Source organism: Actinokineospora auranticolor, assembly GCF_002934265.1.
Classification (GTDB): domain Bacteria; phylum Actinomycetota; class Actinomycetes; order Mycobacteriales; family Pseudonocardiaceae; genus Actinokineospora; species Actinokineospora auranticolor.
This window is the reverse complement of sequence record NZ_PTIX01000009.1, coordinates 1-230686: the sequence shown is the minus strand read 5'-3', so window position 1 is coordinate 230686 and position 230686 is coordinate 1. Positions and strand designations below refer to the sequence as shown.

General features: G+C 72.1%; 192 protein-coding genes and 7 pseudogenes (1 of these 199 cut by a window edge). 118 read left to right on the top strand and 81 right to left on the bottom strand.

Features of this window, described 5'->3' with window-relative positions; all coding sequences use genetic code 11:
- The 3 genes in view from CLV40_RS18485 to CLV40_RS18475 are tightly spaced (at most 9 nt apart) and all read right to left on the bottom strand, a layout consistent with a single transcriptional unit that may run on beyond the window.
- Window positions 1–607: the 5' portion of an ABC transporter permease gene (locus CLV40_RS18485; RefSeq protein ID WP_104480181.1), read on the bottom strand. Its footprint begins 185 nt before the window's first position; only the first 607 of its 792 coding nucleotides appear in the window; its start codon is at window positions 605–607; its stop codon lies off the left edge, out of view.
- Between the two features lie 9 nt (window positions 608–616).
- Window positions 617–1471, bottom strand: a complete 855-nt coding sequence (locus CLV40_RS18480) for an ABC transporter ATP-binding protein (RefSeq protein ID WP_104480180.1) — start codon at window positions 1469–1471, stop codon at window positions 617–619.
- Window positions 1468–1854 carry a GntR family transcriptional regulator gene (locus tag CLV40_RS18475; RefSeq protein WP_104480179.1) on the bottom strand — a complete coding sequence of 129 codons (387 nt, stop codon included), beginning with the start codon at window positions 1852–1854 and terminating at the stop codon, window positions 1468–1470. The genes CLV40_RS18480 and CLV40_RS18475 overlap by 4 nt, the downstream gene beginning before the upstream one ends.
- 206 nt (window positions 1855–2060) lie before the next feature.
- On the opposite strand from CLV40_RS18475, the gene CLV40_RS18470 reads away from it, so the two are divergent.
- A complete protein-coding gene (locus tag CLV40_RS18470) occupies window positions 2061–2570 on the top strand; it encodes a macro domain-containing protein (RefSeq protein WP_104480178.1) in 510 nt (169 codons plus the stop codon).
- A gap of 776 nt (window positions 2571–3346) precedes the next feature.
- On the opposite strand, the pseudogene rnhA reads toward CLV40_RS18470, so the two are convergent.
- Window positions 3347–3805: pseudogene (rnhA, locus tag CLV40_RS18465) on the bottom strand (ribonuclease HI); the annotation flags it as partial.
- A 26-nt stretch (window positions 3806–3831) separates the two neighbouring features.
- Here rnhA and CLV40_RS18460 point away from each other — a divergent pair.
- Window positions 3832–4317: a GNAT family N-acetyltransferase gene (locus tag CLV40_RS18460; protein ID WP_104480177.1), complete on the top strand. Its 486-nt coding sequence runs from the start codon at window positions 3832–3834 to the stop codon at window positions 4315–4317.
- 9 nt (window positions 4318–4326) lie between these two features.
- On the top strand, window positions 4327–6516 hold the full coding sequence (locus tag CLV40_RS18455) for a hypothetical protein (protein WP_104480176.1): 2190 nt from the start codon (window positions 4327–4329) through the stop codon (window positions 6514–6516).
- 507 nt (window positions 6517–7023) lie between these two features.
- On the opposite strand, the gene CLV40_RS18450 is transcribed toward CLV40_RS18455, so the two are convergent.
- Complete coding sequence (locus tag CLV40_RS18450; protein WP_104480175.1) at window positions 7024–8052, bottom strand: beta family protein; 1029 nt, start codon at window positions 8050–8052, stop codon at window positions 7024–7026.
- A gap of 116 nt (window positions 8053–8168) precedes the next feature.
- On the opposite strand from CLV40_RS18450, the gene CLV40_RS18445 reads away from it, so the two are divergent.
- Complete coding sequence (locus CLV40_RS18445) at window positions 8169–9161, top strand: hypothetical protein (protein ID WP_104480174.1); 993 nt, start codon at window positions 8169–8171, stop codon at window positions 9159–9161.
- Window positions 9162–9167: 6 nt separating this feature from the next.
- Here CLV40_RS18445 and CLV40_RS18440 read toward each other — a convergent pair whose 3' ends face one another.
- Window positions 9168–9845: an MBL fold metallo-hydrolase gene (locus CLV40_RS18440; protein ID WP_104480173.1), complete on the bottom strand. Its 678-nt coding sequence runs from the start codon at window positions 9843–9845 to the stop codon at window positions 9168–9170.
- 120 nt (window positions 9846–9965) lie between these two features.
- Between CLV40_RS18440 and CLV40_RS39590 the strand changes: the two genes are divergently transcribed.
- On the top strand, window positions 9966–11240 hold the full coding sequence (locus tag CLV40_RS39590; protein WP_104480172.1) for an acyltransferase family protein: 1275 nt from the start codon (window positions 9966–9968) through the stop codon (window positions 11238–11240).
- Here the strand turns inward: CLV40_RS39590 and CLV40_RS18430 are convergent.
- Window positions 11207–11905: pseudogene (locus CLV40_RS18430) on the bottom strand (maleylpyruvate isomerase N-terminal domain-containing protein); the annotation flags it as partial. The gene CLV40_RS39590 and the pseudogene CLV40_RS18430 sit on opposite strands and share 34 nt — an antisense overlap.
- Before the next feature lie 413 nt (window positions 11906–12318).
- Between CLV40_RS18430 and uvrA the strand changes: the two are divergent.
- The 4 genes from uvrA to CLV40_RS18410 all read left to right on the top strand — a co-directional run bounded on the left by uvrA (window position 12319) and on the right by CLV40_RS18410 (window position 19364).
- Entirely contained in the window at window positions 12319–15168 is a 2850-nt protein-coding gene (uvrA, locus tag CLV40_RS18425) for an excinuclease ABC subunit UvrA (RefSeq protein ID WP_104480170.1), read from the top strand.
- A 188-nt stretch (window positions 15169–15356) separates the two neighbouring features.
- Window positions 15357–15554 (top strand): hypothetical protein, encoded by a 198-nt coding sequence (locus CLV40_RS38105; RefSeq protein WP_104480169.1) that lies wholly within the window; start codon window positions 15357–15359, stop codon window positions 15552–15554.
- On the top strand, window positions 15544–18054 hold the full coding sequence (locus CLV40_RS18415; protein WP_104480168.1) for a YcaO-like family protein: 2511 nt from the start codon (window positions 15544–15546) through the stop codon (window positions 18052–18054). Before CLV40_RS38105 ends, CLV40_RS18415 begins: the two co-directional genes overlap by 11 nt.
- A gap of 56 nt (window positions 18055–18110) precedes the next feature.
- Window positions 18111–19364, top strand: coding sequence for a phytase (locus CLV40_RS18410; protein WP_104480167.1), 1254 nt, complete (start codon window positions 18111–18113; stop codon window positions 19362–19364).
- On the opposite strand, the gene CLV40_RS18405 is transcribed toward CLV40_RS18410, so the two are convergent.
- Window positions 19340–20641: a hypothetical protein gene (locus CLV40_RS18405; protein ID WP_146108093.1), complete on the bottom strand. Its 1302-nt coding sequence runs from the start codon at window positions 20639–20641 to the stop codon at window positions 19340–19342. The genes CLV40_RS18410 and CLV40_RS18405 overlap by 25 nt on opposite strands.
- A gap of 377 nt (window positions 20642–21018) precedes the next feature.
- A complete protein-coding gene (locus CLV40_RS18400; protein ID WP_374065072.1) occupies window positions 21019–22509 on the bottom strand; it encodes a cation:dicarboxylate symporter family transporter in 1491 nt (496 codons plus the stop codon).
- Between the two features lie 91 nt (window positions 22510–22600).
- Between CLV40_RS18400 and CLV40_RS18395 the strand changes: the two genes are divergently transcribed.
- Together CLV40_RS18395 and CLV40_RS18390 are read left to right on the top strand one after the other, a co-directional pair.
- A complete protein-coding gene (locus CLV40_RS18395) occupies window positions 22601–24145 on the top strand; it encodes a sensor histidine kinase (protein WP_104480165.1) in 1545 nt (514 codons plus the stop codon).
- Window positions 24146–24170: 25 nt separating this feature from the next.
- On the top strand, window positions 24171–24836 hold the full coding sequence (locus CLV40_RS18390) for a response regulator (protein WP_104480283.1): 666 nt from the start codon (window positions 24171–24173) through the stop codon (window positions 24834–24836).
- A 982-nt stretch (window positions 24837–25818) separates the two neighbouring features.
- On the opposite strand, the gene CLV40_RS18380 is transcribed toward CLV40_RS18390, so the two are convergent.
- A complete protein-coding gene (locus CLV40_RS18380) occupies window positions 25819–26127 on the bottom strand; it encodes a DUF1844 domain-containing protein (protein WP_245931380.1) in 309 nt (102 codons plus the stop codon).
- Window positions 26128–26457: 330 nt separating this feature from the next.
- Here CLV40_RS18380 and infC point away from each other — a divergent pair, with 330 nt between their 5' ends.
- The 6 genes from infC (at window position 26458) to CLV40_RS18350 (ending at window position 32711) form a co-directional block, all read left to right on the top strand.
- Window positions 26458–27114, top strand: a complete 657-nt coding sequence (gene infC / locus CLV40_RS18375; protein ID WP_245931365.1) for a translation initiation factor IF-3 — start codon at window positions 26458–26460, stop codon at window positions 27112–27114.
- A gap of 96 nt (window positions 27115–27210) precedes the next feature.
- Window positions 27211–27405, top strand: a complete 195-nt coding sequence (gene rpmI, locus CLV40_RS18370; protein WP_104480161.1) for a 50S ribosomal protein L35 — start codon at window positions 27211–27213, stop codon at window positions 27403–27405.
- An 84-nt stretch (window positions 27406–27489) separates the two neighbouring features.
- Complete coding sequence (gene rplT, locus CLV40_RS18365; protein WP_104480160.1) at window positions 27490–27867, top strand: 50S ribosomal protein L20; 378 nt, start codon at window positions 27490–27492, stop codon at window positions 27865–27867.
- 23 nt (window positions 27868–27890) lie between these two features.
- Window positions 27891–28688 carry a TrmH family RNA methyltransferase gene (locus CLV40_RS18360; RefSeq protein ID WP_374065071.1) on the top strand — a complete coding sequence of 266 codons (798 nt, stop codon included), beginning with the start codon at window positions 27891–27893 and terminating at the stop codon, window positions 28686–28688.
- A 916-nt stretch (window positions 28689–29604) separates the two neighbouring features.
- Entirely contained in the window at window positions 29605–30921 is a 1317-nt protein-coding gene (locus CLV40_RS18355) for an Rv3212 family protein (protein ID WP_374065070.1), read from the top strand.
- 164 nt (window positions 30922–31085) lie between these two features.
- A complete protein-coding gene (locus tag CLV40_RS18350; RefSeq protein WP_104480158.1) occupies window positions 31086–32711 on the top strand; it encodes an alpha/beta hydrolase in 1626 nt (541 codons plus the stop codon).
- A gap of 226 nt (window positions 32712–32937) precedes the next feature.
- Here CLV40_RS18350 and CLV40_RS18345 read toward each other — a convergent pair whose 3' ends face one another.
- The 3 genes from CLV40_RS18345 to pheS form a co-directional block, all read right to left on the bottom strand.
- The gene (locus CLV40_RS18345; protein WP_104480157.1) at window positions 32938–33171 is read right to left on the bottom strand and encodes a hypothetical protein; all 234 of its coding nucleotides are present in this window, start codon (window positions 33169–33171) and stop codon (window positions 32938–32940) included.
- A gap of 104 nt (window positions 33172–33275) precedes the next feature.
- Window positions 33276–35786, bottom strand: a complete 2511-nt coding sequence (pheT, locus tag CLV40_RS18340; RefSeq protein ID WP_104480156.1) for a phenylalanine--tRNA ligase subunit beta — start codon at window positions 35784–35786, stop codon at window positions 33276–33278.
- Window positions 35786–36853 carry a phenylalanine--tRNA ligase subunit alpha gene (gene pheS, locus CLV40_RS18335; RefSeq protein WP_104480155.1) on the bottom strand — a complete coding sequence of 356 codons (1068 nt, stop codon included), beginning with the start codon at window positions 36851–36853 and terminating at the stop codon, window positions 35786–35788. The genes pheT and pheS overlap by 1 nt, the downstream gene beginning before the upstream one ends.
- 319 nt (window positions 36854–37172) lie before the next feature.
- Between pheS and CLV40_RS18330 the strand changes: the two genes are divergently transcribed.
- The 3 genes from CLV40_RS18330 to CLV40_RS18320 are packed head-to-tail and all read left to right on the top strand — an operon-like array spanning window position 37173 to window position 42530.
- The gene (locus tag CLV40_RS18330) at window positions 37173–38969 is read left to right on the top strand and encodes an HSP90 family protein (RefSeq protein ID WP_104480154.1); all 1797 of its coding nucleotides are present in this window, start codon (window positions 37173–37175) and stop codon (window positions 38967–38969) included.
- Between the two features lie 34 nt (window positions 38970–39003).
- Window positions 39004–41856, top strand: a complete 2853-nt coding sequence (locus CLV40_RS18325) for a tetratricopeptide repeat protein (protein ID WP_104480153.1) — start codon at window positions 39004–39006, stop codon at window positions 41854–41856.
- Window positions 41856–42530 (top strand): DNA alkylation repair protein, encoded by a 675-nt coding sequence (locus CLV40_RS18320; protein ID WP_104480281.1) that lies wholly within the window; start codon window positions 41856–41858, stop codon window positions 42528–42530. The genes CLV40_RS18325 and CLV40_RS18320 overlap by 1 nt, the downstream gene beginning before the upstream one ends.
- 8 nt (window positions 42531–42538) lie before the next feature.
- Here the strand turns inward: CLV40_RS18320 and CLV40_RS18315 are convergent, their stop codons facing one another.
- The 3 genes from CLV40_RS18315 to CLV40_RS18305 are packed head-to-tail and all read right to left on the bottom strand — an operon-like array spanning window position 42539 to window position 44003.
- On the bottom strand, window positions 42539–42949 hold the full coding sequence (locus CLV40_RS18315; RefSeq protein WP_281261668.1) for an arsenate reductase ArsC: 411 nt from the start codon (window positions 42947–42949) through the stop codon (window positions 42539–42541).
- Complete coding sequence (locus CLV40_RS18310) at window positions 42946–43656, bottom strand: aquaporin (protein ID WP_104480152.1); 711 nt, start codon at window positions 43654–43656, stop codon at window positions 42946–42948. Before CLV40_RS18310 ends, CLV40_RS18315 begins: the two co-directional genes overlap by 4 nt.
- Window positions 43653–44003 carry an ArsR/SmtB family transcription factor gene (locus CLV40_RS18305; RefSeq protein WP_104480151.1) on the bottom strand — a complete coding sequence of 117 codons (351 nt, stop codon included), beginning with the start codon at window positions 44001–44003 and terminating at the stop codon, window positions 43653–43655. Before CLV40_RS18305 ends, CLV40_RS18310 begins: the two co-directional genes overlap by 4 nt.
- Window positions 44004–44083: 80 nt before the next feature.
- On the opposite strand from CLV40_RS18305, the gene arsM reads away from it, so the two are divergent.
- A complete protein-coding gene (gene arsM, locus CLV40_RS18300) occupies window positions 44084–44950 on the top strand; it encodes an arsenite methyltransferase (RefSeq protein ID WP_104480279.1) in 867 nt (288 codons plus the stop codon).
- Window positions 44951–45011: 61 nt separating this feature from the next.
- On the opposite strand, the gene CLV40_RS18295 is transcribed toward arsM, so the two are convergent.
- From CLV40_RS18295 to CLV40_RS18280, 4 genes are all read right to left on the bottom strand, one after another.
- A complete protein-coding gene (locus CLV40_RS18295) occupies window positions 45012–45482 on the bottom strand; it encodes a DoxX family protein (protein WP_245931364.1) in 471 nt (156 codons plus the stop codon).
- A 101-nt stretch (window positions 45483–45583) separates the two neighbouring features.
- Window positions 45584–47266 carry a peroxidase family protein gene (locus tag CLV40_RS18290; protein ID WP_104480149.1) on the bottom strand — a complete coding sequence of 561 codons (1683 nt, stop codon included), beginning with the start codon at window positions 47264–47266 and terminating at the stop codon, window positions 45584–45586.
- A 204-nt stretch (window positions 47267–47470) separates the two neighbouring features.
- Window positions 47471–47932 carry an NUDIX hydrolase gene (locus CLV40_RS18285; protein WP_104480148.1) on the bottom strand — a complete coding sequence of 154 codons (462 nt, stop codon included), beginning with the start codon at window positions 47930–47932 and terminating at the stop codon, window positions 47471–47473.
- Window positions 47929–48591: an MOSC domain-containing protein gene (locus tag CLV40_RS18280; protein ID WP_104480147.1), complete on the bottom strand. Its 663-nt coding sequence runs from the start codon at window positions 48589–48591 to the stop codon at window positions 47929–47931. The genes CLV40_RS18285 and CLV40_RS18280 overlap by 4 nt, the downstream gene beginning before the upstream one ends.
- Window positions 48592–48643: 52 nt before the next feature.
- Here CLV40_RS18280 and CLV40_RS18275 point away from each other — a divergent pair, with 52 nt between their 5' ends.
- From CLV40_RS18275 to CLV40_RS18175, 21 genes are all read left to right on the top strand, one after another.
- Window positions 48644–49576, top strand: a complete 933-nt coding sequence (locus CLV40_RS18275) for an NAD(P)/FAD-dependent oxidoreductase (protein WP_104480146.1) — start codon at window positions 48644–48646, stop codon at window positions 49574–49576.
- A gap of 47 nt (window positions 49577–49623) precedes the next feature.
- Entirely contained in the window at window positions 49624–50286 is a 663-nt protein-coding gene (rpe, locus tag CLV40_RS18270) for a ribulose-phosphate 3-epimerase (protein WP_104480278.1), read from the top strand.
- A 399-nt stretch (window positions 50287–50685) separates the two neighbouring features.
- Window positions 50686–51333 carry a riboflavin synthase gene (locus CLV40_RS18265; protein WP_104480145.1) on the top strand — a complete coding sequence of 216 codons (648 nt, stop codon included), beginning with the start codon at window positions 50686–50688 and terminating at the stop codon, window positions 51331–51333.
- Window positions 51326–52654: a bifunctional 3,4-dihydroxy-2-butanone-4-phosphate synthase/GTP cyclohydrolase II gene (locus tag CLV40_RS18260; protein ID WP_245931362.1), complete on the top strand. Its 1329-nt coding sequence runs from the start codon at window positions 51326–51328 to the stop codon at window positions 52652–52654. Before CLV40_RS18265 ends, CLV40_RS18260 begins: the two co-directional genes overlap by 8 nt.
- Window positions 52651–53148, top strand: coding sequence for a 6,7-dimethyl-8-ribityllumazine synthase (ribH, locus tag CLV40_RS18255; RefSeq protein WP_104480144.1), 498 nt, complete (start codon window positions 52651–52653; stop codon window positions 53146–53148). The genes CLV40_RS18260 and ribH overlap by 4 nt, the downstream gene beginning before the upstream one ends.
- 38 nt (window positions 53149–53186) lie before the next feature.
- Window positions 53187–53609 (top strand): PH domain-containing protein, encoded by a 423-nt coding sequence (locus CLV40_RS18250; protein ID WP_245931361.1) that lies wholly within the window; start codon window positions 53187–53189, stop codon window positions 53607–53609.
- Window positions 53610–53643: 34 nt separating this feature from the next.
- A complete protein-coding gene (locus tag CLV40_RS18245; RefSeq protein WP_104480142.1) occupies window positions 53644–53877 on the top strand; it encodes a ribbon-helix-helix domain-containing protein in 234 nt (77 codons plus the stop codon).
- A complete protein-coding gene (locus tag CLV40_RS18240; RefSeq protein WP_104480141.1) occupies window positions 53864–54211 on the top strand; it encodes a type II toxin-antitoxin system PemK/MazF family toxin in 348 nt (115 codons plus the stop codon). Before CLV40_RS18245 ends, CLV40_RS18240 begins: the two co-directional genes overlap by 14 nt.
- A gap of 105 nt (window positions 54212–54316) precedes the next feature.
- On the top strand, window positions 54317–54808 hold the full coding sequence (locus tag CLV40_RS18235; RefSeq protein ID WP_245931360.1) for a Rieske (2Fe-2S) protein: 492 nt from the start codon (window positions 54317–54319) through the stop codon (window positions 54806–54808).
- 78 nt (window positions 54809–54886) lie between these two features.
- The gene (locus tag CLV40_RS18230) at window positions 54887–55906 is read left to right on the top strand and encodes a GDSL-type esterase/lipase family protein (RefSeq protein WP_104480140.1); all 1020 of its coding nucleotides are present in this window, start codon (window positions 54887–54889) and stop codon (window positions 55904–55906) included.
- A gap of 170 nt (window positions 55907–56076) precedes the next feature.
- A complete protein-coding gene (gene uvrC / locus CLV40_RS18225) occupies window positions 56077–58056 on the top strand; it encodes an excinuclease ABC subunit UvrC (RefSeq protein WP_104480139.1) in 1980 nt (659 codons plus the stop codon).
- Entirely contained in the window at window positions 58053–58937 is an 885-nt protein-coding gene (gene rapZ / locus CLV40_RS18220; RefSeq protein WP_104480138.1) for an RNase adapter RapZ, read from the top strand. Before uvrC ends, rapZ begins: the two co-directional genes overlap by 4 nt.
- The gene (locus tag CLV40_RS18215; protein ID WP_104480137.1) at window positions 58934–59887 is read left to right on the top strand and encodes a gluconeogenesis factor YvcK family protein; all 954 of its coding nucleotides are present in this window, start codon (window positions 58934–58936) and stop codon (window positions 59885–59887) included. Before rapZ ends, CLV40_RS18215 begins: the two co-directional genes overlap by 4 nt.
- Before the next feature lie 84 nt (window positions 59888–59971).
- Window positions 59972–60958, top strand: a complete 987-nt coding sequence (whiA, locus tag CLV40_RS18210; protein ID WP_104480136.1) for a DNA-binding protein WhiA — start codon at window positions 59972–59974, stop codon at window positions 60956–60958.
- 579 nt (window positions 60959–61537) lie between these two features.
- On the top strand, window positions 61538–62542 hold the full coding sequence (gap, locus tag CLV40_RS18205) for a type I glyceraldehyde-3-phosphate dehydrogenase (RefSeq protein ID WP_104480135.1): 1005 nt from the start codon (window positions 61538–61540) through the stop codon (window positions 62540–62542).
- Window positions 62543–62570: 28 nt separating this feature from the next.
- Window positions 62571–63773: a phosphoglycerate kinase gene (locus CLV40_RS18200; protein ID WP_104480134.1), complete on the top strand. Its 1203-nt coding sequence runs from the start codon at window positions 62571–62573 to the stop codon at window positions 63771–63773.
- Complete coding sequence (tpiA, locus tag CLV40_RS18195; RefSeq protein WP_104480133.1) at window positions 63770–64558, top strand: triose-phosphate isomerase; 789 nt, start codon at window positions 63770–63772, stop codon at window positions 64556–64558. The genes CLV40_RS18200 and tpiA overlap by 4 nt, the downstream gene beginning before the upstream one ends.
- Before the next feature lie 242 nt (window positions 64559–64800).
- On the top strand, window positions 64801–65034 hold the full coding sequence (secG, locus tag CLV40_RS18190) for a preprotein translocase subunit SecG (protein ID WP_104480132.1): 234 nt from the start codon (window positions 64801–64803) through the stop codon (window positions 65032–65034).
- Window positions 65035–65136: 102 nt separating this feature from the next.
- Window positions 65137–65478 carry an RNA polymerase-binding protein RbpA gene (locus CLV40_RS18185; protein ID WP_026316873.1) on the top strand — a complete coding sequence of 114 codons (342 nt, stop codon included), beginning with the start codon at window positions 65137–65139 and terminating at the stop codon, window positions 65476–65478.
- A gap of 133 nt (window positions 65479–65611) precedes the next feature.
- Complete coding sequence (locus tag CLV40_RS18180; protein ID WP_146108091.1) at window positions 65612–67048, top strand: AAA family ATPase; 1437 nt, start codon at window positions 65612–65614, stop codon at window positions 67046–67048.
- Window positions 67045–67872: an HNH endonuclease family protein gene (locus tag CLV40_RS18175; protein ID WP_104480130.1), complete on the top strand. Its 828-nt coding sequence runs from the start codon at window positions 67045–67047 to the stop codon at window positions 67870–67872. The genes CLV40_RS18180 and CLV40_RS18175 overlap by 4 nt, the downstream gene beginning before the upstream one ends.
- Window positions 67873–67930: 58 nt before the next feature.
- Here CLV40_RS18175 and CLV40_RS38100 read toward each other — a convergent pair whose 3' ends face one another.
- The gene (locus tag CLV40_RS38100) at window positions 67931–69433 is read right to left on the bottom strand and encodes a hypothetical protein (RefSeq protein WP_181043576.1); all 1503 of its coding nucleotides are present in this window, start codon (window positions 69431–69433) and stop codon (window positions 67931–67933) included.
- Window positions 69434–69551: 118 nt separating this feature from the next.
- Between CLV40_RS38100 and CLV40_RS18165 the strand changes: the two genes are divergently transcribed.
- Window positions 69552–70577, top strand: coding sequence for a hypothetical protein (locus CLV40_RS18165; RefSeq protein WP_104480129.1), 1026 nt, complete (start codon window positions 69552–69554; stop codon window positions 70575–70577).
- Window positions 70578–71031: 454 nt separating this feature from the next.
- On the opposite strand, the gene CLV40_RS18160 is transcribed toward CLV40_RS18165, so the two are convergent.
- Both CLV40_RS18160 and CLV40_RS18155 read right to left on the bottom strand, forming a co-directional pair.
- Window positions 71032–72645 (bottom strand): methyl-accepting chemotaxis protein, encoded by a 1614-nt coding sequence (locus CLV40_RS18160; protein ID WP_104480128.1) that lies wholly within the window; start codon window positions 72643–72645, stop codon window positions 71032–71034.
- A 129-nt stretch (window positions 72646–72774) separates the two neighbouring features.
- Window positions 72775–73956, bottom strand: a complete 1182-nt coding sequence (locus CLV40_RS18155; protein WP_104480127.1) for a sensor histidine kinase — start codon at window positions 73954–73956, stop codon at window positions 72775–72777.
- A 354-nt stretch (window positions 73957–74310) separates the two neighbouring features.
- Between CLV40_RS18155 and pabB the strand changes: the two genes are divergently transcribed.
- From pabB to CLV40_RS39580, 3 genes and pseudogenes are all read left to right on the top strand, one after another.
- Window positions 74311–76353 carry an aminodeoxychorismate synthase component I gene (pabB, locus tag CLV40_RS18150; RefSeq protein ID WP_104480126.1) on the top strand — a complete coding sequence of 681 codons (2043 nt, stop codon included), beginning with the start codon at window positions 74311–74313 and terminating at the stop codon, window positions 76351–76353.
- 70 nt (window positions 76354–76423) lie between these two features.
- A pseudogene (locus tag CLV40_RS39585) lies at window positions 76424–77458 on the top strand (glycerophosphodiester phosphodiesterase family protein); the annotation flags it as partial.
- A gap of 42 nt (window positions 77459–77500) precedes the next feature.
- Entirely contained in the window at window positions 77501–78457 is a 957-nt protein-coding gene (locus tag CLV40_RS39580; protein ID WP_245931378.1) for a glycerophosphodiester phosphodiesterase family protein, read from the top strand.
- 529 nt (window positions 78458–78986) lie between these two features.
- Here CLV40_RS39580 and pgl read toward each other — a convergent pair.
- The 6 genes from pgl to tkt form a co-directional block, all read right to left on the bottom strand.
- Window positions 78987–79706 carry a 6-phosphogluconolactonase gene (pgl, locus tag CLV40_RS18140; RefSeq protein WP_104480124.1) on the bottom strand — a complete coding sequence of 240 codons (720 nt, stop codon included), beginning with the start codon at window positions 79704–79706 and terminating at the stop codon, window positions 78987–78989.
- Entirely contained in the window at window positions 79706–80830 is a 1125-nt protein-coding gene (opcA, locus tag CLV40_RS18135) for a glucose-6-phosphate dehydrogenase assembly protein OpcA (protein WP_104480123.1), read from the bottom strand. The genes pgl and opcA overlap by 1 nt, the downstream gene beginning before the upstream one ends.
- Window positions 80831–80900: 70 nt before the next feature.
- Window positions 80901–82433, bottom strand: a complete 1533-nt coding sequence (zwf, locus tag CLV40_RS18130; RefSeq protein WP_104480122.1) for a glucose-6-phosphate dehydrogenase — start codon at window positions 82431–82433, stop codon at window positions 80901–80903.
- Window positions 82430–84055: a glucose-6-phosphate isomerase gene (locus tag CLV40_RS18125; protein ID WP_104480121.1), complete on the bottom strand. Its 1626-nt coding sequence runs from the start codon at window positions 84053–84055 to the stop codon at window positions 82430–82432. The genes zwf and CLV40_RS18125 overlap by 4 nt, the downstream gene beginning before the upstream one ends.
- Before the next feature lie 50 nt (window positions 84056–84105).
- Window positions 84106–85215, bottom strand: a complete 1110-nt coding sequence (gene tal / locus CLV40_RS18120; RefSeq protein ID WP_104480120.1) for a transaldolase — start codon at window positions 85213–85215, stop codon at window positions 84106–84108.
- A gap of 29 nt (window positions 85216–85244) precedes the next feature.
- Window positions 85245–87353, bottom strand: coding sequence for a transketolase (gene tkt / locus CLV40_RS18115; protein ID WP_374065069.1), 2109 nt, complete (start codon window positions 87351–87353; stop codon window positions 85245–85247).
- Between the two features lie 330 nt (window positions 87354–87683).
- On the opposite strand from tkt, the gene CLV40_RS18110 reads away from it, so the two are divergent.
- The gene (locus CLV40_RS18110; RefSeq protein WP_104480119.1) at window positions 87684–88631 is read left to right on the top strand and encodes a heme o synthase; all 948 of its coding nucleotides are present in this window, start codon (window positions 87684–87686) and stop codon (window positions 88629–88631) included.
- A 93-nt stretch (window positions 88632–88724) separates the two neighbouring features.
- Here the strand turns inward: CLV40_RS18110 and CLV40_RS18105 are convergent, their stop codons facing one another.
- From CLV40_RS18105 to CLV40_RS18095, 3 genes are all read right to left on the bottom strand, one after another.
- Window positions 88725–89402, bottom strand: a complete 678-nt coding sequence (locus tag CLV40_RS18105) for an HD family phosphohydrolase (RefSeq protein WP_104480118.1) — start codon at window positions 89400–89402, stop codon at window positions 88725–88727.
- A gap of 105 nt (window positions 89403–89507) precedes the next feature.
- A complete protein-coding gene (locus CLV40_RS18100; protein WP_374066543.1) occupies window positions 89508–90194 on the bottom strand; it encodes a hypothetical protein in 687 nt (228 codons plus the stop codon).
- 44 nt (window positions 90195–90238) lie between these two features.
- Entirely contained in the window at window positions 90239–91243 is a 1005-nt protein-coding gene (locus CLV40_RS18095) for a hypothetical protein (RefSeq protein WP_104480116.1), read from the bottom strand.
- Between the two features lie 167 nt (window positions 91244–91410).
- Here CLV40_RS18095 and CLV40_RS18090 point away from each other — a divergent pair, with 167 nt between their 5' ends.
- Both CLV40_RS18090 and CLV40_RS18085 read left to right on the top strand, forming a co-directional pair.
- Window positions 91411–92025: an FKBP-type peptidyl-prolyl cis-trans isomerase gene (locus tag CLV40_RS18090; RefSeq protein ID WP_104480115.1), complete on the top strand. Its 615-nt coding sequence runs from the start codon at window positions 91411–91413 to the stop codon at window positions 92023–92025.
- 98 nt (window positions 92026–92123) lie between these two features.
- Window positions 92124–92672: a dihydrofolate reductase family protein gene (locus CLV40_RS18085; protein WP_104480114.1), complete on the top strand. Its 549-nt coding sequence runs from the start codon at window positions 92124–92126 to the stop codon at window positions 92670–92672.
- Between the two features lie 4 nt (window positions 92673–92676).
- Here CLV40_RS18085 and CLV40_RS18080 read toward each other — a convergent pair whose 3' ends face one another.
- Complete coding sequence (locus CLV40_RS18080) at window positions 92677–94713, bottom strand: MMPL family transporter (protein ID WP_104480113.1); 2037 nt, start codon at window positions 94711–94713, stop codon at window positions 92677–92679.
- An 83-nt stretch (window positions 94714–94796) separates the two neighbouring features.
- Here CLV40_RS18080 and CLV40_RS18075 point away from each other — a divergent pair, with 83 nt between their 5' ends.
- Window positions 94797–95225 carry a MarR family winged helix-turn-helix transcriptional regulator gene (locus tag CLV40_RS18075; RefSeq protein ID WP_245931358.1) on the top strand — a complete coding sequence of 143 codons (429 nt, stop codon included), beginning with the start codon at window positions 94797–94799 and terminating at the stop codon, window positions 95223–95225.
- Between the two features lie 45 nt (window positions 95226–95270).
- Here CLV40_RS18075 and CLV40_RS18070 read toward each other — a convergent pair whose 3' ends face one another.
- Window positions 95271–96242 carry a quinone oxidoreductase family protein gene (locus CLV40_RS18070; RefSeq protein ID WP_181043575.1) on the bottom strand — a complete coding sequence of 324 codons (972 nt, stop codon included), beginning with the start codon at window positions 96240–96242 and terminating at the stop codon, window positions 95271–95273.
- A gap of 136 nt (window positions 96243–96378) precedes the next feature.
- On the opposite strand from CLV40_RS18070, the gene CLV40_RS18065 reads away from it, so the two are divergent.
- Window positions 96379–96672: a hypothetical protein gene (locus tag CLV40_RS18065; protein WP_104480112.1), complete on the top strand. Its 294-nt coding sequence runs from the start codon at window positions 96379–96381 to the stop codon at window positions 96670–96672.
- Here CLV40_RS18065 and CLV40_RS18060 read toward each other — a convergent pair.
- From CLV40_RS18060 to mptB, 4 genes are all read right to left on the bottom strand, one after another.
- The gene (locus tag CLV40_RS18060; RefSeq protein WP_245931357.1) at window positions 96669–97601 is read right to left on the bottom strand and encodes a COX15/CtaA family protein; all 933 of its coding nucleotides are present in this window, start codon (window positions 97599–97601) and stop codon (window positions 96669–96671) included. The two genes, CLV40_RS18065 and CLV40_RS18060, sit on opposite strands and share 4 nt — an antisense overlap.
- Window positions 97602–97898: 297 nt before the next feature.
- Window positions 97899–98615, bottom strand: coding sequence for an ABC transporter permease (locus CLV40_RS18055; RefSeq protein WP_104480273.1), 717 nt, complete (start codon window positions 98613–98615; stop codon window positions 97899–97901).
- Window positions 98616–98674: 59 nt separating this feature from the next.
- Window positions 98675–99601 carry an ABC transporter ATP-binding protein gene (locus CLV40_RS18050; protein ID WP_104480110.1) on the bottom strand — a complete coding sequence of 309 codons (927 nt, stop codon included), beginning with the start codon at window positions 99599–99601 and terminating at the stop codon, window positions 98675–98677.
- Between the two features lie 11 nt (window positions 99602–99612).
- Window positions 99613–101226: a polyprenol phosphomannose-dependent alpha 1,6 mannosyltransferase MptB gene (gene mptB, locus CLV40_RS18045; protein ID WP_104480109.1), complete on the bottom strand. Its 1614-nt coding sequence runs from the start codon at window positions 101224–101226 to the stop codon at window positions 99613–99615.
- Between the two features lie 144 nt (window positions 101227–101370).
- On the opposite strand from mptB, the gene CLV40_RS18040 reads away from it, so the two are divergent.
- The 12 genes from CLV40_RS18040 to mug all read left to right on the top strand — a co-directional run bounded on the left by CLV40_RS18040 (window position 101371) and on the right by mug (window position 112461).
- Window positions 101371–103254, top strand: coding sequence for a hypothetical protein (locus tag CLV40_RS18040; RefSeq protein ID WP_104480108.1), 1884 nt, complete (start codon window positions 101371–101373; stop codon window positions 103252–103254).
- Window positions 103255–103286: 32 nt separating this feature from the next.
- Window positions 103287–104111, top strand: a complete 825-nt coding sequence (locus CLV40_RS18035; protein ID WP_104480107.1) for a hypothetical protein — start codon at window positions 103287–103289, stop codon at window positions 104109–104111.
- Window positions 104075–105016, top strand: coding sequence for a hypothetical protein (locus CLV40_RS18030; protein ID WP_104480106.1), 942 nt, complete (start codon window positions 104075–104077; stop codon window positions 105014–105016). The genes CLV40_RS18035 and CLV40_RS18030 overlap by 37 nt, the downstream gene beginning before the upstream one ends.
- Before the next feature lie 119 nt (window positions 105017–105135).
- Window positions 105136–105888 (top strand): helix-turn-helix transcriptional regulator, encoded by a 753-nt coding sequence (locus CLV40_RS18025; protein WP_104480105.1) that lies wholly within the window; start codon window positions 105136–105138, stop codon window positions 105886–105888.
- Window positions 105885–107333, top strand: a complete 1449-nt coding sequence (sufB, locus tag CLV40_RS18020; protein ID WP_104480104.1) for a Fe-S cluster assembly protein SufB — start codon at window positions 105885–105887, stop codon at window positions 107331–107333. Before CLV40_RS18025 ends, sufB begins: the two co-directional genes overlap by 4 nt.
- 2 nt (window positions 107334–107335) lie before the next feature.
- A complete protein-coding gene (gene sufD, locus CLV40_RS18015) occupies window positions 107336–108499 on the top strand; it encodes a Fe-S cluster assembly protein SufD (protein WP_104480103.1) in 1164 nt (387 codons plus the stop codon).
- Window positions 108496–108810 carry a non-heme iron oxygenase ferredoxin subunit gene (locus tag CLV40_RS18010; RefSeq protein ID WP_104480102.1) on the top strand — a complete coding sequence of 105 codons (315 nt, stop codon included), beginning with the start codon at window positions 108496–108498 and terminating at the stop codon, window positions 108808–108810. The genes sufD and CLV40_RS18010 overlap by 4 nt, the downstream gene beginning before the upstream one ends.
- 33 nt (window positions 108811–108843) lie before the next feature.
- Window positions 108844–109614 (top strand): Fe-S cluster assembly ATPase SufC, encoded by a 771-nt coding sequence (gene sufC, locus CLV40_RS18005; RefSeq protein ID WP_104480101.1) that lies wholly within the window; start codon window positions 108844–108846, stop codon window positions 109612–109614.
- 49 nt (window positions 109615–109663) lie between these two features.
- Window positions 109664–110941, top strand: coding sequence for a cysteine desulfurase (locus CLV40_RS18000; RefSeq protein WP_104480100.1), 1278 nt, complete (start codon window positions 109664–109666; stop codon window positions 110939–110941).
- Window positions 110941–111387, top strand: coding sequence for a Fe-S cluster assembly sulfur transfer protein SufU (gene sufU, locus CLV40_RS17995; RefSeq protein WP_104480099.1), 447 nt, complete (start codon window positions 110941–110943; stop codon window positions 111385–111387). The genes CLV40_RS18000 and sufU overlap by 1 nt, the downstream gene beginning before the upstream one ends.
- The gene (locus tag CLV40_RS17990; RefSeq protein ID WP_104480098.1) at window positions 111384–111761 is read left to right on the top strand and encodes a metal-sulfur cluster assembly factor; all 378 of its coding nucleotides are present in this window, start codon (window positions 111384–111386) and stop codon (window positions 111759–111761) included. Before sufU ends, CLV40_RS17990 begins: the two co-directional genes overlap by 4 nt.
- A gap of 145 nt (window positions 111762–111906) precedes the next feature.
- Window positions 111907–112461 carry a G/U mismatch-specific DNA glycosylase gene (gene mug, locus CLV40_RS17985; protein WP_245931355.1) on the top strand — a complete coding sequence of 185 codons (555 nt, stop codon included), beginning with the start codon at window positions 111907–111909 and terminating at the stop codon, window positions 112459–112461.
- A 190-nt stretch (window positions 112462–112651) separates the two neighbouring features.
- Here the strand turns inward: mug and CLV40_RS17980 are convergent, their stop codons facing one another.
- A complete protein-coding gene (locus CLV40_RS17980; RefSeq protein ID WP_245931354.1) occupies window positions 112652–113032 on the bottom strand; it encodes a RidA family protein in 381 nt (126 codons plus the stop codon).
- Window positions 113033–113113: 81 nt separating this feature from the next.
- On the opposite strand from CLV40_RS17980, the gene CLV40_RS17975 reads away from it, so the two are divergent.
- The 6 genes from CLV40_RS17975 (at window position 113114) to CLV40_RS17950 (ending at window position 122604) form a co-directional block, all read left to right on the top strand.
- On the top strand, window positions 113114–114337 hold the full coding sequence (locus tag CLV40_RS17975; protein WP_104480095.1) for a sensor histidine kinase: 1224 nt from the start codon (window positions 113114–113116) through the stop codon (window positions 114335–114337).
- On the top strand, window positions 114334–114969 hold the full coding sequence (locus CLV40_RS17970) for a response regulator (protein ID WP_104480094.1): 636 nt from the start codon (window positions 114334–114336) through the stop codon (window positions 114967–114969). The genes CLV40_RS17975 and CLV40_RS17970 overlap by 4 nt, the downstream gene beginning before the upstream one ends.
- Before the next feature lie 67 nt (window positions 114970–115036).
- Window positions 115037–115306: a hypothetical protein gene (locus CLV40_RS17965; RefSeq protein ID WP_104480093.1), complete on the top strand. Its 270-nt coding sequence runs from the start codon at window positions 115037–115039 to the stop codon at window positions 115304–115306.
- Window positions 115307–115321: 15 nt separating this feature from the next.
- Entirely contained in the window at window positions 115322–117154 is a 1833-nt protein-coding gene (glmS, locus tag CLV40_RS17960; RefSeq protein WP_104480092.1) for a glutamine--fructose-6-phosphate transaminase (isomerizing), read from the top strand.
- Window positions 117155–117309: 155 nt separating this feature from the next.
- Complete coding sequence (locus tag CLV40_RS17955; protein WP_104480091.1) at window positions 117310–119445, top strand: M4 family metallopeptidase; 2136 nt, start codon at window positions 117310–117312, stop codon at window positions 119443–119445.
- Window positions 119446–119907: 462 nt separating this feature from the next.
- Window positions 119908–122604, top strand: a complete 2697-nt coding sequence (locus CLV40_RS17950) for an ATP-binding protein (RefSeq protein ID WP_104480090.1) — start codon at window positions 119908–119910, stop codon at window positions 122602–122604.
- Between the two features lie 451 nt (window positions 122605–123055).
- On the opposite strand, the gene CLV40_RS17945 is transcribed toward CLV40_RS17950, so the two are convergent.
- The 5 genes from CLV40_RS17945 to CLV40_RS17930 form a co-directional block, all read right to left on the bottom strand.
- Window positions 123056–123418, bottom strand: a complete 363-nt coding sequence (locus tag CLV40_RS17945; protein WP_146108090.1) for a hypothetical protein — start codon at window positions 123416–123418, stop codon at window positions 123056–123058.
- A 21-nt stretch (window positions 123419–123439) separates the two neighbouring features.
- Complete coding sequence (locus CLV40_RS38095) at window positions 123440–123604, bottom strand: hypothetical protein (protein WP_181043574.1); 165 nt, start codon at window positions 123602–123604, stop codon at window positions 123440–123442.
- Window positions 123605–123765: 161 nt separating this feature from the next.
- Window positions 123766–125451: a bifunctional diguanylate cyclase/phosphodiesterase gene (locus CLV40_RS17940; protein ID WP_104480088.1), complete on the bottom strand. Its 1686-nt coding sequence runs from the start codon at window positions 125449–125451 to the stop codon at window positions 123766–123768.
- A gap of 96 nt (window positions 125452–125547) precedes the next feature.
- Window positions 125548–126684 carry a lycopene cyclase family protein gene (locus tag CLV40_RS17935; protein ID WP_245931353.1) on the bottom strand — a complete coding sequence of 379 codons (1137 nt, stop codon included), beginning with the start codon at window positions 126682–126684 and terminating at the stop codon, window positions 125548–125550.
- 392 nt (window positions 126685–127076) lie between these two features.
- A complete protein-coding gene (locus tag CLV40_RS17930) occupies window positions 127077–127847 on the bottom strand; it encodes a transposase family protein (RefSeq protein WP_104480087.1) in 771 nt (256 codons plus the stop codon).
- Between the two features lie 385 nt (window positions 127848–128232).
- On the opposite strand from CLV40_RS17930, the gene CLV40_RS17925 reads away from it, so the two are divergent.
- From CLV40_RS17925 to CLV40_RS17910, 4 genes are all read left to right on the top strand, one after another.
- Window positions 128233–129786: a deoxyguanosinetriphosphate triphosphohydrolase family protein gene (locus CLV40_RS17925; RefSeq protein WP_104480086.1), complete on the top strand. Its 1554-nt coding sequence runs from the start codon at window positions 128233–128235 to the stop codon at window positions 129784–129786.
- An 817-nt stretch (window positions 129787–130603) separates the two neighbouring features.
- Window positions 130604–133405 carry a S8 family serine peptidase gene (locus CLV40_RS17920; RefSeq protein ID WP_104480085.1) on the top strand — a complete coding sequence of 934 codons (2802 nt, stop codon included), beginning with the start codon at window positions 130604–130606 and terminating at the stop codon, window positions 133403–133405.
- A 1008-nt stretch (window positions 133406–134413) separates the two neighbouring features.
- Window positions 134414–135088 (top strand): acVLRF1 family peptidyl-tRNA hydrolase, encoded by a 675-nt coding sequence (locus tag CLV40_RS17915; protein ID WP_104480084.1) that lies wholly within the window; start codon window positions 134414–134416, stop codon window positions 135086–135088.
- 57 nt (window positions 135089–135145) lie between these two features.
- On the top strand, window positions 135146–135661 hold the full coding sequence (locus CLV40_RS17910) for a hypothetical protein (protein ID WP_104480083.1): 516 nt from the start codon (window positions 135146–135148) through the stop codon (window positions 135659–135661).
- A gap of 174 nt (window positions 135662–135835) precedes the next feature.
- Here CLV40_RS17910 and CLV40_RS39575 read toward each other — a convergent pair.
- Together CLV40_RS39575 and CLV40_RS17905 are read right to left on the bottom strand one after the other, a co-directional pair.
- Window positions 135836–136045 (bottom strand): annotated as a pseudogene (locus CLV40_RS39575) (IS110 family transposase); the annotation flags it as partial.
- Window positions 136046–136459: 414 nt separating this feature from the next.
- Entirely contained in the window at window positions 136460–137224 is a 765-nt protein-coding gene (locus CLV40_RS17905) for an SDR family oxidoreductase (RefSeq protein ID WP_104480082.1), read from the bottom strand.
- 321 nt (window positions 137225–137545) lie between these two features.
- Between CLV40_RS17905 and CLV40_RS17900 the strand changes: the two genes are divergently transcribed.
- Both CLV40_RS17900 and CLV40_RS17895 read left to right on the top strand, forming a co-directional pair.
- A complete protein-coding gene (locus CLV40_RS17900) occupies window positions 137546–139174 on the top strand; it encodes an ABC-F family ATP-binding cassette domain-containing protein (protein WP_104480081.1) in 1629 nt (542 codons plus the stop codon).
- A gap of 188 nt (window positions 139175–139362) precedes the next feature.
- Window positions 139363–139572: a helix-turn-helix domain-containing protein gene (locus CLV40_RS17895; RefSeq protein ID WP_104480080.1), complete on the top strand. Its 210-nt coding sequence runs from the start codon at window positions 139363–139365 to the stop codon at window positions 139570–139572.
- Window positions 139573–139609: 37 nt separating this feature from the next.
- On the opposite strand, the gene CLV40_RS17890 is transcribed toward CLV40_RS17895, so the two are convergent.
- Entirely contained in the window at window positions 139610–140896 is a 1287-nt protein-coding gene (locus CLV40_RS17890; protein ID WP_104480079.1) for a glycosyltransferase 87 family protein, read from the bottom strand.
- 203 nt (window positions 140897–141099) lie between these two features.
- Between CLV40_RS17890 and CLV40_RS17885 the strand changes: the two genes are divergently transcribed.
- Window positions 141100–142932, top strand: coding sequence for an ABC transporter ATP-binding protein (locus tag CLV40_RS17885; RefSeq protein WP_104480078.1), 1833 nt, complete (start codon window positions 141100–141102; stop codon window positions 142930–142932).
- Here the strand turns inward: CLV40_RS17885 and CLV40_RS17880 are convergent.
- Window positions 142929–143531: a response regulator transcription factor gene (locus CLV40_RS17880; RefSeq protein WP_104480077.1), complete on the bottom strand. Its 603-nt coding sequence runs from the start codon at window positions 143529–143531 to the stop codon at window positions 142929–142931. The two genes, CLV40_RS17885 and CLV40_RS17880, sit on opposite strands and share 4 nt — an antisense overlap.
- Window positions 143528–144673: a sensor histidine kinase gene (locus CLV40_RS17875; RefSeq protein ID WP_245931352.1), complete on the bottom strand. Its 1146-nt coding sequence runs from the start codon at window positions 144671–144673 to the stop codon at window positions 143528–143530. The genes CLV40_RS17880 and CLV40_RS17875 overlap by 4 nt, the downstream gene beginning before the upstream one ends.
- Window positions 144674–144818: 145 nt before the next feature.
- On the opposite strand from CLV40_RS17875, the gene CLV40_RS17870 reads away from it, so the two are divergent.
- The 4 genes from CLV40_RS17870 (at window position 144819) to CLV40_RS17855 (ending at window position 149251) form a co-directional block, all read left to right on the top strand.
- Complete coding sequence (locus CLV40_RS17870) at window positions 144819–145736, top strand: ABC transporter ATP-binding protein (RefSeq protein WP_104480075.1); 918 nt, start codon at window positions 144819–144821, stop codon at window positions 145734–145736.
- The gene (locus CLV40_RS17865) at window positions 145733–146434 is read left to right on the top strand and encodes an ABC transporter permease (RefSeq protein ID WP_104480074.1); all 702 of its coding nucleotides are present in this window, start codon (window positions 145733–145735) and stop codon (window positions 146432–146434) included. Before CLV40_RS17870 ends, CLV40_RS17865 begins: the two co-directional genes overlap by 4 nt.
- Before the next feature lie 163 nt (window positions 146435–146597).
- Window positions 146598–147485: a hypothetical protein gene (locus CLV40_RS17860; RefSeq protein WP_104480073.1), complete on the top strand. Its 888-nt coding sequence runs from the start codon at window positions 146598–146600 to the stop codon at window positions 147483–147485.
- Complete coding sequence (locus tag CLV40_RS17855; RefSeq protein WP_181043573.1) at window positions 147482–149251, top strand: outer membrane protein assembly factor BamB family protein; 1770 nt, start codon at window positions 147482–147484, stop codon at window positions 149249–149251. Before CLV40_RS17860 ends, CLV40_RS17855 begins: the two co-directional genes overlap by 4 nt.
- A gap of 40 nt (window positions 149252–149291) precedes the next feature.
- Here the strand turns inward: CLV40_RS17855 and CLV40_RS17850 are convergent, their stop codons facing one another.
- From CLV40_RS17850 to CLV40_RS17840, 3 genes are read right to left on the bottom strand one after another with little or no spacing between them, the layout of a single operon-like run.
- Entirely contained in the window at window positions 149292–150017 is a 726-nt protein-coding gene (locus tag CLV40_RS17850; protein WP_104480071.1) for a sugar isomerase domain-containing protein, read from the bottom strand.
- Between the two features lie 20 nt (window positions 150018–150037).
- Complete coding sequence (locus CLV40_RS17845) at window positions 150038–150592, bottom strand: nucleotidyltransferase family protein (protein WP_104480070.1); 555 nt, start codon at window positions 150590–150592, stop codon at window positions 150038–150040.
- Between the two features lie 21 nt (window positions 150593–150613).
- Window positions 150614–151438, bottom strand: a complete 825-nt coding sequence (locus tag CLV40_RS17840; protein ID WP_104480069.1) for an alpha/beta fold hydrolase — start codon at window positions 151436–151438, stop codon at window positions 150614–150616.
- Window positions 151439–151528: 90 nt separating this feature from the next.
- Here CLV40_RS17840 and CLV40_RS17835 point away from each other — a divergent pair, with 90 nt between their 5' ends.
- The 6 genes from CLV40_RS17835 to CLV40_RS17810 all read left to right on the top strand — a co-directional run bounded on the left by CLV40_RS17835 (window position 151529) and on the right by CLV40_RS17810 (window position 158155).
- Window positions 151529–152239 carry an alpha/beta hydrolase gene (locus tag CLV40_RS17835; RefSeq protein WP_104480068.1) on the top strand — a complete coding sequence of 237 codons (711 nt, stop codon included), beginning with the start codon at window positions 151529–151531 and terminating at the stop codon, window positions 152237–152239.
- A gap of 12 nt (window positions 152240–152251) precedes the next feature.
- Complete coding sequence (locus tag CLV40_RS17830; protein WP_104480067.1) at window positions 152252–153526, top strand: NAD(P)/FAD-dependent oxidoreductase; 1275 nt, start codon at window positions 152252–152254, stop codon at window positions 153524–153526.
- On the top strand, window positions 153523–154245 hold the full coding sequence (locus CLV40_RS17825; RefSeq protein WP_104480066.1) for a DUF1365 domain-containing protein: 723 nt from the start codon (window positions 153523–153525) through the stop codon (window positions 154243–154245). Before CLV40_RS17830 ends, CLV40_RS17825 begins: the two co-directional genes overlap by 4 nt.
- A gap of 56 nt (window positions 154246–154301) precedes the next feature.
- Window positions 154302–155528, top strand: a complete 1227-nt coding sequence (locus CLV40_RS17820; protein WP_219824022.1) for a class I SAM-dependent methyltransferase — start codon at window positions 154302–154304, stop codon at window positions 155526–155528.
- Window positions 155529–155677: 149 nt separating this feature from the next.
- Complete coding sequence (locus CLV40_RS17815) at window positions 155678–156838, top strand: LCP family protein (protein ID WP_104480064.1); 1161 nt, start codon at window positions 155678–155680, stop codon at window positions 156836–156838.
- Window positions 156839–157438: 600 nt separating this feature from the next.
- Entirely contained in the window at window positions 157439–158155 is a 717-nt protein-coding gene (locus CLV40_RS17810; protein ID WP_104480271.1) for a peptidylprolyl isomerase, read from the top strand.
- Between the two features lie 678 nt (window positions 158156–158833).
- On the opposite strand, the gene CLV40_RS17805 is transcribed toward CLV40_RS17810, so the two are convergent.
- The 4 genes from CLV40_RS17805 to CLV40_RS17790 form a co-directional block, all read right to left on the bottom strand.
- Window positions 158834–159397, bottom strand: a complete 564-nt coding sequence (locus tag CLV40_RS17805; protein ID WP_104480063.1) for a DUF3558 domain-containing protein — start codon at window positions 159395–159397, stop codon at window positions 158834–158836.
- A 40-nt stretch (window positions 159398–159437) separates the two neighbouring features.
- The gene (locus CLV40_RS17800) at window positions 159438–159824 is read right to left on the bottom strand and encodes a hypothetical protein (protein ID WP_104480062.1); all 387 of its coding nucleotides are present in this window, start codon (window positions 159822–159824) and stop codon (window positions 159438–159440) included.
- 430 nt (window positions 159825–160254) lie between these two features.
- Window positions 160255–160719, bottom strand: coding sequence for a peroxiredoxin (locus CLV40_RS17795; RefSeq protein WP_104480061.1), 465 nt, complete (start codon window positions 160717–160719; stop codon window positions 160255–160257).
- 43 nt (window positions 160720–160762) lie between these two features.
- The gene (locus tag CLV40_RS17790; RefSeq protein ID WP_104480060.1) at window positions 160763–162046 is read right to left on the bottom strand and encodes an SAM-dependent methyltransferase; all 1284 of its coding nucleotides are present in this window, start codon (window positions 162044–162046) and stop codon (window positions 160763–160765) included.
- Window positions 162047–162152: 106 nt separating this feature from the next.
- Here CLV40_RS17790 and CLV40_RS17785 point away from each other — a divergent pair, with 106 nt between their 5' ends.
- Window positions 162153–162743: a hypothetical protein gene (locus CLV40_RS17785; RefSeq protein ID WP_104480059.1), complete on the top strand. Its 591-nt coding sequence runs from the start codon at window positions 162153–162155 to the stop codon at window positions 162741–162743.
- Here CLV40_RS17785 and paaI read toward each other — a convergent pair.
- Complete coding sequence (gene paaI, locus CLV40_RS17780) at window positions 162740–163105, bottom strand: hydroxyphenylacetyl-CoA thioesterase PaaI (protein ID WP_104480270.1); 366 nt, start codon at window positions 163103–163105, stop codon at window positions 162740–162742. The two genes, CLV40_RS17785 and paaI, sit on opposite strands and share 4 nt — an antisense overlap.
- Window positions 163106–163240: 135 nt before the next feature.
- Between paaI and icmF the strand changes: the two genes are divergently transcribed.
- Window positions 163241–166474: a fused isobutyryl-CoA mutase/GTPase IcmF gene (gene icmF / locus CLV40_RS17775; RefSeq protein ID WP_104480269.1), complete on the top strand. Its 3234-nt coding sequence runs from the start codon at window positions 163241–163243 to the stop codon at window positions 166472–166474.
- A gap of 41 nt (window positions 166475–166515) precedes the next feature.
- Entirely contained in the window at window positions 166516–167373 is an 858-nt protein-coding gene (locus tag CLV40_RS17770; RefSeq protein ID WP_104480058.1) for a 3-hydroxybutyryl-CoA dehydrogenase, read from the top strand.
- A 21-nt stretch (window positions 167374–167394) separates the two neighbouring features.
- Here CLV40_RS17770 and CLV40_RS17765 read toward each other — a convergent pair whose 3' ends face one another.
- Window positions 167395–167859 (bottom strand): AAA family ATPase, encoded by a 465-nt coding sequence (locus CLV40_RS17765; RefSeq protein ID WP_245931351.1) that lies wholly within the window; start codon window positions 167857–167859, stop codon window positions 167395–167397.
- 102 nt (window positions 167860–167961) lie between these two features.
- Here CLV40_RS17765 and CLV40_RS17760 point away from each other — a divergent pair, with 102 nt between their 5' ends.
- Both CLV40_RS17760 and CLV40_RS17755 read left to right on the top strand, forming a co-directional pair.
- The gene (locus CLV40_RS17760) at window positions 167962–168489 is read left to right on the top strand and encodes a PadR family transcriptional regulator (protein ID WP_104480057.1); all 528 of its coding nucleotides are present in this window, start codon (window positions 167962–167964) and stop codon (window positions 168487–168489) included.
- On the top strand, window positions 168486–168893 hold the full coding sequence (locus CLV40_RS17755; RefSeq protein ID WP_104480056.1) for a hypothetical protein: 408 nt from the start codon (window positions 168486–168488) through the stop codon (window positions 168891–168893). Before CLV40_RS17760 ends, CLV40_RS17755 begins: the two co-directional genes overlap by 4 nt.
- On the opposite strand, the gene CLV40_RS17750 is transcribed toward CLV40_RS17755, so the two are convergent.
- Together CLV40_RS17750 and CLV40_RS39570 are read right to left on the bottom strand one after the other, a co-directional pair.
- Window positions 168865–169176 (bottom strand): hypothetical protein, encoded by a 312-nt coding sequence (locus CLV40_RS17750; RefSeq protein WP_146108089.1) that lies wholly within the window; start codon window positions 169174–169176, stop codon window positions 168865–168867. The two genes, CLV40_RS17755 and CLV40_RS17750, sit on opposite strands and share 29 nt — an antisense overlap.
- A gap of 147 nt (window positions 169177–169323) precedes the next feature.
- Entirely contained in the window at window positions 169324–170196 is an 873-nt protein-coding gene (locus CLV40_RS39570; RefSeq protein WP_245931350.1) for a hypothetical protein, read from the bottom strand.
- Window positions 170197–170211: 15 nt separating this feature from the next.
- Between CLV40_RS39570 and CLV40_RS39565 the strand changes: the two genes are divergently transcribed.
- Window positions 170212–170619, top strand: a complete 408-nt coding sequence (locus tag CLV40_RS39565) for a helix-turn-helix domain-containing protein (protein WP_245931349.1) — start codon at window positions 170212–170214, stop codon at window positions 170617–170619.
- Between the two features lie 10 nt (window positions 170620–170629).
- Here CLV40_RS39565 and CLV40_RS17740 read toward each other — a convergent pair whose 3' ends face one another.
- Window positions 170630–171511 (bottom strand): RNA polymerase sigma-70 factor, encoded by an 882-nt coding sequence (locus CLV40_RS17740; RefSeq protein ID WP_245931348.1) that lies wholly within the window; start codon window positions 171509–171511, stop codon window positions 170630–170632.
- Window positions 171512–171661: 150 nt separating this feature from the next.
- Here CLV40_RS17740 and CLV40_RS17735 point away from each other — a divergent pair, with 150 nt between their 5' ends.
- Window positions 171662–172147 carry a carboxymuconolactone decarboxylase family protein gene (locus CLV40_RS17735; protein ID WP_104480052.1) on the top strand — a complete coding sequence of 162 codons (486 nt, stop codon included), beginning with the start codon at window positions 171662–171664 and terminating at the stop codon, window positions 172145–172147.
- Between the two features lie 61 nt (window positions 172148–172208).
- Here the strand turns inward: CLV40_RS17735 and CLV40_RS17730 are convergent, their stop codons facing one another.
- Entirely contained in the window at window positions 172209–177623 is a 5415-nt protein-coding gene (locus CLV40_RS17730; RefSeq protein WP_146108088.1) for a LamG-like jellyroll fold domain-containing protein, read from the bottom strand.
- Between the two features lie 782 nt (window positions 177624–178405).
- Between CLV40_RS17730 and CLV40_RS17725 the strand changes: the two genes are divergently transcribed.
- Together CLV40_RS17725 and CLV40_RS17720 are read left to right on the top strand one after the other, a co-directional pair.
- The gene (locus tag CLV40_RS17725; protein WP_181043571.1) at window positions 178406–184543 is read left to right on the top strand and encodes an RHS repeat domain-containing protein; all 6138 of its coding nucleotides are present in this window, start codon (window positions 178406–178408) and stop codon (window positions 184541–184543) included.
- A gap of 372 nt (window positions 184544–184915) precedes the next feature.
- Window positions 184916–185434 carry a hypothetical protein gene (locus CLV40_RS17720; RefSeq protein WP_146108087.1) on the top strand — a complete coding sequence of 173 codons (519 nt, stop codon included), beginning with the start codon at window positions 184916–184918 and terminating at the stop codon, window positions 185432–185434.
- Here CLV40_RS17720 and CLV40_RS17715 read toward each other — a convergent pair.
- From CLV40_RS17715 to CLV40_RS17660, 12 genes are all read right to left on the bottom strand, one after another.
- Window positions 185403–186917, bottom strand: coding sequence for an FAD-dependent monooxygenase (locus CLV40_RS17715; RefSeq protein ID WP_104480048.1), 1515 nt, complete (start codon window positions 186915–186917; stop codon window positions 185403–185405). The genes CLV40_RS17720 and CLV40_RS17715 overlap by 32 nt on opposite strands.
- Before the next feature lie 64 nt (window positions 186918–186981).
- Window positions 186982–187578, bottom strand: coding sequence for an acyl-CoA-like ligand-binding transcription factor (locus CLV40_RS17710; protein WP_104480047.1), 597 nt, complete (start codon window positions 187576–187578; stop codon window positions 186982–186984).
- A gap of 66 nt (window positions 187579–187644) precedes the next feature.
- On the bottom strand, window positions 187645–188355 hold the full coding sequence (locus CLV40_RS17705) for an alpha/beta fold hydrolase domain-containing protein (RefSeq protein WP_104480046.1): 711 nt from the start codon (window positions 188353–188355) through the stop codon (window positions 187645–187647).
- Complete coding sequence (locus CLV40_RS17700) at window positions 188352–189362, bottom strand: LLM class flavin-dependent oxidoreductase (RefSeq protein ID WP_104480045.1); 1011 nt, start codon at window positions 189360–189362, stop codon at window positions 188352–188354. The genes CLV40_RS17705 and CLV40_RS17700 overlap by 4 nt, the downstream gene beginning before the upstream one ends.
- The gene (locus CLV40_RS17695) at window positions 189359–191041 is read right to left on the bottom strand and encodes an FAD-dependent oxidoreductase (RefSeq protein ID WP_104480044.1); all 1683 of its coding nucleotides are present in this window, start codon (window positions 191039–191041) and stop codon (window positions 189359–189361) included. Before CLV40_RS17695 ends, CLV40_RS17700 begins: the two co-directional genes overlap by 4 nt.
- Window positions 191038–192366, bottom strand: a complete 1329-nt coding sequence (locus tag CLV40_RS17690) for an NtaA/DmoA family FMN-dependent monooxygenase (protein WP_104480043.1) — start codon at window positions 192364–192366, stop codon at window positions 191038–191040. The genes CLV40_RS17695 and CLV40_RS17690 overlap by 4 nt, the downstream gene beginning before the upstream one ends.
- Window positions 192367–192380: 14 nt before the next feature.
- The gene (locus tag CLV40_RS17685; RefSeq protein WP_104480042.1) at window positions 192381–193199 is read right to left on the bottom strand and encodes an ABC transporter ATP-binding protein; all 819 of its coding nucleotides are present in this window, start codon (window positions 193197–193199) and stop codon (window positions 192381–192383) included.
- Window positions 193196–194044 (bottom strand): ABC transporter ATP-binding protein, encoded by an 849-nt coding sequence (locus CLV40_RS17680; RefSeq protein WP_104480041.1) that lies wholly within the window; start codon window positions 194042–194044, stop codon window positions 193196–193198. The genes CLV40_RS17685 and CLV40_RS17680 overlap by 4 nt, the downstream gene beginning before the upstream one ends.
- Entirely contained in the window at window positions 194041–194904 is an 864-nt protein-coding gene (locus CLV40_RS17675; protein ID WP_104480040.1) for an ABC transporter permease, read from the bottom strand. The genes CLV40_RS17680 and CLV40_RS17675 overlap by 4 nt, the downstream gene beginning before the upstream one ends.
- A gap of 3 nt (window positions 194905–194907) precedes the next feature.
- A complete protein-coding gene (locus tag CLV40_RS17670) occupies window positions 194908–195897 on the bottom strand; it encodes an ABC transporter permease (RefSeq protein ID WP_104480039.1) in 990 nt (329 codons plus the stop codon).
- Window positions 195887–197416, bottom strand: a complete 1530-nt coding sequence (locus CLV40_RS17665; RefSeq protein ID WP_104480038.1) for an ABC transporter substrate-binding protein — start codon at window positions 197414–197416, stop codon at window positions 195887–195889. Before CLV40_RS17665 ends, CLV40_RS17670 begins: the two co-directional genes overlap by 11 nt.
- 32 nt (window positions 197417–197448) lie before the next feature.
- Window positions 197449–198804: an LLM class flavin-dependent oxidoreductase gene (locus CLV40_RS17660; RefSeq protein WP_104480037.1), complete on the bottom strand. Its 1356-nt coding sequence runs from the start codon at window positions 198802–198804 to the stop codon at window positions 197449–197451.
- 376 nt (window positions 198805–199180) lie between these two features.
- Here CLV40_RS17660 and CLV40_RS17655 point away from each other — a divergent pair, with 376 nt between their 5' ends.
- Together CLV40_RS17655 and CLV40_RS17650 are read left to right on the top strand one after the other, a co-directional pair.
- Window positions 199181–200041 (top strand): LysR substrate-binding domain-containing protein, encoded by an 861-nt coding sequence (locus CLV40_RS17655; protein ID WP_104480036.1) that lies wholly within the window; start codon window positions 199181–199183, stop codon window positions 200039–200041.
- 19 nt (window positions 200042–200060) lie between these two features.
- Window positions 200061–200690, top strand: a complete 630-nt coding sequence (locus tag CLV40_RS17650; RefSeq protein ID WP_104480035.1) for an SMI1/KNR4 family protein — start codon at window positions 200061–200063, stop codon at window positions 200688–200690.
- A 5-nt stretch (window positions 200691–200695) separates the two neighbouring features.
- On the opposite strand, the gene CLV40_RS17645 is transcribed toward CLV40_RS17650, so the two are convergent.
- Window positions 200696–201904, bottom strand: a complete 1209-nt coding sequence (locus CLV40_RS17645) for a PP2C family protein-serine/threonine phosphatase (RefSeq protein ID WP_104480034.1) — start codon at window positions 201902–201904, stop codon at window positions 200696–200698.
- Window positions 201905–201976: 72 nt separating this feature from the next.
- Entirely contained in the window at window positions 201977–202789 is an 813-nt protein-coding gene (locus tag CLV40_RS17640; RefSeq protein WP_181043570.1) for a PfkB family carbohydrate kinase, read from the bottom strand.
- A gap of 109 nt (window positions 202790–202898) precedes the next feature.
- Between CLV40_RS17640 and CLV40_RS17635 the strand changes: the two genes are divergently transcribed.
- From CLV40_RS17635 to narI, 9 genes and pseudogenes are all read left to right on the top strand, one after another.
- The gene (locus tag CLV40_RS17635) at window positions 202899–204626 is read left to right on the top strand and encodes a molybdopterin-dependent oxidoreductase (RefSeq protein WP_374065068.1); all 1728 of its coding nucleotides are present in this window, start codon (window positions 202899–202901) and stop codon (window positions 204624–204626) included.
- Window positions 204575–205009 carry a molybdopterin dinucleotide binding domain-containing protein gene (locus CLV40_RS40785; protein WP_374066539.1) on the top strand — a complete coding sequence of 145 codons (435 nt, stop codon included), beginning with the start codon at window positions 204575–204577 and terminating at the stop codon, window positions 205007–205009. The genes CLV40_RS17635 and CLV40_RS40785 overlap by 52 nt, the downstream gene beginning before the upstream one ends.
- Window positions 205009–205200, top strand: a complete 192-nt coding sequence (locus tag CLV40_RS17630; RefSeq protein WP_104480033.1) for a hypothetical protein — start codon at window positions 205009–205011, stop codon at window positions 205198–205200. The genes CLV40_RS40785 and CLV40_RS17630 overlap by 1 nt, the downstream gene beginning before the upstream one ends.
- A gap of 31 nt (window positions 205201–205231) precedes the next feature.
- Window positions 205232–206263, top strand: coding sequence for a transcriptional regulator (locus tag CLV40_RS38090; RefSeq protein ID WP_181043569.1), 1032 nt, complete (start codon window positions 205232–205234; stop codon window positions 206261–206263).
- Window positions 206264–206583: 320 nt separating this feature from the next.
- A pseudogene (locus CLV40_RS17620) lies at window positions 206584–207845 on the top strand (MFS transporter).
- 20 nt (window positions 207846–207865) lie between these two features.
- Window positions 207866–211551: pseudogene (locus CLV40_RS17615) on the top strand (nitrate reductase subunit alpha).
- Complete coding sequence (gene narH, locus CLV40_RS17610) at window positions 211551–213206, top strand: nitrate reductase subunit beta (protein WP_104480032.1); 1656 nt, start codon at window positions 211551–211553, stop codon at window positions 213204–213206. The pseudogene CLV40_RS17615 and the gene narH overlap by 1 nt, the downstream one beginning before the upstream one ends.
- Window positions 213203–213835: a nitrate reductase molybdenum cofactor assembly chaperone gene (narJ, locus tag CLV40_RS17605; protein ID WP_374065067.1), complete on the top strand. Its 633-nt coding sequence runs from the start codon at window positions 213203–213205 to the stop codon at window positions 213833–213835. The genes narH and narJ overlap by 4 nt, the downstream gene beginning before the upstream one ends.
- Window positions 213832–214596, top strand: a complete 765-nt coding sequence (gene narI / locus CLV40_RS17600) for a respiratory nitrate reductase subunit gamma (protein WP_104480031.1) — start codon at window positions 213832–213834, stop codon at window positions 214594–214596. The genes narJ and narI overlap by 4 nt, the downstream gene beginning before the upstream one ends.
- Before the next feature lie 6 nt (window positions 214597–214602).
- Here the strand turns inward: narI and CLV40_RS17595 are convergent, their stop codons facing one another.
- The 3 genes from CLV40_RS17595 to CLV40_RS17585 form a co-directional block, all read right to left on the bottom strand.
- Window positions 214603–215301, bottom strand: coding sequence for a hypothetical protein (locus CLV40_RS17595; protein ID WP_104480030.1), 699 nt, complete (start codon window positions 215299–215301; stop codon window positions 214603–214605).
- 129 nt (window positions 215302–215430) lie between these two features.
- On the bottom strand, window positions 215431–217533 hold the full coding sequence (locus CLV40_RS17590) for a tetratricopeptide repeat protein (protein WP_104480029.1): 2103 nt from the start codon (window positions 217531–217533) through the stop codon (window positions 215431–215433).
- Window positions 217526–219544 (bottom strand): TIR domain-containing protein, encoded by a 2019-nt coding sequence (locus CLV40_RS17585; RefSeq protein ID WP_104480028.1) that lies wholly within the window; start codon window positions 219542–219544, stop codon window positions 217526–217528. The genes CLV40_RS17590 and CLV40_RS17585 overlap by 8 nt, the downstream gene beginning before the upstream one ends.
- A gap of 348 nt (window positions 219545–219892) precedes the next feature.
- Between CLV40_RS17585 and CLV40_RS17580 the strand changes: the two genes are divergently transcribed.
- The 4 genes from CLV40_RS17580 (at window position 219893) to CLV40_RS17565 (ending at window position 222268) form a co-directional block, all read left to right on the top strand.
- Entirely contained in the window at window positions 219893–220645 is a 753-nt protein-coding gene (locus tag CLV40_RS17580; protein WP_104480027.1) for a hypothetical protein, read from the top strand.
- A gap of 73 nt (window positions 220646–220718) precedes the next feature.
- Window positions 220719–221249, top strand: a complete 531-nt coding sequence (locus CLV40_RS17575) for a hypothetical protein (RefSeq protein WP_104480026.1) — start codon at window positions 220719–220721, stop codon at window positions 221247–221249.
- A 47-nt stretch (window positions 221250–221296) separates the two neighbouring features.
- Entirely contained in the window at window positions 221297–221797 is a 501-nt protein-coding gene (locus tag CLV40_RS17570; protein ID WP_104480025.1) for a YceI family protein, read from the top strand.
- A 42-nt stretch (window positions 221798–221839) separates the two neighbouring features.
- On the top strand, window positions 221840–222268 hold the full coding sequence (locus CLV40_RS17565; RefSeq protein ID WP_104480024.1) for an SgcJ/EcaC family oxidoreductase: 429 nt from the start codon (window positions 221840–221842) through the stop codon (window positions 222266–222268).
- Here CLV40_RS17565 and CLV40_RS17560 read toward each other — a convergent pair.
- Both CLV40_RS17560 and CLV40_RS17555 read right to left on the bottom strand, forming a co-directional pair.
- Window positions 222265–223116: an NmrA/HSCARG family protein gene (locus CLV40_RS17560; protein WP_104480023.1), complete on the bottom strand. Its 852-nt coding sequence runs from the start codon at window positions 223114–223116 to the stop codon at window positions 222265–222267. The genes CLV40_RS17565 and CLV40_RS17560 overlap by 4 nt on opposite strands.
- A gap of 18 nt (window positions 223117–223134) precedes the next feature.
- The gene (locus tag CLV40_RS17555; protein WP_104480265.1) at window positions 223135–224043 is read right to left on the bottom strand and encodes an EamA family transporter; all 909 of its coding nucleotides are present in this window, start codon (window positions 224041–224043) and stop codon (window positions 223135–223137) included.
- A 70-nt stretch (window positions 224044–224113) separates the two neighbouring features.
- On the opposite strand from CLV40_RS17555, the gene CLV40_RS17550 reads away from it, so the two are divergent.
- The 8 genes and pseudogenes from CLV40_RS17550 to CLV40_RS40310 form a co-directional block, all read left to right on the top strand.
- Window positions 224114–224998 (top strand): LysR family transcriptional regulator, encoded by an 885-nt coding sequence (locus CLV40_RS17550; protein ID WP_219824016.1) that lies wholly within the window; start codon window positions 224114–224116, stop codon window positions 224996–224998.
- A 103-nt stretch (window positions 224999–225101) separates the two neighbouring features.
- Window positions 225102–225521, top strand: coding sequence for a hypothetical protein (locus CLV40_RS17545; RefSeq protein ID WP_104480021.1), 420 nt, complete (start codon window positions 225102–225104; stop codon window positions 225519–225521).
- Window positions 225521–225742, top strand: a complete 222-nt coding sequence (locus CLV40_RS17540) for a helix-turn-helix transcriptional regulator (RefSeq protein ID WP_104480020.1) — start codon at window positions 225521–225523, stop codon at window positions 225740–225742. The genes CLV40_RS17545 and CLV40_RS17540 overlap by 1 nt, the downstream gene beginning before the upstream one ends.
- A 3-nt stretch (window positions 225743–225745) precedes the next feature.
- Window positions 225746–226714 (top strand): NAD(P)-dependent alcohol dehydrogenase, encoded by a 969-nt coding sequence (locus CLV40_RS17535; RefSeq protein ID WP_104480019.1) that lies wholly within the window; start codon window positions 225746–225748, stop codon window positions 226712–226714.
- Between the two features lie 52 nt (window positions 226715–226766).
- On the top strand, window positions 226767–227783 hold the full coding sequence (locus CLV40_RS17530; protein ID WP_104480018.1) for an enoyl-CoA hydratase/isomerase family protein: 1017 nt from the start codon (window positions 226767–226769) through the stop codon (window positions 227781–227783).
- Window positions 227784–227893: 110 nt separating this feature from the next.
- Window positions 227894–228847: pseudogene (locus tag CLV40_RS17525) on the top strand (IS481 family transposase).
- A gap of 107 nt (window positions 228848–228954) precedes the next feature.
- A complete protein-coding gene (locus tag CLV40_RS17520; protein WP_104480017.1) occupies window positions 228955–229863 on the top strand; it encodes a hypothetical protein in 909 nt (302 codons plus the stop codon).
- Between the two features lie 538 nt (window positions 229864–230401).
- Window positions 230402–230686: helix-turn-helix domain-containing protein (locus CLV40_RS40310; protein ID WP_219824015.1), on the top strand; the 285-nt coding region annotated here is incomplete at its 3' end.

The following is a 230686-nucleotide window of genomic DNA, read 5'->3' as shown; positions in this document are numbered from 1 at the left end:
ACACCTGGCCGTCGAACGGGCCGTCCATCGGGACCAGGACGGGGTCGACGTAGTAACCCCGCAGCCTGGTCAGGGCCAGCATCACCACGAGCAGCGCGCCGACGGTGACGGCCATGGCCGCGACCGTCCGGCGCAGCACCGCGCCCAGTGCCGCGCCGAGCAGGAAGGCGAACAACCACCACAGGCCGGGGACCACGCCGGTCAGGACGAAGTAGCCGTGGGCGAACCGGTTCGCCTCGGGGATGCCCGCGTAGTGGTCGAGCCAGGCCTGCACCATCACCCCGAAGAGCAAGCCGCCCGCCGTGACCGCGGTGCCGAGCAGCGCCAGTTTCACGGCGACCCACCGGTCGCGGGAGACGGATTGGGTCCAGGCCAGCAGGGCCGTGCCGCGCTCGTGCTCGGCGGCGACCAGCGGCGCGCCCCAGAACACGCCGACGGCCACGGGCAGGATCGGCAGCCAGGTCATCAGCGGCGCCAGCACGCCGAACCCGGCGTCGTCGACGGTCGCGGTCGCGGCGTTGACCAGCAGCGCGGTGCCGATCGCGACCAGCAGGGCCGCGGTCGCCGCGACCTGAGCCCGGTGCTGGCGGAAGGTGAGCCACAACATGGTCGCTCCTCAGGCGCTTGTCAGGGTGGGCCGGGGGAGCGCGGCGGCGTCGGGGCTGCGCAGGTAGGCGAGCACCAGGTCCTCCAGCCCCACCGCGCGCCGCGTCCACTGCGGACTCAACGGACCGGGGTCCCCGTTGACCAGAAGGGTCGACTGGCGGGCGGCGTCGGCGCGGTCGACCACCTCCGTGCGGGCCGCGACGGCGTCGACCTCGGCGGCGGGGCCGGTGAGCAGTCGGTGCTCGTCGACCAGGTCGTCGACGGCACCGCTGACCTGCACCCGGCCCCGGTTGAGCACGACCAGCCAGTCGCAGGTGTTCTCCAGGTCGGACACGACGTGCGAGGACAGCAACACGGTCATCCCGGAGTCGGCGACGGCGGCCATCAGCGCGCGCATGACCTCGTGCCGCGCCAGCGGGTCCAGATTGGACAGTGGCTCGTCGAGGACGAGCAGTTCGGGCCGCTTGGCGAGGACGAGCGTCAGCGCCACCTGCGCCCGCTGCCCACCGGACAACGCGCCGATCTTGGACTTCGGCGACAGGCCGAGCTCGGCGATCCTCGCGGTGGCGAGGTCGCCATCCCACGAGGGGTTGAGCTCACGGCCGAACCGCATCGTCTCGGCGAGGGTGAACCCTTGGTAGAGCGGCTTTTCCTGAGACAGAAAGGCGACCGCGCCCGCCGCGGTGACCTCACCCGCCGTGGGCCGGATGAGCCCGACGGCCAAGCGCAGCAAGGTCGTCTTACCCGCCCCGTTAGGACCGACGAGCGCCGCGACCCGCCCGCGGGGGATGGCGAGCGAACAGTCCCTGAGCGCCCACTTCCGACGAAAGCGCTTGCTCAACCCCGTTGTGCTGAACGCGTTCACGCTGTCCGTTCCCCCTGTGTCTCCGCCGCGACCGCGTCGAACAGCGCTCGGATGTCCTCCGGCCCGAGCCCGGCCGCCCTGGCGTCCCGGAACCAGGCGTGCAGCGCGGTGCGGAGGTGGCCGTGGTCGGCCCGCGCGCCGAGTCCGCGTTCGATGAAGGTGCCGAGGCCGGGCCTGCCGATCGCCAGTCCCTCGCGTTCCAGCTCGCGGTAGGCCTTGAGAACGGTGTTCGGGTTGATGGCGAGTTCGGCCACGACCTCCTTGGCCGTGGGCAGCTTGTCGCCCGGCCGCAGGACCCCGAGGCGCAACGCCTGTTTGACCTGGTGGACGAGCTGGAGATAGGTCGCGACACCGGACCGGCGGTCCAGGTGGAAGATGAGCACGACACCTCATTTCACTAGTTTATTAGTGAAATGGTGAAGGTGGTCGGCGGCCGGTGTCAAGCGGGCACGGTGATCTTGGCGGGTGGAGGTGGTCACAGGTCTGCCTGACCGCTCTCCGGTCCCTCTGGGACGAGATCCCCGGCTGCCCCCCTACGCCCTGGGAAAAACGCGGTGCCGTCGAGGCTCGGGCGCGCCATGCTGGTGCCATGCCGACGATCGAGGTAGCCCGGGGCGACATCACCCGCGAACACGTCGACGCCATCGTCACCGCCGCCAACGAGTTCCTCATGGGCGGCAGCGGCGTCGACGGCGCCATCCACCTCGCGGCGGGCCCCCGGCTGGCGACCGCGGGCAACCGCCTGGCCCCCTGCCACCCCGGCGACGCGAAGACGACCCCGGCTTTCGACCTGTCCCCGCGCGTCACCCACGTGATCCACACCGTGGGTCCCGTGTGGTCGGGCGGCACCGACGGCGAACCAGAAACCCTGGCCTCCTGCTACCGCCGCTGCCTGGAGGAAGCCGACCGCGTCTCCGCCACGTCCATCGCCTTCCCCGCCATCTCCACCGGCGTCTACGGCTACCCACCCGCCGAAGCCGCCGAGATCGCCGTGACCACCCTCCGCGCCACCCCCACCCAGGTCATCCTCATCCGCCTCGTAGCCTTCGACGAGGCCACCCACGCTCTCTTGACCGACGCACTCGGCCGCGAGCCCTGAGCGGGCCACGAGGCTTTCGCCCACCGACCTCCACGCGTGGGCGACCTCCACCCCGGACTCCCACGGGCCCTCACCGTCCGCCACCCGTGCCCGCTGGACCCGGGGGTCGGGTCGCGAAGCCGTCACCCGCCCGCCGACCTCCACCCGTGGGCGACTGACCTCCGCTCGGAACCCCATGGCGCCCCCGTCCGCCACAACCCGGCCCCAAGATCGCGAGTTGTCCACAGCCCCACAGTCGACCTTCCGGTTTCGTCGGTGCTCGCCGGTAGAATGGATTTCGGGGGCCGGAGGCACACCAAGATCACCGCAGCGCGCCTCACCGGCCGCTCAAGGCGAACCCGCGCGGCGACCGGAACCCCTTCCGGCCGCGGCCCTCATCCGGCGAGAAGTCCTGACTTGAGTCGGGACGCGAACACGCCCTCTCCCGACACCGCGATCGCACGGTCCGCCGCCGCTCGCCTCGTCGGCTGTTCGCGGTGACCGAACGCCCAGCGGCGCCGTCATCTGGCTCGTCGATGAGGCTCGGCCGGTCAGGTCGCGAACAGGCCCTCGTCCGGCACCGCGTCCCCTCGATCCCTGTGGTGGACGCACGGACCGCCGCCGGTCGCCGCCGCGCAGCGCTTGCCGTTGCGCAGCAGCGCGCCGCATTGCGCGGCCGGGTCGTGCAAATGGCACAACCCCGACGGGCCCGCGTTCGCCGAGCACGGCGCGCCGGACTTGGTCGTCGCGGTGCACGGGCCCGTCTTCCTCGGCTTCGGGGCGGCAGGCGCGTCAGCACGCACCCCCGCGTCGCTCGCCTCCTTCGCCCCGCGCACGGCCAACCGGTCGGCCCGCTCGTTCTCCGGGTGACCCGCGTGCCCCTTCACCCACCGCCACTCGACGTCGTGGGCGGTGGTGGCCGCCTCCAGGCGTTTCCACAGGTCGTCGTTCTTCACCGGTTGCTTGGCGCTGGTCAGCCAGCCGTTGGCCTTCCAGCGGGGGAGCCAGGACGTGATGCCGTCCTTGACGTACGTGCTGTCGGTGTAGACGCGCACCACCGACGGGCGCGTCAGGCTCTCCAGCGCGCGGATGGGGGCCATCAGCTCCATGCGGTTGTTCGTCGTCGAGGCGGTTTCGCTGCCGTACAGCTCCCGCTCGTGCCTGCCGTAGCGCAGCACCGCGCCCCAGCCGCCCGGCCCGGGGTTCGGGCTGCACGCCCCGTCGGTGAAGATCTCCACAACCGGCTCGTCCCGCACCGGTGCAGATTACTAGGCTGGGTCGGGTGATCAGGGTCCGCACGGCAAGCCCCGGCGACGGCGCCGCCCTCGGCGAGATCCACGCCGCCTCCTGGGCCGCCGCCTACGGCCCGTTCTTCGCCGCCGACTTCGCCGAGGCGGGCGTCCGCGACCGCCGCGACCGCTGGCACGCCCGGGTCGGTGCCGACCTGCTGCTCCTCGCCACCCTCGACGACCGGCCACTGGCCCTGTCCTACAGCGTCGACTCGCCGACCCGCCCGGGTCTCGCCGAGCTGCACAGCTTCTACGCCCACCCCGACGCGTGGGGCACCGGCGTCGCCCAGGCGCTCGTGACCGAGACCCTGCGCCGCCTGAGCGCCTACCCGGCCGTGCACCTGTGGACCCTCGAGGGCACCCCGCGCTCACGTCGCTTCTACACCAAATCCGGCTTCACCCCCACCGGCGCCACCCGCCCCCACGACTTCGGCGACGGGAACCCACTGCCGCAACTGGAGTACGAGCGCACCCTCTAGGCTCCCCGCATGACGCAGCCGGACTGGGACACCCTGGAGCACGCCTACGGCACCGCCGAGGACACCCCCGAACTCTTGGCCCGCCTGCGCGGCGACGACTGGGCGGACGCGGTCGACGAGCTGTCCGCGTCGATCCTGCACCAGGGCAGCGTCTACCCGGCGACCGTCGCGGCCCTGCCGTTCCTTGTGGACACCGCCCTCGACACGACCGCCCCCGGCCGTGCGGGCGCCCTGTGGTTGCTGCGCGGCTACGCCCAGTCGATCGCCCTGGGCGCCAGCGGCGTGTCGACGTACCTGCCGGACGACGTCGACGTCGACGAGTTCGACCGCTCGGCCCGCGCGGGCCTGGCTGACATCATCCACTCGATACTGTCTCTTGTGGATGACCTGGATCCCTTGGTGCGGGCCGAGGTCTACGGCTTCGCCACCCACGTGACCGGCGCCGGTCCCGTCTTGCGTCACAGACTCACCGCCGAGACCGACCCCACGGCCGCCGCCGCGTTGATGGAACCCCTGCTCGTCCACGACGAACTCACCGCCGACGAACTCGCCACCGTCCGCGCCCGCGCCGACGACACCGTTACCTTCGCCGCCGCTTGGTCGGCGGTGGCGAAGGGCAAGGCGCTGCCGGGCACCGTGGACGACCTCGTGCGTCTCTGGAGCACCCAGGCCACCACCGAGCTGTCCCTCGAATCCCTGGCCTACAACGCGGGTAGCCACGCGATCCCGGTCCTCGAACGACTCCACGGGATCGTGTCCACAACGGACCTGACCGAAGGCTGGCTGGCCGCCGCGACGGTGTCCCGGTCCGCGACCGAACCCGCCCTCAACGGCCTGCTCGCCCTCGCCACATCCAGTCCCGAGCCCCCGACCGACCGTGCTCCCGGCGACCTGCTCGAACCGGACTCACACCCCGCGGCAGATCCCGGAATCGAGGCCCCGTCCAGCACCGCCGCGTCGGTCACCGATGGTCTCCCCACCTCCCCGGCGGAAGCCGCCGGGCTGATCGCCGCCCTCGCGGAGATCCGCGTCGCCATTCCCGACCCGCGGATCGACGACGCGATCGTCCGGCTCGGCGCGGCCGATCCCGCGTCCGCCGCGACCGCGCTCTTCACCGCCCGCGACCCGCGCTGGTTCCCCTTGGCCCAAGCCGCGACCCGGCTCCCCGAGGAACCCACCGTCACCACCCGCCGAACACGGACCAGCTTCGCCGTGTCCCTCATCGGTTTCCCCGCGCGGCGCAACCCGACGGACTGGGCCGCCGCGGACCTGTTGACGGTCGCCACCGCCGCGCTCGCCGCGTGGCCGTCGTCGTTGTGGGTCGACGTGCTCGCGGCGCTGCCCGCGTCGGAAGCCACCGTCCGCGCGGCCGTGTCCGCGCTCCCCGCAGCACCGAAGGAGGTCGCCGAGTACTTGGCCCACCAAGCCCCATCCCTGTACCCGCCATCGCTGCGCGCCTTCGTCGAGCAGGCACTCGACGCCGCCGACCCGGGCGGCGCGGAAGCGTGGTTCACCGCCGCCCGCGCCGTCCTCGGCCCACCCGAGGAACGCGAATCCACCTTCGCCCAGGCCTGGCACCTGGCCGACACCAGCGGCTCCCTCCTGACCGCCTGGTCGCGTTTCCCCTCCCCATCCCTGCGCGAGGCTTGCCGCTCGTTGCTCAACGGCACCGCCGAGACATCGTTCCCCGGGCGCCACCGTCAGCTGACCGCGGCCGAGATCCTCCCCGAGCACGCCTGGCCCACCGTCCTGGCCATCACCAACGAGGCCGAACTCCCACTCCTCGCCGCCATCACCGTCGGCACCACCCTCGTCGCCGCCGACCCCACCCGCCGCGCGGCCTGGGTGGCCGTGCTCACCGACATCGCGCACAACGGCCGCGAAACCTGGTCCGGCCCAGACCCCTGGTCGTCGGCGATAGCGGTGACCACCCTCCAATCCCTCAACGAGATCACCCCCACCGACGCCACCACCATCGCCCTCAACGCCCTGCACACCTCAATCCCCCTCAGCCGACTGGCCCGCATAGCCCCACCAGTCACCCAAGCCCTCCGCACGGCCCTCAAAACCCAACCCGACCTCCACCCCACGATCGCGGCATCCCTGAACCCGCTGATCGAGGGCGACGACCGCCTCCCCGTCGACAACATCACCGAGGACGTCCAAGTCCTCGCCGCCCTCCGCGACACCTTGCGCTGACTTCTCACACCTGTCGGAACACCGGCGACCGCGAACGTCCCGCGACACGAGATCGCTCCACTCGACATGATCTTCCGGCGCCGGTTCCCCCGGCGGGTCCGGATCTTCGGGTGAAGGACCACGTACGCGAAACCCGTCGCGGCCGCAGCGAGTCCGAGGTCACCGGGGCCGGACTGGCCGAGCGGCTGCTCACGATCGGCGAGGCGGTGGTCTCACGGCCGAACCGGTGGTGGTCGGCCAACCGCTCGCGGACCGGTCGGTCATCGATCGCGGCACGGAGCGTCGTGCCCGGCGGTCCGGCGCCGATGGGTGGGAATCGGTACGACTCCGCCGTGCGGTCACGTGCGAGGTCGACACGGCTCGCGGGACCTTCTTGGCGAAGGCGCTGGGGAGGGTGATCCGAACGGGCGGCGCTCACATCGCCAGTTCACCGGTGCCGATATCGCGGTTCCGGCGATCCGTGAGGGTTGGCGTCTCGCCCGTTTCCCCACCGGCCGACGGCCTGGGTCACCACTCCGACGGGCCCCGCCGGGTGAGGTGGGCCACGTGGTGCGAGGTCGCCATGGCGACCCAGGTCGAGGTGGTGCTCGCACCGCGGACGCCGCCTCGTCGGCAGCCCGACAGTTCCCGATCACCCCACGAGAACGCGGTACCCGCGAAGTCCTTTCGGGCCACCAACTCCGACGCCAGGTCGGCGAACCCCGCCGCCGCGGCGCGCTCCACCGCCTTCTCCAGCGGCCGCCGCAACGCGACCACGTGGCCCGGGGTCGTGTAGTAGAGGTACGGGTGGACCGACCGCTTGCCCGGGGTACTGGGCGGCGGGATCGCGGGGTGGACCACCCCGTAGTCGCCGTAGTGGACCGGCACCTCGTCCGACACCGCCTGCCACAGCGCCAACTCCGGCCGCGCGCGGGTGGTGGTCGTGTATCCGTTGCGCTTCGCGGGGATCGAGCCCGCCAAGACCGTGACCGCCGCCGGGCCGAGCCGGTCCACCAAGGCGCGCGCGAACGGCACAACGGACTCCGGGCGCGCGTCGTCGACGTATCCCAGGTCGATGACCGCGTGCACCCCCTTCGCCCGAGAACCCCGCACGACCCGCCGCAGCCGGTCGTCGAGGCAGGCAGGCGCCAGGTCGTGGAACCTGATGACGACATCGCGCGGGCGGTGTTGCTGGAGGAGGGCCACCGCGGCGAGTTCGCTGTCCGAGGCGTTGTCGTGGACAACGGGAATGATCGCGGGCACGTCCAGGGACAGTTGGCCGTCCAGGGTCGACTCGATGTGGTCGTCCAGAAAGGCGAACGACCCACCCGGGAACCGCGCCCCGCCCATCGCCCGGACATCCACCCACACCGGTTGGCCGCGCTCCGCCATCTGGACCGCCGCCTCCGTGAACATGGGCAGCAACCGCCCGCCCTCGATCCGGACCGAGTCGAGCAACTCCACGAGGATCCTGGGCGCGTGCCCCGCCCCGAGGCGCATCACCGCGCCGAACTCGCCCACCTTGCTCTTCAGCACCACCAGCGGAACGAACCGCATCGCCACGACCTCCCCGGCACCGGGACCGCGACTTCGATCATGTTCGGTGGCGGCGCCCGCGCACCGCCACCGGACGGGTGAGATCGCGTAGAAATGGGGCAGCGAAGGGAGTCCGGATGCCAGGGGCGCGCGTCATCCTCGACACGAACATCTGGTCCGCGATCGGGGACGAAGGCGTGGCGCGGGATTTCGACACGCTGATGCGGCAGCGCGGATACGAGGTCCTCGTGCCGCCGAGCACCCTCCTCGAGGTCGTCCGGCTCCGTGTCCCCGAGGCCCGGCAACGCATAGTCGAGGCACTCGCGAGGGGATACCGGTCGCGGCTCCGCTCCGAAGCCGAGTCCGAAGCCGGGGAAATCGTCCGCGCCATCCGGGAGCTGCGACCGGGGTGGATCCGGTCGAGGCCGGACACCGCCAGGGTCGCGTCGCTGAACTCGTACTGGACCAAAGGGGTGTGGCGAGAGGCGCTGGACGACTCGACCGAGATGCACCGGTACCTGCGCACCGTGGGCGCGGTGAAGCCGGCACACCTGCTCGCCGTGCAACGCGAGCAACGCGCGAACTTCCTCAGGGACAAGACCCGGGTGCGGCCGTTGACCGAGGTGGTCGTGGCGGCCACGCCCGACGACGCCGAGAGGTCCTTGCCGGGCTGGTCAGGCGACCCCACCGAGCTGTGGCGGATCGAGGCGCGGCACGTCTTCTGGCACGAACTGGTCGACGTCGCCGGTCGGGCCGTGGTCACCAAGGAGGACACGACCTACGCCGACTGGATCGGCGCCCACGTCGACCTGGCGAAGCTGCGACGCGCCCCCGAGGACTTCACCGCGTTCTGGCTGCGGGACGTGGAACCGGCGGCGGTGCCCCGGCAGTGGTTGCGCTGGGCCGTGCGCATCGTCCAAGCCGACCACAAGGTCACCGACGGCAACCCCCTGGACGAGCAGCACAGCTCCTACCTCGTCGACTGCGACCTCGTGCTGTCCGCGGACCGGCGGTACGTGTCCGTCCTGGAAGCGGTCCGCGCCGACGCGCCGTTCGCGATCGCCGAGCCGAGGCTGGTGTCGGGCGACCGGCGCGTGCCGGTCATGGACCGGCTCGCCGACGCGCTCTAGCCGGCCTCACCAGCCCCGTTCGCGCCACTCGTCCAGGTGGGGGCGTTCGGTGCCGAGGGTCGAGTCGTCGCCGTGGCCGGGGTAGAACCAGGTGGTGTCGGGAAGGGCGTCGAAGATCCGGGTGCGGACGTCGGTCAGCAGCGACGTGAAGTTCTCCGGGGTGGACGTCTTGCCGACGCCGCCTGGGAATAGGGAGTCGCCGGTGAAGAGGTGGGGGACGCCCCCGGGGTCGCGGTAGAGCAGGGCGATCGAGCCCGGGGTGTGGCCGCGGAGGTGGATGACCTCCAGTGTGACTTCTCCCACATCAATCGTGTCCCCGTGCGCCACGAAACGATCCGGGGGGACCGGTAGCGGGGCCGCGTCCAGCTCGTGCGCGATCGTGTTGGCGCCGAACGCGCCCGCCGTCGCGCCCAAGGCCTGCCAGTGGTCCGGGTGCTGGTGGGTCGTCACGATCGTGCGGAGCGTGGGGCGCTCCTGGTCGTACCCGATGAGGTCGGACAGCCTCTGCGGGTCGTTGGCGGCGTCCACCAGCAACGCCTCCCGGCTGGCCCGGCAGATCAGCAGGTACGCGTTGTTGTCGGCCGGCCCGACGGACACCTTGGTGATCGTCAGCGCGGGGAGCGTGCGGCGGGCGGCGGGGCCGCCCGGCTCGACATGGCCGGTGTAGTCGTCGACGAGGTCCACGGTCGCCGAAGGTAGCCTGCTCGGCCGGACCTTCTCAGGCGGGGCTCAGACACAGCCCTTATCCTGTTATCTGAGCGTGACCTGATATTCCCCGTCCCCGTCGCCGACACCTGTGAGCCTGTGCAGACATCAGAGACAGCGCAGCAGAAGCGGTCCCCGCGCAAGATCAGCTGGGACGTGCTGAGGGTGGTCGCCGTGTACTCGGTGGTCGTCCAGCACATCACCCACCAATCCCCGATCAACCACCCCGAACTGGGCCCGTACCCGTTCGTGCTCCCGCTGCAGTTCGGCGCGAGCACCCTGTTGGTGGTCTCCGCCTACTTCGTGTGCGTCACCGTCCGCCGCGGCGGCACGGGGCGCTGGCTGTTCAACCGGCTCGCCCGGTTGCTGCCCGCGTACCTGGTCGCCGTGGTCGTCACCTACGGTGTCACGCGCGCGGTCGCCGACTCGTTCGGGTGGCCCCTGCCCACCCCCACGGACCTGGTCGGCAACCTCCTCATGATCCAGGCGTGGTCGCCCCAGTTCCACTGGATCGACGCCTCCTACTGGACCCTGCCCATCCAGGTCTTCGCCTTCACCGCCGCCGCGATCCTCTGGCCGCGCGGGTGGAGCCGCGGCATCCGGCTGCCGGTCCTGCTGTGGACCCTGGTCGTGGCGCCGATCGTCATCCGCTTCGCCTGGCGCGGTGACGACGCGGCCCAGTGGATCAGGTCGGCGTTCGACGGCCTCGCCCTGCACCGCGTCGCCCTGTTCGGCGTCGGCGCCGCGATCTGGCTGTGGAGCAGGAAGCGCATGTCCACCGTCCACATGGCCGTGTACGTGCTCGCCGCGCTCGCCGCCCAGGACGCGCACGCGTTCTTCAACGACACCCCGTCGACCATCGCGTTCGGCGTCGTCCTGCTCGGCGTCATCGCCGCCGCGGGCGGACCCGACTGGGACATCCCCGTCCTGCGCGGCGCCAACCCGGCGATCCGCTGGCTGGCGGGCATCTCCTTCGGCGTCTACCTGACCCACCAGGTGCTCGGCTTCGTCCTGTCCCGCCTGCTGCTCGACGCGGGCGTCGACGCCTGGGGCCGGTTGGTGGCCTGCGTCGCCCTGGCCATCCTGCTCGGCTGGGCGATGACCCGGCTGGTCGAACAGCCCGCGCACCGCTGGCTGCTCGCCAACGGCCCGGTCATCTGGCGCCGCGCCCGGCGCGCGCTCGCCGCGACCGGTCGCGCCCTGCGGGACCTGCCGCAGGTGCCCGCTCAGGCCCAGGCGGAGAGCTCCGGCGGCGTGCCGGTCAAGCCGGAGCCGTCCGACCGGCGGGTCAACCAGCCCAGCACGGCCGCCGCCGGTCCGGAGACCTCGGCGGAACTCGACTGGGTGGCGATGGCCAGCTCCCAGGTGCGCTGACGGCCGTCGGGGAGCTGCGCGACCACCCGCAGCGGCTCCCCGTCGGCGCGCAGCCGGACCGGCCGCACCGCGATGTCGAGCAGCCGGTCCAACTGGGCGGCGGGCAGGTCACCGAACTCCACGCCCGCGTCCAGGTCGACCAGGTGGTGCCAAGCCTCGAACAGGGCCAGCTCCGGCAGCTCGGCCGCGACCAGCTGCAACCCGGACGGGTGGGTGACGGTCGCCGACCACTCGGCGTCCGACAACCGGTGGAACGCGGTGTGAAATCGATCACAAGCGGCGTACAGGTCCTCGCGGATCACCTGGGCCAGCCGCTCCGCGCCGGCCGCGATGTCCGCGTCCCGGTCCGCGCGGCTGGCGTACGCCGGGTGCTCGATCCCGGTCCGCGCCCAGGTCATCAGGTTCACCAGCGCGTCAGCGTTGCGCGCCAGGTGGGTCACCACGTGCGCCTTCGACCACCCCGGCAGCCTGCTCGGCGCCCGGAAGGCCGGTTCCGGCAGCTCCGCGACGACCCGGTGCAGCACCGCCCACGCCTCGGTGAGCGCCTGGTGCGCGTCCGCCGCCCGCGCCTGCGCGGAGTCCGACCGGCGTTGACCGGGGAGATCCGGCCCCCGGCTCGCGTCGACCGCGCTTGCGGTGTTGGTGGACGTGTCCGAAACGCTCATACCGACCCCCGAACTTCCGTTGGTGGAATGGCTGTGGCCTGGTGCGCGGCGCGGCTGGTGTGATCGGAGCAACGCGCTCCCACCTCCAGAGTAGGCCGCCGCGCCTACTGACCGGTACCGCCGGCACGGGTGCGTTGGTCGAAGACGTCGTCCAGAATTGTCGGTGCCCCGATCTAGCATCCCCACGCCATCCCTCTGCCCTTCCGCTCCAGGCACTCTGTCGCGGGTCCTCGCACCCGCGCGCGCCCGGAGATCACGAGTGGTAGGGGGGACGACACCGCTGGTCAGACCCCCATGACTGGCACCCCCACGCGCTGGGTAACACTGGCTGGTGACACAGGGTCACCGCTTCGGGTCCACCCAGGACCGACCCAGCGCCCCGAACCAGCCCCTGCACTACCGAAGGGACCTCAGTGGCCGACCGCCTCGTCGTTCGCGGCGCCCGGGAGCACAACCTGCGCGGCGTCGACATCGACCTGCCCCGCGACAGCCTGGTCGTGTTCACCGGCCTGTCCGGCAGCGGCAAGTCCAGCCTCGCCTTCGACACGATCTTCGCCGAGGGCCAGCGCCGCTACGTCGAGTCGCTGTCGGCCTACGCCCGGCAGTTCCTCGGCCAGATGGACAAACCCGACGTCGACTTCATCGAGGGCCTCTCGCCCGCGGTGTCCATCGACCAGAAGTCCACCAGCCGCAACCCGCGCTCGACCGTCGGCACCATCACCGAGGTCTACGACTACCTGCGGCTCCTCTACGCGCGCGCGGGCAAGCCGCACTGCCCCACCTGCGGCGAGGCGATCAGCAAGCAGACCCCGCAGCAGATCGTCGACCAGGTGCTGGCCATGGAGTCCGGCGTCCGGTTCCAGGTGCTCGCGCCGGTCATCCGCGGCCGCAAGGGCGAGTACGTCGACCTGTTCGCGAACCTGCAGACCCAGGGCTACTCGCGGGCGCTGGTCGACGGCGTCGTGCACTCGCTGACCGAGCCGCCGAAGCTGAAGAAGCAGGAGAAGCACCACATCGCGGTCATCATCGACCGGTTGTCGGTGAAGGCCAGTTCCAAGCAGCGGCTCACCGACTCGGTGGAGACCGCGCTGCGGCTGGCCGACGGGCTCGTCGAGCTGGAGTTCGTCGACCTGCCGGAGAACGACCCGAAGCGGGTCCGCGGCTTCTCCGAGCACCTGGCCTGCCCCAACGGCCACCCGCTCGGCGTCGAGGACCTGGAGCCGCGCTCGTTCTCCTTCAACTCGCCCTACGGCGCGTGCCCCGAGTGCACCGGCATCGGCGTGAAGAAGGAGGTCGACCCGGAGCTGGTCGTCCCGGACGACGAGCTGTCCCTGGCCGACGGCGCGATCGCGCCGTGGGCGGGCGGGCAGACCGCCGAGTACTTCACCCGGCTGCTGACGTCGCTGTCGGAGACCATCGGGTTCCGGATGGACGCCCCGTGGCGCAAGCTGTCGGCGAAGGCGCAGAAGGCGGTGCTGCACGGCGTCACCGACCAGGTCCACGTCCGGTACAAGAACCGGTACGGGCGCGAGCGGTCCTACTACGCCGCGTACGAGGGCGTGATCCCGTTCCTGGAGCGGCGGCAGGAGCAGACCGACTCGGAGTACATGCGGGAGAAGTACGAGGGCTACATGCGCGAGGTCCCGTGCCCCTCGTGCCGCGGCACCCGGCTCAAGCCGGAGATCCTCGCCGTCACCCTCGACCACCCCGACGGCGACCGGTCCATCGCCGAGGTCTCGAACATGTCCATCGGCGAGTGCTCCGCGTTCCTCGACAACCTCAAGCTGGGCAAGCGCGAGGCGATGATCGCGGGCGCGGTGCTCAAGGAGATCCAGGCGCGGCTGCGGTTCCTGCTCGACGTGGGGCTGGACTACCTGTCGCTGGACCGCGCGTCCGGCACGCTCTCCGGCGGCGAGGCGCAGCGCATCCGGCTCGCCACGCAGATCGGGTCGGGGCTGGTCGGCGTGCTGTACGTGCTCGACGAGCCGTCGATCGGCCTGCACCAGCGGGACAACCACCGGCTGATCGAGACCCTGACCCGGCTGCGCGACCTGGGCAACACGCTGATCGTCGTGGAGCACGACGAGGACACCATCCGCGCGTCGGACTGGGTGGTCGACATCGGACCGGGGGCGGGGGAGCACGGCGGCAAGGTCGTGCACAGCGGCACGTTCAAGGAGCTGCTGAAGAACAAGGAGTCGCTGACCGGCGCGTACCTGGCCGGGCGCAGCGTGATCCCGATGCCGGAGCTGCGGCGGCCGATCGACAAGAAGCGGCAGCTGACGGTGGTCGGCGCGCGCGAGCACAACCTGCGCGGCATCGACGTGTCGTTCCCGCTGGGCGCGCTGGTCGCGGTGACGGGCGTGTCCGGGTCGGGCAAGTCCACGCTGGTCAACGACATCCTCGCGACCGTCCTGGCGAACAAGCTCAACGGCGCGCGGCAGGTGCCGGGGCGGCACACGCGCGTGAAGGGCCTGGAGCACGTCGACAAGCTCGTCCAGGTCGACCAGTCGCCGATCGGCCGCACCCCGCGTTCGAACGCCGCGACGTACACCGGTGTCTTCGACCACATGCGCAAGCTGTTCGCGTCGACGACCGAGGCCAAGGTCCGCGGCTACCAGCCGGGCCGGTTCTCGTTCAACGTCAAGGGCGGGCGCTGCGAGGCGTGCGCGGGCGACGGCACCATCAAGATCGAGATGAACTTCCTGCCGGACGTGTACGTGCCCTGCGAGGTCTGCAAGGGCGCGCGCTACAACCGGGAAACGCTCGAGGTGCACTACAAGGGCAAGACGATCGCCGAGATCCTCGACATGCCGATCGAGGAGGCGGCGGACTTCTTCGAGCCGATCAAGGCCATCCACCGGCACCTCAAGACGCTGGTCGACGTCGGCCTCGGCTACGTGCGGCTGGGCCAGCCCGCGCCGACCCTGTCCGGCGGCGAGGCGCAGCGGGTGAAACTGGCCAGCGAGCTGCAGAAGCGCTCGACGGGCCGCACGGTCTACATCCTCGATGAGCCCACCACGGGCCTGCACTTCGAGGACATCCGCAAGCTCCTCGGCGTGATCAACGGCCTGGTCGACAAGGGCAACACGGTGATCGTCATCGAGCACAACCTGGACGTCATCAAGACCGCCGACTGGCTCATCGACATGGGCCCCGAGGGCGGCACCGGCGGCGGTGTCGTCGTGGCCCAGGGCACCCCGGAGGACGTGGTCAAGGACGAGACCAGCCACACCGGCCAGTTCCTCGCGCACGTCATGTAGCGCGGCGGTGCCCGCACCCGCCGGGTGTGGGCACCGCCACCCCGGTCCGGCTACCCGCGGAAGTGGCGAGTGGACGCCCCGTAACCAGCGGAAATGACATCTGGACACGGTGTATCCCCGTCGCGGATGCTGGCTCCTACCTCGTAGGCGCGGCTTGATCGACATGCCGGACGAGGAGGACACCACCGATGTCGAGGGAACCGGAAGCCCGGGTGGAGCGGTCGCAGCGGAGCGTGGCCGCGGTGCGGGCCTTGGTGGACGACCGCGGTGGGCGGCGGTGGGGCCACGGCGGCGTGACCAGTGCCGCGGACTTCCGGGTGCTGCCCCGCGCGGCGCGCGGCGGACAAACGGGACCAGGTGGCTGGGGGTTCGTTGGTGGGCGCTGAGCTGCCGGAGACCGCGTCGGCGTCGGCCTCGGTGTCGGGGGAGGACGTCGAGCGGACCCAGGTCGTGGTCGAGGAACCCGCGGCACCCCAGGCGGAGTCGCTCGAGGTGACCCGCGCGGTCGGGGGCACGGGCGGCGGGGAACTCGTCGTCGCCCTGCGCACGGTCGAGGCTGTGGCTGAGTCCGCGGCGGACTCGGCCACACCGGTGGAGACCGGGAAGCCGAGCGGCGCCGCCGAGTCGGAGGACCCGGCGGCGGAAGACGCGGGCGATGCCGACGAAGACGAACTTGACGAAGTCGACGAGGACGAGGACGAGGACGACACGGTCCCGACGGGCGACGTCCGGTGGCCCGGCATCGAGAACGACGACGACGTCCGGTTCGGTGTGGGGGACGAGGACGAGACCACCCAGGCCGTGAACCCCGTTCGGAAACGGGACACCAACGGCTCCGGCCCCGCAGCGGGCGATCGTGGGGACGAGGCTCAGGCAGGTCAAGACCTCGATGGCGAGGCCACGCGGGCGGTAGGGGCTCAAGAGGTTCGGGACCTCGATGGCGAGGCCACTCGCGCCGTTGTCGGTGGGCGGCCTGGTGCTGGTGATGGCGAGGCCACCCTCGCGGTGAAGCCCCGGTCCGCGCACCCCCTCAACGACAGCGAGGCAACCCAGGCCGTGGGCGGGCCTCGGCGCGCCCAGCCCGCCGACGACGTCGAGATCACCCAGGTGGTGCGCCCGGTCCCGGTGCCCCTGTCGGTCGGCGTGGTGCGGGAACGGTTGCGCCGCGAATTCGGCAGCGCCGTCGTCGTGCTCGACGCGCCCGGGCGGGTGGTGCCCGGGACCCGGCTCGTCGTGGGGATCAACGACAACCCCGACTTCGACCGGTGGCTGCGCGGCACCCGCCTGCCCGTGCTGACCATCACCCTCGCCACCGCCACCGCGCACGTCGGCCCACTGTCCATCCCGGACACCCCCGGCTGCGCGGGCTGCGCGCGCACCCGCAAGGCCGCCGCCCGGCACGCCACCCGAGAAGCGCCACCCGCGCTCAAGCCGAGCGGGCGGCCCGCCCTGGACCACATCGCCGACCTCGTCCGGGCCGCCACCAAGCACGGCGCCACCGACCTGGTCGGGCACATCGTCGAGGTCGGGGCCGGGGAACCGCTCTGGCACCGGGTCATCCCGCTCGCGCACTGCGGCACGTGCGGCGGCGCGAAGGGCGGCGCGCCCCAGGACGTCCCCGAGACCGACGACCCCGCCGAACTCCTCACCGCCCTCGCGGGCTGGGTCGACCCGCTCACCGGCGTCATCCCGTGGATCACCGTGCACACCCCCTTCGACGGCGCGCCGCACGTGGCGACCGCCGCGCCGCCGCACGTGTTCGACCGGGCGGGCAAGCCGCGGGCGCTGCCCCTCGGGTGGGGCAGGGGCACCGACCCGGCCCAGGCGATCCTGGCCGCGGTCGGGGAGGCCGTCGAGCGGTACTCCGCGTCCCTGCCCGACCCCCGCCGCGTCGTGTGGGCGCGGCCCGCCGACCTCGACGGCGAGGTGCTCGACCCGCGCGAGTTCGCGCTCTACGAACCCGAGCAGTACGCCGCCCCCGGCTTCGGCTACGCCCCCTTCGACCGCCGCGTAGACCACCCGTGGGTGCGCGGCACCTGGCTCGGCACCGACAACCCGGTGTGGGTGCCCGCCGTGTTCAGCTACCTCGCCATGACGCTGCTGCCCGAGCACCTCATCTGCCAGGGCACCTCCAACGGCCTCGCCGCCGCGCTCGACACCGACGCCGCCACCGTCCGCGCGACCCTCGAACTCGTCGAGCGCGACGCCATGATGACCACCTGGCTCACCGGCGCCCGCGGCCGCTACGTCGAACTCGACGACACCCTCGACCCCGAGGTGGCCGACGCCGTCGACGGCCTGCGCGCCGCGGGCCCCACCGTCGAGATCTACCTGCTGCACACCTCCCGCTACGGCACCACCGCCGTCGCGCTCGCCGTCGGCGACGGCAAGCGCTGGCCCGGCGCCGCCATCGGCCTCGGCGCCGACCGGTCCCCGCGCGCCGCCATCCGCGACGCCGTGTTCGAACTCGCCCGCACCGCCCCGCACCTGGCGACGCTGCTGCGCGACCGCGAGGTCGTCGTGCCCGCCCGGGCGCAGGCCGTGCGCGGCGCGCTCGACCACGCCGCCTTCTACTTCCCCGCCGACCGCGTCGCGGCCTTCGACCGGCTCCGCTGCGGCGGCACCTCCCGCCTCGCCGACCTGCCCGAACCCGCCTTCGACACCACCATCGACGACCTCTCCGGGCACCTCGGCAGCAAGGGCGTCCGGGTCGCCGTCGTCGACGTGACCAGCGCCGATGTGGCGACCGGCCCGTTCCGCGTGGTCCGCGCCGTCAGCCCCGACCTGCAACCCATCAGCCACGGCTTCGGCTACGACCGCTCCCCGGTCGCCCGCCTGCGCCACGCGGGCACGCCCGTGCGCCGGGTCATCCACCCCATATGGTGACGTAGTTCACCAAGCGGTCAGCCCGGGGCAACCCGCGCCGGGGAAGATCACCGGCCATGCGCGCCCCCTGGATCATCGCCGCCGCACTCGGATCCCTCACCCTCCTGGTCACCCCCGCGCACGCGGGGCTGCCCACCACCAGTGCCCTCCGCGAGACCCCACCCGCCTTCGACGACGACGAAGGCGGCAACGCCGACGCCGACGACCCGGCCATCTGGGTCGACCGCGCGCACCCCGAGCGCAGCCGCGTCCTCGGCACGCTGAAGAACGGCGGCCTCGCGGTGTTCGACCTGCACGGCCGCCAGGTCCAGCACTTCGCCACCCCGCCCGCCCCGACCCCCGACGCCGAGGCGGGCCGGTTCAACAACGTCGACGTCGTCACCGGTGCCCGGATCGGCCGCCGCGTCCTCGACCTCGCGCTCGTCTCCGACCGGGGTCGCGACCGGATCCGGGCGTACGCGATCGACGCGCGCGGCACGCTCGCCGACGTCACCACCGCGAACCCGCCGCGCGCGTTCAGCGCGACCGAGACCGAGGTCGACGAGCAGCGCACCGCCTACGGCCTCGCCGTCGTCCCCGACCCGGCGGGCGGCGCGCCGTGGGTGGTCACCAGCCGCCGCCACGACACCCGCCTCGGCGTGTTCCGCCTCGCCGACGACGGCACCGGCCGGATCACCTACCGCCGCGCCGACACCGTCGACCTGCCCGCGTCCTTCCGCGTCGACGGCCGCGACTGGTCGCCGTGCGCGGAGCCGGGGGAGGGCCCGCAGGTCGAGGGCATGGTCTACGACCCGGTGGGCGGCGCGCTCTACGCGGCCCAGGAAGACGTCGGCGTCTGGCGGATCCCCCTGCGCGGCGGCGAGTTCGGCACACCGTCCCTTGTGGACCGCGTACGCGAGTACGGCAGGCCCGCGGCCTACGACGAGGCCACCGAGGAGTGCGCCTTCACCGGCCCGCCGTCGCCCGCCGCCGGTCGCTACCTGACTGCCGACGCCGAGGGGCTCACGATCGCCACCGGCAAGCGCGGCGAGCGGCTGCTGCTGGCCTCCAGCCAGGGCGACAGCACCTTCGTCACCTACGACATCACCCGCGGTTTCCGCCGCACCGGCGGGTTCGAGGTGACCGGCACGTCCACTGTGGACGGCGTGCAGCACAGCGACGGCGCCGCGGTCACCACCACGCCGCTCGGCCGGGACTTCCCGCACGGCCTGCTGGTCCTGCACGACGGCGAGAACACCCCAAACGGTGGCCGGGAGAGCACCGACTTCAAGTTCGTCCGCTGGGATCAGGTACCGACCTCGACCAGGTGAGGCCGCTCGGTGGGGCGCGGCCGCAGCGCGCGCCCCACCAGCACCAGCAGCGCGGCGGCCACGAGCAGCAGCGCCAGCAGCCACGAGGTCGTGAACATCGGCTCCGGGTACGCGCTGCCCAGCACGCGCTCACCCGACGGCACCGCCGGGATCGCGACCAGGCCGACGAGGACGACGGGGGCCAGCGGCCCGCCCCCGGTCTCGACGGTGGTCGCCGCGGCGACCAGCGCCGTGAGGCCGACCGCCGCCGCGACCGCCACCACGGCCATCGGCGCGTTCTCCGCCCCCAGCGGGGGGAGGGCGATGCCCGCGGCCACGGCGGCCACGATGAAGATCGGGTCCAGGTGCGCGGCGAAGCACACCGCGCCGAACACCACCACGGACGCGAACACCGCGACCGTGCTCAGCGCGCTCAGCGGGTGGTCCACCGGTGCGTCAGGTGGTTTGCCGACGGTTTCCAGGTACCGGATGCCGATGCGCAGCAGCGCCGAGCCCGCGAGCGCCGTGAGCACCAGGGCCAGCGTCCGCGGGGCCGCGCGCCACGCGACCACGGCGGCCAGCGCCAGGAGCAGCGCCACGGAGACCACGCCCACGGCGATGACCTCCGCGGCGTCGTCCTCCCCGGGACCGGTTCGCTCGCGGAGGTAGTACCCCGTGAGCACCAGGTACACGTCCGTCCCGGCGGTGACCGCGATGGCCGCCAACCCGGTGACCAGCGGTGTCACCGCGCCCCGAGCGGACTCGGTGTCGCGCCACGTGATCAGGACCGCCCCCGCGGCGCCCGCCAGCGCCAGGCCCGCCGCGATGAACGGCACCACGTCCCAGGCCGAGGGCTCCAGCCTGCGCAGCGCCAGCGGCCCGCCGATGAGGAAGCAGGTCGCGGCCGTGCCCGCGAGGACCGCGGGGCGCGCCCGGTGACCGAGGTGGCGCAGCCTGCTCGCGCCGCCGAGGACGCCGAGCAGCAGCAGGACCGCGGTCGCCGTGGTGACCACCGAGGTGACGCGCAGCCAGGTCTCGAAATCGCTCTCGCGGTCCGGCGGCCAGTTGGCGATCCACACCACCCCGTCGATGAGGTTCACCGCCGCGCCCACCACCAGCACCCACGCCCAGCCCCGCGCCGGGAACCGCCACAGCGTGAACAGCGCGGCGGCGCTCACCGCGGGGATCACCCACAGCAGGTCCCACCCGCTCGTCAGCGCCCACGGCGCCGCGGGGTGGCGGAACAGCAGCGCACCGGTGGCGGCCAACGCCGCGAGAAACGCCCACCGAACGGTCATGGGGAGCACGGTAAGGCCGAACGCGTACGCCGCACGGAGGCCGAGTCCCACTCGTGATCAAGTGTTCGCCGGGCGAGAAGGTCGCGGATCCCGTGGGAAAACACCGGATCCGCATACGGCTTGCCGGAATGGGCCCGGTGCGCGGGGTTTCGTGGGGGAGCGGGCGCGAACCCTGGGCCGCGTGGATTTCGGTAGGGCCGTTTGCCCATTCCTGCCAACGAAATCCGACGGGGGTCGGCGGAATTCCCGGGTGCGCGGGGAAATCCGCACTGACGCGGCCCGGTTCGACGGTCTTCCCCGAGAAGGACCGAACCGCCCGCACCGGGGGCATCGGCGGCGGGCGGCTCGTGGGGTTAAACGACCGGACATGGTGCAGGCTACGGTTCCCGTGCACTTTCCGGTGCGTTCGCCCGTGCGGCGGAACGGGTTGTCGGCTGTCGGCGCGGCTCGGGTACGCCGGGTGGCTGTTCCGCGTGGTCACTGACCTGCGTGGACCGCCCGTCCGCCGCCGGGGACCCCGGTGACGCCGCGGCGTCGTCGGATTGCGCCAACCGTGGCGTAAGCGTCGATTCGGGGAACGGGTCGTCACCGGCGAGCACGGCCCTGGCCCGCGCGTGGTCCAGCTCCCCGGTCCAGCGGCCGACCAGGACGGTCGCCACCGCGTTGCCCGCGAAGTTGGTCAGCGCCCGCGCCTCGGACATGAACCGGTCGATGCCGACGATCAGGCCGACCCCGTCGACCAGGTCCGGCCGGTGCGACTGCAGCCCACCCGCCAGCGTCGCCAGACCCGCGCCGCTGACCCCCGCCGCGCCCTTCGACGCGATCACCATGAACGCCAGCAGCCCCACCTGCTCGCCGACCGACAGCGGCGCGCCCGTCGCGTTGGCCACGAACAGCGTCGCCATCGTCAGGTAGATCGCGGTGCCGTCGAGGTTGAACGAGTAGCCGGTCGGCACGGTGATCCCGACGACCGGCCCGCCGACGCCCAAGTGCTCCATCTTCGCGATCAGCCGCGGCAGCGCGACCTCCGACGACGACGTGGACAGGATCAGCAGGAACTCGCGGCCCAGGTACCGCAGCAGCGCGAACAGGTTGATCCGGGCGACCAGCCACAGCAGCGGCCCCAGCACCGCCACGAGGAACACCGCGCACGTCGCGTAGAAACCGAGCATCAGCACGGCGAGGCTGCGCAGCGCCCCCGCGCCGGTCGCGCCGACCACCGCCGCGATGGCGCCGAACGCGCCGACGGGCGCGATCCACATGACCATCGCCAGGATCCGGAACACCAGCCGTTGCACGTGTCGCACGCCGCGCAGGATCGGTTCGCCACCCGAACCCATGAGCTGCAACGCGAACCCGGCGAGCAACGCGACCAGCAGGGCCTGTAGGACCTCGCCGTCGGTGAGCGCGGAGACCAGGGTCGTGGGGATGACGCCGAGCAGGAACTCCGTGGTGCCCTCGGCCTCCTTGACCTGTGCCGCACCGCTTTGGCGTATTGCGTCGGTGAGCTGCAAGCCGTCGCCCGGGTGCAATACGTTGCCCACCAGCAGGCCGATCGCCAGCGCGACGGTCGACATCACCAGGAAGTAGCCCAGCGCCAGGCCACCCACCCGGCCCACGCTGCGCGCCTTCGCCACCGAACCGACGCCGAGCACGATCGTGCAGAAGATGACCGGGGCGATCATCATCTTGATCAGCGCGACGAACCCGGTCCCCAGCGGTGCCAACGACTTCCCGGTCGCGGGGAACAGCAGCCCGACCGCGACGCCGAGCGCGACGGCGACCAGCACGGCCACGTACAGCAGGTGCGTGCGGTCGCGCCGGGCGGGTACCCCGCGCCGGTCGGCGGGCTCGGGCTGGTCGGACACGGTGGCCTCCCGGAACTCGGGTGGCCCTACCATCCCGGGGGGTGTGGCGCCGGTCACGGTTGCGTTCATAGCGGTCGCGGGGAGGGGTGCGGTGCGCGGGCGGTGGAGTGTGGCGCGGCAGCTGCTGGTGCTGCAGGTCGTCATCGTCGGGGTGCTGGTCGCCGCGGGCGCGGCGCTGGCCTGGGTGGACGTCACCGAGCGGACGGAGGCGGCGACCGCGGCCGACGCCACCGTGCTCGCCCGCGCCGTCGCCGACGCGCCGTCCGTGGTGGCCGCGGTGACCGGGCCCGACCCGACCGCGGTGCTGCAGCCCTACACCGAGCGGCTGCGGGCCGACACCGGCATCGACTTCGTCACGATCATGGACACCGCGGGCACCCGGTACACCCACCCCAACCCGGCGATGATCGGCGGCCGCTTCCTCGGCAACACCGCCGAGGCGCTGGCCGGGCGCGCGTTCACCGAGACCTACACCGGCACCCTCGGCCCGTCCGTGCGCGCGGTGGTCCCGGTCTTCGACGGCCCCCGGGTGGTCGCCCTGGTCAGCGCCGGGGTGACGCTCGCGACGATCAGCCAGCGCGTGGGCGATCGGGTGCTGTGGCTCTTCGGCGCGGCGGGCGTCGCGCTGCTGCTCGGCGGCCTGGGCGCGGCGCTGGTCGCGCGGCGGCTGCGCAGGCAGACCGGCGGCATGGCGCCGGGGGAGCTGAGCCGGGTGCTCGGCCACCACGAGGCGATCCTGCACGCGGTCCGCGAGGGCCTGGTGCTCATCGACCAGCGCGGCCGGGTCACGCTGTGCAACGACGGCGGGCGCGTGCTCCTCGACCTGCCGCCGGCCGCCGACGGCACCCGCGTCGACCGGCTCGGCCTGCCGGAGAGCCTGGTCGAGCGCCTGCTGTCGGGCACGGAGATGCGCGACGAACTACACCTGACCGAGACCCGCGTGCTCGTCGTCAACTCGACGAAGGTCCACGAACAAGGCACGGTCGTCACGATCCGCGACCGAACCGACCTGCAAGCCCTGACCGGCGAGCTGAACACCATGCGCGGCTTCGCCGAGTCCCTCCGCGCCCAGGCCCACGAGGCCGCCAACCGCCTGCACACCGTGGTGTCCCTGGTCGAGATGGGCCGCCCGGCCGAGGCGGTCGAGTTCGCGACGGAGGAACTGGCCGTCGCCCAACGCCTGACGGACCAGGTCGTGTCGGCGGTGTCGGAACCGGTCGTCGCGGCCCTGCTGCTGGGCAAGGCGGCGGACGCGGCCGAACGCGGGGTCGACCTGGTGATCACCCCGGACTCGGTCGACTTCGCCGCGGTCCCCGTCGCCGCGCGGGAACTCGTGACGATCCTGGGAAACCTGATCGACAACGCCGTCGACGCCGCCGTGGACGGAGCCCGCGACCGCCGCCCGGAAGTCCGGGTCTCCACCGGCGGCACCCCGCGCGAAGTCGTGCTCCGCGTCGCCGACAGCGGCCCGGGCCTACCCCCGGAAGCCTTCCGCCGCGGCTGGTCCACCAAGGCGGACGGCCGTGGCCTGGGCCTGGCGCTGGTCGGCCAGGCCGTGCGGCGCGCGGGCGGCGTCGTCGAAGTGACCCACGGCGAGGGCACGGTCTTCACCGTCCGACTGCCGGTGACGAGGTGACGACCACACCGTGTTGGCTATGCCCGTGATCAGGACGCTGGTGGTCGAGGACAACCCGGTGGCCGCCGAGGCCCACCGCAGACACGTGACCCGCGTACCGGGCTTCGCGGTCGCGGGCGTAGCCCGCTCCGGCCGCGAAGCCCTGCGGTTCCTGGAAAGCGCGCCCGTCGACCTGGTGCTGCTGGACCTCTACCTACCGGACACCCACGGCCTCGCCCTGCTCCGCTCGATCCGCTCGGCGGGCCACACGGCCGACGTCATCGCGGTCACCTCGGCCCGAGACTTGGCGGTGGTGCGGGCCGCGGTGTCGGCGGGGGTGGTGCAGTACCTGATCAAGCCGTTCACCTTCGCCGCGCTGCGGGACAAACTTCAGGGGTACGCGCGCTTCCGGGCCCGGGTGGGTGGGACGGGGGAGACCGACCAGGTGGCGGTTGACGCGGCCTTCGGCTCACTCCGCGCCGGCGCGCTGCCCAAGGGCATGAGCACCCAAACCCTGGAATCGGTAGCCACCGTCCTCGCCGCCCACCCCGACGGCCTCTCCGCCACCGCCACGGCAACCGAAGTGGGCGTTTCCCGGGTGACCGCCCGCCGCTACCTCGAACACCTTGCGGACAACGGCCTGGCCTCCCGCCAACCCCGCTACGGCGCGGTCGGTCGACCGGAGGTCTGGTACCGCCGCGCCGGCCCCTGAGCCACGCTCTTCCGCTGCCCGCTGCCCGCTGCCCGCTGCCCGCTGCCCGCTGCCCGCTGCCCGCTGCCCGCTGCCCGCTGCCCGCTGCCCGCTGCCCGCCTGCTCGTCCGCCCCTTTCTCCGCCGCCCGCTGCTACACCGCCCGAGCCGCCACGCACAGACCCCTCCCGCCCGGGGGCAGGCCCTTGATCCGACCCTATCGGCGCTGCTCAGAGGCTACAAGGACGTAGCTCGGGGCTGTGGATAAGTCGAGGACATGTGGATAGCGGGCACCGCGCGCCATTCTCTCGGGTATTCGTATAAGCATTCAGCTATCTAGATATTGGTTTGAAGGCCAGATCGAAGGAGGTGACCGCAAGGGGCGGGGGTGGTTGAAAGCAAAACGAGGACGAGGGACACCGTGCGTGGCTGGGAGGCAGGCCGGGAGTGGGACTGGGAGGCGGGGGTGTGGTTGGGGCGGAGCTGAGATGCGGGTCGGGATGCGGAGCGGTGACGCGCAGTTGAGACGCGGGTTGGGACAGGGAGTTGGGATGCGGAGGTGGGACGGGGAGGTGGGGACGGGGAGTTGGGACGGGGAGCGGGGAGGTGGGGACGTGGGGCCCGGATGCAGGGCCAGAGGTGGAGGCGAGAGACGCATTGGGGTAAGAGCCAGGGCAAGAGAAATGAGGTAGGGCGAGAGCCGAGAGGCAGACGCGGGCCAAGTCGGAGCAAGGTGAGGTGATCAAGGTGGATGGGTTGTCGAGGTGACCGAAGCGAGGCCGTCGGCGGCGCGGCGCCCTGGACGACGCGGGCGGAAGTCATTCCTGGGTCACGAAAGCACCCACAAGCGAACCCGCTCCCGCGGCCATAACGCCAAACCCGCTCCAGCGATCAGCCGATATCCCCCAACGACAGCACAACCACCGAGCCCCAACCAAGCAGTGCGGGCCTGGCCACGACCAGAACCCGCACCACCCAACCGACCAACAGCCCACTGAACCGACTCAGTAAACCGGCCCGGTGAACTTCTCCCCAGGCCCCTGCCCGGGCTCATCCGGAAACGCCGACGTCTCCCGGAACGCCTTCTGCAACGACTGCAACCCGTCCCGGATCGGCGCCGCGTGCGGCCCCAGGTACTCCACCGACGCCGTCACCAACCCCGCCAGCGCGGTGATCAACCGCCGGGCCTCGTCCAGGTCGCGGTGGGGGCTGGTGTCCGGGTCGGGGTCGGCGAAGCCGAGGCGCTCGGCGGCGGCGGACATCAGCATGACCGCCGCTCGGCTGATGACCTCGACACTGGGAATGTCGACCAGGTCGCGCGCGTTGTCCCGGTGCGCGTCGTCATCGGGGGTGGCGGGGCCGGGCTCGGCGGTGGCGTCGTTCACGGTCTGCTACCCTTGCACGTGCGACCAGCCCCCGTTAGCGCGGGGGCGGCAAAGTGGAGCCCCCGCTCCCACCCGCGCCACCGCTCAGGCGGCCGGGTCCGGTTGCCACGGCCGACCAGGCTCGCCCTGGGCGCCGTGGTCTCTCGACGTCCGTCGTCGGGTAATCGGTCGGAAGCGGGCCCCGGTGTGCCACGGCACTCGGGGCTCGACGCAGTTCTTGGGGACCTCACGAGCCGCGCACGTCGCGACGATGACGACGTGTGGCAACGCCCACCCGCCAGGGTGGGGGATCGCAACCCGGACCAAGGAGGCCCCATCAGCACGGAGACACGCATCAACGACCGCATCCGCGTGCCGGAGGTCCGACTCGTCGGCCCCAACGGCGAGCAGGTCGGCATCGTCCGCATCGAGGACGCGCTCCGACTCGCGCAGGAAGCGGATCTTGATCTCGTCGAGGTCGCGCCCCAGGCCCGCCCGCCCGTCTGCAAGCTCATGGACTTCGGGAAGTTCAAGTACGAGAGCGCGCAGAAGGCCCGCGAGTCCCGGCGGAACCAGGTTCTCACCGTCATCAAGGAGCAGAAGCTCCGGCCGAAGATCGACTCCCATGACTACGAGACCAAGAAGCGCAACGTCGTGCGCTTCCTCGAACACGGGAACAAGGTCAAGGTCACGATCATGTTCCGTGGCCGCGAGCAGTCCCGCCCCGAACTGGGCTTCCGGCTGCTGCAGCGGCTCGCCGAGGACGTGGAGGAGCTCGGCTTCGTGGAGTCCTCGGCCAAGCAGGACGGCCGGAACATGATCATGGTGCTGGCGCCGCACAAGAACGTGAAGCCCAAGCCGAAGCCGACCCAGGCGAGCGCGGACTCCGACGAACCGAGCGAGAGCTCCACGGACGAGATCTCCACCGAGGAGTGACCGGGGCCGGGAACCCTCCCGGCCAGCACACCCCCGAAGGCCGCCCGCGCGCCCGCCAAGAGCGCGCCGGGCGGCACGAAGACTGAGGATCGAACAATGCCGAAGATGAAGACCCACTCCGGTACCGCCAAGCGCGTGCGGATCACCGGCAAGGGCAAGCTTCGTCGCCAGCAGGCGGGTCTGCGCCACAAGCTGGAGAAGAAGTCGAGCGTCGTGACCCGCCGCCTGTCTGGCACCGAAGAGGTCGCCAAGCCGGACGTGCGCAGGCTCAACCGGCTGCTCGGCCGCTGACCCTCCGGCCCATCGGGGCTTTTCCCCACCCTTGACCACCCGGGCGCGCCGCCGCGCGCCCACTAGATCGGACAGGACGGACCCGTGGCACGCGTCAAGCGGGCGGTCAACGCCCAAAAGAAGCGCCGCACGACCCTGGAGCTCGCCAGCGGCTACCGCGGCCAGCGCTCGCGGTTGTACCGCAAGGCCAAGGAGCAGGTGCTCCACTCGCTCAACTACGCCTACCGGGACCGTCGTGCCCGCAAGGGTGACTTCCGGAAGCTGTGGATCCAGCGGATCAACGCCGCGGCCCGGCAGAACGGCATGAGCTACAACCGCTTCATCGAGGGCCTGCGGGTGGCCGGCGTCGAGGTGGACCGCAAGATCCTCGCCGAGCTCGCGGTGAGCGACCCGACCGCGTTCACCGCGCTGGTCGAGCTGGCCCGGACCAACGCCGGGACCCAGGGCAAGGCCGCTTCCTGAGCACGCGTCTCCCGCGACCCGGGGTGCTGCCGTTCACCGAACGCACACCCCGGGTCGTCGCCGCTCGGCACCTGACCCGCCGCGCGGGCCGCGACAAAGCCGGCCGTTTCCTGGCCGAAGGCGCCCAAGCCGTCCGCGAGGCGTTGGCGCACGGTGTGGTGCACGAGCTGTTCGTGACCGAGACCGCCGCCGCGCGCAACCCGGACCTCCTGGACCGCGCGGATTCGCTCGGCGTGCTGGTGTCCACAGTGACCGACAAGGCCGCCGACGGCCTCTCGGAAACGGTGACCCCCCAGGGCCTCGTCGCGGTGTGCGACCTCGTCGACCGGTCGTTGGCCGACGCGCTCGCCGCCCGTCCTCCGCTCGTCGCCGTCTTGGTCGGCGTCTCCGACCCGGGGAACGCGGGCACCGTCACCCGGGTCGCCGACGCGGCCGGTGCCGGGGCGGTCCTCTTCGCGGGCGACACGGTGGATCCGCACAACGGCAAGTGCGTGCGGGCTTCCACCGGCAGCGTTTTCCACTTGCCGCTGGCCCGCTCGCGTGACGTGTCCGAGGTCTTTTCGGCTTGCCGCGCCGCCGGTTTGCGCTTGGTGGCCGCGGACGGCCACGCCTCGCACGACCTCGACGCCGCGATCGACTCGGGCAGCCTGGCCGTCCCCACGGCGTGGGTTTTCGGCAGCGAGGCCCACGGCCTGGACGAGTCTGTTCTGTCCTCAGTGGACGACGTGGTCAAGGTCCCCCTCTACGGCGCCGCGGAAAGCCTCAACCTGGCCACCGCCGCCGCCGTCTGCCTGTACACGAGCGCCCGCGCCCACCGCTGACTTCCCCGCGGTCACCAGGTTCCGCGTCGACCTCTCTCCGCCACCCTTCAGTATCCGGCTCATCGCGCCCCGATCGGGTGGCGTTTGTCCACAGCCATACTGGCTTGGACCGCTGACCTGGTACTTCGCTGCCGATCGCTTGTCCACATGCGCCGTTTTCGTCCACAGGAAATCGCACCCCGGTTCCAGCTGCTCCTCCGCCGATATCCTGGAGCAGGGCTGCCCCTCCCCCGGTGGAGGGGGTGGGGGCTGTGCTTGGGGCGGTCGGGGTTCTTGAAGAAATGATCTTTGGGGTGTGGGCGGGGCTGGTGGGCGGCCTGCGTCTGCGTTGAAAAGCAGCAGAGCGTGAGTGGAGTGGGACACGCTGGTTGGGGCTGTGGGCCAGATAGGTGTTCGACCAGACCGAGGTGGTTGAGGTGGTTGATGAGCTTCCTAATGCCGCGATCGTGGCTTGGGCCTGATGTTGGGCAGCCAGAGTCAATGCTTGTGGGACTTGGGGTTGCCTCCTGGAAGAGGTGATCTTTGGGTACGGGCTGGGCTGCGCGGGGGAGGACCGTTGCGTGGTGGGTTCGGCTGAGGTGACGAGCGCCCGGGGCAAGGTGGGGTGGCCGCTGGTTCGAGGTCGCGGGCGGTTGGGTGTTGGACGAGGTCGAGCTGGTTCGGGTGGCCGTGGTTGATGAGGCGAGCGGTGCGGCGACCTCCGGCCACGGACGGCGAGTAGTGCGGGCAATCACGAGTGCGGACGGGGCGTTTGAGGCTTGAGCGGGGCCGCGAGAAGTGTGGTTCGGTGGCGCCGACAAGATGCTGTGGACTGCCAAGTCGCGGGAGGCGTGGCGGTGGGGCGGATGGGGTGCGGTCGTGCTTTCCCATTCCCAGTTGCCCGGGGTGGGACGTTCAAGATCGGTAAGCTGCCGGTGTGGATGAGCGCGGTGGGGACAGCGGTCAGGGCGTGGGGCGGCGGTCGTTCAACCGGACGCGGGATTGGGTCCTTCTGGGTGTCCTTTCGGCCCTGTTGATCGTCTGGGCCGTGGTCACCTGGCGCACCAGCGACCTCCGCGCGACCACCTCCGAAACCGCGCCCGGTGCGCCGCTCACTCCCGCTGCTCCGGTCGAGTTTCCGTTGAGTCTGGGGGAGGTCTGGCGGGCGGAGAGCCCGGCCACGCCCGTGCCCGCGGTGACCGGGCCGACCGTGGTGACCGCGGGCGGCAACGAGGTGCAGGGCCGTGATCCCCGCACCGGTGACGTCCGGTGGCGCTACGCCCGCGACCTGACCCTCTGCACCGTTGCCCCGATCGACACCGTCCCGCCGCAACGACTCGAGGTGCCGCGCAACGTCATCGCGCTCTACGGCACCGATGGTGGTTTGCTCCCCGCGGGCGACTCCCGCGTCGGTGGCGGGTGCAGCGAGGCCACCTCCCTCGACGGGGGCACCGGTGCGCGCGCGGCCGCTCGCCACCTCGACTCCGAGTTCGGCACGCGGCTGTTCGGGGACGGCGACCATGTCACCTCCACCGGTGCTCGTTTCGTGATCAACATGCGGTCCGACCTGGTCACCGCCTCCTACTACGGCACCCGGCCGACGATCGTGTGGTCGCGGCCCAACCTGCGCAAGGGGTGCGCCTACGGCTCGATGGGGCTGTGGGGTGGGCGGGCCGGTGTCATCGAGCGGTGCCCCGGCGAGGCGGGCGACCGGTTGACCGTCTACCGCGTGCAGACCGCCCCCGGCAAGGATCCGGACGAGGTCGAAGAGGTCTTCTCGCTGTTGACCGGGCCGTCCGCGCGGCTCGTCGCGATGACCGACAGCCACATCGCGATCGCCCTGCCGGACCCCGCCCGCGTCGTCGTGTTCGACCAGGCGGGGCAGCAGGTGGGCGAGTACCCGGTCCAGGTGCCGGACGGCGAGTTGCGCGCCGACCCGCCGGGGCGCGTGGTGTCGGGGTTCCTCGGTGGCAGCGCGTTCTACTGGCACACCGGCACGGTCACCGTCGCCCTGTCCCGCGACGATCTCCGTCCGCTGTGGAGGGTCGAGGGCGCGCTCGGCGCGGGGGTGGAGTTCGCGGGTCGGTTGTTGGTGCCCCGGGCGGGCGAGTTGGCCGTGGTGGACCCGGTCAGCGGTGCCGTCGGCGGTCGCTTCCCGGTCGACCGCGGTGACCACACGGGACCGGTCGCGATGTCGACCATTGGTCCGATCGTGTTGGAACAGCGCGGGTCCACGTTGGTCGCTTTGCGCTGAACGGGCTACGACAACCGTTTCGTCACCGCTCGTATCCGCCTCGATCGCTTTCACGAACGCAAAAAACCGCCTGTCGCTATTCCCATGCGGACGGTTTCGGGGCAGCATCGACCGGTCCGCGAACGACACCCGTTTCCGGACAAAGCGTGACGAAAAGGGGCAATGTGAAGAAAATCGTGGCGGCGCTCGCCGCGGCGGGCTTCGTGGTGGGCGGCGCGGTCCTGGTGCCCTCGGCCCAGGCGGCGCCGAGCCAGCCCAAGCCCGCGCCCAACCAGGTGAACTACGACCCGGCGCCGATCGCGTGGGGCACGTGCGCCAGCCCGGGCCTGGCGCGGCGCGGCGCCGAGTGCGGGTTCCTCGAGGTCCCGCTCGACTACGCCAAGCCGGCCGGGACGAAGATCAAGCTGGCCGTCTCGCGGATCAAGGCCAAGGTCACCCCGGACAAGTACCAGGGCATCATGGTCACCAACCCGGGCGGCCCCGGCGGCTCCGGCCTGACCCTGTCGGTGCTCGGCGAGTTCGTGCCCAACGGCGCGGGCCAGGCCTACGACTGGATCGGCTTCGACCCGCGCGGCGTCGGCTCCAGCGTCCCCTCGCTGGCCTGCGACGGCTCCTACTTCTCGTACAACCGGCCGTTCTACGTGCCGGTGAGCAAGCAGCTGGAGAAGACCTGGCTGGACCGGTCGAAGGGCTACGCGGCGGCCTGCGACAAGGCGGGCGGCGAGCTGCTCGACCACGTCAAGACCACCGACACGGTCAACGACGTGGACGTGCTGCGCAAGGCCCTGGGCCAGGACAAGCTGAACTACTACGGCTTCTCCTACGGCACCTACCTCGGCCAGGTGTACGCCACGCTGTACCCGGACCGGGTGCGCCGCATGGTGCTCGACGGCAACGTCGACGCCCGCAAGGTGTGGTACCAGGCCAACCTGGACCAGGACGTCGCCTTCGACCGCAACATCAAGGTCTACTTCGACTGGATCGCCAAGAACGACAGCGTCTACCACCTCGGCACCAAGGGCCGTGACGTGGAGGCCCTGTTCTACCGCGAGCAGGCGAAGTTCCTGAAGAAGCCCGCGGGCGGGGTGATCGGCCCGGACGAGTGGACCGACATCTTCCTGCAGGCCGGGTACTACGTGTTCGGCTGGGAGGACGTCGCCAACGCGTTCTCCGCCTGGATCCACGACGGCGACTGGCAGGGCCTCAAGGACCTGTACGACGCCTCCAACGGCCAGGGCCCCGGCTCGGACAACAGCTTCGCGATGTACCTGGCGACCCAGTGCACCGACGTGCAGTGGCCGACCCAGTGGTCGCGGTGGCAGGTGGACAACTGGCTGACCTTCCTGCGCGCCCCGTTCGAGACCTGGGGCAACGCCTGGTTCAACGCCCCGTGCCTCACCTGGGGCGCGAAGGCGGGCAAGCCGGTGCCGGTGGACGGGTCCAAGGCGCCGCCGATCCTGCTGATCGGCGAGACCCTGGACGCGGCGACCCCGTACGAGGGCAGCCTGGAGCTGCGCAGCCGGTTCCCGAAGTCGGTCCTCATCGAGGGCGTCAACGGCACCACCCACTCCGGTTCCCTCAACGGCGTGGTGTGCACCGACGACAAGATCGCCGACTACCTGGCCACGGGCGCCCTCCCGGCGCGCAAGCCCGGTAGGCACTCGGACGCCCAGTGCGACCCGGTGCCGCAGCCGAACCCGGCCGCGGCGGCGAAGCAGCGCGCGGCGGTCGCCGGTGGCGACATCACCCGCGCGGACCTGCAGAAGCTGATCATCGGCGCACGGGGCTAGTTCTCTCCCGTGGACCGGGGGTGTGGGCTGCGGCCCGCACCCCCGGTTTCGTCTCCGGGTGGGTTGCCGCTGTGGCGGGTGGGTCTGTCCCGTGCGTTCGAGATCCACCTGCCCTGAGGCACAGCCGCCGGTTGGGGTGCGCCTGCTCCGACGAACGCGATCTGGCCGACTGGACTGCCGGGAGCCGGTCCCGCAGCCATGGTGAAGCGGCTTCGTGGGGGCTGAGTCACCAGCCCATGTCGTGTGCCACTTCCGCTTGGGCGGCGTCGATTTCCTCCCGCGTGACGTCGAGGACGTCCACGTCCACCTCCGTCCGGGTCAGCAGGTCGGCCAGGGCCTGCTTCTGGGCGGGGTGGGTGATCGGGACGGTGTTGAGGTCGGTGCTCATCAGCCAGTCGAACAGCACGATGGCGTCGGCGCGCCAGCGGGTGATCGTCTCGGTGGGCAGGGTGGAGTGCACTCCCTCATGCTGCCGTGCCCGCCGTCCGGGTGCCCGGCGGAGCGGCGCCCGGTACGGCGAAGTGGCGGGTCCACAACGGACCCGCCCCTTCGCGCGTTGTGCTCTCAGCCGCGCAGGGCGGCGCCGTGGCGTTCGGTGGCGGCGGCGACCGCGGTGTCGCGGGCGGCCGTGGCCTCCTCGACCGTCAGCGTGCGGTCCGGGGCGCGGAAGCGCAGGGAGTACGCCAGCGAGCGCTTGCCGTCGCCTACCTGCTCGCCCGTGAAGACGTCGAAGAGGCGGAGGTCTTCCAGGAGGTCTCCGCCGCCCGTGCGGAGGGTGGAGGTCAGGTCGGCGGCTGGGACGTCGTTGTCGACGACGAGGGCCACGTCGAGCAGGACCGGCGGGTACGGGGACACCGCCGGGATCGGCTTGCGCTCGACCAGGGGCAGCAGGTCCAGGTCCAGTTCCATCGCGCAGGTGCGCTTGGGCAGGCCCAGGGCCTCGACGACCTTCGGGTGCAGCTCGCCCGCGTGCCCCACGGGGAACCCGCCGACGCTGAGGCGGGCGCAGCGGCCGGGGTGCCACGGGGCGAGGGTGTCCGCCTCGACGGTCAGCTCGACGCCCGCGGCCTCGGCGACCGCGCGGGCCGCCTGGACCGCGTCGGCCCAGTTCGCCTGCTCGCCCGGGCCCCACCAGCCCGCGCGGCGGTGGGTGCCCGCCAGCACCACCGCGACGTGCACCGGCTGGGCCGGGACGGCTTCGCGGAGCAGGGCGAGCTCCTCGTCGGTCGGCCGCTGGTCGGCGCCCGGGTCGGGCATCGGCACGGACTGGGCCCGGGGCAGCACGACCTGTCCGATGTGGAACAGCGCGATGTCGCGGGCGCCGCGGGACACGTTGCGGGTCACCGCGTCCAGCAGGCCGGGGAGCAGAGTCGTCGCCAGGGCGTGGCGGTCGGACTCGAGCGGGTTGAGCACCGACAGGGTGGTGCGGCGCACGTCGTCGGCGGGCAGGCCGAAGGCGTCCCACACGGTGGGGGACACGAACGGGAACGGCAGGACCTCGACGTACCCGTGCTCCGCCAGCGTCCGCGACACGGCGCGGCGGCGGCGCTGGGCGCCGGTCAGGCCGCGCCCGGCCGGGGCTTTGGGCAGCTCCGACGGGATGGTGTCGTAGCCCTGCAGCCGCAGGACCTCCTCGACCAGGTCGGCGGGCTGCGCCAGGTCGGCGCGCCAGCTCGGCGGGTACGCGGTGACCTCGGGGGTGCCGTCCTCGGCCGCGCCGACCTCGACCCGGCAGCCGATCTGCTGGAGCCTGCCCGCGGTCACGCCGCGCGCGTAGCGGACGCCCGCCACCCGGTCGGGCAGGTCCATCGCCATGACGACCGGCGCGGGCGCCGTGGGGCTGCCCTCGTCGGTGCGGCCGGGCAGGATCCGGGCCTCGCCGTACTGGCGCAGCAGCCGGGCCGCGCGCTCCAGCGCGGCGGGCGGCAGCGCCGGGTCCACGACCCGTTCGTAGCGCCGCGACGCCTCGCTGGGCAGCTTCTGCCTGCGGACCGTGCGGGCGGTGTTCGCCGGGTCCCAGATCGCCGCCTCGAGCAGGATGTCGGTGGTCTCCGGGCGGACCTCGGTGTGGTCCCCGCCCATGACCCCGCCCAGCCCGATCGGACCGGACTCGTCGGCCACGACCACGTCGTCGGCGACCAGCGCGCGCTCGGTGCCGTCGAGGGTGAGCAGCTTCTCGCCCGCGCGGGCGCGGCGCACGGTGATGCCGCCGCGCAGCCGCGAGGTGTCATAGGCGTGCATCGGCTGGCCGAGCTCGAGCATCACGAAGTTCGTGACGTCCACGGCCAGCGAGATGGACCGGATGCCCGCCAGCATCAGCGTGCGGCGGATGTGCCACGGCGTCGGCGCGGTCGGGTCGACCCCGGTCACCCGGCGCATGGCGAAGCGGGTGCAGCCGGTGTCGGCCTCGACGGTGACCGCGGCGGCCTTGCCCTCGGCCGCGGGCACCTCGATGGCGGCCGGGTCGACGTAGCCCAGGTCCAGCGCGCACGCCAGCTCGCGGGCCAGGCCGCGCATGGACAGGCAGTAGCCGCGGTCGGGGGTGACCGCCAGCTCGATCACCGAGTCGGTGAGGCCGAGCAGGTCGATCGCGTCGTCGCCGGGGGCCACGTCGTCGTCGCTGGGCAGCACCAGGATGCCCGCGTGCTCGTCGCCCAGCCCCAGTTCGCGGGCCGAGCAGATCATGCCGTTGCTGACCCGGCCGTAGGTCTTGCGCGCGGCGATGGTGAAGTCGCCGGGCAGCACGGCGCCGGGGAGCGCGACCACGACCAGGTCGCCCTCGACGAAGTTGGTGGCGCCGCAGACGACCTGGGTGGTCTCGGCGGGCTCGCCGTCCTCCTCGGGCTCGCCGATCTCGACCGTGCAGTACCGGATCGGCTTCTTGAACTCGGTCAGTTCCTCGATCTCGGCGACCCGGGCGATCACCAGCGGGCCGGTGACCGGGCCGAGCGGGTGCACGTCCTCGACCTCGAGGCCGACCTTGACGAACGCGTCGGCGATCGCCTCGGGGGTGAGGACCCGGTGCTCCTCGGTGAGTTCGAGCTGTTGGACCAACCACCTGACGGGGATCCGCACTACGCCTCCGTGCCGAAGGGAAGGGTGAACCGGACATCGCCCTCGACCATGTCGCGCATGTCGGGGATGCCGTTGCGGAACTGCAGCGCCCGCTCGACGCCGACGCCGAAGGCGAAGCCCGAGTAGACCTCGGGGTCGACGCCGCACGCGCGCAGCACGTTCGGGTTGACCATGCCGCAGCCGCCCCACTCGACCCAGCCGGGGCCGCCCTTCTTCGCCGGGAACCAGACGTCCAGTTCCGCGGAGGGCTCGGTGAACGGGAAGAACGACGGGCGCAGCCGCACGTGCGCGTCCGCGCCGAACATCGCCTTGACGAACGCGTCCAGGGTGCCCTTGAGGTGGGCCATGGTCAGGCCCTTGTCGACGGCGAGGCCCTCCACCTGGTGGAACACCGGGGTGTGCGTGGCGTCGAGCTCGTCGGTGCGGAAGGTCCGCCCCGGGCACACGACGTAGACCGGCGGTTCGCGGTCGAGCAGCACCCTGGCCTGCACGGGCGAGGTGTGCGTGCGCAGCACCGACCCGGAGCCCGCGGGCGCCACGTAGAAGGTGTCCTGCATCGTGCGCGCCGGGTGGTCCTTCTTGAAGTTCAGCGCGTCGAAGTTGAACCACTCGGCTTCCAGCTCGGGGCCCTCGGCGACCTCGTAGCCCATGGCCACGAACACGTCGGCGATCCGCTCACCGAGCTGGGTGATCGGGTGCCGGGCGCCGCGCGGGGCGCGGTCCCACGGGAGGGTGACGTCGACGCCCTCCTCGCGCAGCACCCGCTCGTCGCGCTCGACCTGCAGCTGCGCGCGCCTCTCGTCGAAGGCGGCCTTGACCCCGGCCTGGGCCTCGTTGACCCGCTTGCCCGCCTCGGAGCGCGCCTGCGGCGGCAGCGCGCCGATCTCCCGGCGGGCCAGCGACAGCGGCGACCGGTCGCCGAAGTGGGCGGGCTTGACCGCGGCGAGCGCGTCGAGGTCGGCGGCGGAGGAGAACTCCTCGCGGGCCTTCTCGACGGCGGCCTGGAGGATGTCCGGCGCGAGCGCCGCGACCTCCTTGGGGTCGTACGAGTCGTTGGCTCCGGACATGGTTTGTGGACAGCTCCCCGGGGTCCTTCTGCGGACAGGCGCGCACCCGGCGGGGCGGGTGAGCAGGGTCGATCCTAGGTGATCGCCCGGAGGGCCCGACACCGAGTTGCGCCGTGGGGTGACACCGGTCGTTCCCCCGGGTGGCCGTCGCCGATCGCGCGGGCGGGTGAAGGCCGGGCCGAGGTCACCGGACGCCTGTACTGTGAGCTGGGCTCGGCGGGCACCCGGGGCGCCCCAGGCCCGCAGGCGGCGCGCCGCGCGCCGCCCGGTGCTCGAAAACACCCCAGCGCTCCCACTACGGCATCCCAGAGGTCCGACCTTGGCTCAGACTTTCGGCGTCAACCTCCGCGGCGTCATCGACCTGCTGAGCCACCACCTGTACAGCAGCCCCCGGGTGTACGTGCGGGAGCTGCTGCAGAACTCGGTGGACGCGGTCACCGCGCGGCGGCTGCGCGACCCGGGTGCCCCGGCCGAGATCACCATCGAGTGCCCCGAGCACACCGGCGACGGCACGCTGCGGGTCCGCGACACCGGGGTCGGCCTGGCCGAGGCCGAGGTGCACACGCTGCTGTCCACGCTCGGCGGGACGTCCAAACGCGACGAGCTGGGTTTCGCCAGGCGCGACTTCCTCGGCCAGTTCGGCGTCGGCCTGCTGTCCTGCTTCCTGGTGGCCGACGAGGTCCGGTTGGTGAGCCGGTCGGCGGCGGGCGGCCCGGCGGTGCGCTGGGTGGGTCGCAACGACGGCACCTACACGGTGGAGGTCGACGACTCGGCGCGCGCCGAGGTCGGCACCACGCTGGTGCTGCGGCCGCGCCGGGACTGCGACCACTGGGCCGAGTTCGCCGCGGTGGCGCCGCTGGCCGCCGAGTACGGGTCGCTGCTGCCGTACCTGGTCCGGGTGGTCGGCGCGGACGGCGCCCGCGCGGTCACCGGGGACGGCCCGCCGTGGGACCGGGTGCCGGGGGAGGGCGCCGCCGACCACCGGCTGCGGTTGCTGGAGTACGGCCGGGAGACGTTCGGGTTCGAGCCGTTCGACGCGCTGCCGCTGGAGTTCGGCGCGGTCGGGCTGACCGGGGTGGCGTTCGTGCTGCCCGCCGGGGCCCATCCCGGTGCGCGGCAGGCGCACCGCGTGTATCTCAAGCGGATGCTGGTGGGTACCTCGATCGAGGGACTGCTCCCCGACTGGGCGTATTTCGTCCGGTGCGTGGTCGACACCTCCGCGCTGCGGCCGACCGCGAGCCGGGAGGCGCTCTACGAGGACGAGACGCTGCTGGCCGTGCGGGAGGCGCTGGGCGGGCACGTGCGCGACTGGCTGGTGCGGTTGGCCGCGGCCGAGCCGGAGCGGGCGGGGGCGCTGCTGGCCGCGCACCACATGGGCATCAAGTCGCTGGCCCTGGTCGACGACGAGCTGCTCGGCCTGGCTGAGCGGTGGCTGCCGTACGAGACCACCCGCGGCGTGCTGCCGCTGCGCCAGTTCCGCCGCAGCCACCCCACCGTGCTGTTCACCCCGGACGTCGACGAGTTCCGCCAGCTCGCGCCGGTCGCCGCGGCCCAGGACATCGGGCTGGTGAACGCGGGCTACGCCTACGACACCGACCTGCTGCGCAGGCTCGCCGAGCGCGACGGCCCGGACACCGCGCGCCGGGTCGAGCCGCGCGAGCTGCTGGCCGCGCTGGGCAGGCCGGACGACGACACCGAGGTGGCCCTCGCCCGCGCACTGGCCGTCGGCAAGGCGGTGCTGGCCGAGCACGACTGCGAGGCCACGCTCCGCGAGTTCGACCCGGTGTCGCTGCCCGCGCTGCTCATCGTCGACGCCGAGGGCGCGCGCCGCCAGGACGCCGCGCAGCTGCGCGACACCGCCGACCCGCTGTGGAGCGACCTGCTGGGGCAGCTGGTCGACGACGGCTCGGGCGCCGCCGGGCGGCTGGTGCTCAACACCCGCAACGCGCTGGTGGCCCGGCTGGCCGAGGTGCGCGACGACGCGCTGCTGGAGTCGGCGGTGCGCGCGCTGTACGTCAACGCGCTGCTGCAGTCGCACCGGCCGCTGCGGCCCAAGGACACCGCCGCGCTCACCGGCTCGTTCCTGGACCTGCTCGACCGCGCCATCGGGCGTTGAGACGACCGGTTGAGACGACCTAAGGGGGACCCGCGTGGCCGACGAGATCCACCGGCACGACCACTACGGCCATGGCCACGACGACCATGACCGCGGTGCGCACGGTGACCACGACCCGGTCGGCCGCGACCACCGGCTCGCCGACCGCGACCGGCTGACCGCGCTGCTGCACGAGGCCGACGAGCTGCCCGCGGGGACCGCCAAGTGCGAGGCGCTGGAGCGGGCGGTGCGCGCGGCGGACGCGTCGGGGGACCCGGGCATGGGCGTCGTGGGCCGGTTGATCCTGATCAACGCCTACCGCGAGGTGCGCCGCTACGACCTGATGCTGACCCCGTTCGCCTGGCTGCGCGGCGCCGAGCAGCGCCACCCGGAGGCGTTCGACGACTGGGCGGTGCACCAGTTCACCTGGATGCACAAGTGGCTGCCGACGGGGCTGATCGGCGACCCGCGGTTCACCCTGGCGCAGATCGGCGCGCTGGTCGACCAGCTGGAGCAGCGGTACCGGCTGCACGGCTACTCGCCGCACCCCGTGCACGACAAGCGCCGCGCGCTGGCCCACCACATCGGCGACACCGCCGCCGCGGACACGCACTTCGCGGCGTGGCGGGCCGCCGAGCCGGACGAGATGAGCGACTGCCCGGCGTGCGTGGTCGACAGCCAGGTCGGGTACTTCGTGTCGCGGGGCCGGTTCGAGGAGGCCATCGCGGCGGGGCAGCGCGTGCTGGACGAGCCGTCGGACTGCGCCGAGCAGCCGCACGGGGTGCTGACCTCGCTGATCGAGGCGTACCTGGCGACCGGTCGGCTCGACGACGCCGCGCGGGCGCACCTGGTCGCGTACCGGGTGGTGCGCGGGACCCCGCAGAGCCGGTCGGCGCTGCACCGGCACCTGAGCTTCTGCGCGGTGACGGGCAACGAGGCGCGCGGGCTGGAGATCCTGGCGGACAACCTCGACGTGCTCACCGACCCGCCGAGCCCCCGGGTGCTGCAGGAGTTCGCGGCCGCCGCGGCGCTGCTGCTGAGCCGGGTGCCGGACCGCGCGGGCCAGGCGTTCACAGTGGACGGTCGGGCGCTCGACGGCGAGGAGCTGCGGTCCTATTGCGAGGGTCGGGCGCGGACGACGGCGGCGGCGTTCGACCGTCGCAACGGGACGGACGCGGTGAGCCGCCGGGTCGCGCGGACGCTGGGGCTCGCCGACGTGGGCCCGGTGCTGGTGGCGGTGCCGGTGGAGCCGCCGAGGGAGTCCGTCGAGGCCGAGCCGCCCGCGGACCCGGTGGCGACCGCCGAGGCGATCTGCGCGGCGTTCGACGGTGAGCGGCTGCTGACCGGCGCCGCGCTGCTGGCGTCCCTGCCCGCCGAGGTCGAGCTGCCCGCGGGCCTGGCGGCCCGGGTGGCGACGTGGCGGGCGAAGCTGCGGCCCGGTGCGACCGCCCGCGAGACGGCCGCGGAGCTGCTGGCCCTCGTCGAGCCGATCACCGCGCTCGACGACCCGGAGGCGCTGGCGCGGCTGCACGCCGACATCGCGGACATGGCCGACTCGGCCGACGACCCCGACCTGGCCCACGCGCACCTGGCGCTGGCGTTCGCGGTGGCGCGCCGGGCGGAGTCGGTGGTGTACGCCAACCTGAGCGCGGCCAACGCGGCCCTGCCCGGCGACCTGGACGAGGCGCAGCGCCTGGTCGCGGCGGCCGCGGCGGCGGTCGAGGACGGCGCGCCGCACCTGCGCGGCACGGTCGGCAACGCCGCCGCGTCGGTGCTGGCCATGCGCGGCGAGTTCGACGAGGCGCTGCGGATCGTCGAGGAGCTGCTGGGGGAGTCGTGGCCCGAGGGGCCGACGATGATGCTGATGAGCAACCGGGCCCGGCTGCTCGGGGCCGGGGGGCGGATCCCGGACGCGATCGACCGGTTCGACGAGCTGATCGCGTACGTGCGGCCGTACCCGGGGCCGTGGGCGGCGCGGATGCTGTCGCAGTACACCGCCGTGCTCGACCACGCCGACCTGCTGGCCCAGCACCTGGGTGTGGCGCTCGACGCGCTCGCCGCCGCGCGGGCGTGGTTCCACCGGGCCGCGGTCGTGCGCGCGTACCTGAACCTGTCCACCGGCTACCTCGACGCCGGTCGGCACCTGGAGGCCGCCGAGACGCTGGAGGAGGCGCTGCGGCTGTGCCCGGTGGACCGCGCCGACCTGCTGCGGCGGGTCCGGTACCAGCTGGGGGTGGCGTGCCGGGGGATCGGCGAGCACGCGACCGCCGCCGAGCACTTCACCGCCGTGTTGGCCGACTGCCCCGAGGACGAGCGGCGGATGCGCGCCTTCGTCTCCCACCAGCTCGGCGAGTGCGGGCTGCACGAGGGCGACCCGGGCGCGGCGGACGCGTTCCGCCGGGCCAGCGCCGAGTGGCTGGCGGTGGACCAGCCGGTGGAGGCCGCCGAGTCGCTGGTGCGGCTCGCGCACACGGTCGGCCTGGACGACCCGGAGGCCGGGTTGGCCGCCCTGGACCGGGCTCGCGACCTGGTCGTCGACGAGGAACTGCCGGGGGCGCTGGAACTGCTGGCCGACGTGGTGGGGTTCCGCGCCGCGGTGCTGGCCCAGCACGAGCGGTACGCGGAGGCACTGGCGGCGAACGCGGCGGCGGAGGAACTCGCGGTCCGCGTGGGGAACGTGGACTGGCACGTGTTCCTCGCGGGCCGTGCCGCGCTGATCCGGCTGGACCTGGGCGACGCGGCCGGTGCGGAGTCGGACGCGCGGCGGGCGGCGGCGCTGCTGTCGGACGAGTCCAATGAGGACATCGTGGGCGGGGTGCTGGGGACGCTGGTGCGGGCGTTGACGGAGCAGGACAAGTCGGTCGAGGCGGACCCGTTGGTGCGGTCGCTGACCCGGCGGGTGTCGTGATGCTGGTCCCGGCGGTGCGCGCGGCGTTGAAGGCGGCGGCGGATTCGCGGCGGGCGCCCGAGATGCAGCGGTACATGAAGTCGGACATGCCGTTCCGGGGGGTGCCGAAGCCGGTTCGGGAGTTGGCGCTGAAGCCGGTGTTCGCCGCCCACGCGCCCGCGGATCGGGCGGAGTGGATCTCGGCGGTGGGGGAGTTGTGGCGGGAGGCGGAGTTCCGGGAGGAGCGGTACGCGGCCACGGACCTGTTGGCGCACCGGGTGTTCGGGCGGTGGCGGGATGTGGACATGTTGCCGCTGTTCGAGGAGTTCGTGGTGACGGGGGCGTGGTGGGACCACGTGGACGAGCTGGCGAGTCGACAGGTCGGGGCGTTGCTGTTGAGTCATCGGGACGTGGTGACGCCGGAGATGTACGCGTGGGCCACCGACGCGGATCGGTGGAAGCGGCGGGTTTCGGTGATCTGCCAGTTGCCCGCGAAGGGGGAGACGGACCTGGACCTGCTGGCGCATGCGATCGAGTCCAATGAGGACGACAAGGACTTCTTCCTGCGCAAGGGGATCGGGTGGGCGCTGCGGCAGTACGCGCGGGTCGACCCGGGGTGGGTGACGCACTTCGTGGACAGCCACCCGGGGTTGTCGCCGCTGTCGCGGCGGGAAGCGCTGAAGCACCTGGGCTAGGTGCCGGGTCAGGCGCCGAGTTCGGCGAGGAGCCCGCGTACGCGCCCCTCGATGTCGTCCCGGATGGGGCGGACGGCGTCGACACCTTGCCCGGCGGGGTCCTCGAGGGTCCAGTCGAGGTAGCGCGTGCCGGGGAAGACGGGGCAGGTGTCCCCGCACCCCATGGTGATCACCACGTCGGACGCCTGGACGGCGTCGACGGTGAGGATCTTGGGTGTCTCGGCGGAGATGTCGATGCCGACCTCGCGCATCGCGGCGACGACGCCGGGGTTGACGGTGTCGGCGGGCGCCGACCCGGCGGAGCGCACGTCGACGCGGTCGCCCGCGAGGTGGGTGAGGAACGCGGCGGCCATCTGGGAGCGGCCCGCGTTGTGCACGCAGACGAACAGCACGGACGGGCGCGGGGCGGTGGTGCTCACGGGTGTCCTTCCACGGGTTCGCGCGGGACGGCGGCGGCTCGGCCGCGTCCGTGTACGAGGGTGACGGCGGCCAGGCCGAGGGCGGCGCCGACGAGTTGGGCGGCGACGAACCCCGGGACCGAGGTCGGGGCGATCCCGGCGAAGGTGTCGCTGAACGCGCGGCCGGTGGTGACCGCCGGGTTGGCGAACGAGGTCGACGAGGTGAACCAGTACGCGGCCCCGATGTAGGCGGCCACGGCGATCGGGGCGGCGGTCGCGCGGTCGGCGCGGGCGAGGCCGAGGATCAGCAGGACCAGTCCGGCGGTGGCGATGACCTCGCCGAGCAGCAGGTGCGGGGCGGACCGGTCGTGGGTCGAGAACTCCACCAGTGGCCTGCCGAACATCGCGTCCGCGGTGATCGCCCCGGTGATCGCGCCGACGACCTGCGCGGGCAGGTAGGCGGCGACGTCGCGGGCGGTGAGGCCGTCGCGTCCGGTGAACCAGACCGCGAGCGTGACCGCGGGGTTGAAGTGCGCTCCGGACACCGGGCCGAACAGGGTGATCAGCACCCCGAGGCCGAACACCGTGGCCAGCGAGTTGGCCAGCAGTTGGACGCCGACGTCGTGGGACAGCTCGGTGGCCTGGATGCCGGAACCCACGACCACGGCCACCAGCAGCGCGGTCCCGAGCCCCTCGGCGGCGACCCGGCGCGGCAGCGGCGCGGTCACGCGTCCGCCCGGGCCGCGGTCAGGAAGCCGACCAGCCGGTCCAGCGCGTCGGGCAGGGCCCAGTAGTAGACCCAGGTGCCTCGCCGCTCGCAGTCGATCAAACCGGCCTGCCGCAACAGCTTCAGGTGGTGGGAGATCGTCGGCTGCGACAGGTCGAACGCCGGGGTCAGCTCGCACACGCACACCTCGCGGGCGGCGATCATCGACAGCAGCCGCAGCCGCACCGGGTCCCCGAGCGCCTTGAACACCGCCGCCAACCCGGTGGCCCGCTCCTCGTCCAGCGGCGCGGCGGCGACCGGGGCGCAGCACCCCGCGGAGGCCGCCGGGGCGAGGTCTTGTTTCGACATATTTCTATATTGACAGCTCTCGAAGCAGTGGGCAAGCTTGCATCGACAAACTTCGATACAAGCTGTTGGGAGTGTGGGTCATGAGCGAGCTGAGCGGGACCGACCTGCGGGAAACCGTCCGCGAGCGCTACGCCGCGGCGGCCAGGGCGGTCGCCGGGGGCGGCGGATCGTGTTGCGGGCCGGAGCCGGTCGAGGTCGACGGGAACTTCGGCTCCGCCCTCTACACCGCCGACGAGCGCCAAGTCCTGCCCACGGCGGCCGTCGCGGCGTCCCTGGGCTGCGGCAACCCCACCGCCGTCGCGGAACTCCGCGAGGGTGAGTACGTGCTCGACCTCGGGTCCGGCGGCGGGATCGACGTCCTCCTGTCGGCCCGCCGCGTGGGACCGACCGGCAGGGCCTACGGCGTGGACATGACCGACGAGATGCTCGACCTCGCGGTGGCCAACGCCGCGAAGTCGGGCGCGACCAACGTCGAGTTCCGCAAGGGCACCATCGAGGCCATCCCGCTCCCGGAGGGCGCGGTCGACGTGGTCATCTCCAACTGCGTGATCAACCTGTCGGTGGACAAGCCCGCCGTGTTCGCCGAGGCGTTCCGCGTCCTCAAGCCCGGCGGCCGGATCGGTGTCACCGACGTCGTCGCCGACGACGGCCTCACCCCCGCCCAGCGCGCCGAACGCGGTGCGTACACCGGCTGCATCGCCGGTGCGCTCTCCTTCGCCGAATACCGCGACGGGTTGGCCGCCGCCGGGTTCACCGACATCGAGATCACCCCGACCCACCAGGTGGCCGACCGCATGCATTCCGCGATCGTCCGAGCCGTCAAGCCCACGGGGGCCTGCTGCGGGGTGAACGCCTGCTGCACCGCGCACGAGAGCCCGGTCGACACCACGATCACCGTCACCGCCGCCAAGGTCGCGTCGGGGTGTGGCTGTCAGCGAGGGGACTGACGGGCGGGAGTCTTGAGTGGACAGACGGGGGTGTCCCCCGGTGCGAGGGACACCCCCGGTGCTAGGAACGCGGGGTCTCGTCCCGGAGCTTGTAGTCCTGGGGCCGGTGGGCCAGCAGGACCAGTGCCCCGGTGATGAGCACCAGGTTCTTCAGCACGAACTCACCGCTGGTGTTGAGCAGCAGCGGGTTGCCGTCGGTCATCACCTGGCCGGGGGCCTGGATGAAGGTGAGGAAGGTGCCCGTCAGGTGCAGGGCCACCGCCACCAGCGCCAGTTTGCGGGGCTTGCCGACCAGCAGCGCCAGCCCGAGCACGACCTCGACCCACCCCAGCGCCGGGACCAGGAAACCCTGGTCCACCCACGGGACCGTGGCCCCCAGCAGTTCCGCCACCGGGCTCTCCCCGGTGACCTTGAGCACGCCGAACCAGACGAAGACCAGGCCGAGGGAGATCCGCAGCGCCGTGGGGGCGTACTGCCCCAGGGCTCTCTCCACCGGTGCCCACCTGGTCTCCACGTTCCTGAGTAGCGACATCGACATCTCCATGATCGTTCGAAAGTGCGCGAGTGATCGGGGGAGGTCGAGAAGGTGGCGGGGACGGGACGGGGGTCCCCGCCGAGCTGCCTCAGCCGCTCTCAGGCGGTCGGTGTGGTCGGGTTGGTGTCGCCGAGGGGGTTGAGCAGGTCGCTCTTGCCCTCGAACGCGAACAGCAGCAGGTCGGTCATCCGGAACGTGTTCGAGTCCGGACCCAGCGTCGGCCGCCAGGACGGCTCCCGCACGATCGACACCCGGCTGCCCTCGATCGACCGGTGGAACACCTCCGCGGTGATCCGACCGCCGACCGGGCCCAGCTTGCCCTTGTTCAGCTCCGCCTCGCGCAGGATGTAGAACCACAGCGGCGTCTTCGTCGCCACGGTCTCCTTCTGCGCGTCGGTGAGCCCGGTCAGCACCGCGCCCTCCGAGCCGTTCAGCAACTGGTCGCGCGTGAGCGGTCGCACGCCGAGGAACGCGGCCATCTGCTGCCCGGTCGCCAGCCGGACCATGGTGCCGCGCGTGAGGTTGCGGAACGCCAGGTTGCGGTGGATCGCCGGGAACTGGGTGCCGCGCCCGCCGAAGGTGCCCGCGGGCAGCTGGGTCAGCGGGTTGACCAACAGCGAGTCGATCCGCTTGATCCGGTTGAGCTGGCCGCCGGGCGCGGCCAGGTCCGGCCGGTTCGCCTCGGTGAAGTCGTAGAGCCTGCGGAAGTCCACGATCCAGTTCGACGGCAGCCGCTCGAAGCCGAAACCGGGGAAGTTCGGGTCGTCGAGCTGGTCCACGGTCTGGCTCGGGTTGAGGCTGCCCGAGGTGCCGCTGAAGGTGAACAGCTGGAACAGCGTCGCGATGCCCGCGGGGCCCTGGGTGTTGAAGATCCGGTTCCACTGGTAGGCGCCGCGCACCATCGAGTGGCCCAGCCGGTAGGTCGCCACCGCGAACTCGACCGGCATGGTGGGCCGCAGGTTCGGGTGCCCGTTGCCGTGGCGGGGCACCTCGAAGAAGCGCCTGCCCTTGGTGAACACGTCCTTGACGATCTCCGGGTCGATGATCCGGGGCAGGAAGTCCGTGCGCAGCATCCACTGGTAGTGGCGCACGACCTCGTCGCGGGCGGCGTCGAACAGCCGCCGCTCGTTGAGGCCGGTCAGCGCCAGGTGGTCGACCACCCGGTTGTGGAACCGGATGAACGCCAGGTGGGTCTGCGCCACCGCCAGGTTCTCGTCGTTGCGGATGTCCGGGATCAGCGCCGTGCGGCGCTCGCCCGGGGTGGCGCCGACACCGGTGCGGGGCAGGTCGAAGCCCTGCAGGTCGGTGCCGATGATGTCGCCGTCGACCGGCAGCCGCGCGGTGGTGCCCACCTTCAGCTTGACCCGGTCGTCGGCGTAGAACCGGCGGTCGTCGCGGTCCTGCGGGCCGCGGCCGTAGAGCGAGTCCAGGTCCAGCGCGGGCGAGCGGCCCTGCAGCAGGTCGTCGATGGTGACGTCGCTGCCCAGCTGGGTGGCCGTGCGGTCCAGGGTCAGGTCGTGGTCGACGAACTGCCCCAGGTAGGTGAAGCCCGCCGGGATGTCGCCGTCGGGCTGGGTGACGGACTGGTCGGTGACCGCGGTGGCCAGCGCCACCCGCACGTCCTCCTCGGTCTGGGGACCCTTGGGGCCCAGCCGGGAGAACCGGAAGCGGCGCAGTTCCTCGGTCGTGGACGGCTCCCGGGTGACCGGCTCGCCGTTCTCGTCGGCCTCGATCACTCCCTCGCCCACGACGAAGAAGCTGTTCCGGGCATGGCTACTCATCAGGTGAACCCCCACAAAATCCGTTTCCGGATATCTGTCAATTCGGAACGGAAAGGATCAGGGCGTGGTCCACCGAACCGCGTTCCCTCCCCAGAGAACCGGTGAACCCCCGTGATTCCTCCCCTATGACACGAGGCTACCCGAACTCCTTCGCGGAGGGTGGACACTTTCTGCGAGTGGCCATATTCCGCTAATAAATTAATTTCAGGCACGCCCCGTAGGCGGGCGGTGCCGCGCCAGTGACAGCGCGGTGTCCACGAGGTCGGTGCGGTCGAGGCCGGGGACCTCGGACAGGTCGAACCAGGCGGCCATGTCGGTGGAGCCGCCCACCTCGAACCGCAGCTCGCCGCCGACGACCCGGGCCGCGTAGACCACGCGGATGCCGTGCCAGTCGGTGACCCGGCCGCCGCGCAGGGCCGCGCCGACGCCGCTGTGGTGGAACTCCCGGCGCACGGTGTCGATGCCCAGCAACGCCTCCACCGCCACGGTGTACCCGGTCTCCTCGGTCACCTCGCGGGCCACCGCGTCCACCGGGTCCTCGCCGTGATCCAGGCCACCGCCCGGCAGTGTCCACTTGCGCCCCGTGCGCCCCACCCACCGGGCGAGGAGGACCTTCTCCTCTTCCACGCACACCGCGTAGGCCGCTACCCGCATCGACTTCTTCACGCCGAACCCCCCGACCGCGCCTCGACCCGAGCCCGCGCCGACGACGGCAGATACGCCCCGGCGGCCAGCAATCCGGGCAGCAATCCCGGCTCCAGCGTCATAGCGCGGAAGACGGCGCTGACGGTCACGCCGTGCCCCGGTCGGTCCACGACGGTCACCGGGTCGCCCGCCCGCACCAGACCCGGGCGCACCACCCGCAGGTACGCGCCCGTCCGCGCGGCCCGGGTGAACGCCTTCACCCACCCCGCCCGCGCCAGGTGCGCGGCGAACGCGCGGCACGGCGTGCGCGGCTTGGTCACCCGCACCACCAGGTCCGCCCCCACCCGCCAGGTCTCGCCGAGTTCCGCGCCGCACACGTCGACGCCGAGCGTGGTGAAGTTCTCCCCGAACGCGCCCGGGACCAGCGCACCGCCCACCTCGGACTCCCAGCGGTCCAGGTCCTCCCGGGCGTAGGCGTAGACCGCCTGGTCCGGTCCGCCGTGGTAGGCCGTGTCGACGACGTGGTCGCCCTCGACCCCGACGGCGCCGTCGTCGACCGGAGTGTCCACACGCACCGGACCGGCCACCGGGCGCTTGTCGATGGCGCTGACACCGGCCTGGGTGTCGATCGGGCGGGGTGTGCCCGTATTGACCGAGAGCAGGGTGGGCGTGATCGTCATGCCTTGAACCTAACCCTCGGAATGGGGGGCTGCTTCGGTTAGTTTGTCGGGCATGGCAACCGACGTGATCGTGGTGGGGGCGGGCGTCATGGGGCTCAGCGCCGGCATCCGGCTCGCCGAGAGCGGCGCCCGGGTGCGGGTGCTCTCCGCCGAACGGCCCCGCGACACCACCTCCGCGGTCGCGGGCGCCATGTGGGGCCCCGACTTCACCGAACCCGGCGCGGGCTGGACCCGCACCACCCTGGCCGAGCTGACCCGCCTCGCCGCGGACCCCGCCACGGGTGTCCGATTGTGCCGGGGCACGCAGACCTCGGACTTCACCGACCAACCCCCGCCGTGGTGGGACACCCTGCCCGAGGTCCGCCTCTGCGAGCCCGCGGAGTTGCGGCCCGGGATGCGCACCGCGTTGCGCTCGACGATCCCGCTCGTGGAGATGCCCCGCTACCTCGACCACCTCACCGCGCGCCTGGCCGACCTGGGCACGGAGGTCGAGATCCGCCGCGTCGGGTCGCTCACCGAACCGGCGGCCGAGGCGGGCGTGGTCGTCAACTGCACCGGCGTCGGCGCCCGCGACCTCGTCGGCGACGACGGTGTGCGCGCCTGGTGGGGGCAGCACGTCGTCGTCGAGAACCCCGGCGTCACCGAGTTCTACTACGAGGCCCGCGCGGGTTCCGAGTGGGCGTCGTACTTCCCGCACGGCGACCACGTCGTGCTCGGCGGGATCATCCGCCGCGACGTCTGGGACCGCGACCCGGACGCGTTGGCAGGGGAGGGCATTCTGGCCCGCTGCGCCGAAGTGGAGCCCCGGTTGGCCGACGCCGGGGTGATCGAGCATCGCGTCGGGCTGCGGCCGTGGCGGGCGGCGCCGAGGCTGGAGTCCGAACGGCTCGGCGACGCGCTCGTCGTGCACAACTACGGCAGCGGCGGCATGGGCGTGTGCCACTCCTGGGGCGCCGCCGCCGCGGTGCGCGACCTGCTGGGCTGACCGGCCCAACCGGACGCCTATGCTGGGTCCCCGTGTCGAACACCCCGATGATCGCGCCCAGCATCCTCTCCGCCGACTTCGCCCGCCTCGCCGACGAGCTGGCGGCGATCGAGGGCTCGGACTGGGTCCACGTGGACGTCATGGACGCCCACTTCGTCCCGAACCTCACCCTCGGGCTCCCGGTCGTCGAGGCGCTGCTCAAGGCCACGTCCATCCCGATGGACTGCCACCTGATGATCTCCGACCCGGACCGCTGGGCGGTCGGGTACGCGGAGGCGGGCGCGCACAACGTCACCGTGCACGTCGAAGCCGCCAAGGACCCGGTGCGGATCGCCAGGGACCTGCGGGCGGCGGGCGCCAAGGCCGGGCTGTCGATCAAGCCGGGCACCCCGCTGGAGCCGTACGTCGAGCTGCTGCGCGAGTTCGACACGCTGCTGGTGATGTCGGTCGAGCCCGGCTTCGGCGGGCAGGGCTTCATCGCCGACGTGCTCGACAAGGTCCGCACGGTCCGGAACCTGGTCGACACCGGGCACCTGAACCTGCTCGTGGAGATCGACGGCGGGATCAACCGCGACACCATCGAACAGGCCGCCGAGGCGGGCGTGGACTGCTTCGTGGCCGGGTCCGCGGTTTACGGGGCGAGCGACCCCGGTAAGGCCGTCGCGGCATTGCGGGAACAGGCCCGCAATGCGAACCACCGCTTCGCCTGACCTATTTCAGCGCGGTCGAGAAACGGTAGTTCCCCCATTGAGTGCTCGCTTAACCCCGCTGGTCGTCGCGCGGGACCGTCGGTATTCGGCGGCCCGGTGTCCGGGCAAGCGCCCTCGGCCACCCGGCCGAGGGGGCTTCGACACATCCGGCCACAGCGGACTGGGACACTGCGCGGTGTGGTGGCGCGGGTCGTCCCACGATGCGGTCCGCGGACCGGAACGGCCCGCCGGGGAACACCACCGCCCCGCGCGTGGTTGCTCCGAAGTCGTGGCGCGCGCCGGGGTGTGGCGTTCGGCGCAACCCGGCGTGTCGACCGTCACCGGGGGACGCCGGCGGCCCCCCGGAAGGGCCACGATGGGTGGATCGGCGCGGTAGTTCGTTCAAGGAGGCACACCGGAGTGTTCACCGGGATCGTCGAGGAGCGGGGCGAGGTCGTCGCGGTGCGGGACCTGCCCGACGCCGCGCGGGTCACCATCGCCGGGCCGCTGGTCACCAGCGACGCGCGGCACGGCGACTCGATCGCCGTCAACGGGGTCTGCCTGACCGTGGTCGACCTGGCCGACGGCACCTTCACCGCCGACGTCATGCGCGAGACCCTGCGCCGCAGCAGCCTGGACGGCGTCGCCGCGGGCGACGCGGTCAACCTGGAGCGCGCCGCCGCCGTCGGGCAGCGCCTCGGCGGGCACATCGTGCAGGGCCACGTCGACGGCACCGGGCACGTGCTGTCCCGGGAGCCGTCGGAGCACTGGGACCTGGTGCGCTTCGCGCTGCCGGACGGCCTGTCCCGCTACGTCGTGGAGAAGGGCTCGATCACCGTCGACGGCGTCTCGCTGACCGTCGTCGAGGTCGGCGCCGACTGGTTCACCGTCAGCCTCATCCCCGAGACGCTGCGCGCCACCACGCTCGGCCTGCGCGCGCCGGGGGACAAGGTGAACCTCGAGGTCGACGTCCTCGCCAAGTACGTGGAGAAGCTGGCGACCCCGCACCTGGCCGCGGGCACCGCCCCCGGCACCAGCGGTATCGAAGAGGAGAACCCCGGTGCGTGACTTCAGCGCCATCGAACGCGCCATCGCCGACATCGCCGAGGGCAAGGCGGTCGTCGTGGTCGACGACGAGGACCGCGAGAACGAGGGCGACCTGATCTTCGCGGCGGAGAAGTGCACCCCGGAGCTGCTGGCGTTCATGGTGCGCTACACCTCCGGCTACATCTGCGTGCCGCTCACCGAGGCCGACTGCGCCCGGCTCGACCTGCCGCCGATGTTCCACACCAACCAGGACGCCCGCGGCACCGCCTACACCGTCACCGTGGACGCGGCCGAGGGCGTGAGCACCGGCATCTCCGCCGCCGACCGCGCGCACACCATCCGGCTGCTGGCCGACGCGGACGCCACCGCCAAGGACTTCAACCGGCCCGGGCACGTGGTGCCGCTGCGCGCCAAGGAGGGCGGCGTGCTGCGCCGCCCCGGGCACACCGAGGCCGCCATCGACCTGGCCCGGCTCGCCGGGCTGCGGCCCGCGGGCGTGCTCTGCGAGATCGTGTCGCAGAAGGACGAGGGCGACATGGCCCGCTACGACGAGCTCCAGGTGTTCGCCGCCGAGCACGACCTGACGATCATCACCATCGCCGACCTGATCGCCTACCGGCGGCGCACCGAGAAGCAGGTCACCAAGGTCGCCGAGGCCCGCATCCCGACCGCGCACGGCACCTTCGTCGCGGTCGGCTACGACAGCCTGCTCGACGGCATCGAGCACGTCGCGCTGGTCTACGGCGACCTCACCGACGGCGAGAGCGTGCTGGTCCGGGTGCACTCCGAGTGCCTCACCGGCGACGTGTTCGGCTCGCTGCGCTGCGACTGCGGCCCGCAGCTGGACGCGGCGCTGGAGGCGGTGGCCGCCGAGGGCCGCGGCGTCGTGCTCTACATGCGCGGCCACGAGGGCCGCGGCATCGGCCTCATGCACAAGCTGCAGGCCTACCAGTTGCAGGACGACGGCGCCGACACCGTCGACGCGAACCTGGCGCTCGGCGTGCCCGCCGACGCCCGCGACTACGGCACCGGCGCGCAGATCCTGGTCGACCTCGGGGTCAAGTCGATGCGGCTGCTGACCAACAACCCGGCCAAGCGGGTCGGCCTGGAGGGCTACGGGCTGGCCGTGGTCGACCGGGTGCCGCTGTCGGTGTGGCCGAACCCGGAGAACCTGCGCTACCTGCGCACCAAGCGCGACCGCATGGGCCACGAGCTGGGCAACCTGGAGCAGTACGAGGTCGGTACCGACCGGCTCGGCCTGGGGGAGGACACTGTGCCCGGTGACTCCGTGGGAACCGCTTCCACGGGGAGCAACGGGTCCGTGGGGAGCACTGAGGCGTGAGCGGCGAGGGCAGGCCGACCGGCGGGGTACCGCGCTGCGAGGGGGTGCGGCTGGCCATCGCGGCCACCCGCTGGCACAACCGGATCACCGACCAGCTGCTCGCCCGGGCGCTGGTCGCGGCCGAGGAGGCCGGGGTCGTGGAGCCGACCGTGGTGCGGGTGCCGGGCGCGGTCGAACTGCCGGTGGTGTGCCAGGAGCTGGCCAAGCACCACGACGCGGTGGTCGCGCTGGGCGTGGTCATCCGCGGTGGGACGCCGCACTTCGAGTACGTGTGCGACGCGGTGACCGCGGGCCTCACCCGGGTGTCGCTCGACGAGGCGACGCCGGTGGGCAACGGTGTGCTGACGGTGAACACCGAGGAGCAGGCCCTCGACCGCGCCGGGCTGCCGGACTCGGTGGAGGACAAGGGCTACGAGGCGTGCGCGGCGGCGCTGGAGACGGCGCTGGCGCTGCGCGGGCTGCGCCAGCCGTGGATGGAGAGGGACTTCCAGTGAGCGCCTCGGTGAACGCCCGACCGCGGAAGGTCCGGTTCGTGAGCGGGGCCATCGCGGCCGTGTTCGTCGCCGTGTTCACGGTGGTGGCGATCCTGCTGCGCACCACCTCCACGGGGGTGTTCTTCCAGGTGTCCGACCAGATCGCGATGGTCGGCATCGGGGTGCTGCTGGCCTGCGGCGTGCTGTGGCTGACTTGGCCGAGGGTGACCGCGGACGCCGCGGGCGTCACCGTGCGCAACCTGCTGGGCCGCACCCGGTACCCGTGGGAGTCGGTGGTGGGGATCAGCTTCCCCGACGGCGCGGCGTGGGCCCGGCTGGAGCTGCCGGACGACGAGTACGTGCCGGTCATGGCGGTGCAGGCGATCGACGGCGACCGGGCGGTGACCGCCATCCGCGAGCTGCGGCGGCTGCACCGGGCGGCCGTGGAGCCCGCCGCGGGGGCCGCGGAGCCGCAGGGGTAGTACCGGTGGTGCCACCGGAGGTAGCATCGGTGGTGTGAAACTGAGTGTGAGCCTGCCGGAGGAGGACGTCCGGTTCATCGACGAGTACCTCGGGCGGGCCGCGGAGCACGGCAACCGCTCGGCGGTCATCCAGTTGGCCATCGGTCTGCTGCGCGAGTCGTCCCTGCGCGACGAGTACCTCGCCGCCTTCGACGAGTGGGACGCCGGCGAGGACGCCCTGCTCTGGGAACCGACCGCCGCCGACGGCGCGCTCGATGCGGCGCGGTGACATCCACCTGGTCGACCTGGACCCCACGCGGGGCTCGGAGGCCAACAAGACCCGGCCCGCGGTGATCGTCAGCAACGACGCGGCCAACCTGGTGGCCCAGCGGACCGGGCGCGGCACGGTCACGGTCGTGCCGATCACGTCGAACACCACCCGGGTGTTCCCCTTCCAGGTGCTGCTGCCCGCCACCGACTGCGGTCTGCTGGCCGAGTCCAAGGCGCAGGCGGAGCAGATCCGGACGGTCGCCACGGCCCGCGTGCGGCGGCGCTTGGGGCGCGTGCCGCCCGTGCTGCTCAAGGCCATCGACGACGCGTTGCGCGTGCACCTGGGGCTGTAGGCCGTACCTGTGCGTAACCTGTGAATCACGGCGGGGGTGAACTCTCGTCGCGCGCTCCACGTACCCCTCGGTGTATCCCTGAACTGATTCCCGAGGAGGTTGGGCGTGACCGACACCACCACACCCGCTGACAGCCGCAACCGCAGGCAGGTCCTCTGCGGACTGATGGTCGCCCTGGTGGCGCCCGGCGTGCTCGCCGCGTGCTCCTCCGACACGGGCTCCGGGTCCGGCGGCACGACGACCACCCCCGGTGGCGCTCCGGCGGGCACCACCGGTGGTTCGTCCGGTGGCGCCACCGGTTCGTCCGGGGCGTTGAGCACGGTGTCGGCGATCCCCGACGGCGGCGGGCTGCTGGTGAACGGCGGGCCGTCCGGCAAGGTGCTGCTGGTGCGCGACGGGACCACGGTGAAGGGCTTCGACCCGACGTGCCCGCACCAGGGTGCGACGGTCGACCCGCCGAAGGACGGCGTGATCACGTGCCCCCGGCACTTCAGCACCTTCGACCCGGCGACCGGGGCGCGCAAGAGCGGGCAGGCGCAGACCGGGCTCGCCGTGGTGGAGGTGAAGGTCGACGGGGAGAACGTCGTACTGGCCTAGGGTCCGTTTGGGTTATGGATTCACCGGATGGGTGATGGTTGAGTCGATCTCAACCATCACCCCTTTCGGGAGGTCCCCATGCCCCGCTTACTCGGTGTGGCCGCCGTCGCCCTGTGCGCGGTCGGCCTGGCCGCGCCATCGGCCGCCGCGTCCCCCGTCGACGACCGCCCCACGGCCGTGGTGTCGCTCGGCGACAGCGCGATCTCGGGGGAGGGGGCGGGCGACTACGAGCCGGGCACCCGCGGTGAGGGCGGCAACTGGTGCCACCGCTCGGCGAACGCCCTGATCCACCGCACCTCCGCCGCGCAACGCACGTACAACCTGGCCTGCTCGGGCGCCGACGCGTCGAACGTGTCGCTGGCGGACACCACCCACTACACGGAGGGCTCCCAGGCGCGGAGGCTGGTCGCCATCGCCCGCGCCAACCGCGTGACCGCGGTCGTCCTCCAGATCGGCGCCAACGACGACCCGCGCTTCGCCGACACGGTCCTGGACTGCGTCGGCCGCTGGTTCAACCCCTTCGGCGCGGGCTGCGCGAAACACCTCGCCACCGAGTGGCCCCAGCGGCTGGCGGCCATGGCCCCCAAGGTCGAGCGGGCCGTCGCGGACGTCCGGACCGCCATGCGCGAGGCCGGGTACGCGGACGGCGCGTACCGGTTCGTGATCACCTCGTACGCGTCGCCGGTGACGGAGAAGATGGACCCGGTCCAGCACGGACCGCAGGGGTGCCCGATCCGGCTGCCGGACGCGGAGTACGGGCGCACGCAAGCCGTTCCCCAGTTCGCCGAGGCCTTCCGCGGCATCGCGGCCCGAACCGGACTGTCCTACTTGGACTTCTCCCGCGCCACCGAGGGCCACGAGGCCTGCAGCGGCGCGGACGTGTCGACGGAGTGGCAGAACCGCGTCACGGTCGACCCCTGGGCCTGGGTCACCGGCGGCCTGGACGCCTTCGGCATCCACATGGCCCAGCAATCCTTCCACCCCAACGCCCAAGGCCACGCCCAGCTGGGCCGCTGCCTGACGGAGTTCCTGGCGCAACCGCGAACCACGGCCCGCTGCCTGATCGGCACCGACGGCAACCTACACGCCGTCCGCTAGCGGACTCGCCCGGTCGCGTCTCCCCGTGATCCGGTCGAGCGCGGTTCGCGGCCGCGGTGGTGCGGGGCCGGTCCGCCGCGGAGGTGGTGGACCGGGCCGGGCGACGCGCCGGGGCTCGCGACCTGGCGGGTAGGGACGCCGTTGTCGGGGGGCGGTCGTAGGGTTGTCCCGTGCCTGACCCGTCGACCTACCGGCCCGCCGCGGGGACCATTCCCGATGCCCCCGGCGTCTACAAGTTCCGCGACCCCGGGGGCCGGGTCATCTACGTCGGCAAGGCGAAAAGCCTGCGGAGTCGGTTGAACTCGTACTTCGCCGACGTCTCCTCCCTGCACCCCCGCACCCGGCAGATGGTGACCACCGCGGGTGGCGTCGAGTGGACCGTGGTCTCCACCGAGGTCGAGGCGCTCCAGTTGGAGTACAACTGGATCAAGGAGTTCGACCCGCGCTTCAACGTCCGCTACCGCGACGACAAGTCCTACCCCGTGCTGGCCGCGACCCTGCACGAGGACTTCCCCCGCCTGCACGTCTACCGCGGCCCCCGCCGCAAGGGCGTGCGCTACTTCGGCCCCTACGCCCACGCCTGGGCCATCCGCGAGACGCTCGACCTGCTGCTGCGCGTCTTCCCCGCCCGCACCTGCTCCAAGGGCGTCTTCCGGCGCCACGGGCAGATCGGGCGGCCCTGCCTGCTCGGCTACATCGGCAAGTGCTCCGCGCCCTGCGTCGGCCGGGTCGACCAGGACGAGCACCGGGCCATCGTCGAGGACTTCTGCGACTTCCTCTCCGGCAAGACCGACGCCATGGTCCGCCGCTTGGAGAAGGAGATGGCCGCCGCCGCCGAGGAGCTCGAGTTCGAGCGGGCCGCGCGGCTGCGCGACGACATCGGGGCGCTCAAGCGGGCCATGGAGAAGCAGGCGGTCGTGCTCGGCGACGGCACCGACGCCGACGTGGTGGCCTTCTCCTTCGACGACCTCGAAGCCGCCGTCCAGGTGTTCCACGTGCGCGGCGGCCGGGTCCGGGGGCAGCGCGGGTGGGTGATCGACCGCATCGACGACGGCGACGAGCAGTCCGCCGTCGCGAGCCTGGTCGACCGGTTCCTCAGCCAGTTCTACGGCGACCAGGTCGACTCCGAGGAGAGCACCGACGGCAGCCCCGTGCCCCGCGAGGTCCTGGTCCCCGAACTCCCCGCCGACGCCGAGGCGGTGGCCGACTGGCTCGGCGGCCTCCGCGGCGGCAAGGTCGCCCTGCGCGTCCCGCAGCGCGGGGACAAGCGCGCGCTCATGGAGACCGTGGAGCGCAACGCCAAGGAAGCCTTCACCCAGCACAAGCTGCGCCGCGCGGGCGACCTCACCGCCCGCTCCGCCGCGCTCCAGCAACTCCAGGACGACCTCGGCCTCGACACCGCCCCGCTGCGCATCGAGTGCGTCGACATCAGCCACCACCAGGGCACCGACGTCGTCGGGTCGCTGGTCGTGTTCGAGGACGGCCTGGCCCGCAAGTCCGAGTACCGCCGCTTCGCGCTGCGCGAGGCCGCGACCGAGGGGGACGTGGCCTCGATCGCCGAGGTCGTGCGCCGCCGGTTCGCCAAGTACCGCGACGGCGCGCCGGAGCAGGCGGAACCGGGCACACCACCGGGCGCACCACCGGGCATCGACCCGGACACCGGCAAACCCAAGCGCTTCGCCTACCCGCCCAACCTGCTCGTCGTCGACGGCGCCGGACCGCAGGCCAACGCCGCCGCCGACGTGCTCGCCGACCTCGGCATCACCGACGTCGCGGTGATCGGGATCGCCAAGCGGCTGGAGGAGATCTGGCTGCCCGCCGACCCGGACCCGGTGATCCTGGCGCGCAACAGCGAGGCCATGTACCTGATGCAGCGGGTCCGCGACGAGTCGCACCGCTTCGCGATCGGCTACCACCGGCAGAAGCGGTCCAAGAACCTGCTGACCTCGGCGCTGGACGACATCCCCGGCCTCGGCCAGGGCCGCCGGGCCGTGCTCATCAAGCACTTCGGCTCGCTCAAGCGCCTGCGCGCGGCGAGCCTGGAGGAGATCGGCGGTGTCCCGGGCATCGGACCCGGCACCGCGCAGGCAGTGCACAGCGCGCTCGCGGGAGAGGCCCCGGCGCGCGGGAAGGCGGAGGAGCAGCAGTGAGCACCGAAGCGGGCGGACCGGGCATCGAGGTCGCCGTCGTCACCGGACTCTCCGGCGCGGGCCGCAGCACCGCGGCCAAGTGCCTGGAGGACCTGGGCTGGTTCGTGGTGGACAACCTGCCGCCCGAGCTGATCTCCACCATGGTCGAGCTCGGCTCGCAGGCCCGGGGCGCGATCACCAAGGTCGCGGTCGTGATGGACGTGCGCAGCCGGGCCTTCACCGAGGACCTCTCGGCGATCATCAAGGACCTCGACGCGCGCGGCTACCGGCCCCGCGTGCTGTTCCTGGAGGCCACCACCGACGTGCTGGTGCGCCGCTTCGAGCAGGTCCGCCGCGGCCACCCGCTACAGGGCGAGGGCAGGCTCATCGACGGCATCGGGGCCGAGCGGGAGCTGCTGCGCCCGCTGCGCGAGGAGGCCGACCTGGTGCTCGACACCTCGACCCTGTCGGTGCACCAGCTGCGCGCCAAGATCGAGGACGCGTTCGGCTCCGACGCCAACGCCACCACCCGGGTCACCGTGCTGTCCTTCGGCTACAAGTACGGCCTGCCGATGGACGCCGACCTGGTCATGGACGTGCGGTTCCTGCCCAACCCGTTCTGGATCCCCGAGCTCAAGGACCAGACCGGTCGCGACGCGGACGTGCGCAACTACGTGCTCTCCCAGGAGGGCGCCGACGAGTTCCTCGACCGCTACCACGAGCTGCTGCGGCTCATCGGCGCCGGATACCGCCGCGAGGGCAAGCGCTACCTGACGCTCGCCATCGGCTGCACCGGCGGCAAGCACCGCAGCGTCGCCATCTCCGAGGAGCTCTCCCGCAGGCTCGCCGACGAGGACGGGCTGGCCGTCAAGGTCGTGCACCGCGACCTGGGGCGCGAGTGACGGACACCCCGCTCAAGGCGGTCGCGCTCGGCGGCGGTCGCGGCCTGCACGTCACGCTCAGCGCGCTGCGGCTGATCACCCCGGACGTCACCGCCGTCGTCACCGTCGCCGACGACGGCGGCTCGTCCGGGCGGCTGCGCCGCGAACTCGGCCTGCTCCCGCCCGGCGACCTGCGCAAGGCGCTGATCGCGCTCGCGGGCACCGACGGGCCGTGGGCGCGGGTCTTCGCGCACCGCTTCGGCGGCACCGGCGCGCTGGCCGGGCACGCCGTGGGCAACCTCGTGCTCGCCGGGCTGCTGGAGGTGCTCGGCGACCCGGTCGAGGCGCTCGCGCACGCGGCCGGGTTGCTCGGCGCCACGGGCCGCGTGCTGCCGATGTCCACCGCGCCACTGGACATCGAGGCCGACGTGACCGGTCTTGAGGAGGACCCGACCACGGTCCGCCGCATCCGCGGCCAGGTCGCCGTCGCCACCACCCCCGGCCGGGTCCACCGCATCCGGCTGCACGGCCACCGGGCGCCGCCGAGCGCGTGCCCGCAGGCCGTCGAGGCCGTGCTCGGCGCGGACGTGGTGCTGCTCGGCCCCGGCTCCTGGTTCACCAGCGTGCTACCGCACCTGCTGGTGCCGGAACTGCACGACGCGCTCGTGCGGACCACCGCCGCGCGGGTCGTGGTGCTCAACCTCGTCCCCCAACCGGGCGAAACCGCCGGGTTCTCCCCGGAGCGCCACCTCGACGTGCTGTGCGAGCACGCGCCCCGGCTGCGGGTCGACGCGGTCATCGCCGACGCCGACTCCGTGGCCACCCCGGACCGGCTCCGACGTGCGGCGTCGGCCCTCGGGGCGGACACCTGGCTGGCCGCCGTGGCGGCCGCGCCGACCCCCGACCGGCACGACCCCGGGGCACTGGCGGCGTGCCTGCGGGAGGCCATCGCGTCGGTGAGGGGACGCTGAGCCGCGACAGCGGTCGTGATGGGATGTACCCCGCCGGCGGAGGGGAGGAGGATCCGCCCACCCCGGCTCGGAGAGGAGGACCCCGTGGCGATGACCGCCGCTGTCAAGGACGAGCTGAGCAGGCTGGCCGTGTCCAAGACCTGTTGCCGCCGCGCCGAGGTGTCCTCGTTGCTGCGCTTCGCCGGGGGACTGCACATCGTCGCGGGCCGGGTCGTCGTGGAGGCCGAACTGGACACCGGCGCCGCCGCGCGGCGGCTGCGCAAGGAGATCCACGAGCTCTACGGCCACCACGCCGACGTGCACGTGATCACCTCCGGCGGCCTGCGCAAGGGCACCCGCTACGTGGTGCGCGTGGTCAAGGACGGCGACGGCCTGGCCCGGCAGACCGGACTGCTCGACCCGCGCGGCCGCCCGGTCCGGGGACTGCCCGCGCCGGTCGTGTCCGGCGGGGTGTGCGACGCCGAGGCCGCGTGGCGCGGCGCGTTCCTGGCGCACGGCTCGCTCACCGAGCCCGGCCGCTCGTCCGCGCTGGAGATCACCTGCCCCGGCCCGGAGGCCGCGCTGGCCATCGTCGGCGCCGCCCGCCGGATGGGCATCCAGGCCAAGTCCCGCGAGGTGCGCGGCGCCGACCGGGTCGTGGTCCGCGACGGCGACGCCATCGGCGCCCTGCTCACCCGCCTCGGCGCGCACTCCTGCGTGCTGAACTGGGAGGAGCGCCGGATGCGCCGCGAGGTGCGGGCCACCGCCAACCGGCTGGCCAACTTCGACGACGCGAACCTGCGCCGCTCCGCCCGCGCCGCGGTCGCCGCCGCCGCCCGGGTGCAGCGCGCCATGGAGATCCTCGGCCCCGACGCCCCCGACCACCTGACCGCCGCCGGTCAACTGCGGCTCAAGAACAAGCAGGCGTCGCTGGAGGAACTGGGCCAGCTCTCCGAGCCGCCGATGACCAAGGACGCGGTCGCGGGCCGCATCCGCAGGCTGCTGGCCATGGCCGACAAGCGCGCGAAGGACCTCGGGCTGCCCGACACCGAGTCCGCCGTCACACCGGACATGCTCGAGGCCGACGCCTGACCCGACCGGCCGCGAACGGCCTGGTCACGCGGTGTTCGGCCGGGTGCCATACCGCGTGCGCGCGGATGCCGGGAGACCCCCGAAAACGCGTCTCGCGCCGTGCCCGCCAAAGGGGTCTTGTGAGCTGGGTCTCACCCGGTATCTCGTTCCCCGGCGCCCGCTCTTCTCCTGTGGAAGGCGCGGGTGCCACTTGGGGGAGGGGCACCCGCACTTGGGGGGAAACGGAGTGGAGTCCGCCCGGCGTGGGGGCTGGCGGACTCCACTCCGCTCGTCATGCCCCCGGTTGTCCGGTGTCCCGGCCCGCGTTCGAGCGGTTGACGAGCATCGATCAAGTCGCCGCTTCCTGATCGGTTCGGAAGGCCGGGCGCGCGCGCCGTTCGGAATCGATTCCCGGTGCTGCTTCGTCGTCCGACCACACGCTCGTCGAACAGTTGTCCCCGGGATCCGTCTCTGATTCGATAAAGAGAGACGGCCGACCTCCTGACCAGCACCTGCCCCGGTGAACGCTAGGGTCATGGTCTGGGTCGGAAGTCAGGTCAAGGCCCCCAATCGGACCAACGTTAGGACGAGGAGACACAGGTGACGGTTCGCGTAGGTGTCAACGGTTTCGGTCGGATCGGTCGCAACTTCTGGCGTGCCGTGCAGGCCAGCGACCACGACATCGAGATCGTGGCCTTCAACGACCTGGGTGACGTCGCGACCATGGCCCACCTGCTCAAGTACGACAGCGTCCTGGGCCGCCTGCCCCAGGACGTGTCGGTGACGGCCGAGGGCATCAAGGTCGGCGACACCACGATCAAGGCGCTCGCCGAGCGCGACCCGGGCAAGCTGCCCTGGAAGGACCTCGGCGTCGACGTCGTGGTCGAGTCGACCGGCTTCTTCACCAAGGCCGCCGACGCCCGCAAGCACGTCGACGAGGGCGGCGCCAAGAAGGTCATCATCTCCGCGCCCGCCAAGGGCGAGGACCTGACCGTCGTGCTCGGCGCCAACGAGGGCCAGTACGACGGCTCGCAGACCGTGATCTCGAACGCCTCCTGCACCACCAACTGCCTGGCCCCGCTGGCCAAGGTGCTGCACGACGCGTTCACCATCGAGCGCGGCCTGATGACCACCATCCACGCGTACACGCAGGACCAGAACCTGCAGGACGCCCCGCACGCCGACCTGCGCCGCGCCCGCGCCGCCGCGCTGAACATCGTGCCCACCTCGACCGGCGCCGCGAAGGCGATCGGCCTGGTGCTGCCCGACCTCAACGGCAAGCTCGACGGCTACGCGCTGCGCGTCCCGGTGCCGACCGGCTCGGCCACCGACCTCACCGTCACCCTGGGCCGCGAGGTCACCCTGGACGAGGTCCAGGCCGCCTACCAGGCCGCCGCCGAGGGCCCGCTCAAGGGCATCCTGCGCTACAACACCGACCCGATCGTCTCCGCCGACATCGTCACCGACCCGGCGTCGTGCATCTACGACGCGCCCCTGACCAAGGTCAGCGGCAACCTGGTCAAGGTCGTCGGCTGGTACGACAACGAGTGGGGCTACTCCAACCGCCTCGCCGACCTGACCGCGCTGGTCGCGTCCAAGCTCTGACGGCCGCCCGAGGAGGAAGCACAGCGAAGTGAAGACTCTCGACGACCTGCTCGCCGAGGGTGTGGCCGGTCGGCGCGTGCTGGTGCGCGCCGACCTCAACGTCCCCCTCGACGGCGACAAGATCACCGACGACGGCCGCGTGCGCGCGTCGCTGCCGACGATTTCCCGGCTCGCGGCCGCGGGCGCCCGCGTCGTGGTGGCCGCGCACCTGGGCCGCCCCAAGGGCGCCCCCGAGCCGAAGTACTCCCTCGCCCCGGTCGCCGCGCGGCTGGGCGAGCTGCTCGGCGCGCCGGTCGCGCTGGCCGACGACGTGGTCGGCGCGTCCGCCAAGTCCACTGTGGACGGCCTGGCCGACGGCGGCGTGGCGCTGCTGGAGAACGTGCGCTTCGACGCCCGTGAGACCAGCAAGGACGCCGCCGAGCGCGGCGCGCTCGCCGACGAGTTCGCGGCCATGGCCGACGCGTTCGTCTCCGACGGTTTCGGTGTGGTGCACCGCAAGCAGGCCTCGGTCTACGACGTGGCCACCCGGCTCCCCGCGTACGCGGGCGGTCTGGTGCTCGCCGAGGTCGAGGTGCTCAAGCGGCTGACCGGCGACCCGGCCCGCCCGTACGTGGTGGCGCTGGGCGGGTCCAAGGTCTCGGACAAGCTCGCCGTCATCGAGGCCCTGCTGCCCAAGGTCGACAAGATCCTGGTCGGCGGCGGCATGTGCTTCACGTTCCTGGCCGCCGAGGGCCTGGGCGTGGGCGACTCGCTGCTCGAGGCCGAGATGATCGACACCTGCAAGCGGCTGCTGGCCGAGCACCCGGACAAGATCCTGCTGCCCGCCGACGTGGTCATCGCCGACGCGTTCGCCGCCGACGCGAACACCCACACCGTGCTCGCCGCGAACATCCGCGAGGGCTGGAAGGGCCTGGACGTCGGCCCGATCACCGTGGAGCGCTACGCCGAGGTCATCGCGGCCGCGGGCACGATCTTCTGGAACGGCCCGATGGGCGTGTTCGAGTACGCCCCGTTCGCGGAGGGGACCCGAGGCGTCGCCCAGGCGATCGTCGACTCGTCGGCGTTCTCCGTGGTCGGCGGCGGCGACTCGGCCGCCGCGGTGCGGCTGCTGGGCCTGCCCGAGGACGGCTTCTCGCACATCTCCACCGGCGGCGGCGCGTCGCTGGAGTACCTGGAGGGCAAGGACCTCCCCGGTGTGTTGGTGTTGGACACAGCGCTGGAGGCGGAATGACTTCCCGCCAGGTCCTGATCGCGGGCAACTGGAAGATGAACCTCAACCACCTCGAGGCCATCGCCCTGGTGCAGAAGATCGCCTTCTCGCTGCCCGAGAAGTACTACGCCAAGGTGGAGGTGGCCGTGCTGCCGCCGTTCACCGACATCCGGTCGATCCAGACCATGGTCGACGGCGACAAGCTCCTGCTCCGCTACGGCGCGCAGGACATCTCCCGGTACGACTCGGGCGCCTACACCGGCGAGGTCTCCGGCCCGATGCTGGCCAAGCTCGGCTGCACCTACGTCACCGTGGGCCACTCGGAGCGGCGCGAGTACCACGCCGAGACCGACGAGCTGGTCAACACCAAGGTCAAGGCCGCGCTCAAGCACGGGATCACGCCGATCCTGTGCCTGGGCGAGCGGGTCGAGGTGCGCGAGGCGGGCACGCACGTCGAGCACTGCACCGAGCAGCTCGTCGCGGGCCTCAAGGGCCTCAAGGCCGAGCAGGTGGCCAAGGTCGTCGTGGCCTACGAGCCGGTGTGGGCCATCGGCACCGGCAAGGTCGCCACGGCCGCCGACGCGCAGGAGGTGTGCGCGGCGCTGCGCAAGACCCTCGCCGACAAGTACGGCGACGAGGTCGCGGGCGGCGTCCGGGTGCTCTACGGCGGTTCGGTGAAATCCGGCAACATCGGCGAACTGGTCGCCCAGACCGACATCGATGGGGCACTCGTCGGCGGCGCGAGCCTGCAGGCCGACGAGTTCACCAAACTGTGCGCGATGGCCGCGGGCGGTCCGCTGCCCTGACGCGCGGTCCGGCGGGCAATGCGCGCCGGAAATGGGTTTTCGCAGGTGGGAACGCCGGGACCGGGTGTCCCGGCGTTCCCATTTCCACCGATCCGGACCGTCACCTGCACGTGCGGATGCCTGTTCGGTGAACGACCGGGGAAATCTGGTAACCGGGCCGCCACGCCAAGTCGGGCCGGTGGTCGAACCGGCCAACATCACCGGGTAATCTGAGACCTCAACCGACCGACCGCGAGGACCACATGATTCTGACCCTGCAGATCGCTCTGATCGTCTCCAGCCTTCTGCTGATCCTGCTGGTGCTGCTGCACCGCGGCCGTGGTGGCGGCCTGTCCTCGCTGTTCGGCGGCGGTATGCAGTCGAGCCTGTCCGGGTCCAGCGTGGTCGAGAAGAACCTCGACCGGGTCACGCTGTTCGTCGGCGCCGTCTGGCTCATCTGCGTCATCGGCCTCGGGCTGCTGGTGAAGATCGGCTGATGCGCGCCGCCCGGCGGGTCGATGGCCAAAACAGCGAAGGACGCGGCGTCCCGGGGATGGCCGGGACCCGCGTCGAACCACGTGGTGGGGGTGTGAACATCAATGGCCGGTGGTAACGCGATCCGGGGTACCCGGGTCGGTGCTGGTCCCATGGGTGAGTCCGAGCGCGGCGAGTCCGCGCCGCGGCAGCGGGTGTCCTACTGGTGCGCGAACGGGCACGAGTCGCGCCCGTCGTTCGCCCTGGACGCCGAGAAGCCGGAGTCCTGGGACTGTCCGCGCTGCGGGCTCCCGGCGGGCCTCGACGAGCAGGCGCCGCCGAAGGCCCCGCGCAACGAGCCGTACAAGACCCACCTGGCCTACGTGAAGGAGCGCCGCTCCGACGCCGACGGCGAGGCGATCCTGGCCGAGGCCCTGGCCAAGCTCCGCGCCAAGCGCGAGGGCTGAGGGCTCCGCCCGCGCGGGCCGGGAGGCTCGCGGCGAGCCCTGGACGGGCCCGCGCCGGATCGCGCGGTGACGGGCTCGTCTTGGTGTTCGGTGGTCTGATGTCGGCATACACTCCGCCTATGCGGTGGTCGCGATGAGCCTGACCGTGGTGCTCGGGTTCGTCGCCGCGTTCCTCACGGCCACGGTGAGTGGCTACTGGTTCGCCGCGAGTTACCGCCCCCGGCGCGACCGGCGCAGGCAGCGGCGGCTCAGCGAGCAGCGCGAACGCGAACGGCTGGAGCGACAACGGATCCGGGACGCCGAGAGCGACCCGACCCCGGTCCAGTCCATCACCGATCGGCCGTACCGCCCGCCCGACGTCCCCGTCGGCCTGCCGTACCTGTACCTGACCGAGCTGCGGATCAGCGACCTGCGCTGCTTCGGCGAGGAGCGGCTGGCGCTGCGGTACCCGGGGGAGCGCGACGAGCCCGACCTCAACCTGCCCAACGTCAACCTGCTGCTCGGCGACAACGGCACCGGCAAGTCGACGGTGCTGCGCGCGGCGGCGATGGTGGCGCTCGGGCCGGTGCTGGGCAGCTCGGGGTTCGTGCCGTACCGGCTGGTCCGCGAGAACCGGCCGTCGTCGCTGGTCGAGGGCCGGTTGGTGTTCGGCGGTCTGCACGGGCCCGAGCGGCTGGCCTGCGACGTGCGGGTGCGCCGCCGCCGCGACCTGGAAGTCGTGGAGGCCGACACCACGGGCCCGTACTGGGACGACCTGTTCGACGAGGCGTCCCCGGCGTTCTTCATCGCGGGCTACGGCGTCACCCGCCGCACCTCCGACGACAGCCGCGCGGACCCGTCGCACGAGCGCGGGCGCAGGCGTCGGCGGTTCCAGCGGGTGTCGAGCCTGTTCGACGAGTCGGTGACGCTGGTGCCGTTCGGGTCCTGGCTGCCGACCGTCGGCGCGGCCCGGCAGCGGGAGGTCACCGAGGTCCTGCACCGGCTGCTGCCCGAGGGCGTGCGGTTCGCGGAGCAGTTCGAGGGCGAGGACGCGGTGTTCCTGCGCCGGGACCTGCCGGTGCCCTTCCGCGCGCTCTCCGACGGTTTCCGCTCCTACCTCGGCTGGCTCGGCGACCTGCTGTTCCACCTGTGCGCCGTGGCCCCCGACCACGTCCCGCTCGGCTCGATGGGCGGCATCGTGCTCGTCGACGAGATCGACCTGCTGCTGCACCCGTCCTGGCAGCGGGTCGTGGTACCCGCCGTCGCGGCGATGTTCCCGAACGTCCAGTTCGTGCTGACCACGCACAGCCCGATCGTCACCGGCACCCTCGAGGCGCGAAACATCGTCGTCGCCCGCGACGATCCCGAGGCGGGGGTGTCGCGACTGCGGGAGGTGGAGGCCGAGGTGCACGGGCTCAACGCCGAGCAGGTCCTGCTCAGCTCGTACTTCGGCCTGGACACCACCCGCGCGCCCGGCGTCGCCGCGGACCTGGCCGAACTGGCCCGGCTGGCGGTGGACGGCGACGAGGACGCCCGCCGCCGCTACCTGGCCGCGCTGGTCGACGACGCCTTCGGGGGCCGTCGCGGGTGATCAGGACCTTCACGGGCCGCGCCGCGCTGCTGGCCCGGCTCGGCGCCGACGCGCCGGTGTGGCGGACCGAGGCGCACCAGGGCGCCGAGCGCAACCGCGCGGCGGGCAAGCACGACAACCGGTCCGCCAACTCGTGGAGCCGGTTGAAGCCGGGGCTCGCCGAACTCCAGCGCGGCAAGTGCGCGTACTGCGAGACCTACCTCGGCTCGGAGGGCGTGGACTGGACCGTCGACCACTACCGGCCCAAGGGGCGGGTGGCGGTGTGGGCGGACCCGGACGCCCCGGAGATCGTGGACGTGGGCGGCCCCGCGCCGACCGGCTACCACCTGCTGGCCCACGACCCGGACAACCTGCTCGGCAGCTGCGAGAACTGCAACCGGCGCAAGGCCGCGTACTTCCCCACGGCCGCGCCCCGCGTGCTGGACTCGACCGACCGGGCCGGGTTGGCGGCCGAGCGGCCGTACCTGGTGGACCCGGCCGACCCCGCGGCCGACCCGGAGCGGCTGATCACCTGGAAGGGCGCGATCCCGCAGCCCGCGCCCGGTCTCGACGAGCACGACCGGCGGCGCGCGCGGGCCACCATCGAGGTGCTGGAACTGGCCAGGACCAAGGTGGTCGCCGACCGGATGCTGCTGCTGATCGGGGTGTGGATGGCGCACGACGCGGGCGCCGCGGACGTGCTGGACCTGTACTGCGCGCCGGGTGGCCGGTTCGCCGCCTGCGCCCGCCGCTACCGCGAGCTCTGCGAGACCGACCCTGAGTGGGCCGCGGCCGAGTACCGGCTGATGATCACGAGCGTGGCCGGTGGGGTAGGCTACCGGTGACTACCTGCCTTCGGGTCGGGCGGCGGCCGGATGCTTGGTCCGGCCGCCAATCACATTTTCAGGCCTCCGTCGCCATCCGCACGACGTCGGTGTCGCGGCCGATGGCGGTCACCTCGGGTACCACGCGGACCTCGGTGATGTCGCCGGGGTGGTAGGAGAGCACGGCCTCCTGCCTGCTGATGGCGCGGTCGAGCAACCACCACAGCCTGGCGGGCTCGTGCCGGCGGACCAGGTCCTCGACCTTCTGCGGTAACGCCGAATCGGCGGTGGCCTCCACTTGGATCCGTGGTGCCACAATGACTTCGCCGGTCTTGGTCCGTCGCATGAGGACGGCTGGGGTGCCGTCGACCTCGACCAGCGGGAGGAGCGTGTCCCGGGTGGCCAGCTTCCACAGCAGGGTGCGCGGGGAGTCGTCGGGGGAGGGGACGCGGGTGGCGGCCCACACGCCGTGGACGAGGACGACCAGCAGCCAGACCACGACGGCGACGCCGACGCTGTAGGCGAGGACGAGGTACAGGTCGAGGAAGTTGTACCGCTGCGTGTAGTCCCGCCGGGTGCCCGGCCACAGCCACCCGGTCAGCAGCGGGAAGAGCTTCGCCATGACCAGGGAGACCAGGACGCCGAGCAGGGTCGTCCAGGTGACCGCGGCGACCACGGACTCGGACTCGGCAGCGGGGAAGCGCGGCCGGACGCGGCGGAGGAGGAAACCCACTACCAGCACGGTGACCACGCCCGGGACCACCAGGAACACCGGGACGCCGAGGCTCTGCACGATGTCGGACTCGCCGAAGACCTCCAGCGTGACCGGCATGGTCAGTGCCAGGGTGGTGGCGGTCGCGGCGTCGTCGCCCTCCTGCGCGGTGATGCTGAAGAGCGCCGAGCGGGTGCCGGGGGCGGTGAGGTCGTCGGAGTACACGCGGACCGGGATGGCCTGCTTCGCGCGGGGTTTCAGGTCGAACGCGCAGGAATCGCTCCGACCGGCGCGCCACTGCGCCGTGCGGCCGTCGGGACAGGTCGCCTCCAGCCAGGTGTCCGGGGCCGGGGTGGCGGTCAGCGCGGTGACCCGGACCGCCGTCTCGCGGTCGGTGCCGATGACGATCGTGGCCGAGCCGGGCCGGTTCTGGTTGACGCGGTCCGGTCCGGACTCGACGGTCGCCGTGGCCAGTGGCGCGCTCGGGACCGCCTTGACGCTCGCGGCGACCACCGCGGACGCGCCCGGGGAGTCGACCACGAAGGACAGACCGACGTCCTGCCCGGACCCCTCGGCGGTCCTGGTGACCTTGAACGTCTCCGTGCGGGACTGGCCGGGGCCGAGGGGGACGGTCGTGGCGGCCGGGGTGGTCGTGATGGTGTCCTCCGAGGCCACGACCCGGATGGCGGCGGTGGTCGGGGACTGGGCGGAGTTGGTGAGGGTGAGCAGGACGGTCGCCGAGCGGCCCGGTGGGAGCGCCACCTGCGCCGGGGTGGCGGTCGCGGTGATCGGGGTCTCGGCGGCGGCCGGGGTGGCGAGCAGCAGCAGCCACACCACGGCGAGCACGCGGACCAGTGATCGCACGTCCATCCTCTTTCGTCGTCGTTGTGCACAACATCTACCGGCGGCGGTGATCCGCTACACGCGGGTGTAGCGGATCACCGGTTCCCGGAGATGAGGTGGGGTAGCCGACCCTCGAAGGAGCCCGATGGCCGCCATCCGCAGCGCGCTGTGCACGATCAGCCGGGTCTGGCCGTACCCGGAGGTCCTGGCGGGCGGCGGCGCGCTGACGACCCGGTCGGGGCACGCGGGGGTGTACCGGTCGTTCCGCCCGGACCTGATCATGCCCTGGGACCCGGACACCGAACCGGCCACCTGGAGCCGCTTCTGGTCGGCCTACCTGGCCCGCCCCGAGGCGGTCCGGGAGGTGCGGCAGGACGCGCTGTGGGAGCGGGTGGTGCCGTTCCGGCTGGCGAACGTGCCCGCGACACCGGGCCCCGCCGCGGCGACGGCGCGGGTGCTGCTGTACCCGAGCGCGGTGGCGGTGACGATCACCGTGCGGGCTTCGGGGCAGTGGCCGGTCGCGGAGTTCGCGGGCGCGATGGCCGCGCTGGTGGAGGCGCGCACGTGGGGTGCGGAGGGGAACCGGTCGCTGGAGGGGATCGCGTCGGACCTGCGTGACCTGGTGGCACCCCGGTTGGCGGGTGGGGTTGTCGTCGCCGGACCGCCCGCGGTGCACACGGTGGCGGCTCCGCTGTCGGCGGACGGGGGAGTGGCGGCGGATCTGGACACGGGGTTGCCCGCTGTGCAGTCGTGCCTCGCGGGGCTGGCGGGCTTGGGGCCCACCGGCAGCTTCGATCCGGCCCGGCTGTGCGAGGTCAACCGGGACACGAAGAAGGCGGCCCGCTACTACGACGTGGGCGATGGGTTGGTGATCTGGCACAAGGACCGGGTCTTCGACCCGGCGGCGGGGGAGAAGGTCGCGTGCCTGGTCCGCAACCAGACGGACTTGGTGGTGCAGATCGAGGCCCTCCGCGCGACGGCCCAGTGGGCCGCGGACCGCGTGGCGGGCAACCGCCCCATCCCCCCGGACGTGTTCCCCCTCCTGCGGCAGGCCAGGACCCGCCTCGACACCCTCCACACCGGCCGCAGGGACAAGACCTATCGGAGCGTGGTGGCCACCACCCGGATCACGCCCCACCTACCGATGCTCGCCACCCTCAGCACCCTCTAGCCACTCCGCCGACTCAGCGGAACCAGCCCCGCGTGGCGGGGACGCCCGGATTTCCCGGTGGGCGGCGCTGGAGAGGATCGGACCAGCCCCGCACGGATGTTCCGCGCGACGTCGTGGCCGACCTTGGACCAGCCCCGCGTCCGCAGGGAGGACACCTGCCTGTATTTCTCTGCCGACTCCGACGCGGGATCAGCCCCGCGTGCGCGGGGACGACGAGCAGGGCCGGTCCGTGTGGGGCAAGGAAGGCGGATCAACCCCGCGTGCGCGGGGACGACACTTCCTGACCTGCGGCGTTGTCCGCTCCCACGCCCATTTTCATTCACTTCGCTGCACAACGCCGCCCGTTCCGGGCATCCAACAACCCCGATCCTAGCTACGGCGCGGGCGCGGCAGGCCGGGAACAGGAACGGCCCGTGGCAGTCCACCCCGGACTGCCACGGGCCGCCTGCTCGACTCAGTAGCGGAACGCGCTGATCAGCGTGCGGAGGTCGGTCGCCGCCCCGCTCAGCGTCTCCGCCGTGCGCTTGGCGGCGGTGGCCGCGGCGCTGGTGTCCTCGGTCGCCTGGGCCAGCCCGGCGATGCCGGTGCCGATCTGCACCACCGCGTTCGCCGTCTCGTGCACGTTGCGGCTCATCTCCGCCGTCGTGGCCGTCTGCTCCTCCACCGCCGCCGCGATCACGGTCTGGGTGTCGCAGATCGAGCCCACGACCTCGCCGATCTGGTGGATGGCCGACGTGGCCTCCGTGCTGCCCTCCTCGATCGCCTTGATCCGGCTGACGATGTCCTCCGTCGCCGTCGCGGTCTGCTGGGCCAGTTCTTTGACCTCGCCTGCCACCACGGCGAAGCCCTTGCCCGCCTCGCCCGCGCGGGCCGCCTCGATGGTGGCGTTGAGCGCCAGCAGGTTGGTCTGCTCGGCGATCGTGCTGATCAGCTTGACCACGGTGCCGATCTCGGCCGTCGCGGAGCCCAGGGCGCTGACCGCGTCGTTGGCGTGCTGGGTGTCGCGGACGCCGTCGGTGGCCACGTCGGCGGCGCGGCTGGCGTTCTGGGTGATCTCGTCGATCGCGGCCCGCATCTGCTCCGAGGAACTCGCCATGGCGGTGACCATGCCGGACACCTCCTCGGCCGTCTGGTTGATCGACGACGCCTCGGCGCTGGTCTGGCCCGCGGTGGCGGCGAGCCTGCCGCTGACGTCGGACAGCTCGTTGGACGCCGTCGCGACCTCCTGGGCCCGGTCGGCCACCCGGCTGATCAGCTCCTGGGTGCGCTCCGCCAGCTCGTTGAAGCTGGCCGCCACCTGCCCCAGCTCGTCACCGCGGCTCGCGTCCACGCGCTGGGTCAGGTCGCCGCCGGTGATGGCGGTGAGGCCGGAGCGCAGGTCGCGCAGCGGTCGGGTGATCGAGCGGACCAGCAGCAGCGTCAGCAGCGCGCCCAGCAGCACCGCGACCCCCGCCAGCACCACCGTCGTGAGCGTGCCCGAGTCGGCCCGGGACTCGGCCTCGGCCGCCGCCGCGGCGGACTCGCCGTGCACGTCGGTGACCAGCCGGTCGATCTGCTCGGCGATCTTGTTGAAGATCGCGATCTCGTTCACCGCGACCAGCTCGGCGGCGTGGCCGGTGGTCTCCGGGGTGCCCGCGTTGTAGTTGCTGACGACGTCCTTGTCGAGCGTCATGAACTGCTCGAACAGGGTGGTGATGTTGTCGGTGTCGGCGGTCTGGTCGGTGTCCAGGCCGAACGCGCGCAGCTTCGCCAGCTCGTCGCGGAACGACTGCGCCGAGGTCAGGAACGCCGCGCGGGCGCTGGCGTTGTCCGCGGTGGCGCCCGGCACGCCGCGCTGGACGTCGAAGGCGTAGGCGGTCTGCCAGCCGTTGAAGTCCGCGGAGCGGAACTTCACCTGCAGGGCCAGCTGGGTCAGCTCGCGGGAGCGGGCGATCTGCTCGGCCGAGTCGCGCTCGCGCTCCAGGCTGGACACCGCCGTGACGGCCAGCGCGCACAGCAGCAGCAACAGCGCGGCCATGGCGGCGCCCACACGCACGCCCACCCTCAGGTCGGAGATTCGCTTCAGCATCGCTCACCGCTCCACTCGTGCCCCCGGACCAATTCCGATCACTCGGGGGCTTCGGCGCGGCGAAACGTGGCCTGAGGCACACCACCCGATCGGGACCTTCGCCGGTACCGGGACGGGGGAACGCGCGGGTCAGGCGGTCAGCGGGTACCTGGCGCTCACCCGGAAACCGCCGTCGTCGGTCGGGCCCGCGTCGAACTCGCCGCCGAGCAGCCCGGCCCGCTCCCGCAGCCCGAGCAGCCCGTGCCCGCCGGAGGGCAGTGTGCCGACCTGCCCGGTGCGCGGCCGCTCGTTGTCCACCTCGACCACCAGCGCGCCGTCGCGGGTCAGTATCCGCACGGAGGTCCGCGATCCGGCCGCGTGCTTGCGCACGTTGGTCAGCGCCTCCTGCACCGTGCGGTACGCCGCGCGCGACACCGGGCCGGGCAGGTCCAGCGCGCAGGCGTCCATGGCCAGCTTCACCTGGTCGCCGTCGACCAGGCTGCCGTCGACCAGGTCGGCGATGTGCTCCAAGCCGGGCTGGGTGTCCTCGTCGTCCACCCCCGACCGCAGCACCCCGACCAGCTCGCGCAGCTCCTCAAGCGTGCGGGTGCTCAGCGCGCGGATCGTCTCCGCGGCCTCCTTGGTCGCCGGGTCGGTGACGTCGACCTGCATCGCCCCGGCCTGCATGGCGATGAGCGTGACCTGGTGGGACACCACGTCGTGCATCTCCCTGGCCAGCTTCGCCCGCTCCGCCGACCGCACGGTCGCCGCGTAGAGGCGTTTCTCCCGCTCCCGGCTGCGCGCCAGCTCGCGGATCCGGGTGGACAGTTCCTGGCGGACCGCCATCAGCAGCCCGATCGCCACCGGCATGCCCGCGACCAGCACCCCGTAGATGAAGTCCGACAGGTGCGCGCGCCAGGTCAGCTCGACGAACTTCGGCCACGGCCACAGCACGAACCGGGACAGTCCCACCAGGACGGCGCCCACCACCGTGGGCCAGGTGAGCATCCGCCGCCGGGCCAGCGCGCCCAGCGAGATCATGGCCGCGAGCTGGGCCCAGCCCGCGAAGAACCCCGGGATGGTGATCAGCACCGCGGTGAACGGCAGGTGCCTGCGCAGCAGCATCGCGGGCAGCGCGCACCAGGTCAGGTAGTAGGAGTAGGTCGTGGCGTCCTCCGGCACCACGAGCCACATGTCCAGCGCGGCCACGACCAGCGCGAGCACGTCCGACGACAGCTCGCGGACCCGTTGGTTGGCGTGCAGCGCGGCCAGCCGGGGCGGCAGGCGCAGCGCGCGCGGCCGGACCGGCAGCACCGCGTCCGGTGTGACCATGGGCGTGACCAGCGGGCCACCTCCTCCTAGTGCTCCTGGGACCCCACTGGTCCCCGACACCGACCGCGGCGAGCGCGCGCGTTGTTCTCGCAGCTCAGCCGAGTCGTGCCTGCCCGAGCGCGGACGGGGCACGTCCCGCCGGGCGGTAGCATTCTCCCGGTCCCGGGCTTGCCTGCGCCGGCGGTGTGGCATGGAACGCCCTTCCTGCGGCGACGTGCTGCGCGGTGTCGCCACCCATCAAGACAGACAACACCGGCCTCGGGACGGTGACCGACCAACAACTGTGCGGGAGCAAACGGACGATCCCCGAACGGAGCAGGGGAAAGACGAACGAGCACCGCCGAGGGAGTCACGTTGCGCACACTCATCATCGACAACTACGACTCCTTCACCTACAACCTGTACCAGGCTTTGGCGGTCCTGGACGGCGCGCGGCCCACGGTGGTGCGCAACGACGAGGATTGGGACCTCGGCGGCCTCGTCGACTTCGACAACGTGGTCATCTCGCCGGGCCCGGGACACCCGGGCGTCCCGGGCGATTTCGGGCTCAGCCGCGCGGTCCTGGCCGCCGCCCGGCAGCCGCTGCTCGGGGTCTGCCTCGGCCACCAGGGACTGTGCCTGCTGGCGGGTGCCCGGGTCGGGCACGCTCCCGAGGCGCGGCACGGGCGGCTGTCGGCGGTCCGCCACGACGGCCGCGACCTGTTCGCCGGGCTGCCGTCGCCGATGGACGTCGTGCGCTACCACTCCTTGGCGGTGACCGACCTGCCGGACGCGCTGGTGGCCACGGCGTGGAGCGAGGACGGCGTGCTCATGGGGGTGCGGCACCGCGACCGGCCCGCGTGGGGCGTGCAGTTCCACCCGGAGTCCGTCAGCACCGAGCACGGCGCCGCGCTGCTGGCCAACTTCCAGGACCTGACCCGCCGCTGGTGGGCCGAGCACCCGCGCGAGACCGTCGTCGTCGCGCCGGTCGCGTTGCCCGCCGAGAGACCGGCCCCGCCGGAGCCGACGGCCCGCGTGGTCGTCGAGCGGCTGCGGGTCCCGGTGTCCGCCGAGGTCGCCTTCGACGCGTTCTACCGGGACTCACCGCACGCGTTCTGGCTCGACAGCGCGGCGGGCGGCCGGTTCTCGTTCCTGGGCGACACCTCGGGTCCGCACGCCAGGGTGGCGACCGCCGACGTCTGGGCCGGGACGGTCACCGTCACCTCCGGCACCGGGGAGTCGGTGGTGGAGAGCGGGTTCCTCGACTGGCTCGACGCCGACCTCGCCGACCGCCGCGTGGCCGTGCCGGACCTGCCGTTCGACTTCGCGCTCGGCTGGGTCGGCTACCTCGGCTACGAGCTGAAGGCCGAGTGCGGCGGCGACCGCGCACACAAATCGCCCGACCCGGACGCGCGGATGCTCTTCGTCGACCGCGCCGTCGCCTTCGACCACGAGACCGGCGAGGTCTACCTGCTGGAGCTGGCCGCCGACGGCTCGGAATGGCTGTCCGAGACGGCCGCGCGCCTGTGGTCGCTGGCGGGCAAGACCCTGCCGCCGCCCGCCCCGGAGGTCGCCCTCGGCCCGTTGACGGCCCGGCACGACCGCGCCGCGTACCTCGACATGGTCGCCGCCAGCCAGGTCGCGATCGGCGACGGCGAGACCTACGAGGTGTGCCTGACCAACGAGCTGACCGCCGCCGGGACCCTCGACGCGTGGGAGGCGTACCGGTACCTGCGGCGCGCGAGCCCCGCGCCGTTCGGGGCGCTGCTGCGGCTGGGGGAGCTGTCGGTGCTGAGCACGTCGCCCGAGCGGTTCCTGTCGGTGTCGGCCGACGGCGCGGTGGAGTCCCGGCCGATCAAGGGGACCCGGCCGCGCGGGCGCGACGCCGCCGAGGACGCGCGGTTGCGCGCCGAGCTGGCGTCGGGGGAGAAGGACCGCGCGGAGAACCTGATGATCGTCGACCTGGTCCGCAACGACCTCGGGGTCTACGCGGAGGTCGGGTCGGTGTCGGTGCCGGAGCTGTTCGGGGTGGAGACGTACGCGACCGTGCACCAGCTGGTCAGCACCGTCCGGGCGCAACTGGCCGAGGGCGTCTCGGCGGCGCGGTGCGTGCGCGCCGCGTTCCCCGGCGGTTCGATGACCGGGGCGCCGAAGGTGCGGACCATGCGGATCATCGACGAGTTGGAGGCCGGACCGCGCGGCGTCTACTCGGGGGCTGTCGGGTACTTCTCGCTGACCGGCGCCGCCGACCTGAGCGTGGTGATCCGGACCCTGGTCGTGCGGGCGGGTGAGGTGTCGTTCGGGGTGGGCGGGGCGGTGATCGCGTTGTCGGACCCGGCGGCGGAGTTCGAGGAGACGGCGGTGAAGGCCACCGCGATGCTGGGGTTGTTGGGGGCGGAGTTCCCGGGACGCGCCTGAGGGGCAGTCGTTCAGGCGGGGGCCATGTGGTGGTCACGGGGTGGATCACTGGGGTGGACACCATCCGGCTATGACCCCTTCCCTGTCCCTGAGGGCCTGCGCCGCGGCGGTCGCCTGCGTGGCGTTCCTGCCCGGCCAGGCGGCCGCGCACCCGAAGCCGCGTGACTTCGACCTGCAAGCGCACCGCGGCGGTATCGGGCTGCGTGTGGAGAACAGCCTCAGCTCCTTCGGCAACGCCATCCGACTCGGCGTGAGCACGCTGGAGCTGGACGTCCAGATCACCGAGGACGACCAGGCGGTGGTCACCCACGACCGCCGCGTCGACGGCCGCAAGTGCCGCGACACCGCGCCCGCCGTCGCGGGCGACCCCGAGTTCCCCTATGTCGGCAAGTACGTCAACACGCTGACGCTGGCCCAGGTCCGCACCCTCGACTGCGGCTCGCGGCGGCTGCCGGACTTCCCGGGGCAGGAGCTGACCCCGGGCTCCCGGATGCCGCTGCTGCGCGAGGTCTTCGCGCTGGCGCGCCGCTACGGCGCGGACGACGTGCGGTTCAACGTCGAGACGAAGGTCGAGGCGGGCGCGCCGAGCGAGACCGCGCCCCGCGAGAAGTTCGCGCGGATCACGGTCGGCGAGATCGAGGCCGCCGGGATGACCCGGCGGGTCAGCGTCCAGAGCTTCGACTGGGGCGCGCTGATGCGGGTCCGGCAGCTCGCGCCCCGGCTGCCGCTGGTCGCCCTGACCAACTACGACTTCCTGCAGACCGGACAGCCGGGCAAGTCGCCGTGGTTGGGCGGGCTGGACATCGATGACTTCGGTGGGGACCCGATCCGGGCCATCAAGACCTTCGGGGCCACGGCGTTCTCGCCGGTGCACGGGTTCCCGCAGGGCGGGTCTGTGGAGGACCCGGGGTACCGGCCGTACGTGACGGCGGAGATGGTGCGGCACGCGCACCGCAACGGGATCAAGGTGATCCCGTGGACGGTCGACGACGTGCCGACGATGGCGAAGCTGATCGATGACGGCGTGGACGGGTTGATCACGGACTACCCGGACCGGCTGCGCGGGCTGTTGGCGCGGCGCGGGTTCCGGCTGCCGCGTGGGTACGCGTCGCCGTTCGACCTTCAGGCGCACCGGGGTGGGCGGGCCGTGCGGCCGGAGAACACCCTGGCGGCCTTCGCCTATTCGCTGGCGAACCCGGCTGTGTCCACTTTGGAGTTGGACACGGGGATCACCGAGGACGGCGCGGTCGTCGTGCTGCACGACCGGACGATCAACGGGGCGCACTGCGTCGACACGGCGCCGGCCCGAGCGGGTGACCCGGAGTTCCCGTATGTCGGCAAGCGCGTGCACGACCTGACGTTGGCCCAGATCCGCACGCTCGACTGCGGTGTGAAGACGCTGCCGGAGTTCCCCAAGCAGCAAGCTGTGCCGGGTCAGCGCATTCCGACGCTGGCCGAGGTGTTCGGCGCGGTCCGGGCGAGTGGGCGGACGGACATCCGGCTGAACATCGAGACCAAGATCAGCCCCACGGCGGACGACACGGCTCCGTACGACGTGTTCACCCGCAAGGTGGTCGGCGAGATCGGCCGCGCGGGCTTCACGAGCCGGGTCACGTTGCAGTCCTTCGACTGGCGCACGATCCAGCTGTCGAAGAAGCTGTTACCGTCGCTGGAAACGGTGGCCCTGGTGTGGCAGTACGGCCCGGAAGAGTGCGCCACCATCGCCGACGAGTGCTCGTTGCGGGCGGTTTACGGCGACCCGTCGGTGAAGTCGCCCTGGACCGGCGGCCTCGACTGGTGGAAGACCCGCGACCTGGCGCGGCTGGTGCGCCAGTCGGGCGCGTCGACGGTGTCGGCGAACTGGCAGGTGCACGACCCGGCGCAGGGCACGGTGCAGGACGCGGACTGGTACCTGCGGCAGAACCCGGCGTACTTCCACGGACCGGACGTCGAAGGCCTGCACCGCAAGGGACTCAAGGTCGTTCCGTACACGGTCAACGACGAACCGACCATGCAGCGGGTCATCGACCTGGGCGTGGACGGCCTGATCTCGGACGACCCGGACCTGCTGATCGCCGTGGCCAAGAAGAACGGCCTGCGCTAGGCATCCCAACCGCCGCCGAACTCCTGCCCCCATCCCCACCCATCACTCTTCTCTCCCAACCCACCCCGTAACCGCCGCTCGCGTGCCCGCTCTACCTCGACGTGACTTGGCCACACCGGACCCGCCCCGTAACCGCCGCAGGATCCCAGCCCCCACCGAACGCAACGCGCCCCCGTCATACGCCTTGATTGGGTGGACTTGCTTTGCGTGGGGGGACGAGCCTGCCAAGCTCTCCCGCGGGTGGGGTGGGCTTGCCCCTCCCACCGCTTTTCCCCACCGCAGGCTCGTAGGGGCCCCGCGCAAAGCAAGTTCGCCCGATCGAGGCCGCCCATGTTTTTCGCGTGGGGTCAGACCAATCAACCCGGCCCGGCGCTTGTCTGGCCCGCAGCGTGAGACGAGCATCGAACGACCCATCCCGTTCCGATTGCGGTTCGGCCGCGTTGAAACGGGCAGGGCGTAGCGGGGACAAACAGAGGCCGGTGAGCGGAACATCCGCCCACCGGCCTCTGTGCGTCCAGTCCTACCCGAACTACCGTCCCGCAGCCGCTCGGTCCACGAGCCACAATGTGATGTCCCGACCCGTCGCGCCCGCTGCCGGGATGTCCGTCTCCGACGCGTCCGACAAGGCCGCCGTCACGGCCTCCGCCTTGCTCTCGCCTGCCGTCACGAGCCACACCTGAGAGGCGCGGCGGGCGGCGGGCAGCGTCAGCGACACCCGCGTGGGCGGCGGCTTGGGGCAGTCCCGCACCGCGATGACCGTGGCCCTGCCCTCGCGGACCGCCGGGGAGTCCGGGAAGACGGACAACGTGTGCCCTTCCTCCCCGACCCCCACCAGCAGCACGTCCAAGGCCACCCCGGTCATCAGTTCCGCGTACGCCTTCGCCGCCGCGTCCGGGTCGTCGCCGAAGTCGCCGTCGGACGGGGGGATGGCGTGGATGCGGGACTCCGGGACCGGGACGTGGTCCAACAGGACCGTGCGGGCCTGGGTCTCGTTGCGCTCCGGGTCCCCGGCGGGCAGGAAGCGTTCGTCGCCCCAGTAGATCTCCACGGCGGACCAGTCCACCGCGTCGCGGGCCGGGCTCTTGTTGACCTGGTTCAGCACCTCGATCCCCGTCCGCCCACCCGTGAGGCCGATGGCGACCACGTGGCGGGTGGCTTGCAGGTCGGTCAGGGTGGTGATCAGGCGAGCCGCGGTGGCCGCGGCGAGGATTTCCGCGGACTGGTGGACGACAACGCTCTGCTCGCTCATTACTTCCCCTTGCCGCTCTTCACGGGTTGGCGGGTGCCTGCGGTGCGGGAACCGGACTTGGCGGAGGTCTTGCCCGCCTTGCCGTTGGACTTCGGGGACGGCTTGGCCGCGTCCTCGGCGGCCGACGCCGCGTCCGCCGCGCTCACCGCCGGGGTACCCGCCTGCTCCGGCACCGGCGCCTTCGACGGCACCTTCACCGGCGTACGACCCCGCACGATCTTGCCCAACCCCTGCAACGTCTCCTCGAACGGCTCGTCCGCGTCCAACCTGCGCAGCTCCTCCGCCAGGCAGTCGCGCACCTCCCGCCGCTGGAGCGCGACCCGGCGGGCGGGCTGGCCCGGCTGGGTCAGCGTGCCCACCTTGCCGTCGGGGCGGACCAGCTCCACCGCACCCGACTTGCGCTCCAGCACGACCGAGACGATCCCCTGGCCGGTCGCCGCCTTGGCCCGCTTCACCGGGATCCGCAGCCGCGCCGCCAACCAGCCCGCCAACAGGTCGGTCGACGGCGAGTCGCCCTCCCCGGTGACCGTGGCCGCGGTGACCTTCTCGTACGGCGGCAGGTCCAGCGACGCCGCCAGCACCGCCCGCCACAGCGTCAACCTGGTCCAGGCCAGGTCGGTGTCGCCGTCGGTGTAGTGCTTCTGCCGCACCTCCAGCGCCTTGATCGGGTTGCGCTCGGCGGCCGAGTCGGTGATCCGGCGCTGCGCCAGCCGCCCGATCGGGTCCTCCGCGGGCTTGGCGGGCGCCTCGAAGGGCCACCACGCCACGACCGGCGCGTCCGGCAGCAGCAGCGGGATCACGCAGCCCGCGCCCTCGTCGGCCAGCGCGCCGTAGAGCCGCAGCACCACGACCTCGCTGGCACCGGCGTCGCCGCCGACCCGGATCTGCGCGTCCAGCCGGGCCGCGGCCTTGCGCGCGCCGCGGGCCACCACGATCACCCGGCAGGGGTGTTCGCGGCTGGCGTCGTTCGCGGCGTCTATCGCGTCCTCGGTCTTCGCGCCGTCATCGGTCACGATGACCAGCGTGAGCACCCGGCCCAACGCCGTGGCGCCACCCTGCTCGCGCAGGTGCACCAGCTTCGAGTTGACCTGCGAGGTGGTGGTCGAGGGCAGGTCGATGATCACGGTCGCCTCCTGTGCCCTCGCGGGACACCCGCACCCGGTCGGCTATCTATCGCGGGAGTAGCGGGGAAACTCACGGTCGCCTCCAATGACGCCCGGTCCGGGAAAGCATCTTCTCAGCGGAATCAGGGCCCCAGGTGCCCGATGGATAGCCCTCCGGCTTACCGGCGGTGGCCCAGTGCTTGAGCACCGGCTCCAGGATCTCCCAGGACAGCTCCACTTCCTGGTTGACCGGGAACAGCGACGGCTCGCCGAGCAGCACGTCGAGCAGCAGCCGCTCGTAGGCCTCCGGGGAGGACTCGGTGAACGCGTGGCCGTAGCTGAAGTCCATGGACACGTCCCGGACCTCCATCGCGTTGCCCGGCACCTTCGAGCCGAACCGCAGGGTCACGCCCTCGTCCGGCTGCACCCGCACCACCAGGGCGTTCTGCCCCAGTTCCTCGGTGGCGGTGTCGTCGAACGGCAGGTGCGGGGCGCGCTTGAACACCACCGCGATCTCGGTGACCCGGCGGCCCAGGCGCTTGCCGGTGCGCAGGTAGAACGGCACCCCCGCCCAGCGCCGGGTGTTCACCTCGAGGGTGATCGCGGCGAAGGTCTCGGTGGTGGAGTTCTTGTCGAACCCCTCCTCCTCCAGCAGACCGGGCACCTTCTGCCCGCCCTGCCAGCCGCCCAGGTACTGCCCGCGCGCGGTGGTCTCGCCGAACGGCCCGACCGCCTTCGTCGCCTCCAGCACCTTGATCTTCTCGGTGCGCAGCGCCTTGGGGCGGAAGGAGACCGGCTCCTCCATCGCGGTCAGCGCGAGCAACTGGAGCAGGTGGTTCTGGATGACGTCGCGCGCGGCGCCGATGCCGTCGTAGTAGCCCGCGCGGCCACCGAGACCGATGTCCTCGGCCATGGTGATCTGCACGTGGTCGACGTAGTTGGCGTTCCAGATCGGCTCGAACAGCTGGTTGGCGAAGCGCAGCGCCAACAGGTTCTGCACCGTCTCCTTGCCGAGGTAGTGGTCGATGCGGAACACCGAGTCCTCGGGGAACACGTCGTTGACCACGCCGTTGAGCTGCTTGGCGCTGGCCAGGTCGTGTCCGAACGGCTTCTCGATGACCACCCGCCGCCACTCGTCCGGCTTGGCGCCCGCCAGGCCGGAGCGGGCCAGCTGCTTGGTCACCACCGGGAACGCCCCCGGCGGGATCGACAGGTAGAACGCGTGGTTGCCGCTGGTGCCGCGCAGCTCGTCGAGTTCCTTGACGGTCTCGGCCAGCTTGTCGAACGCGGCGTCGTCGTCGAAGGAGCCCTGCACGAACCGGAAGCCCTCGGCGAGGCGGTCCCACACCGAGTCGCGGAACGGGGTCCGCGCGTGCTGCTTGACCGCCTCGTAGACGACCTGCCCGAAGTCCTGGTCCTCCCAGTCCCGGCGGGCGAAGCCGACGAGCGAGAAGCCCGGCGGCAGCAGGCCGCGGTTGGCCAGGTCGTAGATCGCGGGCATCAGCTTCTTGCGGGACAGGTCACCGGTCACGCCGAAGATCACCAGGCCGCACGGGCCCGCGATCCGCGGCAGCCGCTTGTCGCGCTCGTCGCGCAGCGGGTTGACCCACGTCCTGGCGGTCACGCGCCCACCTCCGCCAGCGCCTCGACCAGCCGCGCCAGACCCGCCGCGCGGTCGGTGAAGTGCAGCCGCAGCACGGGCCTGCCGTGCTCGACGAGCACCTGACCGTCGCCCAGCGCCTGCGCGTGCTGGAGCACGCCCAGGGTGTACGGGCGGTCGGGGACCTCGACGTCCACCTCGGACGCGCCGGTCACCTGGAGGAAGACACCGTTCTGGTGCCCGCCCTTGTGGTACTGGCCGGTCGAGTGCAGGAACCGCGGCCCCCACCCGAAAGTGGTCTGCAGCCCGGTCTTGCGCGCCACCTCGGTCCGCAGCAGCGTCGCCGAGGCGTCGTCGAGCCGGTCGAGGTAGACCTGCAGCGAGACGTACCCGGCGGCCGGGGCCGCGGCGAACAGCGCGTTCAGCGCGCCCGCGAGCGTGGTGGTGCCCTCCGGCAACAACCCCTCGGACGGGTGAACCTCGACCGGTCCCTCGACCAGCGCCGGTGCCCGCTCCTCGGTGCCCGGGGAGTCCAGCAGCGCCCGCGCGGCCTTCTTGGCCGCCTCGACGTCCGGCTGGTCGAACGGGTTGATCCCGAGCAGCCTGCCCGCGATCGCCGTGGCGTACTCCCACAGCAGGATCAGGCCACCCAGGCTGCCCCGGGTCGCGATCCGCGCGCCGCCGCCGGGGGCGCCGATCGCCACGGCCGTGGCGTCGTCACCCGCGTCGGCGAAGCCCGGGGCCGTCGGGGACTCCACGACGACCGGCAGCAGGCCGGTGCCCTCCTTGCCGGTGGACTCGGCCACCAGCTGCTCGGCCCAGTCGCCGAAGCCCTTGACGCCCGAGCCGGTGTCGGCCAGCACGACCTTCTCCGCGCCGCGCGCGTGCGCCGCGCCCAGCGCCGAGGCCAGCACCAGCGCCGGGTTGTCCGCGCTGTCCTGGGACAGCACGACCGCCGCGGCGGCGGCCTCGTCGAGCAGCGCGGCCACGTCGGCCCCCGCCAGCCCGGCGGGCACCAGCCCGAACGCGGTCAGCGCCGAGTACCGGCCGCCCACGTTCGGGTCGGCCTGGAAGACCCGCCGGTAGCCCGCCTCCGTGGCGGACTTCTCCAGCGGCGAGCCCGGGTCCGTGACCACGACGATGCGCGACGCCGGGTCGATGCCCTCCGCGGCGAACGCGGCGGCGAAGACCCGGCGGTGGCTGTCGGTCTCCACAGTGGACCCGGACTTGGACGACACCACCAGCACGGTACGGGCAAGTTCGCCCGCCAGCGCGTCGGCGACCTGACCGGGGTCGGTGGTGTCCAGGACGACCAGCGGCACGCCCGCCGTCCCGGTGATGACCTCGGGGGCGAGCGACGAACCGCCCATGCCCGCGAGGACCACCCGGTCGACGCCCTCCGCGTGCAACTCCGCGCGGAGGGCGTCGATCTCGGCCAGGAGGGGGCGGGAGGTCTCCGCCAGGGTCGTCCAGGCGAGCCGGATGGCCGACTCGGACTCCGCGGCCGGACCCCACAGCGTGGGGTCCGCCGCGGTGAGCGCGGACGCCACCCGCTCCTCGACGAGTTGTCGGACGAGCGGGGCGGCCTCCTCGGTGAGCCGCTCGTCAACGATGGTCACTGCGACATCTCCAAGGTGCTCTGCCATGACGTGGCGTCAGCCTCTCCTGGTATCACTCATGAGAAAAACCTGTGCGTTCAGCTCTTAGCACGGTCGAGCTGACCGCGGACGGTCTCGAGCAGTTCCGCCCAGGACTTCTCGAACTTGTCCACGCCCTCGTCCTCCAGGGCGCGGTAGACGTCGTCGACATCGATCCCGGCGGCGGCGAGCCGGTCGTAGACGTCCTTGGCTTCCGCGGCCCGCCCGGTCACGGTGTCACCGGTGATCCTGCCGTGGTCGGCGACCGCGCGCAGGGTCTTTTCCGGCATCGTGTTCACCGTCGCGGCGACGACCAGCTCGTCGACGTAGAGGGTGTCCGGGTAGTCCGGGTTCTTGGTGCCGGTGGACGCCCACAGTGGACGCTGCTTGTTCGCCCCCGCTTCGGCCAGGCTTTCCCAGCGCGCCCCCGAGAAGGTCTCCTCGAAGGCGGCGTAGGCAAGCCGGGCGTTGGCGACCGCGGCCAGGCCGCGCAGGCCCTTGGCCTCGTCGGTGCCGATCGCGTCGAGCCGCTTGTCCACCTCGGTGTCCACACGGGACACGAAGAAGGACGCGACGGAGTGGATCGAGCGCGGGTCGTGCCCGTTGGACTTGGCCTGCTCCAGGCCTGCCAGGTACGCGTCCATGACGGCCCGGTGGCGCTCGACCGAGAAGATCAGCGTCACGTTCACGCTGACGCCCTCGGCGATCACCCGGGTGATCGCGGGCAGGCCCGCCTCGGTGGCCGGGATCTTGACCAGCAGGTTGGGCCGGTCCACGGCCTTCCACAGGTCGAGCGCCTCGGCCACGGTGGCGTCGGTGTCGTGCGCCAGCCGCGGGTCGACCTCGATCGACACCCGGCCGTCGACGCCGCCGCTGGCGGCGAACACGTCGCGGAACAGGTCGCAGGCGTTGCGCACGTCCGAGGTGGTCAGCTCGCGGACGGCGGCGTCGAGGTCCGCGCCCCGCTCGACCAGCTCGCGCACCTGCGCGTCGTACGCCTCGCCGTCCGCCAGCGCGGACGCGAAGATCGTCGGGTTGGTGGTGACGCCGACGACGTGCTGGTCGCGGATCAGCTCGGCGAGGTTGCCGGAGGTGAGCCGCTCCCGGGAGAGGTCGTCGAGCCAGATCGAGACCCCGGCGTCGGAGAGCTGCTTGAGGATGTCAGTCATTTCGTGCCTCCCTCTTGAGGTCGGGCGGATCAGGAAGCCGCGGCGACGGACTTGCGCGCGGCGGCGACGACGGCCTCGGTGGTGATGCCGAACTCGCGGTACAGGGTCTGGTAGTCCGCCGACGCGCCGAAGTGCTCGATGGACACGATCTCGCCCGCGTCGCCGGTGTACTTGTGCCACGGCTGGGCGATACCCGCCTCCACCACCACGCGCGCCTTGACCGACGGCGGGATGACCGAGTCGCGGTAGGACTTGTCCTGCGCGTCGAACAGCTCGACCGACGGCAGCGACACGACGCGGGCGGCGACACCCTCCTTGGCCAGCACCTCGGCGGCCTCGACGGCGATCTGCAGCTCCGACCCCGTGCCGATCAGCACGACCTGCGGCTCGCCCTCGGAGTCGAGGAGGACGTACCCGCCCTTGGCCACGCCCTCGCGCGCCTTCTCCTTGGTGCCCGCCAGCACCGGCAGGTTCTGCCGGGTCAGCGCGAGCGCGACGGGGGCGTCCGACTGCGACAGCGTCGTCCGCCACGCGGCCGCGGTCTCGTTGGCGTCACCCGGGCGCAGCACGATCAGGCCCGGGATCGCGCGCAGCGCGGCCAGGTGCTCGATCGGCTGGTGCGTCGGGCCGTCCTCGCCGAGACCGATGGAGTCGTGCGTCCACACGTAGGTGACCGGCAGCTTGCTCAGCGCCGCGAGCCGCACCGCGGGTCGCATGTAGTCGCTGAAGACCAGGAACGTGCCGCCGTAGGGCCGGGTCGGGCCGTGCAGCACGATGCCGTTGAGGATGGAGCCCATCGCGTGCTCGCGCACGCCGAAGTGCAGGGTCCGCCCGTACGGGGTGGTGTTCCAGTGCTTGGTCGCCGCGGACGGCGGGCCGAACGAGTCGGCGCCCTTGATCGTGGTGTTGTTGCTCTCCGCCAGGTCGGCCGAGCCGCCCCACAGCTCCGGCAGCAGCCCGCCGATCGCGTTGAGCACGTCACCGGAGGCCTTGCGGGTCGCCACGCCCTTGGCGTCGGGCTCCCAGGTCGGCAGGGCCTCGTCGAACCCCGCGGGCAGCTCGTAGGCCTGCGCGCGGACCAGCAGCGCGTGCCGCTCGGGGTTGGCCGACTTCCACGCGTCGAACGACGTCTGCCACTCGGCGTGCGCCGCCTCGCCGCGCTTGACCGCCTCGCGGGTGTGCGAGAGCACCTCCGGCTCGACGACGAAGCTCTGCTCCGGGTCGAAGCCGAGGATCTTCTTGACCGCGGCGACCTCTTCGGTGCCCAGCGCGGCGCCGTGCGCCTTGCCGGTGTTCTGCAGCGTCGGCGCCGGGAACCCGATCACCGTGCGCAGCAGGATGAACGACGGGCGGGTGGTCTCCGCCTTGGCCGCGGCCAGCGCGTCCAGGATGCCGGTGACGTTCTCGCCGCCCTCGACGACCTGCACGTGCCAGCCGTAGGACTCGTAGCGCTTGGCGGTGTCCTCCGACAGGGCGACGGTGGTGTCGTCCTCGATGGAGATCTTGTTGTCGTCGTAGACGACGGTGAGGTTGCCCAGCTCCTGGCGCCCGGCCAGGGACGACGCCTCGGAGGTCACGCCCTCCTCGATGTCGCCGTCGGAGGCGATGACGTACACGTGGTGGTCGAACGGGCTCTCGCCCGCCGCCGCGTCCGGGTCGAACAGGCCGCGCTCGCGGCGGGCGGCCATGGCCATGCCGACCGCGGACGCCAGGCCCTGGCCCAGCGGCCCGGTGGTGATCTCGACACCGGCGGTGTGGCGCACCTCCGGGTGCCCCGGGGTCTTCGAGCCCCAGGTGCGCAGCGCCTGGATGTCCTCGATCTCCAGGCCGTAGCCCGAGAGGAACAGCTGCAGGTACTGGGTCAGGCTGGAGTGGCCAGCGGAGAGCACGAACCGGTCGCGGCCGATCCAGTGCGGGTCGCTCGGGTCGTGGCGCATGACCCGCTGGTAGAGCGCGTAGGCCACCGGCGCGAGGCTCATCGCGGTGCCGGGGTGGCCGTTGCCGACCTTCTGCACGGCGTCGGCGGCGAGCACCCGGACGGTGTCGACGGCGCGCCGGTCGAGGTCGGTCCAGTCATCCGGGAGCGTCGCTCGGGTGAGTTCGGTCAGTTCGGCGGGCAGTTCACTACTGACGGACACGGACTTCCAGCTCCCATTTCCCATCGGGCGGTTCGGCGGACCACAGTCTTGCGCACCCGGGCTTTATCGATCCCGGGGGCGGCGGGTACGGCCGTTCCGCGTGTCATCCCTGGTCCGTCGGCCAGCGTAGTCGTGGGACCCCCACCGTGTGATCTCCCACCGTTCGCCGGCGACACCCAGCCACCCGATACGTGTACCCGGATACCGCGCGGTTAACATTTCCCCCGTCGCCGCGGCTCTCGCGCGGACGGCGCGCCCCCGCTGTGACAGGGCCGACACCCGGTCGCGGCGGTGCAGGACGAGAGTGCGGACCAGACCCGGAGGAGCGAGATGTCGTCGGTGATCCCCGTGCCCGCCGACACCGCCGAGACCCCGGCCCGGCGGTCCGCGCGGGCCGTGGTCGGCGCCTACGTGGCGCTCACCAAGCCGCGCATCATCGAGCTGCTGCTGGTCACCACGGTGCCCGCGATGCTGCTGGCCGCGCGCGGCATCCCGTCGCCGTGGCTGGTGCTCAACACCCTCGTCGGCGGCACCATGGCGGCGGGCAGCGCGAACGCGCTCAACTGCGTGGTGGACGCCGACATCGACGCGGTGATGAAGCGCACCAAGTCCCGACCGCTGGCCCGGCACGCGGTGCCGACGCGCAACGCGCTGGTCTTCGGGCTGGTGCTCGGCGTGCTGTCCTTCGGCTGGCTCTACGCCACGACGAACCTGCTGGCCGCGGCCATGGCCGTGGGCGCGATCCTGTTCTACGTCCTCGTGTACACGATGGTCCTCAAGCGCCGGACCTCGCAGAACATCGTCTGGGGCGGTGCCGCGGGCTGCATGCCGGTGGTCATCGGCTGGTCCGCGGTGACCGGCGACGTCGGGTGGCCCGCGCTGGTCATGTTCGGCGTGATCTTCTTCTGGACCCCGCCGCACTTCTGGGCGCTGGCCATGAAGTTCCGCGACGACTACGCCGCCGCGGGCGTGCCGATGCTGCCGGTCGTGGCCACCCCGCAGCACGTCGCCAAGCAGATCGTCATCTACTCGTGGGTCATGGTCCTGTGGACGCTGCTGCTGGTGCCCGCCACCGGCTGGGTGTTCGCCGCGTTCTCGATCCTCGCGGGCGCCTGGTTCCTGGTGTACGCGCACAAGCTGGAGTCGGCCGTGCGGCGCGGTGAGCCCGCCAAGCCGATGAAGCTGTTCCACCTGTCGAACACCTACCTGACGGCCGTGTTCGTGGCGCTCGCCGTCGACTCGGCGCTGGGCCTGCCGGTCACCGGCTGGCCGTTCTGACCGGTTTCCACCCGGTTCTCGCCGCTTCCCGGCGACGCGCACTCCGTCCGGTCACACCATGTTCTGCGTCACGTCGACACCCGCGGTGCCGGTTCACCCGACGGCGGTGAGCAGCCGCTCGACCGTGGGGTCGTCGAGTGACTCCTTGATGCACTGCCACAGCTCCAGGTTCGCCGTGGCCCACCGCGAGTACGCGGCCGCGGCGGCGGGGGAGTAGAAGTAGAAGCCCTCGTCGTGCGCGCCCCGCTGCTCGCCGACGATCTTGTTCGCCAGCTCGCGCAGGCTCACCCCGTTCTCCGCCAGGTAGCGGTGCGCGAGCACCACCGGGGTCACCGGCAGCGCCTTGAACAGCGTGTCGGCGTCGCTGAGCGCCTGCGCCTCCCGGGAGATGTGCCGGTGCCTGGTGCGCATCTCGGCCTCGTCGACCAGCGCGTCGATCCACTCCGCGACCGGGTCTGCGACACCCGCGTCGGCCAGGACGGCCCGCCGCAGGCCGCTGCCCGCCGCCGCGGGCGAGTTGCGCCGCACCAGGTAGTTGACGTCGTGCACCAGCGCCGCGGTCTCCACCACGGACACGTCCGAGCCGTTCAGGCGGGCGAACTCGACCGACTTGTCGCGCACGAAGCCCACGTGGTGCCAGCCGTGGAAGGGCAGCTTGCGCGCGTACCGCTCGCACAGCGCGCGCACCCGCGCCTCGACGTGGTCCACGGCGTGGCGGGGCACGCTCTCCCCATGTTCGACACTGGCGGGCAGCGGTGATGAGACGGACATGACCGATCTTCCCCTTCCGTTGGACAAACGGGCGGGGGCGATGGTATAGCCGTTGGTCCACGCGCGTGGGCGAACGGGGCATTCCGCGCCGCGGCGGAGGGCGGTCTAGATGCGCCTCGTCAGCTCCTCCAACCTGGCCTCCACCGGGACGTGCCGGTGGCCGGTGCCGGTCGCGGGGTCGTAGGACAGGCTCGACCGGGTCACCGGCCGCGACTTCACCAGGAACGTCATGGTGCCCTCGTCGGCGTGCGGGATCCGGTGGAACTCCTCGGCCATCAGCACCCCGGAGTCCCCGGCGCGGCACTCGGTGCGCCGGGTCAGCGCCGCGGCGGTGATCAGGCCCGTGTCGGGGTCGGTGGTGGTGCGGTAGCGCTCGTGCCGGTAGCCGCCGCGCAGGATGACCGTGCAGAAGTGGTAGCGGTGGTTGTGCACGGAGTCGGCGTAGCCGGGCCGCCAGTCCGCGGGCGGCTTGTACTCGTGCAGCCAGAAGGTGAACGGCTCGTCGGCGTTGTCCCGCAGGCACCAGGCGAAGTGCGTCGTCGTCTCGCGGGAACGGGCGACCAGCGCCTCGGCGCGGCCCGGGTCGAGGTCGAGCAGGTGCCTGCGCAAGACCGATCGCAGCAGCGGTCCGCGCAGCCGGTCGTCGGCCAGCGCCGAACCGTCCACCTGGGACACCCCGGTGGCGGCCCAGGACGCCACGCCCGCGTGCACGGCCGCCCACCTGCGCTGGGTGAGATCGATCTCTCGCATGCGCTGCGCCAACTGGGACAGCGCCGGTACCGCGGACGACACGGGCATCAGCTCTCAAGGCTCGGTTACGGGGTGGGGCACGGCTTTCAGGTCTGCAACTCGGCTTTGCTGGAGAACTCCGCGCGGAACCGGTGGAACCGCGCCTCCAGTTCGTGGAACTCGGCCTCGGGGAGCGGTGTGCCGGTGAGCTTCCCGAAGTGCGCCAGGAACTCCTCGCGGCTGGTGTCCGGGGTGATCACGACCCGGGGCGCGTCCCGGGCGGCGTGCACCCTGGCGAACTCGGCGCGCTGCATGTCGTAGAGGAAGGAGCCCTCGGAGAACCGCAGCGTGCGCGGGTAGAGCGACGGCGCGCCCGCGACCGCGCTGTAGAGGGTGAGCCACACGCAGTCGTCGAACAGCTCGACCCGGTCCAGCGGCGGGTCGGCGATCACCGTCACGTCGATCGACGCGCACCCGGACCGGGCCAGGTACAGCCCGACCAGTCCGATCCGCACCTCCTCGTGCAGCGACCGCCCGATGGCCTCGTAGTCCGCGGTCGGCCCCTGCTGGCGCGCCAGGTGCCGGGCCCGGCCGCTGATCGCGCCGCGCTCGCGCGGGTCGGCGAGCACCGCGCGCACCTCGCTCTGCCCGGGGGAGAGCAGGATGCGGGCGGCGGCGTAGCGGCCGGAGAAGCCGCGGAACCACACCTGCCTGGTCTGCCGCAGGTCGGCCATGATCAGCGCGTTGAACCCGGGGTCGGGCTCGGTGCTGGCCTCGAACACGTCGGTGGGGAAGAACTCGCGGTTGAGCGAGCGGTACTCGGCGGCGAGGTCGTGCAGCGCTTTCCGGCTCTCCTCGACCAGCGGCGCCACCATGGCGCGCTGGGCGGCGGACGCGGTGATGAGGGTCTGGCCGAACCCGACCACCGCCGACACCATGGTGCCGGTGCCCAGCGCGGTCAGCAGGTTCCGGGGCACCCCGGGGTCGACGGCACTCGACGCCCAGAGCGAGAGCCCGGACACCACGACCAGGATGAGCAGCAACAGCCCCGTGCGGGTCCAGAAGATCTCCTGGATGGGGTGCGTGCGGATGCCCTTGGCGTCCGCGGGCAAGGCAGGTCACCTCCTCGGCGGACCCGCGCGGGCCGGGATCGGGTGACCGAACGGGCGCGTTCCGCAACTGTACGCCGCGGTCCGGTTGCGTGGATTGCGCATATCGGGTGAGGAAATCACGGCGCCGGGCGCGGGGTGGACCGGGCCGGGTCGCTAAGCTCCGGCGCATGCGCGATGTCGGCAAGATCATGATCGGTGCGCTGGTCGGGCTGCTGTCCCTGACCGCGTGCGCGAACTCCGAGCGGGCCTCCACCCAGCCGCCCGGGGACCCGGTGGTGACCGGGAAGGCCCGTCCGGCGAGCACGACCGCCGCGCCCACCACGTCCGCGCCGCCGAGCTCGATCCAGTCGGTGTCCTCGGGCCCGCAGTGCTCGGTCGACGACCTGCTGGTCGAGGGCGCGCCCGGCGCGCAGCCGAAGGTGACCGTGCCGAAGGTCTGCGCGCCGCCGAACCAGCTGCAGAGCAAGGACCTCGTCGAGGGCACCGGTCCGGTCATCAAGGTGGGCTCGGGTGTGCAGGCCAACTACGAGCTGGTGACGTGGTCCAACGGCCAGGTCGCGGACTCGTCGTTCGAGCGCGGCCAGCCGTTCACCGTGAACAGCGTCGGGCAGCGCGAGGTCATCCAGGGCTGGGACGACGGCCTGCAGGGCATGAAGCAGGGTGGCCGCCGCGTGCTGGTCATCCCGCCCGACAAGGCCTACGGCAGCAAGGGCAGCGGCCCCATCGCCCCCGGCGAGACCCTGGTCTTCGTCGTCGACGCCGTCCAGGTCGCGGGCGGCTGATCCGCCCCTTTTCCGCCGAAACCGGCGGTGTGCCTCGCGGGCACGCCGCCGGTTTCGCGTTTCCGGGCGTTGTCGGTGCCCGCGGGTAGCCTCGCGCGATGCGACCCCTCAGGTACTCCATCAACCTCACCGTGGACGGGTGCTGCGACCACCGCACGATCACCCCGGACGAGGAACTGCACCGCCACCACGCCGGGAACCTCGCGCGGGCCGACGCGCTCCTGTTCGGCCGGACCACCTACGAGATGATGGAGTCGGCGTGGCGGCCCGCCGCGGCGCCGGGGGCCCGGCCCGGGTGGATGGAGCCCTTCGCCCGGACGATCGACGCGGCCCGCAAGTACGTCGTGTCGAGCACCCTGGAGCGGGTCGACTGGAACGCCGAACTCGTGCGCGGCGACCTGGCCGCGGCCGTGCGGCGGCTCAAGGCGGAGCCGGGCGACGGCCTGTTCGTCGGTGGCGTGCGGCTGCCGATGGCGTTGGCGGAGCTGGGGTTGATCGATGAGTACGAGTTCGTGGTGCACCCCAGGATCGTGGGCCACGGGCCGTCGCTGTTCGCGGGCCTGGCGAAGTACGTCGACCTGCGGCCCGTGCGCACCGTGCCGTTCGACTCAGGCGCCCTGGTCATGACGTACGAGCCGGTGCGGTAGCTCGTCAGCGGGTCCCGGGGCCGACCTCGCCCGGCCACCAGATCCGGCGTCCGATGTCGACGGTCAGCGCCGGGACCAGCAGCGAGCGGACCAGGAGGGTGTCGAGCAGCACGCCGAAGGCGACCAGGAACGCGATCTGCGCCAGGAACAGGATCGGGATCACCGACAGCGCCGCGAAGGTCGCCGCCAGCACCACCCCGGCCGAGGTGATCACGCCACCGGTGACCGACAGGCCGCGCAGGGTCCCGTCGCGGGTGCCGAGGTGCGCGGCCTCCTCGCGGACCCGGGTCATCAGGAAGATGTTGTAGTCGATGCCCAGGGCCACCAGGAACACGAAGGCGAACAGCGGCACGCTCGGGTCGGCGCCCGGGAAGTCGAGCAGGTGGTTGAAGACCAGCGCGCCGACGCCCAGGGTGGCCGCGAACGAGAGCACGACCGTGGCGATCAGCAGCAGCGGGGCGAGCAGGGCGCGCAGCAGCAGCGCCAGGATGAGGAAGATCACCAGCAGCACCACCGGGATGATCACCTTGCGGTCGTGCAGCGAGCTGGTCCGCACGTCGAGCTGGCTCGCGGTCGGTCCGCCGACCAGGGTGCCGCCGACGCCGTGCGTGCGGTCGCGCAGGCGCTGCACGGTGTCGAGGGCCTGGGGGCTGTCGGCGGCGTCCTTGAGCACCGCGATGACCTCGACCCGGCCGTCCGCGAGCGGTGCCCGGGCCGGTGCCGCGACGGCCACGCCCTCGGTGTCCTGGGCCAGGCGCCGGACCTCGTCGGCGGCGCCCGCCGCCGTGACCAGGACGGCTGGGGAGCCGGTGCCGCCGGGGAAGTGCTCGGCGAGCACGTGCTGGCCGGTGACCGCGTCGACGTCGGTCAGGAACAGGTCGCTCTGCGCCACGCCGTCGGCCTTGAGCTGCGGCAGGAACGCCACCCCGACCAGCAGCACGGCCGTGCTGACCACCCAGGTCAACCGGGGCCTGCGGCCGACGAGACCCGCCACGCGCGCCCAGACGCCGGTCGTCTTGTGGTCGGTGTCGCCGAGCTTCGGCCGGAAGGGCCAGAACGCGGCGCGGCCGAGCAGCGCCAGCACGGCGGGCAGGAAGGTCAGCGCGGCGGCCAGCGACGCCACGATGCCGATCGCGGCGACCGGGCCGAGGCTGGAGTTGGAGCGCAGGTCCGACAGCAGCAGGCACAGCAGACCCGCCACGACCGTCCCCGCCGAGGCCGCGATCGGCCCGGCGGCGGCCTTGAGCGCGGCGCGGATCGCGGCGGCGCCGGTCTCGTGCCGCCGCAGCTCCTCCCGCAGCCGCGCGATGAGCAGCAGCGCGTAGTCGGTGGCGGCGCCGAAGACGAGGATGAACAGGATGCCCTGGCTCTGGCCGTTGAGCGTGAGGATGTCCGCGCGGGCCAGCCAGTACACGATCGCGACCGCGAAGCACAGCGCGAGTCCGGCGGTCAGCAGCACGACGAGCGGCAGGATCGGGCTGCGGTAGACCACGACCAGGATCAGCGCGACCACGGCGGCGGTGACGCCGAGCAGCAGGCCGTCGATCCCGCCGAAGGCCGCGGTGAAGTCGGCGATCAGCCCGCCCGGGCCGGTCACGTGCGCGGAAAGCCCGGCGGGCAGCGCGTCGAAGGTCGCCCGGATGTCGGCCACCAGCGCGCGCAGCTTCTCGCCGCCGGTCGGCAGCTGCACGACGGCCTGCGCGGCCCGGACCGGCTGCTCCTTGGCCCGCTCCACCGGTGCGGCCTGGAGCCCGAGCCCCTTGACCTCGCCGAGGACGGTGTCGATGGCGGCGAGGTCGGCGCCGGTCAGCCCCTCGGACCGCTCGAACACCAGCACCGCGGGCAGCGCCGTGGCCCCGGCCTCGCCCTTGCGCAGCTCGGCCACCTTGGTCGACTCGGCCGACTCGGGCAGGAACGCGGCGTTGTCGTTGCGCTGCACCGTCGACAGCTTGCCCTGCAAGGGCCCGCCGATACCGCCGATGGCCAACCAGAGGACGACGAGCAGAGCGGGGAAGATCCAGCGCGTACGGTTGGCAGTCATCGAGCGCGTCCCTTGGGTGACCGGGGGTGATTCGTTCAGCGGGCTGAACGTTCGCGCACTCTAACACCGACCGGGAGGGCACAGTGGACCCAGACGCCATCGCGACCTGGCCGACCGGCCGCCTGCTCTCCACAGCCGCGCGGCTGGTCGAGCACTCGTGGGAGCGGTACCTCGGCACCCGCGGCCTCACCCACGCGGGCCTCATAGTCCTGCACCTGCTCAACGCGGGCCCCCAATCCCAACGCACCCTCGCCCGCGGCGCGAAGGTCACGGACCAGACGATGAGCCGCACCGTCGACCGACTGCTGCGCGCGGGCTTCGTCGACCGCGCCACCGACGAGCGGGACCGCCGCCGCACCACCGTCACGATCACCGCCGCGGGCCGGGAGGTCCACGCCGAAGCCTTGGTGGCGGAACGGGAAGACCCCGTAGTCCTCGGCGCGGTCCGCGACTACGAGGCGTTCCGGCTACAACTGGTCGAGCTGGTGACTTCGCTCAACCACCCGACCTGATCCGGGGCGGTCGCGCGTCCGCCCCGGACCCGACCCGATGTCGCACTACGGGATCAGCAGGAGCTTGCCCGAGGTGCGGCGGCTCTCGATGGCGGTGTGCGCGTCGCGGGCCTCGGCCAGCGGGTAGCGCTCGCCGATGGTGATGGTGAGCGTGCCCTTCTCCACGGCGGCGAACAGGTCGCCGGTGCGCCACCGGAGTTCCTCCGGGGTGGCGAGGTGGTCGCCCAGGTTGGGGCGGGTCAGGAACACCGACCCCGCCTTGTTCAACCGCTGGGGGTCGAGTGGGGGGACTGGGCCGCTCGCGGCGCCGAACAGGGCCAGGGTGCCGCGGCGGCGCAGGGACGCGAGGCTGCCGTCGAAGGTGGTGGCGCCCACGCCGTCGTAGACGGCCGCGACGCCCTCGCCGCCGGTCAGTTCCCGGGTGCGCGCGACGAAGTCCTCCTCCGTGTAGCGGATGACCTCGTCGGCCCCCGCCGCCCGGGTCTGGCGCTCCTTGTCCGCGGTGGACACGGTGCCGATCACCCGCGCGCCGCGCGCCTTCGCCAGCTGCACCAGCAGGAGACCGACGCCGCCCGCCGCCGCGTGCACCAGGACCGTGTCGCCTTCCTGGACCGGGTAGGACGACGTGACCAGGAAGTGCGCCGTCAAACCCTGCAGCAGCAACGCCGCCGCGGTCTCGTCGTCCACACCGGACGGCACCGGCACCGCCGCCGACGCGGGCACCACGACGTGCTCGGCGTAGCTGCCCGTCACCCCCGTCCACGCGACCCGGTCGCCCACCGCGACACCGGTGACGCCGTCCCCGACGGCCGTGACCGTGCCCGCGCCCTCCTGGCCCAGGACGAGCGGCAGGGGCAGCGGGTACAGGCCGGTGCGGTGGTAGACGTCGATGTAGTTGACCCCCGCCGCCGCGGACCGGACCGCGACCTCACCCGCGCCCGGCGCGCGCTCCGGCACGTCGGTGTAGGTCAACACCTCGGGGCCGCCGTTCTCCGCCACCACGATCGCCTTGGCCACAGGACCTCCCAGATCCGTATCGGTGCCCCGAGTCTCCGCCCGATCGCCCGCGGGGCGCGGTGCCGTCCCAGCATGCAGGAGTGCGCGCGCTCACTCCCGGCCGGTGGGGGCTTCCCCCGCGCTCTACGCTCGACCCGTGACCGCACAGGAGAACACCAGGGCCGCGCGCGCCGCCGCCGCGTTCGTCGCCGCGCACGGCGCGCCCACCCGCGCGGTGGTGGCGAACATCGGCCGCGCCGGTGCCCGCGTGGTGCTCGTCGGCAAGGACGGCACCATGGGCGACGTCATCGTGCCCGACACCGCGGCGGGGGAGTCGTTGGTCGCGGAGGTGAGCGGTCTGGAGGCCGCCGACTGGGACCGCGAGACCACCGCGGCGACCCGCATCGGCTCCCGGCACCGCGCCAAGATGGCCGCTCGAACCCGGGGTTAGCCCTCGACCAGGGGGCGTTCCCAGGTCGCGCACCACAGCGCCGCCGTCGCCGCGATCACGCACATGGCGCCCGCGACGTGCAGCGACACCAGCAGCTCCGGGACGCCGGTCCAGAACTGCACGAAGCCCAGCGTGCCCTGCGCCAGCACGACCCCCACCAGTACGGCGTACCGCCGCCACAGCGCGGCGTCGACCGCGCCGACCTTGAGGAACACCCCCACGCCGACCAGCAGTCCGAGGTAGACGAACAGGAACGCGGCGTGCACGTGGGCCAGGGTCTCCACCGGCAGCGCCAGCCGCGGCGTCTCCGGGTCGCCCGCGTGCGGGCCCGCGCCGGTCACCACCGTGCCCGCCACCAGCAGCCCGGTCAGCACCGCCACCGACGCGGTCAACAGCCCCGACAGCCCCGCCGGGCCTCTGCGCGTGGCCGGGCCGTCGTCCTCGCGCACGGCGTGCACCAGCATCACCGACAGCCAGACCATCACCGCGGACACCATGAAGTGCACGGCGACCGTCCACCACAGCAGGTCCAGCCGCACCGTGATGCCGCCGAGCACCGCCTGCACCCCGACCCCCGCCAGCACCACGACCGCCAGCCGGAAGTAGTGCCGCCGCCGGGGCCTGGTCAGGTAGGCCACCGCGAACGCGGCCAGCGCGACCACGCCGACCACCCCGGTCAGCAGCCGGTTGCCGAACTCGATCCACTGGTTCAGCGCGGCGAACTCCGGGTGGTCGACCGGCACCAGGCTCCCCGGCTGGCACTGCGGCCAGGTCGAGCAGCCCAACCCGGAGCCGGTGACCCGCACGACCGAGCCGGTGACCGCGATGAGCGCCTGGGTCACCACCACCGCGATCGCGATCGTCCGCTGCCGGGCCAGGCCGGGCGCGGGGAACCGGTCGAGGCGGGTCTTCAGCGTTTCCAGCGGCACCCGCTGATGGTAGGCCCGGGTCACCGAGCGCCACCGCGCGCCTCCACCGCCCTGTGCCGTGGCTCTCCCAGCGCCGCGGCGGGCGACAGTCGCCGTTGCGGCCACTGGGGAAAGCTGTGGAGAAATAGTCGGCGCTTCTTCACCAAACCCGCCCACGCGGTGATCACGGCGAACTACCATGCGTGGTGGAGGGCGGACTCCCCCACCGTCTTCCGGTGAAGCTGCCGTCGGCCGGGTTACTCCCCCCACGACCCGTCCGGCGGCAGCGCGTTCTCCGCGACGGGTTTCGTTGAACGCTCAGACGAGTTTGGTCGTGCGCGTGGCGAGCAGGCCCGCGCCCGCGCCCCACACCAGCAGCGTGACCACAGTGGACGCGGGCGGCGCGGTCCCGTCCGCCAGCACCGCGGTCAGCCCCTCGGTCAGCGCCGCGGACGGCAGCAGCCGCACCACCTCCGCCATCCCGGCGGGCAGCGCGTCGGTGGTCAGCACGATCCCGCCCGCGAACAGCAGCACCAGCCACACCACGTTCGCCAGCGCCAGCACGACCTCCGCCTTGAGCGCGCCGCCGAGCAGCACGCCGAGCGCGCCGAAGGTGAGCGTGCCCAGCACGACCAGCACCACCGTCCACAGCAGACCGGCGGCCGACGGCGACCAGCCCAGCAGCGCCGCCGCCGCCGCCAGGACCACCAGTTGCAGCGCCACCACCGCCAGGCAACCCAGCACCCGGCCCGCCACCAGCAGCCAGCGCGGCAGCGCCGTGGCCGCCAGCCGCTTGAGCACCCCGTAGCGCCGGTCGAACCCGAGCGCGATGGCCTGCCCGGTGAACGCCGTGGACATCACCGCGAGCGCGAACACCCTGGGCGCCGCGGCGGCCACCCGCGGCTCGGGCAGCTCGATGACGTGCACCAGGGTCAGCCCGAACAGCAGGGCCAGCGGGATCAGCAGGGTCAGCAGCACCTGCTCGCCGTTGCGCAGCGTCAGCGACGCCTCGGTGCGCGCGTGCGCGAGCAGCATCCGGACCGGGCGCCCGGCGCCGGGCGCCGGGGCGAAGGTGCCGGGGGCGAACCGTCCACTCACGAGCGCAGCTCCCGTCCGGTCAGTTCCAGGAAGACGTCCTCGAGGCTGCGCCGACCGACCCGCAGCTCCTCGGCCAGCACCCCCTGCTGGGCGCACCACGCGGTGACCGTGGACACCACCTGGGGGTCCACCACACCGGTCACCAGGTACTCGCCCGCGGTCGGCTCGGTCACCCGGCAGCCCTCGGGCAGCGCGGCCACCAGCAGCGCGGTGTCCAGTCCGGACTTGGCGCGGAACCGCAGCCGCTGCTCGTCCGGGCCCTCGGCGGTCAGCTCGGCCGGGGTGCCCTCGGCCACCACCCGGCCACCGTCGACGATGACGACGTGGTCGGCCAGCGCCTCGGCCTCCTCCATCAGGTGCGTGGTCAGCAGGACCGCGACGCCGTCGGCGCGCAGCGCGCCGACCAGCTCCCACACCAGCCGCCTGGCCTGCGGGTCCATCCCCGCGGTCGGCTCGTCGAGGAACACCAGCTCCGGCCGCCCGATCAGCGCGCAGGCCAGCGAGAGCCGCTGCTGCTGGCCGCCGGAGAGCCGCTTGTACGGGGTGCGCGCGCACCCGGCGAGCCCCAGCACGTCGATCAGCCACGCCGGGTCGAGCGGGTTCGCCGCGCACGCGGCCACCAGCCGCAGCATCTCCGCCGCGCGCACCCCCGGGTACGCGCCGCCGCCCTGGGGCATCACGCCGATCCGGGGCCGCAGCGCCGCGCCCTCGGTGACCGGGTCCAGGCCCAGCACCTGCACCCGCCCCGAGTCCGGTCGGCGGAAGCCCTCGCACACCTCGACGGTCGTGGTCTTGCCCGCGCCGTTGGGGCCGAGCAGGGCCAGCACCGCGCCCCGGTCGAGGCGGAACCCGACACCGGCCACGGCGGTCGTCGGCCCGTAGCTCTTGACCAGGTCGGACACCTCGACGGCGGGCGTGCTCACAAGCGGGAAGCCTAAGGCGTGCGCGGCGTCACGGACGCGGCGGGCGCCCGCTCGCCGCGCGGCGCGTACCGGCGGCAGGCGAGCGCGGCGACCACGGTGACGGTGATCGCGGCGATGTAGGCGTAAGGGAGCACGAAGACCCGACCGTCGAAACCGGAGCCGGTGGGGCCGAGCGCGACCGCCAGGCCCGCGCTGATCACCATGGCCGCCGTGCGGAACCGGGTGTTGCCCGCGGCGGCGGCCAGCGGCACCGCCGCCCACAGCAGGTACCAGGGCTGCACGGTCGCGCCGAACACCAGCACCGCGCCGAGGCCGACGCCGAGGCCGGTGAGCGGGCGCAGCTTCCAGCGGAAGCTGTCGACCAGCAGCTTGGCCGTGATCAGCGGCCCGATCACGGTGCCGACCAGCCTGCTCGCGGTGATCGCGGCGTCGATGTGGTTGCCCAGCCCCAGGACGATGCCCAGCCCGCCCGCGCCGAAGCCGAGCGCGGTCATCGGCGCCATCCAGCTCTTGACCGTGGACGCGGTGTTGAGCGTCGCGACCCAGCCGTACCCGAGCCCGCTGCCCAGCGACGTCGCGGTCAGCACCACCGCGAACACCACGAACAACCCGCCCGCGACCGCCGCCAGCTGCTTCCACGTGCCGCCCATCCGGCGCGCGATCATCGCGCCGAGGAAGCCCAGCGCCAGCGCGGCCGGGATCTTCACCGCCGCGCCGAGCGTGATCACCCCCGCGCCGACGGCGTACCAGAGCAGTTCCCCGCGCTGCCACGGCGGGAACGGCCCGTCCGGGGTCACCCGCGGCATCCGGCTCAGCGCCAGCTCGAACCCGACCAGCATCAGCCCGATCGCCAGCGCCTCGTTGTGCACGCCGACCACGAGGTGGAACAGCACCAGCGGGTTCGCCGCGCCCAACCACAGCGCGCTCACCGGGCTCACCCCGAACCGCCGGGCCAACCGGGGCAGCGCCCACACGATCATCGCGAGACCCAGCAGCGCGAGCAGCCGGTGCGCGGCCACGCCCATCACGACGTGGTCGCCGGTCAGCCAGTTGATGAGCTTGCCGAGGGTGAGGAACAGCGGGCCGTACGGCGACGGGGTGTCCCGCCAGATCGTCGGCACGCCCTGGGTGAGCGGGTGGTTGACGCCCAGCGCCTGCGCCGGGCCCACGGTGTAGGGGTCCTGGCCGAGCGCGACGATCTCGCTCTGCGCCAGGTAGCTGTAGACGTCGCGGCTGAAGCTGGGCACGGTGAACACCAGCGGCGCGATCCACATCACCAGCGTGCGCGCCATCTGCGGGACCGACACCGCGCGCTCGCGGCCCGGCCGCGACAGCCGCCCCAGCGCCAGCCAGGCCAGCACGATCATGAACACGCCGGTGAACGCGAAGGCCAGCGACACCGTGGTCATCCGGCTGAACAGGCCGAGCACCGGCAGCCGGAACACCGGGTTGAACACCGGGGCCGCGCCCGCGCCGAGGGAGCCGATGGTCAGCAGCAGCGAGCCGACGGTGCCGAAGCGGCGGACCACGTCGAGCTGCTTGCGCTCGCGCTCGTCGAGCGGACCCGACTCCACCCCGGCGGGCCACCGCCCCCGTGCCCGCCGTCCCGTGTCTCCCACCACCACGTCGGGAAGGGTAGCGGGGTGGGCGGACCGCTGATCGCCAGTGCGCGGAACCCGCCGGGCCGCCCGGTGTGATTCACCGGTGGGCGGGTAACGGCAAGATCACCGGCGTCGACTGCCCCGGTAGTCCACTGGTGAGGGGGAACCGTGGTCGAGGCGTCGTGGGTGTCGGTCGCGCTCGCGGTCGCGGCGGGGGTGTCGGTGCTGGGCACCCGGCTCGGCCAACTGGACTGCGCGGCGGACGGGTACCGCAGGGTCACCACCTGGGCCGAGCTGGCCGCCGCGCTCCTGCTCGTCCTGTTCTCCGACGACCTGGTGCGGTTCGTCGGCGCCGACCCCGGGTGGGTGTGGGCCGTGGTCGTCGGCGCCGCGGTGCTCGGGTTCTGCGGCGCCGACGACCTGGTGCGGTTCGTCGGCGCCGACCCCGGGTGGGTGTGGGCCGTGGTCGTCGGCGCCGCGGTGCTCGGGTTCTGCGGCGCGGGCCTGCTCGTCGGGCTGCTCACCGCCACGCTCATCCAGACACCGGACGCGGTGTGGCTGGCGGCCGTAGTGGTCCCGGGCGTGCTGGCCTGCGCGCTGCACAACCAGTTCACGCTGACCCGGACGGCCGTCCTCCTGATCGGAGCGTCCGGGCGGGACGAGAGGTTGATGGGAACGTGGTGGCGGCTTGTCGCCTCGGTCGCGCCGGTGCTGCCGCTCGTCGCCGTGTTCGCGGTCCCGCTGCCGGGGGCGAGCGCGGCGGAGTGGGTGTCGCGCGTCGTCGTCGCCGTGATCCTCGGGGCGCAGCTGTACGCCGCCGACCGCGCCCGGTACCGGCTGCTGCGCGTCTACCGCCGGCGGCTCCGGGCGACGGAATCGACGTTGGCCGTGGCGTTGGCACTGCTCGCCGCGAGCCCGGTCGGCGCGTCGGTCGTCACGGACTGGGTGGACACGTCCGCGTTGACCGGCCCGCTCGGGTACGGCCTGCTCGCCGCGGTGTTCGTGGTCCACTTGGCCGTCCTGCGGGCCTACTCGACCCGCGTCCCGGGCAACGCCCTGGTCGTGGCCGTGATCCTGCTGCGCGCGGTCGTGACCGCCCTGGTCGCGCTGTCCCTGGCCGCGGTGGTCTTCCACCCCGAGCCCGACCTGCTCCCGCTCTCGGTGCTGCTCCCGGTGCCCGCCGCGTTCGTCCAGGTCCTCGGGGCGCGCAGGCTGCTGGTCGAACGGCAGGTGTTCGACGCCGCGCTGCTGATGGCGCTGCCGGAGGATTCCCGCGAGCACGCGGTCGAGCGGTGGCTCGACGACGCCGTCGACCGGCCGGTGCCCGACTTCTCCCTGCCCGACGCCGTCGGCGCGCTCGCGCACCGGGCCGTGGACGCCCACTACGTGCCGCTGCCGTTCCCCCGCGTCGAACCGGACCAGTGCCTCCAACTCGCCACGGTGCTGGTGTCGACCGCGTTCGAGCGGGTGGTGTCCAAGTCGCCGCCGGAGACCGCGGTCTCGCGGTCGCGGGCCCAGTCCGCGGCGGTGGGGGACCTGGCGATGTGGCAGGCCAAGGTCTTCGGCGAACTCGACCACGGTGACGCCGCGCGCGCCGCCGCCCGCCAGGCCGTGGACACCTTCGACGCCATCGGCGCCACCCTCGCGACCGCGCTGGCCATGGCGGCCGTCGTCGACACCGCGGTCGAACTGTCCGCGGCCGCGGGCCCCCGGCTGGTCGAACACCCCGACTCGCCGGACGGCCCCTACGGCTACGAGCCCGCGCGGATGCTCGCCGAACACGACGACCTCCCGCCCGCCGCCAAGCGGGTGCTGGCCGTCGCCGCCGCCCGCCTCGCCTTCCACCGCGGCGACGAGACCGCGTCGGCCGCGCTGCTGCGGTCGGTGCAACCGGCGCGCGCCGAGGACTTCCGGGTGGCGATGCGCGCCGACGGGATCGCGTTCGGCGCGGACGCGAGCGACCTGCTGGGCGCCACACTGGCCACCGAGCGGCAGCTGGCGCACGTGGTCCAGGTCGCCGCGCACCGGGGGAGCGGGCCGGGCACCGACTGACCGCTCGATCGACCGTCCGGTTGGGGGCTCACGTGTCGGATCCGACGGCGTTGTCGGTCGTGCTGGCCGGGGTCGCGGGGCTGGTGGCGCTCGGTCGCGGGCTCGGTGGGCTCGACTGGACCGGAGTGCGCGCGGTGCGCGGGTTCGTCGAGCTGTTCGCGGGCGTGGCGGTCGTCGCCGCGCCGGGCCCGCTGGTCGACCTGGTCCGGTCGGGCACCGGCTGGGCGGTCGCCGTGGTGCTGGTCCTGTCGACGGTCGCGTTCCTCTTCGGACCGGGCCTGTTCGCCGGGATCGTCACGCTCGCGCTGATCCGCGACCCCGACCCGGTGCTGCTGACGGCGGTGGTGATCCCGCTGCTGGCGGGCTGCGCCCTGGCCGAGCACAAGCGCGTGACCAGGACCGCGTACCTCGTGACCGTGGTGGGCGTGCCGCACCGGTGGCAGGACAGCCGGTGGCGCGTGGCCACGCTGCTCGCCCCGGCACTGCCCGTCGTCGCCGTGCTGGTCGTCCCGCCGTCGGGTGCGACCACCGCCGACCAAGCGCTGCGGATCGGGGGCGCCGTGCTGCTCGGCGGGCAGTTGCTCCTGGCCGATCGAGCCCGGAGCGGGTTGCTGCGGGCGCACCGGATGTCGCTGCGGGCGAGCGAGTCGACGCTGGTCCTGGTCGGCGCGGTGCTCGCGGCGAGCCCGGTGGGCGCCGAGATCGCCGTCCGGTGGGCGGGCACCCCCGCGCTCACCGGCTGGGCCGGGTACCGCCTGCTCCTCCTCGTGTTCCTGCTCTGCCTGGCACCGCGCTGCCGCTCCCGACCTGGAAGTCCACGGTGGCCAGGGCGTCGCGGCTCCCGCTGTTCGCCGTGACCCGCGCGGCGGTGTTCCTCCTCGCGCCGCTGTTCCTGTGCGCGGGCGTCTTCCACCCGACACCGGACGTGTTGCCACTGGCCGTGTTCGGGGTGCTCGCGGCCGTCTTGGCGCAGGCGCTGTCGGTGCGCGAGTCACGGGTCGACCGGCAACTGGTCGACGCGGCCGCGCTGGCCGCCGCCACGGAGAACCGGCGCGCGCGGGAGATCGTCACCTGGCTCGACGACGCCGTCGTGCGCCCCGGACCGGACTTCTCCCTCCCGGGCGCGATCGGCGCGCTGGCCCTCCGCTCGATCACCCCGGACTACCGCCCCGTCCCGTTCCTGCGCGCCGAACCGGAAGTCTTGCTCGACCTCTCCGAGCGGTTGCTCACCGCCGCCTGGGTCCGCGACATCGGCGGCGCGGCCATCGCGGGCGCGAGCGGCGCCAAGGTCGGCGCGGGTGGCTCCCCGCGCGTGCGCGCCCACGTGGCCGCGATGGGCGCACTGGCGATGCGGCAGGCGGTGGTCCACGGCGGGCTCGGGCAGCGCGACCGGGCGCGGATCGCGGCGATGGCGGCCGTCGTGCGGTTCGAGTCGATCGACGCGCGGATGGGCACCGCCATGGCCGCGGTCGCGGACACCGGCGCCGAGGACGTCGACCCGCGGCGGCGGCTGCTGCGCGCGAACCCGCTCCCGGCCGTGCGGCGGGTGGTGCTGGGCACCGCTGCCCGCGCCGCCTCGGCCCGGGGCGACGCCGCCTCCGCCGCGGACCTGCTCGCCCAGGCCCGCCGGGTGCCCGCGGGGGTGGCGGCCTTCCGCGCCGCGCTGCGCGCGGACGGGATACCCTTCGGCTCGAACGCCCGCGAACTCCTCGGCAGCACCCTGGTCACCGAGCGGCAGCTCGCCGTCGAGCTCGGCCAGTGAACCGCCACCCCCGCTCTGAACTGCGGAAACGCTGTGGCGCGCCGGGCCGGATGTGGCCCAGTTCACCCCTGGCTACACCCCTCTTTGCCTCCGGCCGGTAAATAGGACACACTCGCGTTGTGAAAAACACCGCCCCCGCTCCTCGGGCCCCGGAGGAGACCGGCCACGGTCCCGCCGCGGCCGGGCAGCAGGCCGACGGTCGCACCCGCCGCGGTGTCGCCCGGCTGCTGCTGGAACGGGGTCCGGTCGCCGCGGCCGAGATCGCCGAGGCGCTGGGCCTGAGCCCCGCCGCCGTCCGCAGGCATCTGGACGCACTGGTCGCCGAGGGGGAGGCGAGCACCCGCGAGGCTCCCCGCCTCGGCAGCCGGGGCCGCGGCCGACCGGCGAGGCTGTACCTGCTGACCGAGGCGGGCCGGTCCCGCTTCGGCCACGCCTACGACGACCTCGCGGTCGCCGCGCTGCGCTTCCTCGCCGAGAGCGGGGGGGAACAGGCGGTCCGCGCGTTCGCCGAACGCCGGGTGGCCACCCTGGTCGACCGGCACCGCGAAGCGGTCACCACCCCCGAAGACCCCGCTCGGCGCGCGGAGGCCCTGGCCACCGCGCTCACCAGGGAGGGGTACGCCGCGTCGACCCGGGAGGTCGGCACGGGGGAGCAGCTGTGCCAGCACCACTGCCCGGTGGCGCACGTCGCCGCCGAGTTCCCGCAGCTGTGCGAGATCGAGACCGCCGCGTTCGCCGACCTGCTGGGCACCCACGTGCAGCGGCTGGCCACGATCGCCCGCGGCGACGCCGCCTGCACCACACACGTGCCGAACACGCCGCTCCCGGGCGCGTCGGCGCGGAACGTTCCGGATGGAGGGAAGTCCCTATGACTGCCGCTGCGCAGCAGCGCACCACCACACCCCAGCCGCTCACCCAGGACGAGACCCTGGCGACGCTCGGCAAGTACGAGTACGGCTGGGCGGACAAGGACGTCGCGGGCGCCAGCGCCCAGCGCGGCCTGTCGGAGGCCGTGGTCCGGGACATCTCGGCCAAGAAGAACGAGCCCGAGTGGATGCTCGAGTCCCGGCTCAAGGCGCTGCGGCTCTTCGACCGCAAGCCGATGCCGTCCTGGGGCGCCGACCTGTCCGGGATCGACTTCGACAACATCAAGTACTTCGTGCGCTCCACCGAGAAGCAGGCCCAGTCCTGGGAGGACCTGCCGGAGGACATCAAGAACACCTACGACAAGCTGGGCATCCCGGAGGCGGAGAAGGCCCGCCTGGTCGCCGGTGTGGCCGCCCAGTACGAGTCCGAGGTGGTCTACCACAAGATCAACGAAGAGCTCGAGAAGCAGGGTGTCATCTTCCTCGACACCGACACCGCGCTCAAGGAGCACCCGGAGCTGTTCGAGGAGTACTACGGCTCGGTGATCCCGCACGGGGACAACAAGTTCTCCGCGCTCAACGGCGCCGTGTGGTCCGGCGGCTCGTTCATCTACGTCCCCAAGGGCGTGCACGTCGAGATCCCGCTGCAGGCCTACTTCCGGATCAACACCGAGAACATGGGCCAGTTCGAGCGGACGCTGATCATCGTCGACGAAGACGCCTACGTGCACTACGTCGAGGGCTGCACCGCCCCGATCTACTCCTCGGACTCGCTGCACTCGGCGGTCGTGGAGATCGTGGTCAAGAAGGGCGCGCGCTGCCGCTACACCACGATCCAGAACTGGTCGAACAACGTCTACAACCTGGTCACCAAGCGGGCCAAGGCCGAGGCGGGCGCGACCATGGAGTGGGTCGACGGCAACATCGGCTCCAAGGTGACCATGAAGTACCCGGCCGTGTTCCTGATGGGCGAGCACGCCAAGGGCGAGGTGCTCTCCATCGCCTTCGCGGGCGAGGGCCAGCACCAGGACGCGGGCGCCAAGATGGTCCACATGGCACCGCACACCTCCTCGACGATCATCTCCAAGTCGGTGGCCCGCGGCGGCGGCCGCACCTCGTACCGCGGTCTGGTGCAGGTCAACAAGCGCGCCCACCACGCCAAGTCGACGGTGAAGTGCGACGCGCTGCTGGTCGACCAGATCAGCCGGTCGGACACGTACCCGTACGTGGACGTCCGCGAGGACGACGTGGCCATGGGCCACGAGGCGACCGTCTCCAAGGTCAGCGACGACCAGCTCTTCTACCTGATGTCGCGCGGCCTCACCGAGGACGAGGCCATGGCCATGATCGTGCGCGGGTTCGTCGAGCCCATCGCGCGCGAGCTGCCCATGGAGTACGCCCTGGAACTCAACCGCCTGATCGAGCTGCAGATGGAAGGAGCGGTCGGCTAAACATGACCGCCGCTGTTGAGAAGAAGGCCGCTCCCGAGTCGTCTCGGGCGGAGTGGTTCACCTCGTACGACGTCGACGCCTTCGAGGTGCCGGGCGGGCGCGAGGAGATCTGGCGCTTCACGCCGATGAAGCGGTTGGCAGGCCTGCACACCGGTGCGGCCGCGTCGGGGGCGGCGTCGGTCGAGGTCGACGCGCCCGCCGAGGTCACCGTGGAGTCGGTGGCGCGCGGGGACGCGCGGCTCGGGCAGGGCGGCGTGCCCGCCGACCGGGTCGCGGCCCAGGCGTACAGCTCGTTCACCGCGGCCACGGTGCTCACCGTGGCCAAGGAGACCCGCGCGTCGGGGCCGACCACCGTCACGGTGACCGGTCCGGGCGCGGGCAAGGTCGCCTACGGGCACGTGCAGGTCCGCGCCGAGGCGTTCGCCGAGGCCGTGGTCGTGCTCGACCACCGCGGTTCCGGTGTGTACGCCGACAACGTGGAGTTCGTGCTGGCCGACGGCGCGAAGCTCACCGTGGTGTCCATCCAGGACTGGGCGGACGACGCGGTGCACGTCTCGGCGCACCACGCCAAGATCGGGCGCGACGCGGTGCTGCGGCACACGGCGGTCACCCTCGGCGGCGACGTCGTCCGGGTCTCGCCGACCGCGGCCTTCGCCGGTCCGGGCGCCGAGGTCGAGCTGAACGGGCTCTACTTCGCCGACGCGGGCCAGCACTTCGAGCACCGCACCTTCGTCGACCACGCCGTGCCCAACTGCACGTCCAACGTGGTCTACAAGGGCGCTCTGCAAGGCGGTGGGGGGGCCGATGACACAGCCGCGCACACAGTTTGGGTTGGCGACGTGCTGATCCGCGCGGCGGCCGAGGGCACGCAGACCTACGAGCTCAACCGCAACCTCCTGCTCACCGACGGCGCCCGCGCCGACTCGGTGCCGAACCTGGAGATCGAGACCGGCGAGATCGCCGGGGCGGGCCACGCCAGCGCGACCGGCCGCTTCGACGACGAGCAGCTGTTCTACCTCCAGGCCCGCGGCATCCCGGAGGCGCAGGCGCGGCGGCTGGTCGTGCGCGGCTTCTTCCACGAACTGCTGATGAAGATCCAGGTCCCCGAGGTGCGCGAGCGCTTGGAGGCCGCGATCGAGGCCGAACTGGAAGCCGTCGGGGTATGACGCGGGCTTGTGGACTGTCCGATTTGGACGTCGACAAGCCGCTCGCGGTCGAGGTGGACGGCGTCGCCGTGGTGCTGGTGCGCCGCGGTGACGAGGTCCACGCCCTGCGCGACGAGTGCTCGCACGCCGCGGTCGCGCTGTCGGAGGGGGAGCTGACCCGCAGGGGTCTGGAGTGCTGGCTGCACGGGTCGTGCTTCGACCTGCGCACCGGCGCCCCCTCCGCGCCGCCCGCGACCGAACCCGTCGACGTGTACGCGGTCACCGTCGACGGCGACGACGTCCTGGTCGACGTCACCCGGAAACTGAACTGACTTTCGCCACACCCGACTGGAGAAGCAACCACCATGGCCACCCTGGAGATCAAGGACCTGCACGTCTCGGTCGCCACCGACGACGGTGCCAAGGAGATCCTCAAGGGCGTCGACCTGACCGTCCGGGCAGGCGAGACCCACGCGATCATGGGCCCGAACGGGTCCGGCAAGTCCACCCTGTCCTACGCCGTCGCGGGCCACCCCAAGTACGAGGTGACCGGCGGCTCGGTCACCCTCGACGGCGAGGACGTGCTGGAGATGAGCGTCGACGAGCGGGCCCGCGCGGGCCTGTTCCTGGCGATGCAGTACCCGGTCGAGGTGCCGGGCGTGTCGATGTCGAACTTCCTGCGCACCGCGGCCACCGCCGTGCGCGGCGAGGCGCCGAAGCTGCGCACCTGGGTCAAGGAGGTGAAGGAGTCGATGAAGGAGCTGGAGATCGACCCCGCCTTCGCCGAGCGCAGCGTCAACGAGGGCTTCTCCGGCGGTGAGAAGAAGCGCCACGAGATCCTGCAGCTGGCCCTGCTCAACCCGAAGATCGCCATCCTGGACGAGACCGACTCCGGCCTCGACGTGGACGCGCTGCGCGTGGTGTCCGAGGGCGTCAACCGGTTTCGCGCGTCCGGCGAGTCCGGCGTGCTGCTGATCACCCACTACACCCGCATCCTGCGGCACATCACCCCGGACTTCGTGCACGTGTTCGCCGGTGGCCGCATCGTCGAGTCCGGCGGCTCGGAGCTGGCCGACCAGCTCGAGGCCGGGGGTTACGTGAAGTACACCGGTTCGCCGGAAGCCGCGGGCGTCTGATCGCGTTGTAGTCGGGTTAGAAGTCGATCCAGAAGGGGGGCCGGTCGAAGTGACCGCCGTGACCGCACCGCTGGACGTCGACGCCCTGCGCGCCGACTTCCCGATCCTGAGCCGCACCGTCCGCGACGGCAAGCGGTTGGTGTACCTGGACTCCGGGGCCACCTCGCAGCGCCCGAACCAGGTGCTCGACGCCGAGCGCGCGTTCCTGGCCACGCACAACGCGGCCGTGCACCGGGGCGCGCACCAGCTCGCCGAGGAGGCCACCGACGCCTACGAGTCCGCCCGCGCGCGGATCGCGGCGTTCGTCGGCACCTCCGCCGACGAGCTGGTGTTCACCAAGAACGCCACCGAGGGGATCAACCTCGTGGCGTACGCGATGGGCAACGCGGCCACCGCGGGCCCGGAGGCGGCGCGGTTCGTGCTCGGCCCCGGTGACGAGATCGTGGTCACCGAGATGGAGCACCACGCGAACCTGGTGCCGTGGCAGCAGGTCGCGCAGCGCACCGGGGCGACCCTGCGCTGGTTCGCCGTCACCGACGAGGGCAGGCTGGACCTGTCCGATGTGGACTCGCTGGTCACGCCGAGGACGAAGGTGCTGGCGTTCACGCACCAGTCCAACGTGCTCGGCACGGTCAACCCGGTCGCGGCACTGGTCGCCAAGGCGCGGGAGGTCGGCGCGCTGACCGTGCTCGACGCCTGTCAGTCGGTGCCGCACTCGCCGGTCGACTTCGCTGCGCTCGGCGTGGACTTCGCGGTGTTCTCCAGCCACAAGATGCTCGGCCCGTACGGGCTCGGCGTGCTCTACGGGCGCCGTGAGCTGCTTGCGGCGCTGCCGCCGTTCCTCACCGGTGGCTCGATGATCGAGACGGTCGAGATGGCGCGGTCGACGTTCGCCCCGCCGCCGCAGCGGTTCGAGGCGGGCACGCCGATGACCTCGCAGGCGGTGGGGCTCGGCGCGGCCGTGGACTACCTGTCGGCGCTGGGCATGGACCGCGTGGCCGCGCACGAGCACGCGCTCACCGTCGCCGCGCTGGACGGGCTCGCCGAGATCCCGGGCGTGCGGGTGGTCGGCCCGGCCGACGGGGTGGACCGCGGCGGCGCGGTGTCGTTCGTGGTGGACGGCATCCACCCGCACGACGTCGGCCAGGTCCTCGACGACCAGGGCGTGGCCGTGCGGGTCGGGCACCACTGCGCGTGGCCGCTGCACCGGCGCCTCGGCGTCCCCGCGTCGGCGCGGGCCAGCTTCTACGTCTACAACGACCTGGCCGACGTCGAGGCGTTCCTGGCGGGCGTGCGGGAGACCAAGCGCTTCTTCGGGGTGGCCTGATGCAGCTGCAGCAGATGTACCAGGAGATCATCCTGGACCACTACAAGAACCCGCACGGCCGCGGCCTGCGCGACCCGTTCGACGCCGAGTCGTTCCAGGTCAACCCGACCTGCGGCGACGAGGTGACGCTGCGGGTGCGGCTCGACGGCGGCACGGTCGCGGACGTGTCGTACGAGGGGCAGGGCTGTTCGATCAGCCAGGCGTCCACGTCGGTGCTGACGGACCTGGTGGTGGGCCGGTCCCTGGCTGACGCGCTGGCGAAGTTCGACGCGTTCCAGGAGCTGATGCACGCCAGGGGCGCGGTCGAGCCGGACGAGGACGTGCTGGAGGACGGCATCGCCTTCGCGGGCGTGGCCAAGTACCCGGCCCGGGTGAAGTGCGCCCTGCTGGGGTGGATGGCGTTCAAGGACGCCGCCGCCAAGGCTGCTGAGGAGACAAGCCGATGAGTGCAGAAGAAGTCCAGCGCGGTGCCGCGGGGATGACCGACCAGCAGCCGCGGGCGGACCTGGCGACCCTCGACGACCTCGAGGAGGCCATGCGCGACGTGGTCGACCCCGAGCTGGGGATCAACGTGGTGGACCTCGGTCTGGTCTACGACATCCGGGTGGAGGACGACAACACCGCCACCATCGACATGACCCTCACCTCGGCCGCCTGCCCGCTGACCGACGTGATCGAGGACCAGACCCGCGCCGCCCTCACCGGCGGCGGCCTGGTGGACGACTTCCGGATCAACTGGGTCTGGATGCCGCCGTGGGGCCCGGAGAAGATCACCGAGGACGGCCGCGAACAGCTGCGCGCCCTCGGTTTCACGGTCTAGTTCGCCGCCTCGGGGTGGATCGTCCCCGTTTGTAGACGATCCACCCCGGGGTCCGCTAAGCGAGCGGCGTCACACCTCGGGGAACCCGCCCCGCACAACCTTCGCCGGTAGCCGAGATGATCACCCGAGTGGTCCCATGATGGGCGTGCCCCGACCCACGCGCGCCGAGCTTGCCGCGGCAAAGGACCAGACCATTCCCGACGTCATCGCCCCCGGCCTCGATATCGTGTTCTGCGGGATCAACCCGAGCCTGTACGCCGCGGCCACCGGCCACCACTTCGCCAGACCGGGCAACAGGTTCTGGCCCGCCCTGCACCTGTCCGGCCTCACCCCCCGCCTGCTGCGGCCGGACGAGCAGGACCTGCTGCCGGACTTCGGGTTGGGCGTCACCAACCTCGTCGCCCGCGCCACGGCCCGCGCGGACGAGCTGACCGACGACGAGCTGGCGGAGGGCGGCATCCGCCTGCGGAAGCTGGTCGCCGAGCACGTCCCCCACATCCTCGCGGTGGTCGGCGTGACGGCCTACCGAACCGCGTTCGGCGAGCCGAAGGCGGTACTCGGCGAACAGCCGGAACCCCTGGAGTCGGCCAGGGTCTGGGTCCTGCCGAACCCCAGCGGCCTCAACGCCCACTACCAACTGCCGGATTTCGCCACCAAGTTCGCCGAACTCCGCACCGCCACCCACACCCACGCGCGATGACGCGGACGCCCCTCGGCTCGCCCCCAGGCCACCAACCCGCCTTGCCCACCCGCCGCGTTCGCCACCGGGTCGAGCCCATCGACTCACCGCGATGGCGGCTTTGACCGCTGTTGCCCGGCCAACACTCCCACCGGGCCGCTTCCTTTGCCGCCACGTCCTTCCGCCGTCCTCGGCGCGAGCGACCGCCCCCTCAGCCCGCCGCGATGACCTCGATCTCCACCAGCCACTCGCGCACCAGCGTCCGCGCCACGATCGCCGTGGTCGGCACCGGCCTGCCGCCCAACGCGGCGACCCGCGCCGCCGCGTTCGCCTCGGCGTGGTCGGGGTCGGCCAGGTAGCTGGTCAGCCGGACGATGTTGTCCACCGTCATCCCGGCGGAGGCCAGGATCGCCCGGATGTTGTCCCAGATCAGGTCCAACTGCTCCGCCAACCCCGCCCCGGGCCGCCCCGCCGCGTCCAACCCCATCGTCCCCGCCACGAACAACAACCGCTCCGCCCCACGCACCTCCACCGCGTGCGCGTAGTCGGCGGTGGCCGGGTAAACACCCTCGGTCGGGCTATGCGTGATCATCTCCACCCCGGCGATGGTAGCCCTGCCGAATCGTCCTCGAGCGGGAGTCGCCGCGACCGCGGGCCTGTCACGATCGAACCCATGGCAGGACTACTGGGGCCCGTCTTCCAGACCCGCACCTACCGCCGGTGGGCGCACCTCGTGCTCGGCGGCGCGCTGTTCACCCCCTGCGCCTTCGCCGCCGGGACGGTGATCCCGCCCGCCACCACCGGCTGGCCGATGTGGTTGGTGGTCCCGCTGACCAGCCTGCTCTCCCTGCTGTTCGTGGTCGTCATCGCGTTCATCCCCGCCGTCCGGGTGGTCGAGGTGGCGGCGGCGCGGGAACTGTTGGGGGACAAGGTTCCCGAACAGGCCCCCGCCCCGTCCTGGTCGGCCCGGTGGCGCTTCGCCCTCTGGTTCCTGGCCCACCTCGTCACCGGCGCCATCGTCAGCGGCCTCACCCTCGCCGTGCCGCCCGCCGCCGTGGTCGCGTTCACCGTCCCCTACACCGGCGAGCTGAACTTCCTCGGCGGCCCGCTCCGCTTCGGTGACGGCTGGCAGGCCGCCTGGGTGCCGTTCGTGGGCATCGGGGCCGTGCTGCTGATCTTCCACCTGGCCACCCTCGGTGGCGCGGCGCTGACCCGCGCCGCGCCGCGGCTGCTCGGCCCCTCCACCCACGAGCGGCTGGCCTGGCTGGAACACCGGGCCGGACAACTGGCCGAGCGCAACCGACTCGCACGGGAGTTGCACGACTCCGTCGGCCACGCGCTCAGCGTGGTCACCGTGCAGGCCGCCGCGGCCCGGCGGGTGCTGGACACCGAACCCGAGTTCGTCGAACGCGCGCTGGCCGCCATCGAGGACTCCGCGCGTTCCGCCGTTGCCGACCTCGACCACGTGTTGGGCCTGCTGCGCGCCGCCGACCCGGCAACCAAGACTCCACAGTGGACCCTCAAAGACCTCCCCGGCCTCCTCGAGCGCACCAGGCTCGCGGGCGCCGAGGTCACGGCCGACCTCGCGGGCGACCTCGACGCCCCACCCGCCGCCGTCTCCCGGGAGGCGTACCGGATCGTCCAGGAGTGCCTGACCAACGCGCTGCGCCACGCCGGTACCGTCCCGGTGGGACTGCGGCTCGACGTCGGCGCCGAGGTCGAGCTGGAGATCGACAACCCGATCGGCGACCGGGTCCGCGCGCCGCGCGCGGGTGGCGGACAGGGACTGGTGGGCATGCGCGAACGGGTCGAGGTGCTCGGCGGGCACATCACCGCCGGGCCCGAGGACGGCCGCTGGGTCGTCCGGGTCCGGCTCCCCCTCGGGCGGTACGCGTGACCGCCACCGTGCTGCTCGTCGACGACGAGGACCTGATCCGCACCGGCCTGCGGATGATCATCGACACCGAGCCCGACCTGCGCGTCGTCGGCGAGGCGGCCGACGGCGCCGAGGTGCCCGCCCTGGTCGCCGACCTGGCCCCGGACGTCGTGCTGATGGACGTGCGCATGCCCGGCGTCGACGGCATCGACGCCACCCGGCGGCTCGTCGCCCACCCCGACCCGCCCAAGGTCATCGTCGTCACCACCTTCGAGAACGACGACTACGTCTACGACGCCCTGCGCGTCGGCGCGAGCGGGTTCCTGCTCAAGCGCACCCGCGCCGCCGACATCGTGCGCGCGATCCGGGTCGTCGCCGAGGGGGAGTCGCTGCTGTTCCCGGCCGCCATCCGGGCCCTGGCCGCGGGCCGGGGCACCGCGCACAAGCGGCTCGCGGGCATCACCGAGCGCGAGGCCGAGGTGCTGCGGCTGATGGCGACCGGCCTGTCCAACGCCGAGATCGCCGAGCGGCTGTTCGTCACCCTCCAGACGGTCAAGACGCACGTGGGCAACGTGCTGGCGAAACTCGGCGCGCGCGACCGGACACAGGCGGTGATCGCGGCCTACGAGTCCGGGTTCGTCACCCCCAGCTGACCCAGTTTCCTGCCCGAAATCGGGCAGGAAACTTGCCCATCGAGCTTCTCGGGTGTCAAGGTCTGGCGTGACCGAGTCACCGCCGCCGGACCTCGTCCGGCACGTCGCGGGTACCACCGGGTTGTCCCCGGAGGTGGCCGCGCGGGTCGTCGCCGACATCGTGGCCTACTTCGGCGAGACCGTCGAGGACTACGTCCGGCGCAGGCACGCCGAGCTGCGGCGCGGGCAGTACCGCAACGCCCAGATCTGGACCCGGGTGGCCGCCGAACTGGCCGCCCGACCGGTCGCCGCGCCCGCGCTGAGCGAACGCCAGTTGCGCCGCATCGTCTACGGGTAAGGGAGCAGCACGCACGTGTGTGGGATCGTCGGATACATCGGTGGCCGCGCGGCCACCCCGGTCCTCGTCGAGGGCCTGCACCGGCTGGAGTACCGGGGGTACGACTCCGCCGGGGTCGCGGTGCTGCGCCGCGGCCGGATCACCGTGACCAAGACCGAGGGCCGGGTCCGCGACCTGCGCGACCGGCTCGCCGAGTCCGCGCCCAGCCCGGCCACCACCGGCATCGCGCACACCCGCTGGGCCACCCACGGTGAGCCGTCGGACCGCAACGCGCACCCGCACCTGGACGCCGAGGGCCGGATCGCGGTGGTGCACAACGGCATCATCGAGAACGCCGAGGCGCTGCGCGCGAAGCTGGTCGCCGACGGCGTCGAGCTGGTCTCCGACACCGACACCGAGGCGCTGGCCCACCTGGTCGCCGCTGAGCTGGCAGGCGCGCCGACGCTGGAGGACGCCGTTCGCGCCGCCCTGCGCGGCGTCGAGGGCACCTACGGGCTCGTCGTGCTCGACCGCACCCGCCCCGACGAGCTGGTGGTCGCCCGCAACGGCAGCCCGATCGTGCTCGGCGTCGGCGACGGCGAGATGTTCGTCGCCTCCGACGTGGCCGCGCTCGTGCACCACACCCAGCGCGTGGTGTTCCTCGACGACGGCGAGCTCGCCACCCTGACGGCGGGGGAGTACCGCACGTCCACGCTGGACTCGCGGCGCACCACCAGCAAGCAGCCCACCACCGTCGACCTGGTCGCCGACGACTACGAGCTGGGCGGGCACAGCGACTTCATGCGCAAGGAGATGGCCGAGCAGGCCGAGGCCATCGCCCGGGCGCTCGCGGGCCGCCTCGACGAGCGCTTCGCCACCGCGCACCTGGGCGGCCTCGGCCTGGACCCGATGGCGCTGCGCGCGATCAAGCGCGTCAAGTTCCTCGGTTGCGGCTCCGCCTACTACGCCGGGCAGATGGGCGCGACGCTGGTCGAGGAGCTGGCCCGCATCCCCGCCGACGCCGAACCGGCCTCGGAGTTCCGCTACCGCAACCCGGTCGTCGACCCGGACACGCTCTACGTGGCGATCAGCCAGTCCGGCGAGACGCTCGACACCCTGGCCGCGGTGCAGGAGCTGCGCCGCAAGGGCGGCCGGGTGATCGGCGCGGTGAACGTCGTCGGCAGCGCCATCGCGCGCGAGTGCGGCAGCGGCGTGTTCCTGCACGCAGGCCCCGAGGTGTCGGTGGCCTCCACCAAGGCGCTGACCAACATGACGGTGTCCTTCGCGATGCTCGGCCTGCTGCTGGGCCGGGTCCGCGACCTGAGCGCCGCCTCCGGCCAGCGGATCGTCGCCGGGCTGCGCGCGCTGCCGGAGCGGGTCGCGCGGATCGTGGCCGAGGACGCGGAGATCGAGCGGATCGCCAAGCGGTTCGCCGACGCGCGGCACATGTTCTTCCTGGGCCGCGTGCGCGGCTGGCCCGTCGCGCGCGAGGGGGCGCAGAAGCTCAAGGAGATCTCGTACGTGCACGCCGAGGCGTACCAGGCCGCGGAGCTCAAGCACGGCCCGCTGGCGCTGATCGACGCCGAGATGCCGAGCGTCGTGATCGTCCCCGACGACGAGCTGCTGACCAAGAACATCGGCACCATCGAGCAGATCCGCGCGCGCGGCGGCCCCGTCATCGCGGTCACCAACGCGGACCTGCCCGACGGCCTGGCCGACGAGGTCATCCGGGTGCCGCGCGGTGAGCCCGAACTGGACCCGATCCTGCTGACGATCCCCTTGCAGCTCCTGGCGTACCACACCGCCAAGGCGCTCGGCCGCGATATCGACAAACCGCGCAATCTAGCCAAAAGCGTCACTGTCGAGTGAACCCCGGGGGACCCTTGTGTGACCCTTGCGCATCCCCCGTGGTGTTTTTCACGGTGCGCACGGCCACTTAGTTTCGCCGCACCGGCCCGCCAGCCCGGGTCCACCACCGTGGACCCGGGTCCCTGTCCTAACGGGTCCGGTGGAGGAGAAAACTCATGTCACGCAAAGCTGTGGTCGCGGCCGCGACCGCGGTGGCGACGGCGGTGGGTGGTGTGGTCATCGGGGTGGCCGCCAGCCAGGCCGGCGCCGCGCAAGACCAAGCCGCGAGCACCACTCGGGGTGCCGCCGCGCTGAGCCCGCAGGCGCGGGCCGCGGAGTTGGACCGCGCCAGCGGTGAAGCCGACTCCACGGCCCGCCTCCTGGGCCTGGGCGCCAAGGAGAAGCTGGTCGCCAAGGACGTGGTCGTCGACACCGACGGCACCCGCCACGTCCGCTACGACCGCACCTACGACAAGCTGCCGGTCCTCGGCGGCGACCTCGTGGTGCACCGGGCGGCCGACGGCCGCGTCAACACCGTGGACAAGGCCAGCGGTGAGACGATCAGCGTCGCGACCACGACGCCCGCGATCGCCGCCACCCGCGCCGCCGCCGCCGCGCCCGCGCTCACCGCGGAGAACAAGACCGGCGCCGCGAAGCCGGAACTGATCGTCTACGCGGCGAAGGGCAAGCCGGTCCTGGCCTACCGCACCACCGTGGAAGGTGCGGGCGCCGAGGTCGTCGTCACCGACGCCGCGTCCGGCGCGCTGCTCGACCGCTGGGAGAAGCGGCACGAGGCGACCGGCAACGGCTACCACGTCGGCACCGTCGACATCACCACCAGCGGCAGCTCGGGCAACTACACCCTGACCGACGCCAGCCGCGGCAACACCCGGGTGCTCGACGGCAACGGCGGTTCCGAGAACAGCCCGTCGTCGCGCGCCACCGCCTACACCGACGCCGACAACGTGTGGGGCAACGGCCAGCTCAGCAACCGCCAGACCATCGCCGTGGACGCGTACTACGGCCTGGCGAAGACCTGGGACTTCTACAAGAACACCTACGGCCGCAACGGCATCCGCAACAACGGCCAGGGCCACACGATGTACGTCCACATCGGATCGGGCCTGCTCAACGCCTTCTACGACGACTCCTGCTTCTGCATGGTCTTCGGCGACGGCAGCTCGCAGAACCAGAACACCCCGCTGACCGAGATCGACGTGGTCGGCCACGAGATGACCCACGGCGTCACCGCGGCCACGGCGAACCTCAACTACTCCGGCGAGTCCGGCGGCCTCAACGAGTCCGCCAGCGACATCTTCGGCACCATGGTCGAGTTCTCCGCGAACAACCCCAACGACCCGGGTGACTACTACATCGGCGAGAAGCTGCGCATGCCCACCGGCTACTTCCGCCGGATGGACAACCCGGCCGCGGACGGCTCCAGCCTCGGCTGCTGGCGCTCCACCGCGGGCCAGGTCGACGTGCACTACTCGTCGGGCATCGGCAACCGCTGGTTCTACCTGGCGTCCGAGGGCACCGGCAGCAAGACCATCGGCGGGCTCTCGCACACCGGCGGCACCTGCAACAGCACCACCTTCGCGGGTATCGGCAAGGACAAGGCCGCGGCGATCTTCTACCGCGCGCTGAGCACGTACATGACCTCGACGACCAACTACGCCGGGGCGCGCACCGCGACCCTGCAGGCCGCCGCGGACCTGTACGGCACCAACAGCCAGGAGCGGTACCTGACCAGCGTCGCGTGGGCCGCCGTCAGCGTCGGCACCGCGCTGCCGAACCCCGGGACCACCACCCCGCCGACCAGCACCACCAGCCCCACCGGTCCGACGACGACCACGACGGGCCCGACCACGCCGCCGACCGGCAACGCCATCACCAACGGCGGTTTCGAGTCCGGTCAGACCGGGTGGTCGGAGCAGGCCGTGGTCACCAACAGCACGCAGCAGACCGCGCGCACCGGTTCGTACTACGCCTGGCTGCTCGGCAACGGCTCGACCGCCAACGAGGCGATCAGCCAGCAGGTGACGGTCCCGTCCTCGGGCACCCCGACCCTGCGGTACTGGCTGAAGGTCACCACGCAGGAGACCGGGACCACGGCGTACGACACGCTCAAGGTCCAGGTCAACGGCACCACCAAGGTGACGTACTCCAACGCGAACGCCAGCAGCGGCTACGTCGAGCGCACGCTCGACATGTCCGCCTACAAGGGGCAGACCGTGACCCTGCGGTTCGCGGGCGTGGAGGACGCCTACCTGGCGACCAACTTCCTGCTCGACGACGTCAGCCTCGGCTGATCGGTTGACCCGTTCCCCGGCTCCGGCGGTGTGGCCCCGCCCGGAGCCGGGGAACGGCCGCGGCGGCCCGGGACCACTGCGCCGGACCGCCGCGGCTTCGCCCGCGCGTTCCCATTCCCAGTCAGGACAGGCTTCCCGGGTTGTCCGGCCCGGGTCGGAAGTTTTCCACCCGTAGACTTTCCCGGCGGTCGGCCGTCCACTTCGCACATTCCGACCGCTTTGTCCGGCTGGCGGATCGCGTTGTCCGACCCCTTTGGTCCGATGTGGGGTGATATCGGACACTCCGAGAAGCCGTTGGGTGCCTGACCTCGCGCCACCGACCAGCCCCGCTGGAACCGGCGATCGAGCACGACAACCGCCCGTCGCTCTGTCGCGGGTGGACGGTTACACGCCGCGACGGCGAGAAATTCGTGTGACTTGCGCCTCGTCCGGGCAACCGGGCGTTGGGTACGTTCTCGGCTTATGTCGGCCGCACCCCCGGTCCTCGGCCGGACCGCACTGCTCTCCCGCTGCCTCGGCGCGCTCGCCGACGGCCGCGGTGTGCTCCTGCACGGCCCGTCCGGCATCGGCAAGTCCCTGCTGCTCGGCACCCTCCTCGACCAGGTCCGCCCCGACTACGCGCACGTGCTGCGCACCCGCCCCGCCGCCGCCGACCGCGACCTGCCGCACGTGGCCCTCTACGACCTGCTGGCCAAGGTCCTCGCCGAACGCGCCGCGTGCCTGCCCGACCACCTGCGGTCCGCACTGGACACCGCGCTGCTGCGCGCCCCCGCCGCGCACCCGGTCGACCCGCTCGCGCTGCGCCTGGCCGTGGTCGACCTGCTGCGCGGCCTCGCCGACGACGGCCCGCTGCTGCTCGTCGTCGACGACGCCCAGTGGCTCGACCAGCCCAGCGCCGACGTGCTGGCCTTCGCCGCGCGCAGGCTCGGCGACCACCCCGTGGTCGTGCTGCTCGCCGAGTGCGGCGACGGCGACCCGACCCGCGCCGACCTGTCCCCGGCGCCGCCGCTGGAGGTCGAGGTCCCGGGCATCGACCTCGAGTCGCTCGGCGAACTGCTGCGCACCCGGCTCGACGACCCGCTGCCGCCCGCCACCGCCGCCCGCGTCGGCCGGGCCGCGGGCGGTAACCCGCTCTACGCCCTGGAACTGGGCCGCGCGCTGCTGCGCCACGGCGGCTCGGTGCCCGAGGACGAGCCCTTGCCGGTGCCCGGCAGGCTGCGCGAACTGGTCTGCGCCCGGCTCGCCGCGCTGCCCGACCGGGCCTGGGACGTCCTGCGGCTGGTGACTGTCGCGGTGCGGCCCGGCCTGGACCTCGTGCCGCTGGGCGACCCCGGGCTGGCCGCCGCGCGCGCCGCCGGGGTGCTGGTCGCCGACCACGACGGCGGGCTGCGGTTCAGCCACCCGCTGCTCGGCGAGATCGTCGCCGCCGAGGCCACCGCGGACCAGCGGACCGCCGCGCACGCCGTGCTGGCCGCGGCGGTGTCCGACCCGATCGAACGGGCCCGGCACCGCGCGCTGGCCACCGCCCGCCCGGACGCGCCGATCGCCGCCGACCTGGTCGAGGCGGCGGCGCTCGCGGTGTCCCGCGGTGCCCCCGGCAGCGCCGCCGACCTGCTGCGGCTGGCCGCCGAGCGCACGCCGGAGCCGGGGGAGCGGGCCGCGCGGCTGCTGGCCGCCGCACGCGCCGCCGCCGCGGCCGGGCTCAGCGCGACCGCCGCCGACCTGTGCCAGGCGCTGCTGCGCACCGCGGCGGGCACCACCAGGGCGTGGGCCCGGTTGCTGCTGTTCGACCTGGCCGGGCGCGACATCGTCGCCGCCGCCGGGCTGCTCGACGAGGTGGTCGCCGACGCGGGCGACGACCCGACGCTGCTGGCGTCGGTGCTGCTGCGCCGCGCCGAGGTGAGCACCCACCTCGGTCAGGTCACCGAGGCCCAGGCCCGGCTCGACGAGGCCGACCGGCTCGCCGCGCTCGCCGACGACCCGACGCTGCCCGTCCGGTCGCTGATCATGCGCATCCCGTTCGCCGCGGTGGCCGGGCCCGAGGTCGAGTCGGACCTGCTGGGCAGGCTGGCGGCCCGGGTTACCGGCGCCCCGCTGTCGGAACCGGTGGTGTTCTCCCGGGTCTACCTCGCGGTGATCAGCCTGCGCCGCGGCGAGGTCGCCGCTGCCGTCGAGCGGCTGGAGGAACTGCGCCGCGAAACCGAGTCGTCGGGGCGGGTCCGGGACCTGATCGCCGTGCTGTACTCGCTCACCTCCGCCTACGAGCGCGCGGGCCGCTGCGCCGAGGCCCGCCGCGTCGCCCTCCTCGGCGCGTCGCTGCGGGTCGACGTCGACCGGCACCCCGGCATCGGTCTGACCATGCGCGCGCTCGCCGAGCTGAACACCGGCAGCCTCGACCTGGCGGCGGACCTGCTGGCCCGCGCGTCCGAGGCGGACGAACAGGCCCGCGACAGCGAGTGGGCGGGCTACGCGCTGGGCCTGCGCGGCCGCGTCGCCATCCTGCGCGGCGACCACGCCACCGCGGCCAGACTCCTGGGGGAGTGCCAGCGGACCCTGCACGACATCGGCTTCACCGACCCCGCCCTGTTCCTGCACGACGCCGACCTGGCGGAATCCCTGGCGCTGTCCGGCGGCCTGGACCTGGCCCGAGAGGCGCTGCGCGCGGCCCGCGCCCGGGTGGCCGCACAGGGCCGCGCCGTGGTCACCCTCGGGCTGGACCGGGCCGCGGCCGTGATGATGGCCGTCTCCGGCCACCCCCGCCCAGCGGCGGACGCGCTGCGGGAGGCGTTACCGGAGGCACACCCGTACCCGCTGGAGTTGGCCCGCGCCTGGTTCACCCTGGGGACCCTGGAACGCCGCGCCCGCCGCAAGGCCGCCGCGCGAGAGGCCTTCGCCGAGGCGCTGCGCCGGTACACGGATGCGGGCTGCCTGCCCTGGGTGGAGCTGGCCGCGGCCGAACTGTCCAAACTGGACGCTCCCGACGCGCCACTGAGCGAGCTGGAGAACCAGATCCTCGGCAGGTTGCGAGAGGGTGCCACCAATCGCCAGATCGCGGCGGCCCTGCACCTGTCGATCAAGGCGGTGGAGGCGAACCTGACCCGCATCTACCGCAAACTGGGCATCCGCAACCGCGCGGAACTGTCCACTGTGGTGGATTAGAGGGGGAAGCACACGACGGTCGCGTACGCCTCGTGCGGCAGCGGCGGCCAGGTGTGGGTGAGCGTGAACGCGAGCAGGCCCGCCGTGCCCGCGAGACCGGCCGCCCGCCCCACTCCCGCAGCCGCCGCAGGGCCGGCAGCGTCGCGTAGCCGGTGAACGAGTACCGGAGCAGCATCACCACCCCGCCGAACGGCACGCCGCAGAGGACCGGCCCCGGGTCGGCCAGCGTGGAGAACGTCACCGCCCACCCCGCGACCAGCACCAGGACGGGCCGCCACCAACTCGGGTCGCGGTCCCGCCACCGGAACGCCAAGTGGTACCAGGACGGCGGGTCGTACTCGACCACGTGGTCCTCCTCCTCGTTCAGCGCCACAGGCACTTCGCGAGGACCCGGTCGTTCGGACGCCACCAGCGGCCACGTGTCGCGCATGCCTTCTTCACCCCATCCCGTTCAGTACCAGCAGTTGAGCGCGAACCAGACCTTGTTCGGCAGCGGTGGCCAGTCGTGGGCGAGGGTGAAGGCCAGGAAGACCAGTGCGGCCATCCGGCAGGTCAACCCCGCACGCCAGCCGCCCCACTCCTGGAACAGCTTGGCCGCGCGCAGCAGCGCGAAGAACGCGAGCGTGTAGCGCAGCCAGATGGTGAGGTTGCCCGTCGGGCTGCCACCGCAGATGATCGCGGCCCGGTTGTCGAGCGTCCAGAACACCAGCCCCCACGCCACGACGAACAACACCGTCGGCGCCCACCACGACGGTTCGTACGTCTTGCGGACCTCGAACTGGTAGACCGGTGCCATCGGCCGTACGTCCTGCACACGTGCTCCTCCCCGCCCTCATCACAGTGGGCGGACGCTGTCGATCCAGGCGGCGAGGAGGTCGAACAACCACCGCAGGCCCGCGCACAACCCGCTGCCCGAGGCCAGGGCCACCAGCGTCGTCGCGCACCCCACGGCCAACACCGCGGTCGGTGCCCACCAGTCCGGTTCGGGTGTGCGAGCCACCCAGACCCCCTCCTCCTCGTGCCACCGGAGAAGACGCGGTGGCCCCGGACAGTGTTGGCCGTCCACTGTGGAGGTGTGGTGGAGGAATCGTGCGAGTCGTGCCCAGAAACGCGCCACGCCCGCGGCTGCGGGCCGCGGGCGTGGAGGTCTTGTGGAGGTTCTCAGCTCACCCTGGCGTGTTGGGCGCGGGCGCCGCGCAGCACCTCGATCCGGTCGGTGCCGGGGCGGCCGAGCACCCAACTCGACCCCGGCACGGCCTTCGCGCGCTGCTTGAGCGGCGCGAGCAGCCGCGACGCCTCGCGGTAGGAGGACACCGAGCCCACCCCGCACACCAGGGACGCCAGCGACACCGTGACGGCCATGTTCTCCGTCGTCCACTGCCGGTCCACCAGCCGGGAGGCCAGCGCGGTGATCTCGTCGAGGTCGGTGACGACCAGGAAGTCGTCGCCGCCGACGTGCGCCACCCGGGTGCCGGGCAGGTCCCGCTCGGCGTCGGAGAGGACGCGGCCGATGTGCCGGATCAGGTCGTCGCCTGCGGCGAACCCGACGGTGTCGTTGACCCGCTTGAACGCGTCCACGTCCAGCCAGGCCACCACGAACATCTCCGCGGCGTGGATCCGCCGGTCGATGTCGCGGTCCACCGCCTCGCTGCCGGGCAGCCGGGTCAACGGGTTGAGCGCGGCGGCCTGCTCGATCTTGGCCTCGGCCACCCCGCGCACCACCTCGGACAGCCGCACCACGCCGACGCACACCCGGTCGGCGTCGACCACCACGACCTCGTCGCCCTGCCGGTCGTGGTCGGCCTCGCCGACCAGGTCCAGCAGCTGCAGGCAGGTCGCGTCCGCGCGGATGGCGCGCGGGTTGTCGCCGTGCCGCACCGCGGGCTTCTTCGCGTTGAGCGCGTGCCCGTAGAGACCGGCGACCGCGAGCAGGAACCGGCTGCGCAGCAACGTGCTCACCGGCCTGCCCTCCGCGTCGACCAGCACCACGCTGGTGACCTTCGGGTCGTCGGCGAAGGTGGCCCGCGCGTCCTCCGCGGTGGCCTCCTCGGACATCGTGGTGGCCGGGCGCAGGTAGTCCGACACCAGCGGCACGGTGGACGCGCCGGTGGTGGCGTTCAGCTCGATGATCTCCGCGACCGGGCGCGGCAGCGGCAGCGAGATCCCGCCGGAGCGGCTCTCCCCGGCCAGCAGGTTGCCCTGCGCCAGCCGGACACCGAGCCTGTTGAGGCAGAGCAGTTGGTCCTCCGACTCCACCCCGACCGCGGCGAGGCGGACGCCGGTCCGGGTGCAGTACTGGGCGAGGCACTCGACCACGGCGAGGCTCGCCGGGTCGTCCGGCAGCCCGGCGACCAGGTGCGCGTCGACCTTGACCAGGTCCGGTCCGACGTCGGCGAGCAGCGACAGCGGCAGGTCGCCGTCGCCGAGGGAGTCGAAGGCGATGCGGTAGCCCTCGGCGCGCAGCGCGTCCAGCCCGTTGATCAGCTCGGCGCGGTGCACCCGGCTGAACGGCGGGGTGATCTCCAGGACCACGTCCGCGGGCTTGCGGCCGGTCTGCGCCAGGGCGGGGCGCAGGAACCGCGCCAGGTCCTCGGCGGCGGTGGCGGTCGCCGCGACGATGTTGACGTGCAGCGGCAGCGGCGGGTCCGGCCGGGCGGCGGCGAGGACGGCCCGGCTGGCCAGCGAGATGTCGGTCTCCACCAGCCGTCCCGCCCGTCCCGCGGAGCGCAGCAGGCCGTACACGTCACCACTGCGCGGGCGGGCCAGGGCCTCGACGGCCACGGGCTCCCCGGTGCGGGTGCTGAGCAACGGCTGGAAGGCGAAGCTGACATCCGTCGCGACGGTCACCCTGTCATCTTGCCCGGCTATCGCGCTGTGGTGATAGTTAGTCACCATCTGTTCATCTTCGTGTGTTTCGGATAACGATCTCCGTGGGGCCGTTGGTCATCCGGGTGGGGAATGTCGGGATACCAACAGCTTCCGGCGAATCTCCCACGGGACGGCCCGGAAAACTCCGAGCATCGCCGCGGCGACCTCCCGGGGTCGCTCGCGTTCGCTCAGGTAGGCCCGCTGCAGCGGTTCGGGGAGGTCGAAGAAGGCGCCGAAGAACTCGGGCAACCGCCGCGGCGGCAGCCCGAGCAGCGCCCGCAACCCGTACCGGCGCAGGGCGTGCACCACCCGCGGCCCGGGCGACCACACCGCGGCCCGCCCCGCCCCGGCCGCCGTGACCGGATCCCGCGCCAGCCCCGCCGCGATGGCGGTGGCGACCCGGGGGGCGGTCGCGAGCACGTCGCCCACGCTGTACCCGGTGGCCGGGTGCACCATCCCCGCCGCGGCGCCGAAGGGAACGCAGCCGCGGTGGCGGACCGGGGTCGCGGGCACGTCGAGGGGGAACCGGACCCGTTCCACCGCCAGCGGCGACACCGGACCGATCCGGGCGTGGAGGCGGTCCTTGAGCTCCCCCCACCCGATCCCGGGGCGCGCGGCGAGGGAGGTCTCCTCCAGCAGGACGCGGTCCCCGGGCAGCGGGACGGCGTAGAGGAAGGTCGGGGGGAGCCCCCAGTCCATGAAGACCGCCTCACCCGAATGGACCGGAGGACCGACGTCCGAGGAACGCACCACAACCCCGTAGGCCGTCTGCTCCACCCGGGTACCCCGCACGGGCCCCCCGGACAGAACCCGCCGAAACCCACTCGCGTCGACAACGACCGCGCACGCGACCCGCCGCCCCGACCCCAACACCACGGTGGCCCCTCGAGGGCCGAACTCGGCCGTCACGACCTTGTCCACCACCTCGACGACACCGATGGCGCGGAACGCCGCCACCACGGAGGGGTTGTCCAGCACGGCGTAGCCCCTTCGCAGCTCCCGTCCGGATCCCCACACTTTGGTGGCCCGCTTCACCTTCGCGCCCATGGGGAGCCCGTCGACCTGATCACCCCATACCCCGAAGGTCGACCCCCACACCTCGCCGACCTTGGGGCCCACCACGGCCGTCGCCAGCCCCTCGCCAACGCACGCCGCCGCCACCGCCCACCCCGCCGGTCCGGACCCGACCACCACGACGTCCAGCCGCTCCACCGACCCACCTCCACTCGCCCCTCCGCCCAGACTCACCCGCGGCCGGCTTCCCCGCCAACCCGAGTCGACCTCTCACCTCACCGAACAAGTACAGATCGCTTCCTCTGCCAGCCCTCGCGAACGTATTCCGCCCCCACCACGCAGCCGTCTCGGCCACACCTCGCCGCGACCCATCCCGCCGCCCGATCCGGGCCACGTTGTCAACAGGCCGGATTCGTCCACGGACCACTCCTCCCAGTCCAAGTTCCACCGCCCTCCGCTCCGGCCCACCGGCTCGAGGCGCATCCCGCCCCACCAGCTCAAATCCCGCTGTCGGTCGCCCATTAAGATCATCTTTTGCCGACTTCCCGACTCCGCGGGTTATCCACATACCCCCGAGCAGTGAACCCTTTTCATCGTGGTTGACGGCAGGTTTCGATATGGTGCAGGACGACGATCGCGGTGGCTCGGCGTGGGCAGCAGCGGAGCTTGAGCAGGATCTTCCGGCCCTTGAGCAGCGACACGGCGCGTTCGCCGAGTGCGCGGATGCGGGCATGTGCCCGGTTGACCGCGTTCTGGTCGCGTGAGAGCCGTTGCCGGGTGGCGTGGCGCTTGAACGGAGTGCGCACCGTGCCACCCGCGCCTTGATACGCCTTATCGGCGAAAGCGGTGACGTCGTTGGTGGTCAGCATGTCGATCAAGCCGTGTGCGCGGGCTGCGGTCGGGTCGTGGACGGCGCCCGGTAGGGCTGGCGAGGCCCACACCAACCGCCCTGCCGGGTCGGCGAGGATCTGCACGTTGACGCCGTGGCGTCGGTGTTTCCCCGAGAAGTACGGCTTCTGGTCGGCGACGCGGTCGATCGGAACGAGGGTGCCGTCAAGGACCGCGTAGGCCAGTCGGGCAGCCCTTTCGCCGGCGGCACGGAGGTCCTCGGCCGAGCCGGCGAGGAGGTCCACCGCTTCACGGATGTAGCGCCGGGCGGTGCTGTGGGAGATGCCGGATCCGACCGCGAGGCGGGCGTGGGTGTCACCGTTGCGCAGGTGGGCAAGTACGAGCAGTGCCTGGCGACCGGGTTCCAGTCGACGCCATCGGGACCTAGGTCGCGTCCGCTCCGCGCGGATGAGATCGGCCAAGTGGACGAGGGTGTGGTTGGACAGCGGAATCGCGGCAGGGTAAGACAGCACGGCGAGGCTCCCGGTTGGGGCATCGGATCTTGGTCGACTGCTGTCTTACCGGGAGCTTCGCCCGCCACTCTCCCCCCACTCAGTCCGCGCCGTGACCTGCGACGTCACGATGAAAAGTACACAAGTTTCTCGCCCATCAAGGAAAAGCCCGCACCGCCGATAAGCTGGAGCAGGGCTGTCCCCCCAGTGGAGTGGCGGGGGCTGCGCCGGCGTCGACGTCGGCAGTGAAAGCGCGGGGGCGGTGACGGAGCCTGCGAAGCGCCCCTCGCGGAGGATCGTGCCGGGGCGGGCTCAAGGGGCCGGCCGACGGGCCGGGGCGAACGGTGACGTGGCGTCGGTCGACCGCCGTCCCGCATCGGTGGACGGGCCTGTCTAGGCTCGGCGCATGTCGGATCACGAGCAGCGGCGGGTGGCGCGGCGCGACGGGGCGCGGGCCGCGAACGACCTGACGGCCAACCCGTTCCGGGCCGACCGGGACCGGATCGTGGCGTCGCCGTTCTTCGCGCGGTTGGGCGGGGTCACGCAGGTGGTCAGCGCCAGCGGGTCCGGGTTGCTGCACAACCGGTTGACGCACAGCCTCAAGGTGGCCCAGGTGGCGCGGGCCATCGCGGAGCGGTTGGCGGCCGACCCGGAGGCCGCGCCGCTCATCGCCGACCTCGGCGGCTGCGACCCGGACGTGGTCGAGGCCGCCGCCCTGGCCCACGACCTCGGCCACCCGCCGTTCGGGCACCTCGGCGAGCAGGTCCTCGACCGCCTGGCCCGGCACCGCTTCGGGCTGTCCGACGGGTTCGAGGGCAACGCGCAGAGCTTCCGCATCATCACCACGACCGACACCCGCGGCCCCAGCGCCGCCGGGCTCGACCTGACCGCCGCCGTCCGCGCGGCGACGCTGAAGTACCCGTGGACGCGCCTGTCCCACCCCGTCCCGCACCCCCGCGACCTGGCCGACCCGCCGCGCGGCGCCGCCGAACCGGCGGACTCGCCGGGGACCGGGTCCAGCAAGTTCTCCGCGTACGTCACCGAGCTCGACGACCTCGCCGAGGCCCGCGCGGTGTTCGACGGGCTGGTCGAGCCGTGGCAGCAGACCGTCGAGGCGTCGATCATGGACAACGCCGACGACATCGCCTACGCCATCCACGACCTCGAGGACTTCCACCGGATCGGCGTCCTGCAGCACGCCCCGGTGTCGGCCGAGCTGGGCCAGTGGGAGTCCGACCGCCGCGAGTTCGCCCGCCTCGACCCCAGCGACCTGACCGCGGGCCGCCGCCCCGGCCAGTCCCTGGAGCGGCTGCGCAGGCGGCTGCTGGCCCGCGACTCCTGGATCTTCGACGACGACGCCTTCGCCGCCGCGGTGTCGCGGGTGCGCGCGGAACTGGTCGACGACCTGCTGTCGGTGCCCTTCGACGGCTCGGTCGACGCGGAGCAGGCGTTCGGCCGCTTCTCCTCCGGCTGGACCGCGCGGCTGGTCGCGGGCGTGCACGTCATCGCCGACCCGCCCACCCGCTCCGGGCACGTCCTGCTCGGCGGCGGGCAGTGGCACGAGGTGCAGGTCCTCAAGTTCGTCCACCGGCGCTTCGTGCTGCTGCGCCCCGACCTGGCCCTGCACCAGCGCGGCCAGGCCCGGCTGCTGACCAAGCTGGTCGAGGCGCTGGAGCAGTGGCTCGCCGACCGCTACGAAGCCGACCGCCTCCCGCGCCGCCTGCACGACCTGGTCGAACTCGCCCGCGCCGAGTACACGTGGCTCGGCGACGAACACCCCGGCGCGCTGGTCGGCGCCACCGGCGACACCCCGACGGGCGAGGCGGCCCTGCTGTCCCTGGCCCGCGGCCGCGCCGTCATCGACTTCGTCGCCTCCCTCACCGACGGCCAGGCGGCGACCCTCCTGGAAGCGCTCTCCGGCCGCACCGGCCAGTTCTGGTCGGACGCCTTCGTCCTGTAGCCCGCGCGGTCGGCGCCCTGGCCGCCGCCGCTCGGGGCGTGATTTCGGTGTCCGGCCACATGCGTCGAAGTTGTCCACAGACCCGCCTGCACCACTTCGCCCGCCCGCCGCGACCGAAGAGAATTGAAATAGGGGTTCCCCTATTGCGGGGGACCCCTCGCGGGCGTTGGCGACGAGCGAGAAGCGGTGCGGCGGGCCGGGGCTCCACACGGCTGCTTGGCCCGATGTTGCCGTAGCCGCAGGGTGTTCCAGCCAGCCAAACGAGAGTCTTGGGACGGGCTCGTCCCGTCGACGGCCCGGCCGCCTGCTTCCGCGCGACAGGCAAGTCGGTGGGACCAACCGCGAGTGAGCCGGGCCGAGTGTGGACGGCCGAGCGGGCGGCTCGGCATCGCCGTACGCCTGTCGACCACGCAAGCGGACCGAGGTTCCGGCGTTCTCCGTTCCCGATGACTCCGGACCGTCCGGGCGACCTCCCGCGAACGCCCGGACGGGACGTTCCCGCGTGGCCCGGGTGCCCGTCGCGGGCATCGGGCGCTGTCAAGACAGACCACCACGCTCGGCGAGATCTTGTTGGCACTTAGCCGTATCGGGCGTCGCAAGACAGTGGTGGGTAAATACCGAGCGTCACATCATGTGAGTGATCATCACTCGAACGGTAGATGTCCACCCGTTGGTGTGAACCCTACGTTGGCGTCGCCGGGGGCTTCCCCGGCGTCGGTGCGCGTGGGTCGGGGCACGCACAGACGGGGGAGGACCCGTGCGTTCATCCGATCGCCCAGTCCGGTCGAGATCGGCGCTGTCGCGTCGCGGCCCAGCCGTGACGGCCACTTGCGCCGCCGCGCTGGTGTTCGGGGTCGTCGCGCCGGTGGCGGCCCAGCCGCTGCCCGCGACCGCCGCGCAGGACAACGCCGCGCGGCAGATCGCGGCGTTGCAGCGGTTCAAGCAGGTCCAGACCAAGGCCGAGTCCAAATTGGACAGCCGGTTGCTGGTCGAGCAGAAGCTGCGCCGCGACCGCGCCGCCGCCGCGGCGGTACCGCGCGTGCAGACCGGGGCCAAGGTCTCGTCCGGCGGCACCGTGCTCGTCGACATCACCGCCGACAAGGTCTCCGACGACCTGCTCGGCTCCCTCACCAAGGCGGGCGCGGGAATCCGGTCGGTGTCCACCGACGCCGGTGCCGTGCGCGCCGACGTCCCGCTCGCCGCGCTGACCGCGGTCGCGGGCCGCCCCGACGTGCGGCACGTGAGCGAGGCCGCGGGTGCGATCACCGCGGCGCAGCAGCCGCGCGCGGGCGTTCCCGCCAAGCCGGAGTCCAAGGAGCAGAAGGCCGCCCGCATCGCCGAGCGCGTCCGCGCCGCGGTCGAGGCGCGGGAGAGCGGCCGCGCCGCCGTCGTCACCAGCGAGGGCGACCGCGCGCACAACGCCGACACCGCCCGCGCCACCTACGGCGTCACCGGCGTCGGCGTGAAGCTCTGCGCGCTCTCCGACGGCATCGACTCGCTCGAGGTCTCCCAGGCCGCGGGCGAACTGCCCGCCGTCGACGTCGTGCCCACCCAGGAGGGTGAGGGCGACGAGGGCACCGCGATGCTGGAGATCCTGCACGACCTGGCCCCCGGCGCCGAGCTCGGCTTCGCCTCCGCGTTCAACAGCGAGGCCAGCTTCGCCGACAACATCCGCACCCTGCGCCGCAACCACGGCTGCGACATCATCGTCGACGACGTCCTGTACTTCGTCGAATCCCCGTTCCAGGACGGCCTGATCGCCCGCGCGGTCAACGACGTCACCGCCGACGGCGCGCTGTTCTTCTCCTCCGCGGGCAACGACGGCAACACCGGCGACGGCACGTCCGGCCACTGGGAGGGCGACTTCGTCGACTCCGGCCACGTCGTCGGCAAGTTCGCGGGCACCGCGCACGACTTCGACCCTTCGGCCACCACGCAGGTCTTCGAGCCGGTGTCCACCGAGTCCACCTCGGTGCCCGTCACCCTGCACTGGTCGGACCCGCTCGGCGCCTCCGCCAACGACTACGACCTGTACCTGTTCGACAGCGCGGGCAACGTCGTCGCGTTCAGCCAGGACGTGCAGGACGGCACCCAGGACCCGTTCGAGCTGCTGCGCACCCCCGCCACCGGCGCCGGGCTGCGGCTGGCGGTCGTGAAGTTCAACGGGCAGAACCGGTACCTGTCGCTCTCCGCGCTGCGCGGCCGGTTCACCAACTCCGCCGACGGCCTCAAGGCGTTCACCACCCCCGGCGTGACCGTCGGGCACTCGGCGGCCAAGCAGGCGTTCAGCGTCGCCGCCGCGCCCGCCAACAACCCGCTGCCGTTCGACCTGGAAACCGGCGACCCGGCCAACCCGCGCGGCCCCTTCCCCGGCGCGTTCGACGCCAACTCCAAGCTGGAGCGCTTCTCCTCCGACGGCCCGCGGCGGGTCTTCTACCAGCCCAACGGAACCCCGATCACGCCGGGCAACGTCGGCGCCACGGGTGGTGAAGTGCGCACCAAGCCGGACATCACCGCGGCGGACGGCGTGCAGACGAGCGTCTCCGGCTTCCGGCCGTTCTTCGGCACCTCGGCCGCGGCACCGCACGCCGCCGCGATCGCCGCGCTGGTCCTCTCCGGCAACCCGGGGATCGCGCGGTCCGAGGTGCGCGAGGCACTGGTGAACACGGCGGTCGACCTCGGCCCCGCCGGGTTCGACGCCCGCACCGGGGCGGGTGTGATCCTGGCCGACCGGGTGCTCGCCTACACCGGCGCCAGCCCGCAGCCGCGCGCCCTGGCGCAGTCGCCGAAGGTCGCGCCCGCCGACGGCGGGGACCTGGTCGACCCGGGCGACACGGTCGCGGTGACCCTGCCGGTGACCAACACCGGCGACGCCGACGCGGTGTCCACCAGCGTCGTGGTGACCTCGCCGACGGCCAACGTCGTCATCACCCCGCGCTCCCAGGGCTACGGCACCGTCGCGAAGGGACAGACGGTGAACCGCGAGTTCACCGTGCGGGTGCCGTTGAGCCACCCGGTGGGCACGCCGGTCGTGCTGGACGCCCGGGTGACCTTCGCGGCGGCCGCGTCGCCGACGCGCGGGACGTTCTCGTTCCCGGTCGGCAGGCCGTCGCCCGTCGCCCAGACGTTCTCGTACACGGGACCGCCCGTCGCGGTGCCGGACATCAGCACGGTCGGCGCCAGCGTGACCATCCCGGTGTCGGGCGTCGGCCCGGCGTCGAAGGTCACCTTCTCCGTCGACGGCACCACGTGCACCTCGGCCATCGGCGCCACCACGGTGGGCATCGACCACACCTACGTGGAAGACCTCGTCGGCACCCTCACCGCCCCCAACGGCACCTCCGTCACCCTGCACAACCGCAACGGCGGCAGCGGCAACAACCTCTGCCAGGTCGTCTTCGACGACTCGGCGGCGGCCACCTTCGCCTCGCTGTCGTCGGCGGTGGCGCCCTACACGGGCACGTGGCGGCCGAACCAGTCGCTGACGCCGTTCACCGCGGTGCAGGCCAACGGCAACTGGACCTACAAGGCCACCGACGGCGCCGCCGGGGACACCGGCTCGATCCGCGCGGTTTCCCTGCACATCAACGGATACGTGACCCCGCCTCCGGGAGCCTGAGGCCACCCGATGAGGTGAAAGGGCCGCGCACCGGGAACCCCGGTGCGCGGCTCTTCCGTTACCTGGTCGGCCGTTCCCATCCAGGACGTCCCCGGCACACCCCCACCACAGGCACCCCCTGTGGCGATGCCCCACGCCCTCATCCGGGGTGGCCCACTGGCCGCCGTGGCTGAGAGGCCGGGCGATCGCCAACCACGGTTGTCTCCTGTGGCGATGCCGCACGCCCTCATCCGAGTGGCCCACCGGGTGCGGTGGTCGAGAGGTGGTCGATCGTCGACGACGGTCGTGTCCCGTGGCGATGCCGCACGTCTTCGTCCGGGGTGGCCTAGTGGGCTCTGTGGGTGTGCGGCGGGCGACCGTCCGAGCGCGGTCGTGTCCTGTGCTGGTGCCGCGCCTCTTTGTCCGGGGGTGGCCCAGTGGGCGCCGTGGGCGCGCGGCGGGCGATCGCCCGGATGCGGCTGTCTCCTGTGGTAGTGCCCTATGCCCTCATCCGGGTTGGCTCCGTAGGGCACCATGGGCGAGAGGTTCGGTTGCCGAGTGCTGCCGTCTTTTGTGGCGATACCGCGGATTTCATCTAAGGGCCACTAGGCGCCGCGGATGAGAGGTGGACGATCGCGAGCGCGGTCGTGTCCTGTGGTGGTGCTGCGCGTCTTCATCCGAGGTGGCCCGCTGGGAGCTGTCGATGGGAGGCGGACAGTCGCCCGAGCGCGGTTGTTCGTGTGGTGGTGCCGCGCGTCTTTGTCCGGAGTGGCCCGGTGAGCACTGTGGATGATGATGAGGTGACGCTCGCCCGAGCGAGGCTGCCTCCTGCGGTGGTGCCGCACGTCTTCATCCGGCGCGGCTCGTGCTGGTGGGTGCTGTGTGCGGGGATAGGCGTTGCTGAGCGCGGGTGTCTTTCCGTGGCGATCCCGTGCGTGCGAAAGGCCGTGTCCGGCGGGTGTGATGGAGCGGTTGCCCGCTGCGGGTGTCGCACGTCTTCCCTCGGCGTGACCCGTACCGTGGGGTGCCATGGGCAAGGGTAGGGCGGTGGCCGGGGGCGGGCGGGCCGTCGAGGTCGTGGCCGGGCGGGTGCCGGGGTGGTTCGCGCGGTTCGCCGAGCGCAACGGGGGTGTGGTGCGCACGGTCGTCGGGCCCGACGAGATCGTTGTCTGGTCCGGGGATGGGGTTACCGCGACCGTCGCTGTGCCGTTCGGGCCGTTGGCGGGTGTCGTGGGGGAGCGGGACGGGTTGGACGTCAGCGCCCTGGTCGAACACCTGGCCGTGCCGCGTCGGGTCGGGCTGCTGCTGGTCCGGCTCGGTGGGCACAGCGTTGGCGTCGCGGAGGCGGGACAAGTCGTGGTCTCCCGTACCGACCGCCACCTGGTGCACGGCCGCAGCGCCGCGGGCGGCTGGTCGCAGCAGCGGTTCGCCCGGCGGCGGGAGGGGCAGGCCCGGCACGCCTTGGAGGCCGCGGCGCGGGACGTCGGCGAGGTGCTGGGGAGTCGCGTCGGGGAGCTGTCCGCCGTTGTCCTCGGCGGTGACCGGCAGGCCCTCGACACCCTGCGGGCCGAGCGCGCGCTGGCCCCGGTCTTCGCGCTCGCCGTACCGCGGGTGCTCGACATCCCCGAACCCCGGCGGACCGTGCTGGACGACGCCGCCGAGCGGGCCTTCGCCGTCGAGGTGGTGCTGCGCGACCCGGACTGACCCGCGCGGGGGAGGGGTCCACAGGGGAAACACAGGTTCGTGCCGCACAGTGGTGCCATGAGCGAGACCCCGCCACCCCAGGACCCACGGCAGCCGCCACCCGCCACCGGGCACGGCGGCGGTTCCCCCGACAGCGCCGCCCTCCAGGACACCCCGTCGGACAGCGGTTCCACCCAGCAACTCCCCACCGGCGACCCCACCCCGCCGCCCACCCCGACCCCACCCGCCCGCCCCCGCGGCCCGCGCGTGGCGGGACGCCAGGTGAGCGTCCTGGTCGCGGGTCTCACGGGCGTCGCCCTGCTCCTGGTCGGCGGCATCGCGGGCTACGCCATCGGCCATGACGGCCACCCCGGCGGACGAGCGGGCTTCTCCCGCCCCGGCCACGACGGCCGCGGCGGCCCGGAGTTCCGCGGCGGCCCCGGCTTCCGCGACGGCCCACGGGACCGCGGCCCCGAAGGCCGCCCGGCCCGTCCCGGCCCCCGCGACAACAATCCGACCCCCTCCACCACCCCCAGCGCACCGACCCCCTCGACGACCCCCAGCTCACCGGCTCCCACCACCACAACCGGCTGACCCCACAGACCGGTCGCCCCCCGGCGCCACGCCCAACCATCCATCCCCCCGCGAGGTTGGGCGTGGCGGGGCGACCCGATCTGCATGTCGCCGGTGATGTACGCCGCCGACCCCGGCGCCCACGTGGCTGACCGGGACCGGCGGCCGGACTCCACCGCGTGGTGAGCGCCTCAGTCCGGCCAGTACCTCCAGCCCGGCCGCGGCGCTGTCGCCGACGTTGACCGGGCGCGGGTGTGCGGCAGGGCGACAACGAACGCGTCCTGGGCATCGGTCTTCGCGCGACTGGGGTGAGAGGTCGGCGATATGGCGCGTGGCCAGGCCGGGCAGGTGGCTGATCGCGTGGGCGGCCGCGACCGGCGGCGCCCCGATCGCGACCTGCTGGTCGTCCCCCGGCCGGTTCGTTGTTCTTCGCGCGCTTGCCGCGCTCGGTGGTCGCCGACCCAGCGGTTGTCGAGCCTCGCCGTGCGCCCCGATCGGGTGCTTTCCATCCACAGGCCGCCGCCGAACCTCGGCTGACCTGGGCTTTTGGCTGCGTTGACTGTCCACATCCCGCGCGTTCGTCCACAGGCAGCAGGCAACCGGCTTTCGGCCACCCCGATCTCGATAAACTGGAGCAGGGCTGTCCCCCCTGAGGAAGGGCGGGGGCTGCGCTCGTTCGGGGTGGAGCGGGCAACGCTTGTTCGAGGTGGGGGGCTGCGCTCGTTCGGGGTGGGGCGGGCGAAGCGGGTGGCGAGGTGGGGTGGGTGGGGCGTGAATTAGGCGGGTGTGGGGATTGAGGTCGGGGCTGCCTGCGGGTGGTCAGCCGAGGGTGCCGGTGGCGAGCAGGCCGCCGTCGACGCGGATCGTCTCGCCGGTGATCCAGGACGCCTTGTCCGTTGCCAGGAAAGTCACGAGGTCCGCCACGTCCTCCGGGGTCCCCAGGCGCTTCATCGGGTAGACCGATCCGGCTTCCGCCTCCCGACCCGTGTACAGCGCCTGGGCGAAGCGGGTCTTCACCACCCCCGGCGCCACCGCGTTCACGCGGATCCCCGGGCCCAGTTGCCAGGCCAGTTCCTCCGTCAGCCGGATCAGCGCCGCCTTGCTCGCCCCGTACGCCGAGAGCACCCCCGTCGACCGCAGCCCCGCCACCGACGCGACGTTCACCACGGCGCCCCCGTGCTCGGCCATCCACGCCCGGTGCGCCAGTTGCACGAACCCCAGGGTCCCCACCACGTTGGTGTCGAAGACCTTCCGGACGGCGTTCAGGTCGGCGTCCATCAGGGCGGCGCCCACCGGGTTGATGCCCGTGTTGTTGACCAGGACGTCCAGGCCGCCCAACTCCGCCACCGTGCGGTCGACCACGTGCGCGCGGTCCTCGTCCTGTCCCGTGTTTCCCGGGATGCCGATCACCGCCGCCCCGGGGACGGCCGCCGCCACCTCGGCCACCGCCGCGTCCAGCGGTTCCGGTTTGCGTCCTGACAACGCCACCGACGCGCCCTCGCGCGCCAAGGCCGTGGCGATGGCCAGGCCGATGCCCCGGCTGGCGCCCGTCACCAATGCCACCCTGCCCGCGAGTTCGCCCATCCCCCCGACCCTAGTGCCCCGACCCGGAACATCGACCATCTCTCGACCCGCCAGGCCGCGTTGCCGAAACGACCGAGTACGCCCAGTACGAGGCCGTTCCGGCGCCTTGCCCGCCAGGCCGTGGACAGGCCGGTACACGGCCGACCTCCCGGGTCGGGGCACTAGCCCCGGAACCCGCTCGCGGGCGCCGGTAGACTGGGGGACGTGGTCCTCCGAGACGGCGTGATCCTCATCGACTGACGGCCGGTCGGGCCCACGTGCCACGGCACGCGGGCGGATGACCCCTGCCCACGACCACGGCCACCTCTCCCGGAGCTTCCTTTGATCACCGCCACCGATCTCGAACTTCGCGCGGGCTCGCGCATCCTGCTCTCCGACGCCTCCCTGCGCGTGCAGGCGGGCGACCGCATCGGCCTCGTGGGCCGCAACGGTGCGGGCAAGACGACCACGTTGCGGGTCCTCGCGGGTGAGGGGGAGCCCTACGGGGGCGAACTGCGCCGCACCGGCGAGCTCGGCTACCTGCCGCAGGACCCCCGCGAGGGTGATCTCTCGGTCACCGCCAAGGACCGGGTGTTGTCGGCGCGGGGGCTCGACGAGCTGCTGCGGGAGATGGAGAAGGCGCAGACCGCGATGGCCGAGCACGCCGACGAGTCGGTGCGCGACAAGGCCGTGCGCAAGTACGGGAGGCTGGAGGAGCGCTTCGCGTCCCTCGGCGGGTACGCCGCCGAGAGCGAGGCGGCGCGGATCTGCTCCAACCTCGGCCTCGCCGACCGGGTCCTGGCCCAGCCGCTGCGGACGTTGTCCGGTGGGCAGCGCCGCAGGGTGGAGCTGGCGCGCATCCTGTTCGCCGCCTCCGAGTCGGGTGTCGGCGGTGGCGCGGGCACGATCCTGCTGCTCGACGAGCCGACGAACCACCTCGACGCGGACTCCATCAACTGGCTGCGCACCTTCCTCAAGGGGCACAACGGCGGCCTCATCGTCATCAGCCACGACGTCGAGCTCCTCGCCGACGTGGTGAACAAGGTGTGGTTCCTCGACGCCATGCGCGGCGAGGTCGACATCTACAACATGGGCTGGCAGCGCTACCTCGACGCCCGCGCCGCCGACGAGAAGCGCCGCCGCCGCGAGCGGGCCAACGCGGAGAAGAAGGCGTCGGTGCTGATGGCCCAGGCCGACAAGATGCGCGCCAAGGCCACCAAGGCCGTCGCCGCGCAGAACATGATCAAGCGGGCCGAGAAGCTGGTCTCCGGCCTCGACGAGGTGCGCCAGTCGGACAAGGTCGCCAAGATCCGCTTCCCGGAACCGGCGCCCTGCGGCAAGACCCCGCTCACCGCCGAGGGGCTGAGCAAGTCGTACGGCTCGCTGGAGATCTTCTCCGGGGTCGACCTCGCCATCGACAAGGGCTCCCGGGTCGTCATCCTGGGCCTCAACGGCGCGGGCAAGACGACCCTGCTGCGGCTGCTCGGCGGCATGGAGACCCCCGACTCCGGCGGCGTCGTCGCGGGTCACGGCCTGCGCCTGGGCTACTACGCCCAGGAGCACGAGACCCTGGACCACAACGCCAGCGTCTGGGCCAACACCCGGCACGCCGCCCCGGACGCGGCCGAGCAGCAGCTGCGGTCGCTGCTGGGCACGTTCCTGTTCACCGGCGAGCAGCTCGACCAGCCCGCGGGCACCCTTTCGGGTGGCGAGAAGACCCGGCTGGCCCTGGCCGGGCTGGTGTCCAGCGCGGCCAACGTGTTGCTGCTCGACGAGCCGACCAACAACCTCGACCCGGCCAGCCGCGAGCAGGTGCTGGACGCGCTGCGCCGCTACACCGGGGCGGTCGTGCTGGTCACGCACGACCCCGGTGCGGTGGAGGCGTTGGAACCCGAGCGGGTGATCCTGCTCCCAGACGGGACCGAGGACCACTGGTCCGCCGAGTACCTGGAGCTCGTTCAGCTCGCCTGAAAATCGCCGTTTTGCTGGGATCTTGTATTCCCGGATCACACTGGGTCCCGATCCGGGCATCCGGTGTGATCACGGGTCCTCGGTCATCATTTGCTCGTCTCGTCTGGCATTTCGCGCGGCGGTGTTCGATCATTGCGGCGGTAGGGGCCACCCGTGGGCCCCGCCACTCGCGACGGAAGGCGGACAACGTGGCTGACCTCAAGAAAGGCGCGCGGATCACCGGTGCCACGCGCGACAAGCTTGCCACTGACTTGAAGAAGAAGTACGAGAAGGGCGCCAGCATCCGGGCGCTCGCGGAAAACACCGGCCGCTCGTACGGATTCATCCACAGAGTGCTGACGGAGTCCGGTGTGACGCTGCGCGGGCGGGGTGGCGCCACCAGGACGAAGAAGAAGTAAGGCGGGCAGGCGGCCGCACCCGGTCCGGACCGCGAGGTCACCGAGGTGGCGGGTCGCCCGTCCGGCTGTCCACACCGGAGCGTGAGCCCGGTGCGGACTCCCCGGTTCCCACCCGGACCCGCTCGGCGGCGGCGAAGGCGAGCGCCGAGCCGAGCAGCACCACCGGGTAGACCAGGTATCCCCACCGGGTGGCGGGCGCGAGCGCGATGGCCGCGCCCAACCCGATCGCGGTGCGCGCCAGGGCATCCGCGGCTGTCCGCGGTGGACGGAGCGCGACCCAGGCGGCCACGGCGCAGGCGGCGAGTCCCAACAGGACCAGCGCGGCGGCGTGCCCGGCCGCCCCCAGACCGGCGAGCAGGTGACCCGGCAGGGGGCTCGACGCGGGCGAGGACGCCCGCCCGAGCCCGACCGGGAACTTCACCACGTGCTCGACGAACGCGCCCGCGTCGACCAGCAGCACCGGCAGCACGACGGCTGTGCCCACGGCGAGCAGCGCCACCAGGAACGCCGCCGCGGCGCGGAGTCCCCGGTGCGCCAGCAACCCCACGGCCAGCACGGCGGCGGCGGGCAGCGCGGTGAGCTTCATCGTCACCAGCACCGCGCACAGCGCTCCGGTCCACCATGGACTCCAGCGGGTGTCCCGGTAGGCGAGGGCGGCGGCCAACACGACCAGCGCGGCCACCGCCACGTCGTCACCCGCGACGGTGAGGGTGAGCGCGGTCAGCGGGCTCGCCACCACGAGCAGCGCGGCGGGCACCGGGACGGTCGGCCTGCCCAGCAGGTGCCAGGCCAGCAGCAGCGCGCCCGCGGTCACCACCAGGAAGGCCACCCGCGCGTCGGTGAGCGGGTGGTCGCCGAACAGCGCCCGCGGCAGCCCGAACACCGACATCGACGGGCCGTAGGGCGTGTAGTCGTCGGCGTGCGGGGCGCGGCCCAGGGTGTTCAGGTCCAGGTACGGCGTGCCGTCGGCCAGCCACGCGCGCGCCGCCCGCTCGACCACCCACACCTCGGGCTGCGACGGGAACGACCACGGCCACGGGCCCCAGGTGTAGCCGGGGTCGCGGCGGAACGACAGGTACAGCAGCGGTGCGATGGTCCCGACCAGGGTGCTCAGCCACACGGGCAGCCACCGCGACCCGCGGCCGCGCAGCGCGACCCGACCGGCCAGCGCGGCGGCGACCAGGTACGCGACGAGCGCGCAGTTGCCCCAGATCCGGTAGCCGTAGAACTCCGAACCCGCCGCGGTGACGCCCGCGAAGACCGCGAACCCCAGGTAGAGCACCAGGTCCAGCCGGACACCGGCCTTCGCGACCCTCAACGGCATCGGTGTCGTGCCCTCCCCGTCCCCCGGCCGCGAGCGGCCACCCGCCCCGGCAGGTTACCGAGGGCCGGGTGCGCGTCCGTAGGCCGGGGAAGGTGTCAGGGCCGTCGGGCGTTCGGGTAAACCGGTACGGCGCCGGTCCACCACCCGGCGTGGACGCTGGAGGGAAACGCGTGAACAGTCCTCGCCGGGTACTCGCGGGCGTGATGAAGGCGGCCGACGCGCCGCGTGAGGTGCGGAAGGGGACCGTGCGCCGGGTGTTGCGCTTCGCCATCCCGCACCGGCCCCGGTTGGTGGGGTTCGTGCTGCTCACCGTGTGCGTCGCGGTGCTCGGCGTGACCACTCCGCTGCTCGCGGGCCGGGTCGTGGACGCCATCGTGCGGCACGCGCAGGTGTCGGAGGTGGTGTGGCTGGCGGTGGCCATCGCCGCGCTGGCCGTGGTCTCCGCCGGGCTCGGCGTGGTCGAGCGGTGGCTGTCCGCGCACATCGGTGAGGGCCTGATCTTCGACCTGCGGCGCGAGGTGTTCGGGCACGTGCAGCGCATGCCCGTGGCGTTCTTCACCCGAACCCGCACCGGTGCGCTGGTCAGCAGGCTGAATTCGGACGTGATCGGAGCGCAACGGACTTACACCACAACATTGGCCGGTCTGGTCAGCAATGTGATCCAGTTGACGTTGTCGGTCGGGGTGATGATGACCCTGTCCTGGCAGGTGACCGCGCTGGCGCTGGTGCTGCTGCCGGTGTTCGTGCTGCCGACCCGGCGGGTGGGCAAGCACATGGCAGGCCTGCAGCGGGAGGCCGCCGGGCTCTCGGCGGCGATGCACTCCCAGATGACCGAGCGGTTCTCCGCGCCCGGCGCCACCCTGGTGAAGCTGTTCGGCCGCCCCGAGGCCGAGCTGGCCGAGTTCAGCGCGCGCGCCGGGCGGGTGCGTGACATCGGGATCCGCACCGCGATGGCGTCCCGCTGGTTCATGACCGGCCTGCAACTGGTGTCCGCGCTGGCCCAGGCGCTGGTCTACGGCCTCGGCGGCTACCTCGCGCTCACCGGCAGCCTGGCCCCGGGCACCGTGGTGGCGCTGGCGCTGCTGCTGACCCGGCTCTACGGCCCGCTGACCTCGCTGGCCAACGTGCGGGTGGACGTGATGACCGCGCTGGTGTCGTTCGAGCGGGTGTTCGAGGTGCTGGACCTGGCGCCGATGATCACCGAGCGGCCCGGCGCTCGGGCGGTGCCGGACGGGCCGGTGTCGGTGCGGTTCGACGACGTGCGCTTCGGCTACCCGGCGGCGGACAAGGTGTCGCTGGCCTCGCTGGAGGAGGTCGCCGTGCTCGACCGGCGCGGCGGGCAGGAAGTGCTGCACGGGGTGTCGTTCACCGCCGAGCCCGGTCAGCTGGTCGCGCTGGTCGGCTCGTCCGGCGCGGGCAAGTCCACCATCGTCGGGCTGCTGCCCCGGCTCTACGACGTGGACTCCGGCGCGGTGCGGCTGTCCGGTGTGGACGTGCGGGACCTGACCCTGGCCGCGGTGCGCGAGACCGTCGGCGTGGTCACCCAGGACGGTCACCTCTTCCACGACACCATCCGCGCCAACCTGGTCTACGCGGACCCGTCGGCCGATGACGACGCCATCTGGTCGGCCCTGCGCCAGGCCAGGCTGGCCGAGCTGGTCGAGTCCCTCCCGGACGGTCTGGACACCGTCGTCGGCGAGCGCGGCTACCGCCTCTCCGGCGGCGAGCGGCAGCGGCTGACCATCGCCCGCCTGCTGCTGGCCCGGCCGCGCGTGGTCGTCCTGGACGAGGCCACCGCGCACCTGGACTCGGAGTCGGAGGTGGCCGTCCAGGCCGCGCTCACCGACGCGCTGCGCGGCCGGACGGCGCTGGTGATCGCCCACCGGCTGTCCACGATCCGCGCCGCCGACCAGATCCTCGTCGTGGAGGACGGCCGGATCGTCGAACGCGGCACCCACGAAGACCTGCTGGCCTCCGGCGGCCGGTACGCCGACCTCTACACCACGCAGTTCGCCGAAGCCGAGGTGCCGAGCTAGATCCACCCCTCCTGCCAGGCGATGCGGGCGGCGTCGTGGCGGGAGGTGACCGCGAGCTTGGTCATCGCCGAGGACAGGTAGTTGCGGACCGTGCCGTGCGCGAGGTGGACGGTGTTGGCGATGTCCTGCACCGACCCGCCGACCCGGGTCAGGCGCAGCACCTCCAGCTCCCGCGCGGTCAACGGGCAGGTGTCCTCGGTCAGCGCGCTGGCGGCGATCTCGGAGTCGACGTAGCGGGCACCGGCGTGCACGTCCCGCAGGATCGAGGCCAACCGCGCGGCCGGGGTGGTCTTGGGCACGAACCCGCGTACCCCGGCGGCCAGCGCGCGGCGCAGCACGCCGGGCCGGGCGTGCCGGGTCACGATGACGACCGCCGCGGCCGCGCCGATCTCGCGCGCCGCCCCGATCCCGTCGAGCGCGGGCATCTCCAGGTCCAGCACCGCGATGTCCGGCCGGTGCGCGGCGACCGCCGCCACCGCGCCCGCGCCGTCGCGCGCTTGGGCCACCACCGTGATGTCGGGCTCCAGCTCCAGCAGGGCCGCCAGCGCGCCCCGGATCAGGTCCTCGTCGTCGGCGAGGACCACGCGGATCCCGGTCACGGGGCCACCGCCTCGCCGGTGAGCCGGAACGCGCCGTCGACCAGCTCGGCGCGCACGGTCCCGCCGACGGCCGCGAAGCGCTCCCGCAGTCCGGTCAGGCCGCTGCCGTCACGGGAGGCCCGGTCGTCCCGCGCGCCGTCGTTGCGCAGGTCCACCCGGACCCGGCGGTCGGCGACCCGGATGGCCAGCGCGCACTCGGTGGCCGCGCTGTGCCGCAGGACGTTGGTCGTGCCCTCGCGGACCAGGGCGCCGAACAGGGGTTGCAGCGGCGGTGGCACGTCCGTCGCCGCGCCGGTGACCGTGGCGCTGATGCCCGCCGCGCGCAGGATGTCGACGGCGTTGCCGATCTCGGTGGACAGGCTGGTGCGGCGGTAGCCGTGCACCACCGCGCGGGTCTCCCGCAACGCGGTCCTGGCCAGCTCGCTGACCTCGGCGGCCTGCGCGCGGGCCGCGTCGTCGTCGTGGCCGACCAGCCGCTCGGCCAGCTCGCCCTTGAGCGCGATGGCCTCCAGGTGGTGGCCCTGGATGTCGTGCAGCTCGGCGGCGAAGCGCAACCGCTCCTCGGCCACCGCCAGCTCGGCGGCCACCGCGCGGGCGCCGTCGAGCTCGCACAGCACCGACCACAGCCACACTTGCAGCAGGTTGGCCAGGCCGAACAGCGGGGGCATCACGGCCGTGGCGATCAGCCAGGGCGGGGTCCACAGCCGCGGGTCCTCGGCGAAGGGGAACACCGACAGCGCCACCGCGGCGCCGCCGCCGAACGCGAGCAGCCACCGCCGCCAGCCGCGCAGCGTGGGGACCAGCGTGGCGATCAGCATGCTGGGCGGGAACGACCAGGCCATGGTCAGCGGGGCGATCGTGGCGGAGAACCACCACGCGCCGAAGGCGACCAGCATGGTGAGCGGGATCTCCCAGGCCCGGGTCCGCTCCGGGCCGATCCCGGGCATGGCGAGCGTGCTCAGCCGCAGGCACTGCGGGAGCACCACCACCGCCGCGAGCCCCAGCAGCACCGTCGGCCAGGGTCGGGCGCCCACCGTGGCCAGCAGGTTGAACACGAGCAGCAGCGTGAACATGCCGATCGTGAACCCCTGGGTCCACCAGATGTACTTGCGCGCCCTGGTCATCGGTGCCTGTCCGCTCACCCGCCGAATCTAACGAGCGGTGGACGCCCCGGCGCGCGCGTTCACCAGGTCCTGACATTTGTCACGCCCACCCCGTGTGGATCATCCACGGACTGCTGACCGGTGAGCCTGCCGCCGACGCCCTCGCGGCGCGAGACTCGTGGTCATGAGGGAACCGGTGATCACCGTGCAGGGGCTGCGGTGCGCGTACGGGTCGTTCGAGGCCGTGCGGGGTATCGATTTCGAAGTGGGGCAGGGGGAGCTGTTCGCGCTGCTGGGCACGAACGGCGCAGGGAAGACGACGACGCTGGAGGTGCTGGAGGGGTTGCGGCCGCCGACCGGCGGCGCGGTCCGGGTGTTCGGGCTGCGGCCGGACGCCGACCGCGCCCGGATCCGGCCGCGCACCGGCGTGCTGCTGCAGGACAGCGGCGCGAGCGGCGAGCTGACCGTGCTGGAGACGCTGCGGCTGTGGGCGTCGCTGACCAGTCGTCCCTCCGATGTGGACGAGGCGCTGGTCGCGCTGGACCTGGTGGGCAAGTCCGGGGTCCGGGTCAACCGGCTCTCCGGCGGCGAGCGCAGGCGGCTGGACCTGGCCGTGGCCACCCTGGGCGGCCCGGAGCTGCTGTTCCTGGACGAGCCGACCACCGGCCTCGACCCGGAGTCGCGCGGGCGCACCTGGGACCTGGTCGAGAAGCTGGTGGCGGGCGGTACGACCGTCGTGCTGACCACGCACTACCTGGAGGAGGCCGAACGCCTGGCCCACCGCCTGGCGATCATGCACGAGGGGCGGGTGGCGGTCTCCGGCGCGGTGGTCGACGTGCTGGCCAGGGAGGCGTCCCGGATCGGCTTCGACCGGCCGGAGGGGCTGATCGCGGCCGAGCTGCCCGCCGTGTCCGGCGCGATCGACCCCGACGAGTTCGCCAAGGGGCGCGTCGAGATCCGCACCCGCGCGTTGCAGGACGACCTGGCGCTGCTGCTGGCGTGGGCCGGTGCGCGGGGTGAGCGGTTGACGCGCCTGCGCGCCCACCACGCGTCGCTGGCGGACGTGTTCCACGGCGTGCGCGACCAGGTGGTGGCGGCGTGAACGCGGTACTCGCGCTGTCGCGGGCCGAAGTCCGCCAACTGCTGCGCAACCGCACCACCGCGGCGACGGCCCTGGTGCTGCCGCTGGTGATGGGCGCGCTGTTCAGCTTCACCGGCGGCCACCCCGACTGGACCTTCGTGCTCACCGCGCAACTGGTGTCCGCGCAGGGCTTGACCGTCTACATCAGCGCCACGACGGCTTGCGCGGCCCGCCGCCAGGACCTGTCGTTGAAGCGGCTGCGCACCGGTGAGCTGCCGGACCTGACGATCCTGCTCGGCGTGCTGGCGCCGTTCGTGGTGCTCGGGATCGTCCAGTGCCTGGTCATGAGCGGCGTGGCGTTCGCCGCGGGCGCGCCCGCCCCGGCGAATCCGGCGGCCTTCGCGATCGCGCTGGTCGGTGGCGTCGCCGTCAACGCGGCGGTGGGCCTGTTGACCGCTTCCGTCACGGCGACGCCGGAAGCCGCGCAGATCACCACTGCGCCGTTCTTCTTCGCGGCGTTGGGCGGTGGCATCTGGGTGCTGGCAACGGATCCGGCGAAGGTGAAGGAGTACATGCTGCTGCTGCCCGGGGGAGCGGTGGCCGACCTGGTGCGCGGACCGGCATTGGGCCTGTGGTTGCCCGAACTGTCCCTTGTGGTCTGGACGGCGGTGGCGTGGACCTACGGCGTCCGCAAGACGCGGTGGGACCGCCGTTCCTGAGCCAACTCGGCGGGGGAAAGGAGTTGGCCGGTGACCGGGGAACCGGTCACCGGCCGACGACGCGCGGTCGCGGGAAGGCTTGCGCCATCGGGGTGGATTGGCGGACGGCGGATCTCGGGTGTCGATACAGTGGGTTTCTCCTGGATCGAGGACGGGGGCGACCATGGGTTTGCGCGAGCGCGCGGACGGGGACGACCGCGCGGCCGAGGTGGCCAACTCGATCGAGTCTTCGGTGGTCACCGGGCTCGTCGTGCAGGCGCGGTCGGCCACGGTCGAGAACACCCACCACCACTACTCGCGGCCCCGGTGGGCGGTGTTCGCCGCCGTCGCGGTGGTGCTCGTGGCGGCGGGGGTGTGGTTCGCCGTCGAAGTCGACTCCGGGCCGGAGGAGCGGGGTGACCCGATCTCGCTGGTGGGTGCCGCCGCGGTGGTGGGGGATCGGGAGTACGCGCGGCCCGATCGACTGGGTACGGGGCCGGAGTACGAGAGCCTGCTGGACACCACCGCCGACGCGTACCGCCCGCCGTCGGACAGCGGGTTCGTCCCGGTCGGCACGACCACCGTTTCGTTCCTGCTCCGGGGCAACCGATCGACGCCGGTGCAGGTCACCGACGTCAGACCGGAGATATCCGAGCGGCGGCCCCCGCTCACCGGCACGCTGCTCGTCTATCCCCCGCCCAGCAGCGAGAAACCCGCGATCGAGCTGAGCGCCAACCTCGACGACCCCCGGCTGATCGTGCGGAACCCGCTGAAGCCGGACACCGCGTGGTTCACCGACCACCACGTCGAACTGGCCAAGGACGAGACCCAGCAGTTCTCGGTGACCTTCTTCGGCAGGCTCGCGTCCTACTCGTTCCGGATCGCGGTCGACTACGTCGACGGTGACGGGAACCCCGGTCGGTTGACGGTGTCCGCCGCTGCGGGGTCTCCGTTCCAGGTCACCGGAAAACCCGCCGACGGACGGTACGGAATCGTTTTCCTGCCGAACTTCCCGGCGAGCTATGGATGGTACGTGTGCGGGACGCGACCCGAGGACAGGTGCCTCCGATGAGGACAGTGGCGGTTGTCTTGGCGCTGTTGTTGATGGCCGCCGGTTGCACGTCCGAGTCTCCCGGGGTGCCCGACGCACCGGACGCGCCGCGGCTCGCGGCGGGCCTGGCGTGGCAGACGGAGGTGTGGGCGAACGGGTACGCGGTCGTCGGCGGCACGGTGTTCGCCGGGCGGCAGAGCGGCCTGACCGCCGTCGACGCGCGGACCGGCCGGACGGTGTGGCGGTTCCGGTCGCCCGAGGGGATGAACGTCACCAGTTGGTCGGTGACCGGGGGCGCGGTCACGGTCGCGATGGACACGGCGCGCGTGACCGAGCCCGGTGCCGAGTACGACTGGTCGACCATCGGGCTCGACGCCGCGACGGGCGAACAGCGGTGGGACGACGACCGCGCCGAACTCCTGCCGTCGAACGGCCACTTCGGACCGGAGTACTCGCCTTTGCGCTTGGCGGCGGGTGCCGGGGTCGTGGTCACGCCGACCTACGACGACAGCGGCAACCTGGGCTTGGCGGGCGTCGACGCCCGCACCGGATCGCTCGCGTGGGACCGCCCCTTCGCGGGCCTGTCCGTCGGTGGCTTCAGCGGGTGCGCGGTCACCGATCGCGACGAGACGCTCTTGGCCGACGACCCCGTGCGCAAGGTGACCGAGCCGCTGGTGGCGTCCGACGACGACCTCGCGGTGGTCGTCGCCCAGTGCGCGCAAGGGCGGGCCGTGCTCGGCTTCGACCCGCGCACCGGGGAGCCGCGCTGGGCCACACCGCTACCACCGGAGCGACCGAAGTTCCTGGTGATGGACCGCCGCGCGATCCTGGTCACCGGGGAGGGCGCGGGGACTGTCCTGACGTCCGACGGTCGCGCGGTCTTCGCCGGGCGCCTGCCCGCCTACCTGCCCGTGATGGCGGTCGTCGGCACCACCGCGGTGGTGTCCGGGATCGACGGCACCGACGACCCGCTCGTCGCGGTCGACCTGGGTGGTCGGGGCGTGCTCTGGTCGCAACCGCGCCCGAGTGGTGACCTGCCGACGAACACCCTGCGCCGCAACGCCTACCAGTCCATGGCGGTTGCCGGTGGCGCGGTGCTCGGCTACCGCGCCTCGCCAGGTGGCACGCAAGAGGGACTCACCCCGTTGGTGGACCTGTTGCCTGTCGCGGTCGACCGGATCGATCCCGCCACCGGCTCGACCCGGTCCGCCCCGCTCGCGGTGGTCGGTGGCGGAGCGGCGATCGGGGTCGTGGACAACCGGCTCCTCATCGCGTCCGGGATGCTGGTGACCGCCGTCGAACTCGCACCGGACGGCTCCGTCAAGCACGGCAACGCCCCGGCCCCGCCCGACCGCTGGCCCGACCCGTGCGACCTGCTCACCCCGGACTACCTCGCGCGGTCGTGGCCCGCGCGCCCGCCGAAGCCGGTCGGCACACCGGGCACCCTCCTGGGCGCGGCGCTGCCCCGCCCACTCCGCTGCGTCTACACCGATCTGGACGGCTCGGCTCCCGCGATGGTCTCCGTCCGCTGGACGGCGGCCGACCCCGCCGACGCGGCCGCCCTGGCCGCGGGTCTTCGCGTGGAGTCCGGGGACCCCTGGTCGAGCGAACCGCTCAAGCCCCTGGTCCCCGACGTCGGCACCTGGGCGATCGGTGACGGCGCGGTGGAACTCACTGTCCACACCGGACCGGTCATCGTGGACGTGCACGCCGAGGACCTCGCTGTTCCCGCGGTCCAGATCGGCAAAGCCGTCACCGCGAGACTCCAGGAACTGGGTTACCGCTGACCGGTGCCCGGGGAGATCCGGCACCGGTCAGCGGCCGTGCTCAGCCCAGCTGCGGGACGCGGTCGCCGTAGCGCTCCAGGAAGGCCGCGTTCGCCGCGTCCCCACCGTCCACGTTGGAGCTGCGCCACAGCGGCAGCTCGACGCCCGCCGCGGCGGCCTTGTCGAAGAGCCGGGCCAGGACCTGGTTCCACAGGTACGCGTTGCACAGCGTCGACAGCGAGGCGGTCACCGGCGAGTCCACCGGGTACGCCACGTCACCCGGGCCCGTCAGGGTGTCCAGGATGATCGTGGCGTTGACCGCCAGCTTCGTCCCCGCGCGCGGCGGGGTGTCGGCCGACGCCGCGGGGGAGGTGACCGCCACGACCGGGCAGCCCGCCTCCAACGCGGTCACGGACAGCTCCACCGGGTAGTGGTTGATGCCCGAGTTGGAGAAGATGAACAGCACCTCGTGGCCCTTGCGGGGCACCATGCCGAACACCTCCCTGGCCAGCCCCGGCCGCCGCTCGGCCGCGGTGGCCCGCCGGGCGCCGCCGAAGACCTGGAGTTCCTCGGTGAACAGGGGGCGCACGCAGGCGAGGCCGCCCGCGCGGAAGAACGTCTCGGCGACGGCGGCCAGCGAGTGGCCCGCGCCCGCGGTCAGCACCAGGCCGTCGGCGCGCACGCAGGCCAGCACGAGGTCGGACACGTCGTCGAGCGCGTCCGCGTTGTGCTCGCCCACCTTCGCCAGGTGGGCAAGGACCTGCTCGCCGTAGGCGTCAGCCGGCATGGGTTTCTCCTCTTGTTGTGCTAGGTGAGCTGTTCGGGACGGTCCGCGTCGGCCCCGTCGGCGAGGTCGGCGCAGTCCACGCCGCGCACCGGGTGCCGGGCCAGGTAGGGGGACGCGCCGGTGTCGCCGACGGCCAGCTCGGCGACCCCCGCCCAGTGCGCGCGTCCGATGAGGACCGGGTGCCCCGGCCGCCCGCCGTACTCGGCGCGGGCCAGCGCGTCCGGCGCGGCCAGCGCGGCCAGCCTGCGCACCGCGGCGGCGCCGACGCCGGGGGTGTCCACGGGCAGCACGACCACCGCGACGGCGGCGGAGTCCGCCAGCGCCGCGAGCCCCGCCCGCAGCGACGAGCCCAGTCCACTGGCCCAGTTCGGGTTGACCACGACCTCGGCGGGCAGCGGCGGCACCTCGTCGGCGCCCGCGCCCAGCACGACGACCCGCGGCGACAACCCCTCGAGCGCCGCCAGCGCGTGCTCCACCAACAGGCCGCCGCGGTAGGGCGCCAGTGCCTTGGGCATGCCGAAGCGCCTGCCTCCGCCCGCGGCGAGCAGCAGGCCCGCAACCCGGGGGACGGCCATGAAAAGTCAGCTTAGAGGGGACTACCGCAGATGATCGAGTAGCAGACCGGTCAGCCAGTCCGCCGCCTCCTGCGGCACCCAGTGCGAGACATCCTCGGCCATCTCGAACCGGTACGCCCCGCTCACCCAGTCCCCGCAGCTCAGGGCTGCCGTGGAGCCGACCGTGACGTCCTCGGTGCCCCACACGTACAGCGCGGGCACGTCCACTTTGTCCGGAAGCGTGTTCCAGCGCTCGGCGCGGAACCAGTTGAGCGCGGCGGTCAGCGCGCCCGGCTCGGCGAGCCGCTCCAGGTAATCGTCCACGTCCGGAGTCGCTACCCGCCACTCGAACAGCTGCCGCAGCGCGGCGCCGCCGTCGGCCAGCAGCCGCCGCTCGGCCGAGCGCTCCCGCAGGACCGGCAGGTGCTGCGAGCGCATCGCCTGGTCCTCGTCCGAGCGCTCCGCCGCGGCCAGCGCCCCCGGGTGCGGGTTGGCCACCGCGGTGATCGTGCGCAGCCGGTCCGGGTGCTCGGCGGCGGTGTGCCAGGCCACCACCGCGCCCATCCCGTGCCCGACCAGGTCGAACTCGGCCCAGCCCAGCGCGTCTGCCACCGCCAGCACGTCCTCGACCAGCGCCTCGAGCCGGTAGTCCGCGATGTCCGGGGGCCGCGCCGACGGCGAGTACCCGCGCTGGTCGAACGCGACCGCGCGCAGCCCCGCGTGCCCGAGCACCGCCACCTGGTGCGCCCACGCCGTGGCCGCGGTGGGGAAGCCGTGCAGCAGCAGCACCGGCCTGCCGCCGGGCTCACCGGCGGTAATCGCGTCGAACGTACCGGTGCTGGCCTCGATCTGCCGGTGGTCACTCACCGGGCGAGGTTACCGGGGGCACCCGACACTTCTCCCCATGACCGTTTCCCGTCACCAAGCCGCCCGCGCCGGATACGCGAAGATGAGGACGTGACCACCTCTTCCGGCCCAGCGCCGAGACTCGCGGCCTACGGCCCGCCCCGCCCGCCCCAGGCCAGGGCGGTCGCGCTGGTACTGCACGGCGGCCAGGAGCACAGCCGTGTCCCCGGCTCCCGGTGGTACCCCGCCTACCTGCGGATGATGCCCTTCGCCAGGGACATCGCCGCCAAGGGCGCCCCGCACGGCGTCGCGGTCCGACTGCTGAAGAACCGCTTCCGCGGCTGGAACGCCCCCGACCTCGACCCCGTCCAGGACGCCCGGTGGGCGCTGGACGAGATCCGCCGCGAGTTCGGCGACCTGCCGGTGGCCATCGTCGGCCACTCCATGGGCGGCCGGGTCGGGCTGCGCGTCGCCGACGACCCGTCGGTGCGGGCCGTGTGCGCACTGGCACCGTGGACACCGGAAGGCGAGCCGGTCGAACAACTCGCCGGTCGAGAGATCCTGATCGCGCACGGCGACCTCGACCGCACCACCTACGCCCACGACTCCTACGACTACGCCCGCCGCGCCAAGGAGGTCACCGACCGGGTCGCGCGGTTCGACGTGCGCGGCGAACGGCACGCCATGCTCCGCCGGGCCCGCCAGTGGACCCGGTTGGCCACCGGGTTCGTACTCGGCGCGCTGGAGACCCAACCGGCCGACCCGCGGATTACGAACGCCATGCGACAGCCCGCGCCGGAAGGGCTGCGCGTTCCGCTCTAGAGGAGGACACCAGTGACGGGTGGCGATCGACGCCGCGTGGCGGTCATCGGCGGCGGGGTCTCCGGGCTCACCGCCGCCCACCTGCTCCAACGCCGCCATGACGTGACCCTGTTCGAGGCCGACGACCGGCTCGGCGGGCACGCCCACACCCACGACCTGGCCACCCCGGACGGTCGGGTGACCCAGGTGGACAGCGGGTTCATCGTGCACAACGAACGCACCTACCCGAACCTGCTGCGGCTGTTCGCCGAGCTGGGGGTGCGCACCCGCGAGACCGAGATGTCGATGAGCGTGCGCTGCGCGGGGTGCGGCCTGGAGTACGCGGGTGCCAAGGGCCCGCTCGGCGTGTTCGCCCAGCCCAGGAGCCTGCTGCGGCCCCGCTTCCTGGCCATGCTGGCCGAGGTCAAGCGGTTCCACCTGCACGCCGCGCGGGTGTTGCGCGAGGACCCCGGTGAGATCCCGCTGCGCGCGTTCGTCGTGGTGGGCGGCTACTCGCGGTACTTCGTCGACCACTTCCTGATCCCGGTCGTGTCCGCGGTCTGGTCGGCCGGTCCGGAGCTGAGCATGCGCTACCCGGCCCGGTACCTGTTCGAGTTCCTGCACCACCACGGGCTGCTGTCGGTGTCGGGCTCCCCGACCTGGCGCACGGTCGTCGGCGGGTCGCGCACCTATGTGGACCTCGTCGCGAAGGGCCTGTCCACGGTGTCGGTGTCCACTCCGGTCCGCGCGCTGCGCAGGCACGTCGACCACGTCGAGGTGCGCGACGCCGCGGACCGCGCCCACCGGTTCGACCACGCGGTCGTGGCCACCCACCCCGACCAGGCGCTGCGGCTGCTCGCGGTGCCGACCGCCACCGAGCGGGAGGTGCTCGGCGCCTTCGAGTACTCCACCAACGAGACCCTGCTGCACACCGACGCGTCGGTCCTGCCGCGCGCCGAGCGGGCGCGGGCGTCGTGGAACTACCTCAAACCCGCCTGCGACTCCGCCGACGGCCCGGTGCGGGTCAGCTACCACATGAACCGGCTGATGGGCCTGACCGAACCCGAGGACTACGTGGTCACGCTCAACGCCCCCGACCAGGTCGCCGAGGGCAGCGTGTTGCGCCGCATGACCTACCACCACCCGATCTACACCCCGGAGACGGTGGCCGCGCAGGCCCGGCTGCCCGAGCTCAACGACGGCACCCTCGCCTACGCGGGCGCCTACCACGGCTGGGGCTTCCACGAGGACGGCTGCGCCGCGGGCGTCCGCGCGGCCGAGTCCCTCGGGTCGGGCTGGGGCGGATGACCGCGGCGCTCTACGACGCGCGGGTCCGGCACGTGCGCTTCGAGCGCCGCCACGGCGACTTCACCCACCCGGTGTACCTGTGGCTCGTAGACCTCGACGACCTGCCCCGCTTACCCCGCTGGCTGCGGCCGTTCGCCCGGTTCGAGGCCCGCGACCACCTCGGTGACCCCGCGCGGTCGATCAAGCAGAACCTGCTCGCCTGGCTGGCGGGCCAGGGCGTCGAGGTCACCGGCCGGGTGCTGATGCTGGCCAACGCCCGGGTGCTGGGCCATGTGTTCAACCCGATCACCGTGTACTGGGTGCACGACGCGGACGGCGCCGTGGAGTGCGTGGTCGCCGAGGTGCACAACACCTACGGCGAGCGGCACTGCTACCTGCTGCGCACCGACCACGCGGGGCGCGCCCGCGTCGACAAGGAGTTCTACGTCTCGCCGTTCCTCGAGATGGGCGGGCACTACCGGATGCGGCTGCCGGAGCCGGGCGACCGGCTCGCGCTGACCGTCACCCTCCGCCAAGGCGGCACGACCCCGTTCACCGCCACCCTCACCGGCACCCGGCTGGCCGCGACCCCCGCGGCGGTCGCCCGCATGGTGCTGCGCCGCCCGCTCATGCCCCACCGGGTCACCGCGCTCATCCGCGCCCACGGCATCGCGCTGTGGCTGCGCCGGATCCCGGTGGTCCGCCGTCCCCGGCACGCCCGGCAAGAAGGAGTCCAGTGACCGATTCACCCCTGACCGACACCCCCTTGCCCGAGGACGCCCTCGCCGAGACCGCCCTGGACCGGCCCACCGCGGCCGACCAGCGGGGACCGGCCTGGGACGGGCTGGCCACCCCGCCCCGCGACCCGTTCCGCGCCCGGATCGCCCGGGCGCTGTTCCACAACGCCGTCCGCGCCATGCCGGTACGCGTGGTGTTCCCCGGCGGGCGCCGGATCGGCGCGGGCGGCCCGGACTCTCCGGTCATGCGCGTGCACCGGCCCGCCGCGTTCTTCCACCGCCTCGGCGTGGACTCCAAGATCGGCTTCGGCGAGGCGTACATGGTCGGCGACTGGACCACGACCGCGCTCGCGGACCTGCTGACCGAGTTCTCCGCGCGGATGAGCACGCTGATCCCGCCGCGCCTGCAGGCGTTCCGCCGCTGGGTGGACCCGCGACAGCCGTCGGCGGAGGAGAACACCCTCACCGGGTCCCGCAGCAACATCCGGCGCCACTACGACCTGTCGAACGAGCTGTTCGCGGAGTTCCTCGACGAGACGATGACCTACTCGTCGGCCTGGTTCCCGGACGGCTCCACCGACCTGGCCGCAGGCCAGGCGCGCAAGCTCGACGGCGTGCTGGACTACGCCGCGGTCGGGCCGGGGACGCACCTGCTGGAGATCGGCACCGGCTGGGGTTCGCTGGCGATCCGGGCCGCGCGGCGCGGCGCGCGCGTCACGTCGCTGACCATCTCGGCGGAGCAGAAGGAACTCGCGGAGAAGCGGATCGCCGAGGCCGGGCTGGCGGACCGGGTGCAGGTGCTGCTGCGCGACTACCGCGAGGCGCACGGCAGCTACGACGCCGTGGTCAGCGTGGAGATGATCGAGGCGGTGGGGGAGCGGTACTGGCCCACCTACTTCGCCGCGGTGGACCGGTTGCTGAGGCCGGGCGGCCGGTTCGGGCTCCAGTCCATCACCATCGCCGACGACCGGCTGCGCGCCACCCGCGGCGGGTACACGTGGATCCACAAGTACGTGTTCCCCGGCGGGATCATCCCGTCCCCGGAGGCGATCGACCGCGCGCTGGCCCAGACCGGGTTGCGGGTGGGCGAGTTCCGCGACTTCGGCCCGGACTACGGCGAGACGCTGCGGCAGTGGCGCGAGCGGTTCCTGGCCGCGTGGCCGCGGGTGTCGGCGCTGGGCTTCGACGGCACGTTCCGCCGGATGTGGGAGTTCTACCTGGCGTACTGCGAAGCCGGGTTCCGGTCCGGATACCTCGGGGTGCGCCAGTTGCGCATCGGCCGATGAGGAGGGCCCGGGTGGGTGGGCGCCCACCCGGGCCGTACCTTGTGCGGCGGTCGGGGCAACCGGTTGGGTCGTAGGGCGTCTTTTCGGGTGAAGGTGGGACAATTCCACCTCCAAGCGACTGGGGCGGTGTCGGGGTTGGTGGGTTCGCGATGAACTACGGTCAGGGACAGGGTCGTCCGCGCTACAACCCGACGCGCAAGATGTCGCAGCCCGGTGGGCAGAACCCGCCGCCCTACCAGCCGGAGCGGATCCCGGCGTACCAGCCGCCGTCGCCGCGGGAGGCGCGGTCGGGCGGGTACCAGGGTGGCCCGCCCGCGGGCGGTCGCGGGTTCGGGGCGTCCCCGCCGCGCCGCAAGCGCCGGGGTCGGCGGATCCTCGTCATCGTGCTGGTGGCCCTGCTGGGGCTGTTCGGCGGGACGTGGCTGTACCTCGAGACGTCGCTGAACCACGTCGCGGCCCTGGTCGACTACGAGGGCAGGCCCGCGGCGGGCGCGGGCAGCAACTGGTTGATCGTCGGCTCGGACAGCCGCGAGGGCCTCTCCGCCGAAGACGAACAGCGGCTGGCGACGGGGGACGCCAAGGGGCAGCGCACCGACACGATCATGCTGATGCACATCCCGGACAACGGGACCAAGCCGACGCTGGTGTCGTTGCTGCGCGACTCGTACGTGCCGATCCCGGGCAAGGGCAGCAACAAGCTCAACGCCGCCTACGCCTTCGGCGGCCCGCAGTTGTTGGCCCGCACGGTCGAGACCCAGACGGGATTGCGACTGGACCACTACATCGAGATCGGCTTCGGCGGGTTCGCCGACGTGGTGGACGCTGTTGGTGGCGTCGAGATGTGCCTCGAGGCGCCGATCGACGACCCGCTGGCGGGCATCAACCTCCCGGCGGGGTGCCAGGAGTTGGACGGGACGTCGGCGCTGGGGTACGTGCGGACCCGGAAGGGCCCGCGGGCGGACCTAGACCGGGTGATCCGCCAACGGCAGTTCATCGGCGCGCTGACGGACAAGGCGACGAGCTTCGGGACGCTGATCAACCCGTTCAAGGTGATCCCGTTGCTGGGCGCGGCCCCGGACGCGGTGACGTTGGACGAGGGGGACCACCTGCACAACCTGCCCAGCCTGGCGTTCGCGATGGGGGCGGGGGACGGGCTGGTGACCACCACGGTGCCGATGGGGGGCAGCAAGTCCGTGAAGGGGGTGGGCTCGGTGATCCTGTGGGACGAGGCAAAGGCGAAGAAGCTGTTCGCGGCGCTGCGCACGGACGCTGAGGTGCCTGCGGATGTGATTGTGGCGCCGCCGAAGTAGTTGCGGTTGGTGGGTGGTCCGGGCTTGTTTGTCCGGCTGTTCGCGGAAGAGATGCGCGGCCTTGATCGGGTGAACTTGCTTTGCGTGGGGCCCCTACGAGCCTGCGGTGGGGAAGAGCGGTGGGGAGGGGCAAGCCCACCCCACCCGCAGGATAGCTTGGCAGGCTCGTCCCCCCCACGCAAAGCAAGTCCACCCAATCAAGGCGTGTGACGGGGGCGCGTTGGGTTCTGCGGGGGCTGGGGTTCTGCGGCGGTTGTGGGGTGGGTGCGGGGTAGCCGGGTCGCGCTGAGGTGGGGCGGGCACGCGAGCGGCGGCTACGGGTCGGTCCGGGGTAGCCGCGTTGTGTTCTGTGGGTGGGGTTTCCGCGGTTGTTTCGGGGTCGGTCCGGTGTCGCCGTGTTGCGTTGGGTGGGGAGCTGGGATCCTGTGGCGGTTCGGGGTGGGCCGGTGTAGCCGAGTGTTCGAACGTGTTCCCACTGGGCCGATCGGCGGTGTCCGAGTGTGAACGGTCGGACCTGTTCTGGTGATGAACGGGTGGCCTACCCTCGCGGGGCGCCCGAGACCCGGGCGGTTCACCAAGGAGGAGTTCGTGTCCCTGCTCATGCGTGGGGTTGTCGCCCTGGCCGTCGTGGTGTCGGCCGCCGTGGCCGTGCCCGGTGTGGCGTCGGCGGAACAGCCGCCGCCGCCGAAGGTCACCAAGGGGCCCTGCCAGTACACCGAGACCCCGGACGACCCGGCCGCGCGGCCGGTGCCGCTGCCCCGGGACCCCAAGCACACGCCCAGCCGCGGCAAGGTCGAGGTGGACCTGCGGACCTCCCAGGGAACCATCGGCCTCACCCTGGACCGGGCGAAGGCGCCGTGCACCGTGCAGAGCTTCCTGCACCTGACCGAGCACCACTTCTACGACTTCACCACCTGCCACCGCCTCACCGCGTACCCGACGTTGAAGGTGCTGCAGTGCGGCGACCCGAGCGGGACGGGGGAGAAGGGGCCCGGCTACAAGTACAAGGACGAGCTCCCCACCGACCTGCCGAACTACCCGGGTGACACGACCGGCACCCGCAAGCTCTACGCCCGCGGCCTGCTGGCCATGGCCAACGCCGGGCCCGCCACCAACGGCAGCCAGTTCTTCCTCGTCTACGGCGATTCCCGACTGCTGCCGAACTACACCGTCTTCGGCACCGTCGACCACCGCGGACTGACCACTTTGGACAAGGTCGCCGCGGGCGGCGTCAAGCCCACCGCCGAGGACCCGGCCCCCGTCGACGGCACCCCGGTCCGCACCACCACCATCCGCACGGCCCGCGTCGCCTGCTGATCCCCGCCGGGCCGTGGTCTCCATCGGGGCCACGGCCCGGTTTGCCGGCAAGCCGGGAAACCGCCCCACAGACGAGTTATCCACATACCGCGAACCCATGTACGGGATCGCGGCGATCTTCCGAGCCTCACCCAAATCGCCCTGATCGCCGATAAATCGTGGCGCACGAGTTCAAGGCCACGTGGCTGGCGGCGGGTCGCGCCTACACCGGAAGTGGGCGATCTGCCGTTGCGCTCGGCGATCGGCAAACCGATTCGACCCGGGTCCTATCGGAACGGCCGACGCGCCCGGCTATCGAGGCGTCCTCTGTGGGCATCGTCACTGCCGAGGGATTCCGGGCTCGACCAATTCCGCTGGAGTTCGCGCCATTTCGCAGGCTTTGGCCCGGTCGACACGGGTCATGACGACCATTATCACCCTTGTCTTCCTGGTGATAATCATCGAGACCCGGTGGCTATCTAGGCGGCCTGGAGTTCGCGTCCTCGACCTCCCCTTGCCGGAGGTGTTCCTGTCGATGGTCGCGTCCTCGCGGCTCGCTCGGGGTTGTTTCTTGCCATTGCGGGTTCGATTGTATTATTGGAGTGATAATTACTCTTACGGCGCTGTTGCTGGTGGCGCCAACTTGACTATTGTGACCGACGGGCGTAAGGCGGTCTTTGTCGAAGAAGTCGTCGGCTGCTATTGGCGGGGGAGTGTGGGTTCGATCAGTTCGGCCATGGTGCGAGCTACTTCGCATCCCTTCGCTTCGTCGCCATCTGCCATGGCCATGGCTGCGAGGCTGCTCGACTTGGTTACGGCCACGGAAACAGTGCATTCGCCCAAGCCATTTTTGTCCGTGATCTGCACTGCCTTGCGATTATTGATGTCCGGCAGGGGCTTTACCTGTAGGTCGGTGGACACGTCGTCTGCAGCCAGCTTGTCATAGAGGGTGACGCTGAGCACCCAGGGGCGTTTTGTGCCCTCTGCGTGCCAGTCGCATCCGCGTCCTGAACCCACGTCACTGGGTTTTCCGGCGTCTGTGATGCGCAACTGTGCCTTGACAGCTGAAGTGAGCATGTCGCATGGATTTATGTCCGCCAGTGAGTTGGACGATTGCGACGTTGTTTTGGTCGGTCTATCGGTTGCGGTGGTCGAACTGCTTTCAAGCTGGGCGGTTGGTTTTCCGGGTGTGGAGGTCGAACATCCGGCGATGGTGGCGGCCGCGAGGGCTGTCAGGAGTACGGCGCTGGACTTGGCGCGCATGTGCCTGTCGATCCTATTCGGTCAAAGGAGATCTATTGGACTAGATTCCGATTTGTCCCAATGTGGCAACACCCTTACCATCAACCTCCTTGTAATTGGCGATGGCCGCTTCGATAGCCGCTTCGGCATCAACCAAAGATTTTCGCAGCGCCCGCATCTGTGTAATGAACCCGCGGTCATCATTCGCTACGGCTACCATGAAGGGTTTCATTACTTGAGCAGCGTTGGTCGACCCCAACTTGGGTTCTCGGGCTAGCCTTGCCCAGTTGGCGTTGTTGTCGTCGATCCATGTTATGAGATTGCGGATCGCCCCGAGCAGGGCTTGGCCGCCGCGTTCGTTGACGGCGAAGCCGCCGGATTGGGCGGTACCCAGGAAGTTGGAGATGTCCGGGGCGATGGAGCCGCCGCCGCCGTCGGAATCGCGCATGGTTGTCTTGTCCCTCCCGTCCAGGTGATCCTAGCGGGGAGGGGTGGCGGGGTGCGGGGAATCGCCGATTGGTCTACGTTGAGTGATCATCGCCTTGCATTGGGTGAACCTTGGTCGCTGCGGTGGGTGGCGACGCGCTGGCGGTACTCGGACGAGCTGAGGCTGTACTCGGTCTTCAAAGCTCGGTTCAGGTATGGCGCGTCGACCAAGCCTCAGCGGGCGAGGCGCCGATGGCCAGTTGCTGCTTGCTTGGGTAGCCAGGTCCTGCCAGCGCTGCAGCCTCGTGCTCGAGCCCTTGGAACTCGGGGTCGGGCAGTTCTATCGTCGCGGTGTTCGACGAAGACGCCATCGCCAGCCGTGAGCCGCGCCTGTCCGGCAGCGCCCTCACATTGCTGCGAATGGCCTGGCGTGACCGCGCGATACTGACCGGCTAAGCCGTCTCGGATTGCCTGTCCCGCAACACTTCCAGGGCCTTGTCGGCGTGGACCGCCATGCGGAGTTCGCTCTTGATCGCCGCCAGTACCGTGCCGTCGGTCTCGATGACGAACGTCTTGCGCTTGGTCAGCAGCGGCCCGTACTTGCGCCGGACCCCGAACGCCGTCGCCACCGCGCCGTCCGGGTCGGACAGGAGGGGGAAATCAAATGTGTGGGTCGCCGAGAACTGGGCCTGCCTGGCCACCGAGTCCGGGCTGATCCCCACCCGGTGGGCGCCGAACTCCGCGAACTCTCCTGCCAGGTCTCGGAAGTGGCAGCTCTCCGCCGTGCAGCCGCCGGTCATGGCGGCGGGGTAGAAGAACAGGACGACCGGTCCGGTTTTCAGGAGGTCCGCCAGGTGGCGGTCGGTGCCGGTCTCGTCCTTGAGGGTGAAGTCCTCGACGGTGTCCCCGACCTTCATGCGCTCGTCCTCCCTCGGTGGTGCCCAGGCCATCGTCGCACGGTCACGCCCAGGCCTCGACGCGCGTTCGGGGCATGCCGGAGCGGCCCTCCACCGTCGGGCGCACCGCCAGTACCTGGTGCACGCCGATCCGGTTCTCCTCGAACGCCAGCGCGCTGCCCGCCAGGTAGAGCCGCCAGACGCGGGCCGTGCGCTCGCCCGCCAGCGACACCAGTTCCGCCCAGCGCGACTCGATGGTGGACGCCCACGCCCGGCAGGTGTGCACGTAGTGCTCGCGCAGGGCCTCCACGTCGCGCACCTCCAGGCCCGCCCGTTCCAGCAGGTCCACGGTCTGCCCGACCGGTCGCATGTTCATGTCCGGCGCGATGTAGGACTCGATGAACGAACCCCCGCCCTGCTCGACCGCGCCGCGCGACATCTGCTGCAGCAGCAACCGGCCCTCGGGGCGCAGCATGCGGAACAGGATCGACGCGTACACCGGGTAGTTCTCCGCGCCGACGTGCTCGCCCATCTCCAGGGTCCCGATGGCGTCGAAGGGCGGGTCGGCGAGTTCGCGGTAGTCCTGCAACCGGACTTCGGCCAGGTCGCCCAGGCCCTCGCGGTCGATCCGGTCCTGCACGAACCGCCGCTGCTGTTCCGACAGGGTGATGCCGGTGACGTTCACCCCGTAGTGCTGTGCCGCGTGGATGGTCAGCGAACCCCAGCCGCAGCCCACGTCCAGCATCCGCATCCCGGGGCGCAGGCCCAGCTTCGCGCACACCAGGTCGAGCTTGTCGCGCTGCGCGTCCTCGACCGAGTACCCCGGGTCCGTCGACGTCCAGTAGCCGCAGGAGTACGCCATCCGGGGGTCCAACACCCGCTCGTAGAAGTCGTTCGACAGGTCGTAGTGGTGGGCGATGGCCGCGCGGTCCCGTGACCGCGTGTGCCGACGGCCCGTCAACCGGGCCTCCTCCGGCGGCGCGGCGGGCCGCGGCCCCACGACGCCCAACCGCAGCGCCGTCCCCGCCATCGACAGCAGCACCACCGGCGACGGCCGCGAGATCCGCGCCGCCCTGGTCAGCTCCCAGAACCGGCCCAGCGCCTCGGCCAGGTCACCCTCCACGTCCAGGTCGCCGCTGACGTACGCGCGCGCCAACCCGAGCTCGTTCGGGTCCCACAGCAGCCGCCGCAGCGCCCGTCTGGAGCGGACGATCCCCACCGGACCGCCCGCGGGTCCGGACTCGCTGCCGTCCCAGGCGCGCAGCCGGATCGGCGGGGGAGCGCCCAGCGCGCGGGTGGCGAGCTCGGCGAGGGTGTCGGCAACGGGCACCGGAACGGCTCCGATCATGAGTGGACCTGGGTCTCACGGAGCATTCGCCACCGGACCGCCCCCGGATGGGACCAACACCCGACGGGTGGGGCACATCCGACCTCCGGGTGACACCATGTGCCGAATGGACGCCCCTCCGCGCCGCCTCGCCCGTGTGGTCACCGAGGTGTTCTCCCCGGCCGCCGTCGTGCTGGTGCTGCCGCTGGCGGTCGCCTGGTCGGCCACCGGCTACGACCTCGCGCTGACCGCGCTGTGGGGCCTGGAGGTGGCGCTGTTCTCCAGCGTGCTGCCGATGGTGTTCATCATCCGCGGCGCTCGCGCGGGCCGCTGGGACACCCACCACGTGCGCGACCGCGAGCACCGGCTGCTGCCGCTGGGCGTCGGCCTGCTCTCGACCGCGGTCGGCATCGGGATCCTGGTCTGGGCCGACGCGCCGCGCGACGTCCTGGCGCTGGCCCTGGCCATGTTCGCGACCCTGGCGGTGTGCGTGGTCGTCACCCGGCGGTGGAAGGTGTCACTGCACGCGGCCGTCTCCGGCGGGGCGGTGGCCACGATCGCGCTGCTCTACGGGCCGTGGTCGCTGCTGCTGGTGGCGGTCGTCGCGCTGGTCTGCTGGTCCCGCGTGGTGCTCGGCGACCACACGGTCGCCCAGGTCGTGGTGGGTTCGCTGGTCGGCCCGGTGGTCGGCGGCGCGGTCTTCCTGCTGGCGCGCTAGCGCAGGGTCCGGCTGCGACCGCGGAACTCCGCGACGACCTCGTCGCCGCGCGTCACCGTCACGTCGTAGATGCCGCTGCGGCCGTACCGGGTGCGCTCGGTGGCCGTGGCCACCAGCTCGTCACCCAGGTGGGCGGGGGCGACGAAGGTGATGTCGGCCCCGGCCGCCACCGTCACCGGCCCGTGGCTGTTGCACGCGCAGGCGAAGGTCGTGTCCGCGAGCAGGAACACGTAGCCGCCGTGCGCGATCCCGTGCCCGTTGACCATCGTCTCCGTGACGGTCATCGCCGCCGAGGCGTGGCCGACCGCCGCGGTGCGCACCCGGATGCCCAGGGTGTTCGACGCGAGGTCACCGGCCATCATCCTGGCCACCGGTTCGGGGGTCACCGGACCATCCTAGGCGGACCCGGTAGTGTCGGGTCGACCACAGGTAGTTGCACCTCCGAAAGTAGGAAGCCAAACTATTCGCGGAGCGCGACCCACACCCTGGAGGCGATGATGCCCTCGGAGCTGTACCGACCGGCGAACCCCGTCCGGTTCGTCACCGCGGCCAGCCTGTTCGACGGGCACGACGCGGCGATCAACATCATGCGCCGCATCCTGCAGTCCCAGGGCGCCGAGGTGGTCCACCTCGGGCACAACCGCTCGGTCCGCGAGGTGGTCACCGCGGCCATCCAGGAGGACGTGCAGGGCGTCGCCATCAGCGCCTACCAGGGCGGACACGTCGAGTACTTCAGCTACCTGGTCGAGCTGCTCGCCGAACACGGCGCGGGGCACGTCAAGGTCTTCGGCGGCGGTGGCGGCGTCATCGTCCCCGAGGAGATCAGGCTGCTGCACGCGCGCGGCGTCGCGCGGATCTTCTCCCCCGAGGACGGTCAGACCCTCGGCCTCGCCCGCATGATCAACACGATGATCGAGGCCTGCGACCGCGACCCCGCCGAGGGCGCCCCGGTCACCGCCGACGCGCTGCTCGCGGGCGACCACGCCGCGCTGGCCCGCGCCATCACCCGGATCGAGGCGGGCAGCCTCGACGCGGACGTGCGCGCCGCGATCGAGGGCGCCGACCGCCGCGTCCCCGTGCTCGGCATCACCGGCACCGGCGGCTCCGGCAAGTCCTCGCTCACCGACGAGCTGGTCCGCCGCCTGCGCCTGGACCAGCAGGACAAGCTGCGCGTCGCGGTCATCGCCGTCGACCCCACCCGCCGCCGCGGCGGCGGCGCGCTGCTCGGCGACCGCATCCGGATGAACTCCCTCGACGGCGACCGGGTGTTCTTCCGCTCGCTGGCCACCCGCGGCGCGGGCTCGGAGGTCCCCGAGGGCCTGTCCGACGCCATCGCCGCCGCCAAGGCCGCGGGCAACGACCTGGTCATCGTCGAGACCCCCGGCATCGGCCAGGGCGACGCGGCGATCGTGCCGTACGTCGACGTCTCGCTGTACGTGATGACGCCGGAGTTCGGCGCCGCGTCCCAGCTCGAGAAGATCGATATGCTGGACTTCGCCGACGTGGTGGCGATCAACAAGTTCGAGCGCCGCGGCGCCGACGACGCCCGCCGCGACGTGGCCCGCCAGCTGGTGCGCAACCGCGAGGCGTTCGGCAAGTCCTGGGAGGACATGCCGGTCTACGGCACCAGCGCCGCCACCTTCAACGACGACGGCGTCACCGCGCTCTACCAAGAGCTGCGCACCCTCTTGGCGGACAAGGGTGTCAAGTTCCACGAAGGCGTTCTGCCCAAGGTGGGGGGTCGTGTGTCCACTTCGGCCGCCACGGTCGTCCCGCCGCAGCGCGCCCGGTACCTCTCCGACATCGCCGACACCGTCCGCGGCTACCACCGCAAGACCGACCAGCAGGTCGACGCCGTGCGCGAGGTGTCCGCGTTCACCCTGGCCCGGCAGGCGCTGGCGAAGGCGGGCGCGGGCACCGACGACATCGACCGGCTCACCGCCGAGGCCCGGCGCCGCGTCGAGCGCGACACCGAGGACCTGCTGGACCGGTGGCCGTCCACCGTGGAGCAGTACCGCGCGGACGAGCTGGTCGTGAAGATCCGCGACAAGGAGCTGCACACCCAGCTCTGGCGCGAGACCCTGTCCGGCAACAAGGTCCCGCGCGTGGCCCTGCCGCGCTTCGACGACGACGCGACGCTGGTCCGCTTCCTGCGCAAGGAGAACCTGCCCGGCTCGTTCCCGTTCACCGCCGGCGTGTTCCCCTTCAAGCGCGAGGGCGAGGACCCCGCCCGGATGTTCGCGGGCGAGGGCGACGCGCTGCGCACCAACCGCCGGTTCAAGCTGCTCTCCCACGGCAACCCGGCCACCCGGCTGTCCACCGCGTTCGACTCCGTCACCCTCTACGGCCGCGACCCCGACACCCCGCCGGACGTCTACGGCAAGATCGGCACCTCCGGCGTCTCGATCGCCTCGCTGGAGGACATGAAGACCCTCTACGACGGCTTCGACCTCACCGCGCCCGCCACCTCGGTGTCCATGACGATCAACGGCCCGGCGCCGACGATCCTGGCGTACTTCCTCAACACCGCCATCGACCAGCGCGTCGACAAGTTCGTGGCGGACAACGGGAGGCGGCCGACCGAGGACGAGCACGCCGAGTTGGCCGCGTGGGCGCTGGCCAACGTGCGCGGCACGGTGCAGGCCGACATCCTCAAGGAGGACCAGGGCCAGAACACCTGCATCTTCTCCACCGAGTTCTCCCTGCGGATGATGGCCGACATCCAGGAGTGGTTCATCCAGCGCAAGGTCCGCAACTTCTACTCGGTGTCGATCTCCGGCTACCACATCGCCGAGGCGGGCGCGAACCCGATCAGCCAGCTGGCCTTCACCCTGGCCAACGGCTTCACCTACGTGGAGTCGTACCTGGCCCGCGGCATGCACATCGACGACTTCGCGCCGAACCTGTCGTTCTTCTTCTCCAACGGCATGGACGCCGAGTACTCGGTCATCGGCCGGGTCGCCCGGCGGATCTGGGCGGTGGCGATGCGCGAGCGCTACGGCGCGGCGGAGCGGTCGCAGAAGATGAAGTACCACGTGCAGACCTCGGGCCGCTCCCTGCACGCGCAGGAGATGAACTTCAACGACATCCGCACCACGCTGCAGGCGCTGTGCGCGCTCTACGACAACGCGAACTCCCTGCACACCAACGCCTACGACGAGGCGATCACCACCCCCACCGAGTCGTCGGTGCGCCGCGCCATGGCCATCCAGCTCATCATCAACAAGGAGTGGGGCCTGTCGATGAACGAGAACCCGCTTCAGGGTTCCTTCGTCATCGACGAGCTGACCGACCTGGTCGAGGAGGCCGTGCTCACCGAGTTCGACCGGATTTCCGACCGCGGCGGCGTGCTGGGCGCCATGGAGACCGGCTACCAGCGCGGCCGCATCCAGGACGAGTCGATGCTCTACGAGCAGCGCAAGCACGACGGCACGCTGCCGCTGATCGGCGTGAACACCTTCCTGCCCACCAAGGGCGAGGAGGACGAGGTCGTGGAGATCGAGCTGGCCCGGGCCACCGAGGAGGAGAAGCGGGCGCAGGTCGAGCGCACCCGCGACTTCCAGCGCAGGCACCGGACCGAGGCCGAGGCGGCCCTGACCCGGCTGCGGGAGGCGGCGGCGGGCGACGGCAACGTGTTCGCGGTGCTGGTCGACGCGGCCCGGGTCTGCACGCTGGGCCAGATCACCGAGGCGTTCTTCGAGGTCGGTGGGCAGTACCGGCGCAATGTGTGAAGCTGAGGGCCGTACCGGTGGAGACCGAAGGAGTTGTCCGGGTGAGTGAGATCAGCCGTGTCGGGGTGGTCGGGGCGGGCCTGATGGGGTCCGGCATCGCGGAGGTCTGCGCCCGCGCGGGCCTGGACGTCGTGGTCGCCGAGGTGAACGCCGCCGCGCTCGAGTCGGGGCGCAAGCGGATCGAGGCGTCACTGGCCCGCGGTGTGCGCAACGGCAAGCTGGCCGAGGAGGAGCGCGACGCGGCACTGGCCCGCACCCGCTTCACCACCGACCTGGGTGATTTCGCCGACCGCCAGCTCACCGTCGAGGCGGTCGCGGAGAACGAGCAGGTCAAGACCGAGGTGTTCGCCACGCTGGACAAGGTGGTCGAGGACCCGGACGCGGTCTTCGCGTCGAACACCTCGTCCATCCCGATCATGAAGCTGGGCATGGCGACCGGCAGGCCGCAGTCGGTCATCGGGGTGCACTTCTTCAACCCGGTGCCGGTGCTCAAGCTGGTCGAGCTGGTGCCGTCGCTGCTCACCGGCGAGGACACCCGCGACCGGGCGAAGGCGTTCGTCGAGGCGCGGCTGGGCAAGCAGGTCATCCTGTCCCAGGACCGGGCCGGGTTCGTGGTCAACGCGCTGCTGATCCCGTACCTGCTCTCGGCGATCCGGATGCTGGAGTCCGGCTTCGCCTCCGCCGAGGACATCGACAACGGCATGGTGCTGGGCTGCGCGCACCCGATGGGCCCGCTGCGGCTGACCGACCTGATCGGCCTGGACACCACCAAGGCCATCGCGGACTCGCTCTACGCGGAGTTCAAGGAGCAGCTCTACTCCGCGCCGCCGCTGCTGCTGCGCATGGTCGACGCGGGCCTGCTCGGCAAGAAGAGCGGCCGGGGCTTCTACCAGTACTGAGCCACTCGGCCTCCTGTCCACTCAGGACAGGAGGCCGAGCAGTCTGGCCACCACGTCGTCGAGGGGCGCCGAGGTGTCGATCTCGAGCGTGGCCCGCTTGCGCAGCAACGGTTCGACCACGGCGTGGTTCCGCAGGATCTCCGCGCGTTCCGCCGCGGTCTTCCCGTAGGGGTTGGTGACGCGGGTCGCGATCCGGTCGAGCATCACCTCGACGGGCGCGCTCAGCAGGACCACGTGCTCGAACCGGTCGTAGAAGGCGCCCTGGTTCGACTTGCAGCCCGCGACGAAGAGCGTGGGGTGCGCGTCGAGCAGGGCGCCGATCGCGTCCTCGCGCCAGATCCAGTCGGGGGACCCGTCGTCCAGGGTGACCCAGCGGCTCCACTCGTCGGTGTCGGTGTCGACCACGAGGTGGCCGCGCTCGCCCAGCGCGGCCAGCACCGTCGACTTCCCCGTTCCGGACATCCCGGTCACCAGCACCCTCGGCACGCCCGCGACTCTAGTAGCGGACCCCGGCACACTTCTCGTCCTTTCGGGACGGCTCTGACCTGTGCTATCTGTTAGATATATCTGGCAGAGAGGACGGCCGCCGTGGTCCGACGCAGTCAAACCGAGGTCGCCGTGCTGGGCGCGCTGAGCGTGGCGCCCATGACCGGCTACGCCGCCCGGGAGGCTATCCGCGACGTGCTGGGCCACTTCTGGAGCGAGAGCTTCGGCCAGATCTACCCCACCCTCGCCGAGTTGGAGCGGGTCGGGCACATCCGCAGGCAGGAGTCGATGGCGTACGAACTGACCGACTCCGGCCGCACCCGCCTCCGGGAACTGCTGGCCGAACCGGCTCAGCGCACCCCACCCCGCAACGGCCTGCTCCTGCGGTTGTTCTTCGGCCGCCAACTGGGCCCGGAGGCGTGCCGGGACCTGATCCTGGCCGCTCGGACCGAGGCCGAGGAGTCGTTGTCCCGCTACGCGTTCCTCCGCGCGGAGGTCGCGGCGGAGGACAGCCCCGACACCCCGTACTCGCTGCTCACCATCTCGGCGGGCGAACACGCCGCCCGCGCCACCCTCGCCTGGGCAGACGAGTCCCTCACCGCCCTCAATCGATTGGAAGACCCTCGATGACCCTCCGCCGCACCGCCATCGCCGCGGCCACCCTCTTCACCGGCCTGTCCGCCTTCCAACTGGCCCTGGCCCTGGGCGCCCCGCTCGGCCGCGCCGCCTGGGGCGGGACCCGACCGGACCTCCCCGCGGGCCTGCGCGTCGCCAGCGCGGTCGCGGTCGTCGTCTGGGCCTGCGCGGCCGTGGTCGTGCTCCGCCGCGGCGAGGTGCTGGCCAGACCCGGCTCGCCCCGGCTGATCCGGCGTCTGACCTGGGCGCTCGTCGTCCTGATGGCCATCGGCGCCCTGATGAACGCCGCGTCGCCGAGCCCGTGGGAGCGCTTCGGTTGGTCCGTGTTCGGCTTGGTCCAGACCGCCCTCTGCGTCGTCCTCACCCGCGCTAAGGCGCCTGTCGGAGCGCGTGCCTGACCTCGGGGTGCCGCCGGGTGATCTCGCCGATGCTGGCCGGTGACGGGCGCAGCGGCGAGGTGCGCAGCGCCCAAGCGGCGAGATCGCCCGCGACCTTCGGTTGCCAGGGTCCCAGCCGGTACTCCACCAGGTCCCAGGCGATCTGCGCGAGTCTCGTCTCGTTCTCGAGCTCGGGCAACTCGAACCTCGGCCAGTCGCCCGCGTACGGCAGTGCCTGCAGGACGCGGAGGACGAGTGTCGCGAACTCGTGCGGCGACAGCGACGGATGGGTGTCCTGGTGCAAGGGCTTCGGGCTGCGGAGCGCGGCGCCGACGCGGATGTCCTCGGCGAGGGTTTTGTCGTCCTGTGCCAGGGCGCGTTGGACGGCGGTGGTTTCCGCGGTTCCGCCGAGGTGGAACCACAGGATGTTCCGGTCTGTCCTGGTAAATCGCTAAAGGACGGACGTGTAGGCGCTGTGGTCGAGACCCGCTTCGAACAGCGCGACGCACCGCGGCCACCGGGCGCCGTCGAACGAGGGGTTCTCCTCGCCCAGGGCGAGCGCGCGGAGCAGGACCAGGTTCGCGCAGTAGGCGGCGGTGGCTCGGATCCGGTCCGGTTCCAGGGGTTGGTAGGTCGTGTAGCGGGGGGACGGCGGTCGGCTGCGGTGCTCGGCGATCAGCCGGTCCAGCGCGCCCGCCAGCTCGGCGCGTTCGGCCACGTCCCGGTTGGCCATCCACTCGGCCGCGAACTCCAGGACCGGTGCCTGGGTGGACAGCGGTTGGTGCGACAGCAGGGTGCACAGCTCGTCGTCGACGGACTTGCGGGCACCGGCCCGCATGGTCGCCACCGCGACGAGCAGGACCTCGCACGCGCGGACCGCGACCAGGTACTCGGCGAAGGTGGCGTGCAGGAACTCGTACACCCGTTGGGTTCTCGTGGTGTGCGCCTGGTTGATGTGGACGAAGAAGAACTCCCCGATGAGCTGGTCGCCGGTGCCGTCGATCTCCAGCGCCCGCAGGTCGGCGGACAGCTCGTCTTCGGAGATGTGCTGGCGGCCCCGGTTGAACATGCCGAGCGCCGCCACGGCGAGCCGGTGGAGCTGGTCCGCCGCCTTCCGGCGCACGGTGTCCTCGTCCAACGCGCACCCCGCGGACTTGGTCGCCTCCCGGCGGGCGTAGGTGTCGAGCAGTCCCGCGTAGAGGTCGGCGGTGGAGAGCCCAGCGTCGAACTCCACTTCCGGGTCGGCGTAGTAGAGGGCGAGCATGAGCAGGAGCAGCGGCTGGCCCGCCAGGTCGCGGCGCGCGTCGCGGGCATCCGCCTGCACGGCACCGGCCGCGTCGTGCGCGTGTCCCCCGACGGCCGGGACGCGCCGGGCGACGCCGCGCCGTCGACCTCGCTGCCGATCACCCTCGACGACGAGGAGATCGGCGCCGCCTGGCTGGCGGTCGTCCACCACACCGACCTCGGCGCCCTGACCCTGCTGGCCGACGTCCCGGAAGCGACCGCCCGCGCCAACCCCGACGTCACCGCGATCACCACCATGTCCCCGGAACACCGAGAAACCCTCGACGCCTACTGCGCCACCGGTTCCCTGCGCCAGGCCGCCGACCTGCTCCACCTGCACCACAGCACCGTCTCCCGCAGGCTGGAGCAGATCGCCAGGACCCTCGACCTCGACCTGACCACCCAGACAGGCGCCACGAGAGCCACCCTGGCCCTCACCACCTGGCGCCTCCTCGACAGCTGACCGGTCGGCCTCACCGGCGCAGGGCCGTCTCCCGGTCCATGTGGGACAGCTTCTCCGGGTTGCGCACCGCGTACAGGCTGGTGATCCGGCCGTTGTCCAGCTGGACGGCCACCACGGAGTCCAGCTCTGCGCCCAGGTGGATCGCCAGGCCGGGGAAGCCGTTGACGTCCATGGGGCGCATGGTCGCCTCGGGCACCCGGGACGTGCCGCCGACCAGCAGGCGGGCCACCTTGTCCGCGCCGAAGATCGGGTTGAGCACCGCCTGCTTGATCCCGCCGCCGTCGCCGATCATGACCACGTCCGGGGCCAGGATGTCCACCAGGCCCCGCACGTCGCCGGTCTCGACGGCGCGCTGGAACGCGGTGAGCACGTCACGGGTCTCGGCGGGTGACGAGGTGCCGCGCGGGCGGCGGGCCGTGACGTGCGAGCGCGCCCGGTGCGCGATCTGCCGGACCGCCGCCGGGGTCTTGTCGACGGCGTCGGCGATCTCGTTGTAGCCGAAGTCGAACACCTCGCGCAGGACGAACACCGCGCGTTCGGTCGGGGTGAGCGTTTCCAGCACCAGCAGCATCGCCATCGACACGCTGTCGGCCAGCTCGACGTCCTCGGCCACGTCCGGCGCGGTCAGCAGCGGCTCCGGCAGCCACTGCCCGACGTAGCTCTCCTTGCGCCTGCCCAGCGCGCGCAGCCGGTTGAGGCCCTGCCGGGTGGCGATCCGCACCAGGTAGGCGCGCTGGTCGCGCACGGTGCCGAGGTCGACCGACGACCACCGCAGCCAGGTCTCCTGCAGCACGTCCTCCGCGTCGGCCGCCGAACCCAGCAGTTCGTAGGCGACGGTGAACAGCAGGTTCCGGTGCGTGACGAACGCCTGGGTGGCGGGATCCGCGGACACGGGTGCTCCTTCCCTCGACAGCGTCCATCAGACACCGCCCGCCGCCGCGGTGTGACACGTGGGCCCCGGTGGCCCACGTCACCGTCACAGACCGGGCAGCGCGAGCATCTGGTGTTCGTCCACGGCACGACAACGAGTGAGGACGACCCCATGAGCGCCCGCGTCAACCTGTTCGACAACGCCATCGCCGCCAAGTTCGGCAAGCGGTTCGCCAACGCCGCGATGGTCATCGCCCAGTCGCCGCTGCCCAAGGCCACCCAGGAGCTGGTCTCGTTGCGCGCCAGCCAGATCAACGGCTGCGGCTTCTGCACCGACATGCACACCAAGGACGCGACCGCGGCGGGCGAGACCCAGACCCGCCTCAACCTCGTCGCCGTCTGGCGGGAGGCGACCGTCTTCACCGACGCCGAACGCGCCGCCCTCGCCTTCACCGAGGAGGGCACCCGCTTGGCCGACCACCACCGCGGCGTCACCGACGAGACCTGGGCCGAGGTCACCAAGCACCACGACGACGACCAGGTCGCTGCCCTGATCTGCCAGGTCGCCCTGATCAACGCGGCCAACCGGATCAACGTCATCGCTCGCACCCCGGCGGGCGCCTACGAACCGGGCATGTTCGCCGAGTTCGCCGACTGACCACGCGGGGGAACGCCGATCGCGCCCGGGACTGGGGAGCCCCGGGCGCGATCGGCGCCGCTTACAGCTCCACCGGCGGGAAGGTGGCGACCGCCGCCGCCACCACGTCGGCCACCGCCTGGTGGTAGCCGCCGTTGGGCGCTCCGCTGGTGAGGAAGGCGGGTGCCACCGACTGGATGTTGCCGGGGTCCTGGACCGCGGCTGCCACATCGATCACCCCGTCCGCCTCCAAGTTGCCGTAGTTGGCGAGCAACTCGGCGTTGTACTCGCGGCGCACCAGTTCACGCGGGTCGTTCGCCGCCAACCCCATCGGGGCGATCGTCGTGACGATCACGTGCACCAGCGACCCGTCGACGCGCCGGGCGGAGCGCGCCGAGGTCGTGTTCGCCGCCTTGGTCAGCGCGCCCACCCGGGACAGCAGCGTGGCCTTACTCGCCCCGGCCAGGATGTCGTTCGCGCCGACGGACACGACCGCCGTCCGCAGCGACGGCCGGGCGAACACCGTGTCGTTCATCCGCGACGCCGCGGACACCAGCGTCGCGGCGCCCACGCCCGCCGTCGGCCCGGTCGGCGCGCCGCCCGCGTACAGGATGCCCGCGTCCTCGGCGGAGGCGAGGTGGCGGTACACCCGCACGTCCGAGATCTGCCCCTCGAACATGCTCACCATCCGGCCCTGCAGGTTCTTGACCCCGCCGATGGTCAGCGGACCCGAGGTGGCGAACGGCGTGGGGTTCTTGGCCGTGCCCGCCAGCACGCCGTTGACGTAGAGCGCCATGTCACCGGTGGCCGGGTCGACGGTCCCCACCAGGTGCGTCCAGGTGTTGAGCGGCGCGGGACCCGACCGCGCGGCCGGGTAGGCCGACGGCGCCGAGGTGTCCTGGTTGGGTGCCGTCAGCGACCAGGCGCCGACGGCGGAGTTGTACTCCAGGACGAACGTCGGCTCCCAGGTCTGGCTCTGGCTGACCACCGCGGAGAAGTGCGTCGCGGACGTCACCTTCGCCCACGCCGACACCGTGTACGGGGCCATGGTGTCCAGCAGCGGACCGGAGGTCTGGATCACCGTGCTGCTGCCGTTGAACACCGCCGCGCCGCCGTGCTCGGCGCTCCACCCGACGGGACCGCTGAGCGTGCCGGTCGCCCCCGCGCCCGACGAGTCCGCCGCGGTGGTGCCCGACCCCTCGTTCAGCCGCCACGCGCCCGCGAGCGGCACACCGCGCCTGGTGGCGTCGACCAGGCCGCCGGGCACGGACTCGCCCTGCGCGGCCAGGGCGGCGGGCAGCCGGTCGACCCAGTTGTTCGGGGTGCTCCCGGTGAACTGGTCGCCGACGACCACCACGGTGCCCTTGCTCGCGTCACCCGGTGTCGACGTCGACACCTCCACACCGGACAGGTAGTGCGTGCCGGTGAGCAGGGTCGAGAAGGTCGTCGCGGCCGACTGCGCGGCCTGGTTGCCCGACGCCAGGTAGCTCGGCGACGTGGTGAGCGCGTGCACCGGTGCGTAGGCGACCGCGCCGGTGATGTGCGTGCTGACCACGAGCGCACCGCTGCCGCCGGTCGTGCTCGGGTAGGCGACGTCGTCGCTGACGACCTCACCACCCGCCGGGATGGTCACCGCGGCGGCGCCGCCGAAGGTCAGCGCGACCGGGGTCGCCAGCGTGGCCGGTGTCGCCCCGGTCTGCGCGCCGAGCGTGGCCGCGCCGATCGTGACGGCCTGCTTGGTGAACGGGTTCGACAGGCGGACGCGCACCCGGGGGCCGGTCACCGTCGGGCGGACGATCGTGCGCAGGGTCTGGTTGGCGAACCCGGCGCCGCCGGGCGGGGCCGTGACCGCGTCGGCGGGGGCACCCCACGTCCCCACCCAACCCTGGGCGGCGTTGCGCGGCGCCATGGCCAGCACGTGCAGCGCGGGCTCGCCGCAGCTACCCGCCATCGAGGTCCCGTAGTTGGGCAGCGTGATGGACTGCAACGTCTTCGACGGGTCCGCGGGCATGAAGACCGCGTGGACCCGAGGACGCATGGCGGTCTGCACGTACCCGTTGGCGTTCAGGTTCGCCAGCGCGGGCAGCGGCGACGCGGCGGTGCTCTCCAGCCAGTCGGGAACCGCGGGCACCACCGGGTTCTGCGTGGTGCCGTCGGTGTAGGTGAGGGTCGCGGTCGTCGCCCGCGAGTTGCCGCAGGTGCTCAGCGCGAGCAGGCCGACGGCGTTGGCCTTGACCTGCTGCGCGGCCGGGAACGGGATCTTCTGCCCCAGCGCCACCACGTTGTCGCCCGCGGCGGTCGCGGCGGGCAGTACGAACGTCGCGCCGTCGACGGTCTTCGCCGAACCGGGCGCCAACCCGATGTCGGCCAGCGACTGCGGGGTCATCCCGTAGCCCTGGAAGTCGAGGTCGGCGACGGACCCGCCCACCGCGGTGCCCTTGTTGTTCATGGCCGAGGCGAAGTCGGCCGCGGTCGCGCCGGTGATCGGCGTGATCCGCAGGTAGTCGAGCCAGAACGCCTCGTCGGCCGCCGGGTCGCCGGTGGCCAGCGTGACCGACAGCGTGTGGGTCCCCGCGGCCAGGTGCAGCCCGCCCAGCGCCACGTGCTCCACGGTGTCCGGGTTCGGCGTACCGCGACCCCAGGGCTGGGTGTCGGTCCGGTTGAGGACCACGTCGTCCACCCGGTAGGTGAACTTCGCGGCGGAGCGGTCGCTGAGCGCGCCCAGCCCGATGCTGTAGTCGGCGGCGATCGGGGCGGTGAACTGCGCGCGCAGCTGCTGGCCCGCGGCGGTGAACACGACACCGCGCGCGGCGCCCTGCGACCACTTGCCACCCGAGGTCGGGTCGGTCGGCGACACGGTCACCGCGAGGTTCTGCCCCGCGGGCTGGGTCACCGGGACCTGGACGTCGTTCTCCGCCTCGAGCCGGGTCGTGGACCCGAGGGAGACGTAGTCCACGCCCGCGAAGTAGCGGGCGCCGACCGAGCCCGGGTTGGTGCCCGCGACGGTGACGGTGATCTTGTGCGTGCCCGCGGTGAGGCGGTGCGCGCCGAGCGTCACGTGCCGGTGCCGGACCCGGGTGGGGTCGAAGTTGTCGACCGGTGTGCCGAGGGGAGACGACTCACCGGTCTGGCCGACGGCGACGCCGTCGAGCTTGAACGTGGTGGTGCCGTAGTCGAGCGCGGTGGTGAGACCGGTGCCGACCAGGTAGTCGCCCGCGGTCGCCACCGGCACGTCCATGGTGAACGACTGGCCCGCCGCGTTGCCCTGGAACATCAGCTGCGCGCCGCCCGACCAGACGGTGGAGCAGCAGTTGTTCTGCGGCGTCAGCGGCCGGTTCTGCCCGGGGGGCTGGGAGGACACGAGGTTCTCCGCCTCCAGCCACACCTGGCCCGCGCCGGAGAGGTTCGGCGCGACCCAGAACTCGTAGACCTGCGACTCGGCGGACATCTTGTGCGCCATGTCGAACGCCTTCACGTGCAGGGTGTGCCTGCCCGGGCTGAGGTTCTTCGGCACCGGGATGGTCGCCTCACCGGCGGAGGACACCCAGCCGCCGCTGGTGCCGAAGGCGCGGTCGTAGTCGCAGTCGGTCGTGGCGGGCACGGCTTGCGTTCCGGAACCGTTGAAGGTGTAGGCGAAACCGACGATCCCACCGCCCTCGTAGGACACGCGGAAGTCCCCGGGGGAGCCCGCTTGCGCACCCCACTGGCCGCGCGGGTAGTCCGGGCTCTCCCGCACCACCGGGGTCTTGGTCAGCGGCGCGGCCATCACGTCGAACCAGAGGTCCTGGGTGGCCCCGGAACCCAGGCCGTAGCCGGGTTCACCGGGGAAGATGTTCGTCGAGGAGACCCGCGCGTAGTAGGCGCCGTCCCCGACCGGTGCGGGCGCCGTCCAGGCACCCGTGGCCCCGGAGGCGATGGTGGTCGACCCGGAGTGCACCACCTGGTTGCCGGGGTAGTTGAACAGCTGGTAACCGAGGCTGATGTTCAGCGGCGGGTCGTTGTTGTCCACAGCGGACGCCAGGACCGTCGGGGTCGAGGTCGGCGAGATCAGCCGGTTGTCGCAGAGGACGCCGTTCTGCAACCCGAGACCGGTCGGCATCTGCGGCGGGAAGGAGAAGTAGATGTCGAGCGCGGGGTTGTTGATGAACTTCTTCCACTGGTACTTGTTGCCCTCGTTCGGCGACATCAGGGCGAGCACCATGGTCGAGGCGTTGGTGTTGATCGTGGTCTGCACCGCGGCGTTGGCGTTGAACGCCACGGAGGCCGTACCCCCGCACTGGTCGCCCGCGTGCGAGACCGCTGTGCTGACCTGGTAGCCGGAGGGGCCGGGCCAGCGGGTGGCACCGGAGTACTCGCCGGTGTGGTAGAGCGCGACCTGCTCATCGGTGCAGCTGGTGCCGTGCGCCTGCCAGGCGTAGAAGAACGACTTGTGCAGCACCGCTTGGCGCCCGTTGCGCGCCTGAAGTTCGGGGGTGGTGAACCGGAAGAACGACCGGGCGACGAACACCGCCCCGCACTCGGCTCCCCAGTTGCAGTAGCCCACCTGGGCGAGCATGTTGACGTCGAAGTAGTACCAGCCGTTGCTGGTGAACCCGGCGAAGTTGGCCTTGGACTTGGAGTAGATCGGGTCGATGTAGACCGGGTAGCGCACCTCCGGGCCGGTCAGCGCCTGCTGGTCGGGGGTGATCACCATGTCCAATGTGGACTTGCCGGGCACGGCCCGCTTGGCCGCGGCGGGTTCGGTGCGCGCGCGCACCTTCGCGACCCGCCCGGCGCCGAAGCCGTCGGCGATCCGCGCCGGTCCCGCCTGCTGGTCGGTGGTCGAGTCCCACATCACCGGGGTGGACCCCTGGAACACCGTCGCGCCGTCGGCCCCGACGGCGGTGAACGCGCCGTCGTCCGTGCTGCGGACCGTGACGCCGGAGCCGACCGCGGTGAACCGCAGCTCCGCCAACCCGGGCTGCTTCGCCGCTTCCGCGCTGTGCACGACCAGCACCTGCGAGAAGTTGGTCGACTCAGCGGTCAACCGCAGGTCCACACCCGGCAGCACGTCGCGGTAGGTGGCCCGGGCGCCGTCCAGCGCGGGCTTGGGCAGGGTGCCCTTCCAGTGCAGGGCGAGCTGCTTGTCCCCGTCGGTGAAGGTGATCGCGGGACCGTCACCACCACCGGAGAACGCGACGTCGGCGGTCGACGCCGCGGGCGCGACCATCCCATCGGGACGGACGGCGAGCGTGGTGTCGATGTCGCGCCAGGTGTTTCCCTTGCGCACCCTGGTGGGCAAGGCGGTCTTGTGCAGGCGGTACGAGCCATCCGGCTCGACGAACACCTGGGAGGTCTCGTTGGTGCGGTCCGGCACCTCCTGCGCCTTGCCCGTGCGGCGGGCCTTGGCCGCCAGGTCCGCGTCCGGGGCGGCGACCGCCGGGGTGCCCGGCGCCTTCTCGGCCGCCGCGGGCTCGACCACCCCGAGCACCGCGCCCGCCGCGAGGCAGGCGATCAACACCCGTCTGCCGAGGGCGCCCTTGACGGGCCTCCCCGAGGCAGACCGAATCCCACTAAATCGCATGATGGCCCCCAGTGGCGCACGGCGACAATAGTAAACGGGCGTGACATTAGCGGAAGCCCGGCAACACCAACAGTGGCGATTGAGCAATCCGGGCCATATCGGACATCGACAAAGCGTCAAAAGAATGTTTGACGCTTCAATGCGCCCATTTGGCCGCTCGCGCGAGCCGCGGACGCGTGTCTACGATGCGGGCGACTGTCTCCCCGCTTGGATTGCTACTAGGCTGAACGGCCGCAACCCGCACGGCCTGGTGGGTGCGGCGGCGGCGCCGCGAACCGACGCCAGACAACGCGGCGCCGAAACATCTCGTTGATCTCCCACCGACTCCGAGTGCGCGGGCCGAGTGTCCGGAATCTGTTCACCGAAAATTGCCTGCGCGCGCCGAGGTCTTTCCTGACCCGCCATTAGTCCGGACCGTGTTCACCCTTCACGAAGCCGTTGCGCTTCGCTAATCTCGAACGCGGCGCGTCATCAGCACGCGACACTGGGGCTGGTCAAGATCATTAGCGTCGCGCGTGGCGCGACGCCGCTGCTGCGCGCTCTCGCCGTGCGGTGGCTCGACCGCGTCCTCGGTGTGCCCACTCACCCCCTGGACGGAGACCATGCGAACAGAACCCCTTCCGCCCTTCCTGGCGGAGCACCCACCCGACCGCCGCGGACGACTGCTTGCCCTGTCGTGCGCGGTCGTCCTGGCGGCGGGTCTCGTAGACGCTGTTGTGTCTACCGGCGTTGACGCCGGGCCGCCGTCGGCGACCGCGGAGAAGGTCCTCCCGCACACCGAGTACCAGCCGCCGAAGCGAAACGTCGAGCCACCCACCGCGCCCGCGCCGGAACGGCCACTCGCCACGGCGTGGCCCGTCGCGGGGGAGGCCACCGTGGCCGCCTCCGCCCGGGGGCGCGTTCCCGGCCTGCCGGTCACGCTGTCGGCGCGGGGCACCGTCGCGGGCTCGTTCCACGTGCAGGTCGCCGACCAGGAGTTGAGCACGCGCGCCGGGGTCGCGGGCGTGGTCGTGTCGGTCACGCCCGACACCTCCACCGGCGGCGAGGTGGCGGTGGGGATGGACTACTCCGGCTTCCACGAGGCCATCGGCGGCGATTACGGCTCCCGCCTGCGCCTTGCCGCTCTCCCGGCGTGCGTGCTCGACACCCCGGAACAGCCGCGGTGCCAGGTCCAGACGCCGTTGCCGTCGTCGAACGACGCGACAGGGCAGGTCGTCGGCGCCACAGTCGCGCTGTCGACCGACCAGGTCGAGGAGGTCGTGGGACTGCGCGCGCCCACCCGCGGCGCCCCGGTCGTGCTCGCGGTCGTCGCCGACGCGGCCGGGCCGTCGGGTGACTACGAGGCCAGTTCCCTCAAACCATCCGGCCGGTGGTCGGTGACCGGCAGCACCGGCGCGTTCACCTGGGACTACCCCATCGAGGTCCCGCCGGTCGCGGCGGGTGAGCTGGCTCCCAAGATCAGCCTCGGGTACAACTCGGCGGCGGTCGACGGTCTCACCGCCGCGACGAACAACCAGGCGTCGTGGGCCGGTTCCGGGTGGGGCTACTCGCCCGGTTCCATCGAACGCGTCTACCGGGCCTGCGCCGATGACAAGACGCTGCCCGCGGCCCAGCAAACCGGCGACTACTGCTGGGCGGGCCACGTGGTGTCGTTGAACCTGGGCGAGATGTCCGCCGAACTCGTCCGCGACGACGCCACCGGCACCTGGCACGCGTCCAACGACAACGGCGCGCGTGTCGAGTTGCTCACGGGAGCCACCAACGGCGCCTACAACGGCGAGTACTGGAAGATCACCAACACCGACGGCGTCGCTTACTACTTCGGCCTGCACTCGCTGCCCGGCCGGACTTCCCAGGAGGTGACCGACTCGACCTGGACGGTGCCGGTCTACCACCGCAAGAGCGGAGACCCGTGCCAGGCCGCGGGCAAGTGCGACATGGCGTGGCGGTGGAACCTGGACTACGTCAAGGATCCGCACGGCAACGCGAGCGCGTACTACTACTCACCCGAATACAACTACTACGGCGCCGACAAGCAAACCACCGGCGTGCGCTACACCCGAGCGGGATCGCTGAGGCGAGTCGACTACGGCCTGCGCGAGATCGGTGGTTCGATCTACAGCGCGACACCGCCCAACAGCGTTGCCTTCGACGTGGCCGAACGGTGCGTCCCCGGCGGGGCGATCACCTGCGATCCCGCGCAGCGCACGACAGCGACCGCGACGTCCTGGCCGGACGTGCCCACCGACCAGGAGTGCAAGCAGGGCGCGGTCTGCAACAACCACGGCCCGTCATTCTGGTCCACGAAACGGTTGTCGGCCATCACCACCCGGATCGACAAGGGCGCGGGACCGGTTCCGGTCGACCGGTACGAGCCGACCTTCGACTACCCCACCGTGGGTGACCGCTCGCTCCAGCTGCGCGGCATAACCCACACCGCGTACGGCAGCGGCACGCAGATCACCGCGCCGCCGATCAGTTTCGCGGGTCAGCTGATGCCCAACCGCGTGCAGGGCTACAACAACATGCCCACCCTCGCGCACTGGCGCCTCACCAACATCAACACCGACGCCGGGTCGGCCGTGGTCGTCACCTACCGCACGGGGTGCACCGCGACCGATGTGCCGAGCGACCCGGCGAACAACACCAAGCTGTGCTATCCGGTGTACTGGACACCGGAAGGCGTGCAGAACCCGGTCTTGGACTATTTCCACAAGTACGTCGTGGAATCCGTGCGCGTCGACGACCGCAACGAGCTGTCTCCCGGGCAGCTGACCGAGTACGCCTACCTCGGCGCACCCGCCTGGCACTACGACGACAACGAGTTGGTCAAACCGGAAAACCGCACTTACGGCCAGTTCCGCGGCTTCCAGCAAGTCGAGGTCCGCACCGGTGACGTGGCGAACCGGATCGACAGCCTCCCCGTGGACCGGCGCACACTCGTCCGCACGACCTACTACCGGGGTATGGATGGCGACCGGCTGCCCAACGGCGGCACCAGGACGATGACCGTGTCGAACAGCCTCGGCGAGACCGTGCCGGACAACCCGCTGTTCGTGGACACCGAGTACGAGGTCCGGACCTTCGACGGGGAGTCGGGGCCGTGGACCACGACCAAGGTCACCGAACCCGTGCTCGTCGCCACGACCGGGTCGCGCGCCCGGCCGGGCCTGAACCCGCTCGTCGCCACCATCGTCAAGGAGAACCGCACGCGGACGGTCACCAACCTCGCCGCGGGCGGTACCAAGACGCTCACCACGACAAACCGGTACGACACGACCGGTCGGGTGGAGGCCACCACCGAGTCCGGGACCGGCGTCGTGGATGTGTGCACCACGACCAAGTACGCGGACAACACGGTGTCGTGGATCCGCGACAAGCCGAGGGAAATCCTTTCCTCGGAACAAGTGTGCCCACCATCCGGGGTCGCGCAGACGGGCGTGTTCAAGGGCAGTCGCACGTACTACGACGGGCAATTGAGCCTCGGCGCGGTGCCCGGTGCGGGTAACGCCACCAGGAGCGACACCGTGACCTCGGTCAACGCGGGGGTGCCCGTGTTCGCCACGACGAGCACCGCGACCTACGACGCCTCGGGGCGCACCCTGTCGACCACGGACGGTCTGAATCGCACTGTGGCACTGGAGTACACTCCGGCGGACGGTGGTCTGCACACCAAGACGGTCAAGACGAACGGCAAGAACCAGAAGTCGACCGAGGAGTTCGAGCCCAGCCGGGGCAAGCGCGTCGTGGCCGTCGACGAGGGTGGCAGACGGGCCGACCTCGAGTACGACGCCGTGGGGAGGTTGACCGCGGTGTGGAAACCCGGGCAGCAGCCGAAGGCGTCGAACCAGGCGACTCTCGTCTACGAGTACCTGGTACGCACCGACGGGCCGCTCGCGGTCACCAACAAGCGGCTGGTGGACACCGGAACCGCGCAGGAGTACGTGACCGAGGTGAAGCTGTTCGACGCGTTCGGGCAGCTGCGCCAGTCGCAAGTGGAGGCTCGCGACGGGCTGCGTGTCGTCAACGAGGCGTTCTACGATTCCCACGGCTGGAAGCGGTTGACCAACAACCGCTACCTGATCCAGGGCGCGCCATCGACCAACCTGGTCGGTGTCGCGTCGTCCGAGGTCGACGACCGGACGCTGACCGACTACGACGGCACCGGTCGGGTTGTGCGAGAGGCCGCGTACAAGGGAGACCAGCAGACCTGGTTCACCTCGACGATCTACGGCGGTGACCGGAAGACGGTCGTCCCACCGACCGGTGGCGTGACCAGCACCGCGCTGACCGACGTGCGGGGCAACAACGTCGAAGCGCGGCAGTACACCGCCGCGCCGACGATCACCGGCGACGTGGTGTCCGGCGGTACCTTCCAGGCCACCAAGTACGAGTTCAACGCCGCGGGCAAGCAGAACAAGGTGACCGACCCGGCCGGGGTCGTCTGGACCTTCGAGTACGACCCGATCGGTCAGCTGACCAAGCAGGTGGACCCCGACTCCGGTCAGACCACCACCACCTACGACCTGGCGGGGCAGGTCACCTCGACCACCGATGGTCGCGGGCAGGTGCTCACCTACGACTACGACGCCCTCGGCCGCAAGACGGCCGCGTACGCGGGGGCGGGACCGACGCGAGCGCCGCTGGCGTCGTGGACGTTCGACGGGGCCACCAACGGCGTCGGCAAGCCGTACACATCCACCAGGTACACGGCGGACGGCAAGTTCGAGTCGGCCTACACGGCGTACGACACCTCGGGCAACCCGAACAAGATCGTGACCAAGATCCCCGCGAGCCAGGGCACGCTGGGCAGCACCTACACGACCCAGTACGCCTACAGCTCCACCGGTCTGACCACGATGATGCAGCCGCACGCGGCAGGTGGCCTCCCCGGGGAGGCGATCGTCATCGGCTATGACAAGTTCAGCAAGCCCAGGACCATGACGGGCTACAACGCCTACGTCTCGGCGTCGACCTACACGCCGTATGACGAGGCTTCGCAGTTGACCCTGGGCCCGTCGAACAACAAGGCTTGGCTCAGCTACGGATACGACGCGCAGACACGGAGGCTCACCAACGTGAACCTCTCCGCGCAGCAGGCGAGTGCGCAGCAGGTCGACGACGTGCGGTACTACTACGACGCCGCGGGCAACCGAACGCGCACGGTCAACACCAGGGGTCCTGCCGGTTCGCCGGTGCGGACCGAGTGCTACCGCTACGACCAGCTCGACCGCCTGTCCGACGCGTGGACCGCGACCGATGACTGTGCGGCGGCGCCGTCGTCGGCGACGGTGGGCGGCCCGAACCCGTATTGGAAGTCGTGGTCGTTCCTGGTCGGCGGTTCGCGGGACAACCAGACCGAGCACGGCGTCGGCGGTGCGGCGAACAAGGTCACCAACTACGCCTACCCGGCCGCGGGCGCGGCGAAGCCGCACTCGCTGAGCGGGACCACGACCGGCTCCGCGTCGACGAGCTACGCCTATGACGGGTCTGGCAACACCACCCAGCGCACCAGCGGTTCGGGACAGGAGACCCTTACCTGGAACGAAGAGAACAAGTTGTCCACAGTGGTGGGTTCCGCCGGGACCACGAGTTACGTGTACGACGCCGACGGAAAGCAGTTGCTGCGCCGCGACCCGACATCGGCGACGTTGTACCTGCCGGGGCAGGAACTCAAGCGGGACAACGCCACCGGCATCGTGACCGGTACCCGGTACTACACCTTCGGTGAGGTCACGGTGGCTCTCCGAGTGGCCAACGCCGACCCGAAGTACGTGGTGTCGGATCCGCACGCCACCGCGACGGTCACCTTGGCGATGACCGGCTTCGCCGTGACCCGCCGTGACCTGGACCCGTACGGCAACGAGATCGGGTCGGGCCAGGGGACGTGGCCCCACCAGCGCGGCTTCCTCAACATGCCGGTGAGTTCCACGACCGGGCTGGTGGATGTCGGAGCCCGCGAGTACGACCCGGTCCTCGGGCGGTTCCTCAGCGTGGACCCGGTGCTCGACAGCGGGAACCCGCAGCAGATGACCGGGTATTCCTATGGCGGTGACAACCCACTCACCAACAGCGACCCGTCCGGGGAGTTCTTCGGTCTGGTCAACTTCTTCATGACCCTGTACAGCCGCGTGGTGAACATCGTCCGGACCCTGGCGCTGCGGGAGAAGGCGAGGAGCCACTTCGACATCCCCGCCAACGCCGAGACGTGGCACCGCAAGGACTACGGCGTCCGCGACATGTTCCTGGACTGGTACCTCAGCGATCAGAAAATCAACACCCCGCGGGTGTACCTGCACCAGGACGGCGACCGGATCACCGAGGACTGGAAGCAGACCTCGGCGGCCAAGCACGTCCAGGACATGATCCGGGATGAGATGAAGTTCGGGGTCTACGGACCGGGAGGCAACGAGTACCAACCCTACAAATCGCTGCGACACACCGTCGAGACCGACCCATTCTTCAACTTCCTCAGGATGGGTGCGGACGGCTGGTCCATCGCCACCGCGGTCGACGGGTGGGAGAGTGCGGACGACATCGAGCACTTCATGGGTTCCTTCACCGTCGACTACCAGGTGATGGACGTGAAGGACGACCACGCCACGGTCAAGGTGATCGCCAGCAACAAGGTCTCGTTCGCGTCCGCCACACGCAACCCGATCACCGGCGAACAGGGAGGTTTCGCCGGCATCATCAACGGTGGTCTCGACGCCGTGGGGCTACCCAAGATGGATCACCAGGCGGACCACTACCAGTTCATCGAAACCACCATGCAGATCCCCTGCGCGGCCGAGGAGATGTACGCACCGGACAACTCGATGACCTACTACATCGGCACCCAGCGAGTTTGCTGACGTCGAGCGCCGAACACCCACCGGACAGATGGGCCCCTGCGCCGGTGGCGTTCGGCTCGAAAGTACGCATTTTCCGAAATTCGAGAAGCGGGCGGACCAGCGTCAATCGTAGCGATGAAAATCCCCTGCCAGATGGAGTCGCCATCGTACTTCGCGTTCGATCGGGGTTTCGAAGCGTTCGTTGCCGAACGCAGGGCTCGCTGAGGTGAGGTGGCGATAGGCGGTTCGATCCGTCGGGAGTGGTGCCGTGCCCACGTCGTGGGCACGGCACCACTCTGTTCGTGCTGGGTGTGCGCTGGTGTCGCGAGTTCGGCGTAATGGGCGTGGTCGGTGCCAAGGTCGTGGATCGCGGGCGGTCGTACCGACGCGCTGGTGGGAGGCGTGGTTGTGGCGCACTACTGCGGTGAGCACCGCGCCTTGTTGGACGAGTTGCGGGCGGAGCGCGATGTGGGCCGGTCAGCGTCGCTGACACGCTTCGGGAGGTGGGCGGCGGTCGGCAACGCGATGCTGGAGGCCCGGTTCAACGCCGCGCACGCCGACTTCGCCAGGCTTGCCGCCGCCTACGCGCGGTTGGGGTTGTTCGAGTTCGACAACGGGGAGTTCGAGGCGGCGACGGTCAAGGAACTGTTGGTGCGCCAGAGGGAATCCGGGGGTGCCGTTGCCATCGCACTCGGGCTGGAGGTGCGCGCGTTGCGCTCGGTGGCGGGCAAACCCATGGCCGACTGGGCGGAGGCGCTGGTTCACCTCGCTCGCGCGTACGCCGAGGCGGGACAGACGGCCCGACTCGAAGACGCCCTCCGCTGGCTCACCCGCCTGGCCAAGCGCGTTCCGTCTGGGCTCCGCGTGGAGGTTGCCAGGCTCACGTGTCACCTTGAGGGCGGGTCGGCGTGACGCCGAACCACCGTTCGACGACCTCCGTCAGAGCCGCTTGGTCGGGCTCGGGATCGGTTGACGCCCAGGCCACGTAGGAATCGGGGCGCAGCAGCAGGGCGGTGATGTCGGTGTTCGCGGTGGCGTGGATGGTGTCGATGCCCTTCGCGTCCAGGGTTCCGGTGAGATCGAGGAGAACGGGGCGCGCTTCGCGAGCCAGTTCGGTGGTCGTGACAGTCCCTTGTGGAGTGTTCAGGGTCAGGTCCGGGGCGGGCCACCCCGCGAGCGGGTGCGCGTTGTCGGGGACGGGGTAGCGGACGTCCGAGCCCGCGACCAGGTTCGCCAGGGTCTCGACGACCGACGGCTGGGTCAGCAGCTCCCCGAACACGCCTCGCAGGCCGGTGACGTCGTCTCCGGGGGACATCAGGGCGGCCACGGTCCGCGAGTGGGTGACGGTCCGGTCCGCGCACGGGCGGCGCTCGGACTCGTACGTGTCGAGGATGTCGGCGCCACCGCGCAGGGTGGCGGCGAGCTTCCAGCCGAGGTTGATCGCGTCCTGCATGCCGAGGTTGAGTCCCGTGCCGCCCGCGCCGAAGACGTGCGCCGCGTCGCCGACCAGGAACACCCGTCCGTCCCGGTACCGCTCGGCGATCCGCGTGTTGCCGCCGTTGATCCGCCGCAGGACGTGGGGGCCGTCGCCGTCGGGTGGGCCCAGGTGGACCTCGACGCCCAGCACCCGGCCGGCGCTGGCGCGCAGTTCGTCGAGGGACATCGGCGCGTCGGTCGGCGGTTCGTCCCACTCGACGGTCGAGACCAGCGGCGGCTTGCCGGGCAGGGGCGCGTACGAGAAGCCGCCGTGTGGGGTGCGAATGGGGAGGAATGGTTGGACGGGGGAGTGGCCTGGGACGATCAGCGCGCCGGTGGTCGGGTCGATCCAGTCGGGTGGCAGGCTGACGTGCGCGGTTCGGTTGCTGGTGCGGTCATGGGTGACGCCGGGAAAGCCGATGCCCGCCGCCTTGCGGACCGGGCTGTGCGCGCTGTCGGCGCCGACCACGTACCGGGCCCGCAGCTCGTGTGTCCCTTTCGGACAATTGACGGTCAGGGTGACGCCGTCTTCGTCTTGAGTCAGGCCGGTGACCTCGTGCTCGCGCCGGATGTCGGCGCCGAGTTCCCGTGCGCGTTCTTCCAACACCCGCACGGTTTCCAGCTCGGGGATCGGGAGGGTGAACAGCGGGCTGTCCGCGAGGAGACCCAGGTTGAGCGGCATCGCGCCGAACATGAAGTAGCCGTTGTTGGGCCGCGGTGGACCCGGTTGCCCGCTGAGCCGCTCGAACAGCCCCCGCCGGTCGACCATGCGCACCACCTGCCCCACCAGCCCGTTCGACCGGGGCTCGCGGCTGGGCTCGGCCAGGCGGTCCAGCACCACCGGTCGCACTCCGCCGAGCGCCAGTTCGCAGGCGAGCGTGAGACCGTTGGGCCCGGCGCCGACGACGATGACGTCCATGGTGTTCCTCCGTTTTCGGGCACGCCGAACGGCCCCGTCGAGCGGGCGCGGTCGGGTGCTGGGGCTACCGGGGGTCGGGCAGGCCCGCGCGGATGCCGTCGAAGACCTCGCGCAGCAGCGAGACGAGCGACCGGGCGGGGTCTTGCGTCCACTGCGCCATCGCCACGCCGAGTCCGGCGCTGACCACGGCCGCCACCGTGCGCGGGTACAGGTCCTCGGCGGCGGTCCCGGTTCGCTCGGCGATGGCGGCGGTCAACCGGTCCTGCGCCTGCGCGTGGGCGCGGAACACCTCGTGCTGCACGGACGGTTCCGCGAGCAGCCGTTGCAAGCCCTCGGGCCGCCCGTCACCGGTGGGTTCGCCGGATGGCTCGAACTGCGCGACGACCGCGTGGGTCACCGCGTCCCACAGCGGTTCGCCTGCGGGCCGCGCCAGCACCGCCTCGGCGATCCGCCACCCGCGCTCCACGTGCGCGGCGACCACCGCCTCGGCCTTGCTGCCGAAGTAGTTGCGGAACGTCCGCTCGGACACGTCGACGGCGGCGGCAATCTCCGACACCGTCACCGCTTCGAGCCCGTTGGCCAGCGCCAGCTGGATCGTCGCGTGGCTCAGCGCCAGCCGCGTCTCCCGCTTCTTGCGCTCCCGCAACCCCTCATCGGCCATGCCCTCAATGTAGCCAAACTTTCCGAGCTTGCAAAGTTGCCGGCTCGGAAAGTTTGGCGTCGGTCGTCACCAGGTGCCCGCCGCCACGGTGATCACCGGGACCAGGTCGTTGCCCACGGTCTCCAGGAACGCCACGATCTCCGCGGCCACCGAGCGGTGCTGGCGGTCGTTGAGGACGTCGTGGTGCGCGCCGTGGACCACCGACAGGCGCGCCCTCGGGAGGGCCTTGACAGCGGTGGCCAACGCGGCCCGGTCGGCGAGCGGGTCGGCGTCGCCGACCAGCACCAGGCGCGGGATGTCGGTGGTGGGGTGGTACGCGGGGGCGACGAGGTCGTCCGGCAGTGCGGTGCCGAGTGCACCCCGCTCGACGGCCGGGTCGCTCGTGAGCGTCTCGCGGTGGACCGGGCAGGACGTGCGGGCGTCCAACTCCGTGTCCCAGCCGCCTTCCAGGCCGGCCGCGCGACCGGGGAGCCCGGCGAGGACCACCGCCTCCGGCCACCACGGGGCGGTCGAGTCGTGCGCTTCCAGTAGCGCCGCGATCGCGGCGGCACCGGAGTCCGCGCCGAGCAGGACCAGCGGGCGGGGGAGGTCGGCCGCGTCGGCCACCGCGTCGTCGAGGGACGCCGGGTCGATCACCCGGACCTGGTAGGCGTCGGCGGCCAGGCGCCTGCCGAGGCGGGCGTAGGTTGCCTGCGTCTCACCGCGACCGGGGACGACGACAACCGCGCCGCGGACGCGGACCCCCTCCGGGGCGGCGAAATCGGTGTGACGGCTCATGTCACGGCTCCTTCCCGGGGCTTCCAGCCCAGCGCGGGGGCGACCTCGGTCGCGATGAGTTCGAGTGCCCGGACCGCGGCGTCCTGGTCCGGGATGGCGGGGTTGAACTGGGTGATCAGGTCGGTGGCCACGGGCAGCACCCGCTCCGCGCGCAGGGCGGAGACGATCTCGTCGGGGTGGCCGTAGAACGAGTGGAACCGGCGCAGCGCCTCGTCGACGCCCAGCCCGGCCGGGAACCCGCCGCGCTCGCCGAAGCGGAGGGCGGCCCGGTGCACGTCGTCGCCGATCTGCGCGAGCGCGGTCCGCCTGTCCTTGGCGGGGAACACGAACCGCGACAGGCCGATCCGGGGTGTCCGGGGTTCGCGCCAGGCGGCGAGGTACGCGTCGGCCCACGGTCGCTGCACTTCGTCGGTGGGCTCGTCGTAGCCGTACGCGGCGCGGTTGAGCAGCAGGTTCGACCCGGCCGCCGCCGCGTGCGCCGCGCCGGTGCCGCTGAACACGCCCTGCCAGATCCGGTCGGTGAAGTCGTCGGCGGGCGGCTGGATGGTGAAGCCCGCCGCGCCGACCTCCTGGTTGGACAGCGCCGCGCGCAGGACCGCCAGGCCCTCGGTCGTCAGCTCGCGCCTGCGCGCGACGTCCCGGCCGAACGCCGCGTACTCCACGTCGCTGCCGCCGCTGCCGACCCCGACCTCGACCCGCCCACCGCTGAGCGCGTCGACCACGGAGATGTCCTCCGCCAACCGGACCGGGTCCTCCAGTGGGAGGACGGTGATCGCCGTGCCGAGCCGGATCCGCCGGGTGCGGGCCGCCGCGTGCGTTAGGAACGGCCACGGCGACGGCAACCCGCCACCGGCGAGCGGCACGTGGTGCTGGGCCACCCAGCCGACGTCGAACCCGAGTTCGTCGGCCACCACGAACAACTCCTGCGCGTCGCGGTAGGCCTGCTTCGGGTCCTCGCCGCGGCCCTGCACGTGCGACAGGAACCCCAGCCGGAACCGCGGGCTCATCGCTCGCCTCCCGCCGCGGCCAGGGCTGCCCGCCGCGCACCGACGACCCGGTCGAGGACCGCGGCCGCGCCGCCGTCCGGCAGGACCGTGCCGCGCCAGGCGACGTGCTGGTCCGGGCGGATCAAGAAGTTGCCCGTGCCGTAGAGGTCCCGGGCCGACGGGTCGGTCAGGTGGATGACCGTGAGCGGCAGCGACCGGGCGGCGGCCGCGGCGGCGAAGTCGTGCTCGACCGCGCGGTCCTCGGTGAGCACGAGCAGCGCGAAGTCGTCGCCGACGCGGTCGTAGAGGGTGTCGCCGTAGGGGTCCACCAGACCGTTGGGCGCCCGGTGCCCGGGACGCGGGTCGTCCACGTAGCGGTCGGCGCGCCACGGGGCGCCCGGGTCGTCGTCGTACCAGATCGCCGACGACTCGTCGTAGCGCTCGTCGAAGGTGACGCCGTCGGACCCGGTGCGGTTCGCGCCGATCAGCGCGCGGATCTCGGCGCGCCTGCGTTCGGCGTCCGAGCCGAGGTCCGCGTCGTCGGGGACGCCGAGCGCGCGGATCGCCGACAGCGTCGCCTGGGACCGCCGCGACCGCGCCAGCGCGTAGTCGGCGACCCGCCAGTTGTGCCTGCGCCGCTCCTGGTCGTACGAGTCCAAAAGGGACTCCGGAGCCTGGTCCGCGAGCACCGCGGCGAGTTTCCAGCCGAGGTTGACCACGTCCCCGAAGCCCTCACCCAGGTTCCCGCCGGGAGTCCGCACGTGCGCGGCGTCGCCCGCGAGCAGCACCCGGCCCGCCCGGAAGGTCTCGGCGATGCGGGTGGCGTGGTAGAAGGTCGTGGCGGACACCAGTTCCAGGTCCAGGTCGAACCCGAACGCGGCCTGGGCCGTCGCCAGCAGTTCTGCTTCCGACGGCTCGTGGTGGAGCGGGAACGGACCCGCGTACACCCGCCAGTCACGCGTGCTGACCGCCGCCAGGAACCCGTCCGCCCGCTCGTTGAAGACGATGTTCGTGCCGCTCGGCGCCGGGCCGACGCGGTCGGCGATGTCGCCGGTGCGCACGATCAACCGCAGCCGCTTCTCCCGCGCCCGCTCGCCTTCCCTGGCGATCCCCACGAGTTCGCGGACCGCGCTGCGCCCGCCGTCCGCGCCGATCACGTACCGCGCCCGGACCACCCGGCCGTCCTCGAACACCGCGTCGACGCCGTCGGCGTCCTGCCGCAGCCCGGTCAGCCGCCACCCGCCCACGACCCGCACCCCGCGCTGGTCGAGGTGGCGCAGGAACACCTGCTGCACCGCGCTCTGCGGCCTGCGCAGCGCCTCCTCGGACGAGACCCGGGCACCGGTGAACGACGGCCGCCGGTTCGGCGCCAACTCGTGCCCCACCAGGGACGTCACCAGGCGGATCCCCTGGTTCCACTCCGGCGGGAAGGTCCACTCCCGGCGGACCGACTGCAGCACGCCCCACCGCCGGAAGTGCTCGACCACGCGCGGCGTGTGCCCCATCGCCCCGGCCCGCACCAGCGTCGCGCCCTCGGCCCGGTCGACCACGGCCACCTCGACGCCGCGACCGCTCAGCTCCAGCGCCGCCGACAGCCCCACCGGACCGGCGCCGACGACCAGCACGTCGACCCGCTCCGGCGGCGTACCGACCGGGAACCGTACGTTGTGGACATCTCGCCCACCCGTCGCCGAGGTCACGCGCGCACCAGCGAGTTGCGGTTGGCCGGGATCGGCAGACCGAGGTTGCCGCGCAGCGTGTCCGACTCGTACTCGGTGCGGAACAGGCCCCGCTCCTGCAACAGCGGCACCACGCCGTCGACGAACCAGTTCAGGTCCTCGTTGTTGCGGAACGCCAGGTTGATCCCGTCGAAGGTCCCGGCGGCGAACCAGTCCGCGATCGTGTCCGCGACCGTGCCCGGCGCGCCGACGAACGGCGAGGTCCGGCGTTCGCTGAACGACTCCACCACCTGCCGCAGCGTCAGGTTCTCCGCCCGCGCCCTGTCGATGATCTTCGCCGCGCCGGTCCGGCCGCCCTTCTCCGCCAGGTGGGCCACGTCCGGGAACGGCGCGTCGAGGTCGTACCGGCTGAAGTCGTGCGCACCGAACGCGCGCCCGAGCAGGCCCACGTTGCGGTCGAAGTCGTTGTCCTCGTCGAGGATCTCGGCCGCCCGCCGCCGCGCCGCCTCGTCGGTGCCGCGCACGACCGGGCCGCCGTGGATGAAGATCTTGATGTGCTCGGGGTCGCGGCCCGCCGCCGCGGTGCGGGTCTTGATGTCGGTGTAGTACGCGTGGGCGTCCGCCAGCGAACCGCCCGGCGCGTAGATGCCCTCGGCCACCTGGGCGGCGAGGTCGCGGCCCTCCTCGGAGACCCCGGCCTGGAAGATCACCGGCTGCCCCTGCGGCGACCGGGACAGGTTCAGCGGGCCGTCGACCCGGAAGTGCTCGCCCTCGTGGTTGAGCGCGTGCAGCTTCGACGGGTCGAGGAACACCCCGCGCTCGACGTCGGCCGGGAACGCGTCGTCCTCGTAGGAGTCCCACAGGCCCCGCACGACCCGCACCGACTCCAGCGCCCGGCCGTAGCGGGTCGTGTAGTCCAGGTGCTCCTCCAGGCCGTAGTTGCGGCTGGTTCCGGTGTCGAAGCTGGTCACCACGTTCCAGCCCGCCCGGCCGCCGCTGATGTGGTCGAGCGAGCCGAACCGGCGGGCCAGGTTGAACGGCGAGTTGTAGGTGGAACTCGCGGTGCCGACCAACCCGATGTGCCGGGTGTGCGTGGCGACCGCGGACAGCAGCGTCAGCGGCTCCAGCCGGTTGAGGTAGTGCGCCGGGTAGGTGGCGTTGATGAACTGGCTGTCCACGATGAACAGCGCGTCGAACAGCGCGTGCTCGGCCGCTCGCGCCTGCTGGATGTAGTAGTTGATGTCGATGCTGGCGTTCTTGGCGACGCTCGGGTCCTTCCAGAGCCCGTGCTGGCCGGGGCCGCCCACTCCGTACGGGTGCAGCGCGAGGTGGATCTTGCGGGTCATGTGGGGTTACCCTTTCAGGCGTTGAGCAGCGCGCGCAGCGCCTCGCGCTCGGCTCGCCCGGCGGCGGCCATGCGCAGCGTCGGCGCGGAACCGACGAGCAGCTTGGTGTAGGGGTGCTCGGGGGCGGCGATCACGTCGCGCGCCGGGCCGACCTCGACGACCGAGCCCTGGTAGAGCACGGCGACGCGGTCGGCGATCCCGGCGACCGAGCCGAGGTCGTGGGAGATGAACACGAGCGCGATGCCGGTATCGCGCAGGTCCTTGAGGATCTCCAGTACCTGCACGCGGTTGGCCGCGTCCAGCGCGCTGACCGGCTCGTCGAGGATCACCAGCTTGGGCTCGGTGATCAGCGCCCGGGCCACCGCCACGCGCTGCCGCTGCCCGCCGGACAACTCACCCGGCAAGCGGGGCAACAACTCCTCGTCGAGGCGCACCCGGGGCAGGTACCCGCGGGCGCGCTCCACCGCCTCCACCCGCGGAATCCCCTTGAGCAGCAGTGGTTCCAGCAACGAGTCGGCGATGGTGAGATCGGGATCGAGGCTGCGCAGCGGGTCCTGGAACACGTACTGGAGCACGCCGCGCCGCCGCAGCGCGCGCCACTGGCGGTCGCGGTGGCCGCTGACGTCCTCTCCGTCGACCACGATCCGCCCGGCGGACGGCCGCACCAGGCCCAGCACGGCCCGGGCGAACGTCGACTTCCCCGAGCCGGTTTCCCCGATCAGGCCGACGATCTCGCCGGGTTCGACGGTCAGCGAGGCGCCCGCAAGCGCTTGCCGACGGTGCCTCCGGAGTCCGTAGTGGACATCGAGGCCGGTCACCTCAAGGACGCTCACGAACCCTCCCGCGCGAGGAACCTGTCGAGCCCGTACTGCTCGTGCTCGCTGATGAGCAGCCGCGTGTACTCGTGCTCGGGCTGGTAGAGCACCCGCGAGGTCGGCCCCTGCTCGACGACCTCGCCGTCGCGCATCACCAGCACCTCGTCGCACAGCTGCGCGACCACGGCCAGGTCGTGCGACACCACGACGAGCGCCAGCCCGGAGTCGTCCCGCAGATCCGCCAGCAGGTCGAGGATCTCCGCCTGCACGGTCACGTCCAGCGCGGTCGTCGCCTCGTCGGCGATGAGCACCCGGGGGTCGGCCGCGATGGCCGCCGCGATCAGGACCCGTTGCAGCATCCCGCCGGACAGCTCGTGGGCGTACTGCCCGTACACCAGTTCCGGGTCGCGCAGGCGCACCGCCGCCAGCAGCTCCAGCGCCCGCTGCCGGGCCGCCCGCCGCCCGAACCCCTTCTTCACCTTGACGACCTCGGCGACCTGCTTGCCCACCGGGATCGACGGGTTCAGGTACGACGCCGGGTCTTGGAACACGGCGCTGATCGTCGACCCGCGCAGCTCCGTCAGCTCCGCCTGGCTCAACGCCGACACGTCCTGGCCCGCCACGTGGATCGCCCCGTCGGCCACCTCGAACCGGGGCGGCAGGATGCCCAGCACGGCCCGGCACGTCATGGTCTTGCCGCTGCCGGACTCGCCGACGATGCCGACGACCTTCCCGGGCGCGAGCGTGAAACTCACCCCCTTGACGATCTCCCGCCCGTCCACCTGCCCGCGGATCCGGACATCACGGACCGCGAGCACCGGGTCCACTGTGGTCTCCACCGGGATCTCGGTCAACGCCGTCACACCGCACCTCCCACCGGTTGCCTGGTCTTCCGGTCCGCGAACAACGCCCGCCCGGCCTCACCCGAGACGTCCCGGATCGCGTCGGCCAACAGGTTGCTGGCCCATACGGTCGCCATGATCAGCAGCGCGGGCGCGAACGGCGCCCACGGCTGGTAGCTGAGGTAGCCCAGGTCCGAGGCCAGCAAGCCACCCCAGGTCGGCGCGGGCGGCTGCACTCCGATCCCGAGGAACGACAGGCTCGACACGATGATGAACCCGGTGCCAAGCGTTTGCGCCAGCGCGACCGCGATCGGCGGCAGCACCTTGACCCACACGTGCCGCCGGATGACCCAGCCCAGCGACGCGCCCGAGATCAGTGCCGCCTCCACGTACTGCGACCGCGCCACCGCCAGCGTCGCGGCTCGTGCGACCCGGTAGAACAGCGGCGACACGAGCGCGCCGGTCACGAACATGGCTTGTGTGATGCCGTTGCCCAGCAACGCGGTCACCGCGACCGCAAAAAGCAGGAACGGCAACGCGATCAGCGTGTCCGCCAACCGCAGCGTCACCCACTCGAACACCCGTCCCAGGTATACGGACAGGATACCGGGAATCGCACCGACGACCAACGCCATCAGCGCCACCTCCAGCGCTCCGACAACGCTGGCCCGCGAACCGTCCAGGAGTCGACTGAACACGTCACGCCCCAGGTAGTCCGTGCCGAGCCAGTGCGAACCGGACACCCCGGCGAGCGTGTCCGAGCTGGTGGCCAACGGGTCCTGCGGCGCGAGCAGTGGGCCGAAGATCGCCAGCAGCGCGATCGCGGCCAGGATCACGACCGAGATCCGGCCCGAGGCGAGGGAGAGCACACGGCGCACCACGGGTCACACCCCCCTCAGCGACGCGGGCGCGACCCGGCCCAGCACCACGTTGACGATCAGGTTGAACGTCACGACCAGCGCCACCGACACCACCAGCACCCCCTGCACCGCGGGGACGTCACCCGCTTGCGCGGAGTCGTTGGCGAACCGGCCGAAGCCCTGCAACCCGAAGATCCACTCGGTGACCACGGACGCGCCGACCAGCGACGGGAACTTGATCCCCAGCGTCGCCAGCGCCGGTCCGATGCCGTTGCGCAGCACGTGCCGGAAGAAGACCCGCCGCGGGCTCAGCCCCCGCACCACCGCCCCCACCACGTAGTTCTCCCGGTACGCCGACACCAGCCCGGTGCGCAGTTGCCGGGCCACGTCGGCCACCACGTCGAAGCTCAACGCCAGCGCGGGCAGGATGATGTGCGCCAGCCAGAGGCCGAAGCCCTCGGTCGCGGGGACGTACCCGCCGGAAGGCAACAGATCCAGCCCGACGGCGAAGATCTCCACCAGCACGATGCCGACCACGAACGCGGGCATCACCGACACAACCGTGACGAACCCGGTGATCGCCCGGTCCACCCACGTCGTGCGGCGCAGCGCGGCGACCGTGCCGAGCGTGAACCCGATCAGCGTGCCCAGCACGAGCGCGACGAGCGCGATCGACAGGCTCACCCCGAGCCCGAGGCCGATCAGCGTGGCCACGTCCGCGCCGTTGACCCAGCTCGTCCCGAACTGCCCGTGCAGCACGTCGGTGAACCAGTCCCAGTACTGCGTGAGGAACGGCCGGTCCAGACCCCACTGGCTCTCGATGTTCGCGATCGCCTCCGGGGTCGCGTCCTCGCCCAGTTGCAGCCGCGCGGGGGACAGGCCGCTCATCGCGCGCAACGCGAACGTCACGAAGGTCGCCACGAAGAACACGGGGACGAAGATGGCGACGGAGCGGCCCAGGGCGGACAGCAGCCCGCCCACCCCGGCCCGACCGCGGGCCAGGTCACCGGCCACTGATCGTCACCCCCGTCCAGTCGATGTGCGCGGGGTTCTTCGGCAGCGCCGAGATCGTCTTGCTCTTGGCGATCAGGTTCGGCGCGGCGTAGGTGAACACCAGCGCCCGGCTCTCCAGCCCGGCGCGCGTGGCGGCCCGCAGGACCTCCGGGTACCCCGGCGCTTCCAGCGGAGTCTCACGCACCTTCTTCACCGCGGCCTCGAAGCCCTCGGGCTCGTAGGGGGAACTGAGGTTCAGCGGCCCGTTCGGTCCGAAGTGGGCGGTCAACGTCTGCACCGCGGAGTCGCGGCCGGTGGTGCCGTAGAGGGAGAGGGTGAGCTGCTTGGCGAAGAACGGCTTCGACCAGTTCTTGTCCACCTTGATGTTCAGCGTGATGCCGACCGCGGCGAGCTGCGACTGCACGATCTCGGCGGCGGGCTGCGCGTCCGGGATCACCAGGTCCAGCTTGATGTCACCGGCCTTGACGCCCGCCTCGGCCAGCAGCCGCCTGGCCTTCTCCGGGTCGTACGGGTACTTGTCCTTCGACTGCTTGTCGTAGGCGATGTAGCCCTCCGGGAACGGCTGGTCGGTCGCCTCGCCGTAGCCGAAGGACAGCTTGTCCACGAACTCCTCGCGGTTGACCGCGTGCCGCACCGCGTCGACGACCTTCGGGTTGTCGAACGGCGCCTTGTTCACGTTCAGGCTGATGTTGGCGGCGTTGAAGCCCGGCTGCACGAACACGTCGAGCCCGGCCTTCTTCGCCGCGTCCGCCTGCGCGGGCACGATGTCGGCGAAGTTGTAGACCCCGGTCTGCAAACCGGAGACGACCGTGGAGGAATCCGGCGCCGAGACGAGTTCCACGGTGTCGATGTGGATGTTCGCCGCGTCCCAGTAGTCCGGGTTCTTCTTCAGCACCGCCTTCGTGCCCGGGACCAGTTGGGTGATGGTGAACGGGCCTGCGCCGATCGGGTTCTGGTCCAGCTTCGCCGGGTCTGCCGCGGCCTTCGGGCTGGCCACCTGCAGCACGCGCTGGCCCAGCAGCTGCGGGATCTGGTGGTCCACCTGCGACAGCGCCACCACCACGTCGAGGCCGGTCGCGGTGACCTCCTTGATCGAGGTGAGGTCGCCGAACAGCGCCGAGTTCTTCTGCGTCTTGGCGCGCTCGATCGCGGCCTTGACCGCCGCGGCGTCCACCGGCTCGCCGTCGGAGAACTTCAACCCGGGCCGCAGGTGGAAGGTGACCTGGTCGCCCGCGGTGTTGTACTCCCAGCTCGCGGCCAGGTCCGGTACGGCCTTGCCGGTCTCGTCGGTGCGGGTCAGCGACGCGTAGACCAGGGCGAGCTCGCGGAACTGCGCGCCGCTGCCGCTGACCACCGGGTCCCAGTGCGTGGGGAAGTACGACGACGCCCACTTCAGCGCGGCGGGGCCGGTGGACCCGGTGGACGCCCCGCTGCTCCCGCACGCGGTGAGGGTGGCGGCGAACAGGACGGCGAACCCCGCGGCGGCGAGGCGGTGGCGGGCGGTGCGGTGCGAACGCATGTGCTGTCTTTCCTTCGGTGTGGTCGCCGCGGTCACGGGACGAGCGCGGGCTCTGGCTGCGGGCGTCTGGCTGCGGTGTGGCGGTTCTCGGGGATCGGCAGGCCGAGGTTGCCCCGGAGGGTGGTGGACTCGTATTCGCTGCGCACGACTCCGCGTTCGCGCAGGATCGGGAGGACCTGGTCGGTGAAGCGGGCGAACTCGCTGGGCGCGTTGACGGTCACGTTGATCCCGTCGAACCCGCCTTCCTCGAACCAGTGCTGGATGGTGTCGGCCACGGTGGTCGGCGAGCCGACGAACGGCGAACGGGCGGACTCGCTCAGGTGCTCGACCAGTTGGCGGAGCGTGAAACCGTTGTCCTTGGCCAACTTGGTGATGCCCTCGGCCTGGGTGCGGAAGCTGCGCTCGCCGAGCGAGGCGACGTCCGGGAACGGCGCGTCGAGTTCGTACTGGGTGAAGTCGTGCCAGCCGAACGGACGGCCGAGTTCCTTGAGCGCGCGGTCGAAGCTGCGGCCACCGAGCAACGCGTCCTCTTTGGCCCGTGCCTCCTCGTCCGTGTCGGCGATGACCAACCGGATACCGGGCAGGATCAGCACGTGCTCCGGGTCGCGGCCCTTCGCGGCGGCCCGCTCACGCAGTTCGGTGCGGAACGCCTTGGCCTGTTCGAGGGTCTGGGCGTGGGTGAAGATGACCTCGGCGATGCTCGCCCCGAGGTCCCGGCCCTCCTCGGAGTCCCCGGCCTGGAAGATGACCGGTTGGCCCTGCGGCGAGCGTTCGAGGTTGAGCGGTCCGACGACGGAGAAGTGCTCGCCCTTGTGGTTCAAGGCGTGCTGCTTGGCGGGGTCGAGGAAGACCTCGGTGGCGCGGTCGCGGGGGAACGCGTCGGCCTCGTAGGAATCCCAGAGGCCCTGGGCGACCCGGACGTGTTCGAGCGCGCGGCCGTAGCGGGTGGCGTAGTCGTAGTGCTCGTCGCGGCTGTAGTTGCCCGCCGTGCCCGCGTCGCCGCTGGTCACCACGTTCCACCCCGCACGACCGCCGCTGATGTGGTCGAGCGAGTAGAGGCGGCGGGCCAGGTTGAACGGCTCGTTGTACGACGTGGTGGCCGTACCGACTAGACCGATGTGTCTGGTGTGGACGGCGAGCGCGGACAACAGCGTGAGCGGTTCGAGCCTGCTCAGGTAGTGGTTGGGGGAGTTCTCGGTGATGAACTGGCTGTCCACGATGAACACCAGGTCGAACTTCGCCGCCTCCGCCTCCTCGGCGCGGGCGAGGTACCAGTCGATGTCGACGCTGGCGTCGGCGGGGATCTCGGGGTCGAGCCAGGTCCGGTGCTGGCCCGGCCCGCCGACCCCGAGGAGGACGGCGCCCAGTTTCAGGGTGCGACGGGACATGGTGATCCATTCTCGATAGGAATAGGTGGAATGCGCGCCGTGGAGACAGGCGTGTTGCCGGAGTACCGAAACCCGTGTGGGCGGCGGCGATGGTGCTGCGAACCAGGCTGAGGTGAATCGCGCCTAACAGTTCGTGTGCACGATCGCGGCGATTGGCGCGCCAGGTCGGGGACGGTGCCGGGTGGGGAAGAGGGGGTGGGTGGTGGGAGAGGTGTTACAGACCAGCCAGCGACGGCAGGTGAGCGGTGCGCCCATCTCGTCGGGGGTCTGGTTCATGGACCCGAGCATGACCCCTCTGAGCTGGGGTTGTCCAACGACGTTTCATGATGCGGATACATCACGGTTCGTGATGGGTGCTCGGGTAGCTTCCGGTGCCATGGAGAAGGTTCTGGACATCGTGCCGTTGCGCAGCCTGGTCGCGGTCGCCGACCGCGGTGGCTTCCAGCGGGCCGCCACGCACCTGCACCTCAGCCAGGCCGCGGTCAGCCAGCACGTGCGCAGGCTGGAGGCCGCCACCGGCCGCCGCCTCGTCGAGCGCGACGGCCGCCGCTCCCGCTTCACCACCGACGGCACCCACCTGCTCGGCTACGCCCGCCGCATCCTCGCCCTGCACGACGAGTCCCTGCGCACCTTCGGCGTCGAGGCGGGCGAGGTGATCGTCATCGGCTCGACCGAGCACGCCGCCGCGCAGCTGCTGCCGCTGCTCACCGCTGCGCTGGAGCGGTCGCTCCCGGACCACCGCGTCCGCTACCGGCTCGACCGCGGCACGGCGCTGCGGGAGGCGCTGAGCACCGGCCGCATCGATCTGGCCCTGCTGCTCGGCGCCGCCGACGACCCGCGCGCGACACCGGTCGGCGAGCTGGAACTGACCTGGTACGCGGCCGAGGGGTGGTCGCGCCCCGCGGGCCCGGTTCCCGTCGTCGCCTTCGACAGCCCGTGCGCGCTGCGCACCGCCGCGCTGGAAACCCTGGCGCGGCACCGGATCCCGGCCGAGATGGGCGCCGAGGCCAACCAGCTCGCGGGAGTGCACGCCGCTACCGCCGCGGGTCTCGGCGTCGCCGCGCTCGCCACTCTCGGCACCACCCCCGAAGGTCTGGTCCACCGCGGCGACCTCCCGCCACCGCCTCCGCTGCCCCTCACCCTCTGGCGCCGCCAAGACCTCGACCCCGCCGTCACCTGGCACGCCACCACCAGCCTCCGCGACCTCTTGGCCACCCCCTTGGCCCGCGGCGCCTGACCCGCGCGACCATGGCCGGGTGCGCGACGTGGACGAGTTGGCGAAGCTGTGCGGGTGGCGCGGCGCGTCCCCCGAGACCACCGAATGGGACGCGGTCGAGCAGCTGATGGGGGTCGCGCTACCGGAGGAGTACAAGCACCTGCTCCGGGTGTTCCCGCCCGGCAAGTTCCTGAGCCCGTACGGCGAGGGCATCGCCGTCCACCCGCCCCAGCTGGTCTACGGCATACCGGACTACGGGAACCAGTTCGCACTGGAGATGGACGAGCTGCGCGAGTGGCGCGACGACCACCCCGACGACGTCCCCGACCCGGTGTTCCCCGAACCGGGCGGGCTGATCCCGTGGGCCTGGGCGGTCCGGCCCGTGGTGCTGTGGTCGCAGGAGCCCGGCGGGTGGACCGTGGTCGTGTCCAACGCCAGCGTCTGGCGCGTCCACGACGACGACCCGGTCCTGGAGCGCTTCGCCGTCGGCACGCTCGAGTTCCTGGCCGGGTACGTCACCGGCGACATCTGGAGCAGGCTCCTCGCGCCCAACTACGACGAACCGGACGCGCTTCCCGCGCGCGAGCCCGCGTCGACACCCCGGTACGTCCCGTTCCGCGCGGCCGAGTGGGCGCGGATGCGCACCGCGCCCGGCCCGAGGGTCTGGTAGGCCGCCTAGTCTGCCGTGACCTGGGCGACCAGCAGCGCGATGTCGTCGCGGCCGGGGGCGTTGTCGAGCAGCGCGTCCATGACCTGGGCGCACACCGCGGCGGGGTCGTCGGGGGTGACGGCGGCGGCGAGGCGGGTGAGGGCCGGGTCGATGGCGCGGTCGCGGCGCTCGACGAGGCCGTCGGTGTAGAAGGCGAGCACCGCGCCCGGGACGAGGTCGACCACCGTGTCGCGGCGCGCGCCGCGCAGACCGAGGCCGACCGGGATGTCCGGGGGCAGCGGGACCAGCGCCGACTCCCGGCCCGGCAGCGCCAAGACCGGCGGCGGGTGGCCCGCCGACGACAGGGTGATGCGCAGGCGCGGGACGTCGATGATGCCGTAGGTCACCGTGGCCAGGCTGCGCTTCTCGAAGTGCGACACCTTGCCGTGCAGCTTGGCCAGCACCTCCCCGGGCGCGTCGTACTCCAGGGCGTACGCCCGCAGCGCGCTCCGCAGGCGGCCCATCACGACCGCCGCGGCGAGCCCGTGCCCGGCCACGTCGCCGATGACGATCCCGACCCGCCCGTCGCGGAGTTCGAAGACGTCGTACCAGTCGCCGCCCAGCCCGGTCGCGGCGCCGGGCACGTAGCGGGCCGCGAAGCGCAGACCGGGCACCGCCGGGAACCGGCCGGGCAGCAGGCTGCGCTGCAACGCCGTCGTCGCGGCGCGCTCGGCGCCGCTGCGCTCCGCCTGGATGGCCAGCGCGATCCGGTCGGCGACCAGCACCAGCAGCCGCGTGTCCGCCTCGGTGAACCGCCGCGCGGACAGGGAACCGATGTGCAGCACGCCGATCAGCTCGTCCCGCGCCAGGATCGGCACGCCCAACAGGGCCTTCAGCCCCTTGCGCCACAGGAACGGGCTGACCACGGTCGTCGCGTCGACCCGGTCCAGCACCACCGGCAGCCGTGTGGCCGCGACCCGACCGGAGAAGCCCGCGCCGAGGTTGACCGTCACCCCGTGCCGGATCTCCTCCTCGACACCCACCGCCGCGCGCACCGTCAACCGCTCGGTGTCCGCGTCGTACAACAGGATCGTGGCGGTGTCCACCTCGAACAGATCACGCACCCGCCCCAGCAGGACCCGCAGCGACTCCTCCGGTTCCAGGTGGCGCAGCTCGACGTCGGTGATCGCTTCCAACACGCGCACGCGGTCGGTCGGACCGGAGGTCTGGGGCACGTCGCGCAGCCTATCCACCCGCCACCGACGACGCGCCCGTGCGCCTCGGCCGTCGAAGCGCCAGTCCGAGCATCAGGCCGCGCGCGCACCCGCCCGGACCGCCACGTGCGCGGCTTCCTCCACGGGCAGACCACGAAGCGTGGTAAGCGTCAGCGCGGCGAGGAACTCGCTCTCGTCACCGTGCAGCGGCGCAACGACGGCACCATCCGGGTGTGCGAACACGGTCGCCTCGGGAGCCGTCACCGCGACCAACCGCGGTCCCCGAGCCAGTACCTCGCCCGCCACCCGAGCCGCCGCCGCGACGCTGTCGACGGTTCGTCCGCCGAGCGACTCGGCGTCGTGCCGGTTCAGCCGCACCACGTCGGCCGCGGCCAGGATCCGGTCCCGGTACCCGCTGGGGGCGCCGTCGAGCACCACGAGCCCGTTCGCGCACCCGGCGGCCGCCAACGCGGTCTCGGCAGGTTGCCGCAGCTGCACGACAACGGCGTCGGCCCGGGATAGCGCGTCACCCGCCGCGCTCACGTCACCAGGCGTCACCAGCGTCCCGTCCGGCACGTCCTCCAGACACCGCCACCGCTCGTCGTCGTCGACCACGTTGACGACGAGCGCGCTCAGACTGTCCTCCCGGCGCACCACGTGATCGACGCGGATACCATCGGATCTGGCCTTTTCGACCAGCCAATCGCCCACGGTGTCGCCGCCGACGACCCCGACCAGCGTCGCCCGGGCACCGAGCCGCCCGGCCGCCGAGGCGACGCCGAACCCCTGCCCACCGGGCAGTTCCCGGCGCTCGCGCACCGGCACCGACGAACCCTCCTCCGGCAGGTGGGGGACCAGCAACACCAGGTCCCTCGCCACCTGCCCCACAACCGCGATGTTCTCCACACCAACGCCATACCCGCGCGCACCACCGGGTACACCACGTGATCGACTCGCGGGCGTCCACCTCCGCAGAGTCGTTTGCGGGCGCGCGCGGGTGGGTACGCGAGCGCGGGTGAACGCCACCAGGCACTTTCCCGGTCGGATCAGCAACCCCTGGGGTGCGCGAACCCCGTACGGCCCCGGACAGCCCTGGCCTGTCAGGGTCGACCACCACCTGGCCGACGGGGTGGCGGTGGCGGACGTCGAGGCGTGGGTGCCGAGCGCGGCCGTGCTGCACTCGAACGGGGACGGACTGGACATCGCTGTCAAGGACGGGGCGATCGTCGGTGTCCGAGGGCGGGCTGACGATCGCGTCAACCACGGCAGGCTCGACCCCAAAGACCTCTACGGCTGGCAGGCGAACAACTCGCCCGACCGGCTGACCACCCCGCCCGTCCGCGTCGACGGCCGCTTGGTCGAGTGCGGCTGGGACGAGGCCATGGGCCGCGTCGCCGCCCACAGCAAGCGGTTGGTCGCCGACCACGGCCCCGACGCGCTGGGCTTCTACACCAGCGGGCAGCTGTTCTGCGAGGCCTACTACACCCTCGCCGCGATCGTCCACGGCGCCATCGGCACCAACCACCTCGACGGCAACACCCGGCTGTGCACCGCCACCGCCGCGGCCGCGCTGAAGGAGTCCTTCGGCGCGGACGGCCAGCCGGGCAGCTACTCCGACGTCGACCACGCCGACGTGATCGCCCTGTTCGGACACAACGTGGCCGAGACACAGGTCGTGCTGTGGACCAGGATGCTCGACCGGCTCGCGGGTCCCAACCCGCCCGCCATCGTGTGCGTCGACCCGAGGGAAACCCCGGTGGCCCGCGCGGCGACGGTCCACCTCGCCCCGCTGCCGGGGACGAACGTGGCCCTGATGAACGGTCTCCTGCGCGAGGTCATCGCGAACGACTGGATCGATCGCGCCTACATCACCGGCCACACCAGGGGATTCGACGACCTGGTCAACCGCGTTGAACCGTACACACCGGACACAACGGCGCGGATCTGCGGTCTCTCGGCCGAATGGGCCAACGAGGAACACGTGGCCGACCTCGCCCGGCTGTGGAACCTCGACGTCCGGCACATCCCGCACGGCGGTCCGCCGACGCACGCCATGAAGATGCTCGACCTCGCCGAGGAAGGCGAGTTGCGGATGCTGTGGGTCAGCGCCACCAACCCGGCCGTTTCGCTGCCGGACCTCGCCCGGGTGCGGGGAATCCTCCGCCGGGAAAGCCTTTTCCCGGTCGTCCAGGACATCTTCCGCACCGAGACCGCGGAACTGGCGGACGTGGTCCTCCCCGCCGCGGCGTGGGGCGAGAAGACCGGGGTCTTCACCAACGCCGACCGCACCGTGCACCTGTCCCGCAAGGCCGTCGAGCCGCCGGGACAGGCACGCTCCGATGTGGACATCTTCCTCGATTACGCCAGGCGGATGGACCTGCGCGACCGATCGGGTGCCCCGTTCCCGCCCTGGCGCGACGGGGAGTCCGCGTACCGGGCCTGGCAAGCGGCTAGCGCCGGACGGCCCTGTGACTACACCGGCCTGAGCTACGACCTGCTCGAAGAGCGCGGTGGCGTACAGTGGCCCCGCGACACCGACAACCCCGACGGCACCGAGCGCCTCTACCGCGACGGCCGGTTCCCCACCGAACCGGACTACTGCGAGACATACGGCCACGACCTCATGACCGGTGACCCGGTCGACGAAGCTGCTTACCGCGCGAACGACCCCGCCGGTCGGGCCCTCATCAAATCCGCCGACTACACAACCGCACCCGAGCCCCCGACTACCCGTTTGCCCTGATCACCGGTCGGACCGTCTACCAGTTCCACACCCGCACCAAGACCGGTCGCGCCCCCGAGTTGAACGCCGCCGCACCCGAGATGTGGGTCGAGGTGGCCGTCGGGGACGCCCGGGAGCACGACCTCGCCGAGGGCGACCTGGTCGAGATCCGCTCTCCGCGCGGGGCGATCCGAGCCAAGGCCCGCATCGGCGGGATCCGCCAGGGTGTCCTGTTCGTCCCGTTCCACTACGGGTACTGGGACGACCCGGACGGCAACGGCCACCGGGCGGGCAACGAACTGACCCGCACCGACTGGGACCCGGTGTCCAAACAGCCACTTTTCAAGGCATCCGCCGCCGCCCTCGCGCGGTGCCGAGCCGCACCCGACCGGTCGGCCCGCTGATGCCCACGACGCGCGAGCACCCGCCCAGCGCGGTCTCGTTCCTCACCGCGGTGGGCTTGACGGCCTTCCTGGTCCTCGGCGTCGTCGCGGTCGCCACCCACCGCGCCCCCTGGTGCGTGGCGCTCTGGTGCGCGGCCCTCACGATCGTCATCGTCCTGCACCTCTGGGCGGCGCACGGCGGCGGCAAGTAGCCTCCCCACGGGAACCGACCGGGGGAGTGCCATGCCGACCGCCGACGACTGGCTCGCCGTCCGCGCCTACCTCGCCGAGCACCGCCACACCCTGGCCGTCGACGCCGTCGCCGAGTACCCGGACACACCGACGGTCGCCGGAACGCCGCTGCTCACGACCCCGTCCTGGCTCCCGCCCGAGCCCGTGCAGCTCACCGCCATCACCCTCCACCGAGGCGGGTCCACCCGGTTCGCCGCCCCACCGGCCGCCCTCCCCGAACCACACCGGACCTACTCGTCCGCCATGGCCGCCCTCGCCGCCCCGGCCGTCTTCCAGAACCGCGCCACCTACCGCCTCCTCGACGCCGACCTCAGCGTCCCCCGCGTGGACTTCGGCGCGGGCACCTACTTCGACGGCATCGACTTCGGTGAGGCCTGCGCCCACGAGTACGCCGCCCGCCGCCTCGGCCTCGTCGACGCCCTCGACCTCCGCGACGCCATCGGCGCACCCTGCGACCCGACCCGGCGCCCCACCAACGTCGCCATCAGCACCCTCACCCTCCGCGTCGACCGGCACGCCGGGACCGCCGACCTCTACCTGCACTGGCGCGACCCGAAGCGCGTCGGGCACGCGGGTGGGCTCTACCAGGTCGTCCCCGTCGGCGTCTTCCAACCCGCCGCCGACGACCGCGCCGACTTCTCCCTGTGGCGCTGCGTGGTCCGCGAGTTCTCCGAGGAGCTGCTCGGCACCCCCGAGACCGCCCCCACCGACTACGACCGGTGGCCCTTCGCCGCCCGCCTGACCGGCGAACTCGGCACCCGGGTCCGCGTCACCTGCCTCGGTATGGGCGTCGACCCCCTGACCCTGGCCACCGACCTGCTCACCGTCGCCGCCATCGACGCCGAGGTCTTCGACGACCTGTTCGGCACCCCCGTCGACACCAACGACGAGGGCCGCGTCCTCGACGCCCAACCCTTCACCGAGGACACCATCACCCGGTTCGTCCACCACGAACCCACCCAGGCCGCGGGCGCCGCCCTCCTCGCCCTCGCCTGGGCGCACCGGGACACCCTGCTCGCCTGAGCCCCAGGGGCTGTCGAGAGTGGAGGCAGCCGACCTAGGTCCACGGTCGTCGCGCCCTTGGTCCTCTCGACCCCGACCCGCGCGGGGTCGATCGCTGGCGCGTGACCACGGCGCGCCGACAAACCCATCCCGGGCGCCGTGGGACGGATTCACCCCGACAGGGTGTTCGCCACGCCAACGGCCGTTCCGGTTCACCGGATCGGGAACCTCACCCGGTTCTGCTGTGGCGGCGGCGCGGCCCATCGGGTTTGTTCGGATGGGATCGGAGCGAGTCCGCCCGGGCGGGTGGGACGGCAGGACGTGGACGACAGGCGGGGACGATGACCTCGACGCACGGTACGAAGGGGAAGTGCGGCACCGGGGGAAAGCACCCGGTCGAGCCGCGGGCGGGTGAGCCGACGGCGGGCAGGCGCGCGGCCATGTTGACTGTGGCGACCCTCGGGTTCGCCGTCAACTTCTGGGCGTGGGCGCTGCTGAGCCCGCTCGGCCCCCGGTTCAAGGACTCCCTCGGGCTCTCGGCCTTCCAGCAGGCGCTGCTCGTCGCGGTGCCGGTCGTGGTCGGCTCGCTGGGGCGCATCCCGGTGGGCGCGCTGACCGACCGCTTCGGCGGCCGGGTCATGTTCCCGATCGTGTCCGCCGCCACCATCGTGCCCGTGCTGTTCCTCGGCTGGTGGGGCCACGGTTCCCTGGCGGCCCTGCTGGTCGGCGGCTTCTTCCTCGGCACGGCGGCACGGCGTTCGCCGTCGGCGTGCCGTTCGTCAACGCCTGGTTCCCGCCCGCCCGCCGCGGCTTCGCGATCGGCGTGTTCGGCGCGGGCATGGGCGGTACCGCCATCAGCGCGCTCACCACAGTGCCCCTGGTCGACGCGGGTGACATCCAGACCCCGTTCCTGGTGACCGCCGTCGTGCTGCTCGCCTACGCCCTGCTCGCCGCCGCCGTCCTCCGCGACGCCCCCGGCCGCGCCGTGCCCACCGCGCCGCTGGCCCAGCGCCTCGCCGCGACCGCCAGGCTGGCCGCGACCTGGCAGGCGTCCCTGCTCTACGCCGTCGCGTTCGGCGGGTACGTCGCCTTCTCGGTCTACCTGCCCGCCTACCTCAAGACCTCGTACGGCCTCACCCAGTCCGACGCGGCCAACCGGATGGCCGGGTTCGTGCTGCTCGCCGTCGTGATGCGCCCGGTCGGCGGCTGGCTGTCGGACCGCGTCGGCCCGATCCGCGTGCTCGCCACCGCGTTCGCGGTGGTCACGGCGGGCGCGGCGGCGCAGGCGTTCACCCCGGGCCTGATGCCCGGCGCCACGATCGCCTTCCTGACCATGGCCGCCGCGCTCGGTGCGGGTAGCGGCGCGGTGTTCGCCCTGGTCGCGCTGGTGACCCCGGCCGACAAGGTCGGCTCGGTCACCGGTGTGGTCGGCGCCGCAGGCGGTCTCGGCGGGTTCGTGCCGCCCCTGGTCATGGGCGCGCTCTACGGCGCCTTCAGCTCGTACGCCGTCGGACTCGCCGCTCTGGCCGTCGTGGCGGCGCTCACCCTGCTGTTCACCCTGACCGCCGTGCGCCGGTTCATCCCGGCACAGCGCACCGACTAGGTTCCACGGAAGGCACCGACGTGAGCACCACCGCCGACCCGCCCGGCCTCGACTCGGAGGTGAGCGCGGCCCTGGTGCGCGGCCGCCGCTTCTTCACGCGCGCCGAGGTCTCCCCGGACCTGCGCACCCTGCACAAGATCGGCGGGCGGCAGGCCGACGAGTTCTACCGCGACCGGTGGAGCCACGACAAGGTCGTGCGCTCCACCCACGGGGTCAACTGCACCGGGTCGTGCTCGTGGAAGGTGTACGTCAAGGACGGCATCATCACCTGGGAGACGCAGCAGACGGACTACCCGTCCGCGGGCGCCGACCGCCCCGAGTACGAGCCGCGCGGCTGCCCCCGGGGTGCCGCGTTCTCCTGGTACACCTACTCGCCGACGCGGGTGCGCTACCCGTACGTGCGCGGCGTCCTGCTCCAGCTCTACCGCGAGGCCAAGGCCCGCACCGGTGACCCCGTCCTCGCGTGGGCGGACGTCGTGGAGAACCCCGAGCGGGCGCGGCGGTACAAGTCCGCGCGCGGCAAGGGCGGACTCGTTCGCGCCACGTGGGACGAGGCCGCGGAGATGGTCGCCGCCGCGCACGTGCACACCATCAAGCGCTACGGACCCGACCGGGTCGCCGGGTTCTCCCCGATCCCGGCGATGTCGATGGTGTCCCACGCGTCCGGCGCCCGGTTCGTCTCCCTGCTCGGCGGCACCATGCTGTCGTTCTACGACTGGTACGCCGACCTGCCGGTCGCCTCGCCGCAGGTGTTCGGCGACCAGACCGACGTGCCGGAGTCGGGGGACTGGTGGGACGCGGGCTACCTGATCATGTGGGGCTCGAACCTGCCGGTCACCCGGACCCCGGACGCGCACTGGATGGCGGAGGCGCGGTACCGGGGCCAGAAGGTCGTGGCAGTCGCCCCGGACTACGCCGACAACGTCAAGTTCGCCGACGAGTGGCTGGCCGCCCGCCCCGGCACCGATGGCGCGCTGGCCATGGCGATGGGACACGTCATCCTGCGCGAGTTCTTCGTGGACCGGCGGGTCGACTACTTCACGAACTACGTCAAGCACTACACCGACCTGCCGTTCCTGGTCCGCCTGGACGAAGTCGACGGCGTGCACCGGCCAGGCAAATTCCTCACCGCCGCCGACCTCCCCGACCAGTCCGAAGTGGATAATCCGGCTTTCAAGACGGTGCTGCTCGACGCGGCCGGGGAACCCGTTGTGCCGCAAGGCTCCCTCGGTTTCCGCTACGGCGAGCAAGGCGTGGGCCGCTGGAACCTCGACCTCGGCGACGTCGATCCGATGCTCACCGTGCACGGGGGAGACGCGGTCGAGGTCGAGTTGCCGCGCTTCGACGCGGCCGGTGGGTCCCCGGGCACGCTGCGCCGGGGTGTTCCGGTCCGGCGGGTCGGCGGGCACCTGGTCACGACCGTGTTCGACCTGCTGCTGGCCCAATACGGCGTGCACCGCCCCGGCCTGCCCGGCGCCTGGCCCCGCGACTACGACGACGCCACGCAGCCGTACACGCCCGCCTGGCAGGAGGCGATCACCGGCGTACCCGCCCAGGCCGCCGCGCGCATCGGCCGGGAGTTCGCGGCCAACGCCGAGGAGTCCCGGGGCCGGTCGATGATCATCATGGGCGCGGGCACCAACCACTGGTTCCACTCCGACACGATCTACCGCACCTTCCTCGCCCTCACCACGCTGACGGGCTGCCAAGGCGTCAACGGCGGTGGTTGGGGGCACTACGTCGGCCAGGAGAAGTGCCGCCCGGTCACCGGCTGGTCGCAGCTCGCCTTCGGCCTCGACTGGTCCCGCCCGCCGCGCCAGATGATCCAGACCGCGTTCTGGTACCTGCACACCGACCAGTTCCGCTACGACCCCTTCGGCGCCGACACCCTCGCCGCCGCCGGATCCGGCAGCCACTTCGCGGGCAAGACCACCGCGGACATCATCGCCCAGGCCACCCGGCTCGGCTGGATGCCCTCGTACCCGACCTTCGACCGCAACCCCCTCGACCTGGCCGACGAGGCCGAAGCGGCCGGCGTCCCGGCGCCGGAGCACGTCGTCGGCGAGCTGAAGGCGGGCAGGCTGGGATTCGCCTGCGAGGACCCGGACTCGCCCGAGAACTTCCCGCGCGTGCTCAGCATCTGGCGGGCCAACCTGCTGGGCTCGTCGGCCAAGGGCAACGAGTACTTCCTCAAGCACCTCCTGGGCACGGACTCCTCGCTGCGGGCGGAGCAGGCCCCGGAGGGCGTGCGCCCGGTCGACGTGCGGTGGCACGACGAGGCGCCGGTCGGCAAGCTCGACCTGTTGCTGTCACTGGACTTCCGGATGACGAGCACCACCCTGTTCTCCGATGTCGTGCTGCCCGCCGCGACCTGGTACGAGAAGCACGACCTCAACACCACCGACATGCACCCCTTCGTGCACTCGTTCAACCCGGCCATCGCCCCGCCCTGGCAGACCCGCACCGACTGGGCCGCCTTCCGGGCCATCGCCGAGGCGTTCAGCGGGCTCGCGGAGAAGCACCTGGGCGTGCGCAAGGACATCGTGGCGACACCGCTCGGCACGACACCCCGGACGAGCTGGCCACCCCGCACGGCCGCGTCCTCGACTGGCGGGCGGGGGAGTGCGAACCCGTTCCGGGCGTGACCATGCCGCGCATCACGGTCGTGGAGCGCGACTACCCGGCCATCGCGGCGAAGATGGGGGCGTTGGGACCGTTGGTGGACGAGCTCGGCGTGACGACCAAGGGCCTGACCTACCGGGTCGAGCGCGAAGTCGAGTACCTGAAGGGCAAGAACGGCGCGATCCGCGGTGGTCCCGCCGACGGGCGTCCGTCGCTGGTCCGGGACATCCACGCCTGCGAGACCATCCTGGCGCTGTCCGGCACCACCAACGGACACCTCGCCACACAGGGGTTCCGCACTCTGGAGCAGCGGACCGGCACGCGGTTGGCCGATCTGGCCGCCGAGCACGAGGGCAAGCGGATCGCCTTCGCCGACACCCAGGCCGCGCCCGTCCCCGTGATCACCTCACCGGAGTGGTCCGGCTCGGAGACCGGCGGACGCCGCTACTCGCCGTTCACCATCAACGTCGAACGCCGCAAACCCTGGCACACCCTCACCGGCCGCCAGCACTTCTTCCTCGACCACGACTGGATGGCCGACCTCGGCGAGCAACTCCCCGTGTTCCGGCCGCCGCTGGACATGACGGCGCTGTTCGCCGAACCGGGCATCGGCGACCTCGGCCCGGCCGGAATCACCGTGCGGTACCTGACACCGCACTCGAAGTGGTCCATCCACTCCGAGTACCAGGACAACCTGTTCATGCTCAGCCTCTCCCGCGGCGGCCAGACGATCTGGATGTCGGAGAAGGACGCGGTGAAGATCGGCGTCGCGGACAACGACTGGATCGAGGCCGTCAACCGCAACGGCGTCGTCGTCGCCCGCGCCATCGTGTCCCACCGGATGCCGGAGGGCACCGTCTACATGCACCACGCGCAGGACCGCCTCATCGAGGTCCCGCGCGCCGAGACCTCCGGCAGGCGCGGCGGTATCCACAACTCGCTGACCCGGCTGCTCATCAAGCCGTCGCACCTGATCGGCGGCTACGCGCAGCTGTCCTTCGCGTTCAACTACCTCGGCCCGACCGGCAACCAGCGCGACGAGGTCACCGTGATCCGCCGCCGCTCGCAGGAGGTTGTCTACTGATGCGCGTCATGGCCCAGATGGCGATGGTGATGAACCTCGACAAGTGCATCGGCTGCCACACCTGCTCGGTCACCTGCAAGCAGGCGTGGAGCAACTGCTCCGGCGTCGAGTACGTGTGGTTCAACAACGTGGAAACCCGCCCCGGGCAAGGGTATCCGCGCGCGTACGAGGACCAGGAGCGCTGGCGCGGCGGCTGGGAGCTGAACCGGCGCGGGCGGCTCAGGCTCAAGGGCGGCGGACGGCTGCGCAAGCTGTTCACCATCTTCAGCAACCCGAAATTGCCCAGCATCGACGATTACTACGAGCCTTGGACCTACGACTACGACACCCTCACTACCGCGCCGCTCCAGGAGCACACGCCGGTCGCCCAACCGCGGTCGCTCATCAGCGGCCAACCCACCAAGATCACCTGGTCGGCCAACTGGGACGACAACCTCGGCGGCGCGCCGGACCACCTGCACCGCGACCCGATGATCAAGGGCATCGAGGACAAGGTCCGACTGGAGTTCGAGAAGACCTTCATGTTCTACCTGCCGCGCATCTGCGAGCACTGCCTCAACCCGTCCTGCGCGGCCTCGTGCCCCTCGGGGGCGATCTACAAGCGGTCCGAGGACGGGATCGTCCTGGTCGACCAGGACAAGTGCCGTGGGTGGCGGATGTGTGTTTCCGGTTGCCCGTACAAGAAGGTGTACTTCAACCACCGCACGGGCAAGGCCGAGAAGTGCACGTTCTGCTTCCCGCGCGTCGAGGTCGGGATCCCGACGGTGTGCGCGGAGACCTGCGTCGGACGGCTCCGGTACATCGGGCTGGTGCTCTACGACGCCGACCGCGTGCTCGCCGCCGCGTCCACCCCGGACGACAAAGACCTGTACGAGGCGCAGCGCGAGGTGTTCCTCGACCCGAACGACCCGGCGGTGGTCGCCGAGGCGGAGCGGGTCGGGATCCCGCGCGACTGGATCGAGGCGGCGCAGCGGTCGCCGGTGTACGCGCTCATCAACAAGTACCGCGTCGCTTTGCCGCTGCACCCGGAGTACCGCACCATGCCGATGGTCTGGTACATCCCGCCGCTGTCGCCGGTCGTGGACATCGTGCGCGACACCGGCCACGACGCGGAGGACCACGGCAACCTGTTCGCGGCCGTCGACGCGCTGCGCATCCCGGTGGAATACCTGGCGAACCTGTTCACGGCAGGCGATCCCGCGCCGGTGGACGCCGTGCTGCGCAAGCTGGCGGCGATGCGCAGCTACCTGCGCGACATCAACCTCGGACGCGAGCCCCGGGAGTCCATCCCGGAGTCGGTGGGGATGACCGGCGAGCAGGTGTACGACATGTACCGGTTGCTGGCGCTGGCCAAGTACGACGAGCGGTACGTGATCCCGCCCGCCCACGCCGAGCAGGCGCACGGGCTGGAGGAGCTGGCGACCGAGTGCAGCCTGGACTACGAGGGCGGTCCGGGGATGGGCGGGTCGGGTCCGTTCGGTGAGAGTTCCGGTGGCGCGTCACCGATCGCGGTGGAGAACTTCCGCATGCTCCGCGACCGCCAGACCTCCGACACCTACGCCGCCCCCGTCGACAAGGGCAGCCGCGTGAACCTCCTGAACTGGGACGGGAAGGGAACCCCGGACGGCCTGTTCCCGCCGAAGGAGGAATCGTGACCGTCGACCCGTGCCTGCTCACCGCGTGGCAGGTCCAGTCGGTCCTGATGTGCTACCCGGACGAGTCCCTTGTGGAACGGATCCCGCTGCTGCGCGCCGCGACCGCGACCCTGCCGTCGTCGGTCGGCGGACCGCTGGCGGCCTTTCTCGACCACGCCTCGGCCGTGCCGTTGCTCGCCCTGGCCGAGGAGTACGTGGCGACCTTCGACCACCGCCGCAAGTTCAGCCCGTACCTGACCTACTTCGCCTACGGCGACACCCGCAAGCGCGGCATGGCCCTGCTCCGCTTCAAACACGCCTACCGCGCCGCCGGACTGGAACTCGACGACAGCGAACTCCCGGACCACCTGGCCGTCGTCCTCGAGTTCGCCGCCTGCGGTGATCCCCGGACGGGCGTCCGGCTCATGGTCGAGCACCGCGCGGGCCTCGAGTTGATGCGCATCGCCCTCACCGACTCGGCGTCGCCGTGGCGCCACGTCCTGGAATCCGTCTCCGCCACCCTGCCGCCCCTGGGCGGCCACGACCGCGAGAAGCTGGCCAGGCTCGTCGCCGAGGGCCCACCGGAGGAAGAGGTCGGCCTGGCGCCCTTCGCCCCACCCGAGTACATGCCCACCGGAGGCACCCGATGAGCGCGGAACCCGTCTCCACGACCGGCGTCGAGGTCGGCGCCTTGGGCACCCTGCTGTGGGTCGCCGTCCCTTACGCGGCGATCGCCACGTTCGTCGTCGGCCACGTCTGGCGCTACCGCTACGACAAGTTCGGGTGGACCACCCGATCCTCCCAGCTCTACGAGAACCGCCTGCTGCGACTGGGAAGCCCGCTGTTCCACTTCGGAATCCTGCTGGTCGCCGTGGGACACGTCGGCGGACTGCTGATCCCCCGGAACTGGACCGAGACCCTCGGCGTCAGCGACCACCTGTACCACGCCGTGGCCGTCTCCCTCGGTGTCCTCGCGGGCGTCTGCACGCTGGCGGGCGCCGCCATCCTCATCTACCGGCGCCGCACCGTCGGCCCGGTGTTCTCCGCCACCACCCGCAACGACAAGGTCATGTACGTCCTACTCATCGCCACGATCCTCCTGGGCCTGGGCACCACCGTCCTCGGCAACCTGACCGACAGCCCCCACGACTACCGCCAGACCGTGTCCCCCTGGTTCCGCTCCATCTTCACCCTCCATCCCGACCCGGCCCTGATGGTCGTCGCCCCGCTGGGCTTCCGCCTGCACGCCCTGGCCGCCTGGTCGCTGTTCGCCTTCTGGCCCTTCAGCCGCCTGGTCCACGTCTTCTCGCTGCCCATCGGCTACCTGACCCGCCCCTACATCGTCTACCGCACCCGCGACACGGCCCCCGGCACCCGCACCCCGCACCGCGGCTGGGAACGCACCCCCTGACCGGCTTCACCGGGTCGAAGGGTGGTCGAGGGTGGTGAGGTGGTCGCGGATCGTGTCGGCTTCCGGTGCGCCGAGACCGGTGTGGCGGGCGGCGCGCGCGGCGTGCGCGTGGACCGCCAGGGGGTCGGTGGGGTGCCCGCCGATGAGGTAGCGGTGCGGGGTGGCGGCGAACCGGATGGTGTGGGCGGGCTGGCCGCGGGTGGCGGTGTGGGCGGTGACCGCGACCAGGGTGGGGCGTTCGGTGTCCAGCCAGGCGCGGGCACCGGTCTCGTCGGCCAGGGCGGGAATGGGCGTTGGCGGTGGGGGTATCCGGGGACGTCGATGGGTTTCGTCCGGGTAGCGGACGTCCATGGCGTCCCCCGGGGGGAACGCGGTCACCGTCAGGTGCGTGGCGCCCGCCAGGGTGGTGAGGCTGCGCCCGGTGGTGATCAGGACCGGGCAGCCCGCGACGCCGGGCAGCAGCGGGCGGACCTGCTCGGCGGTGGCGGCGTCGTCCAACACGATCAGGGTGCCGATGCCCGCCAGCCGGGCCCGGTAGGCGGCGATCCGGGGGGACAGGTCGTGCGGGATCCGCCGACCGGGCATCCCGAGCAGGCGCAGGAACCCGTCCAGCACCGCGGCCGGGTCGGGATCGAATCCGCGCAGGTTCACGAACAGCACGCGCGCCACCAGCCCGTCCCGGACCAGTTCGTGCCCGGCGCGCACGGCGAGTCGGGCCTCGATCCGTCGAGCAACCCCGCGCGCCCGACCCGCCGTCGAGACCGCCGCCCGGACCCGGTCGAATATCCACAGTGGACTTCGCGGCGCGCCTCGTCGGTGTCGGGCACGGCGCGTTCAGGTGTGGTGGTCGACCAGTGCGCGGATCTCCTCTGCGAGTACCGCTGCCTCCGGTGATCCCATGTCCTGGTGGAGGGAGGCGGCGGAGGTGAGGTAGGCGACCGCGGTCGCCATGGCGCCCTCGTTCGCGGCCAGGTGTCCGAGGTACCGGAGCGCCTTGGCCTCCTCGAAGCGGCTCCCGCACGCGCGGCAGGCGTCCAGTGCCGCGAGGTGTTCCTGCTTCGCGCGCTCCGGGTCGCCGCGGCGGGCGGCGATCGTGCCGCGCAGGTTGTGCGCCTCCGCCAGGTCGATGGCGAGACCCAGCCGCGCGAAGATCTCGACCGCGCGGTCCAGGTCCGCCGCGGCCTCGTCCAACGCTCCCGCCTCGATCCGCGTCTTCGCCCGACTGCGCCAGGTGATCGCGGTGTTGCGGCGCGCGCCCACCGCCAGGTAGTAGTCCAGCGCGAGCTGGTTGAGCCGCAACGCCTCCGCCAGGTCGCCCGCCCTCCGCCGCAGGACCGCCTGGTTGGCGACCGCGTTGCTCCACCCGTGTCGGTCGCCCACGGTCTCGAACAGCCGCTGGGCGGCCTCGAAGTGCGCTGTCGCCTGCTCGGTCCGCCCCGTCTCGAGCAGCGCGCGGCCCAGGTTGTTGCGGGTCCGCGCCTCGGCGTGGCGGTCGTCGAGGCGGAGGCAGGCGGCCAGGGCGTGGCGGTGGCTGGCGATCCAGGCGTCCCACCGCTTGGTGAGGAAGAAGTAGCCCCGCCAGGTGTACGCGAGTTGCCACCGCCGCGCGTCGAGCCCGGTGCCGTCGAGCGCGCACAGGGCGACCGCGTCCCGCCAGTGCGAGTGCAGCCAGGTCAGGGCCGCGTCGTAGTCCGCGAACCCCACCGCGCCCGTCGCGTCGCCGTCCAGGGGAACGCGGTAGCGGTTCGGGGTGACCAGCCGGTCGGCCCGGTCCGCGGTGTGCAGCACGTGGTCGAACAGCCGCACGCGGGCGGCGGCGGTGCCGTCGGGATCGGCGGTCGCCAACTCGACCGCGTGGAGGCGCGACAGGTCGTGGGCCGCGAACCGGCCGGGGCGCGGCTCGCCGATCAGGTGCGCGCCGACCAGGGCCCGCAGCAGCCGTCCGGCCCGGCTGAGCGGGACGGCGCAGAGCGCCGCGACCGCGGGCACGTCCACCTCGCCCGTGGGGTGCGCCCCGATCAGCCGGAACGCCCGGTTGACCTCGACGGGCACCCGGTCCAGCGACCAGGACAGCACCGGGCGGATCGACGACCGCGCGTCGCCCACCACCTCCAGCACGTCCAACCGGTGCTGTTCGTGCCGCAGCTCCTCCGCCAACCCGGCCAACGGCGCGCCGGGGCGGGACCGCGCGAGCTCCGCGACGATCCGCAGCGCCAGCGGCAGGCCCCCGCAGTACTCGACGAGTTCGGCGACGGCGGGTTCCCGCACCGCCCGCGCGCCCACCGCCGCGCGCAACAACTCCAGCCCGTGCCGCGCGTCCAGCAGGTCCAGTTCCAGGATCTCGGCCTCGTGGCGGACCGCCAGCCCGGACAGCACCGCCCGGCTGGTCACCACCACCGCGCCCGGCCCGGGCAGCAGCGGACGCACCTGGTCCTCGTCCACCGCGTTGTCCAGTACCACCAGCAGCCTGCGCCGGTGCGTGACACTGCGGTACCGGCCCACCCGCTCGTGCCGACTCCGCGGCACCTCACGGTCCGCCACGCCGAGATCGCGCAAGAACCCGCCGAGGACGTCATGGGGGTCCAGCGGCGTGTCCGGCCCGTGCCCCCGGAGGTCGACGTACAACTGCCCGTCCGGGAACTCGTCCAGCCGGGTGGCGGCCCAGCCCACGACGAGCGCGGTCTTGCCCACGCCGCCGGGACCGGTCACCACCGCGGTCCCCGGCCGCCCGTCGCCGAGCCGTGCGTCCAACCAGGCGAACTCCGCGTCGCGACCGACCAACCCCCGCGCGTGGCTCGGCAACTGGTGGGGAACGACCCGCGACGGTTCGCGGGCGGCCGAGTACACCGTGTGGACGTGGACCGACCCGTCGACGCGACCCGCCTGCACCGCCACCGCGGTGGGCGCCGCCACCGTGTTGCGGTCGGTGTCACCCATTCCCGGCGCCCTTGGCGGACAGGATGTGGTGCGCCAGCTTCTCGAAGTCACCCGCGCGTCTCAGGTTCAACCGCTTGGACCCCCGGAAGATCAGGGGGATCGCCTCGTCGTTGCTCTCCTCCTCGTAGAGCTTGAGCACCAGCACCGTCGGGCCGTTGCCCTGCCGCTTCACGTCGCTCGAGATGACCGAGTCGATCTCCCGGTTCGCCCACGCGGAGGCGTTGACGTTCGCGCTCGCGCACACCAGGAAGAACCGACTGGTCCGCAACCCGTTCTCGATGGTCCGGCGCGTCGAGACGGAAGGGGTCAGTTCCACGTCGTCGTACCAGGAGCGGATGCCGAACTCGTTCCACAGCCGCTCCTTGACGTCCAGGACGACGTCCTTGTCCTTGCTGGAGTGGCAGAGGAAGACGTCGTACTCGAAGTGGGACGGCACCCCGCCGACGGTGTCCTTCAGCGCCCGCAGCAGTTCCACGCGTTGCTGCAGCTCGAGTCGGTCGATACCGCTGGCGCCGATCCAGAGCACCAGGATGGGCTCCTGCTCCCGCCGGTAGGTGTGCGGCGACTGGACGAGGAGGTTGGGCACGTCCACCCACAGCAGGGGGCATTGGGCGCCCGACAACCTCGCCGCCGTGGGCGCCATGACGGTGCCCGACACGAGGATGAACAGACCGTGCCGCGGGCGGTCCTTGGACACCTCCCGCGCCACTTGGCCGACGTCGAGCGTGAAGCCCTCCGCGGCCACCTCGACCAACTCGGTGTGGGGGAGCAGGTCGCGCACCGTGGCCTCCCACGCTTCCTGCGCGCCGACGCGCGAGGTGCTGTGCGTGGGGGCGACGCTGAGCGGCCCGAGGCGGCTCGGGCCCAGCAGGTACGGCGCGGCCTGGATCGTGTGCTGGAGCACGCGGTCGGTGATGAACAGCTCGTACTGGCGCGCCGCGTCCTTGCCCGCGTCGGTGCCCGCCAGCTTGTGTTTGATCTCCTCGCTGATGAACGACAGCAGCGCCACGTCCGATATGGCGACGAGGTCGGCCGTCCGGGGGCGTTTCAACGCGGTCGCGAGCTCGCCGACGACCTCACCCGCCCGCTGCACGTGCTTGGGTTTCGCGGTGCCGCCGTAGCCCTTGCCCTCCAGGTTGTAGACACCGACCTCGCCGCGCAGGATCACGAACATCGACTCACCGGGGTCCCCGACGCGGCAGATCACCTCGCCGGGGCCGCGCTCGACGAGGTGGCCGAGCTTCAGCATCTCGGTGAGTTCGTTGGCCCGCAACGACTCGAGGAAGCTCCGGTTCCCCGGGGTCCCGGACTTCAGGATCCCGGTGACCAGTTCGAGGGTCCGGGTGACGTCCTGGTCCCTGGCGTTGATCTGGGAGATCCGCTTCGAGTAGTAGAGCGCCTCCCACCCGTTCTGCTCGGCCAGGCTCTGCCGGAGCGAGGCGTAGTCGTCCTGCTCGGCCTCGGCCCACCGCGACCGCACCCGGTCGAGGGACATCAGGAACAGCAGCTGGGGGTGGGAGTTGCGGTCGACGAGCAGGCGCTCCTCGTGGAACACGACGTCCTCGGTGGACGGCGCCGCCGCGACCTCCTGCCGGAAGCGGTCGGAGACGAGGATCCCGTGCCCCGTGGCCTGGCGGATCAACCAGCCCGCGAAGTTGATCCCGGTGCCCACCGCCTGGACGCGACCGTCCGCGCCGACCAGGGTCGCGACCCGGCCGACGTGGCCGGTGACGCGCAAGGTGAGCCGTTCGTCGCGGGCCCAGCCGGACAGGTCCGCGACGAGCCGCACGGCGTCCGCCTGCCACTCGTCGCCGAAGAACACCACGTGGCCGCCGTCGCCGCCCGAGGACCAGACGATGTGCCGGGCGTCACGGCGGATCGCCGCGGCCACGATGTCGTTGATCGCGGCCACCCGCCGCACCTGCTCCGCCTCGTTCGCGGCCGAGTGGCCGATGATGTCGCAGGACACCACGGCGACGTCCTGGAACTCCGCCGCTGCCACCCGCTCCACGGGCCTCCCTCGGGTGCGCGGTGCCGCCCGCCGCGGCGGCGCGGAACCTGACCTGTGGCACGCCACGAGACGTGCGGGGATCAACGCTATCCGCAACGCGCCGCCCTTGTCCCGAATGACAAGCTTTCGTCCATAGCCGTGTCGTGCCCGGCGGCCAGGGGGATTTCCGCCCCCGTGCGGAGTCGGCCGCTCCGCCTGCCCGGCGTTCGCCGCCGTGCGCGGGAAACCTGGGGCTGAGCTGTGCGCCGGTATGAGTTGCCTGTGGGACGGCCGAGATCCCTCCACCGGGTGAACCGCCGTGCCGACTGTCCCGGTGCAAGCGAAACCCCACCGCGAGGCAGGTTAGGTATGACTGTCAGTTCCATCTCCGGTAGCCAGAGCCTGGCGTACGCGCAGCGGGCCGACAACGGCCAGTCGTCGATGCGCAAGGCCTTCGACGCCGCCGCCAAGGCGTTGGGCATGAGCACCGACGACCTGCGCGGCGCGCTCGGCAGCGGGCAGAGCATGTCCACGCTGGCGCAGAGCAAGGGCGTCAGCACCGACACCCTCACCACCGCCATCAGCGACGCGCTGACCAGCGCGGACAGCACCCTCTCCGCGACCAAGGCCAAGGAGGTCGCGCAGAAGGTCGTCGCCGGGCCGGGGCACGGCGGCGGGCCCGGTGGACCCGGTGGCGCCCGCCCCGCCGGCCCGCCCCCGGGTGGCGGCGGTCACGACCAGAAGGTGGACGACGCCCTCGACTCCGTCGCCGACGCGCTCGGCCTCAGCTCCGAGGAGCTCCAGGACGAACTCCGGTCCGGCACGAGCCTGACCGACGTCGCCGCCGCCAACGGCATGGACGCGGCGACCCTCAAGACCACCATCACCGACGCCCTCAAAGCGGGCGACGACTCGCTATCCGACGACCAGGTCGACGCGCTCGCCGACAAGATCATCGAGGGGCCGCCGAAGCCGGACGACACCACCCCGCGCCAGGCCTTCGACCTGGCGATGAGCGCCCGGACCCAGTCCGCAGGCTCGATCAGCCAAGCCGCCCTCAGCGCCCTCTACCAGCAGTCGCAGCTCGCCACCGCCGGTAGCGCGACCGGTACCTGGGCGTAACGACATCCGACCGGAGGACGCACGACCAGGTGGAATCGGCCGCGCGGCCACGGCCGCCGGGCACATTCGACCCATGCCGTACCGCAGATCCGGGCGCCGCGTCGCCGCCGCCCTGGTGCTCGCCACCGTCCTCGCCCCGTCGGGCACGGCGACCGCCGACGTCCCCGTGCTCGACGGGCCCTACCAGGTCTCGTCGTCGATCGACGGCGAGTGCCTGCACGCCGACCCGTTCACCGCCACCGACCTGGTCACCACCCGCGGCTGCGACCCGCTGCCCACGTTCTGGTACTTCCTGCGCGACGGGGCGGACGACCTCTACCTGATCAGCCCCCTCGCGGGCATCGACCAGTGCCTGACCCGCGTCGCCGACCACGAGGTCGACCTCGAACCGTGCGCGGCCACCGCCGCCGCGTACTGGCGGATCGCGGAGGACGGCGCCGCCGTGGTCATCGCCGACTACCAGGGCCGCGACGTCCTCGTCTCCACCGAGGGCGACGACGGCAGCGGTCTGGCCGCGGACCGGGTCACCACCAGCCGCCACGGCCACGCCGAGGAGCGCTGGTACCTGAGCATGTCCGTCGGCTCCGACCTGCCCGCCCCGTGAGCCCGCCCGCCCCTAGGATCGGCGGCGAACCGAGCCCAGGGGGAGCCATGACCACCGTCCAGCCCGGCACCTACGCCATCGACCCGGCCCGCTCCACGGTCCGGTTCGACACCCGCCACGTCTTCGGCCTCTTACCAGTCACCGGCGGCTTCCCGATCGCCGCCGGCACGATCACCGTCGCCGCCGAGCCCGGGGCGTCCACCGCCACCGCGCGGATCACCGCCGCGGGCTTCACCACCGGCAACCCGACCCGCGACGCCAAGGTCCGGTCGTCGACCTACCTCGACGCGCCCCGCCACCCCGAGATCGTCTTCACCGGCACCGCGTTCGAGCAGACCGCTACTGGCGGCACCCTGCGCGGCGACCTGACCGTCAAGGAGGTCACCAAACCCGTCACCCTCGCAGTCGAGTCCGTCGCGGTGGACGGCGCTGACCTCACCACCCGCGCGACCACCACCATCGACCGCTACGACTTCGGGATCACCGCGGCCCCCGGCATGACCGGCCGAATCCTGCGGCTGACCCTGGACGTCTTCGCCACCCGGTGAAACCCCGACCTCCGGCGCGCTCGGACCAGCACACTGGCGATCATGGGAACAGCACAGGACATCGTCGCTGGGCTCCAGCGGTCGTGGAACGACGGTGACGCCGACGGCTGGGCCGCCGCCTTCGCCGAGGAGGCCGAGTTCGTCGACGTGCTCGGCCGGGTGCAGCGCGGCCGCGCGGTCATCGCCGACGAGCACCGCAAGGTCTTCACCAGCATCTACCGGGGCAGCCAGGTCGACCTCCGCCTGCACTGGGCCCGGCCCCTCGCCGAGGGACTCCACCTGGTCCGCACCTCGTCGACCCTGCGCGTCCCCGATGGCCCGCGCGCGGGCGAAACCCGTTCCGTGCAGACGATGCTGCTGCGCGACGGCGAGATCCTGGCTTTCCACAACACCATAAGCACCACCATGGCCGCGTTTGCCGACCACGACGAGACTCTCGACGCCCAGGACCCGCTCGGCTGGCAGGACTAGCTGTCCCCGCGCAGCCACGACTCCAACGTCAGCAACCCCGGGTACCGGCCACGCAGGGCCGGGATGTCCGCCTCGAAGCCGAACGCGCCGATCCAGTCGAACATGTTGGCCGCTTCCGCGCCCTGGGCCCGGAGTTCCTCGGTCGGCTGCCGCTCGAACCGGGTCGGCACGCCGTCGGCGGCGGTGAAGGCCGCCGCGATCTCGCGAACCGTCAACTCGTCGCCCGCGATCTCGATTGACCGGCCCAGGAAGTCGCGATCTGTGAACGCGTCGGCCGCGATCCGGCCGATGTCGGCCAAGGCGATCATCTGTAGGCGGGTACCAGCGTCCAGAGCCACCGCGCCGACCCGGGATCCGTTGTGCGCTGAGGGAAGCATGTAGCGCCAGTTCTCCATGAAGAACACCGGGCGCAGCACCGTCGACGGCACCCCCGCCGCGCCGACGTACGCCTCGATCTCCGCCTTGGTCTCGAAGTGCGACACCCCCGACCGGCGCTCGGCGCCCCCGACCGAGCTGTAGACCAGGTGCGCCACCCCCGCCGCCTCGGCCGCGTCGGTGACGTTCTTCCCCTGCCGCACCTCGACATCCGGCCGCGGGTCGAACATGTCCGACGGCTGCACGCTGAACACCCCGTGCGCGCCGCTCGCGGCCTCGACCAACGACTCCCGGTCGTCGAGGTCGCCGACGACCAACTCCGCACCCAGCGCCCGCAACACCTCCGCCCCGCGCCCCCGCGGATCGCGCACGAGCGCCCGCACACCCCACTCGGCCGCCAGCAGCGCGCGGGCCACCGCACCGCCCTGCCCGCCGGTCGCGCCCGTCACCAGCACACTTCCGTTGTCCGCCACCGCGAAACCCCTCCCGATTCAGCCGACGCGGCGCGGTGCCGGGAGCTGCCCCGCCACGATCGCCGCGAGCGCGAGCCCGAAACCCAGCAATTGCACGGCCCCCAGCGTCTGGCCGAGCACGACGGCCCCCAGCACCGCCGCGACCAGGGGCGACAGCAGCACCAGCACCGCGACGGACGTCGTGGGCAGCGCCGTGATGCCGCGGAACCACAGCACGTACGCGATCAACCCGCCGAAGATCCCCAACCACAGGTACCCCGCCGCGGCGGGCAGGTCGATCGACGGCGGCGCCCCCTCGACCAGGAACGTCACCGGCAGCAGCACCAGCCCGCCGGTGGTGAGCTGCCACCCCGCGAACGCCATCGGCCCGACCCCCGAGGGTCGCCCCCAGCGCTTCGTCAGCGTCAACCCGAGGCCCATCGTCGCCGCGCACGCCAGACCCGCCACGACCCCCACCGGGTCGAGCGCCGCGTTCGGGCCGATCACCACCAGCCCGACCCCGAGCACCCCGACGACACCCCAGAGCAGCCGCCACACCGACAACCGCTCACCCAGCACCGCCACCGCCAGCACCGCGACGATCAACGGCTGGGCGGCGGCCAGCGTCGCCGCGACCCCACCCGGCAGCCGCTCGGCGGCGATGAACAGCAGCGGGAAGAACAGCCCGATGTTCAACACGCCCAGCACGGCGGCCTTGCCCCACCACGCGCCGGTCGGCAGCGCGCGGGTCAGCGCCAGCGCGATCAGCCCGGCGGGCAGCGCGCGCAGGAGCCCGGCGAACAGCGGGTGGCCGGGCGGCAGCAGTTCGGTGGTGACTACGTAGGTCGAGCCCCAGGCCAGGGTCGGGAGCGCGGTCAGCAGCGTGCGGGGCAGCGCGCTCCCCGCCGTGGCCGTCCCGGTCGCCGTTGAAGTCGTCACGTGGACCATCACACCGCCGGGCGATCCATGAGTCCAACACATGTTTGTCACGGCATCAATCGCGATCCAAGATGGATCCGTGGAACTCCAGCAGCTGCGCTACGTCGTGGCGGTCGCCGAGACGAACAGCTTCACCCGCGCCGCCGAGCGGTGCCTGGTCGTGCAGTCCGCGCTCAGCCACCAGATCGCCCGCCTGGAACGCGAACTGGGCGCGAAGCTCTTCGAGCGCACCAGCCGCCGCGTCCGCCTGACGCAGGCCGGGGCGGCGTTCCTGCCCGCCGCCCGCCAGTGCCTGGACGCGGCCGAGCGGGCGGCGGCCGAGGTCGCCGCCGCCGTGGGGGAGGTGCGCGGCAGGCTGGCGGTCGGTCTCATCCCCACCGTCGCCGCCGTCGACCTGCCCGCCGCCCTGCGCGACTTCCGCGAGCGCTACCCCCACGTCCGGGTGAGCCTGGGGGTGGGCGCGAGTGACGACCTGGTCGAGCAGGTCCGCGTGGGCGCGATCGACGTGGCGTTCCTCGGGCTGCCGACCACCGCCCACCCGCAGGGCGTCGCCGCCCACATCCTGGCCCGCGACCGCCTGGTGGCGGTGGTCGCCCCGGCGCACCCCTTGGCGGGCGAACCGTCGGTCACCCTCGCCCGGCTCGCGGAGGAGGTCTTCGTCGACCTCCCCGCAGGCACCGCCGGTCGAGCCCAAACCGACCAGGCCTTCGCCGCCGCGGGCCTCACCCGGGACGTGGCCTTCGAGGTGACCAACGCCGACCTCATGGCCCGCCTCGTCCAGCAGAACCTGGGCGTCTCGATGTTCGCGTCGAACTACGTCCCCCGCTTGACCGACGTCACCACGATCCCCGTCCCCGACGCCCCCGGACGGGTCGAGTACCTGGTCTGGAACCGCGCGGGCCGCAGCCCCGCCGCCTCCGCGTTCCTCGACATCCTCGCGATCCCGGTCGACCGACCCGAGTGATCGGTCCGGCCACCCCGCGGCATCGCGAGTCAAAGATTCTTGACATACTGTCGAACATTGCTTACCTTGGTGATGTCAAACTTGCTTTACATCGGGAGCGCGCATGTCGTACCAGGAGAAGCAGACCTGGGCATATCTGGTGATCAGCGCCGTCGCCTTCCTCGGCTACCTGGCCGTGATCATCGCCAAGGCGGGCGCGGGCCCCTGGTCGGACGTCGACTACGTCGCCCCCATGCTCTGGGCGATCGGCGCCTCGATCGTCGCCGCCATCGTCGTCGGCATCGGGCTCGGCATTGCCAAGCCGGGCGAACGTCACCGCGCGGACGTGCGGGACCGCGAGATCGACCGGCACGGGGAGTACCTCGCGGGCATCGTGCTCGGCGTCGGCATGGTCCTGCCCTTGGCGCTGACCATGGCCGAGGCGCGGCACTTCTGGATCGCCAACGCGATCTACGCGGTCTTCGTGCTGTCCGCCGCGGTCGGGGCGACGGCGAAGGTCATCGCCTACCGGCGGGGGTTCTAGTGGGGAAGCCGACCAGGATCACCAACTCGATCCGGGCGCTGCGCTTCGCCACCGGCGAGATGACGCAGGCGGACCTGGCCGCCCGGGTCGACGTCACCCGGCAGACGGTCATCGCCATCGAGCAGGGGCGCTACTCGCCCTCGCTGGAGGTCGCGTTCCGCATCGCGCGCGTCTTCGGCGTTCCCATCGACGATGTCTTCCAGTACCCGGACGAGGAGTAGGTCATGAGAGCGATCGTGCAGGAACGCTATGGAGCGCCCCAAGAAGTGTTCCACCTCAAGGAAATCCCCAAGCCTGAGCCGGGCCCGGGAGAAGTGCTGCTCCGCGTGGCGGCCTCGCCGGTCGTCGGCTCCGACTGGCACCTGATCCGCGGATTGCCCTACCTGGCAAGGCCGACAACCGGCCTGCGCCGCCCGCACCCGGTCCCGGGACTGGAGGTCGCGGGCACGGTGGAAGCCGTCGGCGCGGACGTTCGGACCCTCGTCGTCGGAGACGAGGTCTTCGGCTGGTGCAAGGGCGCCTTCGCCGAGTACGCCACCGTCCCCGAAGGCAACCTGGCGAGCAAACCCAAGAACCTGTCCCTGATGCACGCCGCCGCCGTTCCGATCTCGGGATTCGCTGCCCTGCAAGCGGTCCGCGACGCCGGGAAAGTCTCATCAGGACAGAGAGTGCTCATCACCGGCGCCTCCGGCTGCGTCGGCACCTACGCGGTGCAGATCGCCAAGCACCTCGGCGCCCACGTGACCGCGACCTGCAGCGCCGAAAAGGCCGACCTCGTACGGGAACTGGGCGCGGACGACGTCGTGGACTACCGGTCCACACCACTCGACGACCTCGGTCCCTTCGACGTCTTCATCGACGTGTACGGAAACCCGCCCCTGCGCACCTGCAAGCGCGTGCTCCACCGGGGCGGCACCCTGGTCCTCGTCGGCGGCACGGGCGGGCGCTGGTTCATGGGCACCGACCGCTGGCTGCGTGGCCTGCTTGCCGCGCCGTTCCTCGGGATCCGCGTCCGCCCCCTGGTGCACAAGGACCGCTTGGCCGACCTCGAAGTCCTCCGCGAGCTGGTCGAGACCGAGGCCGTGCGACCCGTCGTGGCGCGGACGTTCCCATTACCAGAAGCCGCGAACGCCATCGAGACCGCCGCGAGCGGCACACTCACCGGCCAAGCGCTCCTGGTCATGGAGTCCTGACCGCGCCGGTGTGGCATTGTGGACTCCGGAGCCGACTTCTGGAGGAGAGTGGATGTCCGACGTGCTCATCCGGGTGGTGAACGGGGTGGGGCGGATCACGCTGAACCGGCCCCGCGCCATCAACGCCCTCACCCACCCCATGGTCGTCGCCATCCGCGCGGCCCTCGACGAGTGGGAACACGATGACCGGGTCCGGCTCGTCCTCGTCGACGGCGCCGGTGAACGCGGCCTCTGCGCGGGCGGCGACATCCGCGCCATCCACGCCGACGCCGTGGCGGGCGGCGGCGAGTCGACCGCGTTCTGGGCCGACGAGTACCGGATGAACGCGCGGATCGGCGGTTTCCCCAAGCCGTACGTCGCGCTCATGGACGGCATCGTCATGGGCGGCGGGGTCGGCGTCTCGGCGCACGGCTCGGTCCGCGTGGTCACCGAACGGACCCGGCTGGCCATGCCGGAGGTCGGCATCGGCCTCGCGCCCGACGTCGGCGGCACGTACCTGCTCTCCCGCGCGCCCGGCGAACTCGGCACGTACGCGGCCGTCACCGGCACCTCGATGTCCGGCGCCGACGCCGTCCACTGTGGACTCGCCGACTGGTTCGCGCCCAGCGACCGGCTGCCCGAGCTGATCGCGGAGATCGAGGCCGCGGGCGAGGACGTCGTCGCCCGCTTCGCCGTCGAGCCCCCGCCGTCCGGACTGGCCAAGGAAGCCGAGTGGATCGACCCGGCTTTCACCGCGGACACCGTCGAGGAGATCCTCGTCGGGCTCGCCGCGAGCGGGCAGCACGACGTCATCGCCGAGATCGGCACCCGCTCGCCGACCGCGGTCAAGGTCGCGCTCGAAGCGACCCGCCGCGCCAAGCGGTTGCCGGACCTGGAATCCGTGCTGGAGCAGGACTACCGGGTGTCCACCGCGTGCCTGCGCGGCCACGACCTCGTCGAGGGCATCCGCGCCCAGGTGGTGGACAAGGACCGGAAACCGCGCTGGTCGCCCGCCACCCTAACCGACGTGACCGACGAGGCGGTCGCCGCGCACTTCGACGAACCCGAGGTGCCGTTCACCCTGCGCTAGGTGTACCGGGCCACTACGTTGGTGACGGTGTGTCGGCTTGATCATGGGTGAGGCCTCCGGGTGTGGTGGTGATCGCGACGTCAGTCACCGCGACCGGAGGCCTCGATGGGATACGCCAACGCCCGCTTGACTGTGCGCGGACGCTGGTTTCCCGGGTCGCCGCGGGCAGGTCGGTCGCTCACGGGGCCAAGGAACTCGGTGTGTCACGGCGGTGCGCGCACCGCTGGGCCCGCCGGTTCCGTGATGAAGGCGCCGCCGGCCTGGTCGATCGGTCCAGCCAACCGCATCACATGCCGTCGCGGACGTTGGCTGGGACAGAGCGGCAGGTCGTGACAGCACGCGGCGAGCCGCGGTGCGGACCGGCTCGGATCAGTGCCCGTACCGGTGTGCCCGCTCGCACCGTGTCGCGGGTGCCGGCCCGGTATGGCGTGCCGGGGCCGGCCGAGTGTGATCCGCTGACCGGGCACCGCGTCCGCGCCACCCGCCACACCACCCGCCGCTGCGAACACCCGCACCCCGGCGACCTGATCCACCTCGACGTCAAGAAGATCGGCAAGATCCCGCCCGGGGGGCGGCCGGCGCGCCCACGGCCGCGGGCCGCGTCCCGCCGAGGCTTGGGCTATGACTACGTCCACGCCGCCATCGACGACCACTCCGGGCCCGCCTACGCCGAAGTCCTTTACCGACGAGCGCGGCACCACCTGCGCGGGGTTCCTGCTGCGCGCTGCGGCCTGGTTCGCCGAGCAGGGCATCCCCGGTGTTCACCGGGTCTTGACCGCCAACGCCACGAACTACCTGATCTCCCGTGACTTCGCCGCGGCCCTCGCCACGATCGGCGCCCGCCACAAGACCATCAAGCCGCACTGCCCCCTGGCAGAACGGCAACGTCGAGCGCCTGAACCGCACCCCGTACACCGGGTGGGCCCACCGCGAGATCTTCCTGGACAACGACGCCCGCGCCACCGCGCCGGCGCCCCGGCTCGATCACCACAACACTGAACACGGTCACCACACACTCAACCGGGCACCCACCCATCAGCCGCGTTCAATCACCAACCTCATGACCAAGTACAGCTAGGGCCGTCCACTTTGTCACCCACATGGTTAAGGTGCGACCGGCCCAGCGCCGATCGCGACGGCCGCGACCGGCCCCGGCCCTAGGGTTGGTGCCATGCACACCCGTGTCCACCGGGCCGCGCCCGCGGCGGCGCTGCTGCTCGCCCTGGTCGCCTGCTCGAGCCCGTCGACCACCGCGAACGCGCCGACGATCGGCGCGCCCACGGCCGCGGAGGACGAGCAGATCGGCTGCCTCACCACCGGGGGCGCCACGACCGTGCCCCCGACCCCGCAGTCCTTCCGCGCGACCCCGGGCTGGAAGCGGGCCGCCGAGGCCCCGGCCGCGGACCCCGGCAGCCCGGCGGTGTGGGCCGAGATCGAGCACGAGCTGGCCACGTACCAGAAGTCGGACTACCAGCACACCACCACGCTCGACCGCGCCGCGGGCAACTACGTCGTGGACTGCTCGGGCTGGGGCAACGTGCTCCTGCGCATCGCCGCCTGCGACGCGTACGGCGACCTGGTCCGCGCGGCCAACGCGACCCGCTCGACGTCCTTCGCCACGTCGTGCGACCTGCCGACCGGCGCGGTCGAACACGGCCCCTACGCCGTCGACTGGGCGCAGATGCTGGGCAAGCTCCAACCCGGCGAGAGCAACGGCCACTGGACCCGGGTGGCGAAGGTGGCCGACGTGGTGCCGGGCGACGTCGTCACCTACGCCCTGGGCCCGGGCGCCTCGGACACCGGCCACGTCATGTTCGCGGCAGGCACCCCCACCCAGGACGCCACCAACCCCGCCGAGTGGCAGGTCCCCATCGCCGACTCCACCGAAAGCCGCCACGGTCCCGCCGACAGCCGGAACAACAACCCGAAGAACGTCGACGGCCACGGCATAGGCACCGCGGCGATCTCCCTGATCGTCGACCAGACCGGCGCCCCCACCAACCAGTTCCGCTGGTACCCGGGCGCCCCCAAGATCGACCAGGTCCCCGCCGCCGTGACCCTGGGCCACTTCACCGGCTGACCCACCACACACCGGCCCCGATGGGGAACACCGCTTCCTGGTTGGGACCGGGCGCATCGACTCGCGCCCGGTCCCAACCAGGAACACCCCTCTCATCAGTGCCACGTGTCCCGCAGCCCGCTCGAGCAAGAGCCCGCCGGCTTCGACGGTGAGCCCCCGCACCCGGCCCTTCGGTCACGCCATCTTGGCCCGCGCGGAGAACTCTCCGATCTCATACGGGTGCACCGGTCTCGTCGGGCAGTGATTTTCCGGTTTCAGCCGACAATTGCCTCGCGCCCGAACTCCGATCAGACGCGCCATGTCCATCCGGTCACTCGACGAAGCATCGCCCGATCTCGACCGACCGCGCCGACCCGGCCTGAACCCGGCCGCGCGCCGACCATCCTGACAAGCCCAACCCAGCCGAGAAATCCGCCGCCACCAGGGGCCACTCGCCCCGTGTCCGCGCTCCTCAGCGCCCGCGAGGGGTCCCCCGCAAATAGGGGAATCTTGACCTCAACTGGTCGATGCGCCGGCATGGGATGATCTTCGTGGGTGGGTGATCGGAGATCATGTCGTGGTGTGTCGGGTGATATTGAGTGCCGAGGAGCGGGAGACGATCTTGCGGGAGTTGCGGGCGAGGCGGTCGTTCCGGTTTATCGGCAGGGTGTTGGGTCGGCATCATTCGGTGGTCGCTCGTGAGGTCGCCCGTAATGGCGGGAGATTGGCCTATCGAGCGTTGAAGTCGTGCACGCGTGCCGCGGTCATGCGGAAACGACCGAAACCGCGAAAGTTGGAACAATCGGGCCGACTACGCGATTATGTGATGGCGGGCTTGGATCGC

Bases quoted from the DNA above. Each gene is read 5' to 3' on its own strand.
- CLV40_RS18470 (WP_104480178.1), top strand. From the start codon at position 2,061: ATGCCGACGATCGAGGTAGCCCGGGGCGACATCACCCGCGAACACGTC.
- CLV40_RS18455 (WP_104480176.1), top strand. From the start codon at position 4,327: ATGACGCAGCCGGACTGGGACACCCTGGAGCACGCCTACGGCACCGCC.
- CLV40_RS18450 (WP_104480175.1), bottom strand. From the start codon at position 8,052: ATGCGGTTCGTTCCGCTGGTGGTGCTGAAGAGCAAGGTGGGCGAGTTC.
- CLV40_RS18445 (WP_104480174.1), top strand. From the start codon at position 8,169: ATGCCAGGGGCGCGCGTCATCCTCGACACGAACATCTGGTCCGCGATC.
- CLV40_RS38105 (WP_104480169.1), top strand. From the start codon at position 15,357: ATGTCGAGGGAACCGGAAGCCCGGGTGGAGCGGTCGCAGCGGAGCGTG.
- CLV40_RS18410 (WP_104480167.1), top strand. From the start codon at position 18,111: ATGCGCGCCCCCTGGATCATCGCCGCCGCACTCGGATCCCTCACCCTC.
- CLV40_RS18405 (WP_146108093.1), bottom strand. From the start codon at position 20,641: ATGACCGTTCGGTGGGCGTTTCTCGCGGCGTTGGCCGCCACCGGTGCG.
- rpmI (WP_104480161.1), top strand. From the start codon at position 27,211: ATGCCGAAGATGAAGACCCACTCCGGTACCGCCAAGCGCGTGCGGATC.
- pheS (WP_104480155.1), bottom strand. From the start codon at position 36,853: ATGTCCGGAGCCAACGACTCGTACGACCCCAAGGAGGTCGCGGCGCTC.
- CLV40_RS18320 (WP_104480281.1), top strand. From the start codon at position 41,856: ATGCTGGTCCCGGCGGTGCGCGCGGCGTTGAAGGCGGCGGCGGATTCG.
- CLV40_RS18305 (WP_104480151.1), bottom strand. From the start codon at position 44,003: ATGTCGAAACAAGACCTCGCCCCGGCGGCCTCCGCGGGGTGCTGCGCC.
- arsM (WP_104480279.1), top strand. From the start codon at position 44,084: ATGAGCGAGCTGAGCGGGACCGACCTGCGGGAAACCGTCCGCGAGCGC.
- CLV40_RS18295 (WP_245931364.1), bottom strand. From the start codon at position 45,482: ATGTCGCTACTCAGGAACGTGGAGACCAGGTGGGCACCGGTGGAGAGA.
- CLV40_RS18290 (WP_104480149.1), bottom strand. From the start codon at position 47,266: ATGAGTAGCCATGCCCGGAACAGCTTCTTCGTCGTGGGCGAGGGAGTG.
- CLV40_RS18280 (WP_104480147.1), bottom strand. From the start codon at position 48,591: ATGACGATCACGCCCACCCTGCTCTCGGTCAATACGGGCACACCCCGC.
- CLV40_RS18275 (WP_104480146.1), top strand. From the start codon at position 48,644: ATGGCAACCGACGTGATCGTGGTGGGGGCGGGCGTCATGGGGCTCAGC.
- rpe (WP_104480278.1), top strand. From the start codon at position 49,624: ATGATCGCGCCCAGCATCCTCTCCGCCGACTTCGCCCGCCTCGCCGAC.
- CLV40_RS18240 (WP_104480141.1), top strand. From the start codon at position 53,864: ATGCGGCGCGGTGACATCCACCTGGTCGACCTGGACCCCACGCGGGGC.
- CLV40_RS18230 (WP_104480140.1), top strand. From the start codon at position 54,887: ATGCCCCGCTTACTCGGTGTGGCCGCCGTCGCCCTGTGCGCGGTCGGC.
- tpiA (WP_104480133.1), top strand. From the start codon at position 63,770: ATGACTTCCCGCCAGGTCCTGATCGCGGGCAACTGGAAGATGAACCTC.
- secG (WP_104480132.1), top strand. From the start codon at position 64,801: ATGATTCTGACCCTGCAGATCGCTCTGATCGTCTCCAGCCTTCTGCTG.
- CLV40_RS18185 (WP_026316873.1), top strand. From the start codon at position 65,137: ATGGCCGGTGGTAACGCGATCCGGGGTACCCGGGTCGGTGCTGGTCCC.
- CLV40_RS18180 (WP_146108091.1), top strand. From the start codon at position 65,612: ATGAGCCTGACCGTGGTGCTCGGGTTCGTCGCCGCGTTCCTCACGGCC.
- CLV40_RS38100 (WP_181043576.1), bottom strand. From the start codon at position 69,433: ATGGACGTGCGATCACTGGTCCGCGTGCTCGCCGTGGTGTGGCTGCTG.
- CLV40_RS18165 (WP_104480129.1), top strand. From the start codon at position 69,552: ATGGCCGCCATCCGCAGCGCGCTGTGCACGATCAGCCGGGTCTGGCCG.
- CLV40_RS18160 (WP_104480128.1), bottom strand. From the start codon at position 72,645: ATGCTGAAGCGAATCTCCGACCTGAGGGTGGGCGTGCGTGTGGGCGCC.
- CLV40_RS18155 (WP_104480127.1), bottom strand. From the start codon at position 73,956: ATGGTCACACCGGACGCGGTGCTGCCGGTCCGGCCGCGCGCGCTGCGC.
- pgl (WP_104480124.1), bottom strand. From the start codon at position 79,706: ATGAGCGAGCAGAGCGTTGTCGTCCACCAGTCCGCGGAAATCCTCGCC.
- CLV40_RS18125 (WP_104480121.1), bottom strand. From the start codon at position 84,055: ATGGCAGAGCACCTTGGAGATGTCGCAGTGACCATCGTTGACGAGCGG.
- tal (WP_104480120.1), bottom strand. From the start codon at position 85,215: ATGACTGACATCCTCAAGCAGCTCTCCGACGCCGGGGTCTCGATCTGG.
- CLV40_RS18110 (WP_104480119.1), top strand. From the start codon at position 87,684: ATGTCGTCGGTGATCCCCGTGCCCGCCGACACCGCCGAGACCCCGGCC.
- CLV40_RS18105 (WP_104480118.1), bottom strand. From the start codon at position 89,402: ATGTCCGTCTCATCACCGCTGCCCGCCAGTGTCGAACATGGGGAGAGC.
- CLV40_RS18090 (WP_104480115.1), top strand. From the start codon at position 91,411: ATGCGCGATGTCGGCAAGATCATGATCGGTGCGCTGGTCGGGCTGCTG.
- CLV40_RS18085 (WP_104480114.1), top strand. From the start codon at position 92,124: ATGCGACCCCTCAGGTACTCCATCAACCTCACCGTGGACGGGTGCTGC.
- CLV40_RS18080 (WP_104480113.1), bottom strand. From the start codon at position 94,713: ATGACTGCCAACCGTACGCGCTGGATCTTCCCCGCTCTGCTCGTCGTC.
- CLV40_RS18055 (WP_104480273.1), bottom strand. From the start codon at position 98,615: ATGCTGCTCGCGCACGCGCGCACCGAGGCGTCGCTGACGCTGCGCAAC.
- sufB (WP_104480104.1), top strand. From the start codon at position 105,885: ATGACTGCCGCTGCGCAGCAGCGCACCACCACACCCCAGCCGCTCACC.
- sufD (WP_104480103.1), top strand. From the start codon at position 107,336: ATGACCGCCGCTGTTGAGAAGAAGGCCGCTCCCGAGTCGTCTCGGGCG.
- CLV40_RS18010 (WP_104480102.1), top strand. From the start codon at position 108,496: ATGACGCGGGCTTGTGGACTGTCCGATTTGGACGTCGACAAGCCGCTC.
- sufC (WP_104480101.1), top strand. From the start codon at position 108,844: ATGGCCACCCTGGAGATCAAGGACCTGCACGTCTCGGTCGCCACCGAC.
- sufU (WP_104480099.1), top strand. From the start codon at position 110,941: ATGCAGCTGCAGCAGATGTACCAGGAGATCATCCTGGACCACTACAAG.
- CLV40_RS17990 (WP_104480098.1), top strand. From the start codon at position 111,384: ATGAGTGCAGAAGAAGTCCAGCGCGGTGCCGCGGGGATGACCGACCAG.
- CLV40_RS17980 (WP_245931354.1), bottom strand. From the start codon at position 113,032: ATGATCACGCATAGCCCGACCGAGGGTGTTTACCCGGCCACCGCCGAC.
- CLV40_RS17975 (WP_104480095.1), top strand. From the start codon at position 113,114: ATGGCAGGACTACTGGGGCCCGTCTTCCAGACCCGCACCTACCGCCGG.
- CLV40_RS17955 (WP_104480091.1), top strand. From the start codon at position 117,310: ATGTCACGCAAAGCTGTGGTCGCGGCCGCGACCGCGGTGGCGACGGCG.
- CLV40_RS17950 (WP_104480090.1), top strand. From the start codon at position 119,908: ATGTCGGCCGCACCCCCGGTCCTCGGCCGGACCGCACTGCTCTCCCGC.
- CLV40_RS17925 (WP_104480086.1), top strand. From the start codon at position 128,233: ATGTCGGATCACGAGCAGCGGCGGGTGGCGCGGCGCGACGGGGCGCGG.
- CLV40_RS17915 (WP_104480084.1), top strand. From the start codon at position 134,414: ATGGGCAAGGGTAGGGCGGTGGCCGGGGGCGGGCGGGCCGTCGAGGTC.
- CLV40_RS17910 (WP_104480083.1), top strand. From the start codon at position 135,146: ATGAGCGAGACCCCGCCACCCCAGGACCCACGGCAGCCGCCACCCGCC.
- CLV40_RS17905 (WP_104480082.1), bottom strand. From the start codon at position 137,224: ATGGGCGAACTCGCGGGCAGGGTGGCATTGGTGACGGGCGCCAGCCGG.
- CLV40_RS17890 (WP_104480079.1), bottom strand. From the start codon at position 140,896: ATGCCGTTGAGGGTCGCGAAGGCCGGTGTCCGGCTGGACCTGGTGCTC.
- CLV40_RS17885 (WP_104480078.1), top strand. From the start codon at position 141,100: ATGAAGGCGGCCGACGCGCCGCGTGAGGTGCGGAAGGGGACCGTGCGC.
- CLV40_RS17870 (WP_104480075.1), top strand. From the start codon at position 144,819: ATGAGGGAACCGGTGATCACCGTGCAGGGGCTGCGGTGCGCGTACGGG.
- CLV40_RS17860 (WP_104480073.1), top strand. From the start codon at position 146,598: ATGGGTTTGCGCGAGCGCGCGGACGGGGACGACCGCGCGGCCGAGGTG.
- CLV40_RS17855 (WP_181043573.1), top strand. From the start codon at position 147,482: ATGAGGACAGTGGCGGTTGTCTTGGCGCTGTTGTTGATGGCCGCCGGT.
- CLV40_RS17850 (WP_104480071.1), bottom strand. From the start codon at position 150,017: ATGCCGGCTGACGCCTACGGCGAGCAGGTCCTTGCCCACCTGGCGAAG.
- CLV40_RS17845 (WP_104480070.1), bottom strand. From the start codon at position 150,592: ATGGCCGTCCCCCGGGTTGCGGGCCTGCTGCTCGCCGCGGGCGGAGGC.
- CLV40_RS17825 (WP_104480066.1), top strand. From the start codon at position 153,523: ATGACCGCGGCGCTCTACGACGCGCGGGTCCGGCACGTGCGCTTCGAG.
- CLV40_RS17815 (WP_104480064.1), top strand. From the start codon at position 155,678: ATGAACTACGGTCAGGGACAGGGTCGTCCGCGCTACAACCCGACGCGC.
- CLV40_RS17810 (WP_104480271.1), top strand. From the start codon at position 157,439: ATGCGTGGGGTTGTCGCCCTGGCCGTCGTGGTGTCGGCCGCCGTGGCC.
- CLV40_RS17805 (WP_104480063.1), bottom strand. From the start codon at position 159,397: ATGCGCGCCAAGTCCAGCGCCGTACTCCTGACAGCCCTCGCGGCCGCC.
- CLV40_RS17800 (WP_104480062.1), bottom strand. From the start codon at position 159,824: ATGCGCGATTCCGACGGCGGCGGCGGCTCCATCGCCCCGGACATCTCC.
- CLV40_RS17795 (WP_104480061.1), bottom strand. From the start codon at position 160,719: ATGAAGGTCGGGGACACCGTCGAGGACTTCACCCTCAAGGACGAGACC.
- CLV40_RS17790 (WP_104480060.1), bottom strand. From the start codon at position 162,046: ATGATCGGAGCCGTTCCGGTGCCCGTTGCCGACACCCTCGCCGAGCTC.
- CLV40_RS17785 (WP_104480059.1), top strand. From the start codon at position 162,153: ATGGACGCCCCTCCGCGCCGCCTCGCCCGTGTGGTCACCGAGGTGTTC.
- paaI (WP_104480270.1), bottom strand. From the start codon at position 163,105: ATGATGGCCGGTGACCTCGCGTCGAACACCCTGGGCATCCGGGTGCGC.
- icmF (WP_104480269.1), top strand. From the start codon at position 163,241: ATGCCCTCGGAGCTGTACCGACCGGCGAACCCCGTCCGGTTCGTCACC.
- CLV40_RS17755 (WP_104480056.1), top strand. From the start codon at position 168,486: ATGACCCTCCGCCGCACCGCCATCGCCGCGGCCACCCTCTTCACCGGC.
- CLV40_RS17735 (WP_104480052.1), top strand. From the start codon at position 171,662: ATGAGCGCCCGCGTCAACCTGTTCGACAACGCCATCGCCGCCAAGTTC.
- CLV40_RS17715 (WP_104480048.1), bottom strand. From the start codon at position 186,917: ATGGACGTCATCGTCGTCGGCGCCGGGCCCAACGGTCTCACGCTCGCC.
- CLV40_RS17710 (WP_104480047.1), bottom strand. From the start codon at position 187,578: ATGGCCGATGAGGGGTTGCGGGAGCGCAAGAAGCGGGAGACGCGGCTG.
- CLV40_RS17705 (WP_104480046.1), bottom strand. From the start codon at position 188,355: ATGAGCCGTCACACCGATTTCGCCGCCCCGGAGGGGGTCCGCGTCCGC.
- CLV40_RS17700 (WP_104480045.1), bottom strand. From the start codon at position 189,362: ATGAGCCCGCGGTTCCGGCTGGGGTTCCTGTCGCACGTGCAGGGCCGC.
- CLV40_RS17690 (WP_104480043.1), bottom strand. From the start codon at position 192,366: ATGACCCGCAAGATCCACCTCGCGCTGCACCCGTACGGAGTGGGCGGC.
- CLV40_RS17665 (WP_104480038.1), bottom strand. From the start codon at position 197,416: ATGCGTTCGCACCGCACCGCCCGCCACCGCCTCGCCGCCGCGGGGTTC.
- CLV40_RS17660 (WP_104480037.1), bottom strand. From the start codon at position 198,804: ATGTCCCGTCGCACCCTGAAACTGGGCGCCGTCCTCCTCGGGGTCGGC.
- CLV40_RS17655 (WP_104480036.1), top strand. From the start codon at position 199,181: ATGGAGAAGGTTCTGGACATCGTGCCGTTGCGCAGCCTGGTCGCGGTC.
- CLV40_RS17630 (WP_104480033.1), top strand. From the start codon at position 205,009: ATGCCCACGACGCGCGAGCACCCGCCCAGCGCGGTCTCGTTCCTCACC.
- CLV40_RS38090 (WP_181043569.1), top strand. From the start codon at position 205,232: ATGCCGACCGCCGACGACTGGCTCGCCGTCCGCGCCTACCTCGCCGAG.
- narH (WP_104480032.1), top strand. From the start codon at position 211,551: ATGCGCGTCATGGCCCAGATGGCGATGGTGATGAACCTCGACAAGTGC.
- narI (WP_104480031.1), top strand. From the start codon at position 213,832: ATGAGCGCGGAACCCGTCTCCACGACCGGCGTCGAGGTCGGCGCCTTG.
- CLV40_RS17590 (WP_104480029.1), bottom strand. From the start codon at position 217,533: ATGGGTGACACCGACCGCAACACGGTGGCGGCGCCCACCGCGGTGGCG.
- CLV40_RS17580 (WP_104480027.1), top strand. From the start codon at position 219,893: ATGACTGTCAGTTCCATCTCCGGTAGCCAGAGCCTGGCGTACGCGCAG.
- CLV40_RS17575 (WP_104480026.1), top strand. From the start codon at position 220,719: ATGCCGTACCGCAGATCCGGGCGCCGCGTCGCCGCCGCCCTGGTGCTC.
- CLV40_RS17570 (WP_104480025.1), top strand. From the start codon at position 221,297: ATGACCACCGTCCAGCCCGGCACCTACGCCATCGACCCGGCCCGCTCC.
- CLV40_RS17565 (WP_104480024.1), top strand. From the start codon at position 221,840: ATGGGAACAGCACAGGACATCGTCGCTGGGCTCCAGCGGTCGTGGAAC.
- CLV40_RS17555 (WP_104480265.1), bottom strand. From the start codon at position 224,043: ATGGTCCACGTGACGACTTCAACGGCGACCGGGACGGCCACGGCGGGG.
- CLV40_RS17545 (WP_104480021.1), top strand. From the start codon at position 225,102: ATGTCGTACCAGGAGAAGCAGACCTGGGCATATCTGGTGATCAGCGCC.
- CLV40_RS17535 (WP_104480019.1), top strand. From the start codon at position 225,746: ATGAGAGCGATCGTGCAGGAACGCTATGGAGCGCCCCAAGAAGTGTTC.
- CLV40_RS17530 (WP_104480018.1), top strand. From the start codon at position 226,767: ATGTCCGACGTGCTCATCCGGGTGGTGAACGGGGTGGGGCGGATCACG.
- CLV40_RS17520 (WP_104480017.1), top strand. From the start codon at position 228,955: ATGCACACCCGTGTCCACCGGGCCGCGCCCGCGGCGGCGCTGCTGCTC.